General features: G+C 53.3%; 216 protein-coding genes, 3 tRNA genes, 2 pseudogenes and 2 CRISPR repeat arrays (1 of these 223 only partly in view). Of the genes and pseudogenes, 80 read left to right on the forward strand and 141 right to left on the reverse strand.

Features of this window, described 5'->3' with window-relative positions; genetic code table 11:
• Window positions 1–220: 220 nt before the first annotated feature.
• From LF929_RS15325 to phoB, 3 genes are all read right to left on the reverse strand, one after another.
• Complete coding sequence (locus LF929_RS15325) at window positions 221–1,195, reverse strand: PstS family phosphate ABC transporter substrate-binding protein (RefSeq protein WP_226092624.1); 975 nt, start codon at window positions 1,193–1,195, stop codon at window positions 221–223.
• Between the two features lie 90 nt (window positions 1,196–1,285).
• Entirely contained in the window at window positions 1,286–2,608 is a 1,323-nt protein-coding gene (phoR, locus tag LF929_RS15330; protein WP_038903649.1) for a phosphate regulon sensor histidine kinase PhoR, read from the reverse strand.
• Between the two features lie 27 nt (window positions 2,609–2,635).
• Entirely contained in the window at window positions 2,636–3,325 is a 690-nt protein-coding gene (gene phoB / locus LF929_RS15335) for a phosphate response regulator transcription factor PhoB (protein WP_012883719.1), read from the reverse strand.
• A 322-nt stretch (window positions 3,326–3,647) separates the two neighbouring features.
• Between phoB and sbcD the strand changes: the two genes are divergently transcribed.
• Together sbcD and LF929_RS15345 are read left to right on the forward strand one after the other, a co-directional pair.
• Entirely contained in the window at window positions 3,648–4,880 is a 1,233-nt protein-coding gene (gene sbcD, locus LF929_RS15340; RefSeq protein ID WP_038903648.1) for an exonuclease subunit SbcD, read from the forward strand.
• On the forward strand, window positions 4,877–8,560 hold the full coding sequence (locus LF929_RS15345; RefSeq protein WP_226092625.1) for an AAA family ATPase: 3,684 nt from the start codon (window positions 4,877–4,879) through the stop codon (window positions 8,558–8,560). Before sbcD ends, LF929_RS15345 begins: the two co-directional genes overlap by 4 nt.
• 66 nt (window positions 8,561–8,626) lie before the next feature.
• Here the strand turns inward: LF929_RS15345 and mak are convergent, their stop codons facing one another.
• The gene (mak, locus tag LF929_RS15350; RefSeq protein WP_226092626.1) at window positions 8,627–9,538 is read right to left on the reverse strand and encodes a fructokinase; all 912 of its coding nucleotides are present in this window, start codon (window positions 9,536–9,538) and stop codon (window positions 8,627–8,629) included.
• Window positions 9,539–9,748: 210 nt separating this feature from the next.
• Between mak and rdgC the strand changes: the two genes are divergently transcribed.
• Window positions 9,749–10,660 (forward strand): recombination-associated protein RdgC, encoded by a 912-nt coding sequence (gene rdgC / locus LF929_RS15355; RefSeq protein ID WP_038926509.1) that lies wholly within the window; start codon window positions 9,749–9,751, stop codon window positions 10,658–10,660.
• A gap of 52 nt (window positions 10,661–10,712) precedes the next feature.
• Here the strand turns inward: rdgC and LF929_RS15360 are convergent, their stop codons facing one another.
• The 5 genes from LF929_RS15360 to LF929_RS15380 all read right to left on the reverse strand — a co-directional run bounded on the left by LF929_RS15360 (window position 10,713) and on the right by LF929_RS15380 (window position 16,623).
• On the reverse strand, window positions 10,713–12,503 hold the full coding sequence (locus tag LF929_RS15360; RefSeq protein ID WP_038903644.1) for a methyl-accepting chemotaxis protein: 1,791 nt from the start codon (window positions 12,501–12,503) through the stop codon (window positions 10,713–10,715).
• Window positions 12,504–12,981: 478 nt separating this feature from the next.
• Window positions 12,982–13,266 (reverse strand): pyrimidine/purine nucleoside phosphorylase, encoded by a 285-nt coding sequence (gene ppnP, locus LF929_RS15365; protein ID WP_012770784.1) that lies wholly within the window; start codon window positions 13,264–13,266, stop codon window positions 12,982–12,984.
• 35 nt (window positions 13,267–13,301) lie between these two features.
• Entirely contained in the window at window positions 13,302–13,823 is a 522-nt protein-coding gene (gene aroL / locus LF929_RS15370) for a shikimate kinase AroL (RefSeq protein ID WP_226092627.1), read from the reverse strand.
• A gap of 342 nt (window positions 13,824–14,165) precedes the next feature.
• On the reverse strand, window positions 14,166–15,212 hold the full coding sequence (locus tag LF929_RS15375; protein ID WP_226092628.1) for an asparaginase: 1,047 nt from the start codon (window positions 15,210–15,212) through the stop codon (window positions 14,166–14,168).
• A 310-nt stretch (window positions 15,213–15,522) separates the two neighbouring features.
• Window positions 15,523–16,623, reverse strand: a complete 1,101-nt coding sequence (locus LF929_RS15380) for a 5-methyltetrahydropteroyltriglutamate--homocysteine S-methyltransferase (protein WP_210176609.1) — start codon at window positions 16,621–16,623, stop codon at window positions 15,523–15,525.
• 601 nt (window positions 16,624–17,224) lie between these two features.
• Here LF929_RS15380 and LF929_RS15385 point away from each other — a divergent pair.
• On the forward strand, window positions 17,225–17,881 hold the full coding sequence (locus LF929_RS15385; RefSeq protein WP_038907256.1) for an HAD family phosphatase: 657 nt from the start codon (window positions 17,225–17,227) through the stop codon (window positions 17,879–17,881).
• Window positions 17,882–17,903: 22 nt separating this feature from the next.
• On the opposite strand, the gene LF929_RS15390 is transcribed toward LF929_RS15385, so the two are convergent.
• Window positions 17,904–18,854: a LysR family transcriptional regulator gene (locus LF929_RS15390; protein ID WP_210174766.1), complete on the reverse strand. Its 951-nt coding sequence runs from the start codon at window positions 18,852–18,854 to the stop codon at window positions 17,904–17,906.
• 221 nt (window positions 18,855–19,075) lie between these two features.
• On the opposite strand from LF929_RS15390, the gene LF929_RS15395 reads away from it, so the two are divergent.
• Window positions 19,076–20,503: a M20 family metallopeptidase gene (locus tag LF929_RS15395; protein WP_210174767.1), complete on the forward strand. Its 1,428-nt coding sequence runs from the start codon at window positions 19,076–19,078 to the stop codon at window positions 20,501–20,503.
• A gap of 10 nt (window positions 20,504–20,513) precedes the next feature.
• The gene (locus LF929_RS15400; RefSeq protein WP_038907252.1) at window positions 20,514–21,785 is read left to right on the forward strand and encodes an MFS transporter; all 1,272 of its coding nucleotides are present in this window, start codon (window positions 20,514–20,516) and stop codon (window positions 21,783–21,785) included.
• 76 nt (window positions 21,786–21,861) lie between these two features.
• Here LF929_RS15400 and LF929_RS15405 read toward each other — a convergent pair whose 3' ends face one another.
• Entirely contained in the window at window positions 21,862–22,392 is a 531-nt protein-coding gene (locus LF929_RS15405) for a GNAT family N-acetyltransferase (RefSeq protein WP_210176611.1), read from the reverse strand.
• A 427-nt stretch (window positions 22,393–22,819) separates the two neighbouring features.
• Window positions 22,820–23,404 (reverse strand): hypothetical protein, encoded by a 585-nt coding sequence (locus tag LF929_RS15410; RefSeq protein ID WP_038907250.1) that lies wholly within the window; start codon window positions 23,402–23,404, stop codon window positions 22,820–22,822.
• Window positions 23,405–23,917: 513 nt separating this feature from the next.
• Here LF929_RS15410 and LF929_RS15415 point away from each other — a divergent pair.
• The 4 genes from LF929_RS15415 to LF929_RS15430 are packed head-to-tail and all read left to right on the forward strand — an operon-like array spanning window position 23,918 to window position 26,883.
• A complete protein-coding gene (locus LF929_RS15415; RefSeq protein WP_226092629.1) occupies window positions 23,918–25,162 on the forward strand; it encodes a SpoIIE family protein phosphatase in 1,245 nt (414 codons plus the stop codon).
• Between the two features lie 17 nt (window positions 25,163–25,179).
• A complete protein-coding gene (locus LF929_RS15420; RefSeq protein WP_016941735.1) occupies window positions 25,180–25,731 on the forward strand; it encodes a SiaB family protein kinase in 552 nt (183 codons plus the stop codon).
• Between the two features lie 2 nt (window positions 25,732–25,733).
• Window positions 25,734–26,153 carry a DUF1987 domain-containing protein gene (locus LF929_RS15425; RefSeq protein WP_038907247.1) on the forward strand — a complete coding sequence of 140 codons (420 nt, stop codon included), beginning with the start codon at window positions 25,734–25,736 and terminating at the stop codon, window positions 26,151–26,153.
• Window positions 26,154–26,157: 4 nt separating this feature from the next.
• A complete protein-coding gene (locus LF929_RS15430; RefSeq protein WP_016941733.1) occupies window positions 26,158–26,883 on the forward strand; it encodes a GGDEF domain-containing protein in 726 nt (241 codons plus the stop codon).
• Window positions 26,884–26,966: 83 nt separating this feature from the next.
• Here the strand turns inward: LF929_RS15430 and LF929_RS15435 are convergent, their stop codons facing one another.
• Window positions 26,967–27,308 (reverse strand): zinc ribbon domain-containing protein YjdM, encoded by a 342-nt coding sequence (locus LF929_RS15435; protein WP_012883700.1) that lies wholly within the window; start codon window positions 27,306–27,308, stop codon window positions 26,967–26,969.
• Between the two features lie 315 nt (window positions 27,309–27,623).
• Here LF929_RS15435 and LF929_RS15440 point away from each other — a divergent pair, with 315 nt between their 5' ends.
• Entirely contained in the window at window positions 27,624–28,844 is a 1,221-nt protein-coding gene (locus tag LF929_RS15440) for an MFS transporter (RefSeq protein WP_226092630.1), read from the forward strand.
• 126 nt (window positions 28,845–28,970) lie between these two features.
• Here LF929_RS15440 and LF929_RS15445 read toward each other — a convergent pair whose 3' ends face one another.
• Window positions 28,971–29,603, reverse strand: a complete 633-nt coding sequence (locus tag LF929_RS15445) for a LysR substrate-binding domain-containing protein (RefSeq protein ID WP_264084970.1) — start codon at window positions 29,601–29,603, stop codon at window positions 28,971–28,973.
• On the opposite strand from LF929_RS15445, the pseudogene LF929_RS15450 reads away from it, so the two are divergent.
• Window positions 29,604–29,924 (forward strand): annotated as a pseudogene (locus LF929_RS15450) (ornithine cyclodeaminase family protein); the annotation flags it as partial. It abuts the gene before it with no gap.
• 97 nt (window positions 29,925–30,021) lie between these two features.
• Here the strand turns inward: LF929_RS15450 and LF929_RS15455 are convergent.
• Window positions 30,022–30,612 carry a YbhB/YbcL family Raf kinase inhibitor-like protein gene (locus tag LF929_RS15455; RefSeq protein WP_226092632.1) on the reverse strand — a complete coding sequence of 197 codons (591 nt, stop codon included), beginning with the start codon at window positions 30,610–30,612 and terminating at the stop codon, window positions 30,022–30,024.
• 188 nt (window positions 30,613–30,800) lie between these two features.
• On the opposite strand from LF929_RS15455, the gene LF929_RS15460 reads away from it, so the two are divergent.
• The 4 genes from LF929_RS15460 to mutS all read left to right on the forward strand — a co-directional run bounded on the left by LF929_RS15460 (window position 30,801) and on the right by mutS (window position 37,791).
• Complete coding sequence (locus tag LF929_RS15460) at window positions 30,801–31,646, forward strand: AraC family transcriptional regulator (protein ID WP_226092633.1); 846 nt, start codon at window positions 30,801–30,803, stop codon at window positions 31,644–31,646.
• 195 nt (window positions 31,647–31,841) lie between these two features.
• Window positions 31,842–32,732, forward strand: coding sequence for an oxidoreductase (locus tag LF929_RS15465; protein ID WP_226092634.1), 891 nt, complete (start codon window positions 31,842–31,844; stop codon window positions 32,730–32,732).
• Between the two features lie 546 nt (window positions 32,733–33,278).
• Window positions 33,279–34,868 carry a methyl-accepting chemotaxis protein gene (locus LF929_RS15470; RefSeq protein WP_226092635.1) on the forward strand — a complete coding sequence of 530 codons (1,590 nt, stop codon included), beginning with the start codon at window positions 33,279–33,281 and terminating at the stop codon, window positions 34,866–34,868.
• A 364-nt stretch (window positions 34,869–35,232) separates the two neighbouring features.
• Window positions 35,233–37,791, forward strand: a complete 2,559-nt coding sequence (mutS, locus tag LF929_RS15475; RefSeq protein ID WP_210176627.1) for a DNA mismatch repair protein MutS — start codon at window positions 35,233–35,235, stop codon at window positions 37,789–37,791.
• A gap of 93 nt (window positions 37,792–37,884) precedes the next feature.
• Here mutS and LF929_RS15480 read toward each other — a convergent pair whose 3' ends face one another.
• A complete protein-coding gene (locus LF929_RS15480) occupies window positions 37,885–38,487 on the reverse strand; it encodes a copper resistance protein NlpE N-terminal domain-containing protein (RefSeq protein ID WP_038907238.1) in 603 nt (200 codons plus the stop codon).
• Window positions 38,488–38,532: 45 nt separating this feature from the next.
• Window positions 38,533–39,081 (reverse strand): YaeQ family protein, encoded by a 549-nt coding sequence (locus LF929_RS15485; RefSeq protein ID WP_210175744.1) that lies wholly within the window; start codon window positions 39,079–39,081, stop codon window positions 38,533–38,535.
• Between the two features lie 238 nt (window positions 39,082–39,319).
• Here LF929_RS15485 and LF929_RS15490 point away from each other — a divergent pair, with 238 nt between their 5' ends.
• The gene (locus LF929_RS15490) at window positions 39,320–39,520 is read left to right on the forward strand and encodes a YaeP family protein (protein ID WP_012883680.1); all 201 of its coding nucleotides are present in this window, start codon (window positions 39,320–39,322) and stop codon (window positions 39,518–39,520) included.
• Window positions 39,507–39,767, forward strand: a complete 261-nt coding sequence (rof, locus tag LF929_RS15495) for a Rho-binding antiterminator (RefSeq protein ID WP_012883679.1) — start codon at window positions 39,507–39,509, stop codon at window positions 39,765–39,767. Before LF929_RS15490 ends, rof begins: the two co-directional genes overlap by 14 nt.
• 45 nt (window positions 39,768–39,812) lie before the next feature.
• On the opposite strand, the gene tilS is transcribed toward rof, so the two are convergent.
• The 19 genes from tilS to rpsB form a co-directional block, all read right to left on the reverse strand.
• Window positions 39,813–41,159: a tRNA lysidine(34) synthetase TilS gene (gene tilS / locus LF929_RS15500; protein WP_226092636.1), complete on the reverse strand. Its 1,347-nt coding sequence runs from the start codon at window positions 41,157–41,159 to the stop codon at window positions 39,813–39,815.
• Window positions 41,149–41,538 carry a VOC family protein gene (locus LF929_RS15505; RefSeq protein ID WP_038903610.1) on the reverse strand — a complete coding sequence of 130 codons (390 nt, stop codon included), beginning with the start codon at window positions 41,536–41,538 and terminating at the stop codon, window positions 41,149–41,151. Before LF929_RS15505 ends, tilS begins: the two co-directional genes overlap by 11 nt.
• A gap of 207 nt (window positions 41,539–41,745) precedes the next feature.
• Window positions 41,746–42,705: an acetyl-CoA carboxylase carboxyl transferase subunit alpha gene (accA, locus tag LF929_RS15510; RefSeq protein WP_038903609.1), complete on the reverse strand. Its 960-nt coding sequence runs from the start codon at window positions 42,703–42,705 to the stop codon at window positions 41,746–41,748.
• 12 nt (window positions 42,706–42,717) lie between these two features.
• Window positions 42,718–46,200 (reverse strand): DNA polymerase III subunit alpha, encoded by a 3,483-nt coding sequence (gene dnaE / locus LF929_RS15515; RefSeq protein ID WP_226092637.1) that lies wholly within the window; start codon window positions 46,198–46,200, stop codon window positions 42,718–42,720.
• Between the two features lie 97 nt (window positions 46,201–46,297).
• Entirely contained in the window at window positions 46,298–46,894 is a 597-nt protein-coding gene (gene rnhB / locus LF929_RS15520) for a ribonuclease HII (protein ID WP_038903607.1), read from the reverse strand.
• A complete protein-coding gene (lpxB, locus tag LF929_RS15525; protein ID WP_226092638.1) occupies window positions 46,891–48,039 on the reverse strand; it encodes a lipid-A-disaccharide synthase in 1,149 nt (382 codons plus the stop codon). The genes rnhB and lpxB overlap by 4 nt, the downstream gene beginning before the upstream one ends.
• A 3-nt stretch (window positions 48,040–48,042) precedes the next feature.
• Window positions 48,043–48,831 (reverse strand): acyl-ACP--UDP-N-acetylglucosamine O-acyltransferase, encoded by a 789-nt coding sequence (gene lpxA / locus LF929_RS15530; protein ID WP_038903605.1) that lies wholly within the window; start codon window positions 48,829–48,831, stop codon window positions 48,043–48,045.
• Window positions 48,832–48,834: 3 nt separating this feature from the next.
• Complete coding sequence (fabZ, locus tag LF929_RS15535) at window positions 48,835–49,290, reverse strand: 3-hydroxyacyl-ACP dehydratase FabZ (protein WP_012770826.1); 456 nt, start codon at window positions 49,288–49,290, stop codon at window positions 48,835–48,837.
• 150 nt (window positions 49,291–49,440) lie between these two features.
• Window positions 49,441–50,466 (reverse strand): UDP-3-O-(3-hydroxymyristoyl)glucosamine N-acyltransferase, encoded by a 1,026-nt coding sequence (gene lpxD, locus LF929_RS15540; protein WP_210175748.1) that lies wholly within the window; start codon window positions 50,464–50,466, stop codon window positions 49,441–49,443.
• A gap of 3 nt (window positions 50,467–50,469) precedes the next feature.
• Window positions 50,470–50,967: a molecular chaperone Skp gene (gene skp / locus LF929_RS15545; RefSeq protein ID WP_012883669.1), complete on the reverse strand. Its 498-nt coding sequence runs from the start codon at window positions 50,965–50,967 to the stop codon at window positions 50,470–50,472.
• A 137-nt stretch (window positions 50,968–51,104) separates the two neighbouring features.
• Window positions 51,105–53,522 carry an outer membrane protein assembly factor BamA gene (gene bamA, locus LF929_RS15550; RefSeq protein ID WP_210175749.1) on the reverse strand — a complete coding sequence of 806 codons (2,418 nt, stop codon included), beginning with the start codon at window positions 53,520–53,522 and terminating at the stop codon, window positions 51,105–51,107.
• 34 nt (window positions 53,523–53,556) lie between these two features.
• Entirely contained in the window at window positions 53,557–54,912 is a 1,356-nt protein-coding gene (gene rseP, locus LF929_RS15555; RefSeq protein ID WP_226092639.1) for a sigma E protease regulator RseP, read from the reverse strand.
• A 21-nt stretch (window positions 54,913–54,933) separates the two neighbouring features.
• Window positions 54,934–55,791, reverse strand: coding sequence for a phosphatidate cytidylyltransferase (cdsA, locus tag LF929_RS15560; protein WP_226092640.1), 858 nt, complete (start codon window positions 55,789–55,791; stop codon window positions 54,934–54,936).
• Between the two features lie 9 nt (window positions 55,792–55,800).
• The gene (ispU, locus tag LF929_RS15565; RefSeq protein ID WP_038903600.1) at window positions 55,801–56,562 is read right to left on the reverse strand and encodes a (2E,6E)-farnesyl-diphosphate-specific ditrans,polycis-undecaprenyl-diphosphate synthase; all 762 of its coding nucleotides are present in this window, start codon (window positions 56,560–56,562) and stop codon (window positions 55,801–55,803) included.
• 181 nt (window positions 56,563–56,743) lie between these two features.
• The gene (gene ispC / locus LF929_RS15570; RefSeq protein ID WP_038903599.1) at window positions 56,744–57,937 is read right to left on the reverse strand and encodes a 1-deoxy-D-xylulose-5-phosphate reductoisomerase; all 1,194 of its coding nucleotides are present in this window, start codon (window positions 57,935–57,937) and stop codon (window positions 56,744–56,746) included.
• A 201-nt stretch (window positions 57,938–58,138) separates the two neighbouring features.
• Window positions 58,139–58,696 carry a ribosome recycling factor gene (gene frr, locus LF929_RS15575; RefSeq protein ID WP_023639093.1) on the reverse strand — a complete coding sequence of 186 codons (558 nt, stop codon included), beginning with the start codon at window positions 58,694–58,696 and terminating at the stop codon, window positions 58,139–58,141.
• Between the two features lie 141 nt (window positions 58,697–58,837).
• Window positions 58,838–59,569, reverse strand: a complete 732-nt coding sequence (gene pyrH / locus LF929_RS15580; protein ID WP_012883662.1) for a UMP kinase — start codon at window positions 59,567–59,569, stop codon at window positions 58,838–58,840.
• Between the two features lie 170 nt (window positions 59,570–59,739).
• A complete protein-coding gene (gene tsf, locus LF929_RS15585; RefSeq protein WP_038903597.1) occupies window positions 59,740–60,597 on the reverse strand; it encodes a translation elongation factor Ts in 858 nt (285 codons plus the stop codon).
• 125 nt (window positions 60,598–60,722) lie between these two features.
• Entirely contained in the window at window positions 60,723–61,448 is a 726-nt protein-coding gene (gene rpsB / locus LF929_RS15590) for a 30S ribosomal protein S2 (RefSeq protein WP_016942184.1), read from the reverse strand.
• Window positions 61,449–61,813: 365 nt separating this feature from the next.
• Here rpsB and map point away from each other — a divergent pair, with 365 nt between their 5' ends.
• From map to LF929_RS15610, 4 genes are all read left to right on the forward strand, one after another.
• On the forward strand, window positions 61,814–62,608 hold the full coding sequence (map, locus tag LF929_RS15595) for a type I methionyl aminopeptidase (protein ID WP_016942185.1): 795 nt from the start codon (window positions 61,814–61,816) through the stop codon (window positions 62,606–62,608).
• Window positions 62,609–62,659: 51 nt separating this feature from the next.
• The gene (gene glnD / locus LF929_RS15600) at window positions 62,660–65,344 is read left to right on the forward strand and encodes a bifunctional uridylyltransferase/uridylyl-removing protein GlnD (protein WP_226092641.1); all 2,685 of its coding nucleotides are present in this window, start codon (window positions 62,660–62,662) and stop codon (window positions 65,342–65,344) included.
• Between the two features lie 74 nt (window positions 65,345–65,418).
• Window positions 65,419–66,243: a 2,3,4,5-tetrahydropyridine-2,6-dicarboxylate N-succinyltransferase gene (gene dapD / locus LF929_RS15605; RefSeq protein WP_016942187.1), complete on the forward strand. Its 825-nt coding sequence runs from the start codon at window positions 65,419–65,421 to the stop codon at window positions 66,241–66,243.
• Window positions 66,244–66,366: 123 nt separating this feature from the next.
• Entirely contained in the window at window positions 66,367–66,753 is a 387-nt protein-coding gene (locus LF929_RS15610) for a DUF3461 family protein (protein ID WP_016942188.1), read from the forward strand.
• A gap of 106 nt (window positions 66,754–66,859) precedes the next feature.
• Here the strand turns inward: LF929_RS15610 and LF929_RS15615 are convergent, their stop codons facing one another.
• From LF929_RS15615 to syd, 4 genes are all read right to left on the reverse strand, one after another.
• A complete protein-coding gene (locus tag LF929_RS15615; protein WP_038903595.1) occupies window positions 66,860–67,312 on the reverse strand; it encodes a flavodoxin in 453 nt (150 codons plus the stop codon).
• 18 nt (window positions 67,313–67,330) lie between these two features.
• Window positions 67,331–68,116: a tRNA pseudouridine(65) synthase TruC gene (gene truC, locus LF929_RS15620; protein ID WP_023639089.1), complete on the reverse strand. Its 786-nt coding sequence runs from the start codon at window positions 68,114–68,116 to the stop codon at window positions 67,331–67,333.
• Window positions 68,117–68,118: 2 nt separating this feature from the next.
• Window positions 68,119–68,439, reverse strand: coding sequence for a YqcC family protein (locus LF929_RS15625; protein WP_038903594.1), 321 nt, complete (start codon window positions 68,437–68,439; stop codon window positions 68,119–68,121).
• Window positions 68,440–69,127: 688 nt separating this feature from the next.
• Window positions 69,128–69,676, reverse strand: a complete 549-nt coding sequence (gene syd / locus LF929_RS15630) for a SecY-interacting protein (RefSeq protein WP_038903593.1) — start codon at window positions 69,674–69,676, stop codon at window positions 69,128–69,130.
• A gap of 385 nt (window positions 69,677–70,061) precedes the next feature.
• Here syd and ppnN point away from each other — a divergent pair, with 385 nt between their 5' ends.
• Both ppnN and xni read left to right on the forward strand, forming a co-directional pair.
• Window positions 70,062–71,426: a nucleotide 5'-monophosphate nucleosidase PpnN gene (ppnN, locus tag LF929_RS15635; protein WP_038903592.1), complete on the forward strand. Its 1,365-nt coding sequence runs from the start codon at window positions 70,062–70,064 to the stop codon at window positions 71,424–71,426.
• Window positions 71,427–71,481: 55 nt separating this feature from the next.
• Window positions 71,482–72,243, forward strand: a complete 762-nt coding sequence (gene xni, locus LF929_RS15640; RefSeq protein WP_210193851.1) for a flap endonuclease Xni — start codon at window positions 71,482–71,484, stop codon at window positions 72,241–72,243.
• 96 nt (window positions 72,244–72,339) lie between these two features.
• Here the strand turns inward: xni and rlmM are convergent, their stop codons facing one another.
• From rlmM to LF929_RS15660, 4 genes are all read right to left on the reverse strand, one after another.
• Complete coding sequence (gene rlmM / locus LF929_RS15645) at window positions 72,340–73,440, reverse strand: 23S rRNA (cytidine(2498)-2'-O)-methyltransferase RlmM (protein ID WP_038903590.1); 1,101 nt, start codon at window positions 73,438–73,440, stop codon at window positions 72,340–72,342.
• Between the two features lies 1 nt (window position 73,441).
• Window positions 73,442–73,828, reverse strand: coding sequence for a DUF423 domain-containing protein (locus LF929_RS15650; protein WP_016942131.1), 387 nt, complete (start codon window positions 73,826–73,828; stop codon window positions 73,442–73,444).
• A gap of 83 nt (window positions 73,829–73,911) precedes the next feature.
• A complete protein-coding gene (locus tag LF929_RS15655) occupies window positions 73,912–74,838 on the reverse strand; it encodes a transcriptional regulator GcvA (RefSeq protein WP_210176635.1) in 927 nt (308 codons plus the stop codon).
• A 351-nt stretch (window positions 74,839–75,189) separates the two neighbouring features.
• Complete coding sequence (locus LF929_RS15660) at window positions 75,190–75,411, reverse strand: YgdI/YgdR family lipoprotein (protein ID WP_038907224.1); 222 nt, start codon at window positions 75,409–75,411, stop codon at window positions 75,190–75,192.
• A 171-nt stretch (window positions 75,412–75,582) separates the two neighbouring features.
• Between LF929_RS15660 and csdA the strand changes: the two genes are divergently transcribed.
• Together csdA and csdE are read left to right on the forward strand one after the other, a co-directional pair.
• Entirely contained in the window at window positions 75,583–76,788 is a 1,206-nt protein-coding gene (csdA, locus tag LF929_RS15665) for a cysteine desulfurase CsdA (RefSeq protein WP_210175754.1), read from the forward strand.
• Window positions 76,789–76,791: 3 nt separating this feature from the next.
• Window positions 76,792–77,235 carry a cysteine desulfurase sulfur acceptor subunit CsdE gene (csdE, locus tag LF929_RS15670; RefSeq protein ID WP_210175755.1) on the forward strand — a complete coding sequence of 148 codons (444 nt, stop codon included), beginning with the start codon at window positions 76,792–76,794 and terminating at the stop codon, window positions 77,233–77,235.
• Here csdE and tcdA read toward each other — a convergent pair.
• The gene (gene tcdA, locus LF929_RS15675; protein WP_210175756.1) at window positions 77,223–78,050 is read right to left on the reverse strand and encodes a tRNA cyclic N6-threonylcarbamoyladenosine(37) synthase TcdA; all 828 of its coding nucleotides are present in this window, start codon (window positions 78,048–78,050) and stop codon (window positions 77,223–77,225) included. The genes csdE and tcdA overlap by 13 nt on opposite strands.
• A gap of 283 nt (window positions 78,051–78,333) precedes the next feature.
• Here tcdA and LF929_RS15680 point away from each other — a divergent pair, with 283 nt between their 5' ends.
• The 3 genes from LF929_RS15680 to LF929_RS15690 are packed head-to-tail and all read left to right on the forward strand — an operon-like array spanning window position 78,334 to window position 80,292.
• Window positions 78,334–78,780: a GNAT family N-acetyltransferase gene (locus LF929_RS15680; RefSeq protein WP_226092642.1), complete on the forward strand. Its 447-nt coding sequence runs from the start codon at window positions 78,334–78,336 to the stop codon at window positions 78,778–78,780.
• A 19-nt stretch (window positions 78,781–78,799) separates the two neighbouring features.
• Window positions 78,800–79,813, forward strand: a complete 1,014-nt coding sequence (locus tag LF929_RS15685) for a D-2-hydroxyacid dehydrogenase family protein (RefSeq protein WP_226092643.1) — start codon at window positions 78,800–78,802, stop codon at window positions 79,811–79,813.
• The gene (locus LF929_RS15690) at window positions 79,813–80,292 is read left to right on the forward strand and encodes a GNAT family N-acetyltransferase (RefSeq protein ID WP_038907218.1); all 480 of its coding nucleotides are present in this window, start codon (window positions 79,813–79,815) and stop codon (window positions 80,290–80,292) included. Before LF929_RS15685 ends, LF929_RS15690 begins: the two co-directional genes overlap by 1 nt.
• 37 nt (window positions 80,293–80,329) lie before the next feature.
• On the opposite strand, the gene mltA is transcribed toward LF929_RS15690, so the two are convergent.
• Complete coding sequence (mltA, locus tag LF929_RS15695) at window positions 80,330–81,490, reverse strand: murein transglycosylase A (RefSeq protein ID WP_226092644.1); 1,161 nt, start codon at window positions 81,488–81,490, stop codon at window positions 80,330–80,332.
• A gap of 212 nt (window positions 81,491–81,702) precedes the next feature.
• Here mltA and LF929_RS15700 point away from each other — a divergent pair.
• Together LF929_RS15700 and LF929_RS15705 are read left to right on the forward strand one after the other, a co-directional pair.
• A tRNA-Met gene (locus LF929_RS15700) sits at window positions 81,703–81,779 on the forward strand.
• Between the two features lie 39 nt (window positions 81,780–81,818).
• Window positions 81,819–81,895 (forward strand) — tRNA-Met (locus LF929_RS15705).
• A gap of 63 nt (window positions 81,896–81,958) precedes the next feature.
• Here the strand turns inward: LF929_RS15705 and amiC are convergent.
• Entirely contained in the window at window positions 81,959–83,197 is a 1,239-nt protein-coding gene (gene amiC / locus LF929_RS15710; protein WP_210175759.1) for an N-acetylmuramoyl-L-alanine amidase AmiC, read from the reverse strand.
• Window positions 83,198–83,420: 223 nt separating this feature from the next.
• On the opposite strand from amiC, the gene argA reads away from it, so the two are divergent.
• Window positions 83,421–84,746: an amino-acid N-acetyltransferase gene (gene argA, locus LF929_RS15715; protein ID WP_019844334.1), complete on the forward strand. Its 1,326-nt coding sequence runs from the start codon at window positions 83,421–83,423 to the stop codon at window positions 84,744–84,746.
• 98 nt (window positions 84,747–84,844) lie between these two features.
• Here argA and ptrA read toward each other — a convergent pair whose 3' ends face one another.
• The 9 genes from ptrA to rppH all read right to left on the reverse strand — a co-directional run bounded on the left by ptrA (window position 84,845) and on the right by rppH (window position 94,719).
• Window positions 84,845–87,742 carry a pitrilysin gene (gene ptrA / locus LF929_RS15720; protein WP_226092645.1) on the reverse strand — a complete coding sequence of 966 codons (2,898 nt, stop codon included), beginning with the start codon at window positions 87,740–87,742 and terminating at the stop codon, window positions 84,845–84,847.
• A 41-nt stretch (window positions 87,743–87,783) separates the two neighbouring features.
• Window positions 87,784–88,170, reverse strand: a complete 387-nt coding sequence (locus LF929_RS15725; RefSeq protein WP_038907215.1) for a prepilin-type N-terminal cleavage/methylation domain-containing protein — start codon at window positions 88,168–88,170, stop codon at window positions 87,784–87,786.
• Window positions 88,154–88,558, reverse strand: a complete 405-nt coding sequence (locus LF929_RS15730) for a YgdB family protein (protein ID WP_168365066.1) — start codon at window positions 88,556–88,558, stop codon at window positions 88,154–88,156. Before LF929_RS15730 ends, LF929_RS15725 begins: the two co-directional genes overlap by 17 nt.
• 112 nt (window positions 88,559–88,670) lie before the next feature.
• Window positions 88,671–89,264 carry a prepilin peptidase-dependent protein gene (locus LF929_RS15735; protein ID WP_226092646.1) on the reverse strand — a complete coding sequence of 198 codons (594 nt, stop codon included), beginning with the start codon at window positions 89,262–89,264 and terminating at the stop codon, window positions 88,671–88,673.
• Window positions 89,258–89,749: a prepilin peptidase-dependent protein gene (locus tag LF929_RS15740; protein ID WP_016942146.1), complete on the reverse strand. Its 492-nt coding sequence runs from the start codon at window positions 89,747–89,749 to the stop codon at window positions 89,258–89,260. Before LF929_RS15740 ends, LF929_RS15735 begins: the two co-directional genes overlap by 7 nt.
• Before the next feature lie 268 nt (window positions 89,750–90,017).
• Window positions 90,018–90,812 (reverse strand): thymidylate synthase, encoded by a 795-nt coding sequence (gene thyA / locus LF929_RS15745; RefSeq protein WP_016942147.1) that lies wholly within the window; start codon window positions 90,810–90,812, stop codon window positions 90,018–90,020.
• 31 nt (window positions 90,813–90,843) lie between these two features.
• Complete coding sequence (gene lgt, locus LF929_RS15750; protein WP_038903572.1) at window positions 90,844–91,707, reverse strand: prolipoprotein diacylglyceryl transferase; 864 nt, start codon at window positions 91,705–91,707, stop codon at window positions 90,844–90,846.
• 223 nt (window positions 91,708–91,930) lie between these two features.
• Window positions 91,931–94,177, reverse strand: a complete 2,247-nt coding sequence (ptsP, locus tag LF929_RS15755) for a phosphoenolpyruvate--protein phosphotransferase (RefSeq protein WP_038906250.1) — start codon at window positions 94,175–94,177, stop codon at window positions 91,931–91,933.
• A 14-nt stretch (window positions 94,178–94,191) separates the two neighbouring features.
• Window positions 94,192–94,719: an RNA pyrophosphohydrolase gene (rppH, locus tag LF929_RS15760; protein WP_012883628.1), complete on the reverse strand. Its 528-nt coding sequence runs from the start codon at window positions 94,717–94,719 to the stop codon at window positions 94,192–94,194.
• A gap of 772 nt (window positions 94,720–95,491) precedes the next feature.
• On the opposite strand from rppH, the gene mutH reads away from it, so the two are divergent.
• The 4 genes from mutH (at window position 95,492) to LF929_RS15780 (ending at window position 98,681) form a co-directional block, all read left to right on the forward strand.
• Window positions 95,492–96,178, forward strand: a complete 687-nt coding sequence (gene mutH / locus LF929_RS15765; RefSeq protein WP_038903570.1) for a DNA mismatch repair endonuclease MutH — start codon at window positions 95,492–95,494, stop codon at window positions 96,176–96,178.
• 173 nt (window positions 96,179–96,351) lie between these two features.
• Window positions 96,352–97,068: a TerC family protein gene (locus LF929_RS15770; protein WP_038903569.1), complete on the forward strand. Its 717-nt coding sequence runs from the start codon at window positions 96,352–96,354 to the stop codon at window positions 97,066–97,068.
• A 153-nt stretch (window positions 97,069–97,221) separates the two neighbouring features.
• Complete coding sequence (locus tag LF929_RS15775) at window positions 97,222–97,440, forward strand: YgdI/YgdR family lipoprotein (RefSeq protein ID WP_038903568.1); 219 nt, start codon at window positions 97,222–97,224, stop codon at window positions 97,438–97,440.
• Between the two features lie 200 nt (window positions 97,441–97,640).
• The gene (locus LF929_RS15780) at window positions 97,641–98,681 is read left to right on the forward strand and encodes an NADP(H)-dependent aldo-keto reductase (RefSeq protein ID WP_038903566.1); all 1,041 of its coding nucleotides are present in this window, start codon (window positions 97,641–97,643) and stop codon (window positions 98,679–98,681) included.
• A gap of 104 nt (window positions 98,682–98,785) precedes the next feature.
• On the opposite strand, the gene LF929_RS15785 is transcribed toward LF929_RS15780, so the two are convergent.
• From LF929_RS15785 to trmB, 4 genes are all read right to left on the reverse strand, one after another.
• Entirely contained in the window at window positions 98,786–101,932 is a 3,147-nt protein-coding gene (locus LF929_RS15785) for an autotransporter serine protease (RefSeq protein ID WP_226092647.1), read from the reverse strand.
• A gap of 785 nt (window positions 101,933–102,717) precedes the next feature.
• A complete protein-coding gene (locus LF929_RS15790) occupies window positions 102,718–103,434 on the reverse strand; it encodes a DUF2884 domain-containing protein (protein ID WP_226092648.1) in 717 nt (238 codons plus the stop codon).
• Between the two features lie 125 nt (window positions 103,435–103,559).
• Window positions 103,560–103,904, reverse strand: a complete 345-nt coding sequence (locus LF929_RS15795; protein ID WP_226092649.1) for a YggL family protein — start codon at window positions 103,902–103,904, stop codon at window positions 103,560–103,562.
• Entirely contained in the window at window positions 103,904–104,623 is a 720-nt protein-coding gene (gene trmB / locus LF929_RS15800) for a tRNA (guanosine(46)-N7)-methyltransferase TrmB (RefSeq protein WP_038903564.1), read from the reverse strand. Before trmB ends, LF929_RS15795 begins: the two co-directional genes overlap by 1 nt.
• Window positions 104,624–104,781: 158 nt before the next feature.
• On the opposite strand from trmB, the gene mutY reads away from it, so the two are divergent.
• From mutY to ansP, 4 genes are all read left to right on the forward strand, one after another.
• Window positions 104,782–105,867 carry an A/G-specific adenine glycosylase gene (gene mutY / locus LF929_RS15805; protein ID WP_226092650.1) on the forward strand — a complete coding sequence of 362 codons (1,086 nt, stop codon included), beginning with the start codon at window positions 104,782–104,784 and terminating at the stop codon, window positions 105,865–105,867.
• A 2-nt stretch (window positions 105,868–105,869) separates the two neighbouring features.
• Complete coding sequence (locus tag LF929_RS15810; RefSeq protein WP_210175638.1) at window positions 105,870–106,142, forward strand: oxidative damage protection protein; 273 nt, start codon at window positions 105,870–105,872, stop codon at window positions 106,140–106,142.
• A gap of 54 nt (window positions 106,143–106,196) precedes the next feature.
• A complete protein-coding gene (mltC, locus tag LF929_RS15815; protein ID WP_038903562.1) occupies window positions 106,197–107,279 on the forward strand; it encodes a membrane-bound lytic murein transglycosylase MltC in 1,083 nt (360 codons plus the stop codon).
• A 450-nt stretch (window positions 107,280–107,729) separates the two neighbouring features.
• Window positions 107,730–109,187, forward strand: coding sequence for an L-asparagine permease (ansP, locus tag LF929_RS15820; RefSeq protein ID WP_226092651.1), 1,458 nt, complete (start codon window positions 107,730–107,732; stop codon window positions 109,185–109,187).
• A gap of 74 nt (window positions 109,188–109,261) precedes the next feature.
• Here the strand turns inward: ansP and LF929_RS15825 are convergent, their stop codons facing one another.
• The gene (locus LF929_RS15825; RefSeq protein ID WP_041164291.1) at window positions 109,262–109,672 is read right to left on the reverse strand and encodes a hypothetical protein; all 411 of its coding nucleotides are present in this window, start codon (window positions 109,670–109,672) and stop codon (window positions 109,262–109,264) included.
• Between the two features lie 264 nt (window positions 109,673–109,936).
• Window positions 109,937–112,090: an ornithine decarboxylase gene (locus LF929_RS15830; protein WP_038907199.1), complete on the reverse strand. Its 2,154-nt coding sequence runs from the start codon at window positions 112,088–112,090 to the stop codon at window positions 109,937–109,939.
• Between the two features lie 658 nt (window positions 112,091–112,748).
• Here LF929_RS15830 and LF929_RS15835 point away from each other — a divergent pair.
• A tRNA-Phe gene (locus LF929_RS15835) sits at window positions 112,749–112,824 on the forward strand.
• Window positions 112,825–113,057: 233 nt separating this feature from the next.
• Here the strand turns inward: LF929_RS15835 and LF929_RS15840 are convergent.
• On the reverse strand, window positions 113,058–114,014 hold the full coding sequence (locus LF929_RS15840) for a site-specific integrase (RefSeq protein WP_226066743.1): 957 nt from the start codon (window positions 114,012–114,014) through the stop codon (window positions 113,058–113,060).
• Between the two features lie 11 nt (window positions 114,015–114,025).
• Window positions 114,026–115,537 carry a TraI domain-containing protein gene (locus LF929_RS15845; protein ID WP_226092652.1) on the reverse strand — a complete coding sequence of 504 codons (1,512 nt, stop codon included), beginning with the start codon at window positions 115,535–115,537 and terminating at the stop codon, window positions 114,026–114,028.
• A 101-nt stretch (window positions 115,538–115,638) separates the two neighbouring features.
• Between LF929_RS15845 and LF929_RS15850 the strand changes: the two genes are divergently transcribed.
• The 9 genes from LF929_RS15850 (at window position 115,639) to cas6 (ending at window position 125,932) form a co-directional block, all read left to right on the forward strand.
• Window positions 115,639–116,256, forward strand: coding sequence for a hypothetical protein (locus LF929_RS15850; protein WP_038903556.1), 618 nt, complete (start codon window positions 115,639–115,641; stop codon window positions 116,254–116,256).
• A 139-nt stretch (window positions 116,257–116,395) separates the two neighbouring features.
• Window positions 116,396–117,277, forward strand: a complete 882-nt coding sequence (gene cas1 / locus LF929_RS15855; protein WP_152494844.1) for a CRISPR-associated endonuclease Cas1 — start codon at window positions 116,396–116,398, stop codon at window positions 117,275–117,277.
• Window positions 117,270–117,566 carry a CRISPR-associated endonuclease Cas2 gene (cas2, locus tag LF929_RS15860; protein WP_038903554.1) on the forward strand — a complete coding sequence of 99 codons (297 nt, stop codon included), beginning with the start codon at window positions 117,270–117,272 and terminating at the stop codon, window positions 117,564–117,566. Before cas1 ends, cas2 begins: the two co-directional genes overlap by 8 nt.
• Before the next feature lie 252 nt (window positions 117,567–117,818).
• Window positions 117,819–118,556: direct repeats of the CRISPR family, unit length 37 nt; unit sequence GTCCGTAAGGACATTCCCTGACTGAAGGGATTAAGAC.
• Window positions 118,557–118,690: 134 nt separating this feature from the next.
• The gene (gene cas10 / locus LF929_RS15865; RefSeq protein ID WP_226092653.1) at window positions 118,691–121,123 is read left to right on the forward strand and encodes a type III-A CRISPR-associated protein Cas10/Csm1; all 2,433 of its coding nucleotides are present in this window, start codon (window positions 118,691–118,693) and stop codon (window positions 121,121–121,123) included.
• Between the two features lie 24 nt (window positions 121,124–121,147).
• Window positions 121,148–121,531 (forward strand): type III-A CRISPR-associated protein Csm2, encoded by a 384-nt coding sequence (gene csm2, locus LF929_RS15870; RefSeq protein ID WP_038903552.1) that lies wholly within the window; start codon window positions 121,148–121,150, stop codon window positions 121,529–121,531.
• A gap of 12 nt (window positions 121,532–121,543) precedes the next feature.
• Complete coding sequence (gene csm3, locus LF929_RS15875; RefSeq protein ID WP_226092654.1) at window positions 121,544–122,290, forward strand: type III-A CRISPR-associated RAMP protein Csm3; 747 nt, start codon at window positions 121,544–121,546, stop codon at window positions 122,288–122,290.
• Window positions 122,287–123,264 carry a hypothetical protein gene (locus LF929_RS15880; RefSeq protein ID WP_226092655.1) on the forward strand — a complete coding sequence of 326 codons (978 nt, stop codon included), beginning with the start codon at window positions 122,287–122,289 and terminating at the stop codon, window positions 123,262–123,264. The genes csm3 and LF929_RS15880 overlap by 4 nt, the downstream gene beginning before the upstream one ends.
• The gene (locus LF929_RS15885) at window positions 123,261–125,003 is read left to right on the forward strand and encodes an RAMP superfamily CRISPR-associated protein (RefSeq protein WP_226092656.1); all 1,743 of its coding nucleotides are present in this window, start codon (window positions 123,261–123,263) and stop codon (window positions 125,001–125,003) included. The genes LF929_RS15880 and LF929_RS15885 overlap by 4 nt, the downstream gene beginning before the upstream one ends.
• A complete protein-coding gene (gene cas6, locus LF929_RS15890; protein WP_226092657.1) occupies window positions 125,000–125,932 on the forward strand; it encodes a CRISPR system precrRNA processing endoribonuclease RAMP protein Cas6 in 933 nt (310 codons plus the stop codon). The genes LF929_RS15885 and cas6 overlap by 4 nt, the downstream gene beginning before the upstream one ends.
• A gap of 41 nt (window positions 125,933–125,973) precedes the next feature.
• On the opposite strand, the gene LF929_RS15895 is transcribed toward cas6, so the two are convergent.
• From LF929_RS15895 to LF929_RS15935, 9 genes are all read right to left on the reverse strand, one after another.
• Entirely contained in the window at window positions 125,974–126,861 is an 888-nt protein-coding gene (locus tag LF929_RS15895; protein WP_226092658.1) for a DUF6602 domain-containing protein, read from the reverse strand.
• A 460-nt stretch (window positions 126,862–127,321) separates the two neighbouring features.
• A CRISPR array of direct repeats spans window positions 127,322–128,768; the repeat unit is 37 nt; unit sequence GTCCTTACGGACTTGCCCTGACTGAAGGGATTAAGAC.
• A 50-nt stretch (window positions 128,769–128,818) separates the two neighbouring features.
• Complete coding sequence (locus tag LF929_RS15900; protein ID WP_226092955.1) at window positions 128,819–129,748, reverse strand: hypothetical protein; 930 nt, start codon at window positions 129,746–129,748, stop codon at window positions 128,819–128,821.
• A 77-nt stretch (window positions 129,749–129,825) separates the two neighbouring features.
• Window positions 129,826–131,781 carry an ArdC-like ssDNA-binding domain-containing protein gene (locus LF929_RS15905; protein ID WP_226092956.1) on the reverse strand — a complete coding sequence of 652 codons (1,956 nt, stop codon included), beginning with the start codon at window positions 131,779–131,781 and terminating at the stop codon, window positions 129,826–129,828.
• 74 nt (window positions 131,782–131,855) lie between these two features.
• Window positions 131,856–132,341: a hypothetical protein gene (locus LF929_RS15910; RefSeq protein ID WP_226092957.1), complete on the reverse strand. Its 486-nt coding sequence runs from the start codon at window positions 132,339–132,341 to the stop codon at window positions 131,856–131,858.
• Window positions 132,342–132,420: 79 nt separating this feature from the next.
• Entirely contained in the window at window positions 132,421–132,699 is a 279-nt protein-coding gene (locus LF929_RS15915) for a hypothetical protein (protein ID WP_050567035.1), read from the reverse strand.
• Window positions 132,700–132,792: 93 nt separating this feature from the next.
• Entirely contained in the window at window positions 132,793–133,164 is a 372-nt protein-coding gene (locus LF929_RS15920) for a glycosyltransferase (protein ID WP_038903546.1), read from the reverse strand.
• A gap of 23 nt (window positions 133,165–133,187) precedes the next feature.
• Window positions 133,188–133,400 carry a hypothetical protein gene (locus LF929_RS15925; RefSeq protein WP_024108397.1) on the reverse strand — a complete coding sequence of 71 codons (213 nt, stop codon included), beginning with the start codon at window positions 133,398–133,400 and terminating at the stop codon, window positions 133,188–133,190.
• 102 nt (window positions 133,401–133,502) lie between these two features.
• The gene (locus LF929_RS15930) at window positions 133,503–133,784 is read right to left on the reverse strand and encodes a hypothetical protein (RefSeq protein WP_226092958.1); all 282 of its coding nucleotides are present in this window, start codon (window positions 133,782–133,784) and stop codon (window positions 133,503–133,505) included.
• 660 nt (window positions 133,785–134,444) lie between these two features.
• Entirely contained in the window at window positions 134,445–135,335 is an 891-nt protein-coding gene (locus tag LF929_RS15935) for an integrase domain-containing protein (RefSeq protein WP_226092959.1), read from the reverse strand.
• 1,208 nt (window positions 135,336–136,543) lie between these two features.
• On the opposite strand from LF929_RS15935, the gene LF929_RS15940 reads away from it, so the two are divergent.
• Window positions 136,544–136,798, forward strand: a complete 255-nt coding sequence (locus tag LF929_RS15940) for a DNA polymerase III subunit theta (protein ID WP_226092960.1) — start codon at window positions 136,544–136,546, stop codon at window positions 136,796–136,798.
• 100 nt (window positions 136,799–136,898) lie between these two features.
• Here LF929_RS15940 and LF929_RS15945 read toward each other — a convergent pair whose 3' ends face one another.
• Entirely contained in the window at window positions 136,899–137,660 is a 762-nt protein-coding gene (locus LF929_RS15945; RefSeq protein WP_226092961.1) for a DUF2971 domain-containing protein, read from the reverse strand.
• A 100-nt stretch (window positions 137,661–137,760) separates the two neighbouring features.
• On the reverse strand, window positions 137,761–138,849 hold the full coding sequence (locus LF929_RS15950) for a transcriptional regulator (protein WP_226092962.1): 1,089 nt from the start codon (window positions 138,847–138,849) through the stop codon (window positions 137,761–137,763).
• Between the two features lie 248 nt (window positions 138,850–139,097).
• Between LF929_RS15950 and LF929_RS15955 the strand changes: the two genes are divergently transcribed.
• The 4 genes from LF929_RS15955 (at window position 139,098) to LF929_RS15970 (ending at window position 141,132) form a co-directional block, all read left to right on the forward strand.
• Window positions 139,098–140,054, forward strand: coding sequence for a plasmid segregation protein ParM (locus LF929_RS15955; protein WP_226093017.1), 957 nt, complete (start codon window positions 139,098–139,100; stop codon window positions 140,052–140,054).
• A gap of 4 nt (window positions 140,055–140,058) precedes the next feature.
• A complete protein-coding gene (locus LF929_RS15960) occupies window positions 140,059–140,466 on the forward strand; it encodes a plasmid partitioning/stability family protein (protein WP_226092963.1) in 408 nt (135 codons plus the stop codon).
• 48 nt (window positions 140,467–140,514) lie between these two features.
• A complete protein-coding gene (locus LF929_RS15965) occupies window positions 140,515–140,826 on the forward strand; it encodes a hypothetical protein (RefSeq protein WP_226092964.1) in 312 nt (103 codons plus the stop codon).
• 66 nt (window positions 140,827–140,892) lie between these two features.
• Entirely contained in the window at window positions 140,893–141,132 is a 240-nt protein-coding gene (locus tag LF929_RS15970; protein ID WP_226092965.1) for a hypothetical protein, read from the forward strand.
• 55 nt (window positions 141,133–141,187) lie between these two features.
• Here LF929_RS15970 and LF929_RS15975 read toward each other — a convergent pair whose 3' ends face one another.
• From LF929_RS15975 to LF929_RS16000, 6 genes are all read right to left on the reverse strand, one after another.
• The gene (locus LF929_RS15975) at window positions 141,188–142,738 is read right to left on the reverse strand and encodes a conjugal transfer protein TraG N-terminal domain-containing protein (protein WP_226092966.1); all 1,551 of its coding nucleotides are present in this window, start codon (window positions 142,736–142,738) and stop codon (window positions 141,188–141,190) included.
• A 9-nt stretch (window positions 142,739–142,747) separates the two neighbouring features.
• Complete coding sequence (locus LF929_RS15980; protein WP_226066771.1) at window positions 142,748–143,107, reverse strand: hypothetical protein; 360 nt, start codon at window positions 143,105–143,107, stop codon at window positions 142,748–142,750.
• Complete coding sequence (locus LF929_RS15985) at window positions 143,107–144,450, reverse strand: integrating conjugative element protein (RefSeq protein ID WP_226093018.1); 1,344 nt, start codon at window positions 144,448–144,450, stop codon at window positions 143,107–143,109. The genes LF929_RS15980 and LF929_RS15985 overlap by 1 nt, the downstream gene beginning before the upstream one ends.
• Window positions 144,451–144,497: 47 nt before the next feature.
• Window positions 144,498–145,481 carry a TIGR03756 family integrating conjugative element protein gene (locus LF929_RS15990; protein ID WP_226092967.1) on the reverse strand — a complete coding sequence of 328 codons (984 nt, stop codon included), beginning with the start codon at window positions 145,479–145,481 and terminating at the stop codon, window positions 144,498–144,500.
• Window positions 145,478–145,882 carry a TIGR03757 family integrating conjugative element protein gene (locus LF929_RS15995; RefSeq protein ID WP_226066773.1) on the reverse strand — a complete coding sequence of 135 codons (405 nt, stop codon included), beginning with the start codon at window positions 145,880–145,882 and terminating at the stop codon, window positions 145,478–145,480. The genes LF929_RS15990 and LF929_RS15995 overlap by 4 nt, the downstream gene beginning before the upstream one ends.
• A 104-nt stretch (window positions 145,883–145,986) precedes the next feature.
• Window positions 145,987–148,413 (reverse strand): ATP-binding protein, encoded by a 2,427-nt coding sequence (locus LF929_RS16000; protein ID WP_226066775.1) that lies wholly within the window; start codon window positions 148,411–148,413, stop codon window positions 145,987–145,989.
• A 184-nt stretch (window positions 148,414–148,597) separates the two neighbouring features.
• On the opposite strand from LF929_RS16000, the gene LF929_RS16005 reads away from it, so the two are divergent.
• Window positions 148,598–149,137: a hypothetical protein gene (locus LF929_RS16005; RefSeq protein ID WP_226066777.1), complete on the forward strand. Its 540-nt coding sequence runs from the start codon at window positions 148,598–148,600 to the stop codon at window positions 149,135–149,137.
• A 44-nt stretch (window positions 149,138–149,181) separates the two neighbouring features.
• Here the strand turns inward: LF929_RS16005 and LF929_RS16010 are convergent, their stop codons facing one another.
• The 48 genes and pseudogenes from LF929_RS16010 to LF929_RS16245 all read right to left on the reverse strand — a co-directional run.
• The gene (locus tag LF929_RS16010; RefSeq protein WP_226066779.1) at window positions 149,182–149,565 is read right to left on the reverse strand and encodes a hypothetical protein; all 384 of its coding nucleotides are present in this window, start codon (window positions 149,563–149,565) and stop codon (window positions 149,182–149,184) included.
• A gap of 8 nt (window positions 149,566–149,573) precedes the next feature.
• A complete protein-coding gene (locus LF929_RS16015) occupies window positions 149,574–152,393 on the reverse strand; it encodes a conjugative transfer ATPase (RefSeq protein WP_226092968.1) in 2,820 nt (939 codons plus the stop codon).
• A complete protein-coding gene (locus LF929_RS16020; RefSeq protein ID WP_226092969.1) occupies window positions 152,393–152,806 on the reverse strand; it encodes a TIGR03751 family conjugal transfer lipoprotein in 414 nt (137 codons plus the stop codon). Before LF929_RS16020 ends, LF929_RS16015 begins: the two co-directional genes overlap by 1 nt.
• 11 nt (window positions 152,807–152,817) lie before the next feature.
• Window positions 152,818–154,332 (reverse strand): TIGR03752 family integrating conjugative element protein, encoded by a 1,515-nt coding sequence (locus LF929_RS16025; RefSeq protein WP_226093019.1) that lies wholly within the window; start codon window positions 154,330–154,332, stop codon window positions 152,818–152,820.
• A gap of 11 nt (window positions 154,333–154,343) precedes the next feature.
• Window positions 154,344–155,180, reverse strand: a complete 837-nt coding sequence (locus LF929_RS16030) for a TIGR03749 family integrating conjugative element protein (protein WP_236614466.1) — start codon at window positions 155,178–155,180, stop codon at window positions 154,344–154,346.
• Between the two features lie 74 nt (window positions 155,181–155,254).
• Window positions 155,255–155,914 carry a PFL_4703 family integrating conjugative element protein gene (locus LF929_RS16035; protein WP_161130190.1) on the reverse strand — a complete coding sequence of 220 codons (660 nt, stop codon included), beginning with the start codon at window positions 155,912–155,914 and terminating at the stop codon, window positions 155,255–155,257.
• A gap of 2 nt (window positions 155,915–155,916) precedes the next feature.
• Entirely contained in the window at window positions 155,917–156,285 is a 369-nt protein-coding gene (locus LF929_RS16040) for a TIGR03750 family conjugal transfer protein (RefSeq protein WP_038925508.1), read from the reverse strand.
• A 10-nt stretch (window positions 156,286–156,295) separates the two neighbouring features.
• A complete protein-coding gene (locus tag LF929_RS16045) occupies window positions 156,296–156,634 on the reverse strand; it encodes a TIGR03745 family integrating conjugative element membrane protein (protein ID WP_226066783.1) in 339 nt (112 codons plus the stop codon).
• Between the two features lie 21 nt (window positions 156,635–156,655).
• Window positions 156,656–156,898, reverse strand: coding sequence for a TIGR03758 family integrating conjugative element protein (locus tag LF929_RS16050; protein ID WP_226092970.1), 243 nt, complete (start codon window positions 156,896–156,898; stop codon window positions 156,656–156,658).
• Window positions 156,898–157,227 carry an RAQPRD family integrative conjugative element protein gene (locus tag LF929_RS16055; protein WP_050570774.1) on the reverse strand — a complete coding sequence of 110 codons (330 nt, stop codon included), beginning with the start codon at window positions 157,225–157,227 and terminating at the stop codon, window positions 156,898–156,900. The genes LF929_RS16050 and LF929_RS16055 overlap by 1 nt, the downstream gene beginning before the upstream one ends.
• Before the next feature lie 90 nt (window positions 157,228–157,317).
• Entirely contained in the window at window positions 157,318–157,509 is a 192-nt protein-coding gene (locus LF929_RS16060) for a hypothetical protein (RefSeq protein ID WP_024108374.1), read from the reverse strand.
• A gap of 12 nt (window positions 157,510–157,521) precedes the next feature.
• Window positions 157,522–158,295: a TIGR03747 family integrating conjugative element membrane protein gene (locus LF929_RS16065; protein WP_038925512.1), complete on the reverse strand. Its 774-nt coding sequence runs from the start codon at window positions 158,293–158,295 to the stop codon at window positions 157,522–157,524.
• Window positions 158,295–160,379, reverse strand: a complete 2,085-nt coding sequence (traD, locus tag LF929_RS16070) for a type IV conjugative transfer system coupling protein TraD (protein WP_226092971.1) — start codon at window positions 160,377–160,379, stop codon at window positions 158,295–158,297. The genes LF929_RS16065 and traD overlap by 1 nt, the downstream gene beginning before the upstream one ends.
• Entirely contained in the window at window positions 160,369–160,683 is a 315-nt protein-coding gene (locus LF929_RS16075; RefSeq protein WP_226066788.1) for a hypothetical protein, read from the reverse strand. Before LF929_RS16075 ends, traD begins: the two co-directional genes overlap by 11 nt.
• Window positions 160,684–160,685: 2 nt before the next feature.
• Window positions 160,686–161,204 (reverse strand): PFL_4695 family integrating conjugative element protein, encoded by a 519-nt coding sequence (locus LF929_RS16080; RefSeq protein ID WP_226092972.1) that lies wholly within the window; start codon window positions 161,202–161,204, stop codon window positions 160,686–160,688.
• On the reverse strand, window positions 161,201–161,749 hold the full coding sequence (locus LF929_RS16085) for a transglycosylase SLT domain-containing protein (protein WP_226093020.1): 549 nt from the start codon (window positions 161,747–161,749) through the stop codon (window positions 161,201–161,203). The genes LF929_RS16080 and LF929_RS16085 overlap by 4 nt, the downstream gene beginning before the upstream one ends.
• Before the next feature lie 23 nt (window positions 161,750–161,772).
• Complete coding sequence (locus LF929_RS16090) at window positions 161,773–162,447, reverse strand: TIGR03759 family integrating conjugative element protein (protein ID WP_226093021.1); 675 nt, start codon at window positions 162,445–162,447, stop codon at window positions 161,773–161,775.
• Between the two features lie 67 nt (window positions 162,448–162,514).
• The gene (locus LF929_RS16095) at window positions 162,515–163,399 is read right to left on the reverse strand and encodes a hypothetical protein (protein WP_226066790.1); all 885 of its coding nucleotides are present in this window, start codon (window positions 163,397–163,399) and stop codon (window positions 162,515–162,517) included.
• Between the two features lie 118 nt (window positions 163,400–163,517).
• Window positions 163,518–164,753: a shufflon system plasmid conjugative transfer pilus tip adhesin PilV gene (gene pilV, locus LF929_RS16100; RefSeq protein WP_226066791.1), complete on the reverse strand. Its 1,236-nt coding sequence runs from the start codon at window positions 164,751–164,753 to the stop codon at window positions 163,518–163,520.
• Window positions 164,754–164,755: 2 nt separating this feature from the next.
• Window positions 164,756–165,409 carry a prepilin peptidase gene (locus LF929_RS16105; protein WP_226066792.1) on the reverse strand — a complete coding sequence of 218 codons (654 nt, stop codon included), beginning with the start codon at window positions 165,407–165,409 and terminating at the stop codon, window positions 164,756–164,758.
• Entirely contained in the window at window positions 165,406–165,888 is a 483-nt protein-coding gene (locus LF929_RS16110; protein ID WP_038903521.1) for a lytic transglycosylase domain-containing protein, read from the reverse strand. Before LF929_RS16110 ends, LF929_RS16105 begins: the two co-directional genes overlap by 4 nt.
• 5 nt (window positions 165,889–165,893) lie before the next feature.
• The gene (locus LF929_RS16115) at window positions 165,894–166,472 is read right to left on the reverse strand and encodes a type 4 pilus major pilin (protein ID WP_210175776.1); all 579 of its coding nucleotides are present in this window, start codon (window positions 166,470–166,472) and stop codon (window positions 165,894–165,896) included.
• 9 nt (window positions 166,473–166,481) lie between these two features.
• Entirely contained in the window at window positions 166,482–167,591 is a 1,110-nt protein-coding gene (locus LF929_RS16120; RefSeq protein WP_226066793.1) for a type II secretion system F family protein, read from the reverse strand.
• Window positions 167,584–168,039, reverse strand: a complete 456-nt coding sequence (locus tag LF929_RS16125; protein WP_226066794.1) for a hypothetical protein — start codon at window positions 168,037–168,039, stop codon at window positions 167,584–167,586. The genes LF929_RS16120 and LF929_RS16125 overlap by 8 nt, the downstream gene beginning before the upstream one ends.
• Complete coding sequence (locus LF929_RS16130; RefSeq protein ID WP_226093022.1) at window positions 168,017–168,589, reverse strand: restriction endonuclease; 573 nt, start codon at window positions 168,587–168,589, stop codon at window positions 168,017–168,019. Before LF929_RS16130 ends, LF929_RS16125 begins: the two co-directional genes overlap by 23 nt.
• Before the next feature lie 4 nt (window positions 168,590–168,593).
• Window positions 168,594–170,153, reverse strand: a complete 1,560-nt coding sequence (locus LF929_RS16135; RefSeq protein WP_226092973.1) for a GspE/PulE family protein — start codon at window positions 170,151–170,153, stop codon at window positions 168,594–168,596.
• Window positions 170,154–170,163: 10 nt separating this feature from the next.
• Complete coding sequence (gene pilP, locus LF929_RS16140; RefSeq protein WP_226066796.1) at window positions 170,164–170,673, reverse strand: type IV pilus biogenesis protein PilP; 510 nt, start codon at window positions 170,671–170,673, stop codon at window positions 170,164–170,166.
• On the reverse strand, window positions 170,660–171,943 hold the full coding sequence (gene pilO2, locus LF929_RS16145) for a type 4b pilus protein PilO2 (RefSeq protein ID WP_226092974.1): 1,284 nt from the start codon (window positions 171,941–171,943) through the stop codon (window positions 170,660–170,662). Before pilO2 ends, pilP begins: the two co-directional genes overlap by 14 nt.
• Before the next feature lie 7 nt (window positions 171,944–171,950).
• Window positions 171,951–173,639: a PilN family type IVB pilus formation outer membrane protein gene (locus tag LF929_RS16150; RefSeq protein WP_226066798.1), complete on the reverse strand. Its 1,689-nt coding sequence runs from the start codon at window positions 173,637–173,639 to the stop codon at window positions 171,951–171,953.
• 10 nt (window positions 173,640–173,649) lie between these two features.
• Window positions 173,650–174,120 (reverse strand): type IV pilus biogenesis protein PilM, encoded by a 471-nt coding sequence (gene pilM, locus LF929_RS16155; protein WP_226066799.1) that lies wholly within the window; start codon window positions 174,118–174,120, stop codon window positions 173,650–173,652.
• Window positions 174,089–175,315: a TcpQ domain-containing protein gene (locus tag LF929_RS16160; RefSeq protein ID WP_226092975.1), complete on the reverse strand. Its 1,227-nt coding sequence runs from the start codon at window positions 175,313–175,315 to the stop codon at window positions 174,089–174,091. Before LF929_RS16160 ends, pilM begins: the two co-directional genes overlap by 32 nt.
• A 139-nt stretch (window positions 175,316–175,454) precedes the next feature.
• Window positions 175,455–175,886: a DUF29 domain-containing protein gene (locus LF929_RS16165; RefSeq protein WP_024108354.1), complete on the reverse strand. Its 432-nt coding sequence runs from the start codon at window positions 175,884–175,886 to the stop codon at window positions 175,455–175,457.
• A 143-nt stretch (window positions 175,887–176,029) separates the two neighbouring features.
• A complete protein-coding gene (locus tag LF929_RS16170) occupies window positions 176,030–176,644 on the reverse strand; it encodes a hypothetical protein (RefSeq protein ID WP_226092976.1) in 615 nt (204 codons plus the stop codon).
• A 24-nt stretch (window positions 176,645–176,668) separates the two neighbouring features.
• Window positions 176,669–177,205, reverse strand: a complete 537-nt coding sequence (locus tag LF929_RS16175) for a single-stranded DNA-binding protein (RefSeq protein WP_226092977.1) — start codon at window positions 177,203–177,205, stop codon at window positions 176,669–176,671.
• 80 nt (window positions 177,206–177,285) lie between these two features.
• On the reverse strand, window positions 177,286–177,516 hold the full coding sequence (locus LF929_RS16180) for a hypothetical protein (protein ID WP_226092978.1): 231 nt from the start codon (window positions 177,514–177,516) through the stop codon (window positions 177,286–177,288).
• Window positions 177,517–177,595: 79 nt separating this feature from the next.
• Complete coding sequence (locus LF929_RS16185) at window positions 177,596–178,075, reverse strand: STY4534 family ICE replication protein (protein WP_226066806.1); 480 nt, start codon at window positions 178,073–178,075, stop codon at window positions 177,596–177,598.
• Between the two features lie 686 nt (window positions 178,076–178,761).
• On the reverse strand, window positions 178,762–180,786 hold the full coding sequence (locus tag LF929_RS16190) for a DNA topoisomerase III (protein ID WP_226092979.1): 2,025 nt from the start codon (window positions 180,784–180,786) through the stop codon (window positions 178,762–178,764).
• Window positions 180,783–181,559 carry a PFL_4669 family integrating conjugative element protein gene (locus tag LF929_RS16195; RefSeq protein WP_226092980.1) on the reverse strand — a complete coding sequence of 259 codons (777 nt, stop codon included), beginning with the start codon at window positions 181,557–181,559 and terminating at the stop codon, window positions 180,783–180,785. The genes LF929_RS16190 and LF929_RS16195 overlap by 4 nt, the downstream gene beginning before the upstream one ends.
• A 465-nt stretch (window positions 181,560–182,024) precedes the next feature.
• Complete coding sequence (locus tag LF929_RS16200) at window positions 182,025–183,266, reverse strand: STY4528 family pathogenicity island replication protein (protein ID WP_226092981.1); 1,242 nt, start codon at window positions 183,264–183,266, stop codon at window positions 182,025–182,027.
• Between the two features lie 51 nt (window positions 183,267–183,317).
• Complete coding sequence (locus tag LF929_RS16205; RefSeq protein ID WP_226092982.1) at window positions 183,318–183,569, reverse strand: hypothetical protein; 252 nt, start codon at window positions 183,567–183,569, stop codon at window positions 183,318–183,320.
• Window positions 183,566–184,141: a DUF2857 domain-containing protein gene (locus LF929_RS16210; protein ID WP_226092983.1), complete on the reverse strand. Its 576-nt coding sequence runs from the start codon at window positions 184,139–184,141 to the stop codon at window positions 183,566–183,568. Before LF929_RS16210 ends, LF929_RS16205 begins: the two co-directional genes overlap by 4 nt.
• A 78-nt stretch (window positions 184,142–184,219) precedes the next feature.
• The gene (locus tag LF929_RS16215) at window positions 184,220–184,969 is read right to left on the reverse strand and encodes a DUF2786 domain-containing protein (RefSeq protein WP_226092984.1); all 750 of its coding nucleotides are present in this window, start codon (window positions 184,967–184,969) and stop codon (window positions 184,220–184,222) included.
• Window positions 184,962–185,210 (reverse strand): TraR/DksA C4-type zinc finger protein, encoded by a 249-nt coding sequence (locus LF929_RS16220; RefSeq protein WP_038913055.1) that lies wholly within the window; start codon window positions 185,208–185,210, stop codon window positions 184,962–184,964. Before LF929_RS16220 ends, LF929_RS16215 begins: the two co-directional genes overlap by 8 nt.
• Window positions 185,200–186,963 (reverse strand): ParB family protein, encoded by a 1,764-nt coding sequence (locus LF929_RS16225; protein ID WP_226092985.1) that lies wholly within the window; start codon window positions 186,961–186,963, stop codon window positions 185,200–185,202. Before LF929_RS16225 ends, LF929_RS16220 begins: the two co-directional genes overlap by 11 nt.
• Window positions 186,960–188,297 carry an SPI-7-type island replicative DNA helicase gene (gene dnaB-PI, locus LF929_RS16230; RefSeq protein ID WP_226066971.1) on the reverse strand — a complete coding sequence of 446 codons (1,338 nt, stop codon included), beginning with the start codon at window positions 188,295–188,297 and terminating at the stop codon, window positions 186,960–186,962. Before dnaB-PI ends, LF929_RS16225 begins: the two co-directional genes overlap by 4 nt.
• 19 nt (window positions 188,298–188,316) lie before the next feature.
• Complete coding sequence (locus LF929_RS16235) at window positions 188,317–188,727, reverse strand: hypothetical protein (protein WP_226092986.1); 411 nt, start codon at window positions 188,725–188,727, stop codon at window positions 188,317–188,319.
• On the reverse strand, window positions 188,724–189,605 hold the full coding sequence (locus LF929_RS16240) for a ParA family protein (protein WP_226092987.1): 882 nt from the start codon (window positions 189,603–189,605) through the stop codon (window positions 188,724–188,726). The genes LF929_RS16235 and LF929_RS16240 overlap by 4 nt, the downstream gene beginning before the upstream one ends.
• Before the next feature lie 482 nt (window positions 189,606–190,087).
• Window positions 190,088–190,501 (reverse strand): annotated as a pseudogene (locus tag LF929_RS16245) (Fic family protein); the annotation flags it as partial.
• A gap of 374 nt (window positions 190,502–190,875) precedes the next feature.
• Between LF929_RS16245 and LF929_RS16250 the strand changes: the two are divergent.
• Window positions 190,876–191,982, forward strand: coding sequence for an ABC transporter substrate-binding protein (locus LF929_RS16250; RefSeq protein WP_226092988.1), 1,107 nt, complete (start codon window positions 190,876–190,878; stop codon window positions 191,980–191,982).
• A gap of 246 nt (window positions 191,983–192,228) precedes the next feature.
• On the forward strand, window positions 192,229–192,756 hold the full coding sequence (locus LF929_RS16255; RefSeq protein WP_038903495.1) for an ATPase AAA: 528 nt from the start codon (window positions 192,229–192,231) through the stop codon (window positions 192,754–192,756).
• 50 nt (window positions 192,757–192,806) lie between these two features.
• Here LF929_RS16255 and LF929_RS16260 read toward each other — a convergent pair whose 3' ends face one another.
• On the reverse strand, window positions 192,807–193,202 hold the full coding sequence (locus tag LF929_RS16260; protein WP_210175940.1) for a helix-turn-helix domain-containing protein: 396 nt from the start codon (window positions 193,200–193,202) through the stop codon (window positions 192,807–192,809).
• Between the two features lie 656 nt (window positions 193,203–193,858).
• On the opposite strand from LF929_RS16260, the gene LF929_RS16265 reads away from it, so the two are divergent.
• A complete protein-coding gene (locus LF929_RS16265) occupies window positions 193,859–195,106 on the forward strand; it encodes a conjugal transfer protein TraF (RefSeq protein ID WP_038903492.1) in 1,248 nt (415 codons plus the stop codon).
• Between the two features lie 75 nt (window positions 195,107–195,181).
• Here LF929_RS16265 and LF929_RS16270 read toward each other — a convergent pair whose 3' ends face one another.
• The 4 genes from LF929_RS16270 to LF929_RS16285 form a co-directional block, all read right to left on the reverse strand.
• Window positions 195,182–198,247 (reverse strand): efflux RND transporter permease subunit, encoded by a 3,066-nt coding sequence (locus LF929_RS16270; protein WP_226093023.1) that lies wholly within the window; start codon window positions 198,245–198,247, stop codon window positions 195,182–195,184.
• Window positions 198,247–199,389 carry an efflux RND transporter periplasmic adaptor subunit gene (locus LF929_RS16275; RefSeq protein ID WP_226092989.1) on the reverse strand — a complete coding sequence of 381 codons (1,143 nt, stop codon included), beginning with the start codon at window positions 199,387–199,389 and terminating at the stop codon, window positions 198,247–198,249. Before LF929_RS16275 ends, LF929_RS16270 begins: the two co-directional genes overlap by 1 nt.
• A gap of 128 nt (window positions 199,390–199,517) precedes the next feature.
• On the reverse strand, window positions 199,518–200,687 hold the full coding sequence (locus LF929_RS16280) for a cell wall metabolism sensor histidine kinase WalK (RefSeq protein WP_226092990.1): 1,170 nt from the start codon (window positions 200,685–200,687) through the stop codon (window positions 199,518–199,520).
• On the reverse strand, window positions 200,684–201,379 hold the full coding sequence (locus LF929_RS16285) for a response regulator (protein ID WP_038903489.1): 696 nt from the start codon (window positions 201,377–201,379) through the stop codon (window positions 200,684–200,686). Before LF929_RS16285 ends, LF929_RS16280 begins: the two co-directional genes overlap by 4 nt.
• A 154-nt stretch (window positions 201,380–201,533) precedes the next feature.
• On the opposite strand from LF929_RS16285, the gene LF929_RS16290 reads away from it, so the two are divergent.
• Both LF929_RS16290 and LF929_RS16295 read left to right on the forward strand, forming a co-directional pair.
• On the forward strand, window positions 201,534–202,319 hold the full coding sequence (locus tag LF929_RS16290) for a MipA/OmpV family protein (RefSeq protein WP_226092991.1): 786 nt from the start codon (window positions 201,534–201,536) through the stop codon (window positions 202,317–202,319).
• Between the two features lie 452 nt (window positions 202,320–202,771).
• Window positions 202,772–203,881 carry an SDR family oxidoreductase gene (locus LF929_RS16295; RefSeq protein WP_038903487.1) on the forward strand — a complete coding sequence of 370 codons (1,110 nt, stop codon included), beginning with the start codon at window positions 202,772–202,774 and terminating at the stop codon, window positions 203,879–203,881.
• Window positions 203,882–204,409: 528 nt separating this feature from the next.
• Here LF929_RS16295 and LF929_RS16300 read toward each other — a convergent pair.
• A complete protein-coding gene (locus tag LF929_RS16300; RefSeq protein WP_038907189.1) occupies window positions 204,410–205,234 on the reverse strand; it encodes a hypothetical protein in 825 nt (274 codons plus the stop codon).
• Window positions 205,235–205,512: 278 nt separating this feature from the next.
• On the opposite strand from LF929_RS16300, the gene LF929_RS16305 reads away from it, so the two are divergent.
• Window positions 205,513–206,241 (forward strand): sulfite exporter TauE/SafE family protein, encoded by a 729-nt coding sequence (locus LF929_RS16305; RefSeq protein WP_226092992.1) that lies wholly within the window; start codon window positions 205,513–205,515, stop codon window positions 206,239–206,241.
• Here the strand turns inward: LF929_RS16305 and LF929_RS16310 are convergent.
• Window positions 206,238–206,690 carry an NUDIX domain-containing protein gene (locus LF929_RS16310; RefSeq protein ID WP_168365035.1) on the reverse strand — a complete coding sequence of 151 codons (453 nt, stop codon included), beginning with the start codon at window positions 206,688–206,690 and terminating at the stop codon, window positions 206,238–206,240. The two genes, LF929_RS16305 and LF929_RS16310, sit on opposite strands and share 4 nt — an antisense overlap.
• A 139-nt stretch (window positions 206,691–206,829) precedes the next feature.
• Window positions 206,830–207,723 (reverse strand): LysR substrate-binding domain-containing protein, encoded by an 894-nt coding sequence (locus LF929_RS16315; RefSeq protein ID WP_226092993.1) that lies wholly within the window; start codon window positions 207,721–207,723, stop codon window positions 206,830–206,832.
• Window positions 207,724–207,970: 247 nt separating this feature from the next.
• Between LF929_RS16315 and LF929_RS16320 the strand changes: the two genes are divergently transcribed.
• Window positions 207,971–210,232: a molybdopterin-dependent oxidoreductase gene (locus LF929_RS16320; RefSeq protein WP_226092994.1), complete on the forward strand. Its 2,262-nt coding sequence runs from the start codon at window positions 207,971–207,973 to the stop codon at window positions 210,230–210,232.
• A gap of 268 nt (window positions 210,233–210,500) precedes the next feature.
• Here the strand turns inward: LF929_RS16320 and LF929_RS16325 are convergent, their stop codons facing one another.
• Window positions 210,501–211,025 (reverse strand): TIGR00645 family protein, encoded by a 525-nt coding sequence (locus tag LF929_RS16325; protein WP_019844402.1) that lies wholly within the window; start codon window positions 211,023–211,025, stop codon window positions 210,501–210,503.
• A gap of 727 nt (window positions 211,026–211,752) precedes the next feature.
• Here LF929_RS16325 and LF929_RS16330 point away from each other — a divergent pair.
• From LF929_RS16330 to queF, 3 genes are read left to right on the forward strand one after another with little or no spacing between them, the layout of a single operon-like run.
• Window positions 211,753–212,367: a helix-turn-helix transcriptional regulator gene (locus LF929_RS16330; protein WP_038903478.1), complete on the forward strand. Its 615-nt coding sequence runs from the start codon at window positions 211,753–211,755 to the stop codon at window positions 212,365–212,367.
• Entirely contained in the window at window positions 212,368–213,237 is an 870-nt protein-coding gene (locus LF929_RS16335; protein WP_038903476.1) for a queuosine precursor transporter, read from the forward strand.
• A gap of 5 nt (window positions 213,238–213,242) precedes the next feature.
• On the forward strand, window positions 213,243–214,085 hold the full coding sequence (gene queF, locus LF929_RS16340) for an NADPH-dependent 7-cyano-7-deazaguanine reductase QueF (protein ID WP_019844407.1): 843 nt from the start codon (window positions 213,243–213,245) through the stop codon (window positions 214,083–214,085).
• Here queF and LF929_RS16345 read toward each other — a convergent pair.
• A complete protein-coding gene (locus LF929_RS16345) occupies window positions 214,060–215,019 on the reverse strand; it encodes a LysR family transcriptional regulator (protein ID WP_226092995.1) in 960 nt (319 codons plus the stop codon). The two genes, queF and LF929_RS16345, sit on opposite strands and share 26 nt — an antisense overlap.
• Before the next feature lie 120 nt (window positions 215,020–215,139).
• Between LF929_RS16345 and LF929_RS16350 the strand changes: the two genes are divergently transcribed.
• Window positions 215,140–216,225, forward strand: coding sequence for a tartrate dehydrogenase (locus LF929_RS16350; protein ID WP_226092996.1), 1,086 nt, complete (start codon window positions 215,140–215,142; stop codon window positions 216,223–216,225).
• A gap of 91 nt (window positions 216,226–216,316) precedes the next feature.
• On the opposite strand, the gene azuC is transcribed toward LF929_RS16350, so the two are convergent.
• Window positions 216,317–216,400 carry a stress response protein AzuC gene (gene azuC, locus LF929_RS16355; protein ID WP_146214194.1) on the reverse strand — a complete coding sequence of 28 codons (84 nt, stop codon included), beginning with the start codon at window positions 216,398–216,400 and terminating at the stop codon, window positions 216,317–216,319.
• A gap of 334 nt (window positions 216,401–216,734) precedes the next feature.
• Between azuC and LF929_RS16360 the strand changes: the two genes are divergently transcribed.
• From LF929_RS16360 to LF929_RS16390, 7 genes are all read left to right on the forward strand, one after another.
• Window positions 216,735–217,928, forward strand: coding sequence for a multidrug efflux MFS transporter (locus tag LF929_RS16360; RefSeq protein WP_038903471.1), 1,194 nt, complete (start codon window positions 216,735–216,737; stop codon window positions 217,926–217,928).
• Window positions 217,929–218,072: 144 nt separating this feature from the next.
• On the forward strand, window positions 218,073–219,338 hold the full coding sequence (locus tag LF929_RS16365) for an ABC transporter substrate-binding protein (protein WP_050570724.1): 1,266 nt from the start codon (window positions 218,073–218,075) through the stop codon (window positions 219,336–219,338).
• A 73-nt stretch (window positions 219,339–219,411) separates the two neighbouring features.
• Entirely contained in the window at window positions 219,412–220,284 is an 873-nt protein-coding gene (locus LF929_RS16370) for a carbohydrate ABC transporter permease (protein WP_016942253.1), read from the forward strand.
• A complete protein-coding gene (locus tag LF929_RS16375; RefSeq protein WP_210175231.1) occupies window positions 220,281–221,108 on the forward strand; it encodes a carbohydrate ABC transporter permease in 828 nt (275 codons plus the stop codon). The genes LF929_RS16370 and LF929_RS16375 overlap by 4 nt, the downstream gene beginning before the upstream one ends.
• Before the next feature lie 9 nt (window positions 221,109–221,117).
• Window positions 221,118–222,188 carry an ABC transporter ATP-binding protein gene (locus LF929_RS16380; RefSeq protein ID WP_038903469.1) on the forward strand — a complete coding sequence of 357 codons (1,071 nt, stop codon included), beginning with the start codon at window positions 221,118–221,120 and terminating at the stop codon, window positions 222,186–222,188.
• Window positions 222,178–222,945, forward strand: a complete 768-nt coding sequence (locus tag LF929_RS16385) for an MBL fold metallo-hydrolase (RefSeq protein WP_038907182.1) — start codon at window positions 222,178–222,180, stop codon at window positions 222,943–222,945. Before LF929_RS16380 ends, LF929_RS16385 begins: the two co-directional genes overlap by 11 nt.
• On the forward strand, window positions 222,938–223,924 hold the full coding sequence (locus LF929_RS16390; RefSeq protein ID WP_226092997.1) for a LacI family DNA-binding transcriptional regulator: 987 nt from the start codon (window positions 222,938–222,940) through the stop codon (window positions 223,922–223,924). Before LF929_RS16385 ends, LF929_RS16390 begins: the two co-directional genes overlap by 8 nt.
• A 45-nt stretch (window positions 223,925–223,969) precedes the next feature.
• Here LF929_RS16390 and LF929_RS16395 read toward each other — a convergent pair whose 3' ends face one another.
• Window positions 223,970–224,872: a LysR family transcriptional regulator gene (locus LF929_RS16395; protein ID WP_019844417.1), complete on the reverse strand. Its 903-nt coding sequence runs from the start codon at window positions 224,870–224,872 to the stop codon at window positions 223,970–223,972.
• 208 nt (window positions 224,873–225,080) lie between these two features.
• Here LF929_RS16395 and LF929_RS16400 point away from each other — a divergent pair, with 208 nt between their 5' ends.
• The 6 genes from LF929_RS16400 to LF929_RS16425 all read left to right on the forward strand — a co-directional run.
• Window positions 225,081–226,055: an alpha/beta hydrolase gene (locus tag LF929_RS16400; RefSeq protein ID WP_226092998.1), complete on the forward strand. Its 975-nt coding sequence runs from the start codon at window positions 225,081–225,083 to the stop codon at window positions 226,053–226,055.
• A 670-nt stretch (window positions 226,056–226,725) separates the two neighbouring features.
• The gene (locus LF929_RS16405) at window positions 226,726–227,424 is read left to right on the forward strand and encodes a 4Fe-4S dicluster domain-containing protein (RefSeq protein WP_038907180.1); all 699 of its coding nucleotides are present in this window, start codon (window positions 226,726–226,728) and stop codon (window positions 227,422–227,424) included.
• Window positions 227,417–228,373 carry a cytochrome c nitrite reductase subunit NrfD gene (gene nrfD, locus LF929_RS16410; protein ID WP_226092999.1) on the forward strand — a complete coding sequence of 319 codons (957 nt, stop codon included), beginning with the start codon at window positions 227,417–227,419 and terminating at the stop codon, window positions 228,371–228,373. The genes LF929_RS16405 and nrfD overlap by 8 nt, the downstream gene beginning before the upstream one ends.
• Before the next feature lie 2 nt (window positions 228,374–228,375).
• Window positions 228,376–229,755, forward strand: coding sequence for an MFS transporter (locus tag LF929_RS16415; protein ID WP_226093000.1), 1,380 nt, complete (start codon window positions 228,376–228,378; stop codon window positions 229,753–229,755).
• A 56-nt stretch (window positions 229,756–229,811) separates the two neighbouring features.
• Window positions 229,812–230,156, forward strand: a complete 345-nt coding sequence (locus LF929_RS16420) for an FMN-binding protein (protein ID WP_016942264.1) — start codon at window positions 229,812–229,814, stop codon at window positions 230,154–230,156.
• Window positions 230,157–230,218: 62 nt separating this feature from the next.
• Window positions 230,219–230,686: the beginning of an FAD-dependent oxidoreductase gene (locus LF929_RS16425; protein WP_038903463.1), read on the forward strand. 1,104 nt of this gene lie beyond the right edge of the window; only the first 468 of its 1,572 coding nucleotides appear in the window; its start codon is at window positions 230,219–230,221; its stop codon lies off the right edge, out of view.

The following is a 230,686-nucleotide window of genomic DNA, read 5'->3' on the forward strand; positions in this document are numbered from 1 at the left end:
ATAGCCGATTTCAGGTGTTTGGTTTCAGACAAGTCGATTTTTAGATGAATGCGTTTTCAGTAGAAATAGTTTTCTATGTAAATAGTTTTTAATAAAAACAATTTCGCCACTGAATTTTATAGCCGTCCAGACGGCTAGAAGTAAAACTATCCTGTCATGCATTTTTCTCAACGACAATGGAGGAATTTTCACGACATGTGAAATAAATTCATTTTCATCTTCAATTTGTTACAGAAACACTCGTTGAGGCAGGCGCCAGGTCATCAAGACCGAGTGATTGTCTGGTTTGCTCACGTACCCGTTCCGGCAAGGGCAGATAGCCGTCCTGGCTGACCAGCGCCTGCCCTGACACTGACAGCACCCGGTCCAAAAACGCGGCTGTCAGTGGCTCCAGCGGCTGGCCCGGCGCTTTATTCACGTAGATATAGAGATAGCGGGTGTAAGGATAACGTCCGCTACGGATAGTGTCGGCGGTCGGTAACACGTAGTCGTCTTTGTCGCTGGCAGCCAGTGCCAGCACCCGCACCCCGCTGGCGCGAAAACCAATACTGGCGTAACCGATGGAATTCACCGATGCGGCCACCGCCTGCACTACGGAAGCAGAGCCGGGAAGCTCATTGACCTGCGGCAAAAAATCGCCACCGCACAACGCTTGTTGCTTGAAAAAGCCATACGTGCCAGACGCGGAATTACGGCCATAACGCAGTAGCGAGCGCTGTTGCCAGACACCGCTTAGCCCCAACTCCTGCCAGCGCTGCACCGTTTTCCCCGCGCCACAGCGGCGGGTTATGGAGAAAATGGCGTCCAGTTGACGCACCGTCAGTCCGGTTAACGGGTTATCCTGATTGACCAACACCACCAGTGCATCCAGTGCGACCGGCACGGCCGTTGGCGCATAGCCATAATGCTGCTCGAACGCTTCGATTTCGCTACTTTTCATTGGCCGGCTCATCGGCCCCAGTTGCGCCGCCCCTGCTGCCAGTGCCGTTGGCGCTGAGGATGACCCCGCCGCCTGAACCTGGAGATTAACACCGGGATGATGCTGGCTGAAATCCGCCGCCCAGAACGTCATCAGGTTCGCCAGTGTGTCGGAACCCGCACTGGAAAGGTTACCCGCCAGCATCGCCTGCGGCGCAGCAGCAAGCTGACCAGACAGGCACAACAGCAAAGCAAACAGGTAATAGATGGGTCTCATGTGCGTTTTCCATCGGAGTGAAAGAAGTGAAAGACAAGAACGCACTATTCTCGGCACTGCAGCGGGGACAATCAAGCCCCGCTGCAGTGCTTAGCGCAGCGGATTCGCGGCATTCTGATTTAATACCGAGCGGACAATCAGCCGGTTTGGCAAGGTAAACATGAAGCGGGATCCCGCCCCTTCTTCGCTGAGGATCTCCAGACGAGAGTCATGATGACTGAGTGCGTGTTTGACGATAGCTAGCCCCAGTCCACTGCCGCCAGTCTGGCGCGAACGGGCTTTGTCGACACGATAAAAACGTTCCGTCAGACGGGGAAGATGTTCTGCGGCAATGCCCGGACCGTTATCGCTAACCTGGAACTGCGCGCCCTGCGGCGTTTGCTGCCAGCACACCTCAATACGCGTGCCTTGCGGCGTGTGGTTCACCGCGTTATACACCAAATTCGACACCGCGCTACGCAACTGCTCCTCATTGCCGAACACCTGTAACTGCTCATTGACGCGAAACACAATCTCATGACGCCCCTGACTCAAGGTATCCGCTTCGCGTTTGAGTACCCGCAACATCAGCGGAATATCCACCTTCTCGCTAAGATCGATAGCCGCGGCGGCTTCAATACGCGACAGTGTCAGCAACTGCCGCACCAGCCCATCCATCCGGCGGGTTTGTTCCTGCATGGTGTGCAACGCCTTAGCCTGCAAAGCACCATCCAGCGATTCGTCGTTCATCATTTCCAGATAGCCTTGCAACACCGTCAACGGCGTGCGCAGCTCATGGCTGACGTTGGCGAAAAAGTTACGCCGCGCCCCTTCGAGTTGGTGCATTTGGGTGACATCACGCGCCACCATCAGCAACTGCCCTTCTGAATACGGCATCACCCGGAATTCGACATGATGTGCATTTTTCAGCGTCAACGTCAGCGGGCGGCTGAAATCTTGCTGTTGCATATACTGGGTAAATTCTGGGTAGCGCAACAAGTTGAGGATATTCTGACCGTTATCTTCCGGCCAGCGAAAACTCAGCAGGTGCTGCGCCAGCCGGTTACACCAAATGATGACGCCCTCTTCGGTGGTGATGACCACCGCATCCGGCAGCGATTCCGCCCCACTGCGGAAACGTTTGATCAGCAACGCCAGCTCGCGCCGCCGACGGCGATTACGCAACTGCATTTGGTATAAACCGTAGAATAACGGCTCCCAGCTCCAGCGGCCGGGCGGCGGGGTCATACTGCGGTCAACCCACAACCAGTAGGACAAGCGCAGTTGGTTATAGAAGTTCCAGCACAGTGCCGCCAGCACCGACGCCAGTAAAAACCAGGGCAGATAACCGATGATTAGCCCCAGCAATAAGCCGGGCAAACAAAAAAAAGCCAGCTCCAGCGCCAGCTTTTTCCAGGACAAACGTTCTAGCACGTCAGATTTTCTCCGGGACTCACGCTATCAATAACGTGTTGAGAAACGGTATCCAGTTCCCCGAACGGTCTGAACCATCTTGTCGTGTCCACTGGTCTCCAACGCCTTGCGCAGACGGCGGATATGGACATCCACAGTACGATCCTCAACATAAACGTTAGTGCCCCACACGTGATTCAACAACTGCTCACGACTATATACCCGTTCAGGGTGAGTCATAAAGAAGTGCAGCAGTTTGAACTCCGTCGGCCCCATGTCCAGCGCGTGCTCTTCCGTGGTCACCCGGTGAGAGGAAGGATCCAGACTTAAGCCGCGCATTTCGATCACTTCTTCCACCGCCATCGGCGAAATCCGACGCATCACCGCTTTGATGCGCGCCACCAACTCTTTAGGTGAAAACGGTTTGGTGATGTAATCATCGGCACCGACTTCAAGACCGCGAACACGATCTTCTTCTTCACCACGGGCCGTCAGCATCATGACCGGAATATCCCGCGTCAGCGCTTCACGCTTCATGTGCTTGATAAACTGTAAACCGGACCCGCCGGGCAGCATCCAGTCCAGCAGCACCAGCTCAGGATAAGGCTCAGCCAGGCGGTTTACCGCGCTGTCGTAATCCTCGGCCTCAACAGGCTGATAGCCGTTCTGCTCAAGCACGAAGCACACCATCTCGCGAATCGGCGCTTCATCTTCCACCACCAAAATACGTCTTGCCATATCAATCCTGCCGTTAATCGTCACGGTTAGCGTGCGGTGTGCATTATGCGTCAGTTTTATGACAGATTTATGAAAAATCCCCCGGTAAACCACGCCCCTGACGCGGCCTTACCAGCACCTCCGCCCGGCTGATTTTCTCCGCCCTACCACTCTATGTTGCCATGTTCATACAGATATTATGGGACATGCCCTAAACTGCACGCCTATAATCGCCGATGATAAAGACGCGGCGTTTCGCCATTAACTACGGTGCCCGCCTTGTGCCGTTGTCTGAACACCGCCAAAAACAACATCTCGTTTGCACTCACCTGCAGGGAGTCTCATGCGAATTATTCATACGTCTGACTGGCATCTCGGTCAGTACTTTTATACCCGTAGCCGTGCGCCTGAGCATCAGGCTTTTTTGCACTGGCTGGTGCAGCAGGTTGAGCAATATCAGGCCGATGCAGTAATAGTAGCAGGTGATGTGTTCGACAACGGCGCACCGCCCAGCTACGCCCGAGAAATGTATAACCAGTTTGTGGTGGCGTTGCAGCGTACCGGTTGCCAGTTGGTGGTACTCGGCGGTAATCATGACTCCGTTGCGACCCTGAACGAATCCCGCGCGTTGCTGGCCTGCCTGAATACCCAGGTGTTCGCCGGTTTTGACGGCGATATCCATGAGCAGGTGCGGGTACTGAATAACCGCGACGGCGAGCCCGGCGCGATGCTGTGTGCTGTTCCGTTCCTGCGTCCGCGCGATGTACTCACCAGCCAGGCGGGCCAGTCTGGCGCGCAAAAACAGCAGGCGTTACAGGACGCAATCGCCAGCCATTATCAGCGCTGCTACCAGCTCGCCTGCGAGCAGCGTGCGGCATTGGGGAAAGAACTGCCGATTGTACTCACCGGGCACCTCACTACCGTGGGCGTCGCCACCTCGGATTCCGTGCGCGATATTTACATCGGTACGCTGGATGCCTTCCCGGCACAGGCTTTCCCACCGGCTGACTACATTGCGCTTGGGCACATTCATCGCCCACAGCGTGTGGCTCAATGCGAACACATCCGCTACAGCGGCTCACCTATCCCCTTGAGTTTTGATGAACTCAATCATGAGAAATCGGTCTATCTGGTGCACTTTGAGCAGGGAAAATTGCAAGAAGTCACCGCGCTGACGATACCGAGCGAACAGCCGATGCAACTGGTGAAAGGCAACCTGCCAGAGATAGAGCGCCGTCTGGCCGGGTTTCGCGATTATCATGGCGACAAACCGGTATGGCTGGATATTGAAATCGCCACACAGGACTACCTGAGCGATATCCAGCAACATATTCAGGCACTGACCGAGCCACTCAATGTGGACGTGATCCTGCTGCGTCGTGCCCGGGAACAGCAGCAACAAATGCTGGTGCAATTGGAAAAAGAGACGCTGGAAGAGTTACAACCGGCTGAAGTATTTGAACGACGTCTGGCGCTGGAAGACGGTCTGGATGAGGCTCGCCAGCAACGTCTAAAAGGATTGTTCAATCGGGTTATGCAGGAGATTGACGCACAGCGACAGGAGACGTCCGCATGAAAATTCTTAGCCTGCGCCTGAAAAACCTCAACTCATTGCAGGGCGAGTGGAAAATCGACTTCACACGCGAGCCGTTTGTCAGCAATAGCCTTTTCGCCATCACCGGGCCGACCGGTGCCGGGAAAACCACCTTGCTGGACGCCATCTGTCTGGCGCTCTACCACCAGACACCGCGCCTGAAAGTCAGCCCCAGCCATAACGAATTGATGACCCGCCACACGGCAGAATGTCTGGCTGAGGTGGAATTCGAGGTAAAAAACGTCGCTTACCGTGCGTTCTGGAGCCAGCGTCGCGCCCACAACAGCCCGGAAGGCAATCTGCAGCCTCCCAAGGTTGAGCTGGCACTGTGCGCCGACGGCAAGATCCTGACCGATAAAGTGAATGACAAGCTGACGATGATAGCCGACCTTACCGGGCTGGATTTCGATCGTTTCACCAAGTCGATGATGTTATCTCAGGGGCAGTTCGCCGCGTTCCTCAACGCCGATGCCAATCAACGGGCAGAATTACTCGAAGAGCTGACAGGTACCGATATTTATGGACAGATCTCCGAACGCGTCTTTGAGAAACACAAAGAAGCCCAAAGCCAGTTGGAAACCTTAAGGGCGAAGGTCGCCACGCTGGAATTATTGAGCGACGAGCAACGCCAGGCGCTGGAACAGCAACTGGAGGCCATCCGCCAACAGGAGCAATCCATATCGATACACCGGGAAGAGGTCCTGGCGCATCAACGCTGGTACGACACGCTGCTACAGCTCCAGCAGGCACAACAACACGCGCAACAACAGCACGCGGCACAGCAACAATTACAGCAACAGTCACAACCGCAACTGGATAAACTGGAACGTGGCGAACCGGCGGAAAAACTACGCCCCCGCTTCGATGAGCGTGGGCGGGCACAACGGGAAAAACAGCGGCTGAGCCAACAGCTGACGAATGTGCGCCAGCAAATCAGCCGCCAGCAGGAAGCGCTGAACCAACTGAAAACACAGCTGGAAAAAGCGCTGTCTGCACGCCAGCAACATGCGGACTACCGCCAGCAACAAGAAACCCTGATCAACGAGCGGATTCTGCCGCTTGATCATCACATCGCCACTCTGCAAACACAGCGCAACCAGCAACAGCAAGCGTCAGATAATCTGGTTGAACAGCAAAAAATGCTGATAACCACGCTGGCCCGATTGCAGCGCCAGCAAGAACAAACACGGCAACGGCTGGAAGATATTGATACCTATCGCCAGCAGCATAGCCGCCACCAGTATCTGGGCAGCCATATTCCATTGTGGCAGGCGCAATTCCCGCAACAGCAGAAATGGCAGCAGGACCTGCACGTCGTGCAGGAAAAGGCGACGCAGCAGCAGATTCAGGCGGAATACCTTGACCAGCAGCGCGCTTCGCTGGTTGAGAAACAGCAGGCGCAGCAAAATGCCACTGAGCGCGCCCAACAACTGCTGAATGACCATCTGAAGCAGGATGAACAGATGGAAGCGGAACACCCGCTGGCAGGCTTGCGTCAGCAGTTGGCACGGCGCATGGCGGAACGACCGGAGCGTCAGCAACTGGCTACCAGCGCAGCGGTACTGCAACGGTTGATTAGCCAGCGCACCCTACTGGAAGCGCAACAGCTAGAGACGCTGCAACGGATTCAAACGCTGGAAGAACTGCAAGTGCAGCAACGTCGGGATTATCAAAATCAGGCCAGCCATCTGGCGGATCTCGATAAACGTCACGAGCTGGAACTGCACATCGTTAGCCTGGAAAAAGAACGCCAGCAATTGCAACCGGGCAAAGAATGTCCGCTGTGCGGTTCAACGCATCACCCGGCGGTGGAGCTTTATCAGGCGTTGCGCCCCTCAGAAACCCAGATTCGATTGCACGCGCTGCGTCAGGAAGTAGAGACGCTGAAAGCCAACGTCGTGCAAACCGAAACCCAGCTTCAGTTGCAAAAACAGCACCGCCAGCAGCAGCAAAACGCGCTTGAAAGCGTCCAGCGTGATTACGAGTCGCTGCGGCAACAGTGCCAGTCGGTGAGTGAGCGTTTACTGGTGAGCTTCGATCCACTTCAATTGCCGACGCTACACCAGTGGATTGAATCCTGCGATGCACAAGAACAGTCGCTGCAGGCGCAAATTGCCAGTCGTGAGCGCAACCAACGTCACATTCAGGAAAGTAAGGATTTACTCACGTCTGCCCAGCAACTGCTGGCACAAACCGTACAACAGCTGGCGCTGAACAGCCAGCAGCAGGAGGCGTTGCAAGCATCACGGGATGAATTGCGGTTATTACTGGATAAAACCGAACGTGAACTGGCTCGGCTGCACGACAGCCTGAGCCAAACGATGGAAACCTTCGGGCTGACTGCACCGACACTGGCACAGCAGGAAGAGTGGTTACGCCAGCGCCAGACAGAATGGTTACGCTGGCAGGAAAACGAGCACGAACAGAATCAGTGCCGCCCACAACTGGCCGCGCTGGAAGCGGAAATCATCGCCAGCCAGCGGCGACTGGAAGAGACCGAGAACGCCATCAAAACCGGCCAGTTGCAGTTGACAGAAACCCAACGCACGCTGGAACAGGCACAGCAACAACGCTGGCAATTGATGGGCAATCAGGCGGTCAACGACGTGCTCAAGCAATTGCGGCAGGTCAGCCAGACACTGGAGCAGGAAGGCCTGCAAGCGCAGCAGCAGTGGCAGCAAGGCCAGTCACTGCAAAGCCGTCTTGGCGGGGAAATCGACAGTCTGGAGCAACAAAGCCAGCATGCCGATACGGCGTTACAACAGCTTCAGGCTCAGTTTGCCGAAGAACTGGCCGCCGCCGGGTTCGATGACGAAACCGCGTTTCGTCAGGCCTTGCTGGATGAGGCTGAACGCCAGCAGCTCGTCACCTTAAAAGAGCGCCTTAATCAGCGCCAGCAACAGGTCGATGCCTTGCTACAGCAGGCGAATAGCGCGCTGGAACACCACCAGGCGTCACGACCAGAATCCATGCCGGAAGGCATCAACGACTGGGATATCCGCCAGTTACTTTCCGGACTCGGCGATATGGTAAAAGTCGAAGCCGAACGACAAGGCGAGTTACGCCAACAACTGGTCAGTGACCAGCAACGTCGTGATAAGCAACGTCAGTTACTTGAGGCTATCGAACGTGGTCAGCACGTGTGTGATGACTGGGGCTATCTCAATCAGTTAATCGGTTCGCAAAAAGGCGATAAATTCCGCCGTTTCGCACAAGGATTGACGCTGGATCACCTGGTGTTCCTGGCCAATCGTCAGCTCTCGCGGCTGCATGGGCGCTACCTGTTGCACCGCAAAGCGTCTGACACACTGGAGTTGCAGGTGGTCGATACCTGGCAGGCTGACGCGGTACGCGACACCCGAACCTTGTCCGGCGGCGAAAGTTTTCTGGTGAGCCTGGCGCTGGCGCTGGCGTTATCCGACCTGGTGAGCGCGAAAACCCGTATCGATTCGCTGTTTCTTGATGAAGGGTTCGGCACACTGGATGGCGAAACGCTGGATACCGCGCTGGACGTGCTGGACAACCTCAATGCCTCCGGCAAAACCATCGGCGTTATCAGCCATGTGGAAGCGATGAAAGAGCGTATACAGGTGCAGATTCGGGTCAAAAAGCGCAACGGCCTCGGCATCAGCCAGCTCGACAGCGTCTACGCAGTAAAATGAGTCATGCCGTGAAATGAGTCATCAGGGGACGTCGACGACGTCCCCTGTCATCGACATGATTCTCGGTTATGATTCTCGCGGCCACAACCAGGCCGCACCGCGCACACCGCTGGAGTCGCCGTGCATCGCCTGTCGAACCGGGGTGTCACACTCACCGCCAAATACCCATTGTTTTAGCAGCGCGGGGACGGTGTCATACAGCCGCTTCACGTTGCTCATTCCCCCACCCAGCACAATCACATCAGGATCCAGTACATTAACGATGTGCGCCAGCGACTTCGCCAGCCGCTGTTCATAGCGCTGCAATGCCTGCTCCGCCAGTCGGTCGCCCTGTTCAGCCAACGCAATAATCTCATGACCATGCCGTGTATGACCGCTCAGACGTTGATAATCCATGCCAAAGCCAGTCCCGGAAATAAACGTTTCGATACACCCGGTACGGCCGCAATAACAGGGCATGGCCTGCTGGTCACGCCATTCGTCCTCATCCATCCACGGCAATGGGTTATGACCCCATTCACCTGCAACACCGTTGCGCCCACTGTGAACTCGTCCCTCCAACGCCATCCCCGCGCCACAGCCGGTACCGATAATCACCGCGAACACTTTACTGGCTCCTGCCGCGGCACCATCCACCGCTTCGGATACCGCAAAGCAGTTGGCGTCATTCGCCACCCGTACCGGTCGGCCCAACAGTTGCGCCAGATCCTGATCCAGCGGTTGCTGATTCAGCCAGACCGAGTTGGCGTTTTTGACCCGGCCGGTTACCGGTGACAACGTACCGGGAATACCAATACCCACACTGCCGCCTTGCCTTGTGGCCTGCTCCGCCATCTCGACCAGGTTGGCGATAGCAAGCAGGGTTTGACGATAATCGTGGCGCGGCGTCGCCACTCGATGACGAAAGGCTTCCTCACCGTCATCCGTCAACGCGATCACCTCGATTTTGGTGCCGCCCAAATCAATACCTATTCGCACGTTGTCTCCTGTTTATCTGGCGAGCCCATTAGGTAGATGTCGATAATGGTCTACCGAACTCACACATGACTGACGATGACATTATCGTAATCGTACCGCCTCTCACCACAATTCGTTATTATGCCCGCTGCGATTAACCCTTGCGTCTTGAAACTCGCTTCGTGTGCTCACGAGAAAGCGCGCCAGAGACGCGCCAGTCTGGGAAGAAAAATGCTGTGGTTTAAAAATGTGATGATCTATCGCCTGAGTCGCGATATCAGCCTCTCTGCGGATGCCATGGAGACACAGCTGGCCTCCTTCGCGTTCACCCCCTGCGGCAGTCAGGATATGGCCAAAACCGGCTGGGTGTCGCCGATGGGCCCGCACGGTGATGCCCTGACGCACGTGACTAATGGTCAGATTCTGATCTGTGCGCGCAAAGAAGAAAAAATCCTGCCGGCTCCCGTCATCAAACAAGCACTGCAGGCCAGAATCGACAAACTGGAAGGTGAACAGCACCGTAAACTGAAGAAAACTGAAAAAGACGCGCTGAAAGACGACGTATTGCACAGTTTGTTGCCTCGCGCCTTCAGTCGTTTTAGCCAGATTTCGCTGTGGATAGACACCGTCAATCATCTGATTATGGTGGATGCCGCCAGCGCCAAGAAAGCGGAAGATACACTGGCGCTGCTGCGTAAAACGCTGGGGTCGCTGCCGGTGGTCCCACTCACGATGGAAAACCCGATTGAACTGACGTTGACCGAATGGGTCCGCTCCGGTCAAACGCCAGCCGGTTTTACCTTGCAGGACGAAGCCGAACTGAAAGCTGTGCTGGAAGATGGCGGCGTGATCCGCTGTAAGAAGCAGGAACTGGTCAGTGACGAGATAGCCACCCACATCGAAGCAGGCAAAGTGGTCACCAAACTGGCGCTGGACTGGCAGGAGCGCATCCAACTGGTGCTGGCGGATGATGGCTCACTCAAACGGCTGAAATTCGCCGATACGCTACGTGAACAAAACGACGATATCGACCGGGAAGACGTGGCACAACGGTTTGATGCAGATTTTACGCTGATGACCGGTGAAGTCGCCGCATTGATAGCCAGCCTCACCGAAGCCTTAGGTGGCGAGGCACAACGTTGACCGGTAATCAACGTCGGCCTCTGGACGCCGGGTAACCCGGCGCCCTGTTGATTTACAGCTTGAAATGGCTGATGGAGGAGTGCAGTTCTTCAGATTGCGATTGCAACGATGCGAACGCAGACGCCGCTTCCTGCACCATGGCCGCATTCTGTTGCACCATCGAATCCAGTTGCGCGACGGCCTTGTTAATCTCCTGAATCCCGCGCATCTGTTCTCCCGATGCATGCGTGATTTCCGACATGACCGTCGTTACTGACGATACGCCGCCGACAATCTCAGTCATGGTGTTCCCGGCCTGGCGAACCTGACGCGAACCGACATTCACGCTCTCAACGGTAGATTCGATCAACGACTTAATCTCTTTCGCCGCCTGCGCACTGCGCTGCGCCAGGTTACGCACCTCACCGGCCACCACAGCGAAGCCACGCCCTTGCTCACCCGCACGGGCCGCTTCCACCGCCGCATTCAACGCCAGGATGTTAGTCTGGAAGGCAATGCCGTCGATAACCCCGATGATGTCGCCAATCTTGCCGGACGCCACCTCAATCTCTTCCATGGTATTGATGACTTCGGATACCACTTTGCCCCCGACACTGGCATCGTTCGCCAACGCCAGCGCCCGGTCATTCACCTGCTGGGCAGAACCGGCCGACTGTGTCACGGTGGCGGAAATCTGCTCCAACGCGGCAGCGGTCTGTTGCAGGCTGGCAGCAGCAGCTTCGGTACGGGAGGCCAAATCATTGTTGCCGGTCGCCACTTCATCGGTCGCCATTTGCAGCGACGCACTGATATCGCGAATCTGCAGCATGATCATGCTGAGCTTATCGACAAAGCTATTGAACGAACGAGCAATCTGCGACACCTCATCGTGGCCCTCATCCGGCAGACGCTGGGTCAGATCGTTATTACCGTGGCTGATGTCATCCATGGCGTCACGAATCTGCAGCAGGCGACGCAGCGACGCGCTGATAAGCAGCCCCAGCACCACCGAACCCAGAATACTGATGATCACCAGCGCGATAACCGACGTCCACAACAGCGACCCCATCCCCGCCGTAGCTTCCGCCTTATCCAGCGCGACCAGCACATACCAATCGGTGCCCGCTACTGGCTGAGTTCTCACCAGCATGTCACGTCCACTGATATTCAGTTGTACCGGGCTGCTGGATTTCAGCATCTGTGCCAGATTCAACTGTGGGGCTATCTCAGACAGCTTTTTCAGCGTCAGTTTGGCATCCGGGTGGGCGATAATCGTGCCATCAGCCTGAATCAGAATGCCATAGCTGGACGGGGTTGGATGGATGGCTTTGACGTTGGCGATGACGCTGTCCATGGTCACATCACTGCCCAACACCCCTTTGACGTTACCGCCATCCAGTACCGGAGCAACAAACGACACCACGATGGTATTGGTGGCCATGTCCAGATAAGGTGCTGTCGCGACAGCCTTCCCTTCTCTCACCGCCTGCTGATACCAGGGGCGAACAGTCGGGTCATAAGTGGGCGGGATACCGCCAGGGTCTGAAAATTTCGCCGTGTGATTGGCATACCCCATGTAAACATTGATGAAACTGCCTGCGGCCGCCATCTGTTTGAATACCGGGATGGGGTCGTCATTGGTTAACGCAACGGCGTTGAGTGAAGTAATAATTTGTTTTTTAGAGGCTACCCAATCACTGATCGCCAGACTATGACCAGCGGTTACAGCAACAAGCAGGTTATTGATAGATTCATCGTTATATTTATCGGTTACCCGGTAATTTAAAAACGTATTAATGACCAAGGCAACCACAATGATAGCCGTACACACGGCCAGAATTCGAGCGCGAATAGTTTTGAGCATAATGACCACGTTATTATTGAAATGCTTCCCTAGATAACTACACCGATCGCCTCATTGGTAACGAGACATTCCATTCGAAAAAAGGAAACCATAGCCATAAGTATCACTTACCATCACGCGGACTCACGACATCGGAGTCCAAAGCAAGGTCTCCTTACAGGAAAATACAATGGCTGATACCAGATTTACAGACTTATCTGAAATTTTTTCTATAAGAAAATAATATTGCCTTCCCAATTAATAACAAAACAACAATATAGGGAAATATATATCCTCACTATCACCATCGGTTTTTCTGATAATAACCAAACGTCACTATCACTATAAAACGAAATAGCAAAACGTTTCGACGAAAATATGACAACAACATGATCAACAGATTACGTGGACACAGAATGTGCAGAATGCACCACTGGCCCCAAAAGAAAACGGCTACCGATTACGGTAGCCGCTTATCACGAAAAGAAACCAGTAGGGATTACAGATAGCGGCACAGATAAGAGGACGGCTCGGATACTTTCAATTTGAATTCGCTTTTTTCCGGCACGTTGAACACAGCACCGGCTTCGAACAACTGCCATTCCTGTGCTCCCGGCAGCAACACGTTCAACGCACCGCTAACGACGGTCATTTCTTCCGCCTGACCGGTACCAAACGTGTATTCGCCTGCTTCCATCACCCCGACGCTGGCACGACCGATGCGGCTACCGTCAAACCCGATGGATTTTACTTTTCCTTCAAAATACTCATTTACATTCAGCATAATGCCAACCCTTCTGTTAAAAAATCAGTTGTCCGTCAGGCCGCAGGCAGACGCATCGTCTGCATCAATTCGCAGACAATCGCGGCGGGCGGTTGGGTCGCATCGACCACATAGTGCGCTACATCCTGATACAACGCTTCGCGTTCACGGAGCACCGCCTCCATTTCCTCAGCAATAGGCCGCCCGGTCAGTGTCGGTCGCTGGTGTGCCTGTGGGCTTGCCTGCAAGCGTAACGCCAGCTCCTCGGCTGGCGCGAACAAATAGACGACCGTTCCGTGCGCACGCATAAACTGGCGGTTTTGTTCCAACAACACCATACCGCCACCGGTCGCCACCACACGATTCGGTGTCGCGACAGCCTGCAAGGCCTCGCTTTCCCGGCGACGAAACCCCGACCAGCCTTCCGCTGCCACCACGTCCGCCACTGTCATGCCGCTGGTGTGCTGCATAAAAATATCCGTATCGACAAACTCATAGCCAAGCGCCCGCGCCAGCTCACGGCCGACGGTGGTTTTTCCGCACCCTCTGGCGCCGACCATAAAAATGGGTTCTGTCATGTCACGACCTGTCCTTCTTTTTCTCAGGCCAGCTCTGCGCAACAACGTTGCCGTCAGCCTGCGCCTGTCGTACCAAGAGCAGAATCATACAGGCAATAATCCTCATTAAGAAAGCCTCCGTACGGCTCTGGTACGGGGAAAGCCACTTCACGCCAGCTTTCCGCACAAATCCAGCACAACACGCCACGATTTACACCAGACATGGCTAATCTTCCCATGAAACATCGGCTGCTATTGATGGTTCTGTTATCAACAATAAGGCCGCCCAAAGGCGGCCTGCATAGTTCAAATCGCACTCACACGCTAAAGCGATCAACGCGAAGACAACCAACATAAAGACAATCAATAAGTATGGAAATACTCTTGAATGACTTTCGGATCACTGGTGCGAGTCAATGCCAGCATCAACAGAATGCGGGCATGTGCCGGGTTAAGAGAGTCAGAAACCAGACCTGGCAGCTCTTCATCCGGCGGCACAATACCATTGCCTGTGCGGGTAGAACGGATCACAACAACGCCTTTCTCCATCGCCTTGCGCATACCAGCAATACCGCGAACGGACACTGAACCTGCGCCCATACCAGCATAGACGATACCTTTTACGCCATGCTGAATAGCCGCGTCATACAGATATTCCGGGTCATCCTGATAGCCATAAAGAATGTCGACTTTCGGCAGAGAAGTCAGGCCACGCACGTCGAACACAGACCGGGTGGTATGCACCTTGTCGATACGGTTTTGGTAGTAAATGCGGTTACCAATGATAACGCCCAGGTAGCCTTCTTCATTCGCCTTGAACGTATCCAGCGTAGAAGCGTTGGTCTTGGTGATGTAGCGGGCAGAGCCGATACGATCATTGATCACCACCATCACGCCACGACCGCGAGACTGCTTGTCACCCGCCACGCGTACCGCTTCCAGCAGGTTCATCGGGCCGTCAGCACTGATGGCCGTTGCCGGACGCATCGCTGCGACAAACACCACCGGCTTGTCACTTTTTACCGTCAGATGAAGAAAGTAAGCCGACTCTTCCACAGTGTCGGTCCCGTGGGTGATCACTACACCATCCACATCATCCCGTGCCAGCAGTTCATTCACACGCTGGCTCAGCTTGAGCACCACATCACCGGTCATGTTTTCGCTGGCCATGTTGGAGAATTGCTCCCCCTTCACATTAGCCAGTTTCTTCACCTCAGGCACAGCGTTGATTAGCGTATCCACGCCAAGCGCGCCAGCCTTGTAACCCGTGGTTTGGGTACCCGTTGCCGCTGAGCCGGCAATAGTACCGCCGGTCGCCAGGATAACGATATTGGGCAGTTTATCTGCCGCACTCGCCGTAAAAACAAAAAATAAAACCAGAACAAACAGAGATTTAAACCATCTTTCCATAACAGATTCTCTTTATTTGGTCAGAGGATGATCGGTCTGTTTTGCCATAACACCGGCACCAGCCGATCATTTTTTCTCGTAAAACGCATTAGCTGCCAGTCTGCAGGACTGGCATCGGCGGTTATGTTGCAGTGCCATAAGAATTATGTATAGCACCTGATGATCAACAGGAGAGCCAGATCACTGAATGACCTAACTATTTTCAACCAACACCTTTCAGGGGAGGAAAAAGACGAACGATTGACGAACCGGCGTCAGGCGCATGTCATCAACACTGACGCTATACCACAGCGCTGTTTTACCAGACAGACTATTCCGGCATGGTCCAGACGTTATGAGCGATATTCACCATATGCCGTAGCTTGGCCCATTGCTGTTCTTCCGTGATCCCTTGCTGTTCGCAGTGCCCAAAGCCACACTTCGGGCTGATGGCTAACTGTTGCAACGGTACATACAACGATGCGGTATTGATGGCCATCTTGACTGACTGCGGCGCATCCAACTCAGCACTGTGGGAATCGATGACCCCCAGCACCACCTTCTGGCAACTCACCTGGCGTAACGGTTCCAGCCCAACCGGGCGACGGTCGTCATACTCGATAAACAAGCTGTCTACCGACAGGTTTGCCATCGCATGCCCCATGACCTCACGCCCACGGCCATGCACCCAATTGGGTGAAAAACGGCGACAACACATGTGCAGGCTGATAAACATATCCTGTGGACGTTGCGCCAGTGCCTGATTCAGCGTGCGGGTGCAACGCTCAAGCAATTCCGATAATTCAAACCCGGCGGCATGTTCTCGCACCATCATTTGACTGTCGCACAGGCGAGCCCAAAACAGATCGTCGAGCTGGATATAACGGCAACCCTGGCGGTAAAACGCCTGGATAATTTTGCGATACACCGCAGCCAGGTCATCACAGAATGCATCCAATGACGGATAAACCTCATTGGTGCGAATGGCCGGGTACATCAGCATATTTGGGCTGGGTAGGGTCTGTTTCGCCAGGTTTTCCACGCCCTCACCCACCGCTTGATGCAAAAAGCGGTAATGGGTCAGAAAGGGGTGACTGTCGTCAAAATCCAGTTTACCCACGACTCGTAATGGGTGGGGCATATCACCGTCAGAGGAAACGGTCTCATCAACCTCTATCCCCGTCAGACAAGAGAAAAAATCACCAATACCATTGCGAACGCGCAGTTCACCGTCGGTAATCGCGTGCAAACCGCATTCTTTCTGGCGCTCGACCACATTCAGCACTTCTTCGTTTTCGATTTCAGTTAGCCGATCACGGGTCATGAGCCCTTGCCGCCATGCCAGCCGAGCCTGCTTTAAACGAGGTGGCAGCACAAAACTGCCTACATGTTCAGCATGAAACGACGGGTAAGGTTTCTTTACTGTGCGCATCTCACGCGTCCTTTTGGTTTAGACGACACTGTTGGCTTACACGCGGGTTTACGCAACATTGTCAGCGCTTCAATGCGCTTTGGTTTGTTCGGGTTATCATTATTGAGCTGGTGAACTGTCACCATTTAGCCTACCAAGGTCAATAGATGAAAGCGGGTGATTGTCGCATCGATTACTTCATGACAACAAATAACAAAAATTAATTATTTTTCTGCTATCAATTAAGCCAATTGACGAAATAATAACCGCCTGCCATTGCGGGTTGCCAAACCGCTGGTCTACCCGCAATAAAAGCATTTACAAGATAAAAACATTTACAAGATAAAAACACCCTCAAACTGACCGCCATCTTTATGATTCAACGGATGATTTTCGTCAATCAGCTTGTTGTATCTCATGTTGATTGTGCGCGCTTGCTCGCAAGGTTGGGAATCGCCATACACGCACTCACGTCATGTGCCTTTTGTTGACGCGCCGTTGTCATCAATCGCTGGTACACTGGACACCAGTGCGCATGCCTACAATACCGACAGCCCGATACATTCTGTTTTCACTATACGCACTGTTTTCACTATCCATTCTGACTTTCCGGAGGACCCCAATGGATTTAGCCCTGTTTGATCTGGACGAAACCCTGATCTGCGCCGACAGCACCGGCTTGTGGTTACGCTGGCTCGAATCACAGGGATTCGCTGGCAAAGAGCTGCTGCAACGGGAAAAACACCTGATGCAGAGCTACTATGAAGGTACATTGGCGATCGAAGATTATATGTATCTCTCACTGTCGCCACTCATTGGGTTAACCACAGAGACCGTGTCCGGCTGGATAGAACGCTTTATCCAGCGCGATATTCTGCCCCGCCTCTACCCGGCAGCACGCGAACAAATGGCGTGGCACCGCCAGCGTGGCGATACCCTGGTGGTCATCTCTGCCAGCGGCGAACATCTGGTAGGACCGATTGCGCGTCACCTGGGAGCCGATCACGCGCTGGCGATCGGTGTGACCCTGGAAGACGGCCGCTTTACCGGCGATATTCACGGGGTGCCAACTTATCAGCACGGCAAGGTTACCCGCATCCGTGAATGGCTGACACAGCGTGACGCCGAGCCTTTTGGGCAACTTTACGGTTACAGCGACTCGCTTAACGACCGCGCCATGCTGGAGTTCGTTGATCAGGCTTATGTCGTCAACCCGGTGCCTGAACTGGCGGAATTAGCCCAGGAGAAAGGCTGGCGTATCTGCCGCTGGGAACGCTAGGCCCACCGACTATTATTCTCAACTATTTCAACATCCCGGCAGGTAGCGGCTCCAGTCCGATATCTGCCGCCAGTCTCGCGTGCTCGCGGCCCAGTTCGTCAATCATAAAAGAAATAAAGTGGCTTAATGCGGCAGAACGGTGCTTACCTGCAAGCGTCTGCACCTGCAGGCTGCGTTGGGTCAACGGTTCGCTGTGTACCGGCTTAAGCAACAGGCCGTCTTCCCTGGCTCGATACAGTACCGAGAAATGGCTACAGGCGGTGACGGCATCCGGCGTTTGCTGCATAAAGTAGTACAGCGCGGAAAAATTGTTGCAACTGAGCGTCGGCTCCAGAAACGTGCCGCTCATCCGGCAAGAGAGATCGAACAATTGGCGAATAGTGGTCCCCTGTTGCGGCAGTACCAGCGGAAACTCATGCAGGTCCGGTAGCTGGATTGATTTGTTCGCCAGCGGATGATCAGGCCGCATGAGCAGTAGCACCGGTGCAGGATAAGACGCCATGACTTCAACGCCGCGATCCGGGGATAAGCTAAACTGTAGTGCCACATCGCACTCGCCGTTGCGTACCATTTCTGATACCTGTATCGCGCTACCGACTTGCAGGAAGAACGTGACCGCCGGGTTATCCCGCCGAAAACGGGCAAATAACCCCGGCAGCAGATCAAATGCCATCCCGTCAGTACAGGCTACCCGAACAAACGTGCGCCGTACCGCCTTTAACCCTTGAATCTCCGCGATGGCGTATTCCATGTCCATCATGCTTTTGCGCACATGGTTTTCCAGTATTTGCCCGGCATCGGTCAACACCATACCGCGAGCGTGGCGCTCAAACAGCGACGCACCGATGCGCTCCTCCAGTTTATGAATTTGTCGGCTGATAGCAGATACCGCCACAAACAGTTGCTGGCTGGCGGCGCTCAGCGAGCCAGTATTGGCCACCGCCAGAAAATACCTGATTTCATTGCTATGCATCGCTTTTTCGCCTGCCTCGTTTTTGTGCAACCAAGCTTTATATTAAAAGCAAAGCTTGCTTGCAATTATTATTATTGTGGCAATGCTGGTGATGATTTAGAACAGGATGAATAGAACGATATAGAACCGTACGACACGAATACGTTCGATAAAAATCAGTTCAAAAAAAGTTATCCAACATAAAAAACACAACATCAAACATCATCACAGACAGGCATCACATGACAACACCACAGGTTATTCAACAGGCTCTGGCGTACTTCGATAGCGGCCGCTTTCGTGACGTTTTAGCCCGCCGCATCGCCATCGCCAGCGAAAGTCAGCGAAACGACCGGGACGCCGAGCTACAGCACTATCTCACCGGGGAAATCATACCGGCGCTACAGGCACTCGGTTTCGACTTACAGCAAATCGATAACCCGACAGGCGCTAACCGTCCGTTTTTAATCGCCTCTCGCATTGAAGACGACAGCCTGCCCACCGTGCTGTGCTACGGCCACGGCGACGTGGTATTCGGCGATGATGAGCACTGGAGCGAAGGGCTTTCCCCGTGGCAACTGGTGGAGCGCGAGGGCCGCTGGTACGGACGCGGCAGCGCCGACAACAAAGGCCAGCACTCCGTCAATATTGCGGCGCTGGAGCAGGTATTTCAGGCTCGCCAGGGGCGACTGGGCTTTAACTGCAAGTGGCTGTTCGAGATGGGCGAAGAGATAAGCTCACCAGGCCTGGCCGACGTATGTCATCAACATGCGCAAGCACTGCAAGCCGATTTGTTCATCGCGTCAGACGGCCCACGCCTTAACGCAGAACGTCCGACGTTATTCCTCGGCTCGCGCGGCTGCGTCAATTTTCGACTGACCATCCGCGCCCGCGAGCGAGATTACCACTCCGGCAACTGGGGCGGATTACTGAGCAACCCCGGGACGCAACTGGCTAACGCGATTGCCTGTCTGGTCAATCAGCACGGTCAGATGCAGGTAGAGGCACTGAAGCCGCCGCATCTGACGCCAGCCCTGCGCACCATCCTCTCGGATATCACGCCCGGCGGGCAAGCCACGGATCCGGCTATCGACCCAAACTGGGGTGAAGCTGGGTTAAGCGCATCTGAAAGGCTGTTCGGCTGGAATACGTTGGAAGTGCTGTCGTTTCTGACCGGTAACCCACAGCGGCCAATGAATGCCATTCCCGGCCACGCCACCGCAGTCTGTCAGTTGCGTTTCGTGGTCGGCACCGACTGGCAGCAACTGACACAGCATTTACGTCAGCACCTCGACACTCACGGTTTCACGATGGTGGAAATCAGTGACGTGCGTGGCACACCGGCCACACGCCTTGACCCCACCGACCCGCTGGTCAACTGGACGCTCGACCTGATGCGCCAGACCAGCGATAAAAAACCGGCGTTGCTGCCCAACCTTGGCGGTTCGCTGCCCAACGAAGTGTTTGCCGATATCCTCGGCCTGCCGACATTGTGGATCCCTCACTCTTACCCTGCCTGCGGTCAACATGCCGTGGATGAACACATGCTGATCAGCGTCGCCCGTGAAGGTTTGCAGATAATGACCCGCCTGTTCTGGGAACTGGGTGAACAAGGCCATACGGTTATGGCTGCGCATCGCGCACACCGTGACGCCAATACACCACGCTGAGGGAAACATCATGACGACTGCATCGGTTTCACACCACAGTACCGCGCGCCCCAGCCTGTATAAAACGCTGTTTGCCACCTGCATCGGCAACGCGCTGGAGTGGTTTGACATCGCGGTATACGGCTTTTTTGCCAATTACATCGCCCATGCGTTTTTCCCTACGCAGGATCCAACCGTATCCTTACTGCTGGCTTTCGGCAGCTTCGGCGTTTCTTTTCTCATTCGCCCGCTGGGTGCCATTGTGCTGGGTGCCTATGCGGATAGAGCCGGGCGCAAGGCCTCTTTGTTGTTGTCCATCAGCCTGATGCTGCTGGGCGGCGCAATGATCACCCTGATGCCCACGTATGCCAGCATCGGCATAGCGGCACCGATCCTGATTATGCTGGCGCGGCTGATTCAGGGATTTTCCGCAGGTGGCGAGTTCGGCAGTTCCACCGCGTTTCTGGTGGAGCATTTCCCCGAGCGTCGCGCCTTTATCGCCAGCTGGCAGTTTGCCACCCAAGGGGCCAGCACTCTGATGGCCTCGGCATTCGGCCTGGGATTATCACAGTCATTGAGCGAAGCCCAGATTCAGGACTGGGGATGGCGTCTTCCGTTTGCCTTCGGTTTGTTAATTGGCCCGGTGGGGTTGTATATCCGACGTCATGTACATGAACCAGCAAACTTTGCGCAGGCAGAGAAAACGCAGGCACCGATCAAAACCCTGTTTACCCGACAGAAAAGACTGTTCCTGATTGCTGTCGGCCTGATGGTGATTTCCACCGCCATCAACTACATGCTGAACTATGTTCCTACTTATGCGACCAAAACGTTGCATTTGCCGTCAGGCGCAGCGTTTAGCGCCACGCTGATTGCTGGCATTATTCTGACGGTGATTACACCGCTGGTGGGGCTGTGGGCGGAAAAAATCGGACGCCTGCCGCTGATGTGGGGATCACTGCTGTTGCTGGCGGTGACTATCTATCCGGCATTCTGGTTGATGACGGAATATCTGTCGGCCACCTCACTGATTATCGTGGTCGGGTGGATGGCGTTGTTGAAATCGGTGTATTTCTCCACCGTGCCGTCGATGATGGCCGATCTGTTCCCGGTATCAACCCGCGCCAGCGGCATGGCAATCAGCTATAACGTGGCGGTCACCGTGTTTGGCGGCTTTGCACCGTTCATCTGTACGCTACTGATAAGCGCCACCGGCAGTAGCCTGGCACCCAGTTACTACCTGATGATCACCGCCTTGATGAGCGTGCTGGCGCTGTGGCAAGCCCAGTTACATCATCGCTGATGACAGCCTCATCCCCGTCAGAGCGGCCCTGCGGCTCTGACGGGCTCCGTTATAGCAAACTCGCTCACACCACCGTTCAGGCAGGTGGCAAGGAACTGTCGCCTTCGCCTAACGTACGCTGCAACAAGGCCGTATCCAACCAGCGTCCGTGCTTCATACCGACGGAACGTAACGTGCCTGCCTGTTCGAACCCCAACGACAAGTGCAACTGCAGCGAGGCTTGATTGCCACTGTTAGCAACGACCGACACCACCTGACGGTATCCCTGCTGCTCAGCCCGTCGCAAGGCCTCGGACAGCAAGCGCTTACCTAAACCTCTTCCCACCTGCTCCGGGTGCAAATAGATAGAATCTTCCAGTGTGAAACGATACGCGTAGCGCGGGCGATAAAACCCCAGATAGCAGTACCCTAACACCTGTTGATTTTCCGTTGCCACCAGCCAGGGCAAGCCAGCATCACGAATTTTCCGCCAGCGAGCCAACATCTCCGCCTGATCGGGCGGTTCGGTTTCAAACGTCGCGGTGCCATGCAAAACATGATGGGTATAAATATCCTGGATAGCGGCAATATGCTCTTCTCTGGCATCCTCAATGAGAATCGTGGTCATTCTTGTATCCTTGTCAGAACAGCGAGTGAGATGAAGTCCGGTGTTGTGCCTCATCACTCACTGAAGGGGCAACCCATAGCCGCCAGCTTAACCAACGCCCGAACGGAGCAACAGAAACAATTACTTATACCTGTAATTAGAACATCTCATTGTAACCAATAAGAAAATAAGCGGTGACGAGGCCATCAGAGACAGGAACTTACTGGGGTGGAATGTAGCTGAGCAAGCCAGGAAAAACGGCTGTCCATGAAAAACCGATATTCATGAAAAACCAGTGACATGAAAAAGCATTGTTCATGAAAAAACATGAACCTTGGTTTTGGAAAGACTAAAGGAATAAAATTTAAAAATAGATAACCACCTGATAATAAATCAGGCTATTAATGCTATTAAATATAGAATAAAGCGTCAGCAATACGTTTGCATATCAACTGGTTTGCGGCAATTCGCCGCTGCCCGGCAATTTCCAGGCAACGTCACCGGAACCTGCGTTCAATAGATGCTGTATTTTCTCGTACACTTCCGCTGCCGACATGCCGCTATATAAGCCCTGGCTATAATAACCAAACTCTGCCGCACTCGCTGGCGCACGCACGCCACTCAGAGTGGGATCCGTAGATGAAATACGTTTCCCGGTAAATACATTATAACTTTCACTCTGACCATCAGGATATTTCACGACAGACACCAGCACGCCGCCATACAGCGGGATACCGGTCATCCGCAATGAGCGCTCCACGGAGGATTCATTTTGCTGTTTCTGTAATTTTTCTTTAGCTAAACGCTCGTCCAGTGATGATGCACTGCGATCACGCGTATCAGTAACATCGTTGGAATTATTATCCTGAAACTGATTATTTTGCGAATCATTTGTTTTCCCTGTTTTCAGGGAAACAGATTGATTAGCGCCGAGAGCATCGGTGCTGTCGCTTGAGTTACTATTCGCAACATAAGTCTGCTGTGGATAGGAAGACGATGTAATGTTTTGATTCTGAATGCCTGATATAACCACGATATCACTCCTTTTTTCTAACGAAAACATGCCTCTAAGGGCACTGATTTACTACCGCGACGTAACACCAACACACCGAAAAAAAAACAACATACCTGCCAAAGCATGTATCAAAAAGACGGCTTAACAGATTTACCCCCGTATATACCCTTCATACGTCAAGTGATATTGACCTTCCTTCACTTACATTATTTACGGGTAGTGCCGTCTAAAACTATCTATCAGGAAATAGAAAGAGTGGTTTACAAACCACACACGGTGCCATCTCATTTTTCGCACCGTGTGAACGAAATAGATAAAGACAGATCCACTCCTAAAATATATCGGCCATTTTATTTTTTCATTAATACGAAAAAAGCATAAAAACGCTCAGGAAACGAGCACATCAGAAATATTTAGCCATGACTGTAAAGAGAAACCTGACAGTTCCTTAGCATTTCAGCGCGTTGTCATGTTTCCGTCATCTGCGACTGCTACCGTGACGATAGCCTAATTCCCCAGAAAGACAAGACAATGAGCGCCTTACCGCCACAGGAACATCGGTTACATTTCGTTTCCTTTCCAAGCGCACGCGACTTGTGTATCACCACGCCGGATGTCTCTCCCTCCACCGATAACGCCACTGTATTGCAGTTGTTCAGCCGCCACAAAGACCTGGTTAGCCTGCCAGTCGTGGAAGACGGACGCCCGTTTGGCCTGATCAACCGCCATAGTTTCCTGTCGCAAATGTCACGGCCTTATTACCGTGAACTGTATGACCGAAAAAGCTGCATCGCGTTTATGGATAAAACGCCGCTTATCGTCGAGGCCTCAGCCTCCTTGAGCGATGTCGCGGACAAGGCGGTCATCAGCGGTGAACGCTTTCTGGCTGACGGCTTCATTATTACCGAAAACGGCCACTACCTCGGTATCGGCTTGGGTATCGATTTGTTCCGCATTGTGTCGGACACCCATGTGCGCCAGCACCAGCAGATAGTCCAAAGCATAGAGTACGCCAGCGTCATTCAGGGGGCGATGCTGACCCCATTCCGTCAAACACTGGAAGCCACCTTGCAGGATTGGTGTCTGGTGTGGGAACCGCGCGACTGCGTCGGGGGTGACTGCTATGCCTTCCGGCGATATGAACAAGGTTGGCTGGCCGTGCTTACCGATTGCACGGGGCATGGCGTACCGGGTGCCTTTATGACATTGATATTCAATTCAGCGCTGGAACAGGCACTGGCGCAATACCGCCCGGACCAGACGGGGCAATTGCTGGGCAGCATCAATCGATACATCAAAGATACATTGGGTCAGAAAAGCGGCTACCCGGGGCAGATGTCCGCTTCCGATGATGGTTGCGATGCGCTGGTGGTCTACGTGAATACCACTGAACAGACTCTCAACTGGGCCAGCGCGCGTATGACCGCATTCGTGACCGATGCGCAAAGCGGTGACCTGCTGACGCTGGATAGCGACCGGATGGGCGTCGGTTATACCAATACGCCATATGACTACAGTTGGCCGGCGTTTCAGCGCCCGTTGTCAGCGCAGGATCTGTTCTTCGCCGCCACCGATGGTTTACTCGACCAGATAGGCGGCGAACGGCAGATTAAATTCGGCAAACGTCGCCTGCAAAATCTGCTGCAACGCCTCGGGGAACTGCCGATGAGTCAGCTTGCTACTCAACTATTACAACACCATCGCGCCTGGCAAGGAACGCAGGCACGACGAGACGATCTTACATTTTGGGGCTTCAGGCACCATGAACACGCTTAACCAGGTAAAACCGGAACATGTCTGAAACGAAGTACGCTGAATTCTTTGACCTCACCCAACAGCAGGATATCGCGCTGTACTATGTGGGGTACTTTTCACAAAACATTATCTGCTCACTGGCAGAAACAGTGCGCTTACAACTGGAAAAAAGCCGGGTGCCCCCCAGCGTGCGTCGCAAACTGTTTTCCAGTTTTGTGGAAATGGTGCAAAACATCATCCACTATTCTGCCTCAGCGTTGACGACAGAAGAGCAGACCAATGAAATCCGTCATGGCTCGGTGTGTATCGGCGTTGAAGCGGGGAAATACTTTTTATTGAGCGCCAATCGGGTATACCCGGCAGATGCGGAGATACTTCGCCAGCGGCTGGAACCGCTATGCACGATGACACTTGATGAAATCAGACTTGCCTATAAGACCTCGCTGCGTGAAGACATTCCGGCTTCCAGCAAAGGGGCGGATATCGGTCTGTTGACCGTGGCCCGCGACGCCAGCGAGCCACTGCAGTTCACCTTTCGTAGCGACGACGCCACCGGGCTCTCCACGTTTTATCTGAAGGCGGTGATTTAACCATGACAGACATAATAACAACGAACAATCTCCATATTACCGGCACAGCCAGCACGCCGACCGTGGATTTTCGCTTTGATACACATCAGCTTTCACTTTCCGGCGAGTCTTACCCGGAAAACGCAGCGGCATTTTATGGCCCGCTGATTGAACGGGTACAACACTACCTGCAAGCCTGCCTTGCCGCATTCCCCTCCTCACCAACGCGCATTGACGTGCATGTATCGCTGCCCTACTTCAATAGCTCCAGCACCAAGATGCTTTTTAGCCTGTTCAATATTCTCGACAAGGCCGCCCAGCAGCAGCTTCCCATTGCATTGCACTGGTATTACGACCAGGACGATGACATTGCCGAGGAGTTTGGACAAGAGCTGCATATCGACTTTTCTGCACTCGAATTCCACCCCCACATTCTGGAGTAACGGCATGAGTAGCTACGAACTGTTCACCCCCGAATATGACATCCTGCTGTCGGCGCGTAATATCGCCGCTCAGGCCGACATGCCAGCGGAGGTGTATCGGGAAAGCCTGATTATGCTGGCAGAACACTACCAACGTCTGGTACGTGAAACCCACCGGCTGATCACCCGTAGCGATCGGGCGGAGCGCGAACTGACCCGCCTGAATACCCAATTGCATCAGTTGGCGGTGGAACTGGAGTACAAAGCCACGCATGATCCACTGACCGACGTCTTCAACCGCAGCGCGATCATCGACCTGGTCGATCACGCACTGGAGCAGGATCAGGCGGCATTGATCGTGCTGGATATCGACCATTTCAAACAGGTCAACGACGCCTACGGCCATCCAACCGGAGATGCCGTCATCTGCTCGCTGATTGCTCGTATTCGTGATGTATTACAAGGGAAAGGCAGTATTGGCCGCGTCGGCGGCGAGGAATTCACCATCCTGCTGGACGGCTACACGCTAATGGCGGCGGTAGATATCGCCGAGCATATCCACGCCAGTCTGAATCACTCACCGCTGGAACCGCTGCCTGAACATCAGGTCACCGCCAGCTTCGGTGTCAGTTGGGCACCGCCGCATACCGGATTCGATACCCTGTACGGCACGGCCGACGCCGCGTTATACCGGGCCAAACACCAGGGCCGTAATCGGGTGGACTATATACCGATCGATACTGCCAGCTAACGTACGGGTAGCCCACCGTACCTTACCGTAATATTCCACACGATGTCGGGCAGTACGCCCCGCCGGATGAGGCGGGGACAGACTTAGTTTTTCTTCACAAATTCAGATTTCAGTTTCATTGCGCCAAAACCCTCGATCTTACAATCGATGTTGTGATCGCCTTCCACCAGACGAATCCCTTTCACACGGGTGCCGATTTTCAATGTCGACGAGCTTCCTTTAACCTTGAGATCCTTGATGACGGTAACGGTGTCGCCGTCTGCCAGCAGGTTACCGTTGGCGTCACGCACCACCAGCCCTTCCTCCTGTGCCCCCGCGTCACCCTCCATCGACCATACGTGTCCGCACTCCGGGCAATTCAGCATTGCGTCATCCTGCCAGGTGTATTCAGACTGACATTTAGGGCAAGCAGGCAACTGTTGCATAATAATCCTCATTAATACCAAATAAGTTTGATAAATTTTAAATATATCAATACATAATAAATTTCGTGTTTATTATTTTATCGTCTTTTACTCAACACTGTCAGCAAAAAGAGTCAGACAAACCGATATTCGCTCACCATTTTCATCAAAGCCACTCAATTTATTCACTTTTCTCACTACCACAACGCACCATGAGAGGCATGGGTCAATGGTTATCTTTTCCTTACATCTGTGGAGAAAACTTCAGTTTAATAAAACAATAAGTTGGGTACACTGAACACTTCTCATTACAACAACTGGCATGGATAACACCCTGTGGAAATCGCGTCCCCACTCAAAAACCCCACCTTTCTGTGCTTTTGGTTAGGACAAATTGCTTCCTCTTTTGCGTTTCAGATGCTGGTGGTCGGGATTGGCTGGCAAATGTATGACCTGACGAACAGCGCGCTGAATTTGGGTCTGGTCGGGCTGGCGCAGTTCCTGCCACAGTTAGCGCTGACGCTGGTTGCCGGTCATACCATCGATCAGTACAACCGCCGGGTGATTATCCTTTGTTGCCGCTTGTTGATGGCAGCCACCATACTGGTGTTGGTGCTGGGCAACGTCACCCACACCATCAGCGCCACCATGATTTATGCATGTTCCGCGCTGCTGGGGGCGACACGAGCCTTCGAAATGCCCGCCACCCAAGCGCTATTGCCGAATCTGATCGCCCCCAACCAACTGTCTCGCGCCGTGGCGTTGATGGCCTCGGCCCGTGAAGCGACGGTGATCGTCGGCCCGGCACTGGGCGGGGTGATTTACCTCATCGGCGCGACCACGCTGTATACCGCCAGCGTAGCCTGCTTTCTGATGTCATTTCTGGTGTTGCTCAACCTGCGCTATGAGTACAAAGCGCCCGCTCGCGCACCGGTAAGCCTGGAAACGCTGTTCGGAGGCATGAATTTTATCCGCCGTAATCCGGTGATTCTGGGGTCTATCTCGCTGGACATGTTCGCCGTGTTGCTGGGTGGCGCTACTGCGCTACTGCCAATCGTCGCCAAAGATATCCTGCATACCGGCCCGTGGGGATTAGGGTTACTGCGCTGTGCGCCCGCGCTTGGTGCCGTGCTGATGTCGGTTTACCTGACCCGACACCCGCTTACCCGCCATGTTGGAAAAATCATGTTTTCCGCCGTCGCGATGTTTGGCATCGCCACCATCGCGTTTGGCCTGTCCACCAATCTGTTTGTGTCGTTGCTCGCCCTGCTATTGTTAGGTGCATCTGACATGATAAGCGTCGTCATCCGTTCAACGCTGGTGCAACTGGAAACACCGGACGACATGCGTGGCCGGGTAAGTGCCGCTAACTCCATCTTCATTGGCACATCGAATCAACTGGGGGAATTCGAATCCGGCGTAACGGCGGCCTGGTTGGGGGTCGTACCGGCTATCGTCGTCGGGGGAATTGGCACCTTGCTGGTTGTCGCGCTGTGGATGAAATACTTCCCCACACTCACCCAGCGCCAAACGCTCGAAGCCGGAGAAAATGCCTGAGACAGGCCGTGGAAGGGAGGATTATTCCCTTTCACGGCAGCTATCTCTGTGCCGAAAACCACCGTAATGATGCATTCACCAGCATACGGTGGTTTACGCTGTGGTTTTCAGTCAGCTATGACACGCTCAGGTGCGCCAGGGCACTGGTTCCAGCATCGCTTTGAGCATATTCACGAACCGCTCCATGCGAGCCGCCCGTCCAGCGCGCGGCCCCAGCAACGCAACAACATCCGCGTTTGGCAGGCTCCACTCTGGCATGATTTCAACCAGCCGTCCGGCGTTTAAATCATCCGCGACGGCCCACTCAGAACGCTGAATCAGGCAAAGCCCGGCAACAGCCCAATGCCTGACCACTTCGCCGTCATTACTGGTGAAAGCCGGTCTGATACGCACCGTGTTCGTTTCGCTGCCACCACGGCGGACAAAACCCCACAACGACGCATCCGCACGGTCTTCACGCAACACCCCGCAGACATGAAGGTGCAGATCCCGCGGATGCTCAGGCCAGCCGTATTTCGCCAGATAATCCGGTGCGGCACACAGAATACGGCGGTTGGGTGCCAGTGACCGCAATGCCAGACTGGAATCCGTCAGTGGGCCGACATGGATCAGCACATCCCAATCGTCGGTATCCAGCGTACCAATCGGCGCGTCTGACAGCATCAGTGAAGGTTGAATCGTCGGAAACTGTCGACACATGCGAGCCACGGCTTCAGCCACATAAGCTCGCCCAAATCCCAACGGGGCCAGTATCCGCAAGTTCGCCCCGGTACCCACATCTCTTCAATGGGGTCGGACGCGGTCGGTAAACAGGAACTGCCCGTCGAACTGCTGGCAACCGGCCGATTATTCTGCGATTTTCCGGTTCAATCCCGCCGCATCGGCGAGTTCCAACATACTGGTGACGATAAAGCAGTATTCGCGATTGGTGATGTGCTGGCAGGTAAAATCAGCGGCCGGTAAACGGCATCCGATATCACCGTTTTCGACAGTTCCGGCCTGGCGATTCAGGATTTGTATATAGCGAAAGCGGTGATTAACGCCCACCATCATCACGCTATCAGAAACAGTGTGCGGTAATGCATTTCGATAACCGCACCACGGTGTTTCATCACATCCAATAAACGGCAGTCGTCCGTCAACACCCCCCGCCACCGTGCGGGGATTGCCGTTGTTATTATTGATTCTTTTGCGCCGGACGGCCGTAGTAAGCCGTGAAACTGGCTTTGGCGAGCGTATTGGCGTTAATCATAAAGCCACCGAGTGCCGGATTCGCGTCTTTAGGCACCTCCAGCGTTTTGGTTTTCAGAGCGTAGACGGTAAAAATATACCGATGCGGTTTGTCACCCGCTGGCGGGCAGACCCCACCCCATGCCGCCACCCCGTAGTCAATACGCACCTGGCTAGCGCCGGTTGGCAAGTGCTTACCGCCAATCTCGCCTGCGTCAGTGGCAAGGCTGTTTACATTCGCGGGAATATTGATAACCATCCAATGCCACCAGCCAGACCCTGTCGGTGCATCCGGGTCATAAACGGTGACGGCAAAACTCTGGGTACCTGCCGGTGCGCCACGCCAGTTCAGCGCAGGGGACTGGTTCTGCCCACTGCAGCCAAAACCGTTAAATTCAAAGCTGGCAGGCAGCGTACTGTTCGGCGCAATTGCCGGGCTGGACAATGTCAGCGTATTCGCATGGGCTGCGGCGGCAGTCATGATGGCACCAGCAAATAATGAAACGCAGGAACGGGTCATCCGCAAACTGGTTCTCATATCGATACTCCTGTTATTCATGGTAGGCTTGGACCGTCACTCACCGCGTTTTCCAAACGGCAACGCCTTGACGATGAGTGTCAGCACACACTAAAAACTGTGATAACAATAGTAGCGAACCGCCCTTGTTCCCGTTGTTCCGGTTCGTGCAATCTCTGCTCCATTTTCACCACGGATAACGATACGGGATGACGCTAACCCACCATCATACTGCCCTGTCCCTGACGAATCCCGTCGAACCTATCCCGCTACACGCTGCCAGCCCGCTGCTTTTGCATCAGATTGTTGCCCGCAGCCAATACGCATTACGCACCGTGGTTATTCGGGCTGACCTGATTGGGTTAGTCGTTTCTGGCACCAAGCAGTTGCTGGCACCGGAAGGCCGCAGTGATTTTGCACCTGGAGAAATATTCATTTTGCCACGTGGCACCCAATGGGATGTTGTCAACGACCCGGCACCACAAGGGCGCTATGTGGCGCAGATCCTCAACCTGCAACCCGAGACGATAGCGCGCTTTTATCAGTCTTTCGGTCAGTTTGCCGCACTGGAGCCACTGCGCCGCGTCGCCAGAGTGGCGGATAACGTCGCTATCAAGACCGCGTTTTTACGCACTGTCGATGCACTACGTGATACAGGTAGTTCAGCCACGCTGAGTGAACACCGAATGTTGGAGGTGTTGTTGCTACTGGCTGAACACGCCGGTGTGGTTCTGGCCCCGCCAGAGACAATGAACTGGAGTGAGCGCGTGCGCCGACTGGTGGCACAACGCCCATATGACGACTGGTCAGCGGGTCGGGTAGCCCAAGCGCTCTCCACCACCATCAGCACCTTAAACCGCCGACTGGCGCAGGAGGACAACACCATTACCCGCTGCGTGCGGGAAACCCGGCTGGAAACCGCCATGGTGTTATTACAGTCATCCGAGCGCTCGGTTGCCGCCATCGCCCTTGATGTCGGTTACGAATCTCACAGCAAATTCACCGCCGCCTTCCGCCGCCGCTTCGGCATCGTGCCCTCGGCATTACGCAGGTGAATGACTCATAGGGCGCTCGTGCTCCTCTAACAAGCGCCCCATGATTCCCTGCCCAATGCCTAACAGGCGGTTATCCAGTATTTCTTTCATCTGATTAAAACATTCGACAAGCACACCTGCACCAACCTACCCAATTGCGCTCGACAATGACTACCGGCACACTGGTGATGAATTAGTCAAATCAGGAGAGACAAGATGCCAGACCATACTTCGATTGCGCTTATTGGCCCCGGAGCTATCGGCACCACTATTGCGGCGCTACTGCATGACATTAACCGCACGCCAGTCCTTTGCGGGCGCACTGCGCATCCTCAGTTAGTTCTGCGCCACGATGACGGTGAAGTGGTGGTGCCGGGCCCGGTATTGAATAACCCTGCGATGCTCAACCATGCGTTCGATTTGGTGTTTCTTGCGGTGAAAACGACCCAGGTGGCTGATTGCACCGACTGGCTGGCGACACTGTGCGATGAAAACACTGTCGTGTGTGCACTGCAAAATGGCGTCGAGCAGAAAACCCAACTGACCCCGTTGGTCAACGGCGCACAGGTGCTGCCGTCAGTCGTCTGGTTCCCGGCACAGCGTGAACCCGATGCCTCTGTCTGGCTGCGCGCCAAACCACGTCTGACACTGCCGGATGTACCTCAGGCAAAACGGGTCGTCGATGCGCTCAACGGTACCCGCTGCGCGGTTGAATTGTCATCGGATTTCACCTCTGTGGCCTGGCGTAAACTGCTGCAAAATGCCGTCGGAGGCCTGATGGTGCTGGCGAATCGCCGCGCCGGAATGTTCTCTCGTGGGGATGTTACCGAGCTGGCGCTGGCCTATCTGCGTGAATGTCTGGCAGTCGCACGTGCGCAAGGCGCGGTGCTTGATGATAGCGTTGCGCAGGAGATCGTTGATGTGTTCCATCATGCCCCTGCGGATTTAAGCACTTCAATCCTCGCCGACCGACAGGCTAATCGCCCGCTGGAGTGGGATATCCGCAATGGCGTGATCCAGCGCTACGGTCATTTACACGGTATTCCCACCCCCATCAGCAACGTGCTGGTCCCCCTGTTGGCAGCAGCAAGCGAGGGGCCGGGTTGATGGTAGGTAAGTAGAGCACCTATACGGACAGACCCAATTCGTTCTATTTTAGGTTAGAGCCAAAATCATTAACATAATTGTCCAATTCTGGATTGCACTAACCGACAAGAAGCGGGTCAACTCAACCAGCCCACAACAAGGGCTAGATTCTTCCCGACAACCAAAAACCCAAAAATCACTTTGTTTTATAAAAACAAAACCCCCACTCCGGCAACACACTTCCCTTAAAAATAGCCTGAAATGACCGATTATCATGACCATTGCCCCGAGCAATATGTGCCAGAACGATTACAATTATTGTAGGAATTCATGAGCCGCGTTCAGGAATGACGTGCAGGACGATGAGGCGGCCATTTGACCCAGTGTGCTTAGTCAGCCGCGAGCTTCTCGCTGGCAACGAATTCGGGCGCAGAAAACTCTCTGCCAGGACGCTACTCAGAGGATGTTCCAATGAAATCGATAAAATCCATCCTACTTTTTTTGCTGCTTATCGGACTAGGATCAGTGTTAACACAAGGTGCAGTCAATTGGCGGTCAGGGCAACAGATGCTCTCGCAGGCCAGTAAGATCTTCACCGCTAAAGACATCACTGCGGATATCCTGCCACCGCCGCTATACCTGATAGAAGCTCGACTAACGTTATCGCAAGGGCTTGATGGCACACTATCACCAGCCGAAGCGACCAAAACGTTCGACAAACTGGCCCAGGACTATACCACGCGTGTCGACTACTGGCGCAAGACACCGACCTTCGGTATTGAGCAATATCTTTTGGGAGAACAACACGATGCCGCGCTGAAATTCCTGGAGGCGGCGCGCCGTGACGTATTGCAGCCGCTGGCCGCTGGCAATACCGCGGCCGCGCGCGCGGGACTGACTGGCGTACACAAGCTCTATGAAGCGCATCGCGTAGCAGTGGACAAGACTGTTGAGGTTTCTAATGCGTTCGCTGATAAGAACCTGGCAGCCTTTGATGCGATCGAGGCATCGAACGCCAGAACCAGTATGGGCGTGCTTATCGGGGCGCTATGTGTGTGTTTAGCCCTTTACATCGGTGCACGCCGTCGTCTGCACACAGCCGTCTCCTCGCCATTGCTGAATGCCTGCGACGCGGCACAAAAGATTGCCGAGGGCGACCTGACCTGCCACATCCAGGTACATGGCCGTGACGAAGCCAGAGAAATGCTCAACGCGTTGGCCGACATGAAAAATAGTCTGCAAAGTATCGTCGCGATGGTGCGTACCAGTTCCGACGCTATTTTCACCGACTCAATGCTGATATCCACAGGTAACACCGACCTGAGCAAGCGTACGGAAGAGCAAGCATCCAGCTTGCAGCAGACTACCGCGTCAATGATGGAGATTCGCTCCGCGGTACAAAAGAACGCGGAAACAGCGGAGCAAGCAACCCGGCTCGTGTCGTCAACCCGTGATACAGTGCAACAAGGGGGTGATGTGATGCATCAGGTGATCTCAACGATGCAAGACATTACTACCAGCGCCCAGCAAATCACGGAAATCATCGCCATCATTGATGGCATCGCCTTCCAGACTAACATTCTGGCCCTGAACGCAGCGGTTGAAGCTGCCCGTGCCGGTGAGCAGGGTCGAGGTTTTGCCGTTGTTGCGGGTGAAGTTCGCTCACTGGCCCAACGCAGTGCTGAAGCCGCTAAAGAGATCAAAAAACTGATCAGCTCCAGTATGGAGAAAGTCGAAAACGGTTCGCATCTGGTTGAAAGCGCTGGCGCATCGATGGACAGCATCGTTTCGCAAGTACGCACAGTTTCTGATTTCATCACAGAGATCAGTTCTACGGCGAAGGAGCAGGTCTCCGCCATCAGTCAAATCACCGATGCCGTAGGGCAGCTCGACCTCGTAACACAACAAAACGCATCACTGGTCGAAAAAGGCGCCACGACGGCGAAAAACCTCACTCATCAGTCACAATTACTTGCCGGGTTGGTAGGGCGATTCCGACTGGAAAACACGGCAATGCAAGCCAGTACCGATCATGGATACCTGGCAGTTACAGATCAGGCAACGCCTCTGTTGACGTCCAGCCAGGACTCTTCAGGAGGAAGAAACGCTACACGCAAACACTCAGAACCCGCAGCTGAACATTGGTCAACATTTTGATACAGACGCCACTGAGGCGGCATCACGTCCAGAACATCATATTTGATCGTTGAGGTTAGGCATAGCTGGCAACGATGGGGGCGTGTTGCCAGCTATGCATGTTCATCGATAGCCACGTCACCGCCATCACCAAACGCGATTGTTTCGAGCGCGCTCGAAGAATGCGGCGTCCCCTCTTGTTTTCCTGCCTTGAAGACTCCGTTATCATGCAGCCTGCATACGAATGAAAGCCATGCGGGTCAGCTATGTGCCCAATCACCGAACCAAGCCGGCCAGCAGTACAACACAGGATTTCATGCGCGCTAATGAGCATCGCCGGTATCATTAACGCATTAAAATTTAAGAAGATGGACATAACAACGCGATGAGTACACCAGAGAGTTTAGACGCCCACACCCCCATGATGCAGCAGTATCTGAAGTTGAAAGCCCAGCATCCCGATATTTTGCTGTTTTATCGTATGGGTGACTTCTATGAGCTGTTTTATGACGATGCCAGACGCGCGTCGCAATTGCTGGATATCTCGCTCACCAAACGTGGCGCGTCAGCGGGTGAGCCAATTCCAATGGCCGGTGTTCCTCATCACGCGGTAGAAAACTATCTGGCAAGGCTGGTGCAGTTAGGCGAATCCGTGGCGATTTGCGAACAAATTGGCGACCCGGCGACCAGCAAAGGGCCGGTAGAACGTAAAGTGGTTCGCATCGTTACCCCCGGCACCATCAGTGACGAAGCACTGTTACAGGAAAAACAAGATAACCTGCTGGCCGCCATCTGGCAGGAAAGCCAGGGGTTTGGTTACGCCACGCTGGATATCAGCTCCGGTCGTTTCCGTCTGGTCGAGCCGGTTGATAAGGAAACCATGGCGGCTGAGTTGCAGCGCACCAACCCGGCAGAACTGCTCTATCCGGAAACGTTCGAAGCGATGTCCTTGATTGAACACCGCCACGGGTTGCGTCGCCGTCCGTTGTGGGAATTCGAGCTTGATACCGCTCGCCAGCAGCTAAACCTGCAATTTGGCACCCGTGACCTGACCGGTTTTGGCGTAGAGCAAGCCCGACTGGGCCTGCGTGCCGCAGGTTGCCTGTTGCAGTACGCCAAAGATACCCAGCGCACATCGCTGCCGCATATCCGTGGCATCACCATGGAGCGCCAGCAGGACGGCATTATTATGGATGCGGCGACCCGCCGTAATCTGGAACTGACGCAGAACCTGTCTGGTGGGGTCGACAACACACTAGCCTCTGTGCTCGATCGAACCGTAACCGCAATGGGCAGCCGTATGCTTAAGCGTTGGTTGCATGCCCCTATTCGCGATACTCAGGCATTGCTGCAACGTCAACAAGCTATCGGCGCGCTGCAGGATACCGCCGCCGAACTGCAACCGTTTCTGCGACAGGTTGGCGATCTGGAGCGTATTTTGGCGCGTCTGGCGTTACGCTCCGCACGCCCGCGTGATTTAGCCAGAATGCGCCACGCATTTCAGCAACTACCCGATATCCATGCCTTGCTGGAAACCGTCAACGCCGAAGCCGTACAGCAGTTACGCGCTTCTATCGGCCATTTCGATGAACTGCGTGATCTGCTGGAACGCGCTGTGGTAGAAGCGCCGCCGGTGTTGGTACGCGACGGTGGGGTGATTGCCAGCGGCTACAACGACGAGCTGGACGAATGGCGCATGCTGGCTGACGGTGCCAGCGATTATCTGGATAAACTGGAGATCCGCGAGCGTGAGCGGCTCGGTATCGATACGCTGAAAGTCGGTTTTAACGGTGTACACGGTTACTACATTCAGGTCAGTCGTGGGCAAAGCCACCTGGTGCCGATGAACTATGTCCGCCGTCAGACGCTCAAAAACGCCGAGCGTTATATCATTCCCGAGCTGAAAGAATACGAAGATAAGGTACTGACCTCAAAGGGCAAGGCGCTGGCGCTGGAAAAAGCGCTGTATGAAGAGCTGTTCGACCTGTTATTGCCACATCTGGCGGAACTCCAGCAAAGTGCGGCTGCACTGGCAGAACTGGATGTACTGAGCAATCTGGCCGAGCGCGCCGATACGCTGCATTACGTCTGCCCGACCCTGAGTGACAAACCGGGGGTCAAGATCAGCGGTGGCCGTCACCCCGTCGTCGAGCAGGTACTGAGCGAACCGTTTATTGCCAACCCTTTGTCACTGTCTCCCCAGCGCCGACTGCTGATCATCACCGGCCCCAATATGGGCGGGAAAAGCACCTACATGCGCCAGGCGGCGTTAATTGTCTTACTGGCACATATTGGCAGTTACGTCCCGGCCGAACAGGCCGTCATTGGCCCGGTTGATCGTATCTTTACCCGCGTCGGTGCCGCCGATGACCTCGCGTCTGGCCGCTCTACCTTTATGGTGGAAATGACGGAAACCGCCAATATTCTGCATAACGCCACCGAACACAGCCTGGTACTGATGGATGAAATCGGGCGCGGCACCTCCACCTATGATGGTTTGTCGCTGGCCTGGGCCTGTGCCGAAGCGCTGGCAAACAACATCAAAGCCATGACACTGTTCGCCACCCACTACTTCGAGCTCACCAACCTGCCGGAGAAAATGGAAGGGGTGATCAATATCCATCTTGACGCACTGGAACACGGTGACACGATAGCGTTCATGCACAGCGTGCAGGAAGGAGCGGCCAGCAAGAGTTACGGGCTGGCGGTTGCCGCGCTGGCTGGCGTACCCAAAGAGGTCATCAAACGGGCCAGACAAAAACTGAAAGAACTGGAGTCACTGGCTGGTCATGCTTCCGCCAGCCATGTCGATGGCTCGCAACTGGCGCTACTCGCACCCGTTGAGCCGTCACCGGCGCTGGAAGCACTGGAGTCTATCGACCCTGATGCGCTGACACCGCGTCAGGCGCTGGACTGGCTGTATAAATTAAAAGGCATGCTGTAAAGGGAACACACCGAGCGGGGAACAGCACGACTCAGGTTCTCCGCTCACACCGGTCGATTTGACCTGCTCACGTTGTGGTTTACAACGACGAGATCAAGACGACGAGGCAGGATAAGCGATCACGCGGGAATGGGAGTAATAGCTCACACGGATGGCTGCCAACCCTTGCGTGGTTGTCACCGAGAACACATACCCACCCGGTTGTTTGGTGATATGACGCTCAGCCACGCTAGTCCCCGTCCCCATGTCAACATTCGAAAGCCAGCTAATACAATCGGGTGCCGCCGATGCCTCTTGCTTATCTACCGCCAGAAGCCGGTAACGCGAAGCTGCCGCCAGCGGATGACCATCATCACCCAACGCTTCCAGATCGTTGTTCGACGGGCGGAAATAACGCTTCTCACCATGACTATCGGTCAACACCAGGCGCTCGGCAGTGCGACTCCAGCGACCGGATTCTGCAACCGTAGCCTTGCCATCAGCCCTCGACGGATAGCTCTCCTGCATAACAAAACTGCCATCCGCACTTAAAAAAAGCGAGGTATCCACATCGCCGCAGGTACCGCAAGGCAGCTTACCGCGATAATACTGCGCCATCGGGCGTAACGGCTCATCCTGAACCTGAGAACGGGAATGGCATCCCATCAGCCCCGATAATAGAACAACAAGCATCACCCCTGTCGCCAGTTTTTTCATCCTTATTCTCCTGCTGTGTTGTGCTGGCATGCCGTCAGATCATCCCTAACCCTGCGCAATTTGCCAGTCACTGAACGACAATTCCAGATTATTCTGATCGTCGGACAGCCAAATAGTTCCCTCTTGTAACGTCGCTTGTAACGTCATGGTGCGTCTGGCTAACGCTGCCAGGCTCGCCAGTTGCTGATCATCCAAAAAACGTACCGTCAGGTTAGTCAGGGCTCGCGCTTTATCGGTCATGCCTTGCCACCAAACCCGGGCGGCACGCTCACCGTAAGCATAGAGCACCACATCCGGTGACAGACTGCAGGCCTTCTTCAGACGCTTCTCGTCTGGCAGACCCAGTTCCACCCATAACAGCACTCGACCGTCGTCGCTGTGTCGCCAGATTTCTGGTTCGTCATCCGCACACAATCCCTTGGTAAAACGCAGTTGCTCATCAGCATGACAGATCCATGCCAACAGTCGCAGCATCATGCGTTGGTCGGTTTCCGAAGGGTGCTGAGCCAGCGTCAGGCTGACATCCTGGAAAAACGCGCGATCCATATCGGCGATGTTAACACTGGCTTTATAAACCGTTGCTTTTAAGGCCATTCTCTACCCCTTGTCACAGAACCGGTAGTCTACCCCAGCGGCGACCGACATCACAGTCGCGCGCGTCAAACCGGCGGTAACGGCAGAATATGCTGTTGCATTATGCTGATAACCTGCCGGGGCCTATGCTATAGTCGGAAAGAAGAGGAGAGTTTATCTTCGTAGAATTACATTGCAGTCGCGATAACAACGAAGGGTGCATGAATCTCTACCGGGTTAAGCTCTAAGGGAGGATATTGTGCAACAATACAGTGAATTAGTACGCCGTCTGTACGCGGAGATCGCCAGTGGTGATCTGGGGTATATACCCGACGCGCTGGGTTGTGTGTTGAAAACCCTGGATGGCATCGCGACAAACAGCGAGTTACCATCCTCTGTCAGGGAACAGGCGGCTTATGCCGCCGCTAACTTATTGGTGAGCGATTATGTCAATGAGTAATGAATATCAACCCATTAATTGTGATGACTACGATAACCTGGAAGCCACCTGCCAGCAGCATTTGACGTTAACGGTAGAACTGCGTAACGGCGAAGTCGTGGTGGGTAAAGCCAGCGATATGATCTCTCGAAAGAACATCGAATATCTGGTGATTGACGACGCGGGCCAACAACGCGAACTCCGTCTCGACCATATCCTCAGCTTCAGTCACCCAGAGATTGGAAAAGTTGTCGTCAGTGAACCCTGACCCCCTTCCTCGCAACACGAACGGACAACCTTAGGTTGTCCGTTTTCATTGCGCTTTGCACCAGTCGATAAACCATTCACCATCGATAAACGACCCACCATCATCCGGCATTGCCTGCCCATCACGCGTCACGAACCGCCCCACTGCGGCAATCAACTGCTCGTTGTAAAATATCAGCGGTGTACGATCGCGCAACCACGGCGGCACCCCCAGTTCCTGCCACAACTTCTTTATCGGGCGGCCGTGCTCACGTCCGACTATCTGTACATAGCCTTGAAAACCAAAGCGTACCGTCACGCTTTCATCGCGACGCGGCTGCCGCACCCGGGTCCCTGATGTCAAGAGCGTCAGTTGCCCGAGATAATCCGGTAGGGATAACGGCGCGATGGCCGGTTGCCACGGCAACACATAATCGGTTACCGGCTGCATCATCGGCAGCCAATAAAGATAACGACGAAATCGTCTGACCTGCCATGAGCCAAGTTGTAACTGCGGGTTGGCATCATCACGGCTGAGTGCCACCTCATGCCATAATCGCATCAATTGCTCGCGGGACGGCATACGCGCCCCCTGCTCCGACAGCCAGCGACGCAGTAGCGCAAATCGCCGGGTCGCACTCATGGGGATCAGGGCATCCACACTTAATCCGCCATCGGCATTACGCAACGCTGCCAGCGACTCCGCCAGCAATTCATCCAACAGTTGCTCCTGCTCGGCACAGAGTGCCGCACTGCGCGCCACGGCAGAGGGGAAATGGGGCCAGCGCTGCCTGAGCACCGGCAGCACTTGCCGACGCAGGAAGTTACGGTCGTAACGTTCATCGGCATTACTGTCGTCTTCAACCCAAACCAACTGCTGCAACCGGGCATAACGTTCCAGTTGCTCACGGCTAATACCCAACAGCGGTCGCAACAACGACACACCGTTCAGGGTCGCGCTCGCCGCCATCGAGGCTAATCCCGCCGGGCCACTGCCGCGTTTAAGCGCCAGCAGAAAGGTCTCGCTCTGATCATCCTGATGCTGAGCTGTCAGCAGTGTTTCTCCCTCGCACAACTGTTGACGTAAAACCTGATAACGCGCCGTTCGGGCCGCCGCTTCAATGCCACCGTCTCGTGCATCCACCTTCACTGCCAGCACATCAAATGGCACCTGCCAGTTAATACACTGAGTACGACAATGCTCGGCCCACGCATCAGCATTCACACTCAAACCGTGATGCACGTACACCGCTCGTAGCGACAGGGCGTGAGGCAAACGCAGACGCGTCATCACATGTAGCAACACGGTAGAATCCAGACCACCGCTATAAGCCACCAGATAACGCCCACCGGTAGCGAGCTGTTCGCCAACGGCCGTCAACAGCGTGGAGGAAATATCGGTCTCAGCGTTCATACAATTCGAGCGGTAACCCATCTGGATCAGCGAAAAACGTAAACCGACGCCCGGTATACTCGTCCGTCCGTACCGGTTCACAGTCTACGCCTGCAGCGTGCAACGCAATTACCGCGTGTTCGATATCCTCAACCGCAAACGCCAGATGACGCAACCCGCAGGCTTCCGGTCGGCTGACGCGTGCAGGCGGTGAGGGAAATGAAAACAGTTCGATCAAATAGCGGTCATTGAGCGCCAGATCCCCTTTCCAGGAATCACGGGCGGCTCGGTAAACCTCCTGTTGCAGCGTAAAACCGAGCACGTCGCAATAAAAACGCTTACTGCGCTCATAATCTGAGGCAATAATCGCGATATGGTGAATATCCAGCAGTGTCAGCATAAGGTTGGTTCTCCGAAAAGGCGTACCACCACGCTTATCGATACGATGTCATGAATAATAAATGAAATTAAGGAGAAAGGGTCTGATAAGACAATCCCGGCAATCACCGCCATGGAAATCATGACATCGTCTAAAACCGTTACCAGCATAACAAAAAGTCCGCGATCGTTCCCAATCGCGGACTTTTATGGCGTAGAGTGAGCGAAATCAGCAGTAGCCGTAGTTCATCAAACGCTGGTAACGACGGTTCAACAGTTCCTGTTCGCTCAGTGTATCCAGTTCTTTTAAGTCGGACAGCAACTGAGATTTCAGTGATGCCGCCATCGCTGCTACATCGCGATGAGCAGAGCCCAGCGGTTCAGGGATGACGGAATCAATCAGTTTCAGCTCTTTCAGGCGCGGAGCGGTAATGCCCATGGCTTCTGCCGCCAGCGGCGCTTTATCCGCACTCTTCCACAGAATCGAGGCACAACCTTCCGGCGAAATCACCGAATAGGTGCTGTATTGCAGCATGTTCACTTTATCGCCAACACCGATAGCCAGTGCACCGCCAGAACCACCTTCCCCGATAACGGTACACACAATCGGTACACGCAGACAGGACATCTCACGCAGGTTGCGGGCAATCGCTTCAGACTGACCACGCTCTTCCGCGCCCACACCCGGGTAAGCCCCTGGGGTGTCAATAAAGGTGATGATCGGCATTTTAAAGCGCGCGGCCATCTCCATCAGACGCAGTGCTTTACGGTAGCCTTCCGGAGCCGGCATACCGAAATTGCGGCGAATTTTTTCTTTGGTTTCCCGACCTTTCTGGTGACCAATAATCATCACCGGTCGATCGTCGAGACGGGCAATCCCACCGACGATCGCTTTGTCATCGGCATAAGCGCGATCACCTGCCAATTCATCAAAGTCGGAGAAAATATGCTTAACATAGTCCAGGGTATAAGGACGCTGCGGATGGCGAGCCAGTTGGGCAATCTGCCAGGCACCCAGATCGGCGAAGATTTTACGCGTCAATTCCACGCTCTTTTCACGCAGACGCTTTACTTCCTCGTCCAGGTTAATATCCAATTTTTCATCTTGGCGACTGACTGCGGTCAGGGAATCAATCTTCGCTTCCAACTCTGCAATCGGCTGCTCAAAATCAAGAAAATTCAGACTCATAGTATTCCTATTTTAGTCAAATTCCAGTTCAACCTGTTCATTACCAACCAGGGTGCGTAAATCATTCAGCAACACGTCGGTAGGCGTCACACGCCATGCGGCACCAAAACGTAGCCGGGCGCGCGCATCCTGACGCTGGTAGTAAAGATGCACCGGAATCGTCCCCGATCGATGGGGTTCCAACGACTGACGAAGACGGTTTAACAACTGGTCATCAATTTGCCTGTCAGTCAGCGAGATAGCAAGCCCGCGCGCATATTTTTCACGCGCTTCGCTGATATCCATTAACTCTCTGACTGTCATTTTAAGTCCACCGCTGAAGTCATCAAAGCTGACCTGTCCGCTGGCTATCAAAATACGATCCTGTTCCAGCAGATGCTGATATTTTTCCAGCGCGTCGGTAAACAACATGACTTCCAGACGACCGGAACGATCGTCCAGCGTGCAGACCCCAATGCGGTTACCCCGCTTGGTCACCATCACCCGGGCGGCCAGCACCAGCCCAACGGCAGTGGTCATTTTTCCCCGCTCCGTGGGGTGCATGTCTTTCAAACGCACGCCCCCTGCGTAGCGTTCGATTTCCTTCAGATACTGGTTGATGGGGTGGCCGGTCAGGTACAACCCCAGCGTTTCCCTTTCCCCATCCAGCACCACCTGCTCTGGCCACGGTGGCACGGTACTGTAGGATTGCTCCACCTGTTCAGGGGTTTCCGCCAGTACGCCGAACATATCCGCCTGACCGATGGCCTCCGCTTTCGCATGCTGCTCTGCGGATTTCATGGCATCTGCCAGCGAATTCATCAGCGCCGCACGATGGGGCCCCAGGCGGTCAAATGCGCCAGACATGATCAATTTTTCCAGCACTCGCCGGTTCAGTTTCTTAATATCCGTACGGGCGCACAGATCAAATAAATCGCGGAAATAACCGCCGTTGTTGCGTGCGTCGATAATCGCTTCGATTGGCCCCTCGCCCACCCCTTTGATGGCACCGATGCCATAGACAATCTCGCCGTCATCATTAACGTGGAAATGGTACAACCCGCTGTTGATGTCTGGCGGCAGGATCTTCAATCCCATACGCCAGCATTCATCTACCAGCCCGACTATCTTATCGGTGTTGTCCATATCAGCGGTCATCACCGCCGCCATGAACTCCGCCGGGTAGTGCGCCTTTAGCCACAGCGTCTGGTACGATACCAGCGCGTAAGCAGCCGAATGCGATTTGTTAAACCCATAACCGGCGAACTTCTCCACCAGGTCGAAGATCTTCATCGACAGTTCACCGTCGACGCCCATCTTCTCAGCACCCTCTTTGAATACCGAGCGCTGTTTGGCCATTTCTTCGGGCTTTTTCTTACCCATCGCACGGCGCAACATATCCGCACCACCGAGGGTATACCCCGCCAGTACCTGGGCAATCTGCATCACCTGTTCCTGATACAGAATGATACCATAGGTCGGCTCCAGCACGGGTTTCAGCGTTTCATGCTGCCACTGGATATCCGGGTAGGATATTTCTTCACGCCCATGTTTACGGTCAATGAAGTTATCCACCATCCCCGACTGCAGCGGCCCCGGACGGAACAGCGCCACCAATGCTATCATGTCTTCAAAGCAGTCTGGCTTAAGGCGCTTAATCAGGTCTTTCATGCCGCGCGATTCAAGCTGGAATACCGCTGTGGTTTCCGAACGCTGCAGCATATCGAAACTTTTCTTGTCATCCAGCGGAATGGCGGCGATATCGACCGGTTCCAGCCCTTGCTTTTCGCGCCGGGCGTTGATCATCTCCAGCGCCCAGTTAATGATGGTCAACGTACGCAAGCCGAGGAAGTCGAACTTCACCAGACCGGCGTATTCTACGTCGCTCTTATCAAACTGGGTAACCGGGTGATTGCCTTCCTGATCGCAATAAAGCGGCGCAAAATCGGTGATTTTGGTCGGCGAAATCACCACCCCCCCGGCGTGTTTACCGGCGTTGCGGGTCACCCCTTCCAGTTTGCGCGCCATATCGATCAGCGCTTTGACTTCCTCATCCGCCTCGTAGATCTCACCTAATTGCGGCTCAGCCGCAAAGGCTTTCTCCAGCGTCATCCCCGGGTCAGGCGGTACCAGCTTGGAAATTCTGTCGACAAACCCATACGGGTGTCCCAGCACACGGCCCACATCACGGATTACCGCTTTAGCCGCCATGGTACCGAAGGTGATGATTTGCGACACCGCATCACGGCCATACATATCCGCGACATGATCGATAACCAGATCGCGTTTTTCCATGCAAAAGTCGACGTCGAAGTCAGGCATCGACACACGTTCCGGGTTGAGGAAACGTTCGAACAGCAGGTCAAACTCCAACGGGTCCAGATCGGTTATTTTCAGCGCATACGCCACCAGCGAGCCTGCGCCGGAGCCTCGTCCCGGTCCTACAGGTACGTCGTTATCCTTGGACCACTGGATAAACTCCATCACAATCAGGAAGTAGCCGGGGAACCCCATCTGGTTGATAACGCCGAGTTCGATATCCAAACGTTCATCGTATTCAGGGCGGCGCTGAGCACGTACTTCTTCATCCGGGAACAGGAACGCCAGTCGCTCTTCCAACCCCTTTTTGGCGCACATCACCAGATAGTCTTCGGTCGACATGTCACCAGTCGGGAATTGCGGCAGGAAATACTCACCGAGCCGAATAGTCACGTTACAGCGTTTGGCGATCTCTACCGTATTAATCAGCGCCTCGGGGATGTCGGCAAACAGCTCGCACATCTCCTCTTCGCTGCGCATGTACTGCTGCGGGCTGTAATTGCGGGGGCGTTTGGGGTCATCCAGCGTAAAACCATCATGAATCGCCACGCGGATTTCATGCGCGTCAAAGTCATCTGGACTGATAAAACAGACATCATTGGTGGCGACGACCGGCAAGCCGTGCGCAGTCGCCAGCTTGATTGCCGCATGCAGGTAGCTTTCTTCATCCGGTCGGCCAGTACGAATCAGCTCCAGATAAAATCGCTGAGGAAAATGTTGCTGATAAAACGCGACGCACTGCTCCACCAACGCCTGGTTACCACGCAACAAAAACTTGCCGATATCACCATGACGCCCACCGGACAACAGCAGTATCCCGGCTTGATGTTCCACCAGCCATTCCCGATCAATAGTCGGACCATCAGCGCCATACCCGCGTTGATACGCGCGCGAAATCAGCAACGTCAGGTTCTGGTAACCTTCGTTATTCATCGCCAGAACGGTGAGATGCGCCAGTTCGTCGCCTAACTCTTCGCTCTGCAGATAAAAGTCTGCCCCGATGATCGGCTTGATACCGGCGCTATGCGCGCCACCATAGAACTTAACCAGCCCACACAGGTTGGTAAAGTCGGTGATTGCCAGCGCGGGCATCCCCAGCGCGGCGGCTTTTTTTACCAACGGGCCGGTCTTCGCCAGCCCATCGATCATGGAATAGTCACTGTGAACACGCAGGTGAACAAAACGTGGTTCGGCCATTTCCGGATCCCATAATCTTTTCAGTAACCCGCCTGATGCAGATCTTCAGGCACATTATGCGTTTACGTTACAGGCACTTATGTTACATACGGTTGCGTTACGCCAGACCCAGCGCCCGCTTAACCGGGGCAAAACTGCGCCTGTGGTGAAGGGTGGCGCCCAACGTCGCCAGCTTTTCAAGATGATATGCCGTAGGATACCCTTTGTGCTGCGCAAATCCATACTCTGGAAATTGCTGGTCCAGCACTTCCATTTCACGATCCCGCGTCACTTTAGCCAGAATCGAGGCCGCACTGATTTCCGCCACCCGACTGTCGCCCTTGACCACCGCCTGTGACGGCATCGGCAACGTCGGACAACGGTTGCCGTCTATCAGCACAAAATCTGGCGTAACAGGCAAGGCAGCCACCGCACGCTGCATCGCCAGCATGGTGGCGTGCAGGATATTAAGCGTGTCAATTTCTTCCGGCTCGGCACGACCCAGACTCCAGGCCAACGCCTTTTCACGGATCTCGTCATATAACGCCAGACGACGTTTCTCGCTGAGCGTCTTAGAATCTGCCAGTCCGACGATCGGCCGATTCGGGTCCAAAATCACCGCCGCCGTTACCACGGCGCCAACCAGCGGGCCACGCCCAACTTCATCCACCCCGGCAATACAATGTGCCGGTGGATAAACAAAAACCTCACTCATGACCGCCACAGCTCCAGTACAGCCTGCGCCGCCTGTTCATCAGCGTCGCATCGAATCTGTTCATGCAAATGTAAGAATGTCTGCTGCAAGTGCTGCGCCGCGTCGCCACCTTCAAGCCAGGGCAATAACGCCGCCGACAGTTTGTCAGGCGTACAGTCATCCTGCAGTAATTCTCTGACCAGTTCGCGTCCTGCCAGTAAATTGGGCAACGAGACCCACGGTGTTTTCACCAGTCGTTTCGCCAGCCAATAGGTAAAGGGCTTCATGCGGTATCCGACGACCATCGGGCACTTCGCCAGCATACACTCCAGCGCCGCCGTACCGGACGCCAGCAACGTGGCATCAGAGGCTATCATCGCTTCACGCGCCTGCCCATCCAGCAGTCGGATTGTCATATCGGGTGCAACGTCAGCTTTGATTTTTTCAAACTGCTCACGGCGACGCGAGTTAACCAGCGGTACCACAATCTCCAGTTCCGGATAGGTTTGCCGTAGCATCTGCGCCGTTTTCAGGAAATCCGCACTCAGCATATCCACTTCGGCACCACGACTACCCGGCAATATCGCCAGACAACGCCCTTGCTCCGGCAATCCCAGCGTACGCCGCGCTGCCGCTTTGTCCGGACGCAATGGCATCGCATCCGCCATGGTGTGACCAATAAAACGGCAAGGTACATTGAAACGGTCATAAAAGGCTTTTTCGAACGGCAGAAACGCCAACACCAGATGCGTCGCTTTACCTATCTTGAAAACGCGCTTTTGTCGCCACGCCCATACCGATGGACTGACATAGTGGATGGTTTTGATACCATTGCGCTTGAGGCGACCTTCCAGGGTAATATTGAAATCAGGCGCGTCGATACCGACAAACACATCGGGTTGCAGTTCGCTGAAACGCTGCGTCAGGTCACGACGAATTTTCAGCAAGCGGGGCAGGCGCTCCAGCACTTCAACTACGCCCATTACCGCCAGCTCTTCCATCTCATACCAGGCTTCGCAGCCTTCTGCCTGCATCAGCGGCCCAGCCACACCGACAAAGCGGGCATCAGGTACGTGTGCTTTTAACGCGCGAATCAAACCGGCACCAAGAATATCGCCGGAGGTTTCTCCGGCGACCAGTCCGATAGTCAGGGGACGTTGTGTCATGTCTTATCGAATAATGCCGCGCGTCGAGCGGGCAAAGAAATCAAGATAGGCCTGTACCGCTGGATGCTCTGCCGCCAGAGCCTCAAGGTCAGCTTTCACCTCATCCAGCGTTTTACCGCTGCGGTAGATCAGCTTGTACGCATTGCGGATAGCGTGCAGGGTCTCTTTCTCAAACCCACGGCGCTTGAGCCCTTCAATATTGATACCAAATGGCGTGGCATGGTTGCCTTGTGCTATCAGATACGGAGGGACATCCTGCGCTACGCCAGAACAACCGCCCACCATCACGTGTGCACCGATGACGCAGAACTGGTGCACCGCTGTCATGCCGCCAATAATCGCGAAATCATCAACGCTGACATGACCACCCAGCGTAGCGTTATTCGCCAGAATACAGCGATTGCCGACAACACAGTCGTGAGCAATATGGGTATTGATCATCAGCAGGTTATCGTTACCGACTTTAGTCAACCCACCGCCTTGCGCGGTACCACGATGAATGGTCACACTCTCACGGATACGGTTACGATCGCCCACTTCAACACGGGTCGGCTCACCGGCGTATTTCAGGTCCTGATTGACCTCACCGATCGTGACAAACTGATAAATCTCATTGTCACAACCGATTTTGGTAATGCCGTTAACAACGACATGGGACTTCAGTACCGTACCTGCACCGATCTCAACCTGCGCACCGATATGGCAAAATGGACCAATATGCACGCCGGCACCGATAACAGCGCCGTCTTCAACAATGGAACTGGGGTGAATAAAGGCGGTTTGATCAATCACTAATCAGCCCTCCCGACGACGAGCGCACATCATTTCCGCTTCACAAGCCACTTCACCATCAACTTTAGCAACGCCTTTGAAACGCGCAATACCACGGCGCTCCTTGATGAACTCAACTTCCAGAATCATCTGGTCACCGGGTTCAACCGGACGTTTGAAACGTGCTTCATCTACGGCAGCAAAATAATACAACTCACCCGGCTCCAGTTTACCCAGGCTCTTAAACGCCAGAATACCTGTAGCCTGCGCCATTGCTTCCAGAATCAACACTCCGGGGAAAATCGGTTTGCCAGGGAAATGCCCCTGAAAGAACGGCTCGTTAAAAGAAACATTTTTTACCGCTCGCAGGAATTTCCCTTTCTCAAAATCCAGTACACGATCCACCAGCAAGAACGGATAGCGGTGTGGTAGTAGATCCAGAATCTCTTCGATATGCAGAGTATGCGTGTCTGTATTCAAAATACTCTTCCTGTCAATAAAAACGATAGCATGAACAACACGGCCTGCGTATTCCCCAACAAGGGAGGAACAACATGCAGGCCGCAAACAAAAATTACGCACATCGGCGTGAGTCTTACACCCGAAACACAGGGCTACGAATACGGACGATTAACGGTCTTCGAGCTTACGCTCGACAGCCTTGAGTCGTTTACTCATCTCGTCAATATTCATCACCAGCGCGGCTGTTTTGCGCCAGACCTTGTTCGGTTGTAATGGGATCCCGGATGAATAAACGCCCGGCTCGGTGATCGGCCGCATGACCATCCCCATCCCTGTGACTGTAACCTTGTCGCAAATCTCCATGTGACCATTGATCACGCTGGCGCCGCCAATCATGCAATACCGGCCAATCTTCAGACTGCCCGCCATGATTACCCCACCAGCAACTGCGGTATTGTCCCCAATCACAACGTTGTGTGCAATCTGACATTGGTTATCAATGATGACACCGTTACCAATAATGGTGTCGTCCAGCGCCCCTCTATCAATAGTGGTGCTGGCACCGATCTCAACACGATCGCCGATGATGACCGTTCCCAACTGGGGAATTTTGATCCAATTGCCACGATCATTCGCGTACCCAAATCCGTCCGAACCGATTACCGCACCGGACTGAATCAGGCACTGCTCGCCCAATACGACGTTATGGTAAACCGTTACATTGGCCCATAACCGGGTGCCCGCACCAATACGGGCATGCTTACCGACGAAGCAACCGGCACCAATCACGACGCCGTCACCCAACTCAACGCCGGATTCAATAACTGCATTAGCCCCAATCGAAACCCCATCTCCTAAACGCGCATCAGGAGCAATCACCGCTGAAGGTGCGATCCCCTGTGCAGGCGCCGGCGTTGTATCCATCAACTGCGCCATACGCGCATAGGCCAAATAAGGATTCTTTACCACAAGTGCAGCGGCATTATTGCAGAACGGCAAATCCGCTTGCGTCAGTACCACCGCTGAAGCCTGGGTACTGCTCAGTTGTTCACGATAGCGGCTATCGGATAAAAATGTAATCTGTCCAGCTTGTGCTGAATGCATAGAAGCAACAGCGGTGATGACGATATCGCCATCACCGTGTAATTGTGCATCCAACTGTTGAGCCAAGGCGTCCAGTCGAATTGAAAACATGGATTATTTAACCTGTTTCAGCACGTCAGCAGTAATGTCTTTCGCGTTGTCGGCATAGGCAACCGCGTTAGCGTCGATAACCACGTCATAACCTTGCTTGGTGGCAACCGCTTTTACCGCGTCCTGAATACGGCTCAGGATTTTGTTGCGCTCTTCCATCTGACGACGGCGATTGTCTTGATCGAAAGCCTGCGCTTTGCTGGAGAACTGCTCACGCTGAGCCATCACGTCGCTTTCCATTTTGGAACGATCGCTGGCTTTCATGGTAGAACCATCACGCTGCAACTTCTGCATTTTTTCCTGCAGAGAACGTTCCATGGACTGCAATTCTGCAGCACGGCCTTTGAACTCGTTTTCCAGCTGTTTGCTTACGGCTTCACGCTGCGGCAACTGTTGGAAGATGCTGGAAACATTGACAATCGCAATCTTATCAGCAGCCTGAGCACCAGCAGAAACAGCCAGCGTTAAACCCAACCCTGCGGCATACAACCACTTTTTCACGTTAAAACTCCTTACCCTAAGTATTTCTGCGCTGAACGCGCTTATCGTAATCACGGCATCGGCAGTCAAGCTATATGCTCAAATCGCCACCGGATGCCGATACATCTTCCTTTCAAACTCAAACCTACGCAGCCCGTTTACCAGGTCTTACCAATGTTAAACTGGAACTGTTCGGAGCGATCCCCATCATACTTCTTAAACGGCTGAGCGTAAGAGAAGACCAATGGCCCCAGAGGTGAAACCCACTGCACGGCAAGACCCGAAGACATACGAATGTTGCCAGGCTTACTGTAATCCGGTATGCCAGCGGCCAACGTCTGTGCGGTATTTTCCCAGTGCGTATCCCACACAGTACCGGCATCAACGAAGAACGACGTACGGACAGAGCTGGCGTACTTATCGCTAATAAACGGTGTTGGAACGATTAACTCGGCGCTAGCCACCGCCATCGCGTTACCACCCACCGCATCAGTCGAGTTAGTGACGCTACACGATGACACGCTCGATGAAGAACAAGATCCAGCAGTGTAGTAAGCCGCTTTCGGACCGATGGTGTTGGAACGGAAACCACGAACTGTGTTGGAACCGCCCGCAAAGAAGTTATCGTAGAACGGCACTTCTTTGCCGCTCAGACCATCGGCATAACCCGCTTTGGTTTTCGCCATCAGCACCCAATTGCGACTCTCGCTCAACGGGAAATAGCTGGCGGAATCAAAGGTCACCTTATAGTACTCGTTATCCGAACCTGGCACCGTCACCTTGGTGCTCAGGTTGACACGGTTACCTGCGGTCGGGAAATAACCACGGTCAAGGTTGTTGTAAGTCCATCCTGGCGTCAGGAAGAAATCGTTGGCACTGAAGCTGGCGCTGGACGTCGAGTTAGGATCAGGATCAACGCCTGCTTTATTCAGATAGCGCCACATTGCAACCTGAGGTTTCATATCCGACAACGAGTTATGCACGTAGTCCAGACCCAGGCGTAACGAGTTGTTTTCGTTGATCGGGAAGCCCAACGTTGAACCGATACCATAGCTTTGATTGGTATAGTCGGCCAGATCAGCATTCAACGCTTTGAAGTTGTTGTAGAAAACACGACCACCGAGACTCACGCCATCTACCGTAAGGTACGGGTCTGTCATCGACAGTTCAACATAGGTCTGGTAGTCGTTACGGGTCCCGCTGATGCCTACCGAGTTGCCGGTTCCCAGCCAGTTGTCCTGCTGCACACCAGCCTGGAAGCTGATACCGCTTTCTGTACCAAAGCCCACACCGAAGTTCAGGCTACCGGTATTGCGTTCCTTAACCTTGTACACCACGTCAACCTGATCCGGTGTTCCGGGCACGCGCTGGGTCTCGGTATCGACACTTTCAAAATACCCAAGACGATTCAGTCGTTCTTTACCCTGTTGCACCAGATCGTTGCCAAGCCAGCCACCTTCCATCTGACGCATTTCACGGCGCAGTACGGAATCTTTGGACACATCGTTGCCTTCAAAACGGATACGACGCACGGTGAAGCGGTTACCCGCATCCACATTGATGCTCAGTCGTACTGTCTTGTCGGTATCATTGATTTCAGGCTGCGTCACCACGCGTGGATAAGCATACCCGTAACGTCCCAGCAGCTTTTTGATGTCCTCTTCCATCCGGGTTACTTTGGCGCCGTTATACAGCTCCCCCGGTTGGATGCGGGTTAAATCTTCAATTTCAGTGGCGTGTCCTACCAGATTGCCACGCACTACCACACCCGAGAGTTTGTACTGGTCACCTTCGGTAATGTTGACAGTGATGTAAATACCTTTTTTATCCGGCGTCAGGCTCACTTGCGTTGAGTCAATATTGAAACGCGCGTAGCCACGGTCGAGATAGAAACTGCGCAGCGTTTCCAGGTCGCCAGACAGTTTCTGTTTCTCGTATTTACGATCCCCTACCAGGTTCCACCACGGCACTTCATCGCGTAACTGGAAACGGGAAATCAGCTCATCGGAACTGAAAGATTTATTACCGACGATATTGATTTGCTGGATCTTGGCGGATACCCCTTCGGTAAACACCAATTTGAGATCGACACGGTTACGAGGCAGCGGCGTCACCACGGCCTTCACTGTGGCGCTATATTTACCTACGCTGTAGTAGAAATCTTCCAACCCTTTTTCAATGTTGGACAAGGTGGTGCGGTCCAGTGCTTCACCGACACGCACACCTGATGCTTCAAGGTTCTCCTTGAGCATTTCTTCCTTCACCGCTTTGTTGCCGGAGAAGGTCAGGCTGGCAATGGTCGGACGCTCTTTGACCTGAATCAGCAGCGAATTCCCATCACGCAGGACACGGACATCCTCGAAGTTCCCGGTCGCAAACAAAGCCCGAATGGTGTTACCGATATCCTCGTCAGTGACAGTATCTCCTACCCGAACAGGCATGCTGAGCAATGCCGCACCGACGGCAACCCGCTGCAGGCCCTCGAAATGAATATCTTTCACTACGAACCCGTCTGCACCGTATACGGTGGCGCTGCTAAACAGCAGCGACGCTATGAGCAACTTTTTCATCGCCATCGTTGTTATGCGTTTTTCCTAACCTAATCCACGCCTACAGGCGGGAGAAATCATTGAAAAGTGCAAGCCCCATTAACATCATCAGCAACACCGTGCCAATGCGATAACTGACGTCCTGCACACGCTCGGAAACCGGTCCACCCTTTAGCTTTTCGATCGCCAGAAAGAGCAGATGACCACCATCCAGTACCGGCAAAGGGAACAGATTGATAATCCCCAGATTGACGCTAATCAACGCCAAAAACATCAGGTAATACACCAATCCGTAATCTGCTGACATGCCCGCCCCCTGTGCGATAGAAATCGGACCGCTCAGGTTATTCAGCTTCACGTCGCCGGTAATCAACTTACCCAGCATACTGACTGTCAGTTTCATCAACAGCCAGGTTTTATTCCCAGCTTCATAGATGGCGCTGAACGGCCCATACTGGCGCACGGTTTTGTACTCATCAGGCAAAGGGGTCACTTTCGGCACTACACCGGCAAACCCTTCCAGCCGCCCTTTTCCTACCGTTTTACTGTCTGGTGTTAGCGTAACGGACAGCGTATCCCCGCCTCTTTCCACCTCCAGCGCAATCGGTTTGCCAGGGTTATCACGCACGGCAATGACAAACTGCTGCCAGCGAGCCAGCAATTGACCATCGACTTTAACGATCCTGTCCCCGACTTGCAAACCCGCTTTTTCAGCGGCAGAACGGGGCTGGACCTGAGTCAGCACCGCTTCAACCTGAGGCCCTTTCGGTATAATCCCCAGCGACACTGCCGGATCCTGCCGTTCTGGATCGAAATGCCAGAGTTGCAGATCAAGCCGTTTGCTCTCTGTACTGGCGGAACCTAGCGGTGCGGTTTCGAAAACCACGTCAGGTTCTCCAATCCTGCCAATCAAAGCCAGACGCGCGCTATCCCAGTCAGGCGTTTCGATGCCATCAATTGACTTTAGTTCCATTCCCGGTGAAATTTGCGCCGTTGCCGCAATCGATCCGGGCAAAACCTCGCCCACTACCGGACGGATACCCGGCACACCAATAATAAACACCAGCCAGTAGGCAATAACGGCAAACACGAAGTTGGCAATCGGCCCGGCGCTGACAATAGCTGCGCGCTGCCAGACCGTTTTGTGGTTGAATGCCCGATGCCGAAGTTCGTCAGGAACGTCATCGACCCGACCATCAAGCATTTTCACATAACCGCCCAGAGGAATCAGCGCGATGACATACTCGGTACCCTGACGGTCACGTCGACGCCACAATGCCTTCCCGAAGCCGATAGAGAAACGCTCGACGCGAACGCCGCAGCGACGGGCAACCCAAAAATGCCCAAACTCATGCACGGTGATAAGCACACCGAGTGCGACAACGAATGCAGCCAGGCTCCAGAGAACATTCAGCATAAACCGACTCTACCTGTATTCCTAAACAGCCTTGAACAATAGCAGCATCAGACAGGCAAATACCGGTATGGCTGCAGTCAGGCTGTCAATACGATCCAGTACCCCACCGTGACCCGGGATCAGGTGACTGCTATCCTTGATACCGGCCTCACGCTTGAACATGCTTTCCGTCAAATCCCCCAATACCGAGGCCAGTGTCGCGACAATAGAACACACCAACAGGGTAAAGGTTGAGATAGACAATGGCGCATAATGGCTAAACAGTAACGCAATCATTGCAGATGTTGCCAGCCCACCGATGAAACCTTCCCAGGTTTTTCCCGGCGACACTTTGGGTGCCAGTTTACGCCGACCAAACAGCTTGCCAAACAGATAAGCACCACTGTCAGCACCCCACACCAACACCATCACATACAGCAACCACCAGGCACCGCTAAAAGGATTGGTTTCATATTCGAACTGGCGCAGCGCCAACATACCCCAGAAAAAAGGCACGATAGTCAGCAGGCCAAAGCACAAACGCAGCGCACGGGAATGTCGCCACATTGCAGCGGAAGAGGGATAAAACAGCACCAGTAATAGCGCCACGCCCCACCAGGAAAGAGAAATCCATAGGGACAGGCAGACCGGTACAAACGTGATGGAATAGTGGTAATCCGGCAAGGTCAGCATCATCGCTGCCAGCAGAAAACCACAGGCAATGGAAAGCCAGATTCGCTGTGTGTAAGAAACCAAACCAGCCAGTTGACCCCATTCCCAGGCAGCCAGCATACAAACAGCCAGCGTCACCAGAGAAAAAACCAACGGCGGCAGGAAAAAAAGCGCCGCAATAACTAAAGGAATAAGAATCAGCGCAGTAATCAGGCGATACTTCAGCAAAAATACCCCCTACGATGCATCTGCATCGTCAGGCGTAGTTCCCCCAAAGCGACGCTCACGTTGAGCAAAGGCATGAATGGCACCTTCAAAGGTTTGTTCGTCAAAATCCGGCCAGAGAACATCGGTAAAATAGAGTTCTGCATACGCAATCTGCCATAGCAGGAAATTGCTGATGCGATGTTCTCCACTGGTTCTTATTAGCAAATCAACCGGAGCCAGATCGTTTAAGCACATATAACGATTCAGAGTTGACTCATCAATAGTATCAGGACGCAGTATACCTTCCTGAACCTGCTCGGCGATTTTTCTGACCCCGTGGATAATATCCCAACGGCCACCATAATTCGCAGCAATATTCAGAGTCAGGCCCGTATTATTTTCTGTCATCGCTTCAGAACGTTGGATCAGTGCCTGTAATCGACTACTGAATCGACTAATATCACCGATGACTCGCAAACGGACATTGTGCTTGTGCAGGCTTTTGACTTCGCTATTCAATACGCGCACAAACAGCTCCATCAACGCAGAAACTTCCTGCGCCGGGCGGTTCCAGTTTTCGCTGCTGAATGCGTATAGCGTCAAGGCTTCAAGGTTCTGGCTGACCGCATAACTGATCGCACGGCGTACTGACTTCACTCCCGCCTGATGACCGGAGATCCGCAGCTTTCCCCTCTGTTTAGCCCAGCGGCCGTTGCCATCCATGATGATCGCGACATGACGAGGGCCGTTAGGTAACAATTTTTGATTACCGTGTTGATTTTCGGCGGGCATAGCGTGTATTGATTTCCTCGAGCAAGAAAATGATTATCCAGTCGCAACCAAACCTGACAGCATAAAAAAAGCTGTGAGCACACAGCTTTCATCAACGTGGTATTTTATTAATAACCACCTGCATCAAGCGGCGCAGACTATACCATTTCAGGCGCATGTGAACAAACACACCCGCGTAAGGTCACTGATAACGCCGCAATACATTTTCTGCGGCTTGTCTTGCCCAGGTATCGATAGACAACACATCATCAACGCTTTGCGGCTCAGGTAATGTCAGTTGTTCCATCACGCACTGATTGACTGCGGCGATATCGGTAAACCGAATACCGGATTGTAAAAATGCCGCAACCGCAATTTCATTTGCCGCATTGAGTGCCGTCGTAGCAGCCTGCCCTTGATTACACGCCTCAATCGCCAGACGCAGACAAGGGTAGCGCTGAAAATCCGGCTCAGAGAAGGTCAACGCGCCCAACCGGCTAAAGTCGAGCGCCGGTGCACCGGAAAAAACACGCTCAGGGTAAGCCATCGCGTAGGCTATGGGGGTTCGCATATCGGGTGTACCCAATTGCGCCATCACACTGCCATCCCGGTAACGCACCATGGAGTGGATAACGGATTGGGGATGGATAACCACTTCCATCTGTGATTCCGAGGCATTAAACAGCCATCGCGCCTCGATATATTCCAGTCCCTTATTCATCATGGTGGCGGAATCCACCGAAATCTTTCGCCCCATAGACCAGTTTGGATGGGCGCACGCCTGTTCAGGAGTGACACTCTCCAATGCAGCAAGCGGAATCTCACGAAATGGCCCACCTGAACCGGTCAGTACCACTCGCTCAACCCCGTATTGCGTTAACGAAGCATATCCCAGTTGCCGCTGGATTGGCTCAGGTAAACTCTGAAAAATCGCACTGTGTTCACTATCGACTGGCAACAATCTCGCCCCGTTCTTCGACACCTCGTCCATGAACAGGCGACCACAGGTCACCAGCGATTCTTTATTCGCCAGCAGAACCTGTTTACCCGCACGAATGGCCGCGAGTGCCGGCAACAACCCTGCAGCACCGACAATCGCTGCCATCACCTGATCGACACCATCCAGCGCTGCCAGCTCGCAGGCAGACTGCGCGCCTGATAGCACCGCCGTTCGACTGCCCGCATCACGTAAACGGATACGCAGTTCGCGCGCGGCATCTTCATCAGCCATTGAGGCATACGCCGGACAGAACTCCAGGCACTGTTCCGCCATCAGCGAAACATTACGCCCGGCGACCAATGCCATTATCGAAAATTTGTCTGGATTGGCTCTGACCACGGCCAGTGAACTAACGCCAACAGAACCGGTGGAGCCGAGGATTGTCAGTTGCTTCATGAATATGACCTGATAAAGCTGGGGTTGATGACAGGCGTGGTGCCAGTCTGTAACGTCAACGCCGACCTGTCGATGAGGCTGGTGTGAAAATGCGTGGCGTTACGCAAAACATCCCGCATTGAAAAAGCTGGAAAACAAAACGCCGCGGAAGGAGCAGACAACACTGCACACCTGCCAGCGGCGCTGTAACGAATCGATGAATCAGAAATCCATCAGTTCTTTTTCTTTCTCCGCCAGAGCGGCGTCAATCTTCTTGATAAAACCGTCAGTCAGTTTCTGGACGTCATCCTGAGCGCGACGCTCTTCGTCTTCGCTGATGGTTTTATCTTTCAGCTGTGCCTTGAGCTTGTCGTTAGCGTCGCGACGAACGTTACGCACCGACACTCGTCCTTGTTCTGCTTCACCACGCACCACTTTGATCAGATCTTTACGGCGTTCTTCCGTCAGCGGCGGCAGCGGAACACGAATAACCGTACCGGCGGACATCGGATTCAGCCCCAGGTCGGATGCCATGATAGCTTTTTCCACCGCCGGGCCCAGGGTCCGGTCAAATACAGTGACAGCCAGCGTACGGGAGTCTTCCACCACGATATTGGCTAACTGGCGTAACGGCGTTGCGCTACCGTAATACTCCACATGGATACCATCCAGAAGATTAGGGGACGCACGACCAGTACGCACTTTACTGATCTGGTTCTTGAAAGCCTCTACGCATTTATCCATGCGTGTTTCGGCGTCTTTTCTGATTTCATTAATCACGTTGTGAACCCTTGAAAACTGGTTGCCAGTCAGGTCACGCACGGCTTGCATGACCCAGCGAATCATCGATTGCCAGCAGCAGGCTGGCAATATAGGCGCAATCTTGTGTCACCAAAACAAGATATTACCTTAAATTAGACGTTAGCCGTTATTACTGATCAACGTCCCTTCTTTTTCGCCCATCACGACACGACGCAGCGCCCCTGGCTTGTTCATATTGAACACACGGATTGGCAGATTATGGTCGCGAGCCAGCGTAAAGGCGGCCAGATCCATGACTTTGAGCTCACGCTCCAGGACTTCCTGATAATTCAGTGATTCGTAGAGCGTTGCATTAGGATCTTTAACCGGATCAGCCGAGAAAACGCCGTCTACTTTGGTGGCTTTCAATACCACGTCGGCTTCGATTTCAATGCCACGCAGGCAAGCCGCTGAGTCGGTGGTAAAGAAGGGGTTGCCGGTACCGGCAGAAAAAATCACCACACGGTTGTTACGCAGCAGACTGATAGCTTCAGCCCAGCTGTAATTGTCGCACACGCCATTAAGCGGAATGGCCGACATCAGACGGGCGTTGACATAAGCACGATGCAGCGAATCACGCATCGCTAAACCGTTCATCACGGTTGCCAACATCCCCATATGATCGCCCACCACGCGGTTCATGCCTGCTTTGGCCAAACCCGCGCCGCGGAACAGGTTACCACCACCGATGACTACACCGACCTGAATGCCCAATTCAACCAACTCTTTTATTTCCTGGGCCATGCGATCGAGAATGCTCGCATCGATACCGAAACCTTCAGCTCCCTGCAGCGCTTCGCCACTCAGCTTCAGCAGGATACGTTGATATACGGGTTTTGCGTTGGTTGCCATGGTGTTCTTGTCCTAACAGGCTGTCATCGTACTGGGGGTTATTACTGCCACACCCGGCGCACCATTGATAAGGGGCCAGATGCCATGAAATTGCTTGTATCACGAATTACGGGTATCGCGAATAGCTTGGCTGGATAAAAAGGAACCGCCAACTGGCGGCTCCCTTTTTATTAAGACTGTTTGCTCATTGCTGCGACTTCAGCAGCAAAGTCAACTTCAGCTTTCTCGATACCTTCACCCACTTCGTAACGGATGAAGTTGCTCACAGAAGCATTGTGCTCTTTCAGCAATTGACCAACAGTTTTGTTCGGGTCCATCACGAAGTTCTGACCGGTCAGAGAAATCTCGCCGGTGAATTTACGCATACGGCCTTCAACCATTTTCTCAGCGATTTCGCGCGGCTTGCCGGACTGCATGGCGATATCCAACTGGATCTGATGCTCGCGAGCAACCACGTCAGCCGGTACATCTTCAGCGTTGACGTATTCCGGTTTGCTGGCAGCAATGTGCATAGCGATGTGCTTGATCAGCTCGTCGTCAGCACCGGTAGCAGCAACCATAACGCCGATGCGAGCACCGTGCATATAAGAACCCAGCGCGTCGCCAGTCTGCACAGCGATACGACGGATGTTGATGTTTTCGCCGATTTTCGCTACCAGCGCGGTACGCTGTTCTTCGAATTTCGCTTTCAGAACGTCAACGTCAGTGATGCGCTCGTTCAGTGCAGCGGTAGCCACTTCTTCGCCAAACGCTTTGAAGCCAGCGTCTTTTGCTACGAAGTCAGTTTCGCAGTTCAGCTCAACGATGATGCCGTATTTGCCGTCAGCGGCAATCTTGGTCAGGATCACACCTTCAGCGGCAACACGACCCGCTTTTTTTGCAGCTTTAGCCTGGCCAGATTTACGCATGTTGTCGATTGCCAGCTCGATGTCGCCATTGGCTTCAACCAGAGCTTTTTTACATTCCATCATGCCTGCGCCGGTACGTTCGCGCAGTTCTTTTACCAGGGCAGCGGTAATTTCAGCCATTATCTTTTCCTCGGTTATCTCGTGGCGGAGATAAGTAAGAGATAAGTAAAAAGGGGGCCCGACAAGGCCCCCTAACCAACATATGTCAATACCTGGTTAATAAGGGCTCAACAGAGCTGGCCTTATTATTCAGCTTCGACGAAGCTCTCTTCTGCCTGAGCAGCCAGATCCTGAGAACGGCCTTCACGGACAGCAGCAGCAACAGCATTCAGGTACAGGCTTACTGCACGAATGGCGTCGTCGTTACCAGGGATGATGTAATCAACGCCATCCGGATCGGAGTTGGTATCAACGATTGCAAATACCGGGATACCCAAGTTGTTTGCTTCTTTGATAGCAATATGTTCGTGATCGGCGTCGATAACGAACAGCGCGTCAGGCAGACCGCCCATGTCTTTGATACCGCCCAGGCTGTTTTCCAGCTTGTCCAGTTCACGGGTGCGCAGCAGCGCTTCTTTTTTGGTCAGCTTGTCGAACGTGCCGTCCTGAGCCTGAGTTTCCAGATCTTTCAAACGCTTGATGGACTGACGAACGGTTTTCCAGTTAGTCAGCATACCGCCCAACCAGCGATGGTTCACAAAGAACTGGTCGCAGTTGATAGCAGCTTCTTTTACCGCTTCGCTTGCTGCGCGCTTAGTACCAACAAACAGAATCTTGCCTTTACGGGAAGAAATTTTGCTCAGCTCAGCCAGGGCTTCGTTGAACATCGGTACTGTTTTCTCAAGGTTGATGATGTGAACTTTGTTACGAGCACCGAAGATGAACGGCTTCATTTTCGGGTTCCAGTAACGTTTCTGGTGACCAAAGTGTACGCCAGCCTTGAGCATGTCGCGCATGGAAACAGTTGCCATGATTACCTCTATAGATTAAGTATGGGGTTATGCCTCCACGTGTCCCATTACACCGACCAGAATGGAAAACCATTACAGGCACCCCGGTGAATGTGTCGACACGTGTGTGTTATACACATAGTGAGTTCAGTTTGAACCGACAGGAACTCAGTCACCTGAAACTCCAGCCGGAACACCGGCGCGCTTTATACCATAAACCGCCCCCGGACACCAACTTTTGTTGCATTCTACCGCCACACATCCTGCCTGCGATGACAGTCCCATGAAGGAATGATGATTTGGCAGTGTCAGGCTGGGCTGATACCATAAATCACTATTTACTGACCCTCTTTCGTCGAAATGACGATACCTGCGGACTGAATTCAATGGCAATCTCAATAAAGACCTCTGAAGACATCGAAAAAATGCGTGTGGCTGGCCGCCTGGCGGCGGAAGTGCTGGAGATGATCGAGCCCTATGTGGTGCCCGGCGTGAGCACCGGTGAACTGGACCGCATTTGCCACGACCACATCACCAACAAGCAAAATGCAATTTCCGCCTGCCTCGGTTATCACGGCTTTCCTAAGTCCGTCTGCATTTCTGTCAATGAAGTGGTGTGTCACGGTATTCCGAGTGATGACAAAACCCTCAAGGACGGCGATATCGTCAACATTGACGTTACGGTGATCAAAGACGATTTTCACGGCGATACCTCCAAAATGTTCATCGTCGGCAAACCGACGATTCTGGGGGAACGCCTGTGCAAAGTAACGCAGGAGAGCCTGTATCTGGCGCTGCGGATGATAAAACCGGGTATCCGGTTACGCACTCTGGGCCGCGAAATCCAGAAATACGTCGAAGCGCAGGATTTCTCTGTGGTGCGCGAGTACTGTGGTCATGGTATCGGCCGTGGTTTCCATGAAGAACCGCAGGTACTGCATTATGATGCTGACGACGGCGGCGTCGTGTTACAACCGGGTATGGTGTTCACCGTAGAACCCATGGTTAACGCCGGTGATTACCGCATTCGGACCATGAAAGATGGCTGGACGGTAAAAACCAAGGATCGTAGCTTGTCGGCGCAATACGAGCATACTATTGTGGTGACTGAAAACGGCTGCGAAATAATGACGTTGCGTAAGGATGACACCATCCCCAACATCATCACGCATCAGGAATAATTGAGCATAAGCCGGCTAACGCCGGCTTTTTTTTGTTTATGGTGGCGCAACATGATCGACAACAATTCCCCGCATGATATCACCGGCTCTGCGCCCTTCACGGCTCACCCCATTCCCGCTTCACCGCTAACCTTTACGGACGACATGCTGAAATGTCAGACGCTGAAAACCCATCTGGAACAGTTTCAGAGCTGGCTGGCGGAAGAATTCAAAGCGGGTGTGAGTGCGGAAGCCCTGATTGACGCCCGCACGCTATTTATCGATCACCTGATGCAGCGGCTGTGGCGGTTCTATGGGTTTGAAAGTACGTCACAAACCGCACTGGTCGCGGTAGGCGGCTACGGGCGCGGGGAATTGCACCCGCTGTCGGATATTGACCTGCTGGTGTTAAGTCAGCACAAGCTCACCGATGCGCAGTCGCAGGCAGTCGGGACGTTTATCACCCTGCTGTGGGACTTGCGGCTGGAAGTCGGGCACAGTGTGCGTACGCTGGATGAATGTCTGGAAGAAGGACGGGCGGATATTTCCGTCGCCACCAACCTGATTGAATCCCGTATGATTTGCGGTGACGTGGCGCTATTCCTCATGCTGCAAAAGCACATTTTCAGCGATGCGTTCTGGCCATCAGAAACCTTCTTCGCCGCCAAAATTGCAGAACAACGCGAACGCCATCAGCGCTACCACAGTACCAGCTACAACCTTGAACCGGATATCAAAAGCAGCCCAGGCGGATTGCGAGATATTCACACCCTGCTCTGGGTCGCTCGTCGCCACTTTGGCGCGACATCGCTTAACGAAATGGTGGGATTCGGGTTCCTGACGGAAGCTGAGCGTAACGAGCTCAACGAGTGCCAGAGTTTTCTCTGGCGTATTCGTTTTGCTTTGCATCTGATCCTGCCGCGTTACGATAACCGCTTGTTGTTCGACAGGCAGCTCAATGTGGCACAACTGCTGCAATATCAAGGCGAAGGCAACGCGCCGGTTGAACGAATGATGAAGGATTTCTACCGTATGACGCGCCGGGTCGGTGAACTCAATCAGATGCTGCTGCAGCTGTTTGATGAAGCCATACTGGCGCTGGATACCAGCGAAAAACCTCGCCAGTTGGATGAAGATTTTCAGTTACGTGGTCAGCTTATCGACTTACGTGATGAAACGCTGTTTGAGCGCAAGCCCGAAGCGATTATCCGCATGTTCCACCTGATGGTGCGCAATCAGGAAATCACCGGGATTTACTCAACCACGCTGCGGCATTTACGCCATGCGCGTCGTCACCTGAGCCAGCCACTGTGCACCATACCGGAAGCCCGTAGCCTGTTCATGAACATTCTGCGCCACCCGCGCGCCGTCAGCCGCGCACTGTTGCCGATGCATACCCACAGCGTCCTGTGGGCCTATATGCCATTGTGGGGCAACATTGTCGGGCAAATGCAGTTTGACCTGTTCCACGCTTACACCGTGGATGAACATACCATTCGGGTATTGCTGAAACTGGAGAGTTTTACCGAAGAGGCGACCCGCGCATCCCACCCACTGTGCGTAGAGCTGTATCCGCGCTTGCCGCAACCGGAATTATTACTGCTGGCAGCACTATTCCACGATATTGCCAAAGGACGTGGTGGCGATCACTCGGAACTGGGAGCCAAAGACGCGCTGGAGTTCGCCGCACAGCATGGGCTGAACTCACGAGAAGCGCAGTTGGTAGCCTGGCTGGTACGCTGTCACCTGTTGATGTCCGTCACCGCCCAGCGACGCGATATTCAAGACCCCGCAGTCATTCAGCAATTTGCCGAACAGGTACAAAGTGAAACCCGGTTGCGTTACCTGCTGAACCTGACCGTGGCCGATATCTGTGCCACCAACGAAACGCTGTGGAACAGCTGGAAACAAAGCCTGTTGCGCGAGCTGTATTTCGCCACCGAAAAACAGTTGCGCCGCGGCATGCAGAACTCGCCAGACTTGCGCGAACGGGTGCGTCACCACCGTTTGCAGGCGCTGGCGTTGCTGCGTATGGACAATATCGACGAAGAAGCGCTCTACCATATCTGGAGTCGCTGCCGTGCAGACTATTTCCTGCGTCACTCGCCCAATCAACTGGCCTGGCATGCCCGCCATTTACTGGAGCATGATACCAGTAAGCCGATGGTCTTAATTAGCCATCGGGCCAGCCGTGGCGGTACCGAAATTTTCATCTGGAGCCCGGATCGCCCCTACTTGTTTGCAGCGGTCGCAGGCGAGCTGGACCGCCGGAATCTCAGCGTACACGACGCCCAAATCTTCACCAGTCGTGACGGTATGGCGATGGACACGTTTATCGTACTGGAGCCGGACGGCAGCCCGCTGGCACCGGACAGGCACGATATGATTCGCCATGCCATCGAGCAGGCCCTGACCCAGCGGGATTACCAGCATCCCAGGGTGCGGCGACCCTCTTCCCGCTTGCGCCACTTCAGCGTACCAACGGAAGTCAGCTTCCTGCCAACCCATACCGACAGGCGCAGCTATATGGAGCTGATTGCTCTCGATCAGCCCGGTTTGTTGGCTCGGGTAGGCGAAGTATTTGCCGACCTCAACTTGTCGCTGCACGGCGCGCGCATTTCCACCATCGGCGAACGGGTCGAAGACCTGTTTATTCTGGCTGATAGCGAAAGGCGGGCATTAAGCCCCGAATTGCGGCTTAAATTGCAACAACGGTTGACAGAAGCCCTCGACCCAAACGATAAAGTAGCTTCTTAAATATTAAGCTGCGTTCCGCCATTTGGTATTGGTGGCACGCGGCCTGGTTTGATTAATCACGAAAGAGAAACAGGATGCAGCAATTACAGAACATCATCGAGACCGCATTTGAGCGTCGCGCAGAGATCACCCCGGCCAGTGTGGACGCGGTGACGCGCGAAGCGGTGAATCAGGTTATCAGCCAGTTGGACAGCGGTGTGCTGCGTGTGGCTGAGAAAATCAACGGTCAGTGGGTAACGCACCAATGGCTGAAGAAAGCGGTGCTGCTCTCTTTTCGCATCAATGACAACCACCTGATGGAAGGCGCGGAAACCCGCTACTACGATAAGGTGCCCATGAAATTCGCCGGTTACGACGAAGCGCGCTTCCAGCGTGAAGGGTTCCGTGTCGTCCCTCCGGCCAGCGTGCGCCAGGGGGCATTTATCGCCCGTAATACCGTGCTGATGCCTTCTTACGTCAATATCGGTGCCTACGTTGACGAAGGCACGATGGTGGACACCTGGGCAACTGTCGGCTCCTGCGCCCAGATTGGTAAAAATGTGCACCTGTCCGGCGGTGTGGGTATCGGTGGCGTACTCGAGCCGCTGCAGGCCAACCCGACTATCATTGAAGATAACTGCTTCATCGGTGCACGTTCTGAAGTCGTTGAAGGCGTGATCGTTGAAGAAGGCTCAGTCATTTCGATGGGTGTCTTCATCGGCCAGAGCACCAAGATTTATGATCGTGAAACCGGCGAAGTGCATTACGGCCGTGTACCGGCAGGCTCAGTGGTCGTTTCCGGCAACCTGCCATCCAAAGACGGTAGCTATAGCCTGTATTGTGCCGTGATCGTGAAAAAAGTGGACGCGAAAACCCGCGGTAAAGTGGGCATTAATGAGTTATTGCGCACTATCGACTAATACCACTATCGACTAAACTGAATGGCGGGTAACAACCCGCCATTTTTTTACGGCATCTCGCCGTCACGACCAACAGTACTGGCACAGTTTTTCAGGCCGACGTAAAACAAGAAAGGTGGTGTTATGTACGACAATCTGAAAAGTCTTGGGATTTCCAACCCGGAAGATATCGATAGGTACAGTCTCCGTCAGGAGGCCAACAACGATATTCTGAAAATTTACTTTCGCAAGGATAAAGGGGAATTCTTCGCTAAAAGCGTCAAATTCAAGTATCCACGCCAGCGTAAAACCATCGTGGCAGACAATGCCGGACAGGGTTACAAAGAAATCAACGAGATCAGCCCCAATCTGCGTTATGTCGTGGATGAACTCGATCAGATTTGCCAGCGTGATCAGGCTGAAGTGGACTTGAAACGCAAGATTCTGTCTGACCTGCGCCATCTGGAAAGCGTGGTCACCAATAAGATCAGCGAAATCGAAGCCGATCTGGAAAAACTGACTCAACGTTAAGCTTGCGGGTATCACCAACGCGGTTGGTGATACAACAACCACACGCCAGCCATACAAGAAGCGGGGCCATCAGGCCCCGTTTTCACAATCTGAATACAGACAGCCATTACGCCGTCAACATCGCCGCCCAGGACTCTACCCATGGGCAGGAAACCACTTCCGGCTCCGGATGCTCAGCCGCGTCAATCTCCAACAACTCGCCGACACGTTTTGCACCCATCTCCTGTAACAGGGCATCAAACTGATGTCCACCACCACAGAAGGTATCGTAGCTGCTATCGCCCAACGCAATCAGCCCATAATGCAGGTCTGGCTGATAACCCACTTTTTCGCGCAGCGCCTCGTACAACGGCAGGATAGACTCAGGCAAGTCCCCTTGTCCGGTGGTAGAGGTCACAACCAGTACCGTTTGCTGACTGTAAGCCAGCCAGTCATCCACTGAAGCATCCTCGAAAATTTTCACCTCATGTCCATGAGCTTTGAGAATGCCTTCCGCTTCTTCCGCAACCAGCAACGCATTACCGTATACGGTGCCAACAAAAATACCTACTTGCGCCATGACGCTGACTCTCCTTTTTTACGCTGACGTCAGGTTGCTATCCTGACCCGACGCCAACGGAAACTCAACCCTTTCAACATCAGGGAGATGGCCTTGCCAGCCAAACTGCGTCATGACGCCTTGCCATGCCTCATCCCAGCGCGCCGTGATAACCAGCGGCGCGTTGGTAACCGGATGGATGAGCGATAATTGGCTGGCATGCAGCATCAAGCGGGCACAGCCAAAGTGCGACGCCATGCCACGATTCTGACGCAAATCACCGTGAGTCGTATCCCCAATGATGGGATGACGCAAATGCGCCATATGTCGCCTCAACTGATGCTTACGACCGGTTTTAGGCGTTAACTCCAGCAGGCTGTAACGAGCCGTGTCGTAACGCCCAATAGCCACAGGCAATTCAGCATGAGCCAGCACCCGATAATGGCTGACGGCAGGCTGTGGCGCTTTATCTGGGTCGGCGAATTTATCAGCGATGCGGTCCAGCTCCTCCGTCAAAGCATAATCAATGACGCCATCTTCCATCACGTAGCCACGTACCACCGCGTGATACATTTTCTCCATCTGATGTTGCTCAAACTGCTGCGCCAACAGGCGCGCCACATCCGACGATAACGCCATTAACAATACGCCGGAGGTTGGCCGATCGAGGCGGTGTACGGTAAACACATGCTGACCAATCTGGTCGCGCACCGTTTGCATCACTACCACTTTTTCTTTGCGATCCAGCCAACTGCGATGCACCAGCCAACCTGATGGTTTATTTACCGCTATCAGATGCTCATCCTGATAAACAATCTCCAGCATCCTTATTCCTCAAACAAAGCGTCAAGCACACGCAGTTGCGTCAGCAACTCACCCACTTCCGCCGAGCGGCCATCGAACGCCACCTCGAAATAAGGCAGAATCGCGAGCCGCGTTGGCAACGGCGCGTTACCATCCAGCAATGCATGCATACGCGGTAAAAAAACCCATTGCAGCCACTGCTCCGCCGCCATCGTATCGATACAGAACGGCTCCTGGCTGGCAAATGCGGTTTCGTCAGGCGCAGAAGACTGCCATAGCGGGCTCGCTTTCAGCGCACGCTCAATAGCAAACAGCGATTGTCGAATCTGAATCTCTACACTCATGGGCCGGGGTCTCATCAGGCACAATAACAGGGTGGCAAAGCATAGCATCGTTACGGTATTCTGGCACTCCGATCCCCGACATCGGCACAACCACGGCAAGCGAGATAATAAAAGAGCGATAAACCCACAACGAAAAGAGGGAACCGATTTCTCGGTTCCCTCTGGTTCGTTTGCAGCAATCCCGCTACCTTGTTGCTTCCCTGCTCGTCCTTGAAAACTTGTCCTTTATGGTCGTCCTAACCCACAATCCTTGCTGGCGATCCCTCTTTCATCCGTGACGTTCGCTCCTTCACAATCATCCGTGATCCCATTCCTTTAGGCTCCTGCCCCACCGGCATTCCCAGGCCGGCTCTCATTCTCCATCCTGGAGGTGTCCCTTATTTCATCCTGAAAAAAGAGTCTGGCTGTAACAACGTTTACGCGTCCTGCCCTCCTGGCATGGTCGACATAACCTGTTACCGTGTTACGAAACTGAATAATAAGATGTATTAATTAAAGCGAATCAGCAAGCCACCCAAATGCCACAATAGCCATACAAAAAGTGCGCCTTGATGGCGATTGCCATTAATTCATTAATTAATAATACAAAAATCGAATGGAAATCTTAGTTTAAGATTAAAGATAAGAGATCGCTTACACACAATGTAAGAGATCTCTCACACGCCGAAAAGCGAAACGCGATTCAGCATTATGGAATCAATGGCAACAGCTTATACAGGAAATCAGTTAGATTGGGTGACAACACCCGACGCTGACGTGTACCAAATTCTTCCAACACCACTTCGCCACTCAGGTTACATAAAGAGATTAGCGACATTTCAGCATCCGTTGTCCCCAAAAATAATGTAGGTGACAATTTTAGTCGTTTTTGTGTCAAAAGATGACCAATCAGATTCTCCTGCAGACGAATGACATCATCCTCGCTCCAGGCCTGAAGCAGCGTGAAATCCAGCGTCTCAAAACGTGCCGTCATATCACCGGCAAATTGGCTGGTGTAAAAAGCATGAATATCCGGGTGTAACTGAATCTCCAGCGCCTTCTCAACGCCATCCAGTTGCATAGGGGTGGCCGACGTCTGTGGCAACCAGTGCACCTGGTTTTCCAATGTTGCGACAATACAGGGTGAAGCCACGCCGTACAGCTCATCGCTCGCCGGTGGGTGCCCGGTTTCTCGTTGCCATAGCTCGACATAATGCCGGGTGAATACGCTCAGCGCCTGTGATACCTGCTGCTCCATCTTGCCTCTCACTCTGTACCGGTTAACTGCTACTGACACGCATTTTATCCTGATTATGCTGCCCGACGTCGACAGAATACGCATCAAAGTGCGTAACGCCGCGCAACTTTACTGTTGAAGCACGAGCATACCTTGGCAAAAGACTATGCGACACGTTAAGGTGAGGTATCAGAGAAACATGCCACACAAACACATTGAACCCGCGTTTGTATCCCGGTTATCTCGTTTCGGCATCGTGTTGTATCTGCACGATATTGCATCAACCCGGTATTGTCTCAATACATAAGTCTGATAACTGTATGGTTTTATGAGTGTATGGATTTATCAATGAACGACAACAATGTCTTGAACAACTGTAGCCGCACACTGCGTTTCAGGGAGTAGTATGATCACACACATCAGCCCGTTAGGGTCCATGGATTTATTGTCGCAGTTGGAAGTCGACATGCTGAAAAGCACCGCCAGCAGCGATCTTTACCGGTTATTCCGCAACTGTTCCCTCGCTGTACTGAATTCTGGCAGTCAAACGGACAACAGCAAGGAGTTGCTCTCCCGCTACGAGGATTTCGACATCAACGTGCTGCGCCGTGAGCGTGGCGTCAAACTGGAGTTGGTCAACCCCCCCGAAGAGGCGTTTGTTGATGGGCAAATTATCCGCTCGCTGCAAGCCAACCTGTTCGCCGTGTTGCGCGACATCCTGTTTGTGAGCGGCCAGATAGCGAATGCGGGCCGTTATCAAAATCTGGATCTTGAAGATTCCACCCACATTACCAATCTGGTGTTTTCTATTCTGCGTAACGCCAGAGCCCTGCACGTCGGCGAAGAGCCGAACCTGGTTGTATGCTGGGGTGGTCATTCCATCAATGAAAACGAATACCTGTATGCCCGTAAAGTCGGCAGTCAACTGGGTTTACGCGAACTGAACATTTGTACCGGTTGCGGTCCGGGCGCGATGGAAGCGCCAATGAAAGGTGCCGCTGTAGGCCATGCCCAGCAGCGCTACCGGGATGGGCGTTTTATCGGGATGACCGAACCTTCCATCATCGCGGCTGAGCCCCCTAACCCGCTGGTGAACGAACTGATTATCATGCCGGATATTGAAAAGCGCCTGGAAGCCTTTGTGCGCATCGGTCATGGCATCGTGATTTTCCCCGGCGGGGTGGGTACGGCGGAAGAGTTCCTGTATTTGCTGGGGATCATGATGGACCCGTGCAATAGCGAACAGGTGCTGCCGATTATTCTTACCGGCCCGCGGGAAAGCGCCGACTACTTCCGGGTGCTTGATGAATTCATTGTCAGTACCTTGGGGCGTCAGGCTCGCCGCTATTATTCCATCATCATTAACGATGCGGCCGAAGTCGCCCGACAAATGAAGAAAACCATGCCGCAGGTGAAAGAGCACCGACGCCACACCGGCGATGCTTACAGCTTCAACTGGTCGCTGCGTATCGCGCCAGACCTGCAACTGCCGTTTGAGCCGACGCATGAGAACATGGCGAACCTCAACCTGCATCCCGACCAGCCTGCCGAACAGCTGGCTGCGACGTTGCGCCGGGCTTTTTCCGGTATCGTGGCCGGTAACGTCAAAGACGCAGGTATCCGCCTGATCGAAGAGTTCGGCCCTTACAAACTGCACGGTAACGCCGACATCATGAAAAACATGGACCGGCTGTTGCAGGACTTTGTCTCCCAGCAGCGCATGAAGCTGCCCGGCAGCGCCTATGTGCCATGCTATGAAATCTGTTCCTGACCATCAGTCAGCCACCGGCATTAGCCGGTGGCGACCACTCACATGATCACCACTTATGGCCGTACACCTATTAATTGTCGATGCGCTCAACCTGATAAGACGCATTCATGCGGTACAGGGCTCGCCTTGTCTGACCGCTTGTCAGCATGCGTTGAATCAGTTGCTCCAGCACAGTCGACCCACCCACGCCGTTGCCGTTTTTGACGACGAACATCGTGACCAGAGCTGGCGCCACCAGTTGCTACCGGAGTACAAGGCCGGTCGCGCACCTATGCCGGAAAATTTGTCGAATGAATTGCCGCAGATAAGAGAGGCCTTTTTGGCGCTCGGGGTCGCGAGCTGGCACTCGCCAGGCAATGAAGCGGACGATCTGGCCGCTACGCTTGCCAGCAAAGTCACCGCCCAAGGGCACCAGGCCACCATCGTGTCAACCGACAAAGGCTACTGCCAGTTACTGGCCCCTACCCTGCGCATTCGCGATTATTTTCAAAAGCGTTGGCTGGATGTCCCGTTCATCCAACAGGAGTTTGGTGTGCAACCAGAGCAGCTACCGGACTACTGGGGGCTGGCGGGTATTAGTAGCAGCAAAATACCCGGTGTCAGCGGTATTGGGCCCAAAACGGCCGCACAGTTGCTGCAACAAGCTGGCTCGCTGGAAGCGTTGTACCAGCAGTTAGAACAGATACCGGAGAAATGGCGTCGCAAGCTCGAATCACACCAAGAGATGGCTTACCGTTGCCGTCAGGTTGCGACACTCAGAACCGATCTGGTACTGAACGGCAACCTGCAACAATTGCGTCTGCCCGTATCGGGTTAGGCGTGGGGTTAGGCATGTGGGGTTAGAGACATAAAGTCAGGCTGTCGTTGGCGTAATGATATGCGTCTTGCGGCCAACGGCAGCCCAGTCACACACTTAGCGCTCGTCGCGACGACCGGGAATCGCACCCCAAATACGTCGTGCGTGGACAGTCACCTCTTCACGATCATGGTAGAGGTGCTTGGCGTGAATCTCGAAGTTAATGCCGTTCTCTTCCAGCCGCTGCGCCAACAAGGCCAGATTCTGGGTCACTTCCTCATAACGCTTTTTCATCGGCAGCTTGAGATTGAAGATCACTTCACGACACCAGCCATTAACCAGCCAGTCCGCCATACGGCTGGTGACTTTGGCCGGTTTTTCTACCATATCGCACACCAGCCAGTAGATATTGTTGCGTGGTGGCTCAAAACGAAAACCGTCAGCCTGATGATGGATAACTTGCCCGGTATCCATCAGGCTCGGCGCCATCATACCGTTATCGACGGCATGCACCATCATACTGCGTTTAACCAGCTGATAAGTCCAGCCCCCTGGGCAGGCACCTAAATCCACCGCGAACATACCACTGGCGAGGCGTTCATCCCACTCGTCAGCCGGTACAAAAACATGAAAGGCCTCTTCCAGTTTCAGCGTCGAACGGCTGGGGGCGTCCGCAGGGAATTTCAGCCGGGGGATGCCCATATAGAACGGCGAATTGTTATTGCTGTAGGAATAGCCGACATAGCAGCAACCGGGAGCGATAAACAACACATGAATCACCGGGCGGCTGGCTTTCTCCTGCGCCAGCAGAATGCGGTTTTCCCGTAGTGCAGCGCGTAGCGGCACCGTGAACTTACGGCAGAACTTCATCAGTTCCTTGCTTTCGTTCGTATCCGGTACTTCAACCCGCAACTCACCGGCACGCTCCAGCGCCCCAGTCAGCATACCCACTATCGGCGTGATGCGATCTTCCGGTGGTAAGTCACGTAGTAACTCGCCACAAACCATCATCTGACGAGCAAACACCAATTCCTGGAACGGTAATTCTTTAATCAGTCGATCGGCATCTTCATGCTGATAGCACTCAAACACCACATAACCGCTGTTGTCTTTTACCCGTACAAAGCCATAAACATTATGACGCGCTGCTTTGTCGGTAATTTCCGCCGCACATTCTTTCTCAAACCCAGGGCGGCAATACAAAATCACTTTATTCATGCTACTCAGCCTTTTTCTTTAAGCGTAAGGCTCCAATTAACAGTAACAGCCAGCCCGTCAGGAAGCAGAAGCCCCCTACCGGGGTGACAAATACCCACAGTTTGAGCTGCGACAAGGCCAGGCAATACAGACTGCCGCTAAACAGCAGCGTACCTAACGCCAGAAACGCCGCGCTCCAGTAAAACCAGACATTCGCCCGTTGATGCATCATCACCGACAACACCAGAATCGCCAGCGTATGAAACGCCTGATACTGGAGCCCGGTATGTAACCAGGACATTTCAGCTTCGCCCAGCGACTTGCTCAGTACATGTGCGCCAAATGCGCCCAATGCCACGTAGACAAACCCACTGACGGCAGCAAATATCAACATAAAACGGCTGTTCATCGTTCGAGTGTATCCATTATCAAAAAATAGGGACTGAACCCGGTGGGTTCAGTGTAAACGGAATGTGCAACGAAAACGGTCGATCAACGCGCCGTGTTATCGTAGCGGAAACGGAATTTTTCCTGTTCGCTGGCCGCCCGCGCCAGGATCCACTGACGAAAGGCGGCTATTTTACCCAGTTCCGCCTGACTGTCATGACAAACCAGATAAAACGCATTCTTACTGACCAGCACGTCGTTAAACGGGCACACCAATCTGCCAGCCTCAATTTCCGTCTGCGCCATCACATTGTTAGCCAGCGCCACCCCTTGCCCGTGGATCGCCGCCTGCAACACCATCGCACTATGACTAAAAATCGGCCCCTGCTGCACATTAATTTGTGCGATACCTAGCTGGCGGGTGTAAGCCAGCCAGTCACGCCGTGAGGCATCATGCAACAGCGTATGCCATGCCAAATCAGCCGGCGTTTTCAGCGGATGCTCTCCTGCCAGTAACTGCGGCGCACAAACCGGTAGCAGATACTCAGCGTAGAGCTTTTCCACCCGCAGCCCCGGCCAGTTACCCCGACCGTAAAAAATCGCCACATCCACATCGTCAGACAACCGCTCTTCTTCACGATCAACAGCCTGAATTCGCACATCAATACCGGGGTAATCGGTATTAAAACTCGATAAACGGGGAACCAGCCAATGGATGGCAAAACTGGGCAGCAGGCTGACGGTAAGCGCACCTTTAGCACTGCGTGCCTGCAATTTACGGGTTGCCTCATTGAGCGCGGAAAAGATTTCCTTGATATCCAGAAAATAGCTCTGCCCTTCCTCCGTCAGCAACAAAGAACGGTTACGACGGCGAAACAATTTCAGGCCGAGAAAATCCTCCAGCGATTTGATCTGATGGCTGACGGCAGCCTGGGTAACAAATAACTCTTCGGCCGCACGGGTAAAGCTCAGGTGGCGGGCAGCAGCATCAAAGACACGTAGGGCATTGAGAGGCGGCAATCGTTTCGACATAAACCGGATTCTTCATAAGCGGCTTATCCCGGGAGTCGCACCGCGATTTGCCATTAGTTTTTGTAATCCGATGCATTATAAATTGTCCGTTGAGGATGTACCAGCAAATACCTATAGTAGCGCCACTTCCCTGAGCCGGAACGAAAAGCGCACCAGCTAGCTGATGTGTTTTTGGCTTGTGGTTGTGATGTTGTGTTTGCTATTTATTTACTGTCTGCATTTCAGACGTGGTAGCGATGCTACCTTATCATTTCCTGTACATTTACCCTGTCTGTCTAAGTGATTTTTGCATAGCACCGCATTTTTGCGGTGCTTTTTTTTCGTCTGTATTGTCGACTCTAACGTTATCCGTCACTTCGCTTCCGTCATTGATTTCAGGTCATTACGGTTAATTTGTTGATGATGACCGTAGGCGTCGGTGTAACTAATCAGGCCCGTTTCATCGTCCACCTTGGGTTTACCATTAGCAACGATAGTCCGCCCATCAGAGGTTTCCAACACATAGTTGCTGGAACAGGCTGACAACGACAACACCACACCCAGCGCAACAGTAACAACAATCTTATTCTTCATAATTAACTCCTGATGATTTTTAATGCCTAAATCAAGGCATTTTTCGTTATTAAACGCTAAAACCAGCAAGATTAAGGGTAGCAAGATGCGCACAGTTTTCGTTCAGGATCGTCCTAAACTTGTTTCAGCCACAAAAATGGGACAGGATCTGTCGTTCAACAGAGGATCGACATGAAACCGTTCAACGCCCCATCTTTTCGCCAGCACTTTCCTGCACTTCGTCAGCCAGGCGTCTATCTCGATAGCGCCGCCACAGCGCTGAAACCTGACGTCGTCATCACTGCGATTGAGCAGTGTTACGCCGGTGAAACAGGTAATGTGCACCGCAGCCAGCACCGTGCTGCCCGCCAGTTATCGGCATCGTTTGAACTGGCGCGCGAAAAAGTCGCGAACTTCATTTGTGCCCAGCAGGCGCGCAGCATTGTCTGGACGAAAGGGACAACGGGAGCCATCAACCTGGTGGCGCAATGTTATGCCCGCCCCCGCTTGCAGCCCGGTGATGAAATCCTGGTCTGTGAATCCGAGCACCATGCGAACCTGATCCCGTGGCTGATGGTGGCGCAGCAAACAGGGGCGCGTGTGGTAAAACTGCCGATTGGCACAGACCATCAACCCAACCTTCATCTGCTCCCCTCGTTGCTCACGACCCGAACTCGCCTGCTGGCGATTAGCCAAATGTCGAATGTGACAGGCGGAATGCCGGACCTGCGACTCGCGATTACACTGGCACATCAAGCCGGTGCCGTGGTGATGGTCGATGGCGCGCAAGGTATTGTGCATGGGCAAACGGATATCTCGGCGTTAGATGCCGACTTTTATGCCTTCTCTGGTCACAAACTGTATGGCCCGACCGGTATCGGCGTGCTGTACGGCAAACCCGACCTGCTGGAAAGCATGCCGCCCTGGCAAGGAGGGGGAAAAATGATGACGACGGTATCGTTTGACGGTTTTACGCCTCAATCGATCCCACAACGGTTTGAAGCGGGTACACCACATATTGCCGGAGTTATCGGTCTGGCGGCAGCGATTGACTGGTGGCAGCAACAGGATCGTATCGCCGCAGACAAGCACAGCATCACGTTAGCGAGCGATGCAGAGCAACAACTGAGCGTATTGCCCGGCTTTCGCAGTTTCCGGGCTCCCAATTCCAGCCTGCTGTCCTTCACTATAGAAGGCGTACATCACCATGATCTGGTGACATTGCTGGCAGAAGACGGCATCGCGCTGCGGGCAGGTCACCACTGTGCCCAACCGCTGATGGCAGCACTCGGGGTCGCGGGCACGTTGCGCGCTTCATTTGCGCCCTACAACCAGCAACAGGATGTGGACAAACTGGTCCACTCGACCCAAAAAGCACTTGAATTACTGATGGATTGATTGATGACTACCGACTCCACACATCACCCGTTTGGTACCGATATCGATGAAGCGGCATTGATAGCGCGATTTAGCGCCTGCCGCTCCTGGGAAGAGCGGTACCGCCAGTTGATTCTGCTCAGTAAAACCTTGCCGTCCCTGCCGGAAGCCTACCGTCAGGAACAGATTGAGCTGTCTGGCTGTGAAAACCGCGTCTGGCTGGGATATCAACGCCAGACGGACGGCACACTGCATTTCTATGGCGACAGCGACGGCCGCATTGTACGTGGACTGCTGGCTATCATATTGACAGCGGTGGAAGGCAAAAAGGCACAGACGTTGCGACAGAATGACCCGCTGGCGCTGTTCGATACGTTGGGTCTGCGTACCGAACTGAGCGCCTCGCGTGCAGGCGGGCTGGCCGCACTGGCCAACCGCATTCAGGAGATCGCCAGTCACGAATCCTGATTGGATGCCGTAGCCTGACGGGCATCACGCGCCATCATTTTTTTCAACGCATGGGATACTGCCACAAAGCCAAACGTGGCAGTCACCATCGTCGCAGCACCAAAACCGGATGCACAATCCATGCGTTTCACACCGTCAGCAGTGCTGCGTGAGGCGCAAACCGAACCATCCGGCTGCGGGTAGACCAGAGGCTCACTGGAAAACACACAGTCGATGCCTAGCTTACCTTTGCTGTTCTTAACGATATTGAAATCGTGCTTTAGCCGCTCGCGCAGCTTGGCCGCCAGCGGATCCTGAATGGTTTTCGCCAGATCAGCAACCTCAATACGGGTGGGATCAATCTGCCCACCAGCCCCACCGGTCGTCACCACCGGAATCTTGTTACGGCGGCACCAGGCCAGCAACGCCGCTTTAGGGCGCACGCTATCAATCGCGTCAATCACATAGCTAAAGCGCTTATCCAGCAGTTCCGCCACGTTATCCGCGCTGATGAAATCATCAACGCAAGTCACCTTGCATTCCGGGTTGATCGCCAGAATGCGCTGTGCCATCACCTCGGTTTTCAACTGCCCAGTGTGCTGGCGCAAGGCGTGAATCTGCCGGTTGGTGTTGCTGACGCACACATCATCCATATCAATCAGAGTAATCGCGCCGATACCGGTGCGAGCCAGCGCTTCAGCGGCCCACGAGCCAACCCCGCCGATACCGATAACACAGACATGTGCTCCGGCAAACAGCGACAACGCCCGCTGGCCGTACAATCGCGCCGTTCCGCCAAAACGCTGCAAATAACTTTCGGATAACTGCGTACTCATCGCCCACCTTCTTTCAATCACAAACGGCAGCGATGATACCCCAGTCAAACGGTTTACGCAGCGTATACCGATCCAGAAGCCTTACCTGTGGGTCACCCTGTTGTCTAACCGTCTGCCCTTGCCTTGTCTGGTTACCACAAGCTGGTTTACACAAGCCAGGCCGACACGCCTATTTATCGCTCTGGCAGGTGACGAACTCCGGCGAGCTATGGCACTTTAACGTTAGCTACTGAAACGTTAGCAACTGATGCATCATGAAACCCAGCGCTGCCGGAGAAAAACCATGCATGTTGACCTGATCCCCGCTACCGAATCCGATATCGACTTCCTGCTACAACTACGCTTGCTCACTATGGGGAAATACCTGACGGATATTGGTGCCGCGACAGACGCCGAGAGCCTGATGCGCCGTGTGCGTTATGGATTCGAACACGCACAAATCGTAGAGGTCGACGGACAACCTGCCGGGCTGTTCAAGTATTGTTTCATGCCACAAGAGCAACATTGGTATCTGATGCAGATTCAAATCCACCCGGACTTTCAAAACCGTGGGCTTGGCAAACAACTGATTGAAAAGCTGCTCGCTCAGGCATCCACGCAACACCAGCCGGTGGTGCTGAGCGTGCTGAAAAATAACCCGGCGCGCCATCTGTATCACCGACTGGGGTTTCGGGTCACCGACCAAAACGAGCGTGAGTTCATCATGACTTGCCTCCCCAACACACCATAAAACGCGGTTAAGGATTAGCATGAACATCGCCATTCTGGATGACTATCAGGATGTCGTCAGACAACTGAATTGCTTTTCGCTGTTGCAAGGCCATCAGGTCCGGATTCTGAATAAAACGTATACCGACACTGCCCAGTTGGCAGCCCAGCTGCAGGATGTTGACGCGCTGGTGCTGATTCGCGAACGCACCCGTATTAACGACGCGCTATTGAACCTGCTCCCTTCGCTAAAACTGGTTAGCCAGACCGGTAAAGTGAGCCAGCACCTCGACGTTGGCGCGTGTACCCGGCATGGTGTTGCGGTGGCTGAAGGCACTGGCTCACCAATTGCGCCCGCAGAATTATGCTGGAGCCTTATTATGGCGGCATCACGCCATCTGCCTGACTATCATGCGCAGTTGACTCAGGGCAATTGGCAGCAAAACGGCCCACTGGGGCTTGGTCGAACCCTACACGGTCTGACGCTCGGTATCTGGGGATACGGTAAAATCGGGCAGCGTATCGCCCGCTACGCTGCCGCCTTTGGGATGACCGTGTTGGTGTGGGGCAGTGATACATCGCGGAAGCTGGCGCGCCAGCACGGTTTTACCGCTGCCGACAGCAAGGCATCCTTTTTCGCCAGCGCGGATATTCTGTCGTTACATCTGCGTTTGAACACGGCCACACGCCACGGCGTCACTCAGGAAGACCTCGCACTGATGAAGCCGGACTCGCTGTTCGTTAACATCAGCCGCGCTGAGCTGGTGGTACCGGGCGCGCTCTGGCATGAACTCCGTGCTCATCCGGGCAAACAGGCGGCACTGGACGTGTTCGACAATGAACCAGCCACGTCAGAAAACGAGCCGCTGCTAACGCTGCCCAATGTCCTGGCTACACCGCATATCGGTTATGTCGAACGAGGTAGCTACGAGCTGTACTTTAAAGCCGCCTTCGAAAATGTGGTGGCGTTTTCTGCCGGTCACCCAACCAATCTGGTGAACCACGCCGCACTGGCCGACACGCATTCTCATGATACCGCTGCAGGAACCGAGTAATGCAGACACCGACTATCACGCTGCGTAAGGCTCGCCGGGCCGATGCACCGGCCGCATTTGAACTGCGTAATCGCGCCATCTTGCACGGTTGCCGACACGATTACACGGCAGAACAGCTACAACTGTGGACCAGCGGTGAATTCAGCGAGAAATTTGAGAACACCGTCACCCACCATTTTCATCTGGCAGAAATAGCCGCCCGGATTGTCGGGACAGGGATGATCAATCTTCATACCGGAATGATAGATGCGGTGTTCGTTGAGCCGGACGTGATGGGGCAAGGCGTCGGTAAACGGATGATGCGGCATCTGGAAACGCTGGCGCGCGCGGCGGGTCTGGCGGAAATCAGGCTCGATGCCAGCCTTAACGCCGCGCCGTTTTACCGCACTCAAGGGTTCGAAGGCGATGAGATCAGTCTTTATCAGTCACCACGCGGTTTTTCACTGCCGTGCATCCCGATGGTCAAAGCTATCGGTTGATACACCCGCCACCGCGTAGCGCTGGCGGGATCACCGGTTAATTTGGATTGCTGGCCATTAACCCGCCAACATGAGTGGCGGCGTTGTTACCTGCACTGAGCAACGGCATGGCAGAGGGAGATTGCGCGCTTTTTAGCACCCACACCCGGCCATAATGGTTGTAAAACCCGGCGGCATGACCCGCTTCCGGGCCGATCCCCTGATAGATGTCGAAGTGCTGTCCTTTAATCGCGCCTCCCACATCCAGCGCTACCATCAGGCGCATCTCATACTTACCGGTAAACTTGCCCTGTGCGTCCAGCAGCGGGACTTCCGCCAGCAACGTGGTACCCGCCGGTATTAATGAACGGTCAGACGCGACCGAAGCTCGCGCTACCAGCGGTACCGCGCTCGCCCCTTTCACGGGCATTGATGCCATAGACTTAAAGAACACAAAAGAAGGATTCTGCACCAGCAGGTCTCGCACTTCCGCCTCGGAGTGCCGATCGGCCCACTGCCGAATTGCCTGCATCGACATCTCTTCTCGGGGGACTTCGCCTCGGTCAATCAATATCTTACCGATACTGCGGTAAGCATGGCCGTTTTTGCCGGCATAACCAAAAAAGGTCAAAGGACCACCATCACCAAAATCAACATAGCCGCTGCCCTGCACTTCCATCATGAAGTTGTCCATCAGCGAATTGGTCCAGGCGATAGCCAGTTCGTTGCTCAATGCGCCGGAATAAATGGCGGCACGGTCCGGTAAACGGCCGTTTTTACGCACACGCGGCATGGCATACAACGGGAATCGGAACTCACCCTGACGGTAGCGACGCGCCTGCACCACCGGGGTGTAATAACCGGTAAATTGCACGTTGCCGAAACTGTCGACACCTTCCATCTGCCAGGCATTGAGACCGAATTTCGTCAGTTGGCGCGTGTCACCACCAGACTGGAGCCAGTTTTGGACAGCCTGGAAAATATCACTGTTACGGGAATAGAGGCCGGGAGAGGAGGCCTGGATCTGGCTAATCTGCTGAGAAAAATCGCCTGCATTCACCGGCTTGCCATTGGCATTCGGCGTATTTACCCATTCCAGCGGTTGATCAAGACGCCCATCTTTATACTGTTGACCGCGATCGCTGGGCCGGGTCTGGCAACCTGCCAGAATCGCGATGACCACACCGGTCAACACGTATTTCCCCCACCATCCTTTCATTTTCCGTGCTCTCTTGTTTTCTTGAGTGTGAAACCACGCAAAACGATAGCAAACAGACGGAGGTAATAAAACGCATCATGACAAAACGGGCCTCAGCAGTCTAAAAAAGAAACACCATGATGAGATTTTCACCATCTATCTGTAAAAACGTAAACTATTTGAAAAAAGAGGTTGCATCGAATCGAACGCGGAGTATAGTGCGCATCCACGGACGCGGGGTGGAGCAGCCTGGTAGCTCGTCGGGCTCATAACCCGAAGGTCGTCGGTTCAAATCCGGCCCCCGCAACCAATTGATGTACCAGCATCATATCAAAAGAAAGAAGACGGACGCGGGGTGGAGCAGCCTGGTAGCTCGTCGGGCTCATAACCCGAAGGTCGTCGGTTCAAATCCGGCCCCCGCAACCAATAAATAGACACCCTGATGGGTGTTTTTTTATGTCTGTCGTTCAGACTATTTTCGTCATACGCTTAACGCGCCTGCGCTGCGAAATAAGCCTTTATCCCATCCATAATTGATTGCGCTATTTGCTGCTGAAAACGGCTGGTCCGCAGTTTACGCTCTTCCTCCAGATTACTGATGAATGCTGTTTCCACCAATACGGATGGAATATCCGGCGCTTTCAGCACCGCAAAACCGGCCTGATCGACGCTGTTCTTATGCAGATGATTAAAGGTCCCCAGCCGGTGCAAGATCTCCTTACCAAACTTCAGGCTGTCGTTAATGGTCGCAGTTTGCACCATATCAAACATCGTGCTGTCTAAATAGTGATCACCACTGAGACTCACGCCCCCTATCAAATCCGATTCATTCTGCGTTTGTGCCAGATAACGCGCCGCTGAACTGGTCGCACCTTTTTTAGACAACGCAAACACGGAAGAACCGCGAGCTGAGCGATTAGTAAAGGCATCGGCATGGATAGAGACAAACAAATCAGCACGCTGTTTACGTGCTTTGGCAACCCGGACCTTAAGCGGAATGAACACATCCTCATTACGGGTCATGTAGACCTTCATGTTGCGTTCGCGCTCAATCAGCGCTTTCAGACGCCGGGCAATTTGCAGCACCACATCTTTTTCACGGGTTCGGTTTTTACCGATAGCGCCGGGGTCTTCACCGCCGTGCCCCGGATCCAGCATAATAATCAGCGGTCTTTCACGCCCGCCCTTACCATCGTTAGGCCTTTCTGGTGGCAGCGTCCGCTCCAGATCACCTTTATTGTAATCCTCCAGCAAGGCCAGTAGTGGATCCTCCGCATTATCATAACGCCCAGCTGCGGGATACAAATCCATGACCAGACGGTGTCGAAAGCCCGCGACCGGAGCCAGCGTAAACAGCTTGGGGTTAACCTTCTGGCGCAACTCCAGCACCAGACGCACGGTATTTTTATCGAATTGCCCGGCCCGTGCTGTCTTGATGAAGGGATCTGGCCGCTCGAATTGTCGACCCGCATTTTTCAGCACACTGTTTAGCGAAGCATTTTCAATATCGACGACCAGCCGGTCAGGGTGTTCCAGCATAAATTGCCGGTACTTGAGCGGCTGACTGGATTCCAGCGTCACTCGGCTATACGCTGAAGAAGGCCACACTCGCACAGCAATCACCTGCGAGGTAGCGGCAAGCCCCACGCCACTGATACTCAATAACCAGATGGCGGCGGCGCCCTGCAATAAATGACGACGGGTCAGATGGTGCTTCGGATCAGACATGCGGCTCCGCTAATGACTATAAAAATCAGACAGATTGAGAAAAACGTCAAAAACTTTAACCAATACCTCTCACGCTGTCATGCAAAAATCATTTTCATGTTTTTTACTGTGTCAGGCAGGCTTCGTTAAACTATAAGGTCAGACCGAAAAGTTATCGCTTGCCTTTTGGTTGGCAAGGAATAAAAATACGAAAATATCGAATAAAAATTCAAGAGGGCTCGCAGTGAAGGAACGTAGTACAGAACTGGTTCAAGGCTTCCGCCACTCAGTTCCTTACATCAACGCACATCGTGGTAAAACGTTTGTCATCATGCTCGGCGGCGAGGCCATCGAACACGAAAACTTTACCAAAATTGTTAATGATATCGGTCTGTTACACAGTCTGGGTATCAAGCTGGTGGTGGTTTATGGCGCACGCCCCCAGATAGATGCGAATCTGATGGCCCATCACTATGAACCTCGCTACCACAAGCACACCCGTGTAACGGACAGCACCACGCTGGAGCTGGTGAAACAGGCAGCCGGTATGCTGCAACTGGATATCACCGCACGGCTGTCGATGAGTCTGCTGAACACGCCGTTGCAGGGTGCACACATTAATGTGGTCAGTGGTAACTTTATCATCGCCCAGCCTCTTGGGGTGGATGATGGCGTAGATTACTGCCACAGCGGACGCATCCGCCGCATTGACGAAGAAGCGTTACATCGTCAGTTAGACAGCGGTGCTATTGTGTTGCTGGGACCGGTAGCGGTTTCCGTCACTGGCGAAAGTTTCAATCTGACCTCAGAAGAAGTCGCCACCCAGTTGGCTATCAAGCTCAAAGCCGAGAAGATGATTGGCTTTTGTGCCTCTCAGGGGGTCACGAATGTCGAAGGCAACATCGTATCGGAGTTGCTGCCCGACGAAGCCCAACTGCGCATTCAGTCACTGGAAGACGCGGGCGACTACAACTCCGAAGTCGTACGCTTCCTGCGCGGAGCGGTGAAAGCCTGCCGCAGCGGAGTGCGCCGCAGCCATTTGATAAGCTATCAGGAAGATGGCGCGTTGCTGCAGGAACTGTTCTCCCGTGATGGCATCGGTACCCAAATCGTGATGGAAAGCGCCGAGCAAATCCGCCGGGCAACCATCAACGATATCGGTGGGATTCTGGAGCTGATTCGCCCGCTGGAACAACAGGGTATTCTGGTGCGCCGCTCTCGCGAGCAACTGGAGATGGAGATCGACAAATTCACCGTCGTAGTCCGCGACAATCTGACCATTGCCTGTGCCGCACTCTATCCGTTTCCAGAGGAAAGTATCGGTGAAATGGCCTGCGTGGCGGTCCACCCGGAATACCGCAATTCATCGCGTGGCGATCAGTTGCTGCATCACATATCCGTGCAAGCACGCCAGCAAGGGTTAAAACGCTTGTTTGTATTGACCACTCACAGCATTCACTGGTTCCAGGAACGTGGTTTCCAGCCAGCGGAAGTGGAGGTGTTGCCAAAACGCAAGCAGGAGCTTTACAACTATCAACGTCGCTCCAAGATCCTGGTCATCGACCTGTAAACAGATCAGTTAAAGCAATACTCATCACGTCATTGCTCACAAACTCATAACGCGTGGCCCATCACCACGCGTTACCTCTCAATGCGCCCTTACGGGCTCTACTGCGTTTCCGTTTGTTTTTGCTCGGTGGACTTTAGCGGTAATGTCTGTTGCAACGCGGACGTTGAGGCATAGAACAGCCACTCCGATGGCCGGGCATAGTCAACATGCCCACTCGCACTCCCGGAAATCTGGGACAAAATGGCTAACCCTTGCGGATGCAGCGCCTGCCGGAAAAAGTCCGTTAATTGTGCCGATGAGATGGACGCCAACTGCCCGATCAACTGCTGGCGAGTATCGAAGGCAAAGTTCTCACGGTCGAGATCGCCACGCAAACGGGCCGCTTCTTCATCCAACGTCTGAGGCGGCTGGCTGAGCGCATTGATAAGCCCTTGCTTATTCTGGGCAAAAGTCTCGGCGCTCATTGCGTTCAACCGCTGCTCAGCCTTGCCAAAAAAGTCCTGATAACGCTGGTAAAGGTAAGCCGGTTGCTTGTTATTGCTTTGCAACAGGAACGCAATCCCCCACTGCCGGTCAATGGAAACCGATGTGGCAAACACGGCATATCCCAATTGCTCATCAGTCCGCAATTGATTAAAGAACCAGGGGTGAATAATTTGCCCTAACAGCTTGCTGTACGCTGCACTTTGTACCTCGCCATATCCCGCCGGAATATAGACCGCCGCCAGCGCTGAATCGGTGCTGCTGCCTGCACGCTGCAACATGGCCTTTTGTGACTGACTAATGCTGACAGCTTGACCACGCCACCACTGCGTCCCCCCGCACCCCAGGCGCTCATGCAGGCTATACGACAGGCTGACCACGTGATCCTGAGCCAGATTACCCACCACCAGCATTTCCGGTGCCGCCTGCTGCAACAACGCCTTACGGTATTCCATCAGCTCTTGCAGCGTGATGTCCTTGAGCACATTGCGTCGTTCACTTCGCTCGCTATACGGTACGCTCGATAACCCCTGAATGGGGAACATCGCCTGTTCATAGGCTTTAGCCTTCTCGCTGGCGTCGAGCTGCTCGGCGTACCAGGATTTCGCCTGTTCCAGTTGCTCTTGCGTCGCGCTGAAACTGGCATACTGCTCAACCAGTGTCAGCAATAATTCTGGCAGGTGTTGGGTATAGCCGCTGGCTGTCATCACCAACCCGTCATTACTGCTGGTCGAAAAGCTGATACCGCCAACTGAGGCCTGATAACTGAGCGCATCCAGTGCGATACCTGCCAGATAATCGTTCAAGGCGAACAGCACCTGGTGGCGGGCAGAATCATTCGCCATGCGGTTGCGCAACATCACGGTAATATCGGCTTTGGGTTCGCTGGCGAAATGGCGGCTTGGCATGTAAAACACGCGTAACCCCGGCTGATCGACCACTTTTCTGGGGTGCGTAATCGCCGCATCAGCCGTGATCAGTGAAAAATCATCCGGGATATAAGGATTAGGCGTCGGTAAGCTAAGCGCCAGCGATTGGGCCATTTTCTGCCACTTCGTCATTCTGGCGTCACCGATTTTATCCACCTGATAAGGTGCACCGACAAAATAGGCTTCCTTGTCATGGGGTTGTTCCGGGCTTATCACCCAAATGCGGGCATTCGGTGGCGTCATGCCCGACAACCGACTCTTGATAGCATCAGGATCAAAGCGATCAGCCAGATAAGGCCCTTCAAGGGTGTACTCCACCGGCAGACGCAACATGGTATCGACCAGCCATTCCACATACCCCATATCACGGTTCAAGGAGGGGTAGCGAAAGTCAATGTTGAGCACCCGCGAGATCTCATCGAAGTAACGCGACTGAATGCCTTCGTTGCGCAGTTTATCCAGATAGCTGAATACGGCGGCAATCACATCATCCTGCTGTTCCAGTCCCTTGTCAGTCAAATCGACACTGATATTGAATACACCGCTGTTACGCTCGGACATTGGATCAGCGCTGGCACGAATGGACTCGGCCAGCCCTTGCTTCTGCAACCAGTCAGAAAGCGTATTTTGACTACGATTACCGATCAGATAACTGATGTAGGTATCCGTTTTACTGCGAAACGCCGGGCTGTTGTTATCAACCCGAAACTCAATTTTTAACTGCTTGCGGGGTTGCGCCGGAACATAGTGAATAAACAGCCCGCGTTGCTCATCCGTGACTACTGGTGTGGTAATTGGCGGCACACTCGCCTGATGATTCGCAATCCGCCCAAATGTCGAGGTCGCAATAGTCGCCAGCGCTGGCAACGGCTGCTTGCCATAAATCACGCCTTTCATCAGATTGGCGGAGTAATAACGCTGGTAGAACGCGACCAGCTCATCATGCAGCTTACTGCCAGGCTTATCACTCAGGGTTTCCAGATTGCCGCCTGCGAAGCGGGAACCAGGATGTGCCGGGTTGATGGTTTCCGCCCCTACCTGCGCCATACGCAACCCGTCACGCGCACGCGCCATGGTTAATTCCGCATTAACCGCATGACGTTCACGATCGGCGTTGATGGGGTCGAGCAGCGGTTCTGCTATCGCATCCGCCAGTCGGTCAACCGCCGGTTGTAACGCGTCATTCTCCACCTCAAGGTAAAACGCCGTACGGTAAGAGGCTGTGCTGGCATTGTGACTGCCGCCATGCATTTTCAAAAACTCGGCCAATCCATCGGTCTGCGGATAGCGTTTCGACCCCATCAGCAACATATGTTCCAGATAATGAGCCAAGCCGGGTTGCTGTGGGGGGTTATCCAACGAACCGACCGGTAACGCTAACGCCGCCAGTGAACGGGTAGCCTGAGCATCAGAAACCAGCAGTACCGTCATCCCGTTGTCGAGCCGTATCGCCTGATACTGCCTTACATCATTCTCACTCTTTCGTATCGTCTGCGGCAGTGGCTGCCAACCGTCCGAGGCCTGAGAGAGCGGTAACCAGAAAAACAACAGCTGTACGCTAAACCACACACAAAATGTCCGCATTACTCTCTCCAGAGGCGTTATATATAGGCTCTTATTTCAGGCTACGGGTTACCGCGTTGTTCAACAGCGTCGGGGGTATCACAAAACCAGCGACTGAGCGCCGCCCGATAACGATAAGGCGTGACCACCGTTACCGTTACGCAGCGGCAAAACGGTGGATAGGCTTGTTCGGTTCGGCTCACACCCCATCCGGCGGGAACGAGCGGCGACGATAAAACCGGCCCGACGTTTTCACCCTCCAGTTTCTGGTGAGCTAACCGCCACGCCTGACGCTGTTGCATCTGATGCAATAATGATTGCTGAAGTACCTGATGATATTGCAAGAGCCCTGCCAGCGAAACCGCGAATAACAGCATTGCCACCAGTGTTTCCGGCAAACTGAAGCCAGCACTGGCGTAGCCGCCACGCTTTTTATTGTGTCGGAACACAGGCCTGCTCCATCGTATCCGGACAAAAATCTGACCAGCCCCCCATAATGGGCCGGATATGACCCTCTGCCGCGGTGACATCCATCATAACCCGGTGATAAAACGCCAACGGTTGCCGTTCGCCATGTACTCGCCCCTCACCTCGCAGCAACCCGGAGCGGTCATCGTGATTGATACGCAGGCACGCGCGCAGTTGTGCCGATGGCAAGGTCTGACATTGCCATTCATCAGTCACTGACCAGCGTAACGACAGACCCCAGCTCAGTGACGACAGCCCTTGATTGAAAGCCTGCCAGAAACGCTGCTCCTCAATACCTTGCTGCAACTGGAGATCCAACTGACGTTGCAACCCACTCAACATCAACATGCCGATCATCATTACCAGCATAACGACCACCAGTATGCTGCCCCGTTGCTGTCTATAGGAGTGTCCAAATGACCTGTATGGGCTGCGAGGTCGATGTAACCGGTGTGGTGTCCATTGCCTAACCCTACATTGCCTAACCCGCATGATTTCTCCCGGCCACCAGACTCTCAACCTGCTGGCGCTGCCTGGGACGTGTTGTCCAGTAGCCCGCCAGTAATAACCGGTAGCGCGGCTGCACACCGGACGTTTCCCGAGTGACGTCAAAACGGGTGATCGTCACCTCGCCAGGATCCAGTAACCTCTCCCAGCGATTTCCCTGACAGCGAGGGCCACCCGTTTGAACCTCCAGCGCGCCAGCACGCAAACGGTAACTGAAAAACTCAGGCTCAGATTGCTCTGCGGTTTCGAAGCGGCCATTGCGATTCACGTCGTAAGCAACCGACAGACAGCTCACCAGATCCGAGGCGTCAGTCTCCAACGTCAATGCTGTTCCCTGACAGCGACCAGCACAAAATCCGGCCCGGCGCACATCTTTTTCGATGCCAAACAACGTCTGCCTCAACACCTGCTCCAGACGGAGCAGGCTGGCGCTGTCCTGCGTCTGGGCCCGTAGCAATGGCAACAATTGTGCCACCGCCAGCATAGTCACACTGCTCACCGCCATCGCCAGCATCACCTCCGGCAGGGTAAAGCCGCGTACACATCGTCTGGTCGATACGCTCAGCATAGTGGTATCCCCTGCACTGGCTGTAATTCGCTACAAAGGCGCAAGCGCCCACGTACTGAAATCACCACGCGCACCCGCCCTGCCGGGTTACCCACGGTAAGGTGTCCGGCTTGTGCCGCATTACGCAACCCGTAAAACATCAGCCGATCACTGGTCGTCTCAACCAGTGCGACGTCCTGCGAAGCGCGGGTAAAAATGAGAGGGTCGTCCGGTGGGCAGACGGCAGGTTCAGTACCGCGCCCTATGCACCAGTTGCCGGGCGCTGATTTGACCCACAGACTGTCGGTCTGATTACGCCAGTAAGCATTCGCCTGTATACGGCCGATGAACGCCAGCATGTGGCGGGCATGCTGTTCCAGCATCAACGCCTGACGGTAAGACAGCCAGCTGTGCCACCCGCCGCCTGCCAGCAACGCCACAATGGTTATCACCACGATTAATTCCAGCAGGGAAAAACCCTGCTGCCTACGGTTGGTTTTGTCCATAGCGGCGATTTTAAAGTGCGGTATCAGTATGAATAGCGCTGAATCATGAAGTTACAGGACGTATCGCAAACAGTATGGGGGGCAACCGCAACAGACAGGGAAAATGCGCGGCCGCTCGCAGACTGGCACACCCATCGCCACCGACAGATAAAAAAACCGCCCATCAGTAAGGTACCGAACTCAACAACAGGGAAAGCATGAGCAAGAGTGCTTTGGTATTGTCGGTCGTACCCGCCTCTGGGCGGTGAGAGTCGTGCGGGATTAAGATTTAGACCGCGACCGGTGCCTTGATGGCAGGGTGCGGGTCATACCCTTCGATGTCGAAATCTTCAAAACGATAATCAAACAACGACTCCGGGCGGCGCTTGATAACCAGCTTCGGCAAGGGACGCGGCTCGCGGCTGAGCTGCAGGCGAGTCTGCTCCAGGTGGTTGTTATAGAGATGGGTATCGCCACCGGTCCAGACGAAATCACCGACCTCCAGATCGCACTGCTGCGCCATCATGTGCACCAGCAACGCATAACTGGCGATGTTGAACGGCAGGCCAAGGAAGATGTCGCAGGAGCGCTGATACAACTGGCAGGAGAGTTTACCGTTAGCCACGTAGAACTGGAAAAAAGCATGGCAAGGTGCCAGCGCCATTTTATCCAGTTCACCCACATTCCAGGCGGAAACGATGATGCGGCGAGAATCCGGATCCTGCTTCAGTTGATTCAGCACAGTCTGGAGTTGGTCTATCTGACGGCCATCTGCTGCCCCCCAGGCGCGCCACTGCTTACCGTAAACCGGCCCCAGTGAGCCATTTTCATCTGCCCATTCATCCCAAATGGTGACGTTATTGTCATTCAGGTAACCGATATTGGTATCACCATTGAGAAACCACAACAGTTCGTGGATGATCGAGCGCAGGTGGCAACGCTTAGTGGTCACCAGTGGGAACCCCTCCTGCAGGTTGAAACGCATCTGATGACCGAAAATCGATAACGTCCCCGTGCCGGTACGGTCATCCTTGGGAGTCCCTTCTTCGAGCACTTTTTTCATCAGTTCCAGATACTGTTTCATACCACCTCTATCTCAATAATTTTATCAACAATTACTGCCGGGCTGACTGGCGACGGTACGCCCATACCATCATCAGAATACCCGCTAACACCATCGGTACTGACAGAATCTGCCCCATACTGATGCCGCTAAACAGTCCTAACTGCGCATCCGGCTGGCGGAAGAACTCCACAATAATACGGAAACAGCCGTAGCCAATAAGAAACAACCCAGATACGCTGCCCATCGGGCGCGGTTTACGAATAAACACATTCAGAATGATGAACAGCACCACCCCTTCCAGCGCCAGTTCATACAACTGCGACGGATGACGCGGCAACACACCGTATTGGTTAAAAATGGCCTGCCACTGCGGGTTACCCGCCGCCAGCGCCATGTCTTCACCGCGAGAGCCAGGGAACAGCATCGCCCACGGCGTGTCAGTCGTGACACGGCCCCACAGCTCACCGTTGATGAAGTTACCCAGACGACCCGCGCCCAGACCAAACGGAATCAACGGCGCGATGAAATCAGAAACCTGGAAGAAATGGCGTTTGGTACGGTGCGCAAACCATAGCATAACCGTGATAACACCTAATAATCCGCCGTGGAAAGACATGCCACCATCCCACACCCGGAACAGATAGAGCGGATTATCCAGAAATAAAGGGAAGGCATAGAACAATACATAACCCAGACGGCCGCCGACAAACACGCCAAGGAAACCGAAATAGAGCAGGTTTTCAACTTCGTCTTTGTGCCATCCGCTACCCGGTTTGTTCGCCCGGCGCACCGCCAGCCACATGGCGAAGACAAACCCGACCAAATACATCAATCCATACCAGTGCAGGGAAACCGGTCCTAATGAAAAAATTACCGGATCAAACTTGGGAAATTCCAGATAGCTCGTCGTCATCGATCACCACATTCTTGTTGCTTTGTCCCTGATTTCGGGGCTATTAAGGGGCCGAGAGAAGGCTGCACCGCCATCGCCCGTCTGCGGTTGCGCATAATAGCATAGCCAGTAGAAACAGTTGGCAACGAGGGAATAAAAGAACTGTAAACATTTCCGGGTACCGCCGTCCGGATGAGGGAATCAGGATGGAGAAATCCGGGCAGAGAAATTCAACGGCCTGCGTTTAACGCCCACCACGAATCAAACCGCCCAATCCCCGCTCTTCAATGAAAATCGACGCCCACTGACGGACTTCACTGGCGGTTTGTGCGTTAAGCACTTTATTGACCAATTGGCGCGTTTCATCCTCGCCAATGCGGCGCAGCAGATATTTGATGCGGGCAACGCTGCGTCCGTTCATGCTCAGCGTACGGAACCCAAGACCAATCAGCAACAAGGCCCCCATCGGCTCACCTGCCATCTCGCCACACACCGAAACGGGCAGCCGATAATGATGGCACTGGGTGATTATCATGTTCAGCGCCTGCAACATTGAGGGATGCAAGCTATCGTATAGCGAACCAACATGTGGGTTATTGCGATCTACCGCCAGTAAGTACTGGGTCAGATCATTGGTGCCGACGGAAACAAAATCGATACGGGATGCCAGATGCGGCAACAGGAATAACACTGACGGCACTTCAATCATAATACCGATGCGCGGGCGCGGTGACGGGAAGCCAAGCAGTTCCGACACCTCTGCTGCCGCCCGGTCGATCAACCGTTTTGCCTCATCGATCTCATCCAGGCTGTTGATCATCGGCAGTAAAATACTCAAATTGCCGATATGGGCGTTGGCACGCAGCATAGCGCGAACCTGAATCATGAAGATTTCCGGCTGATCCAGCGTGACACGAATACCGCGCCAGCCCAGACACGGGTTTTCCTCGCTGATGGGCAGATAAGGCAACTGCTTGTCGGCACCGATATCCAGCGTACGCAACATCACCGGTCGGGTCGGATACAGCCGCAGCATGCCTTCATACTGCGTCATCTGCTCCTCTTCCGAAGGGAAGCCGTTTTGCAGCATGAACGGAATTTCGGTGCGATACAGACCGACACCGTCAACCTGGTTGATAAAACGCTTCTCATGCTCGGCGCTCAGACCGGCATTGAGCATCACATCCACCCGTTCGCCGCTTTTCAACACCGCCGGGCGTTCCATATCGTCTTCCGCCAGCCGGGTGAGCTCGTTCTCCTCGCTCAGCAGGCGTTGATACTCCTGCACCAGCACCGGCTCCGGGTCCACCAGCAACTCACCGCGATACCCATCCAGCACCAGCAGGCGCTGATGCAGTAGATCAGGCTGAATATCCGCGCCCATCAACGTGGGGATGCCCATCGCCCGCACCAGAATGGCAGCGTGGGAATTGGCAGCACCGTCATAGGCCACTACCCCAGCCAGACGATCCTGCGGTACTTCGGCCAGCAACGTAGCAGTCAGCTCATCGGCCACCAAAATAAAGCGCGGCGGCCACTGCCCATTGCTTTGGGCATTGTCGTCAAGGTGAAACAGCAGACGCTGACCTAACGCACGCAGGTCACTGGAGCGATCACGCAGGTAAGGGTCCTGCAGACTGGCAAACTGCGCCGCGAACCTCTCGACAACGACTTTAACAGCCCACTCAGCCACGCTGCCGGTATCCACTTCCTGAAACAAATCACGTTTCAGACGGGCATCATTTAGCAAGTGCGAATAGAAGTCGAAGATGGCCGCGCTCTCTTTTTGCGAGCTGGCGCTAAAACGTTTGCTGAAACGGCGAAACTCCGCGCCTGCCTCTTCCATCGCCACCAATAATCGGGAACGTTCACGATCACTGTCGAGGCTGGAGGCCGGAAACACCAGTTCCAACGACGGCTGGCTACGGTCCTGCCAGCCCGGTGCAATAGCGACGCCGGAAGAGGCCGCCATTGCTTTAATACGTGTCTGGCGGTATTGCCCGAACAACGCCTTCATTTGGGACAGGGAAAGGATGGCCGCCATCTGGGTGGCCAGCGTCACCATGAATGATTCTTCGTTTTTGTCGAACTGCCGGTGCTCGCGCTGCTGCACTACCAACACGCCCAACAACTGACGCCGGTGAATAACCGGTACACCCAGAAAGGATCGAAAGTGCTGCTCACGGACAGCAGGAATAAATTTGAAGCTGGGGTGGCTTTGCGCATCCGCCAGATTGATAGGCTCCGCCCGCTCGCCCACCAGGCCGACAATCCCCTGACCAAACGCCAACGTGATGGTACGACCGCGCGGTTTTTTCAACCCGCGCGTCGCCATCAGGTAATAACATTGACGATCGTGATCAGCCAGATAGATAGAACAGACTTCCGTATCCATCGCCAGACAGGTTTCATTAACCAGAATGTCCAACGCATCACTCAGCCGGGCCGCGGCCGCAACCTTTTCAATAATTTCTCGCAGTCGCGTGAGCATCATGATGTGTCGGATTATCCTCGTTTTCGTCTGGTGCCTGATGATATTCGGGTAGCCGAATTCTCCTGTAGCTGCATCACGGCGATGACAAATTCCTTCATCACCTTACGGTAAACATCCCGTTTGAACGACACCACCTGGCGTACCGGATACCAGTAGCTCACCCAACGCCAGCCGTCGAATTCCGGGGTGCCGCTGCTTTGCATATTGATGTCGGATTCATTACACATTAACTGTAGCAGAAACCATTTTTGCTTTTGGCCGATACATACCGGTTTTGTATCCCAACGCACCAAACGTTTTGGCAATTTATAGCGTAACCAGCTTCGGGTGGAAGCCAGGATACGAACGTCCTTTTTCCGCAGCCCCACCTCCTCGAACAGTTCGCGGTACATCGCTTGTTCCGCGCTTTCTCCGGGGTTGATCCCCCCTTGAGGAAACTGCCAGGAGTGCTGGCCGTAGCGGCGAGCCCACAATACCTGACCCTGCCGATTACAAATTACAATACCAACATTCGGGCGGTAGCCATCATCGTCGATCACCGGACTACCTCGATAAACTAGAATGCAAAGATGACTCGATTGTTTCACACTCCTGACAGACGGTAAACTCCCGCTTTACATCCCTTTTATTGATGTGTTTACGGCAATCGCGACAGATGTCGGTAGCTCGGGTCGCAGCCTTGCCATTCCCACGAGATTTTAGATAACACATCGGTAACCCACAGATAGGATCGAAGTTATAAACATTCACATGGCAATTCCGTCGGTTTATTCACTTTTTCTGTGGACATCTTTGTGAAGAACATCATGAAAAAGTGCGCAAAACTCATAGCAGCTTTTATGTGAGCGTGATCCAGCACGCTAAATTGCCATTCCCTTTCAACGAATTAACCGGCTTTTCCCCGTTCCATCCACTTCTCACCACCAGCCGATACGAATCCAGTTTTCAGAATGGCGAAAGATCGCACTACGATGCTTTTATCCACAGGCAACGAGGTAAAACCAGCCAAAAAATCAGCAAAACCAGCAAAACCACCGTCCGTCAAGGCTGTAAATCAAAACAGTAATCCTGAGTTATCCCGGTTATCCCAGAAATCTGTGGATAACATAGTGTAAAATCCTGTTCATTGCCGGTGTCTTGTCATGAACAAAAACCGGCAGTATGTTTTTCACTGTGGGGAGCAGAAGAAAAATCATAAAAGAATCATGCTATTATTATTTTTCTTCTGAATAGCTGAATGCCTGACGTTATCCCCCGTTATAGCTGTATTTTTTTTAATCAACCCTGTTATCAGTAACGGATACTCGATCCATGCAGACACCCACGCCTCATCAGGTACCGCCGGACAGCGAACACACTCTGTTGCTACGGGCGCAAGCACTGGCCGGTTACTCACTGGCGGAGCTGGCCCGAATCGCCCAATTACCGCTGCCCGCCAACCTGAAACGCGACAAAGGCTGGATAGGCGTCTTGTTGGAACGTTTTCTGGGTGCCAGCGCCGGTAGCAAACCCGAGCAGGATTTCCCTGATATCGGGATTGAATTAAAAACCATCCCGGTGGATGAACAAGGGCGTCCGCTGGAAACCACCTTTGTCTGCGTAGCGCCGCTCACAGGCAACAGCGGTGTCACCTGGGAAAGCAGCCATGTGCGCCATAAATTAGCCAGAGTGCTGTGGATTCCGGTGGAAGGTTCACGCCCTATTCCGCTGGGGGAGCGGCGTATCGGTGCGCCGCTGTTGTGGAGTCCCAGCCCTGAAGAAGAACAACAATTACGTCAGGATTGGGAAGAACTGATGGATTTGATCGTGCTGGGCAAGGTGGAAAGTATTACCGCCCGTCACGGTGAGGTGTTGCAATTGCGCCCCAAAGCCGCCAATAGCCGGGCGCTGACGGAAGCCATTGGTGAACATGGACAACCGATTATGACGCTACCACGCGGTTTTTATCTGAAGAAAACCTTTACCACACCGCTCCTGGCCCGCCATTTTCTGTTGTAATAGCCAGAGCGGCGCTATACCAGACGTTTCCTTCTGGCGTATATCTCTATCACCTGACTCCCGGTGTGCCGAGACTACAGCTTAAAAAGGGGCGGCGATAAATCCGCTTGCCTGCCCGGCATCAGGCCGGAGATAATAGTCATTTACATTTCGTTTAAGGATGTACTGAGATAATGTTCGATTGGATCGCCGACCCTAATGCCTGGCTGGCGCTAGGAACCCTCACCATATTGGAAATCGTCCTTGGCATCGACAACATCATCTTTTTGTCGCTGGTCGTCGCCAAACTCCCTAAACATCAGCAGAATAAAGCCCGACGTATCGGTTTACTCTGCGCCATGCTGATGCGGCTCTGCCTGCTGGCATCAATCGCCTGGGTTATCAGGCTGACCAATCCGTTGTTTAGCGTATTCGGACAAGCCGTTTCTGCCCGCGACCTGATCTTGTTCTTCGGTGGTCTGTTCCTTATCTGGAAATCCAGCAAGGAAATTCACGAAACGATTGAAGGCGGCGCGGAAGATCATGCGTCGCAGGTGCATTCATTCTTCGGTGCCATCGTGCAGATTATGCTGCTGGATATCATCTTCAGCCTGGATTCCGTGATCACAGCCGTCGGCCTGTCTGACCACCTGTTTATCATGATGGCCGCCGTGGTAATTGCCGTCGGTGTCATGATGTTTTCCGCTCGTCCTATCGGTGAATTCGTCGACCGTCACCCCTCGGTGAAAATGCTGGCGTTGTCGTTCCTGATTCTGGTGGGCTTTACACTGATTCTGGAAAGCGTGGCGATTCATGTGCCGAAAGGCTACATCTATTTCGCTATGTTCTTCTCTATGTCGGTGGAAGCGCTGAACCTGATGCGCGGTAAGAAATCCGTCAAAAATCAGTAATTCTCTGGCGGGAAACGGTGTATTCGCCGTTTCCCCGCTTATCCTTACGTATCTTTTTAATTTTTTTACCATAAATCCTAACCTCATCCGAACGACGCTTTGCTAGACTGAAAAAATATTCAATTTTTTTGCTAAACAATAGGTAAATTCAGCATGCGATCTCGGATAACAACCGCCATTGCCCTGACTTTTGTGGTCCTACTCTCCGGCTGTGCCAGCCACTATGTTATCGCCACGAAAGACGGTCAGATGCTGTTGACCAAAGGAAAGCCAGTGCTGGATCCTGCAACCGGACTGCTCAGTTATACTGATGAAGATGGCGTACAACACCAGGTCAACAACAACGGTGTTTCTCAGGTAATGGAACGCTAATGGGTGATTCAGGGCGGTTTGAGGGTAAGGCCCAAGCCGCCTTCGTTGCCGCCTCCCGGTCAGGGGGACGTCGTTTTTGCCCTGATCAATGCGTAGTCTGACCGCACAAAGGGTCTTCCCCCCTCGTCACAGCTTAGTTATAGTCAAAATTGCGGTGCCGTCGCACCCGCGTTACTCAGAAGAATAAAAAGGAAACCGCAATGCTCTATCACCGTATTCCCCACAGCAGTTTGGAAGTCAGTACACTCGGTTTGGGTACCATGACCTTCGGCGAGCAAAATAGCGAAGCAGACGCCCATGCCCAGTTGGATTTTGCGGTTGCCGCCGGTGTTAATCTGATTGATACCGCAGAAATCTATCCGGTTCCGCCACGGCCAGAAACGCAGGGACTCACGGAGAGCTACATCGGTTCCTGGCTGAAAAGCCGCGGCGGGCGTGAAAAGCTGATCATCGCCAGCAAAGTCGCCGGGCCGGTGCGTCTTAATGACAGTAGCTTGCGCCCGCAGCAGGCGCTGGATCGCAAAAATATCCGCGCTGCACTGGACGACAGTCTCAAACGCCTGAACACCGATTATATCGACCTGTATCAGCTACACTGGCCGCAGCGTCAGACCAACAGCTTCGGCAAGCTCAATTACCAGTACACCCAGGAAAAACCGGCCGTCACGCTGCTGGAAACCCTGGAAGCGCTAAACGAACAGGTGCGGGCGGGGAAAATCCGCTATATCGGTGTATCGAACGAAACCCCATGGGGGGTGATGCGCTATTTGCAACTGGCGGAAAAACATGAGTTGCCGCGTATCGTCTCTATTCAAAACCCCTATAGTCTGCTGAACCGCAGCTTCGAGGTCGGTCTGGCTGAAGTCAGCCAGCATGAAGGCGTGGAACTGCTGGCCTACTCGCCGCTGGCATTCGGCACCTTGACGGGGAAATACCTCAACGGCGCTAAACCGGCAGGCGCACGTAATACGTTGTTTAGTCGTTTTGTCCGCTACTCGGCACCGCATACCCAGCAAGCCATCGCCGAATATGTGGCACTGGCGAACAAGCACGGTCTGGACCCGGCGCAGATGGCGTTGGCGTTTGTGCGCCAGCAACCGTTTGTCGCCAGTACCCTGCTTGGCGCAACAACGCTGGAACAGTTAAAAACCAACCTGGATAGCCTGAACCTGACGCTCGGCGAAGAGATCCTGACGGAACTGGAAGCTATCCACCGCCGCTTTACCATTCCCGCACCGTGATGGTGTACTGCTCTATGATGGTGTAGTGCTCCATGATGGTGTAGTGCACGTTGATAATATACTGCGCCTTCCCAGGAAGGCGCAGTACCCACAGTACCGTTCAGTCAGAACGCCATGCTAAATAACGCCTGAGCGCTATCATCTTTAATACGGGTAGCGCGATCGCCTTGATACCCCAGTGACAAATGCATATTACGGGAAAAATCCACCGCCACGCCTGCCCGCATCAGGCGCGTGTTATCCGCCAGCGGCAACCCTTGTGTGGTAAAGGTATCGCCACCGGAAACAAAGCGTAAACGAACCTGATTGTCATCGTGGGTTAAACGATGCTGATAGCCGATATCCCCATACAACGACACCGGCAGGCGTGATAACGGCCGGACTTTCAGGCGCAAGCCACCGGTTGCAAAGGCACTACGGCTGGTCTCTTTATCAAACGCCAGTGCTGCACTATTACCGCCCTCCTGCCCTGCCTGATTTTGCAGCCAGACCCAGGCGGTATTGCCATAGGGCTCGACACTGACGTTATCAAAGAAGTCAAAGCGGTGGCTGGCTTCCACAAACCCCTGAGCCAGATTGGCGCGATAATCACCGGTTGCCTGCCCGTCCAGGCTGAGGACAGTAATACCGCGCTGGCTATCGAGCGTGATATGGCTATAACTCAGGCCAGAGCGCAGATCGAGCGCCAATGCCCGGCCAGACAAATACACACCGGCATGCAAGGCGTTCAGATCACCTCTGGATGCACGAGAGTCCATCGTGATTTGCCCTTTTTCCGCACCAACGGCAACCCCCAACGCCCCTTGTTCGCCAACCGGGGTACCATTGCCAAGCAACACGCCGTAACCATTGTATTTGATTCCTGCCTGTACGCCGTTGCTATCCTGCCGACCATCATACCCCCAGCTACTGACCCAGGGCTCCACGCCTTTGCCTGCGCTGCTCATGGTATTGTTCAGAATCTCTCTAACCGACTGGCTGTTTTGAATCAGCGCGTTGCGCGCACTGGCATAAAACTCACCGTTCAGATTATCAAACGCACGTCGGGCGCTGTCGGCATCCGGCAGATCAGCAATTGCGCTCAATACCGCTGTACCCGATTGGTTATCGATGGCGTTAGCTATCGCACTCTGATTCGCGGTTTGCGCCACATCGCTAAAACGCACACTGTTACGCACCACACTGACCAGCGCACTTTGCGCGTTATAGGTCAATGCATTGGTCAAAAACAGCGAATTGTTCGTCGACTCCAGTGCATCAAATGCGCCGGTCAAGGTGCCGGCCTTCACCAGCGTGAACTGCGCCCCCAGATGGGCGGGAGCTTGCCCAACCAACTTAACCGTCCCGGCCAACTGAGCAGTATTCGTCACCACCAGTTGATCTGCATTACCTTGTTGATCGATCTCCACCAGATAAATGGAGCCGGGATCAAAGCGTACATTACCCACCGTGAGTGTCCCGATTGAATTGCCCGGTGATAATGTGCCGCCATTCTGTACCACGACAGAGCCGTTGATAGTGCCATGCCCACCGAGTATCGCGCCGGATAATACCCAGGCGTCACCGGCCAGATGCCCGGCATCACCGGCGACCTTACCGACAATCAGCTTGCCACCTTCTACTACCGTCGGACCGGCAAAGGTGTCATTCCCTGTCAGGTATAGCGTACCGGCACCCTGCTTACGCAGGCCGACATCCAGCCCAAGCAACGCACTCCCACTGGTGGTATTTTTCACCTGGCCGATGTCGTTACTCCAGGTGCTATCAATACCTTTGGTATCAATAGAGTACAGGGCAAAATTCCCACCAAACGTACCGCTACTGAGATCGCTGTCCACCAGACGTTTCGCGTTCAGCAAACCGGGGCCTTGTACCGCTTTAAACGCATTGACGACCCCTTGCCCAAATAGCGCCTGATAGTCACTCTGTGACATCACGGTAATATTCTGGTCGGCAGCTGCACTCAAAATCGCCGCGCGCACCTGATCATCCGTCATACCGTTATAGGGGCTTTTAATTTTCAATGAGCTTATTAGTGTGGTCAGTTCATCATCGGTGAAGGTAATACCGGTATGGGTGGAATACACCTTGATAGCCGTACCGGTGAGCGACTGATTCTCGTCATACTGTTCATTCGCCAGTACCACCGCTTTCGGCAACGCATCACCCGTCAGTGGCGTCGCGGTCGACAACAGCACATCCGCAATCTGCTTGCCACTCATATAGGGAAACGCCTGGCTGACCAGTGCACCGACCCCCGCGACATAAGGTGAAGCGAATGACGTGCCGCTCACCCGAAAATAAGTGTTATTGGTGGAGGGTGTGATGATATTAACGCCCGGAGCCAGCAGACTATACTCGGTCGCGCCCTGCGCCAGGTTGCTGAAGGTGGCAATAAACGCCGCGCTGCTGGTAGGCTGAGAGGGATCATAAGCCATGACGTTAATCCAGGTATTGGCGATATTGTCCTGAAGGCCATTGTTATCCAGCACGGTCGGCAGCGCGGAAAACAGTGTCGGCGTCAGGTGTCCTTCGTTACCGGCGGACATCACCATTAACTGCCCCTGACTGGCCAGCACATTCCCTGCGCTGACATAAGCAGGGACCACCGTATTGAGCAGCAAGTCCTGCATGGCAGCCGAGTAAGAGGAAAGCTGGTCGGGATAGAACAGAAACCCCCAACTGTTGCTGATGATTTTCACATCCGGGCGGTTGGTCATATCCACCATACCCTGCAATAAATCCCCAATGGAGTTATCCGTTCCCAGCGTTAACAGGTTCGAATCATAGGCAATGCCTTGTACCCCAACCCCATTGCGGGCAGCACCGATCACCCCGGCGACCCAATAACCGTGCGGACTGGCACTGCTGGGGTCGCTAATCCAGTGTGAACCTGAGTCCACCTTGCCATTGAATTCATCATTACTGGATAAATCCCCGACGCGGTTAATAATGCCAACGGTGACCCCAGCACCGCTGTACCCCAGTGCATACGCATCAGCCGCGTGGATAGAATCGAGCGCGGCACCGTTGCGCAGATATTCAGGTGTGCGAAAATCCTCAGCGGTTGCGGCATAACCTGGAGAAACCGCCCCGCTAATGCTCAGCATCAGTAATACTATCGCGAGACATCCTATCTTAACGCGAACTCTCTTAACACGAATGTTATCGATGACAACCCGGCAGATGTGATGAAAAAAATCCGTTTTTTGGGCATGAGAAGCCCCTAACGTCTGAAACGTCATGCGCATATGACTCATCCTGGCAATGAAAAAATAATAAAATCTCAATAAGCGGATCAAGAGATCCGATAATCAAGCAGTACGGGACATTTTATTTGCTGTGCGAGGAGTGACGCCTTACTCATTATTCCCTTCATGCGCCATTACGCATTGAGGGACAGGGATGAGAAGCCGTCACTAAAAGAGAACATTGATGAATCTCGTTGAACAAAAAAGTGCTCAATCGTCATCATCATAGTGGTGAAAATACCGCCTGTTGGAGCACACCTTGCCATCATCAACCGTCATCCTTATTCGGTAATATATTCCATTTAATACATTCCATTGCTTCAGAAGCAGCACTATGTTTGTCATAACCCGTCATACTTCGTGTATCACACTTCAGGTTTCAAAGACGGGTTTCAAATACGTTGGGTATCAACTCCCAACCATTAACACATCGACCTGCAACCCGGTGACCATGAGCCTGTTTTTACAGAATGACATCATGCCATAACGAAAATCTGCACTTCTTAATAATATTCTTACACAAGAAAAATGAACAAAACAAGCCATTTCATTTTCAATTTTGTGAAAGAAAATAAAATTGAAACAAAATTAAAATGAATAGAAAGATCAAGAAACAATGACGTGAATAAGGAAATAAGGAAATAAGGAAATAAGGAAATAAGGAAATAAGGAAATAAGGAAGTTTAATAAATGTAAATCGCAGCAGCGAATGTGAAGGGGTGCATATACGATAAAAAGAAAAAGACGAACACAGAATAATGTATTCGCCCTTATAAAAACAAAGGTTATTTAATTGACTTCAATAACGTCTGGCGTTGATTTTCCAGTGCCGTCACCCGATTGCAAACATCATGACCAAAACGCTGAAAATCTGATTCCTGCGTTTTCCACTCAGTTTGAATGGCTTGTTGCAGACCACCCAGATTACCCATCATCGCCTGCAATGGATTACCGCCGCTGCTGCCCAGTTGTTTGACGCCCATTTCATTGAGGCTATCTTGCAAGACCCCACCCATTGTCCGCTCGACAATCTGCTGTCCGTCCTGCTCAGCCTGCTTAATTGCCTGATGATGAAAGGCCAGGCCATCGCTGCGATGCTCGATAATTCGGTTCATCTGCTGTTTTAGCTGCTCATCCAATGACCCCAGCCGATTGCGCACATTGCTGTCACTACCTAACTGCTGCACAATCACCTTGTCTAATGCCTGACGCGCTTTCTCCAGGTGTTGGCGTGCCCCTTCGTCAATCCACGGCAGTTGCTGGCGCAATTCAGCCTGATACGACTGAGCCTGCTGACGCTGTGCACTATTGAGGTTCAGCGCACTGCCGTTGCTCACTACATCCCCTTGCGGTGAAATTTGCAGATTACCGCTGGCACCGACCACGCTCACACTCTGTGGGCTGATAATGATGTCGTCTTGTGGTTGAACATGGCATTGATAGGCTGCCTGTGCTTGCCAGGCCAGTAACATCAATGCTCCCAAGGTCATTTTACGCAACATAAAAACTCCTGAAAAAACGGCGTCAAACACCAGCCGCAACACACCCGGCGGCAAAGGCTTTCACCACAGTCATCACCGGCGTACTTCACCGATGATGACAGCAGTGGTGACAAAAAACGCGCGATTTAACCGAGGTGAGCGGGCAGATCCCACCAAATGTCGAACAAATCGCTGACCGTTACTTCCGTCAACTGATGTAACTCCAGCCAGTTACGCACCAGTTCACGCTGTTCATCGGTGCAGTTACCCAGCTTTTGCAGGCACACCAGACCTTCCCATTGCAGATAGCCGCTGCCTTCAAACGCCAGGCCGTTTGGCTCGATCACCTCATCAACAAACAGATCCAGCGTGCGATCGATCTCTTCCACACTGGTTCCTTGCGCAAAACGCCAGCTAACCGAAAAACCAAACTCCTGAAACTCATCGATATGCAGTTTCTTGCGTAAACGACGACTCCGATTCTTAGCCATTATTGATTCCTCTCAAACATCAGATCCCAGACGCCATGCCCCAGCCGTTGGCCGCGGGCCTCAAATTTCGTCAACGGCCGTGAAGCCGGACGCGGTACATAATCATTATGGTCAGACAGATTGCGGTAACCTGCGACCGTACTCATCACTTCGAGCATATGTTGCGCATAAGGTTCCCAGTCGGTCGCCATATGGAACACCCCGCCAACCGCCAATTTCCGCAGCACCAGCTCAGCGAACGGTGCTTGTACAATGCGACGTTTGTTATGGCGCGCTTTGTGCCACGGGTCAGGGAAAAACAGTTGCACCATGGCAAGCGAACCATCGGGAATCATTCGCTCCAGCACTTCTACGGCGTCGTGGCACATCACCCGTAGGTTTTCGACGCCCGCTTCCTGAGCGGCCCCCAGACAAGCGCCCACACCGGGAACATGTACTTCGATACCGATAAAATTCTGTTCCGGGTGCTGCTGCGCCATCGTCACCAGTGATGCGCCCATCCCAAAACCAATCTCCAACACCACTGGCGCCTCACGCCCAAATAACTGGGTGAAATCCAGCGGCTCATTCTGATATTCCACGCCCATCACCGGCCAAAAATCATCCAGCGCCTGTTGCTGTCCTTTGGTCAGGCGGCCCTGGCGGCGCACAAAACTGCGGATTCTGCGCAGTGGACGCCCGTTTTCATCGAATTCCGGAGAGATGACGTTATTGATCATAATGCGTTCTGTAAGTCTGATTGGGTTGGGAAAACGCGCATTATCCAAGGATACGGTTGTTTAGCAAGTAGGCGGAGGCGGAAAGTTCCGGTTTACAGTACATTCACTCTGTGCTGCAATCGCTGTCAAATTTTTACCTGCCGGATAACGACGCCTCTATGATGCAAGCGCAACAGTTCGCGCAACAGGTGCTGGAGTGGTACGAGCGCTACGGACGTAAAACCTTACCCTGGCAGCTCGAGAAAACCCCGTATAAAGTCTGGCTGTCAGAAGTGATGCTACAGCAGACCCAGGTCACCACCGTCATTCCCTATTTCGAACGGTTTATGGCGCGCTTTCCTACGGTGCGAGAACTGGCTGCGGCTCCATTAGATGATGTACTGCACCTGTGGACCGGGCTTGGCTACTATGCCCGCGCCCGCAACCTGCATAAAGCGGCGCAAACGATAGTCGAACGCCACGGCGGCGACTTCCCTACCCGATTCGATGACATCGTCGACCTGCCCGGCGTGGGCCGCTCCACAGCGGGTGCTATTCTCTCGCTGTCGCTCGGTCAGCACTATCCGATTCTGGATGGCAATGTCAAACGGGTATTAGCGCGTTGCTACGCCGTCGCTGGCTGGCCGGGGAAAAAAGAGGTCGAGAAGCAGCTGTGGACGTTGAGCGAAACCGTCACCCCGTCGCTCGGTGTCGAAAAATTTAATCAGGCGATGATGGATTTGGGAGCGATGGTCTGCACCCGCAGCCGCCCCAAATGCGAACTCTGCCCGCTCAGTAACGGTTGTGTCGCTTACGCTAACCATAACTGGGCAGAATACCCTGGCAAAAAACCCAAGCAGACATTACCGGAAAGGACCGCCTGGTTCTTGCTGATGCAACAGGCACAGACTGTTTGGCTGGAGCAACGTCCGCCGGTCGGCCTGTGGGGCGGCCTGTACTGTTTTCCGCAATTCACTACGAAAGATGAATTGGTGCAATGGCTCAGTCAGCGCGGCATCCCCCAACAAGGGCTGCGTCAGGGCATTGCCTTTCGTCATACCTTCAGCCATTTCCACCTGGATATTGTACCGATGTGGCTGGAGGTCTCCGACACAGGTTCCTGCATGGATGAAGGTGCCGGTCTTTGGTATAACTTAGCGCACCCGCCATCCGTAGGGCTCGCCGCCCCGGTAGAACGGTTGTTACGCCAGTTGGCTCAGCCGCAATCGGTCTTCGCTGACGCCTGTGCACATGATGAGGAATAAGCATGAGCAGAACCATTTTTTGTACTTTTTTACAACGTGACGCCGAAGGGCTCGACTTCCAGCTTTACCCCGGTGAGTTGGGTAAACGCATTTATAACAACATTTCGAAAGAAGTCTGGGCACAGTGGCAAACCAAGCAGACCATGCTTATCAACGAGAAAAAACTCAACATGATGAATGTGGAACACCGCAAGCTGCTGGAACAAGAGATGGTGCAGTTCCTGTTTGAAGGCAAGGACGTGCATATCGACGGTTACACCCCGCCGCAACACTAAATGACAAGGGCCGACAGGCCCTGATGCATTCCTGATCCCGTACGGCTAGATACAATGAAGAAACTGCTTGCTTTGCTGCTTGTCGCCCCGTTGTTGATCTCCTGCTCCAGCAAAAAAGGAGGTGAGAACAACGAAGCGTTTATTAAAGACACCAACGCCTTCGACATTTTGATGGGGCAATTCGCCAATAACATCGAAAACATCTGGGGATTGAACGAGGTTCTGATCGCCGGCCCCAAAGACTACGTCAAATACTCCGATCAATATATGACACGTAGTCACGTCAACTTCGACGCCGGTACCATCACCATCGAAACCATTTCTTCAACTAACTATCTGTCCAGTTTGCGTCAGGCGATTATCACCACCCTGCTGATGGGGGATAACGCCAGCAATACCGACCTTTATTCCGATGCCAACGATATCCAGATAAGCCGTGAACCCCTGCTGTACGGTCAGGTGCTGGACAACACCGGCCAGCCGATTCGCTGGGAAGGCCGCGCGGGTAATTTTGCTGATTATCTGCTGCAGAACAAGTTGCAACGCCGTACATCCGGTATGAAGGTCATCTGGTCGGTCACCATTCAACTGGTGCCGAACCACCTGGATAAACGTGCGCACAAATACCTGCCGATGGTGCGTCAGGCTTCCGAACGCTATGGCATCGACGCCTCGCTGATTCTCGCCATCATGCAAACCGAATCCAGTTTCAACCCGTATGCGGTTAGCCGCTCTGACGCGCTGGGGCTGATGCAGGTGGTACAACACAGCGCAGGACGCGATGTATTCAAAATGAGAGGTAAATGGGGCCAGCCAAGCCGCAGTTACCTGTTTGACCCGGAGAACAACATCGATACCGGTACGGCCTATCTGGCGATGCTGAAAAACGTCTATCTGTCTGGCATTCAGGATCCGACGTCACAACGCTACGCCATGATCACCGCCTATAACGGCGGCGCGGGTAGCGTATTACGGGTCTTCTCCAGCGATAAAGACACGGCGTTTGGCATTATCAATACCATGTCGCCCAACCAGGTCTACCAGACCCTGACGACACGCCATCCATCTGCTGAATCACGCCATTATCTGTACAAGGTGAATACGGCGCAGAAAAACTATCGCGGTTATAGCCGCTGATATCTCGCCGCAACAAGCGGTGTCCGTTCAGGACACCGCTTGCTTCCCAACCCTCTCTATTTTTTGTCGCCTCCAGCGCCATTTCTGCATCACCTCATTAGCAATGATTAACAAATGACCATTGCAAACGATTGGTTACAGTCATAAGCAAACACTATCTAAAAAGCCAATTAATAGACTTAACGACTAAGAAAACAACATTTAACCAATTAATCACTTACTAAAGGCGAAAAATGAAGCATACAAACAAAACAAAGTGAAGGAATCGACGCAGAGAGTTTTTGCCTCTCCGGTCAGGAAACGGTAGCATCGCTGGCGTTTTTAGCTCCCCTGCACCGCAGAAGCAAAAACGCTATTCATATGATGAAAAGCAAGCCACACGATGAACCAGGCTGTGACACAACAGCTAACTTCATGCTCCTGAATGACAGACAAGGAATCAAACGGGCAATGAATCAACATAAAAATGAGGCCGAGCACCACGCCAAACGGCGTTGGCTCGATTCACACGAAGCGGGTTACCACAAAAGCATGGGTAACCGTCAGGTGCAGATGATCGCTATCGGTGGTTCGATTGGTACCGGCTTATTTCTCGGCGCGGGCGCGCGATTGCAGATGGCTGGCCCGGCACTGGCGTTGGTGTATCTGACGTGCGGTATTTTCTCGTTTTTCATTCTGCGAGCACTGGGCGAATTGATCGTACACCGTCCTTCCAGCGGAAGTTTTGTTTCCTATGCCCGCGAATTCTTGGGCGAAAAAGCCTCTTATGTTGCAGGCTGGATGTACTTCCTCAACTGGGCGATGACTGGCATCGTCGATATCACCGCCGTCGCGCTTTACATGCACTATTGGGGAACTTTTGCCGATATTCCCCAATGGATGTTCGCGCTCGGGGCTCTGGCTATCGTCACTACCATGAACATGATTGGCGTGAAGTGGTTCGCCGAGATGGAGTTCTGGTTCGCATTGATCAAAGTGGCAGCCATTTCCCTGTTCCTGATCGTGGGCACGATTTTTCTCGGCACGGGCAAAACGCTGGATGGCAACATACCGGGATTGCACCTGATAACCGATAACGGCGGTCTGTTTCCGCATGGTCTGCTACCCGCATTAGTGCTGATACAAGGGGTTATCTTCGCGTTTGCCGGGGTAGAGCTTATCGGTACCGCCGCAGGCGAGTGTAAAGACCCGGAAAAGACACTGCCCAAAGCGGTCAACAGTGTTATCTGGCGTATCGGCCTGTTTTACGTCGGCTCCGTCATCCTGCTGGTCTGCCTGTTGCCGTGGAACGCCTATCAGGCCGGACAAAGCCCGTTCGTTACCTTCTTTAGTAAACTGGGTGTCCCTTACATCGGCACTATCATGAATATCGTGGTGCTCTCGGCGGCACTCTCCAGCCTTAACTCCGGCCTGTATTCTACCGGCCGCATCCTGCGTTCGTTGTCTCAGGGCGGTTCAGCACCGAAATTCCTTGGCAACATGAACGCGCAGTCAGTGCCTTATGCCGGGATCCTGGTTACCGTTTGTATCCATGTGATCGGGGTATTTCTGAACTATATTGTGCCGTCGCAGGTATTTGAAATCGTACTGAACGTGGCTTCGCTCGGTATTATCAGTTCCTGGGCATTCATCATTATTTGCCAGATGAAACTGCGTCAGGCCATTCATCAGGGCAAAGCCAAACCCGTCTCTTTCCGTATGCCGCTGGCACCCTTTTCCTCCTGGCTGACGCTGGCCTTCTTGCTCAGCGTGCTGGTGCTGATGGCGCTGGATTACCCTAACGGCACCTGGACCATCGCTACGATTCCGATGCTGGCTGTCCTGCTTGTCGCGGGCTGGTATGGGCTGCGCAAACAAAAAGAAGACGCCAACCGTCTGAAAGCAGAGCATGAGAAAACAGCAGGGTAAAACATCAGTAGTAGTATAAATAAGAAGCCCCGACAGTTTGCCGGGGCTTCACTTTTTACGCGCAACAAACAGATTTAGTTGTCATAGTGCCACATAATCCAGGCACCATTTTCATATCGGCATTTAAAAGTTGCATTACCAGCTGCAACACCGACCAAATCCTCTTCAACGGTATAACCATCGATACCTTTGCGCGTACTCACTTTCGCAATAATATCTTTGTTGGCAATATACCGCTCTATCTGGTCTGGGACGCCACCAACCGGTGCCGCCTGTTCCGCACAATAGGTACCATTCACCAGTTGATCAAAAGTCCGCTGACGAATAAACAACGTGGTATTCAATTCCGTTGATTCCGGCCGTGTTTTATGTTGCTCGATAGCCATACTAATTCGAAGTTCTCGATCACTCTTTACCGCCTCAACCATGTCATTGGTATCCTTGACTGGTTCAAAGTGTTTAATAGCCGTTTCTTGTTTCATCATTACTAATGGCATCATGTTTCCCTTTGTTTCGAATATCACGACCCAGAGTCGAACATACTGGGGAGTATATTAATGTGGACATACGGTCAAATGACCATCCACTGGAGCATCATAGTGAGGCAGTGATCCATTAAGCTCGGTCTGACAAAGGAATAAATTGGAGAACATCAATAGCAAGGAGGGATTTAAAGAGTGGGTGCCTGAAGGCAGAGCAAGGATTGCCGCATTATGTCGATTCATAATGCGGCAAGAATGATGATGAAATTAGCGGACAATCACATTCGCACACAGACGTTTGCTACCGTCTTCCTGCGCCACACTGTAAACGCCTTGTAGTTCCGGCGCAAAGCCTGGCATCAGGTTAATACCGGCTTCGAGAGCCTGGAAATAGTGCAGCACCGCACCACCCCACACTTCCCCCGGCACCACGCACAACACGCCCGGTGGGTAAGGCAACGCGCCTTCAGCGGCGATTCGCCCCTCAGCCTCAGCCAACGGCACCAGATCCACCTCGCCACGGATATACGCGGTATGCGCGTCCTGCGGTAATACCACCGCCTGCGGGAAAGAGGCTTTACGGAACATCTCTTTTTGCAGCCTTTTCACGTCATGGCTGGCGTAAAAATCATGCATTTCCTGACATAACTGCCGCAACGTATAACCGGTATAACGCTGTTCATGCTTGCGATACAGACTCGGCAAGACTTCGCTTAACGGCGCGTCCTGCTCGATCAGTTGCTCAAACTGCACCAACGCCGCTACCAGACGCTCCATCTTCGCACGGTCTTCTGCTGGCGTAAGCAAGAACAAAATCGAGTTCAGATCGCATTTCTCTGGAATGATGCCGTGCTCACGCAGGTAGTTGGCGAGAATCGTCGCCGGAATACCAAATGGGGTATAAGCCCCCGTTGCTGCGTCAATCCCCGGCGTAGTCAGCAACAGCTTACACGGGTCAACAAAATACTGTTGCTGCGCGTAGCCTTCAAAAGCATGCCAGTTGTCGCCCGGCTCGAAGTTAAAGAAACGCACGTCTTGTGCCATCACATCGGTATCGTGATCCTGCCAGCGTTTCCCCCCCACCATCGGCGGCACAAACGGTTTGATAAGCGTACAGTGCTCCAGCAGTTGCTTGCGCGCTTCAATCCCCAGCCTGACGCATTCCATCCACAACCTGCGACCGCTCGGCCCTTCGTGCATTTTGGCGTTCACATCCAGTGCCGCAAACAGCGGGTAAAATGGGCTGGTGGAAGCATGCAGCATGAAGGCGTTATTCAGGCGCTTATGCGGACAAAAGCGTTTTTGCCCACGAATATGGTTATCTTTCTTGTGGATTTGCGACGTTTGTGAGAAACCAGCCTGCTGTTTATGCACCGACTGGGTGACAAAAATCCCCGGGTCGTTCTCGTTTAAATCCAGCAGCAGTGGCGAGCACTGCTCCATCATCGGGATGAACTGCTCATATCCCACCCAGGCAGAGTCAAACAAAATGTAGTCACACAGGTGACCGATGCTATCCACCACCTGGCGGGCGTTATAGATAGTGCCGTCGTAGGTGCCCAATTGAATGACGGCCAGCCGGAACGGCCTGGCTTCATCAGCACGGTCTGGAGCGGCTTCGCGAATAAGCTCGCGCAGATAGCCTTCATCAAAACAATGCGCGTCCACCCCACCGATAAAACCAAATGGGTTACGGGCCGTTTCCAGATAAATTGGCGTCGCCCCCGCCTGAATCAGCGCACCATGATGGTTGGATTTGTGGTTATTACGATCAAACAACACCAGATCGCCGCGTGTCAGCAAGGCGTTGGTCACCACTTTGTTCGCCGCCGACGTCCCGTTCAGCACAAAGTAGGTTTTATCAGCATTGAACACGGTTGCAGCAAATTTTTGCGCTTTTTTAGCGGCACCTTCATGGATCAACAAGTCGCCCAGTTTCACATCTGCGTTGCAGATGTCGGAGCGGAACATGTTTTCGCCATAAAATTCGAAAAACTGACGGCCTGCCGGATGCTTGCGGAAAAATGACCCGCCCTGATGCCCTGGGCAGGCAAACGTGGTATTACGCATGCCAACATACTTAGACAGCGTGTCGAAAAATGGTGGCAACAAACGAGCCTGATACTCCGCAGCCACTTTTTCCAGTTGCAGCGCGTGTTCTCCGCCTTTATCCAGACTCAGCCACTCGCTGCCCGGCGGCAACAGTTCCTCACTGGTGTGCCACGGCTCGCGCACCACGAACGCCGGAATACCGAAACCGGAGTGATGCATCACCGACAGGATGCCACTGCGCGCCTCCTCAACCGACACCACGACGGCCGCGATATCGGTAAAATCGGTCTGACTGAGCGCCACAATCGGACGCAAGGTGATTAGACGGGAGGCAACCGCCGCATTAGCCGCAATTTTTAACTGTTTCATGTACCCAAACCCAAACGGTCAAGAATGAGTGTACGTGCCTGAAAGACACCGCGCAGAGATAACGCTACGTGTTAAGCGTAACGTACCCCATCAACTACTGCCCAAAACGACAAACAGCATGCCAGCTAACCGCGACAAATGTATGACCCGCGCCAGCGGCACAGGGAAATACGCATCATCTGGGACCAGCACCGTCCGATAGACATCAGTAAAATCAGAGACCGAACGGCTCTATTTTTAGTCATGCCTAACAGTGGGCGTCAGCACGCCTCACCGCATGGTGGTAAGGGATAATCGAGAAAACAGGGGGGGGGTTAACGCAAAGCGTTCAGAGTGCGGCAACAACAGCGGAGATCCGGCGCACGGTGTCTGTACCATGGGCGTTGAATCTGACATATCCGCAATCCTCTAAATAACCGCAGGTGGAAGGTAAGCTAAAAACCGCGCAATAGTGGCATTATTTTTCACCGAATTCAAGAAAACGAATGTGACAGTATTTATCGGCGTATTACCGCCTGCCATCAGGCTTGCCAACCCCCTTCCCCGCTCGTCAAATCAACGGCGAACAAGGGCGACTGGCTGAAAATAGACCAACCGCAGCGATTGTGACAGAAACTCGTTGACGCTCATCGCGATATACGGTTTAATGCGCCCCGTTGCCCGGATAGCTCAGTCGGTAGAGCAGGGGATTGAAAATCCCCGTGTCCTTGGTTCGATTCCGAGTCCGGGCACCATTCTTCAGAGCCTGTTCGTTACGAGTATCCGCTCATAACGGGCAGCTAAATGGGCCCAACCTTGGATCTGTGTCCGTTGACAAGTACACACAGTGAAGAAGTTGAGACTCATAAACCGGTGCATATTAGTCGTATGCACCGGTTTCCTATTGCCCGCGAAATACTTACAACTTTTCCTTTTTCTGTCAAGCCAGTGTAAAGAACAAAGTTAATTCATCCTTATCATTAGTCAGCTAACAGCGCAATTCCCCCTCAAGCGCCGCCCGGATACTGTCAATATTCGACTCCACGTACTCCAACGTCGTAGTCAGACTGGAGTGCCCCAGCAGGTTTTTCACGATCTGCAGGTTCCTGTCCGGGCTTTTCATCATTTCCGTGGCCAGCGTATGACGGAAACGGTGAGGGCTGACCGTAAAACGGCATTCATTCGACAGTCTGCGGAAGAACGAACGCAGTGGTATCTCTGACATCGGCACCATGCCATTGCTCGCTCTGCCAATAAACCGATAAACATTAAACAACTGCTCATCCGGTTGCGCCTCGCGGGCTATCGATTCCTCGATCAGCCGACTCAATCCCTGGCGTAGCACAGAAATTATCGGCACCCGGTGTTCGCGATGATTTTTCGACCCTTCCGGGCGCAAATTGATGATCCCCAAATCCAGGTTCACATCACTCAGACGAATGTGCAGCAGCTGATTCTGCCGCATACCCGTATAACGCAACGTATCGAGAACCGTTTTCCAGAACCAGGCGGGATACAGTGCGCATTCATTAAAATTCACCCCCATCCCCTGACGCTCCAGCTCCAGATGCTGCTCCATGAGGCGATCAATCGCGTCCAGTTGTCCAGCAGCCAATGTCTTCTTGCGCTTCATATCGGGCCGTGTAATCACGTTATTAAACGGATTCTCGGTATGGGGCAGCAGTCGTGTTTTTATGCCGTGATTAAATATCGCACGCATATGTGCCACCTTATTGTTCCAGGTTCTTGCCGATACTTTCTTTTCTGTCAGTAAGTGTCGACGCCAGTGCAATACTGCCGCCCTGTCCACACGACACGGCGGAATATCAGATGCAAACCGAATAAATGAATTTGTGACCTTGCGGTAACTCCACTCCGTAGCCGGACGTAACGATTTAGAAAAAAAATAATCATCCAGCAGACTCTCATAACCAATATCAGTCATGTAGATTGTCCTTAATTATTAGGTGAAACATATGGGCTGCTATTTACCAGCCTGTTTTTGCATTTAGACAATGCAGTAATGGGTATCATATAACCTGCTATTTTTTCATATTTCCCTGCTCTTTCCTGATTATCATAAATACGATAGGTATAAATTCCTTTACCTCCGCGTGTATGGTGGTAGCTGCAAGCTTCAAACGATTGCTGCAACGCAGATTTATCGATATCGACGCCTGACGAGGATAAATACTTAAAAAAGCACTCTGGCGTTTTCAAAAATAAGAACTGACTGACTACATGAGTAAAGCTATCTCGCTCATTGACAGAAATAGAATCCGAATTAATCCCTTCGACAATCCAATCAAAAAATAAACGACCGTACTGCTTCTCACCATGCTCACCCGTTGGCTCATTGACGGAAATGGATTCCTTATCTTCCGCTGACGAAAAAAGCTGACGATCAAGTATCGACAGTGTGTCGATATCCGCATCACCCGACGCAGTATCCTGCTGTTGTTGCTCGCTATCTTCAGCGTTTTCTGGAGAGTGCAATGCAGAAACCAGTTCATCAGGACTGATACTCATTGGAACGTCTGGTTCCTGAGTAGCCAATACCGGCATGTTGTCAGCAATCTTATTATCATCAGGCTTATTATTATAATTATTGTTTTGTTTTTCTATTTCGCTTTTTATCCCCATTGATACAGGATGTTCATCAGAATAGTTCTCAGTATTCTGAGATATACTGGTACTCGTTGACGTTGCAATTAACTGTGTTGCATGACTTTCTTCCCCAGAAAGACCACATCTTTCCCAGGCATTACCAACAATGACAGAAACCATCCCGCCTGCCCGTTCATCAAGATATGACAGCAACGCTTGTAATACGGGTGGCCATTGAGACAGCCAGATGAGTGCCGACTGTGGAAGCAGGCGTCCCGCAATCATCAGACGCCAGTAATGCGAAGCTGATACATCAGACTCCAGACGAAACCGATACACATCAGTCGGGGGGATTAACGCAGGTAACCAGGGCTTGCCATTACGTGTTTCGCCGCTGACAGAACCCAGCTCACCAGCCAGACTGAACAGTGCTGCGTAGTAGATAGCCGTACACCATGCAGAACTCTGCGCAGCCTGCTCTTCCGGCGGTGCCCCTGGTGGCAGCAAGTGAGACCTGGATAATCGAACGGCACACACCGACACAGACAGCACTGCATCAAGTAGTCCACCACGCCGTCCATATTCACCTGATGCTATTGGCAGCGGCAATGCCTGAGCCAGCTCGGCGATGTGGTGTAAAGGAGAAAGCCACAATGACTCAAACATGCTGGCTGAGAGTGGACAGTTCTCCCAGAGCGCTTGCATGAGCCGAGGCCGGCCTGCAGAAGCCAGCAACTCATCGGCCGAACAAGGGAGGATCCAGCCCTCAGCTGATACGGTCTCCCCAGCTGAGACACCGGGCGTTATAATATTTCCGCGCGGTGACAGCCCTGATACCTGTTTTTTCAGCCAGCCAAGCATAATTTCCCCTTCTCACCTGAAAATGGGCTATTAAGCTATGAGGCGCTCTCCATCCAGCAACAAAATTTTAATTTCATGGTTGAACATAAAAAATGATTGTTATGCTACTGACTATCCTGATATGGGAACTTTTCCTGTTGTTGACAGCTTTCGTGATTATCACTCCATCGCTACCTGTACCGATGTCCAATATTGCTGCGTTAGTCGCTATCGTCACATCGCTCGCGTTACTTTTACCTCTAATTTTAAGACCGGCATATTGGCTGATTGGTCATATAGATCGTGATTATTTCTTTGTTAAGAAACTTCGCCGAACTAACGCTGGTACTGTTGCTCTACACGTCAATAACGTTAGAGATGTCAGTAAACTTCGAACCTCGCCGACCGACCTTGAACAGGCATGGAATGAACTCATCGACCGTATTAATGACATCGCAAACAGCGACACCCAGATTTTGATGCAATCACACCTGTTCACTCGCAGTAAGATTAGGCGACTAAAAAAGACCTTTCCGCAGATGCGTATTCACGTCAGGCAATGGCGAATGTCTGGATGGCAGGAGGGTGTATTCAGGGCAGTTGAACTCTGCAAACAGTGGCGTTATCCGCAGATTCAAGACCGTGGCTATATGCTGGTTATACGTGCACGCAGCGGAAAAATCATGTCTGGCTTAGAAACAATGTCCTCTATTACCTCGTCGACAACGTATTCAAAATGAATACATAAACAGATTCACAATGTCGGGTGCTAAAAGCATCACACTTTTCTCTTTTACCCTCCCCAGTTTCTATTTTTACAATCGCACCGTTCACATCAGCCACTATGATTAAAAAAACTTCATAGTGAACATCGATACCATGACGACATTGATCCTCGACAGGCCTGATTATCATCTCTGTTTGCAAGATGGACTGCTTCATCTTTCTCACCCGGAGAGAAATGCCCGCCTGTTTCCATTAGGCGATCTTGAACGCATCGTTATTGGTCCGGGAATTACCCTCAACAGCGATCTCCTGTTACGGCTGGCTGAAAAAGGCATTGAACTAATCGCAGTCGGACGCCGGGGTTGCGCGCACCTCTTTAACCCGCAAACACCGCCTAACGCATTACGCCTGCTACAGTATCGGGTAACATTACAAGAAGACTGCCGAGCTAAGTTGGTAATGCAATTAATAACGGCGCGCCGGGAGGGACAAAATCGGGTTTTAAAACGCTTACACGCCGAGCCGCTACCACCACTGCCAACTGAAATACACCATTCGCTGATGTTGGATGAGGCCCATCTGAGCCATCATTATTGGCAAGCATGGCATCACGCGCTGCCGGACAGTGGCTTTCAAGGTCGCCAACGCCAGCCACCGAGCGACCCGATAAATGCGCTACTGTCGCTTTCATCTACGTTAGAAGATCAGGCACTGATACGCCCACTCCTCGCTGAAGGCTTTGACATTAATCTTGGACTGCACCATAGCACCGGGTATCGCCGCCACAGTCTATTACTCGATATCAAAGAACTGACGCGCGCTACGCTGGAAAACCACATACTGGATTTATGGCAACAGCGCCAGCTCACTGCCGAACACTTCACTCATAATGATTCCGCCTGTCGGCTTACCAGGCAGGGACAGCAGATTTTCTACACCGACTGGTTTAGCTGGCTGGCAAGCCGCCGCCAGGGTTTACGCCGCCTGGCGCGATTGTGTCGCCACCTACTGGAACGGGAGGCCCGTTATGTCTAAACCCCTTTGGCTGATTGGTTATGACATCACCTGTCCAAAGCGGCTGCGAAAAATGCAGCGACGCTGCGCGTCACAAGGCTGGGCATTGCAAAAGTCGCTTTTTTTATTTGCGCTTACCGTACCGGAACGCCAGGCTCTATGCCGTGAATTACAACGTCTGATTAACCCAGAGGAAGACCGTCTGCTTTGCCTGCCGTTTGACACCCCACCCGGCAGTTTTCACCTTGGCCCTCGATCGGACTACTTACTCATTCACTCCGACCCGCGTCTGAATGATTTTGTGTTTTAAGCACACAACCGGCACGTAATTTGCTTATTTTCCCCTCCGCGCCCATCGCTCCCCAGTGGGCCGCTTTTACGTACAAAAAACCAGCAAAAATAAAATAACGCTCACCACAATTCACGCCACATCAAGCCATTAGCGCCACGGCGTTTGTAGTGGCACTACTTTTGCTTAAAAACGTGTTTTTTGCGGCGGAAAAAACAGAAAAAAACGCGTTTGCTTGCTCAAATAAAAACAATGAGTTATACATTTTCATTAGTCCGTAAGGACATTCCCTGACTGAAGGGATTAAGACCTAAAATTATCTTTATTTAATATATTTGTTTGTAGTCCGTAAGGACATTCCCTGACTGAAGGGATTAAGACAAGTACGCGGTCACATACGCGTCAGGGGCTTTAGTCCGTAAGGACATTCCCTGACTGAAGGGATTAAGACCCGTCTTTGCACGCGCCGGCATCCAGAATTTCGTCCGTAAGGACATTCCCTGACTGAAGGGATTAAGACTTATCATGAACCGGATTTGCGTGGGTGGTTCGCGTCCGTAAGGACATTCCCTGACTGAAGGGATTAAGACAGGAACAGCACCACCTCAGCCTCCAGCATCATCGGTCCGTAAGGACATTCCCTGACTGAAGGGATTAAGACTATTTGACGCTGAGCTTCGAATGTTCTTTTAAGTCCGTAAGGACATTCCCTGACTGAAGGGATTAAGATCAATGGGCGGGCCTGACGAATATAGCTATTTGGTCCGTAAGGACGTTCCCTGACTGAAGGGATTAAGACATAGGCGGCACGGGCGGCAGCATAGGCGGCATCGTCCGTAAGGACATTCCCTGACTGAAGGGATTAAGACCCAAATTTTTCAACGCGATTGGATGATGAACCTTGTCCTTATGGACTCACCCTGACTGAAGGGATTAAGGCACTTCCTCCTCTTCTTCAACTTCTTCCTCTCCTGTCCTTATTGGACATCCCCTGACTGAAGGGATTTTCTCTCCACCGGGCGGTTTTCCGCCCATTCTCAAATTTCCTTTATCCGTTGGTAGGCATTCCGGCTGAAATTTCGTATGGTTAAGCCCGTTACGGGCGGGCAACGTGGCGCGCCCCGTTTTGGCACAAGGAGATGTCAATGAACTGGCTTGCCGCCTCTTGCCATGTGGCTGCCTTTGCGCTGTTACATAACCTGAAACCGCTGGCGCAGCGTGCCGGCATTCAGGACTTCCCGTCACCGGCACTGGCAAACAAACTGTTTGCGCCGCTACCGGAAAGCCTCTCAAACCGTGCGGATCTGCACGAAAATACATTAACCCCGCTATTGGATTTCGCCGCCAGACTGGCGCGCGGCGTGCCGGACACGCCCGTAAGCCGTGGCGAAACCGGGCTGATACCGCTCACCCACCTGTTAGCGGACGATAACCACAGCGCCCCGGCAGCACCCAGTTACAGCCCGCTGGCCCCGCTGGGGGTCGATTCGCTGATGCCGGTGACGGCAGCGTTGCCTGCCAGCGAACGGCAGGCGGCGTACCGGCAGGTGTATCAGGCATTGCTGGCGGGACTGGAGGCGATCCCCGCCGCCCACCGCCTGCAACCGTCACTATGGCTTGACCACCTCGACAGCCTGTGGATGACCACCTGCCACGCGCTGCCAGACGATGACGGGACCAGCGGCATTTCGCTGTACGATCAGGGTAAAACCACGGCGGCGCTCGCTGTCGCCCTGTGGCAGCACCACGCCCGTCAGGCCGAGCCGGAGCAGGAGATGCCGCTCACGCCGGGCGACGATGCGCGCCTGCTGCTGATTCAGGCCGATGTGTTCGGCATTCAAGAGCTGATTTTCGCCCAGGGCAACCAGACGCAAAAAATGGCCGCCAAATTGCTGCGCGGGCGCTCGTTTCAGGTGTCGCTGCTGGCGGAAACCGCCGCGCTGCGGGTGCTGGAAGCCTTTGACCTGCCGCCGGTGTGCCAGTTGATTAACGCCGCCGGCAAAAGCCTGATTGTCGCGCCGAATCTGCCGGATGCCACCGAACGGCTGGCTGAGTTGCGCCAGCGCCTTGATGAGTGGTTTTTAACCCACACCTACGCGCAAACCGGCATCGGGCTGTGCAGCACGGTGGCAGGCAGCGCCGAGTTCCTCGGCGAGCAGGCTTACGGCACGCTGCAAAACCGGCTGGCGCAGGCGATGGAGCAACAGAAATACCAGCGCTTCTCCCTGTGTGCCGGTGATGCGCCCCCGCCGGTGTTTGACGGTTATCTGGACCACATCGCACAGGGCGCAGGGGGCGAGCCCTGCCCAATCAATGGCCGACACCCGGTGGACACCACCCTCAACGGGCTTGGCTGTAGCCGACTGGCGGCAGACCAGATAACCCTCGGCCACTGGATAAGCCGCGGCGAGCGTTACGCCCGGCTGCTGATCCTGCGTGACAGCACCGCCACCTTCCCTGATAACCGCTGCCTGCACCTGACGCTGTTTGGCTACCAGGTGGTGGCCGTCAGCCCGCAGGAGGCCAGCGGCAAATTCGGCGAGCTGGCGCGTAACGGCAGCCTGCGCCGCTGCTGGGACATCAGCCTGCCGCCGGAAGGTGTGCCCCTGTTTCAGGGTTATGCCCGCCGTTTTATCAATGGCTGGATGCCGCTGGCGCAGGGCGAGTATCAGCCAGAGCGCTACCCCGGCGTTGCAGAGGAGCTCGATGATGGCGACATCAAAACCTTTGATCACCTGAGCTATGAAGACGTGTATCAGGATGCCGACCAGCAGTTACGCGGCACCTGCGCGCTGGGCGTACTGAAAGGGGATATCGACAATCTTGGTCATCTGTTTCGCAGCGGCTTGCCGCAGCCAGGCTTTGCCAAAACCATCGGCCTGTCGCGCCAGATACACCTGTTTTTCACCCTGTGGCTGCCGCATCTGTGCCGCCAAGACCCGCGCTTTGCCAATACCTACACCGTATTCGCTGGCGGTGACGATTTCTTTTTGATTGGCCCGTGGCGCAGCCAGCAGACGCTGGCACTCACAATGGCGCAGCACTTCGCGCGCTACAGCGGTCACAACCCGGCGCTGCATTTCTCGCTCGGGCTGGTGCAGGTCAAACCCGGCTACCCGGTGCGGGCGCTGGCGGCTCAGGCCGAAGCTGCTCTGGAGCAGGCCAAGCAACACCCCGGCAAGAATGCCATCTGCCTGTATAACCAGGTGATGGGCTGGCCGGAATATGACGCGTTACTGGCGTGCAGCGAGGAGCTGGCGCGCTGGCGCGAGCAGGAAGGCTACCCGCTCTCCTCCGGCCTGCTTTACCGGTTGCTGGCGCTCAGTGAACAGTCGGCGGAGGAGTCAACAAAACCGCAGTCGGCACTGTGGCGCAGCCGACTGGCCTATTTTTTACGCCGCAATCTGGTGGATAAAGTGAAAGTACCGGCACAAGAAAACCCGGCAGCGTTCCGCCATCAGCTTCATTTGGCCTTGTTCGCAACACTGGAACAGCACCTGAAACAGCACCGCCAGCGTTACCGGGTCGCGCTTCAGCGCCATCTTTACCACTACCGCACGGTGCCGCGCGGCGAATAAAACGCACAACAATAAGGACACAGCATGACGACGCTCGACTACTTTAAACGCCAACTGGACAAGCCGGAGGCGACGTTTTTTGATACCGACGCCCAAAAATTTGCCGAACAGTTGGAGCAACGCGGTAAGAAGGACAAACCCACCCAGTTGCGCCGCTTTTACGACCAGTTACAGCAACTGGAGCAGCGCATCAATGGCGATAAGAACACCTTTGATACCTACCTGCCGGAAATCCGCATGATCAGTGCCCATCTGGCGTACGCCGAAGGGCGCGAGCTTATCTCTAAAACGTTTTGCGACACCATGCAAAACCTGATTCGCAGCATCGACACCTGCCAGCACCTGAAAAACGGTCGGCTGTTTTTTGAAGCCACCCTCGGTTTTTTACGCGCCATGCGCCGCGACTGACAAGGACATCTCATGCAACTGAACAATATCCAGACGTTACGCGCCACCCTTGTGTGTGAAACCGGGTTACACATTGGCGGCGGCGACACTGAATTGCAGATTGGCGGCATCGACAGCGCCGTGGTGCGCCACCCATTGACCCGGCAGCCTTACATTCCCGGCTCCAGCCTGAAAGGCAAACTGCGCAGCCTGCTCGAATGGCGCGCTGGTGTGGTCGGCGAAACCGAAGGCAAGGTGCTCAGTCATCAGGTTTACCAGAAACTGAACGACGATAAAAAACAGGCACAGGCACTACAGGCACTGAAAATCCTGCAACTGTTTGGCGTCAGCGGCGGCGACAAGCTTTCCTCCGAACAAGCCCAACAGGTCGGCCCGACCCGCCTGTCCTTCTGGGACTGCGAATTTGACCAACACTGGCTGAAGCAGCAAGGCGGGCACGTCCAGACCGAAGAGAAAGCGGAAAACTGTATTGACCGCATCAGCGGCGTGGCGCTGCACCCGCGCTTTATCGAGCGTGTGCCTGCCGGCAGCCGCTTTGCCTTTCGCCTCACCGTGCGCCAGCTTGATGGCGACAGCCCCGACCTGCTCGACACCTTGCTGGCGGGCCTGAAAATGCTGGAGCTGGACGGGCTGGGCGGCAGCATTTCCCGTGGGTATGGCAAAGTGCGCTTTGAAGCGCTGACCCTCGACGGGGAAGACCTCCAGCCGCGCTTTGAGCAGTTACAGCCGTTTAAACACACCACGCAGGGAGCCAGATGATGTCCTCCCCCGTTGCCCCCGCCGCTGCGTGGCAATGGCTACGCCTGCGGCTGTTCCCCGACAGCGCCTTTGCCACCGCGCTGCGCGGCGACACGCTGTTTGGCCAGTTATGCTGGTATTTGCGCGAATCCCTCGGTGAGGCGGGCCTGAATGCGCTGCTGACAGGCTACCACGACCAGCGCCCGTTCACGGTGATTAGCGACCCAATGCTGGCCGACCACCTGCCGCGCCCGCACCTACCCGAACACCTTCTGGGCTTCGCCGCCGATGCCCGCGCCCGCAAACAACGTAAACAGCAATGCTGGCTGCCGCTTGAGGCGGTTCACCGGCCGCTGGCCGAGTGGAGCGCGCATTTAACCGCCGCGCCCGAGCACCACCGGCACCTCAGCGACGTGCAGATGCACAACAGCATCAACCGCCAGACGCTCACCACCGGCGACGACGCTTTCGCCCCGTTTGGCAGTGAACAGCACTGGTTTGGTGTGGACACCGCCTGGGATCTCTACCTGCTGCATGATGAGCGCCTGAGCGCCGCACAACTGACCGACGCGCTGCGTGCCATCGGCCTGCTGGGCTATGGAAAAGATGCCAGCATCGGCAAAGGGCGTTTTCACCTCACGCCACAGCCGATGCCGGAGCTGCCCACGCCTGACGGCAACCCGCTGCGCCTGACGCTCGCCCCCTGCGCGCCGCAGCAAGGCCACTGGCACAATGCCGACAGTTTCTTCTCGCCGCTGGTGCGCTTTGGCCGCCACGGTGCCGCACTGGTGGTGCAGGGCCATCCGTTTAAAAACCCACTGCTACTGGCAGACAGCGCCGCCGTGCTGGCCCCCGTCACCCCGGATAACTGCCCGTTTGTCGGCCAGGGGTTAGGCGGCAATGGTCGTCTTTCCTCCGCCCTGCCACAAACGGTGCATCAGGGCTATGCGCCGGTGATCCCGGTGCGCTTTCACCATAAGGCACAGCCACAATGACCCCTGACCAGACGCCACGTCGCCACACCGCCTGTGACAGCGACAAAACGCAATGCTTCACCCTCACCTGCCTGTCGCCGGTGCATGTCGCCACCGGCGACAGCCTGAACCCCGGTGAATACCTGATAGACCAAAACGCGCTGTATGAACTGGGGCAAGGCGGCCTTAGCCCGGCGCTCACGGCGACACAGCGCAGCGAGTTGCTCACTATTCTTGAGAGCAATGACCCTGCACTGCCGCTGACCGTGCAGCGCTTTCTGGCTCGGGAAGCGGGCAAGCTGAAATACGCCGCCCGCCGGATGTGCCCGCTGTTACCCGGCATCAGCCGTTATTACCAGTCACGGCTCGGGCAGGTGATGCAGAACGATACCAAAAACAAAAAGCAGGTGATCAACCAGCTAGAGCTAATGCGCCACGTCGGGGCTGCACTGGGCGCACCTTATATTCCCGGCTCTACGCTCAAAGGGGCTATCCGCACCGCACTGGTCAGCGCGCTCAATCAAGGCCAGGCACTGCACGCCGAGCGACGGGAAACCGACAAACTGAGCAGCAAGGTGGCGCAGGATGCGGAACGCCAGCTACTGGGCTTTGATACCCGCCGCGACAGCCCCACCAAACAGCGATACCGCATTGAGCATGACCCCTTCCACTGGCTACAGGTGGGGGATGCCGTAAGCCCGGCAGAGCACCCGCCCATGCTGGATTACTGGCTGGTGCGCCGCCAACCGCTCAAACGCACCGAGAAGCAGAATAACAAGGCTGACAATATGGAACTGCCGCCGGTTGAATGCCTCAAACCCCGGCAAAGCCCGTTGCACTGCCAGATAACCGTGAAAACGCCGCCCGCCGCTCTCGCAATAAAAAACCCGCACCTGAAGCAGTGGCTTGGCAAAGTGTCGCAACTGGCGCAACAGGTGAACCAGATAACCCTGCCGCAATGCCATCACGAGCTGGCATGGCTGGTTGAAAATGGCATCGGCACCGATGATGTGTACGCCCCCGGCCAGGACTGGGTGGCGCAGATGCAACAATTACTGCGCCAGTTAGACGGCCCGCTACAGCGCGGCGAGGTGCTCTTGCTGCGGGTCGGCAAATACGGCGGGGCCATCAGCAAAACCGTGGAAGGCTGGCGGCATATCGCCCGGCTGGGGAAACAAGGCACGCGCCCCACCTACCACCCGGATGTCACCACCTGCACGCTGGCGCTGCCCCAGGCGGATGCACTGACGCAGGCGCTGCCCTTTGGCTGGGTGCTGCTGCACCAGCCTGACCAGCCGGAAGTGACTGAGTTTGTCGCCAGCCATCAGGACTGGTGCCAGCGGCAGCAACAGTGGCTGGCAGACCATCAGCAACAGCAGCACGCCCACCGCCAGCAACGGCTGGCCGAGCAACAACAACGTCAACAGTTGGCCAAAGCGCGAGAGGAAGAGGCACAGCGGCTGGCCAAGGCCCGTGAAGAGGAAGCGCAGCGGCTGGCAGACAAAGCCCGCCAGAGCCAGGCGCGCCAGTCCATCATGTCGCTGGCAGAAAGCCTGACAAGTGAGCAAACATTCCAGCGTAAAAACCCCAACGGCCCGCTGCGTGGTCAGTTAGCCACCTGTGTGGGTTGCGTTGCCGCTGAAGGCTCGGCAGAAGAGAAAGCCGATCTGTGTACACTGTTTGACACCATCCTCAGCTATTGGGGCATCAAACCCGGCAAAGACAAAAAGCTCACGGCCTTGAGGAATAAGCTGCTATGACATGGGCTTGCCATCTGGCGCGTTACCGCCTCTGTTTTCAAAGCAGGGAACCGCTGGTGCTGCCGCTGTTTAGCGGCTCCATGCTGCGCGGCGCGTTTGGCCATGCGCTGCGGCGCATCTGTTGCATCAGCCGCCAGAAACAGTGTGACGGCTGCCCATTGCTGGCCGGTTGCCAATACCCACTGCTGTTTGAGCCGCGCCTGCTGCAACACACCTCCGGCCAGCCCCAACCGGCTCCGCCTTATGTACTGGAGCCACCCGCCGTTCAGGGGGCGCTTGCCGCAGGGGAAATCTGGCCGGTAGACGTGGTGCTGCACGGCCCGGCGCTACCGCACCTGAGCCTGATCATTCTGGCCTGGATGCAGGCAGCCGTTCAGGGGTTTGGCAGCCAGCGGGTGCCAGCACAGTTGTGCCAGGTGCAGGTCGAGCAGCCCGATACAACACCGCATGACGCGCGCTGGCTGACCATCTGGCGTCACGACCAGCCGTTTATCCTGCCGCACGCCACCACGCAAACACCGCCACCGCCCCCGGCGGCAGACGCACTGCGCCTGCACTTCACCACCCCGACCCGGCTGTTGCGCCAGGGGCAACTGGTGCGGGTGCGTGAACTTCAGGCGCACGACCTGCTGGCCGCGCTGGAGCGACGCCTGCACACGCTGGCCGCCTCTCTGGGCATTGCCCCGCCGCCGCCGCTCACCACGCAGCCCATCACGCTGCAACCCGGCCAGTTGCGCTGGATGAACTGGCAACGCTACTCCAGCCGCCAGCAACAGGAGATGAATCTCGGCGGATTTATCGGTGACGTCACGCTCCACGGCGAGCTGACGCCGCTGTGGCCGTGGCTGTGGCTCGGCCAGTGGTTGCACGTAGGCAAAAACAGCAGTTTCGGGCTGGGGCGCTACCAGTTAGAGGCGGTTCCCCGTTAACGCCAGAAAGAAAAAACGCCGCCTGCGGGCGGCGTGGAGGGTTAGGTTGACGGCTCATCATCATGATCCAACATATTGGCATACTCATTCCAGTCAATCGCTGGCACCGTACCCAGCCACTGCAACTCACGCAGCAGGCGAAATAAAAAACAAGCCAATGCACCTTCTTCTTTATTACGAATCGTTAAATGGTCCATTTGAGTATTCTCTATGGTTTTAACAATACCGGTAATCTCAGTTCCAGGCTTATTTTGGTGGGCTTCATTTTTTTTATTTTTCTTTTCATCTTCTTTAGAAAAGAAGTCAAAACATCCACCATTTAATGCCAACCCACAATCTAAATTCTTATGCCCGTTATCTTCACTCTGGTTTATGCTTTGTAATTTATTTTTAAAAGCATCGCTATTAAACCCATCACGCCAATCAACATCAATGGCAATAATTCCGGTGATAATATTAAACAGTCTTCCCTGCCCCGTTCCCCCAGCATGGCGAAAAGTCGTATTGGTACGTTCTAATGACCTGACAGACGCCGCTTTACGGGCGGCATATTCCAGGTTGGATGCATCTATTGTCGGTTTAACCTCCATGACTGCATACACTGCTTCTGCCGGGATTAAACGATGCCCCTGCTGATTTAATAATGTCGGCGTATAATGCCGGTCAAAAATCACTACATCTATCTGGTCGCTGGTGTGGCCTTTTGAGTTCACTACAATTCCCCGGTCAACCGAATAGCGCTCAGGCAAATACTGGCGAATAATATCTAAAAAATAGCTCTCATTGACATCCCCTTTGATACCGTCATGGGTAATCGCTGATTTTGACTGTAACAATTGAGTTTTCAGCACTTCCTGTTGCAATTTAAATGCATTTTTCAAATATTTCTTACCATCTTTTTTAGATAACTCTTTTATCTGATTAGACATATTATTTTCCTGATTTTAATTTTATAAATATCCACCCGGAGGGAAAGTATACACCCTAAATAATTCGAGTTGCAGGAAGGCGGCAACCGAGTGAATCCCCAGGAGCTTACTCAAGTAAGTGACTGGGGTGAGCGTGGGAAGCCAACGCACCTGCAACTTGAAGTATGACGGGTATATCGCTTATCTATAAATTTTCCTGCGATATCAGGCCCCCGTTTAGGCACAGATTTTGCTTATTTTCGCCACTCTGCCCGTCGCTCCCCGGCGGGCCGCTTTTTCGCACAAAAACAGGCAAAAATAAAACCATACCGATAACAACTCACATGACATCAAGCCATTAGCACCACAACACATGCACTGGCACCGTTTTTGCTTAAAAACGTGTTTTTTGAGGCGGGAAAAACAGAAAAAAGCGCACAGCCTTGATCAAATAAAAACAATGGGTTATAAGTTTTCATTAGTCCTTACGGACTTGCCCTGACTGAAGGGATTAAGACGATATCACCGCCGAATACCGTGCAGAACATCTGCGTCCTTACGGACTTGCCCTGACTGAAGGGATTAAGACCTGCAGGTCATACCCGCATTTCATCAGATACTTGGTCCTTACGGACTTGCCCTGACTGAAGGGATTAAGACCAAAATCCTTATACCCTGCACTCTTACACATTCGTCCTTACGGACTTGCCCTGACTGAAGGGATTAAGACAGCAGTCGCCAGCCCGTATGCGATCATTTTTACGTCCTTACGGACTTGCCCTGACTGAAGGGATTAAGACGTAGCGTGCAAGGGTTGTTTCATCCGTCCAGTGTCCTTACGGACTTGCCCTGACTGAAGGGATTAAGACTATATTCAATAGATGCATTATCCATAATTTTTTGTCCTTACGGACTTGCCCTGACTGAAGGGATTAAGACAATATTACCATCCAACACCAATTTCCCTTTCAGGTCCTTACGGACTTGCCCTGACTGAAGGGATTAAGACGGAAACTGCTCGTCATCAGCGAGATTCAGGAGTTGTCCTTACGGACTTGCCCTGACTGAAGGGATTAAGACTTCAGTTTCTCGATCATGTCGGCATAATGCCTGCGTCCTTACGGACTTGCCCTGACTGAAGGGATTAAGACAATACATCTGTAATGATTCGTATCTTGAGCTAAAGTCCTTACGGACTTGCCCTGACTGAAGGGATTAAGACCAAACGCAGTGATTGAGTTGACGCCGGGTGTTGTCCTTACGGACTTGCCCTGACTGAAGGGATTAAGACCCAGCGGGCATCATCAAAGCGGCTGTCATCAATCGTCCTTACGGACTTGCCCTGACTGAAGGGATTAAGACCTAAATTTTTGTCAGAAGTATAAGCTTCCATATGTCCTTACGGACTTGCCCTGACTGAAGGGATTAAGACGGTGATTGTGGTGCCCGGCAATATACGAAGTTTATGTCCTTACGGACTTGCCCTGACTGAAGGGATTAAGACATAGGCATCCCGTGGGGTGCCACTGTGTTTGTTTGTCCTTACGGACTTGCCCTGACTGAAGGGATTAAGACCTGTCACCGTAGTGACCATAGCTTTTGCCATAACGTCCTTATGGACCTGCCCTGACTGAAGGGATTAAGACATAATCACCTTGAATAAACATTGCACCATCTTCGTCCTTATGGACTTGCCCTGACTGAAGGGATTAAGACTCAGGGTTTTTATCAGATTTCAGAACTGCGACAGTCCTTATGGACCTGCCCTGACTGAAGGGATTAAGACGAAATCACGCACTGAATGCCGTGCTGCCGGTTTGGTCCTTATGGACTTGCCCTGACTGAAGGGATTAAGACTAGAGGGCTCTTGAGCGGCGGTGTTGACGTTGTTGTCCTTATGGACTTACCCTGACTGAAGGGATAAAAAAACCCCTCAACTTTGAGGGGTTTTTCCATGGTGTTTTTATGCTTAGTCAATTTATGCCGCTATCTTGGGTCTCAATGGGATCGGCATCACCTCTCCCCCTCCTTCTCTCCTTTCAGCTCTGACCACATCAAACTGCGCCCTCACCCACTCGATGGCATCTGCCACCACTTCGTGGTAGTCGTAACTGGGTATGCTATCCAGGTTGTCAACGTCGACATCGGCCAGGAACGACTCCATCTCGATACCGTTATTGTAAAATACCGTTGCCTGTACACAGACTGGCGTAACGATACCTTCCGCCACCTTATCGATATACTGCACAAGATAGTCGGGGTCGAACTCACATATATCTATCTCCGATAATTTCTGCGGTCGGCACATTACATCAATGTGGCCAATCGAGAGCTGAAACCGCCGGATACGTCGTTCGTCAAAGTTGCAGCGGTGAAAGAACCGGTTGAGCTGGTGATAACAATGCCTGCTGATGTCTGCCAGTTTTTCCCCCAGATGCGTCATAAACGCAATCCAGTGTGAAACGGTTTTTGCAAACAGTCCCCGCGGAATCTGCTGTGCCGGACTCACATCCATCTGCCCCGTCATAGCCAGAAAATCTTCATCCGTCAGTTGCAGCAGCGCCAGGTAGTCCGGACAAATCAGCGTCATGAACCGCCCACTGTTCTGCCGGTGCATATACGGTAACAGTGAATAGTTCTGCTCCCGCTCACTCAGGGCCTGCAATCCCTGGATCCAGAGCGACAGATAACGCCGACTACGCTCACAACGTGCTTCGTTTCCAGGCTTTTGAGCCAGCTCGGTCAGCGTCGCTTCCATCACTTTCAACAACCGCTCCCGGGTGAATATCAGGCTGGCGTTAACATACCCTTCCAGCCCATCACCAAGATTCCAGTCCAGTTCACCACTCTCCAGCTCCAGACCGATGGCCCGAAATTGCTGGATAATGTACATATCAATCAGTTCCATAACATGCTCCGTCAATGAAAAAGCCAGAGCATTCCCGCCAGGAATGCCCTGACGGGTTAGAAAAAATCAGTTAAACGTTACGCTGCTTCGCCTTTTGCGGGAGCCGTCGGCACGACATCGTGACGAATGCCTTCATCCCGGGCCAGTTTGTAACGCCACAGTCCCAGATGGTACATCGGCGTTACCAGGTGACGACTGAACTCCTGGCTTAACGAATTACCAATAACCACCACGGCCGGTAATCCCAGCAGGGATAACTGTACGTAGGTCATCATGGCCGCTACCGGATCGAGGTCGACACAGTGTGCGAACATTTGCTTCTGCGGGTTTAAACCTTCATCCAGCATGGCCTGGTACATGCCGATGATCATCGCCCCGCCACCACAGGCTGGATCAGACACCGTCACGTACTCGCGTTCGCCACTACGCAGCGCTTCAGCCATCGGTACCATCTGTATTTTGCCCATCATGTAACTGACAGAATACGGGGTAAAATACTGCCCTATCCGACTGCTGCTCAGTTCCAGCTCCATGAATATGGAGCCAAGAAAATCACAGACCTCATATTCCAGGCCCATGGTCAGGATCCCCATCAGCTCCGCCAGTCTGGACGCATCCTCTTTTGAGTAGCGTTTGACCCGGCGCATATAGTCCGCCTCCAGCTCTTCATTTTTGAAAATGCTGTTGTACAACGAGATAGCCGCCATATGCACAAAGTCACTGAACACCTGCCAGCGGTTTTCATAGGGCGATATCCGTTTAAACAACGCAACAAACTGGCTGCGATAAGGAGTACGGCCAGAACCTGACGTTGCAGCCGATGGCAACTCGACTACGTTATCTGCCGGATCATCACCATCATCCTCGGGATCATCATTGGCTGCATCAGGTACCGGTTCAACGGCAGAAAGCGTCGGTACAGACAAAGGCGTCATTGCATCATCAGGCAAAGACAATTGCCGCTCAGTCTGCCGCCGGTATACCGTCAGCGACGTCGGGCACACTTCAGCCAGAGCCAGGACATCATGCGCCAGTGTCAGTGATGCACGAGTCAGCGTTGAACGACGTGGCCACCGATACAGCTCCGCCAGTGCACTGATAGCCTGCCCAGGCGAATTGCCCGCCTTCAGATGCCCGACCACCTCACTTTCACACACCAGTGAGGTATCAGCGAATGACTGATCAAAATACTGACCGGTCAGAAACGCGGCCAGTTCCTGCCAGCGCTCTACCGCCAGAGAACGAGGTTCACGCAGCAGATAGCGTTGTACACGACTGGCTAACATGCCGGCACGAAAGAGCACTGACTCATCCTGCCGTAACCGACTCGTCAGAGCCGGCACAAATGACAATGACGATCTGAACCCGGACAAACGGCAGCGGGCCAACAGAAACGCCGTCGCAAGCTCTTTTACCAGTTCCCAGACCACATCATCCGGAATATTCAGCCGCTGTTCGTGCCCGCTTGATGCAACCAGCAACGGCAACAGTGCCTGGTAAAAACCCACGTCAGTATCAAACTGTGTAACAGGTGGTATTTCGATACGATCCGGGCCTGGCAAATAACAGGCCGGTTCGGATGTCATATCCTCCCGGAACACAATCGGCACCTCTGCCATCGACACCATCTGCTCCAGCAGCGGTAATTCTGCCCGCCATGGTTTGATGTCCGGTCCGAGATAGGCTGCCGGCAGTCCTTCACACTGCGCCACATTGGCCACTTTCATCAGTGAAAGTGTGGGACGAAAACGCACTATCGTCGTCGGCCTGGCACTGTCAATCAGTCGCCCGCCGACCGCACGCAGTTCGTCACCAGTCAGCCACCGATTAGACGGCAGCATGTTGTCCCGGGTGGCCTGCCAGAGCAGCAGAATGTTGATGCCGGAGAACATCTCCCCCGTCACGGCGTGCTCGGGGATCCCCGACGCAGGAAGTGGTGTATCAAGATGCCAGGGGATCATTCCACGTTTCATCAATGCCAGCAGTCTGTTATTGATAAAGTGAAAAATTTGTTGATGTGAAAAATGTGCCATGCTCAACCTCTCATGCAGCAGGAGAGAGGTATCCCCCGGAGGAGATACGCTCTCCCCGGGGGATGGTGTGGTAATTATTGTGCAGACGGCGTCTGCGGATGGAACAGACCAGTGGCAAAGCTCACCAGTCCCTGGACATTGGCATAAAGCTGATGGGCTTTTCCGGTCAGATACGTCACATCAATTATACCAAAGTGCCAGGCGGCCAGTGCGCCGGTGACCACGGTGGTCACTGCCAGTGTGCTCAGCCAGCGAAGACGACGGCGGCGCAGTTCAGCACGTTTGAGCTCAACCTGCTGGAACAGGAACAACCCCAGTGTCTGCAGCTCGGTGAAACGCTCAAACTCGGCATCACGCAACTGTTCACAGGCCTGGTCATACTGTGCCAGTTCCTGCGGGAACTCCGCCTTCAGGAAATCGCGATAACTCTCGTTTCGCAAAGAGCGGTAGCGTTGATCGAATTGCGTTTGCAGCCATTTCTGAAACCGGGTGCGGGTTTCACTGACGATTGACGGCTCGGTTACTAAAGTCTGCAGGTTGTGATTAGTCATCTCGGTCATGGATAAGTCCTTGGTTTATTAAGATATAAAACGGCGGACTTATCCTGACGGATAAGTCCGCCAGGCGGTGGATATAACGTTAACAGCCCATCAGAATCGACAACTCACTGCCGTTATAGTGGAGCCGAAGTGGCTGCCATAATGGCGTGAGACTGTCAGCACTGCCGGGTGGCTCGCTGTATATCCCGAATGACGCATCAGTAACACCAGGCTTCAGTGCTGCCCAGGCGTGACATGATGCAATGAGTAGTGACTGAAAACGCTCGCCTTCACGCTGCGGATCAGCCGGAAATGTAACGACACGATGCCAGACGTCATCGTCAATGACGATAGCCGGCACACGAGGTACCAGGTTCATAGCCAACAACTCCAAATCGTATCGGAGCTGCCGGCATGATACGCGGGAGCCCCGGTATCATGGGAAAAGTAACAACAGAAAACGACGCGAACACTAGGCGACGTTGAGCACGCGATGGCGTTGGCCAAGCACACGCTGCAACATCTGATTTGCCATATCGACGGCTTCGTTTTCATCCTTGAGCTTTTTATCGCCCCACATCTGATCTGGCGATTCATCGCCGAAATAGATCAGTTCGACGCCAGGCTGAAAATGGTTCAGTGCATCACGTATCACGACAGGCCGACCACAGGCCGCCGCATTGTCGCTCAGTAACCATTTCCCGCTGTAAACGGTATGGAATACCACGTTCTGCCGCTCACGATGGTTGTAATGCGTTGTCAGCAGCAGTTTCAACACGTACAACAATGACATCATTAACCAGCACACGCCTTTCCAGACCATTATGGCCAGTCTCAGAAGCATAGATATCTCCTCGGTTTAGCCCGTCAGAGAAACCACTTGTACACCATATACAGCAGACCAAACGCCAGTGAGCAAACCAGTTTTACCACGGTCATCATGCCCAGCAGTTTGAGTAGCGATGAACGGTCACGTTCATAACACTCATCGCGAATAATTTGCCGAACAAGCCTTTTCTGCTCGTTTGTCAGTGAGTCTGCTGTGTCACCAGACTCAGATACTGAGAATGTAAAGGGCATCTGATACAGGGCTCCGCAAAGCGGGAACCTCGTTATCGGGAAAAGATCCCCGCGGGGTCAAAGGAAGGGGAAATCCGAATGGATTTCCCCGGTAACGGTAAATTACAGAGTGAAACGGTAGCGGTAAAACGCCATATGCCTGGCCATTATACTGGCTTCTGCCAGTGCACGCCGTGCACTACGGAACTCTCCTACCGAAGCGAAGAATTCAGCGGCGCGAGTACCGGCCCGGCGCTCCACATTTGCAACATACATCCCGTTACGACGTGAAATCACAGGGCGGAAACTCAGTTGCCCTGTGCGGTTTGTAAACCACTCCTGTTCGTGATCAACAGATTTCTTACGCAATACGTTCATCAGCTTACGCAACAGTGAAATTATCATTGAAGTCTCTCCGTAAAAATGCGGAGAAAACTTCGCCACGATCGGGGAGGTTTTCCCCGCGGTGGGTTAAGAAAATATCATGCTATCGTCGAGCTATCTGGTTCATACAACCAGCTCAAGCGATGTTGTCAAAAATACGCATCAGTTCGCATAGAACATCCTCATACAGTCAATAAAACCTATCGAGGATGCATTACCCGTATCGGATAACATCCCGACAGGGTGAGTAAGAAAAAACAGAAAGGTTGGGTGGAAATGACCTTGAATGCGTTAGCATCCGCTGTTCTCAAAGGTTAAACAGCATTACCACCATTTCTGGCGATCATCTTTCAGGTCACATAACTCGCTCATGAGGGTTATGCGGATGATCTTCATTTATCGTGATTACCCGAAGGCGTTCCTCTCAAATCACCGGAACATTGGCTGTTGTCGAAAGACAACGGTTAGCGTGGTTACTATACATCGACAAAAAGATGGGCAGCAAGTACTACTGAAAAAAATTACGTTCATCCCGAATAGCACAAAACAATACGCCTCCGGCAATCAAACTTACCGTTCGTTGCCGAGGATATAACGACAGCTTAAAACTACTCCATGATATCCTGCGCTGTAGGAATATCCTGAACATGCGTATCACCCGGAATAAATACCACATCATCATTACTCATCCTGGTCAACTTTACTGTATACACGATTAACGTAATAACCTCGTCCGTCACCGTGACCTAAATCCATTGACACCATTGCCTTAGCCTCTTCCTCACTCAGTCCCCTTTGTTGATGGAATACCAGCGCTTCCTGGGCATAAGCATATCTCAAACTATGTGGAGCATATTTCCCTACTAAGCCAGCTTCTCTGACTACTGTTCTATAACGGTCTATTGATGAGTGCAGGTTTGGTTTATCAATCAGTCGACCATTATTTTCACTGGCAAAGCGAATAGCCGAATTAATAACAGGTAATAACTTATCTCTATCAATAATTGTCGTTTCCCTGGGACGCCCCCCTTTTGTCCCAAATATCACATTTACTCGTTCGCTATTGTTGATAATCGCTGTTCGCCATGTCGTCAATGATTTAACCGACTGAACTGCCTCTTCCGTTCTCAATCCTAATAAACGAGACAGTTGCAACGTTAATCCAATACCACTGTCCGTTTCTAAAACCTTAGATAAAACAGACTCAAATACGTTTTCAGGAATGGCGACTTTCGTACCATCTCTGTTAGCCCCGGAAATACCTAGCGATGCATTATTCAATGCATCGTGTTCAGGATCAGCCATAATGGTTTTCCCCGCGACTCTGAGCACTCCTCGAATAGCGGACATCTCATTTTGAAGTGTACGCAATGAAATGCCTTCTTCGCGTCGACTCTTTATGTATTGCTGGATGTGACGGACTTTCAAATTGTTTGCATCACGAATCTGTATATTCAGTGATATCAACCTGGACGCAACGCGATCAGCAATTTTCATGCGATCAGCGACAGTTTTAAAACTACCGCCACCTTGCTTTGCCAGTGATACCAGTTGACGACTTAATTTACTCATTCCCCCTCCTCAACCCAATCCGCTGACGATACCTACATTTCGTCTGCGTGAACGAAATGTAGGTATCGTCAGTGGCACGCCACCAACGATTTACGATTTGAATGTTCACCCCGACGGCACGGTTAAGATGCGCTTCCTGCGTCTCGACAAGTATCTGTGCATCGGGGTGGCGAATAAGTTGAGTTCTTGCGAAGCACCCCGGGGATTTCACCCGTTCGCGGCTTATGCCGGGCTGACTCGTTAATGAATCAGACTGCTTCCACACGTCAGTGTTAGTGACGTCGCCATCGATACTGTGTCGATTTTTCTCCTCATGCTTAAAAGAACATCGTTGACGCGGTTATTGCGTTACATACGACGTTGATGTTGAAAAAGTGAACACTTCAAAGCGCATTTACGATATGAAAAGCGTCAAAACGAAGTTCACTACGTGTTGGTCAGATGGAACAACTTTCATTGAAGCGGCGCTACGTGCGGTTCAGCACGTTGTGCGCTACGCGCGTCACTTGGTTTTCGTTTCACTCAACGCAAGTGACGCGCGCTCGTGTTCCCAATGCGTTCTCCCGAAAGATGCCAAATGTTCCAAATGGCATATCCTGGAGCGCAAAGGTCTCAACGAGTCGTTGCATATAATTAAATCAATGAATTAACTTCATTCTCTGACGTGAGCAGCAAAACGATCAAAGCGTACGTCGTACGTTTTTGCTGTTGTGATGTGAAATGAACCCTAAATGCAGTTACGCAGTTACGCAGTTACGCACTTGCCGTTTTCAAGGGATAAACGACTTTGCCACCTTGCAGCACCGCCTTTCAGGCTAAACAGTTCGCTTGTAATTAAAGGTCTGTTCATGCGGTTTTGTGATCACCCGAAGGCGCCCCTCTCAGATCACCAGGGCATTGGCAGTCACATCAGTGACGGTACAACGGATGCATGGTAGATCAACTCAGCGATCCAGATCAATGCCACAAACAGCCTGCACAGACAAAACGTAGGGTAATTTGAGTTATACACATACCCACCGGCAAAGTCGGCTCGGCTCGACACTCGCCGACCGCCGACCGCTCCCGCATCTGCTCCCCCCTTGTTGGGGGGGGAGACAGATGCTGGCTTTTTTGCCCGTGGATATGTGCATAACTAATGAAATTATTGACAATTACTAATAAGATAACAACACACAGTAAAATGAATTAATTCGGGAAAGACACTTATGTATAACATAGCTGAAAAAACAGAAGACGAACGGAATAAAATAAATGTCGATTTAGCCGCATCAGGCGTTGCATACCGCGAGCGCCTGAATATACCCGTCATCCCCAAAGATATTGAAGAAAAGCAGCCAGAGTATTTAAAGACCTATTTTAGAGAGCGACTAGAGCATTATCGTCAAGTCAGTAAAACCCTACCAAAGGCTGATTCTCCAGAGTATGCTTCAATGCGAGATGATGAGCCCACATCTAAATAATTCACTTTTAAAGCATTACTCACTTATAACAGACCAGACAAATCATCCCTGTGATGCGAATCATCATTGGGATGATATTGGTCAAACATAAACCATTTAATTATAATTTTGTCATTTTAAATTCTTCGCGATCAAGGCTAACCGTATCAATTTTTACTACATGCCCATGCATCTCTTGGTATCTTTTGACAGCAGATGTAACTTCAGCTACATCCTTCTCATTCATTTTCATACCCAGATATATTCGGTTAAATTGATCTTTTCGAAAAGGATATGCGCCTTGTTTATTTTCCCTGAAACATCGCATTTCCTGTTCATATGACCAAGCCTCATCTTTTGTTAAAATAATATTTTGTGCAATTTCACCTGTAACAATTCCATCTTTATCGTATAGCCGAGGCCTCTTTTTGCTATATACAACATCCAATGGATAGATGACTTCATTATCCATACAACCTTTATCCAGACATTCAACAATGTAGTTACTAATAGCCGAATTAACCCGAAACTCAAGCACACACCCCTTATGATTGTCAGCATAATGAGCCCATAAAGGAAGAATAAAAGGCGACTTACTAAAACACGTCACGGCCCATTTCTTTGAGAACTCAGCGCGCATGTCATCAATATTTATATTATTTAAGGTCGATTTCTTCTTTTTTCCATGAACATCAGGGAGAATGTTATGATGCCTAAGGATATATTTATAATACTTACTAAGCCCCTCCTTGGGTACACAAGGGAAAACATCAAATGGATCATTGAAATTTAAAGGGTTGGTAAAAAAAAGGGTGCCATTATTAATAATTAACAATGCATCCTTTTTATTAACATACTTATAGAATGAAAAGCCTTTTATCATTTTATATATTTCTCACATCTAACATACATCTGAGCCTGTTCTCCAAGGCTCAGAAACGATTAGCTACAGTGTGATCATATGGATAATTGGATCTTTCTGTTTACAGATCACCATACAGACTACGCAGTCCTGTCAGGGACTCGGCCAGCGCCCCTTTTTCTGCCCTAGCAGTCAGTTGGCCAACGAGTGACGCAAAGGCATCTGGCTGCAAAAACACACGCAGACCATCAAGGCCGAAAAATCCGTCTTCAGAGACGTTCCCTGGTGGCGAGAACATGACTCTATCCCCCTGATGCCCGTGTTTTAGAGCATTCGGGTATTTCGCATATAGCGTCAACACACCCAGGAGCTCTGAAAAATGCTCCCAGCCATACGGCACAACGAAATCCTGACCAGTGATGAGTAGATGAAGACGAGGCATCTCATACCATGTTCCAGGCCGCTGTCCAGCAGGTTGCCCATCGATACGAATATCCAGCCTCAGCGATCCAGCTTTAATGCTCTCCACCACAGCCGGTATGAGCGGACGGAGTTCCTGCACCAAGGCCTCGGCCTTGCTATCAGACCACCTCAGACCACGCAGAACCAGCGGAAACATCTGCTGTAAACGCGTTAGAGTGAAAATTTGGTTCAGCGCATCACTGGGAAACGTGGTGAGATCAAAACAACCACACGCCAAGGGACGAAGCAGACATTCGGCATAGTCCTGGTCGATAACTGGTCGAAGATCCGTTAGGAAATGGGCGTATTCGGCAGGTAAATCCTCCCCAGTCAGCCTGAAAGTCCCTTGCAAGTAGTGCTGATCCACATCCATATCGTGTTCAGTCTGCCATATCAGCAGTTCGTGGGTAATCTCCAGCATCGTGCGCAACGCGGGCAGGCTCGCCAGACGGTTGCGACCAGTGAGATAACCCTCCCGAGCAAACGTCACCATGAATCGCAGTTCATCGCGTGATACTGGTACCACACCAAAACTCTGACCGAGGATCAGTCGACGATACAGTTGGCTGACAGTCGCATCAGGATCGGAAACCAGGCTCAGATAATTGTCACTGACCGTGGCAGTTTTCAGTCCATCATCAATGAAACGCTCCGCAAGCGCGTTAACGGATGTCTGTTCACTGGCTGCACGTTTTTTAAGAGCATCAATGAGTCGTTTGTGAAATCGCAAATTCAACTGGCTAAGCACGTCACCCCTCCATAATCATCACAATAGAATGCTATCATAGCAAAAAAATGATAGCACACCATAAGCAGCACATGATGAAAAAACGGGTCACAAAATCCACATTAATGTGACAGTGATAATAAACTGTTCTCATATTTATCTCCAATAAAACCTTGATAAGTCTCATCCAAGGGCATAAACTCAAATAGTTCTCATATAGTTCTCTTTATAATCTCGCTATTCACCCATAGATATCACAAGGAGTCATGATGAAGATTTTTGTTGACGACGGTTCGACCAACATCAAGGTGCAATGGAACGAAGGGGGGGAAGTTAAGCGCTTGATCAGTCCGAACAGTTTCAAGCGCGAATGGTCGGTTTCTTTCGGCTCAGAACCCGTGTTCAACTACTCGCTTAACAGCGAAAACTATAGCTTCGACGCTATTAGCGCCGATGCCCTTGTGACGACTAATGTGGCATGGCAGTACAGCGACGTGAATATCGTAGCTGTGCATCACGCGCTGCTGAAGACCGGCCTGGAACCACAGGATGTCGATGTAGTTGTAACCCTGCCATTGGCCGAGTTCTATGACCGCGATAATCAACCACGTCTGGACAATCTCCGTCGTAAGGAGGAAAACCTGAAACGCCCTATTTCCCTGAATGGTGGGCGCACATTCACGATCCGCAGTGTTCAGGTTATGCCGGAATCAATTCCGGCCGGGTACGGCATCGCGAAGGAGATGGATGATCTTGAATCGCTCCTGATTGTCGACCTTGGTGGTACTACACTCGATATATCTCACGTCATGGCACGTATGCGCGGAATTTCCCGCATTTACGGCAACTCGCAACTCGGGGTATCGCTGATGACACAGGATGTACGTGCGGCAATGGCCATGGCCAGAACGCGGAGCAGTAGCTATTTAGCTGATGAAATCATCATCCACCGCAACGATGAAGACTATTTACGCAATCGCATTAATGACACAGAGCGGTTGGAACTGGTGAAAAACGCTCTGTATGAGTCACATCACCGCCTTGTAAACCGGGTGATTGAAGCGATTAGCAGCTTTGGCGGGTATTCTCATGTTAAGGTGATCGGTGGTGGTGCCGCGCTCATCGCTGATGCGGTCAAAAAACACTGTGGACTGCGTGAAGATCGCTTCTTCTTAAGCGATGATCCGCAATTTGATCTAGTTAATGGCATGTACGAAATTGGTTGATGATATGGAAAAACCGGACACACGACGCAAAATCATGTTTTATCTCAATCCTGAAAGCAGCATGGCTGACCGCTATGTCTGCGACGAAATAGACAGAATGCCTCAAGGGGATCGAGGAAAGACATGGCGTGCTGCGCTGCTGGCCGGTTTTGCTTTGCGTAAGCAAGATAGCCGACTTCCTCACATGCTGGCAGAACTGCTGACAGATCACACCACATTCGAAGAAATGGTACTGGTCATGCAGGCAGTTTTCCCTGAAGAGATGAAAACCTTCGGAGCGCGGAGACCAGGTCCTGTAACCAAAGCTCCAACTATGCCTGAAGGACAAAGAACAGAGTCTGAAGTTGAAGCAAAGCTCAGGGATGAAACGCAGGAAAATGCCAAAGCGATGTTCAATTACAAAGCTGATTAATAAAAGCCCGTCAGTGACGGGCTATTGATACCGCGGACGAGAAGTACGATGAAAACAGCTAAAGAGATGGCAGATGAAATTATTACCCTACTGACACTGTGCCAAACGCTGCAGTCAGAAAAGGATGGTGTAGAACGCCCTGCTCCTGGTATTTATTCACGCGAGAGGGATGATTTTTCTGCAAGGATTAATGATGCCTGTGTCTGCGCGAAACAGCTTCAGGAACTATTGCTCATGGCTAACCAGTTGACATCTGTGGGTACAGAGATGGAGCGTCAAGGCCAGCTTCAAGTCAGTGTGGGGATGAGTTATCCCCAGGCAATAGTGGAATACCTGCATGCGCAGTACCTCGGCGAATAATTGCGGACAATTTTTCACCATGTTAGATTAACAGCAATAATCTATTTTTGCGGGAGCATAAATACGATGACTCAGAAACAGTCAGACTGGGACCTTGAACTCAGCAAACTAGATGGGAAGAGCCTCAAAGAAAATCTGCTAGGTGCCTTTGGTGCTACCAGCTCGGCCATGCGTGTAGCCACTCCGATTCTTGATGTTTTGCTATCACCCAGAAGAGAAGACAGTCGTTCACGTCTGGACAAGGAATTCGAAGAAAGGGAGAAAATATCTAATAGATACTATTACAATAAGGATTATTACGATTAATTCGCCGGAGGTATTACTGATTACGGCATTGCATTACCTCCGGCTGATTACTACCCTACTTCTTAAATGCTATCGACTTGGCTTTATCTGTAGCTGCACTCCCACCTTCTTCGCCAGCTTTTTGTGGCAATTGAGAGGCTTTATCCATACTCCCAGCAATCCCATTGGCTATATTGCCTACGGTCGCCCCTGTCCAGCCCAACATCCCCACCCATACCATAGGGAAGACCAGATACATCATCCCCAAGACCAGATTCATGATCCAACCGTCACGCGGAGAGGTCATGAAATCGATAATCGGCAGGTTTGAGCTTTGAGCATCCACGCCAGCCAGCCCCTGCTCCATCATCGCTGAGTAGAGAATGGTGATGAGCCGATCATCCAGCCAGCCGGCTAACTCCCACCAGAACGAGATGAATATCAGTGCAAATAGCGCGAATGAAATCGTCACGACTGTTTTGATTTCATAGCCGCTGAACATCACTATCGCTGGAATAGTGATGACAATCATCATCTCCAGCAGTGCCTGGATCATCGGCAGCGCCTGTTTCATCGCATCAAACCCCGGCAACGCTTCCGTCTGTTTCATACCCAGGCCAAAGGATGACGCCACTTGCGTCAATGCGCCGGTAAAACCCGAAGAGCCAACGCCGGCACTACCGGTCGCATACGTCTCACCACCTTCGGATAAGCCGACGTTCTTCGGGCTCACCAGCCAGCGCAGCGCAATTTCTTCCGCCTGAGCCTGAGTATAATTGCGCTTCAGGTACTCCCGAGTGTTGTCACTCAGTCCTGCCATCACTCTGGCTTTCAGGCCGTTGGTGCTGTCGGACCACCACTGCTTACAGGTGGGATACCCTCCCCGCCCGACGTCCGGATAACCGCTGTCCCGGGACGCCTCATAGGGCCACTGACTTCGCGGCTCTGTTGATGTGTAGTAGTCGTAGTAGCCCGACGTATTGAGAAAATAGCTGCTGCCAATCCATCCTACCGAGTTGATCGTCGCATCACTCAGTGCGCTGTTGCTGCTCTTCAACTTGAAATACGCCCGGGAGTAACACTGATCAGCAAACGCCCGGATTTCAGACAACAGAATAGGGTCACGCAGCTTGGTACTCTGTACCTCAAACCGAAGTTGTCGAAGCTGCTTGCCACACGGTATCGACGCGATCATTGCTTGCGTCGTCCCTTTCGAGACTACATGCACGAAGTACCACCAGACCGGTACTTCCGCCGTCTTGCCATCGAAGTCGTTAACCAGTGCCTTATATCCCGAGTTTTGCGGCGACGGAACATTAAAACCGCACTGCTGCGCCCGGGAGCTGTCAAACTTGATGGTACTAACGTCAACCGGCAGCAGAGGAACGCAGCAGAACATAATGACGCAGAACGAGATGTAAGCCGCGTGCTCAACACGCGGCAAGACCAGTGCACCCTTGTTACCCTCGTCTGCGCCCTCTTCACGCACCTTCAGCCAGATGCCGGCGATTTTGAACACCACCGGTAGCAGATACAGACCCGTGCCATTCAGGATGCTCCACATTGCGTTATTCAGCAGCCAGCCAAAGAACACCAGGAAGTATTCGAGGTAACTTTGTGTCGTCATGACCGCTCCTTACACCGTACGCCAAGCGAGACATTCGCTGAACACTACAAAGAGCAGCAGCAACCGCTCTACCTTCAGCACAGCCTGACGCGGGGTGGAACGCAAAAACCGGGCACGTATCGTCATCCACATCCATGCAGTGCCGGCATACAGCATCAGCCGCCAGACGAATAATCCGTAGCGACTTGCCTCCAGCCAGGCTTTGACGTGCTGACCATCCGGATCGGATTCAAACAGCACGGCGGCCAACAGCAACAACACGACCAATATGACAATTAACAGTCCGAACACCAGGGCGGATTGTTTCGCCCAGGCGAATATCCTGCGCTTCCGGCCCTTTACCTGTGGCTCTACGGTCGTAGGCATCATCACTCTCCTGCCTTCTGGCTCAAGCCATTAAAGCCCTGGTCTTCATTCCCGGATTTCTGCTGCATCCGGTTGTCAGTATTACGCAGCCCCTGGCGATCGAGCGCAGTCAGCAGGCTGTTGTTGCTGATCGCTTTGCGCAGCTCCATTTCGTTTTTCAGCGCGTTAATCTCTCGGTCCAGTGCGTCGATACGGCGATCGCTTTCGGCCATCGCTTCTGGCTGATCTGCCGCATTCGGTTCGGATTGCCCCGTCGTGATCATTCGGCGCATCACCAGGGCTGTCTCCACCGTTTCCGACATTGCCAGCTCACTGGCCAGTCGCATCACAAGCGCGCTATTGTCCGGGTCATCTTTCAGCGACTGGATCACACCGCGAGTCACCGTGAGTCCCCCCGTCTTCAGCTTGCCGATGTTCTCCGCGGTGGGCGCCAAGGTGCCCGATACCAGCTGCGACAGGACTTCGGTATTGACTTTAGTTGCATCTTCCAGCATCGGGGCAAAGCCCGTGCCAGCTACGCTGCTGCGTGGCTCATTCTCGCTACCACCGCTGGTACACTGGCTGGCATCACGACAGGTGCGGATGGAGCGATCGCCCAACACCTTCACAACCGCCTCTGCAGCTTTTTCGGAATCGGGAAACTTCTGGCAGACAGAACCGTTACAACTGGATGCTGATACCGTGTTGTTGCTGGTTACAGGCTGGTTGTTCATCATGTTGTAGCCCGCCTTGGCCAGGTCATGTGTCGGCCGAATGGCTGCCTGCCCTTTGCCACCTTTTTTCTGACCACCGACCCAGGTTGTGCCCTCTTCGCCTGTCGCCTTTTGCAGTTTCTGCTCGCTGCGTACCGCATCACCGTCGGATGACTGCACAATGTCTTTGAACTCCTCCGCTACCGCCGCCTGCGTCCATTTGTTGCCCATGGTAAAATCGGCCATACGGTTGGACAGGCTTTCACAGCGCATCTTGGCTTTATCGAATGACAACCCGGCCTGCAGAATGCCGTTGGTCAGCATTTCGTACAGGCTGGGATTGGCGCGCTGAATAATCATCGCGGGCATACTGGCTACGGCACCGGTCGCCCCCTGGATCACCGTGCTCATCAGGTCTTTGAAACCACTAGTCATACCATTGAGCTGATTACCGACCGTGGTTTTCATGTCGAAATTGCCGCACATTAAATCACTCGACCAGCCCCCCTGAACGCCTAGTCGGGTCATGCTATTGCGCGTGGCAGGCTGCGATATCACCGAGCCACCTCCGATGCTGTAAAACATCATGTCGCTGATCGCCCCGGAACTGGATGTACCCAATGGGGTAGATGCTGCAAAACTCATTACCGGCATCAGATACGCCGCTGCAATCATCGTTTTCATATTCATCATGGAAAGTCTCAAATGTCAGTGGTGTAAAGGAGGGTTTGTCCGCGGCGCTGGCAGCAGCTGTACGGTTGCCATAATGCCCAGGCGTAATTGCCTTGTTCTGAATACGGCATCGATGCCTGGCCAACGTTGTCCGGAAAGATTGCGCAGCTCATGGACAACTGCGGTGCCAGAGCCTGCCACTTGTGATTGGTTGTGCCGGTATTTTCTGTCACCGGCTCGGGTGGCCAGTATCCGGGACTGGGTGTTCCCACCAGGGCCTGGTAAATATGCAGTTGCCCGTTTCGGGTGATCACGTCGGCCGTTCGCTGGGCAACTAACGCCGCGGCCTTATAACCGTCCTGCTGGGTAACAAAGCCGCTGCGGGGATAGATGTTGCCCCACATATTCCCGCCCGTCTGGCTACCCAGTTCTCGCTGGCCAGGAATGAGTGCTTCTGGATACAGCGACTCCGGCAACGACGTTCGCCAGAACAGCGCATCGAGCGAGCTGAGAAAATACGGATTGAGCGGCAACGCGGCACTACGGCATGAGTACCCCGGGACCATTCCACCAATCAATGACGTGGCCGGGTGACCAATCGCATCGCTATAGAGATAGCGCAGGTTCTTCTTGCGCCCTGCTTCGGGGGCTTTCAGTTCCTGATTGCCCCCGCCGGCAACAACGCCAGCGATACTCCCGATCAATCCGCCTTCTGCAGATGCCGCGCTCTGGCTGACCAGCGACATTTCAGTCCAGGGGTTATCACCGCTGTTACCGTACGCCGATACGACAGCCTCTGGAATGAAATGCTCGACGCGGACCGAGGTCTTGACCGAGCAGCCAAATGGGGTACAGAGTAGCCAATAGCAGATACCCTTGACACGCCAACTGATGCACGACACCGACGACGCACTTGCCACAATCTGCGCCGTATTCACGCTGGCCGTTGTCAGCCCGCTGACAGATAACAGGGTGGCCATCAACATGCGTCGGGTTTTTAGCGTCATATTCATCGGCGCGCCTCCTGCCAGTTGCTCAGGTGGGCACTGGCCAGATCGACGTCGGTGGTGCCATAGACAACATAGTTATCGTCAAAGACGACAGCGGGATAACGCTGCAGCTGCAGCTGCCAGGCCTTGATCACGCCGGCGAACGCCGATGACAGATCAGCCTGCCGCTGCCTGAATTCAGGCGACGTCAGTACTGCCCGGGCGCGTGCTTCTGCTTGTCTCGGATCGGCAGACAGTCCAGTAAACAAATCAGCCTGAATTTTATCTGGAGCATCGAGGTAGACGACCTGGGCCTCGGCGGATGAGCCAGGTATAACAGGGTGAGCGCTGTCGGTATAAATGACCGTACCGGCAAACGTACCAGCAGGCAGCAACAGCGCCGTCAGATAAACAAATCTGATCATGGTGAGCACTCCTTAAACGGGGAAAACTAACCCGTTTAAGGTGCGTTTATGGGCACGGCGTGTCAGTAAGGAACTGTTTTCTGAGATTCAAAAAATTAACCAATTTACTCCCTGTCACGCCACGCCAGGTAATCCGTCACAGACCAAAAACCTGCAGCAGAAGCATTGCGCTCCAGTGACCACCGGGTTTCTCCCGGACGAACACCTTTCCACTCGGCAGGGATGACAGCCTCAGGCTGGTGTTCAGAAAAATAATCAAGATAGGGATCAAACTCATCATCATGCTCCCAATGCTTTTCTTTCCACGCAATCAATGCGTCTTCATCGTTCTGGGTCTCATAATACAAGAAGTAAAATGCCCTGTCGGATATGTCTTCCGGTTTCACCTGAAAGAGGGCTGCGTAGTGCTCTCGTATCTTACGCTCCTCACACCTATCTCGCTCCTCCTCCGCCTTCCGTCCACACAAGTCCTTCCAGGCTTCTGTAATATCCTCATCCGTCAAACAGTTAGGAAAACTCAGCTCAGCCAGATCGTCATAGGTCAGTACATCGGGTTGAATACCCAGCAGAGCAGCAATACGCTCACGCTCGCAGCGGTCTGCCTCCGCCCGTTGAGCCTGACTGTCTTTATGAGCGCGAACGGCTGCAGGGATAATTTTCGTCCAGTCTGGGATAGCTCCCGATCCTCGTTGTTTTCCGGACAAAAGATTCATCCGCTGGATGAATGTTTCATCTTCATCAGATATGGGTGCCCTGATATCACCGGCTACGTCGTTCGGGTCGATAGTCCCTGGTAATCCTCGTTTTTCCCGGCCGCTCCCCACCCGATCCGATAAGAAACGTTCCTGCCAGGCTTTCCCTTGTGCGCGCTTGCCCTCTGCTTCCATGCTAATGGTGTATTTCATTAACCAAACATGCATATAACGCTGACGTTTTTCAGCCATACGGATACTGATGTCGTGGAACCGTTGGTAGAAGACTTCATCATGGCCACAGTCAATGCTGTCGCCTTCATGCGCTACCTCATGTTCGGTTAAGCTGAAAAGGTAGCCCGCTGTCTGCAGCGGCTCACTCTTCAGCCGCCTGACCACATTGACATTAAATGCAATATACGATCTGCCGTCAGTCCAGGCCGCGGCACTATTCGACTCTCCGAGCAGTATTTGGTAGTCAACACCGTTACTACAACAACGCCGTGCGTATTCCCTCAAACACCATCGCAACGCCACCCATGCGCGACGCGTTTCGGCATCGAGAGCAGCCTTTTCAGAAACCAACGCCGTGACATCAACCAGTTGTTTGGCAATATACTCAAATGATGCCAATGCAGGTGTATAAAGCCATCGGCCACGATAGTCATTGTTAACAATCCACTGGCCAAGAATGTCATGGATTCGATCCAGACATTCCAGAAACTCTTCTGACGAATGGCACCCAAACCGGGTTAATGTCACAGGATGAACCACGGCAATAATCCCTGCCATCGCCAGTCGTTCCCCAATCGGAATATCCGAGGAAGGCGAGACAACAAAAGCCCCCTCAAAAGCACCGTCATCATCGGCAAGAAGGTCGCTGCGACATGCTGTGCGGCAAAGCCCCAGAAAACGTGAAAAAGAAACATGCCGCTTCCCTGGCAGGATAGTGATCACCTCCTCATCCTGACATAGCCGGTAGTAATCCCCCTCTCCTGATAACAACGAGCGAGCGGTCTTTTCCCGACGATTCTCCGTTTTCCTGTTTGCCCCCAGTCTGCCTGTGAAGTCGTTGGCCAGACGTGCGAAGGTTTTTGAAATGGATTGCCAGACAGGACATGTCTTACGCAAGATTTCAGTCCGGGAGACGTTCAATGCCACAGCCTGTTTGCTGACAATCAATCCGCCGCACCCCCACACATGCCCGGGATCATGACGTACAAGAACGCCCTGGTTATAAATGGCCACTGCCCCCTCGGCTTTCAGCCGATACCAGGCGAACTCATCTTCGGCATCCCATTGCTCAAGTGCCGGCGCGCGTGTGATAACCGCACCATTCAGTGTTATCGAGACAGGCGTGTAACGAACCAGGTCACGGATCTCCTGAACTGCTGATACCAGTTCTACATCACTCAACGGTTCGTACCATTCACCGGTGATGTGACACCCCCGGATTCGTTCTTCGAGCTCATCCAGATCGTAGCTATAACCCATCTCACGCGTATCTACACGCATTCTCCATTGGGTCGACTGCCATACCGTTCTGGCGTGAGCCATAATCTGTCCACGCCCCAGGCGAAATCGCCCATATGTTGCGTCCCCTTCCTGGTGTGGTGTACCGAAACGGCCAAAATAGTTAATGACGTCATCAAGTGACGCAAACCCTGTTCCATCGTCAACGCAACTGAAACCAGTACGATCCAGTGACAGCACAACCGCTTTCGCCTGGGCATCTACGGAGTTCATCAATAGCTCGATGATGGCTTTACCAATCGAGCCAGCCTGGCTGTAGATAATGTGATGAATGATTTGAGGGTCAAGTTCGAATGGGTATCTCATGATGCACCTGTCGGTTAAAAATGAGACCCCATTCTGTTTACTGATAAGGATGAAACAATGCGGAATTGTTTTTCAAAAGCAGTGATAAACAGAGACACATAAGCCATGTGGCCCTGTTGTTCTCATGTTTAATGCTATAATCCCAGACCGTCAAAAATACGTTCATTAATTGCTGGATAACATTATGCCTGAAACTTTCACCCCCAAGATTAAACCAGAACGAGAAACGCTTGGGGATATCACCCCTCAATTCCTGGCCCACTGGAAGGTCGGTTATAAAATTTGCAAGGAAGAATCAAGTAGAATGCAAGAGTGGGTAATCGAACTGGTCAAACACCTGGTCATTATTAACGCAGCAGGCCTGGCTGGCGTTGTCTCGCTGATCGCAATTCAACCTGGGACCGGCATTGACAAACAATCGCTTATGTCATCTGGGTTCTGTTTCGTTTTAGGACTGGCATGCGCTGTTGCAGACATGTATTGCAATTTTTTAGGGCACTCTCGCAGAACAAGTGAAATGGACGAGAGAATTAGAAATCTGGTACTCCATCATGAAACAAACTCTTTAGAAATAAAAGAAGACATAAAAGAAAAAACAATAGAGAAACCATTTAAAACAAAATACCCATTCATAATAGCAACGCTTCTGGGAGGGATAGCAGCTTTTGCATTCACAGTCGGAATGATATACGTCTACATATCAATAAAAGCGCTTATTCATTAGAATACAAGGGCGTTTCCCTCACGAATGAGAGAAACGCCCTCCTTTCAATCCATATCCTTCAATGTTGCTTCCAGTCGGCTCAATAACCACAGCGCATCCACCGTATCGGGGATGCTGATATACCAGCGCATACCATGCTGATAATCCTGGTCATCTGGCCATGAAATATTACCCGTAATGGTGACCAAAATATCCAGCGTGTTCTCCAGTGGGTCGCTCAGGTGCACTGAGATGCTGTTGCTACGACCGATCCGGTGCGGCAATATTGCCGCCGCTATCGGCAGAGTCAGCCGTTTTTTCACCTCAGCCTGCAGCCTGGAAAGCTCACGGTGCTCATGTTCCCCTATGCGGGCGCCGCCCTGTGGCGGGACATCGAACATTACCGATGGCGCGATATCGCTATCCGGAACCACAACCACATCAGTCATCAGCGATTTCATAGTATTTCAGCCCGTTCAGAGAGTATGCCACGTGCTACATCCAGGCGCTTTGCCACCCGGAACGCAGCTTCCAGTTCACTGCAGTTAAACTGCTGCATCAGTTCCCGGCGCTCAGCCTTCTCCTCTTTTTCTGTCATCCCGAGAGCCAGATAGAGACTGGGCGGCACAGACCGGAAGAGTGCCTGCACACGCGTTGAGAGCACAACGCCTTCGGTATAACATCGAGGCAGCTTCGTAGCTGACAGCAACATCGCTTTCTGCTCTGCAGTCAGCGTCTTGAAACGCGCTATTTGTTCCACTTCATCCGGCGGCATGGTCAGGCACAACCACCACTCCGCCATGTTGAGCATTTTTTCGGATACACTGGGATAATCCTTCAGGTTCTGTGTCGCCAGCCACAGCCAGGCGCCGAGCTTACGCCACATTTTCACCACCTTGGTGACATACGGCGACAACAAGGGATTGGTGGTCACGATATGCGCCTCGTCGATCACCATGACTATTTCCCGATCCAGGTACTGATCACGTTCAGCAATATTGTTGACGGTATTAATCAGTGCAATCACCGCAACAGCCATCTGCGCCTCATACCCTTCACGTGCCAGCGTGCCCAAATCAATAATGGTGACATCCGACTCCGGCCAGGGAATGCCTGGACGATTGAACAACTCACCTTCAAACCCTTCGGTGAACATTCGAAGGGCCTCAGACATTTCTTCCGCCCTGGCACGACGCGCCGCCGTTCGACGCTCCCGACCTTCACTGTCCCGGCTATTGTCGCGAGCAATGGACTCCAGGGCTTTCATCAGATGCTCAGGCAACATCTGGGTTTGCTCATCGTGAGCGGCATGAGCAGCTATCAGAATGGCTTCACGCAGCATCCCGCGATCTGCCCGTGTCATCCGCAGTTCTTCTGCCGCCTCTCCACCAGTAACCATCAGGCGTGCGGCGATCTCCATTTCCCCCAGAACATCGCGTTCATCGTCACCGTCGTCATCCTTGATTTCATCCAGTTCAGGAAGTTTATCTTCATCCGTAATCAACGTGTTGGGTGCTGCATCCAGCAACAAATGCGAATCAGCAAACGGCGCTAACGAAACGCCTTTCCCAGGCTTGATACTGATTTTATTGACAGTCAGCCCTAATGACTCGCAATAGTCGCCATAAAGCCCGAAGGAATTACCCGCTTCCAACAGGAACAGCCTGGGACGGTGGAGTGCCATCGTCTGGGACAAACCGCTACAGAGCGTTGCCGACTTTCCCGACCCTGTTGGGCCAAACAACAACAAATGCGCATTCTGAGTACGATCCGCCTTGTTCATCGGGTCAAATGTCAGCGGTGCCCCGCCCCGATTGAAAAAACTGAGTCCAGGATTGCCAGTGCCTGTATCTCGACCGAAGACCGGTAACATGCACGCAAAATGCTGCACGAACATCAGCCGACTATACCAGTGTTGCTTGTCCAACTCCGGATTAAAGGCCATCGGCAGCGCGCGGAGGTATCCATTCAGCGGCGCGACATCGTGCTCCGGATTGACCGGCTTCATACCGTTGTTCAGCAGCTTACTGTTCAGATCTAACTGGCGTTTTGACAATGTATCGGTGTCATGAGCCCGCAGCAAAAATGTTATCGCCGCTCGATACAGTTTGTGACGTTCACCCAGATAGGCTTTGGCTGTTTGAGCGTCCTCACGAGCCCGGGCCGAATCGACGTTCTCACCCATCGCATCACGACCTAATTTGTTAAACTGTTCTTCCAGCACGTCCTGGGGCTGCACAATCAGCGTCATGACCAGCATCGAACCCTGGGGCATCAAATCCATTAGCGCGTTGACGTTATCGCCTCGCCGCACTTCCCCGGTCAGATGCCCGGTCTGTGGCACCCGACGCAGCGCCTCCACCGGCACAGCCTTGTGTGCAATGTCGTCAAACCACCAGATCCCCCGTTCAGCGTCGCTCCTGGGGCGGGTGTACCATAACGATTCGCTAAAATCGTTCATCAGCGGCAACGAACCTGGCCCACCATCGTCATGGTGGGCTGAGCGGTAGAGTGCGTCCGGTGCTACCCACCTGGGATTAGGATTGAACCAGCGCAGCAGCCAGCCGTGGATCTGCTCACCATTCTGCCGATGACATTTGATACTGGCTCCGGCCAGTGCCGACGTCACCCTGTCACACACCTGATTCAGCATCACCACAGGTGACATCTGATCACGAACCGGCGTTTCAACATACCGGTAGATCACCATGCGGGTACGACGAGCCTGCCCCCGCCAGGGCGCACCGGTTACAATCTTGTCTTCAAACAACCCTTTTTCGACCGATATGCTCTTCATATGCCTTTCGGTCTCAGCGAGCCAGGCATTCGTAAACGCCGTTCCCTCCGCCCAAGGTTTGACATACCCCCGCAGCCGGTCAATGTACTCGGTTACGTCAGTTTCATCCTGACAGTAAAACTGGACCACCCACTGATGACTATCCAGCTCAGGCAGGCTGTCCTGCAGCGCATCTTCTACCGTGTCGCGGATCTCATCCAGCCGTTCTGCCGGGCGCCCTTCGGTCCCTACCGGTATGACTTCATATACCGCCCCCACCGACACGCCGTCATCCAGCAGAATACAGCGCTCCTGGGGCAAATATTCTGCATACGGCATGAAATCAATGATCGATGGAGCTGTGTCGTATAACCGCTGCTCATCGCGATGAGTAAGCGTACCATCTCTGTGTAACGGCTCGCGGCCGGCAACGGCAAAAGGACCGTCGCCCTCCTGATATTGAGGACGCACGTTCACTTTAGAGCGGAATAAGGAAAACATTACAGGTCCCCCAGCCGCTCGCCCGGCAATGCGTATTGGATCTGAGAGTAGAACGGGAACACCGTGCTGTACCCCGGAACCGGGGTACTGCCTTCGGCAAGATGAGGGAACACGTACATGACCAGGTCAGGATTGGGTAACCGAGGAAACGTCTGCTGGATTTCGTTCTCCTGGGTACGACTGTAGCTGTCTGACTCCTGTTGCAGTTGAGTGCGATCCCGTTCAGAGAGTGCCCGACGCAACACGCTCCGACCATCGCCGGCAGATGGTGAGGCAGTCCCCGAAGCGGCACCATTACGCCACAACTCCAGCATATTGCTGTCCCCTGGCGGTAGCATGGCGTCCTTGCTGGTACTGCATCCAGCAAGCAAAAAAACCGATAATACTAATACCATACGTTTCTTTTCCGTCATTGTGCTCCCCTTCAATCCATCCCCATTCCGGTCTTATTCAGGCTGAAGTCATATTTGACCTTGCGCCCTTTTTCTTCGTAATCGATAGCCAACTGCCGGGTGATATGTACTGCCACCCGGGCGCCGGGCTGCACATAAATGGCATCAAACGTCTGGCCATACCTCGATTTCACCCAGTCCACGATTTCTTTGGTACCACCCGAAAATGCTTTACCCAGCACCGCCTGACCAGCATTCCCAGTCAGCGAGGATGTAACCCCGCCATACCCATTGGTCTGTGAGGTATTCTGGTTTTGTGCCAGTGCATCACCGGCTGTACTGGCGCCGGCCAGCAACGTAATGGTGGGCAGGTACGTGGAGGCATTCGATTTGCGTTCGCCGGCCACGCACGGGATACCGTGCTCATCTGAAATCCAGCCAATGCTGCCGCCCGCCGACCCATTGCCGGAATTATTCTGGCCACCACTGCTGTCCGCTTTATCTGACGGGCGCGGTAATGTACGAACAGTACCGTCCGTAAACACAAAGGTGATGCTGGTCACTGACCCGCGTACGCAGGACAGCGTCCAGTCACCGGTGGCCGTTCCCGAAACAATGGCACCCTCGACATCAGGCAATTCAATACCATTGGCCGTCAGGTTATCCTTGCCGATCACCGCTTTGAATGGATACGGATCGACGACCTTGCCATCAATGGGAATGCGTCCCAGCAGGGCCGTCATTGCCTGGCTGCCCACCAGCGTCGAGTTCTCCGGCAGGGTATAAACCGGGTCAACCGGTCCCTGCGTACCATTGTCGTTCAGTGATGCCGAACCCGACTTGCGATCCAGTTCGGCCTTCTGCCGGGTAATAGCGTTATCATCAAGAAATGAAAGTGGGAACGTAGTGCTGGTGGCCGCAACCCCTTTCGCCACAGGTTTACCACTGGCATCGGTGGCAATACCGTCCGTGGGCTCAACCCACATCAGTCCATCAGCACCTGCCACACCTGTCGTTGATGCAGGAGGCATTCCACCCGTATCGCCCAATCCCAGGCCAACGGGAAAATCTGACCGGCTATTCACCGATGGAGAAGACGTACGAGACTGTCCATTCTTCAACTGATCCAGCGCATTATTCATCTGCTGCGTCAGCTGCTGAATCTGCCCTTTTAATGCGCCCTGCTCTTTGGCAGCTTCCTGCTGGGAGGTAGACACAGCCTGATTGATGCGACCATCAACATCCGCATTTGCCGATTTCAGCTTCTTGTTTTCTTCCAGCAGTTGTTTGTTCTGCTCTTCGAGTTGTGTCTGTTTTGCAGACACATTTTTGAGGGTGCCTACCAGCGTCCTCAGCGTGTCCTGTGGGGTATCCCCTTCAATACCCAGCGTGCGCAAGTCATCCGGCGTTAACTCGCTCAACGTCGCCTTCTTCGTTGTTTCACCGACGTCATTGCTTTTACCCCCGGAACAACTTTTCACACCGATGACGGCAGAGGCCAACAACACGGTAGGTACCAGGATTTTTACCAGTCCGTTCGACTTCATCTGCATTTCTGCTACCTCTTTTTAGTCGACTGAGCAGGCATTACCGGCTCGGCAATAAACGCACTGTCCGGTTTGCCCTGTACAACCAGGTAAACGGCCGTTGTGTCTTCGGGGGTACCAGCTCGCCCCAACCAGCGATGCTGAAAAGCAGCAGACAGGAAACGGCCGTCCAGTCGACGCGGATCCAGGATCACCTTACGCGTGGAGGTATTACGCACCTGTAATGCCACCACGGTGTGTTCATTGAGAGCCCACGCCGCCAGGGGTTTAATCTGTACCGGCTCAGAGGGATAAAGCGTGGTGATCGTGCCAGGCAGACGCAGCGGAACCGGGTGAATACCGGGTACAGACTCGACAGCGCGCAGAGGGGCATACAGGTTTTGTGCGGCATACCGTGTCATCACCACGGGTAACGGCGCGTTCAGCGAGGGAGCCTGGCGACGGGAAGTTGATCCACTCCCCGAATCAGCACTCTCCGACTTAACTGAGCCTGAGCTTGCCCGGTGCCCATTACCGTTGCTGCTCCCCGTGGTTTTAGCGTTATCCGGAGATGACACCGATGTGACCTCTCCCTCATACACCACTTTCACCGGTTCACGGAGTGCCTTACCGGCAGATGCACTGATATCCAACAGGATAATTTCACCACTCTCTGCATCCAGAAGGGTCAGGCGCGTTGTCGGGAAGGCCTCGCTGGCCGACAGATAGACCGCACCGCCACTGCTCTGAACCCGGAGTTTGTCTTTCAGTGACGGCGGGAATCCGACCCGCACGTTCTTATCGACAAACACAATGCGCTCCTGGCCAACGTTGAGCGGTACCTGCAACGGGATACGCTCCCAGCGCATCAGCTCTACCGCCGAAACCGGAAATGCAGCGGCAATCAGCAACGCGGATGTGATACGTGAAAAAACGGTCACGGTCATTGGAATACCCCCGTTTTCTTTTCCGGTGCCGCGACCGGCGCAGCTTCAATGCGTTGAGGCATACTGTCGTAGCAGTCCAGTGCCAGACCGAACGGGTTACGTTCCGGGTCACCCTCCCAACGCAGTACACGCAACGGATAACGCACCATGGCACGCTTTACAGGCTCGGTGTGGTAGTACTCGTCGGCTACCAGATCCAGACGTACCACCCACTCATCGTCTGAGCGAACGGTAACACTCTGGCTGCTATACCCTCGCCGGGGCAGCTCATACACCACGCGGACACGGTCCTTCAGCTCGCCGCTGTCACCACGCACTTTCGCATCTTTGTTGAGAAAGTCCTGACACGCTGGGGTCAGGAACGCGCCCAATTGAGCAATTTTGGCCGGGTAGTCCACATCACCATTCTTCGGCCAGGCATTGAGTTGCTGGAAAATGTAAAACCCAAAGGCGTAGACCGTGGAGGGCGGTACTTTCCACCATTCACGCGTGCTGCCACTGCGTAAATCGGGGGGATTGTGGATAGTGAGCTGACGCGGTGCAGACATCCATCCGACAATAGTCATGATGAGCAGCAGCACCAACAGCACAATAATGCCGCGTAACGTCAATATGTGGTTATCACGAGCGCTGACCGCATTACGAAAACGACTCAGCATCAGCGCCCCCTCGTGATACGAACAGAGCGCTTGATTTGCCAGGGCTGAGATGACAGGACCAGCCCTGAACCCGGAGCCAGGGACAAACGGGCACGGAGCTCCTGGAAGCGACGCCAGATATAGTTATCCGGCTTACCGCGTTTGTAACTGCTGATGTAGTGTCCGCCGATAAAAACAACCAACAGCGGCGTCAACAGCATACAGGTCGGTAATATCACCCATCCCACCAGGGGCAACATCGGCAGAGCCAGAGGTACACCAAGCAGAACGCCAGTTCCAGCAGCCAGTCCCAGCTCGCCGGTGGTAAACCCCTTGTATACGGCCGGAGGGTTATTCAACCGGTCCGGGAGGAAGTTGATCACCGCCATGTTCCCTCCCTTAGATGATGTCTGCCGCTTTAGTCAGCAACCAGATCACCGCAACCAGCAAGACCACACCAACAACGATAAACGCACCGAATTCGGTCCACGTCGCTTTTCCCTGACGAACATGGTGAAAACAGCTGATGGCAGCATTGGCTACCACGATAAAGGCGATTACTGCAATCAACAGACCACCCAGAGTGGACCCATCTCTGATAATCCCCTTCATTGTGTTAAACAGTCCACCACCGCCACCAGTCGACGGCGCTTCAACAGGTGGCAAGTCGGCATAAGCACGAAATGACAGGACAGCAAGCAAACAGGCTTGTCCAATACGGTTAAGTAGATTTTTCATAACGTTAAGAATTTCCATCGATTAATTGGCAAAGAAAAAGAGACAAATCACCAGCAGCAGGATGAACCGGAGCACACTGCTCCCCATCGTTTCGGTATCTATCGCCTGACTCCGCCATCCCCGAAACAAAGAAACGAGTGCCCATGCGGCTATCAGAAACAACACGACAAAGAGCGTCCCCGTGATCAAGTTGTTGAGTACGGAGGGCTCGCCGCCCCCGGCACCAATACTCCACGCCCCACTTTGTGCGCTGGTCATCGGCATCAGCGTGACTCCTGGCTGTACTGGCCAGTGACGTTCATCGGCACAGCGGGCTGCGCCCGGGACGGCTGTAGATATCGCTCGATACCGAGCTTCATCGCCGTGATGTCGCGCGTAGCACTGGAGTAGTCGAAGTAGTAGCGGGCGGAATCACCTGCGTTCTGACTGGCAATCACCTGAGCCCGGTTGAGCGCGGCTTGCACCTGATCCAGTTGACGCATCACCAATGCCAGCTCGTCTTTTTCAGAGGCCTGTGCAGACGCCGAAAACAAAAAGGAAAAGATGACGACAGAAAGGACACATTTGAGGGGGTTGATAGATCGAACCACCATGTCTCTGCTCCCATAACAGTAACGGTGGGAGCAGAGTGGAGGATTAGCGTGGAGAGGACAGCACGAAACCCTTTTTCGAGTTAGAAAAATTTACTGTAACTGTACGTTATCTTTATTAAAGAAAGGGTCTGCACCAATAAAGACTTCATCGGGGATGTCCTCCCATTCTTTACGGAGCGCATCAAACTCGCCGTAACACCATAAATGCAAAAAGGTGTGGCACTCATCAGGATCTAACTCTAATGCATACTCAATTGCCGCTACAGCAGGATTGTTTTCCATATAAACTCCTCACTACAGGTATTTTTTAAATGCGCCCATCGTCACCGAGATAACTCCCCCCAGCAGTATTGCGGCAGGCAAAATCAGCAGATTCGGCCATACAGCCGTTGGCCAGCCGAGATAGAGCATGGTCGGACCGTAGAACGCTGGTTTGATAAAGCGTTTGGCATGGTGATAAAGAAAACTGGATTCATAACCGGCGCCGTAGCGCCGTAAATCGCGCCGAACCAGCCCATCTACAACCCCGGTGATTATGACCAGGACAAAGAGAGGGATTGAGAGAACGAGGATGCACACCCGGATGACGTAGATGAGCGTCACGTACATCATCGCCTCCAGGTACTCCCCCACCCACATCGCCAGGGATCTTCCTGTCTGGCTAATCGCCTCCAGCAGCTCACCACGACGATGGCCTGCTGCCGTTTGGGGAGCCGCACTGCCGTTCAGCCAGCTAATAAAGCCGGTATCAACAAACCCCCACTGATAGACCCGGTTCACTACGTGATTCATCGTGATAACCGGTTCCGACATCAACAAACTGCGGGTAAAGCCTTCTGATAAGTAGGCGCTTTCTGTATGCAGAACTTCACGGCTATGCTCCGCCCCAGCTGTCGGCCAAATCAGCGTCATGCAGGCAAACTCAACAATAATGCTGACCAGCCACGCCGCCAGAAAAATCCCCACCAGTTTCCACGGCAAATCCCAGAGCAGAAACATGATCGGCCCTGACTGTTTCGGTGGAGCGGCAGGCCGCTGTTGCTGTGATTGTTGCTGCGTCTGTGCCATCACGCCGCTCCCTGGCTCAAGGACGCGTCTATGCCAGGCTCAGACCACCAGGACTCAGCCGTTCTGTAGTTACGCTGCATGTATTCCGCTATTTTCTCGATGCTCTCCGGCATCAAGGGATCATTTTCGGATGCCGGCAACGGCATCCGAATCTTCCACAACTTACCCCCCTCAAGTAACGCAAAGGCCTGCCCTTTCGGCAGGTTGATCACATCTGCCGGCGTTATCATCGGCATCCGCACCGAGCTCACGCTATCCTGGACATTACTGGTGAAATCGCTGCCATGCTCCGGATTAGACACATCCGTCACACCAGACATCAAGGTCTTGGTATAGACGTCGACTTCAGGCAACTGGCTGGTGAGCAGCTCGGCTGTAGTGTTCTCACGAACACGCAGCATGATGAGCGAGTTAAAGTTCCCCACAACCTGCGCGGCCTTTGCGGCACTACCGATGCGAGCCTCGATATCTGAAACCGTCTGTGTATATGCAGAAACCTGTATCCCTGCCCCGCCGCCTTTGTTGATCAAGGGAATGAACTCGTCGCCCATCAATTCGTTAAATTCGTCACAGTGGAGGTTAATCGGGGTTTTCTCGGTATTGTCCAACCCTTCGCCGAGACCAAATTTGTAGATATGGCCGGCTACAGAAACAAGGTCGGCAAACATGGAATTGCCGACCGCCGATGCCACCGCCGCATCGGACAGCGCATCCAGGCCAATGTAGACAATGCCTTTCTTACGGATAACATCGAGCCAGTTGAAGATGGGGCGGGGGTCGTCCATATCGTCGTAATCCGGTGACAACAGCCCCGCGGTCTTGCCGGTGGTGAGTTTTTCCAGCAACGGCAGGAGGCTCGCGACTATCTTGTCGAAATAGGTCCTGTCATAGCGCACCGCGGAGCGCAGCCCATCCAGTACCGGATCATATACAAGCGCCTTGGCCGCCTCGCTGCCGAGCACGGTTTCCAGCGCCCAGACTTTCATCGCGTTCGGCTGCCCGGACAAATTGCGGGGAAGGTTACGTTCGTCCAGCGTGGACAGCAGGTTCTCCGCGTCTATCAGCAACTGGGGGGCCACTCTGGCCAGCAGGCTCTCCGCATAGCTCTCGTACAATTCCCCGATGTTGGTCACATAACGCAACACCAGGGTGTAATCCGGGCGCTGCCCCTGAGCCACCAGCGCGCGAGCAACGATGTTGACGAAACGCCACGCAAATTCTTTAAATGCCGCGGAATTGCCCTCCCCAGACAACTGCCCTGAGATACGTGAAGCGACTTCTGACACGCGGCTGAACCGCCCAATGGCGTTATAGCGGGCGCTGATGTCTGGCCAGCCCAGATGAAACACATAAAATTCATTTTCCCGGCCGGATCGCCGGGCTTCTGCCCACATACGTCGCAGCAGGTCAGCATCCCCTTTCGGGTCAAAGACGATAGTCACGTCCCCCCGACGTATATCCTGCGTGATCAACAATTCAGCCAGTCGGGTCTTGCCAACACGGGTGGTCCCAATCACCAGCATATGACCAACACGCTCTCCCAGGTCATAGCTGACATCCTGTTCATCCAGCTCCACACCGTGGTAAATCGAGCTGCCCCCCACCGGCGGCAACGGGCGTGCCGTGTTCAGCGGCGAATCCCATCGCGTCAACTTGCATAATGCCGGCACATGTTCAAATCGCTGCTCCAGTGATCGGGCCGCCCGATAAAGCGCACCGGGCTGGACAAAATGAGCCAGCTCTGGCCGACGCGCCTCCATCACTCGCTGGGTATGTATCGGCGTCCAGGCAAAACCACGCCCCAGGAATAACCGTTTATGGCTGACCGGAATTTGATGACTGGACACAACGTAACGCGGCAGGCGCCGGATATTACGGCGATAACGCAATATCCGTAGTCCCTCCCTCGTTCTCTTCATGGCCAGTACACCAAATCCCACCGCAGGCACCCAACTGACAGACGGGGCCAGTGCAATCGACCAGGGAGCAGTCAGGCACAGACAAGTCGCACAGCTGGCGACAACGGCCGTATTCAGCTCAACGGCTGGCCGCAACAGCGATTCCATCACATATTTATGGCTCATGACGCGACACCTCGCTGACTCGATGAGCTGCGTTCACATTCAGGGTAAAGACCCACTGGAACACCAGGTAAAAAAGCAGAAAACCCGACCAGTACTGGATCAGCAGCTCGGTGATATGTTCGTTTTCAAAAAAGGCACGGACATACAGGAAATAATCGGGCAGCGAGAACAACCACAGCGGGATAACAACCAGGCATCCGATCCCAAATAACGGGAAAAGAAGCACCGCTTTAAACACAAAAATCATGGCCTCCCGGCCGCTCGTCACACCAAAGAGCAGAAAAAAACGCGACAGGTAATACATGATTATTTCCCCTTCACACAGGCGCTAAGTCCAATAGCACCGGCGGTGACCATGACCGGGTAGTGCGACAACTTCAGACGTCTGGCCAGATCGCTGCCATTAACCGGCAAAACAGTGATATCCGGGTAATCAGCCTGGATGGCCCGGAACAGACTCTCATCCGGCACACTGACCATCAGTACCGTCGCCGCCATCTCCTTGAGTTGTGGATAGCAGTGACGCAATATCGCCAGCGAGCGCTGATCATCCCCAAACAGAAATAGCGGCTGCATACCCGGCAGCGACACCGCCCGTTCCGGCTCAACGCCAGGGGACAATTCTGGGGTACGAATTGGCATCATGGACGACACGAACGCCCGCCCAGTTTGATGCGTGTCCGGCATACGAACCTCATCCTGAACCGGGTTAATTGCCGAAAAATAGCGATCGGTCGACTCCCCACCCAGGTCGGCCACCACCGTCAGCGCCATAGCCGCAGCAGGTACAACAAAGCAAAGAAAACACAGCAGAATACGGATCATTTATCGGGCTCCACCCAGGTCAACTGGGACAATGACGTGGCAGAAGCCACAGAAAGGCGGTTCAGCTTGCTGCGAACGATGTCCATATACACCCGGGCAGCCTGTCCGCCGGCAGGGTGGTGATAACATCCCGCCGCCCGAATCCAACTCCCAGGACTGGATTCGTAACAGGCGCGCAGCAGTCGTGCCGCCACACGCAGGTTGAGATAGGGATCAAACGCATCGTGTAGAGATGGGAAAAGATGGCCATTCCAGCCGAGATTGACCTGTGCAATACCGACATCAATGCGTTTGAGTGGATACACCCGGATAAATGACAACAGCGCCGCCATCGCTTTCTCACGGGTCTCATAGCGATATCCCGTCCCCGCAACGTTAATCGTCCAGGGCCACGGACGTACCCGCCCCCCTGCCAGCTTTTTGGAGCTTTCAGCCAACGCCAACGAGTACAGGGATTCAACCGGGACCCGCTCGTCCTGCGCGATCTGTTGGTAAGCCCAGGGGATATCCAGGACAAGGTCAGTTGCCGCTGATGTCAACGGCATCATCAGAGAAAACAACAAAGTGATTAAAACGCCGCAATTTGCCATCCGCCGTCCCCTTGTTGCAAGACCACAGGCATTTGCCCCTGGCCATACTGCATCCATAACCCCTTGTCATGGTTCAGGGTAATCTGCCGGCTGCGCACCCGATCAACCGGTATCCGGTGGGCTATCGCCCAGTTACGCACCTTGTCATCACTGCCATTGCTGTCGACCAGGTAAATGTCTACCGGCCTGTTATCAGCCAGGATAGCGGCGAGACGCGCATCACAACGCGAACAGTTGTCCTGCACAAAAAGAGCCAGGCGGCCAGACGTATCATGAGCGATACCCGTGGCATTACCCATATTGACGGCCAGTGAATTCGGATACAGGCGCGTCCACGCCGCATTCACCTCACGCTGGAACGCCAACTCTTTTTCAGTACGCTGGAACTCCTGCTTTACCCACAGCTCAGCCAGTCTGCGGCGGTCGGTCGGATTGTCGCTTTCAATCCCCAGCGCCGTCAGCGGATCTAGCCCTGGAGACTGTACGCCACGCGGTCCATTCATCAGCTGCTGGTATCGCTGCCATTCGTTTGCACTCAACCCCCACGCACTGGCCTGACGTTGCTGCTCGTCACGGATAATCGACTGCTGCAGAGACGAGAGTGATTGAGACTGCTGGACGCTGGAATCCTGTTTATCTGCGGCCAGTGCCATCGAACAAACAGACAGCAGCAATACGCCGCCGGCCAGTTTCCTGGATTTATAATTCATGCTCATGGTGTTACCTCAGGGGAATAGATTGGGAATGGCCATTGACAGTGAAGTGAGCCTGCCCACCATCAACCGCCGTCAGTGTCCAGCCGGAAAGGCTGTCGCCGGGAGATAAAAGACGTACCTGTGATAATGATGTCGGCGCATCAGCAGGCGATGCGACCAGAAACATCTGGCCGCCGCGGCGCTCAACGCCATTCACGACGAAAGGTGGAGACAGCGATTTATCCTGCTCTCTAATGCGAGGTCCCCGAGTCAGGGACTTTTTTTTTACTGTCTCTTTGGCAGCTGAGGCACCTTCTGTCGTCGACGTCGTGGCCGATTTTTCCGCTTTGCGGTCAGCGGTCATTTTTGACCACTGTTCTTTCCAGTCAGACAGGGCATTAAACTGCAACTGCAACGTTTCCAGCGCTTGCCGTTCTGCCGCCTGCGCGGTACTCAGACGCTGTATACTCTGTGTATTTTCAGCAACCTGCTGTTGCACCGCGTTACGCGATTGCTCAACGGTCGTTACCCGATCAGCCAGGGCCTGTGCATCCTGACGAGATAGAGTTAGCCGCCCTTCAATAGTCGCGATAGATTCTGACAGCTTGCTCAGATTCCCCGCACGGAAAGCCGCCTCAAGCGATGTCATCCTGATTTGCTGCAGACTCAGCTCATTGAGCAGATAAGCGTTGCAAGCCAGACTCGCAGTGATGATGACCACTTTACCAACACGCCAGATAGTCATCAGAAGCGAGGCAAAAGGAGGAGTGGATTTACTTTCACGGCTCTGCCGGAAGATAAACCCGTTTTTTACTGGCTTCTCATCGGGCAACGACGAGACGGCAGGAGAAACGGCGGGCTCCTCAACCGAAAACGAAGTAGCGGCTTCGGTGAGTGTTTCGGTCGTCATAACAACATCCTTTAGCATTTAGCAAATAGCAGACTACTGTCGCGCTACAGTGCTAAATTCAGTCAGCTATGACGAGCCGAAACTCATTTTGTGAAGGATGAAAAAACGTTAACTATTATTATTGTCCGACAATCAACTTGCCGACATAATTGCACCCTGCCTGGCCACCGCTTGCTCGACACTGGCACATCGGTTGCGTACTCAACTGGCCGGCACATGTTGAAGCCGAGTTGTTGTCGCAAATGCTGTACGGGCATTGATAGACGTTGATGTTCGTAGCCGTGCCTGACGCCGCCGTCCAGATGTGATCTTTACACGACAGAACGCCGCCTGGCCCATCACGACTCACTACGCCATTTTCGTCACACCAGGCCCCTGCAGTATTCACTTGATCAAGTTTCAGAACCTCGCCAGCACTTAATCGGCCATTTGCCCGAACACCGCCCCCTAGTATTGTTCCCCCCGTGTAAATATTTTTATCATTCACAGACCGAACCCAATCGTTGTCTGTCATATAAAATCCGCCGCCGTGGTCGGCGTTAAGCCAGCCAAGATTCCCACGTGAAACCAGCCATCCGTTTGTGCTGGTAACATTACCACCGGCGGTCACCGCGCCGCTGGCATTCACATCACCACTGAAATTCCCCGTCTGTGCGTTTACAGCATTGACGCTATTGAGGTCATTGCTTCCCATGTCGATGTCGGTATGCATTTTGTTTAAATCCGGCTTTCCTGTGACGGAGAACCGGTATAACCGATCGTTTTCGTTTCTTGCGGCTCCGAGTTCGTCCGTGGTCAGTAACGCAACAATATGGCCATTGGTAGTACTAACGCCAAAACTGCTGAGCGGCACACTCCAGCTGTTCATCGCACCGGTCGCATTGGTGCCATCCCATATATAGCCTCCCAGTCCATTGGTAATATCGATAGCAATCTGTCGTAATGCCAAAAACGGCAGCCCTACCCCACCCTGAGTAAACACCAGAGCCTGCAACTGGCTGGTATTGGTCGCATTGCGAATGACGGCTGCGCGGTAGGTATGACCTGATGAATTGGTGTCACTGAATCCGGCTTCCAGAAAACCAGTGCTCTTGAGCATGGCAGGAGTGATCACCACCGGTGCAGTTGTCGTGGCCGAATTCAACAATGTATCGTAATACCGGGCGGCATAGCTTTTTACCGCCACGGTAAATCGACTGGTCTGTGCCGCGACTACCTGCCATTCCCGCTGCTGCAGGTAGTCATTCCACTTGGTAGTTCCCCATATGGCTACCATAACGAGAATAATCAGCGCGACACCGGTACTCATAATGGCCCAGCCACGATCCGGCGTTTTTCTGGTTGAAATGTTCATGTTCACCACGTCAATAAAGGTTGATACAGCATCTGCAACATCAGCAACTGGCCGCCCCAGCACAGCCAGGGTCCCAATGGCCCTCCGTGGGATTGACGGCCAGCCAGTTGCCACAGGACAAATCCACCAGTGCCGGCCAACAATGCCTGCAACGCTGGCATCCAGCCAAGCCAGGCACCGAGCGCACCGGTCAGCCACACATCACCAAGGCCAATAACCTCCTGTCCGGCATACCAGGAGCCGACGCTGCGCAGTAGTGCACTCGCGCACACCAGCGCCGTGGCAACTGCGAGGTTAACCAGCCCCTGCGACTGCATCACGGCGACAAGAATGCCAGCGAGCAGACAGCTCCAGGTAAAATCACTCGGCAACCAGCCGGACAGGCGATCTGTCAGGGACATACGGAAGACGAACAGACAGAAAAACGTCCACAACAGCCGCGTCAGGCCATCAGTTGGTGCCATGATAATGAGCGTCAGTACACCGGCATGCAGCCAGGCGTAGCGCAATACCGTTCGTCTGCACCACAGCTCAACAGAGCGCTGTTCAGCCAGGAAATAATGCACCTGTCCGGACACAGCCATCAGTGCAGTCAGAGAGAGCACAAAAATCGGTACCATCAGCGGCCATGGCAGGGCCAGCGTAATCAGCGTCACAGTACGATCCCACGCCGTTCACGCAGCAACTGGCGATAAATGGCATAAATGCGGTTGGCATAGGATTCGCGGCTTTCGTGTCTGTCCTGACGAAAACCAGCGTTGTAGGAACCAAGACAGTTCCATGAGATACCGCACACCTGGAAATGGCGGGCCAGTATCCAGGTGCCGATTTGTACGTTAAGACACGGACGGGTGAGAAGATCGTCCGGCCCGCTGATGATGCCTTGTTTAATCAGGCCAGGCAGGTTTGTTGAATTCACCTGCATCAGACCATAATCCCTGCTGACCTCCCGCCGGGTGACTTTGTCACGATTGATATTTACCGCGGCAGGATTAAGTGAGCTCTCTCCCTTGGCTATCGCCAGCAGCAACAGCGGATCGATATGGTATTTTTCGCCGGCCGCTTCGAAGCAGAATGCCCGTGCCGACGGCGATACCAGAGCCAGCAGGACGGAAAGCAAGGCCGCATACCACATCATCATCAACCGTTAACAGTAAAAACCAGCGTATTATTGCCGGTACGACCACTATCAGCCTGGCACGCCTTGCCGGCATCTTCAGCGGACACTGCACCATCGCTAAACGCCGTGCTGTTGATCGTGATACCGGCAAATGCCCCACCGGCACCCAGTTGCTGGGCAATGGAGATACAATCCGCTTGCGGAACTCGCGGATACGTGACCGAAAACCCATTGTTAAACCCGCTAGTGGCGACAGGTGCCATCACTACCTGTCCGCCGTAAGAGTTCCACAATGTTGCGGTTCCCGATGATGCAGTGCCCTGCACCGTCATCCCCTTGGGTGCCCCCCCCACCTGGATTAGGGTCCCGGTCATGGTGGTACCACTGGTAAAGTTGTAGCCACTGTTGCTTTTCATTGCACGTCCATTCGATACCAGGGTCTGAATATTAGTGGTTTCAACAGCAACGTCCTTTTTAAACCACAGGTCCCACAACTTTGATGCCACATAGGCCACGACAATGATGATGAGTACAGCGACCGCACCATGCTCAAGAATCGCCCAGCCACGATGTGGACGTTGATTAACTGAAACTGACATAGGTATTCCTTAATGGACAGATAATGAAACGATGTCTTGAATTTGCATCACCATCTCAAGGATGAGTAAGAAGAAAGTGATTATCAGGAGCAGGGAAAAAAACTTGGCAGTATTGGCGCGACGGGCGACCTGCTGCAGAGCTTGCTCAAGCCAGCGGTCGGCATAGTTGCTGATAAGCGAGGAGGCACCATCCCCCTTCCCCAACAGCGACAGATAGTTGGCAGCCTCCTGACTCGGGAAACGATAGCCACAATGACGCAGTGCCATGCCCAGTGCATCACCTCCGGTCATGCAGTCCATCGCCGCTTCCAGCCGCTCCTGCAACCACGCAGAGCCGTAACCATGCAGGACCTGCAGCGCTTTCAGCTCAGGCACCCCTGCCCCTAGCAACGCGGCAACATTCATCAGGAACACCGCCCCCTGCAAGTCCTTGTAAAGTGACCACGGCAGAGCATAGTCAGCCAGTCTGCGCAGTTGGCCACACCAGCGTGGTAACGACCAGGTCACCCCAATCACCAACAACACGCCACCAACCCCTGCTACCACACCCCATTCGGATGTCCATGTGGCGATGGTGTTCATCAGGCCCAATGCGCCGGACCAGTTTTTCGGGTCTGACATCGTACTGAGTGTGGGAACAAGCATCAGGTTATTAACAGCCAGCAGCGCCCCACCAAGGATTACCAGTACCAGCGGGTAAATCGACGCGAACAGGACCTGGAGCAGGATCCGCCGCCTCGCCATAATCAGCTTGTCAGCTTGCATCAGCGCACGAGGCAAGCCACCACTTTGCATCCCGGCACTGATCAACGCGGCCTCTTCGCTCGGTGCCCATACAGCAAGCACGTCTTGCAGTTCACGCCCTGCACGGTTATCGCTTAGCGCCTCAAGGCAGTCGTCTACCAGCTCGATATATGGACTCCACCGGCGTCCGAAATCGGTATGCACATCACCGATCATCTGCAGCGCTTCAGCCAGCGGAGTCTTGTTATCCAGAAGGAAACGCAGCGTTTCGTAAAACGGCTGCCGATAGCGGCTGGTAAACGAATTACGAACCAGGTAATAACGCAACCGTCGTCCGATATTCATCGGGCGTTCTGGATGAAAAGCATCAGACATTAGAACCACCATGCCCTGCCCCTGAATCAGAATAAATACCAGATGCGTAGTACTTCACTTGTATATATCGGCTATAGATAAGCGTTGCCAGGCCATCAATGGCCATCGAGAGGAGTAACAATGCGAAGTACATTGCCTTCAACTCATGAGCGGATTCATTCGCTACATCAGATAACGGTTTGGAAACATTCGTACAATTATCGACTGACATCTCCGGGGGTAACACCGCACAATGCTCCGTCATAACATATCCGGCGGATGCGGTCTGAAAGGCTTTCGCATCAATTTCCAGTTTATGGAGATAAAACCCCTCCAAACCCATTGATAGTGATTTAATAAAAATTACGCAAAGAAAGAGCCAGCCCAGTAAAAGTGAGGGCCAAAATAAAGTAATTCTTAATACACATATGGCGTACCGTACAAATTCACTTAATATTTGTCTTTTCATGTTTTACTCCAATAGTATTTATCCAATTCGGTTTACCTGCTAATAACGCCAATAGCCTTTGCCCACTAATAATGAAAAGTTCAGTATTGCTATGGCGTTCCCCTGATGCATGTTTCCAGCTTTTATTCCCCGTTCGTCCGGTATGAATAAAGAAACCACCACACTGATGCTGTATTAGGCGTTGTGAAAACTCGCTAACGTGGCGCGGGGATATTGCGTTTTTGTAACGTTTGGCCTGAATAAGCCAGCGCCGTCCATGGATAAATACCTGCCCATCAATGCCACCATCGCCACTGTATGAAACGTTACGGATCACCTGTAACCCATAACGTTCAAAAGCCAGCAATAGCAGCTCCTCAAAAACATATGGGCTAACACGTCGCAGATAAGCCAATCGCTGCCCATCGCCAGCTAATGTCGGCAGTCTCATCAGCACACGTTCAGCACTGGCACGATAACGACGATGACGCCGGGTACTGGCTTTTTCACGCCGACGCCACGGATACGTAATGAAGAGTGTAATACCCGCGAAAACAAAAAGAACCTCCATCAACTCAAGCAGCATGGGGAACTTCACTCGCTAGCACCGCATCTTCATCGAGCGGGCAGACACGATCCCCTTCCAACGGATCGACCCGTCCTTCGGACAGCCGACGTAGCAGATGTAGACGGCGGCTAATACCACCCCGGTGGTTCAGCCAGTACTGACGGGCTACGGCATTACCGTGCGACAGCCATAGCGACATAAATCGCGCATCCGGGCGAATAACTTCCGCTATCGCAGTCCGGCCAATTACCCCACGGCTGACGATACGACCGGTCAGTTCCAACGTCTTCTGACAGTGGGGGCACCCTTCAGGGTTTCGAAAGTAAAGTTGCTCCGGGGTGCAGACACCAGGCTCATTACACCACTGTTCGAGCCGAGCATGAGTTTCCTCATCCAGTTCCGGTACTTTGTCATGCCAGGGAACCCGGCAATGTGGACACAACACCGGAACCAGCCGCTGACTAATGAGGCCGACCATCAGTTGCGCATCGGCGATCAAATGCCGGTCAACCCCCATCACGGCCATACGCGAGAGAATGCCGACGGCGCTGTTACTGTGCAGGGTGGACATCAGCAGATGCCCGGTCTGCGAGGCATAAATACTCGACATCAGCGAGTGATACTCACGCATTTCACCGTTTACAATACTGTCAGGGTCAAGACGCAACAGGGATGCGTCGCCATCTTTCCAGGCTTGCGCAACATCATCTGGAGACTGGCTTTTCGGTATCACAGGCGTCTGAACGGCACCGACGGTACGTCCCTCAATGGGATACTCCTGTGTCAGAAGACGCCGCCTCCCCTGATACTGATCCAGCCACATCCGACTGAACACACGTAGCGTGGTCGACTTACCCGAGCCCGTAGGGCCGGACAGCACCACCATGCCTTCTGGCTGACGTAAGATGTACTGGCACTCTTTTTCCTGCTCCGGCAGAAATCCCTGATCGGCCAACGTAGGCACATGGTCGCCGTCATCAAGAATCGTTCGCAGCACCACATACAGACCGTCAGCAGTCGGTTTGTGCTCATAGCGTGCCCCATACAGACCGGCACGTCGCGCATAAAGGGCATCGATACGTCCTGACTGTATCTTGTTGTCATAAAAGCTGGTTTCGTGGATATCACACATCGACAGGTAGATTGTGGATACCAGCGTCCGACCTTCTTCAGCTGTCAATTCGTCAATGACATAGAGTTCGCCGTGAACACGCATCTCAATAATCGTCAGGTTGAGATCACGGCTGATGGTAAAATGGATGTCTGACGCAGCGTGCTGTTCTGCCAGTGTCAGATATGCAACGACTTTTTTCTGCGACTCGCTGAGATCACCTGTTGCATCCGTTGACGGAATCGTCAACTGTAAACGCCGTGAGCTAATCTCACTCAACGGCACAAATTCGGTTTCAACTCGCTGGTTCTTCTTGCGCTGATCCATCACCCAGCGCTGAATACGTTCATCTCCACGCCGGTTAATGTCGATAACCAGTCTGGTGGCCCCCAATGTCGGCGTTTCCACCAGTACAAAGTCCAGAATGTCTTTATCTACTTGCTGCATTGCTGGCATGGGTTACTCCTCAGAACGACAGTTCGGAGCCGTCACTCAACTTGACGGCCGTTGCGGTTATCGACTGAACGTGCGTTTTCGTGCCAGGAATGGGGTCTCCCACAGCAACTTCGGTGACACCACCGCGTGGCAGCAGAATGCGGGCGCGTAACTGATTGCCGCGCCCATAGATTTCCTGCAGTTTTACCGTTGATGGCTCGATGCCGGCTTTCTCCTGTGCTATCGATAATGGCGATGAGGGTGTCATGGACGGTGATACCGGCATCGACAACGGTGATGTCGATGGAATCGATGGAATAGATGTCATCGCCGTTGCTGCGTCAGTTTGGCTCTCACGTAGTTGACGCTGCAGACGTGCAGTCTGAACCTGCTGCTCAAGCAGCATATTTCGCGCCTGTGCTGTCTCAAGTTCACCCATGGTGACATTGCTGCCGTCATCCATAGCCCATACCGGTGCAGAACCGGTGAAAAGGAACAGAGCCAGGCACCCCCCCGGCCAAATCGGGTTATTTTTGCGCATACAGGCTCCCTGTGATCGTGTAGGTAAATTGCGACTGTGGACTTACCGTGATGGCAATACTGGTCAGACGCAGACCATTGTCATCAACGTCAGCCAACAGCCATTCAGCAGCCAGACGGGAATTGAGGGAAAAGGTGAATTCACGCCAGTCCTGTTTCAGTGGAATATTCTGTGCGCCCGGGACCGGCTCTGGTGGCTTGACTTCGGTAAACTGCACACTGATACGCCGACGCTGCAGATGGGCGATAAACCGCATCAACTGCTCATCCACAGTTGGTACATCCTCATCACGAAAGGCCGTTCTTTCTTCTGACAATGGGATGAAAACGTCACCGCTCTGCCCCCCCTCCAACAGGTTGAAATGAGCAGAATAGCCAAATAGCTCACGAACACGTCGGGCGAAGTCAACCAAGGTACTACCTGGTGTGGCGGCATATCGCAGCCGCAATTGACCTGGAACACATTCGGCATTAGTCAGACGCCAGCCAACCACAGAAACCTTCAGCGGTTCTCGAGTAAACCAGCACTGGTTCAAAAAAACCGAGGCAGGCAAGATCCGTGACCAGGGATGCGGCGCTTTTTGAGGCTCTGCCGGTTTTGTGGGCAACAATGCCTGACGGGCACGCAACTCAGCCAGTGCAGCTGCCTGCTGCGCCTTTTTAGCCGCCTCATCGCGCCACATATAAAGCCCGGTCAGAACCAGACTGACCGCCAATGTGAGTGTGAAAAACCTCACCGGTGACACGTTCTGTCGCAGGCGCGACTGACGTAACTGACGGCGGCTCAGCCCATGAATCAATACCGACCAGTCTTGTGGGTCATCTGCCGATGCACAGCAGGAAAAGCCGTCGTCACCAGACTCGTTAAAATCCAGAAAATGCTGCTGAGCCAGCTCAACATCCTGGCGTGTCCCCATCACATCAGCCATGACGGATAGCCGCCCCTGTACCGTGGCCAGAAATACCCAGCGGTCATCCACGTCACTCAGCCGGTAGATACCATAGCTGTTGGCCCCGGCCTGTTGCAAAAAGGCCATGGCCAGCGCATACAGTGGCAAACGACGCCGCCGTTTCGCCAGGCTGACATAGCCGACCATGCGAGAGGGCTGACGTCCGGTAAATATCACATGCGAGTCCGGCTGCCGGACAGACAGGCGACGTAACCAGTCCGTAGACTGGTAATTCTCCCATCGCAAACCGGCCACCCACCCCTGTCGGTTAGCCAGCAATAACGTGCCAACGGTTCGTGCATTATTTTTTGTACGTTTCATAGCGGCCTCAGTTCAGCAGGACAGGTGTGATCAGGATGACTAGCGTTGTGCGCTGACCGGAGCCGGTCTGACCGCCCCCCGAGAGGAAATCATTCGGGGTGAAAGCTCCCTGTTTATCGACAGACTTGTTCTGCATATCAGTCCCGGTCAGCACCAGCGTCTGCCCGGACTTCATGTTCACTCTCTGCGTCAGCGCTTCCGTTGTCGTATTTGGGATATCGTTACGTGTGTTCCCGTCTTTGCTGATAAATCGCTCAATCTTGGGTGGGGAGGTGTAACTAAATGCGAACTGCAACTGCACATCGCCGTTGTCCTGGATGTTGGGCAGCATGGTCATGAACAAACCAGTAGTCAGCGTCGTGGTGGTCATTGTTGACGTTACCCCCACATTCGCCGTCGCTGTGGAACTGGAACTGGTCAGGATCCCCTGCTGATTTGAATATTGATACGGCACAGGCGTCAGGTTGGTCGAAGTGCGGGTTTGATTGGTCACCACACTGACGTTCCCTTGTTCATTCAGAGCTTTAATCAGTAGCTGGGAGCCGGAGAAACGAGAAGCACTCCCTGTTGCTGTATCCAGAATAGATAAACCAAGAGAGGACGACGTGTCAGATGCATTGGCAAAACTCCCGTTCAGCGTCGCGCCAAAGCCATGCAATGTCTTATTGACCAACCCGACATCCATGCCCAGGTTGAGATTCCGGGTCTGAGTGAAACTCAATATTTGTATATTTAGTTGTACCTGCCGGTTGAGCACCCGGTTCTGATATTCAATGTAGCGACCAACGCGACCCAGCACTTCGGGCGTATCAGTCACGGTGAGCGTACCAGTAGCAGAGGACAGCCAATAACGCCCATTTTTCGGCGTCAACATGTTCTCAATAGTTTTGCGGATATCTTCGTACAAGTTACTACTTAAATCAGTGCTCGTTTTTTGTGCTGAACTGACATCCCCCGTGGTCCCGGAGGATGTACCGCCTCCAGACCCCAATTGATTACCCGAACCAGAGTTGATCGACGCTGAGCTGTCAATTTTGGTATTGAGTATCACCAGCTGATACGTTTTGGTGTCGAGCTGGTAAAAAACAATGTTGCCCTGCTCACTACGCCAGGACAATCCGAGCCGACTGGCAATCATGTCAAGCAAGCCATGCAACTCTCCCTGCCATTTCAGGCCGGATACCGTTGCAGCAGGCAAGGCCACCGCAGTGGACTGGGACGTACCGCTTATCTGCTGCAAAGGCACCCGACCGTTATCACTCGGTGCTGGCAGCGTGCCACTCATTTGTTGTGTTGGTGTATAGCTGACATTACCTGAAGACAGCGCCTGGAAGGCATCTGGCGTGATGGTGACTCGCACGCCACACAGTGCAGTAATGCGCTGTCCCAGTTCCGGCAGTGTTATACCGTCTGGCCGGTTAATCACAACCTGACAGGATGGTACAGACTTATCTTCAGGGGTTGCCACTACCGGGGTGACCGGTTTGAGATTAACCCAAGGTTTCTCCGACCAAACCACAGTGGGGTGAGACGCCTCCTGGCGACTTTGAGCAATACGCTGTGCAGTATCGGCACCAGTTGTAATATCCCGCTCCATTTTGTTGATCTCAGACAGCGAACACCCGGCGAGGATCATCGAGACGGCCATACTGACGGACGCCCGACGAAAAAAATGCTGAACACGGCTGGATGGCATCCGGCTCTCCTTAATTCAGGTAAACAACATTGCCTTCCGCCACACCAGCCGGAAGAGCAAGATTCATATCGGTACCGTCCGCCATGAGCAGTCGCCCACGGGTCACCGTGAGTGCAAGGGCGGAACGGGTAGAAAGACGTGAAAGGGCCGGAACCAGCCCAGGCATATCGGCGCTCCAGATCCACAGTCGGCCACCACTCATAGCGGCATGGATACGGCTATCCGGTGCAGGAACCAGACTGAACTGGCTGAGTGAAAGTTCACCGTCAGGCAGGCTCCGGGTGTAACGCCAATTGTTTATTGCGTCAGCAATACGCAGCATGTCCGACGCCACAAACGCTGCCGTATAGACTTCAATCTGTGCGGCGTATTGATTGCGATCCCGAAGCTGGACGCTGCTGACCAGCAACATAAAGACCGTCGCTATAGCGGCAATGGCGTAGCCCATCTCAGCGACCAGCCCCTGAAACGGGCGTATCACTGACAGAAACCAGGCATTGCATCCTGCTGGCTTCGGCAAACAACGGTTTCTCCGCACGCCGATACAGATCAAAAATCTGAACCAGTACGGATTCAAAATTGCCGTGGAAAGACAGCGGCGCATCGATGCGGTAATCGACAGCCACCGGCCAGATAACTACCCAGTTACCACCGTTCGTATCGCATTTGGCCTGTGTAGCCCATTTCGTCAGTGTCTCTTTCAGTGTCGAACCAACGTCAGCTTTCCATGTCGGTCCTGTCTGTGCTGCTGGCACCAGTGATGAAGACAGTTTCATAGGCACAGGGGGAGTAGCAGCCGGTTGAACACTTGCTGCAACAGGCGTTTGCGTTTGTGTGGGGCGAGCAGACTGAGGTTGTACCGCTGCCGCCGGTGCCGGAGGTAACGCCGTGGTAGGTACATGAGTTGTTCCCCCTGACACTTTCTGCGTAGCTTTCTGTGCAGAGTTAGCACTGACCTTCTGGTTCGGGTTATACGGCGGCAAATCAAATGATTTAACCGGTGCCGATGCAGCCGTTGTTGCTGTTGAAGCAGCAGTTGTAGACGAGGGCTGAGTGCTCAGTGTTTTAGCCGAGGGTAACGGTGGCAGCGGCTGGGAGTCTGGTTTCAGCAGGAATTTCTGCGGTGATTGAACGGTTGAAGCAGTTGCAGATACGGGGGCCGAAACGGTTTTGGCAGTAGCGACAACAGGTGTGGATACAGCAAATGAGCGGTATTCATCACGGAGTACAAAACAGATTTCGCGGTTCACTTCATCGATGCGCAGTCGCCATGCCTGACCGGCAACAATCTGCAATGCTTCGCTAAGGCGAACGGGACCGATAGACCGTTGAACAGCTGGCAATGGGCGGCTCAGCAACTCAGAGAAAACGGGAGAACTGGATGGACAGAGGGAATAACCAGACTCCAGCAACAGGTAACGAAACCCGTCACCGACCGATTTGACAATCGACGTCGGCATCGTGATATCGACTATCTGATTCAGCGGATCACGTTGCGAATCCGCGGGCCGGGTATTGACCAAGGTGTAGCGATCGTAACGCACCACTTCAGGTGAGCGTTGATAGATATCATTTACGCGGGGGGGAACCCGATAGGGAGATGGTTGGGGCGTTTCAGCGCATGCAGAAAGCAGCAATGGCAGCGAAAGCGCTGATAATATTAACGTTTTTTCCATCCAGTTCCACCGTCAGATTGTTCTCAAAATGAGACTGTATTCTGACCAGCAGGCAATAACGGACAACGCTAAACTATGTATGTAAAAGATAAAAAAACGCCGGAAAACCGGCGTTATCATGAAAAAAGACTACGTATTCTTATTCTGGATAAAAATCGGGATTAACAGCCTGCTCAAATGACCAGGGACAGTTAGCCGGGAACAATCCACGATTCAGGCCGGTTTCACGTTCGGCACCAATTACCGCATCCCCATAGGCATCAGCGATAATATCCTGGAGCCGGGACTTGAGGCTCGGGTTCTCGGACAGAACACGCGTTGCTTTGCGGCGCTGTTCCTCTATTGTCAACTGCCAGCTTTTTCCACGATGGCTCGGCTGGTATTCCCACTTCAGCAGATGCATAAACAACACCTGAAGCCGGGACTCCAGCTCACGTCGTTCGCTTCGCCCCATCGCTTCAATTTCCTCCAGCAGGTTATGAACGTCTAACTCAGCCAGACGGCCAGAGCGTAACAAACTCGCCTGCTCCTGAGTCCAGCCGTAAAAGTCATTATCATAACGGATTGTCATATATCCTCCCCTGAGCTGCGGGCATACCCACCTTGATGCCCTGAGTCTGTCAGAGAAAAAAAAGTTAGTCAAAAATAGCAAAACGCCGGAAAACCGGCGTTTTAAGAAGTAAAAAAATGCTCTGCCAAAGGACAGTACCAAAATTACAGAATTGACAAAACTTCCGGATGTTGACGCCAACGGCGGTCGACATCAGCTAGCAACATGACTCTGACAGATTCCCATAGCCTTTCAGCGACGTAAGAATAGTCATCCGATGCTTCGAGTTCAGCCTCGCGATCTATTTCGTCACATTTGGCACGTAAATCTGCAGATTCAGCATCACTCTGAACCGGTTTAGTCCATCGAATTCCATTAGTATATACAGCACACAGAACGAGCCGATCAAAACGGTCATGAATCTGTATATACTTGGGATGAAACTTATTAGTATTTTCTAATCGGTCATTAACCTCTGATGTTACTCGGTCAACAACCTCCGTGATTGTTGCACCTGTTACCCGAAAAGATGCATCACGAAAAACTAAATCATCAGCGAACTCTTCATTGTTCACACGATACTCAATCTGACCGCTAACAACAGCAACAAATTGTTTGTTAAACACATCCTGACGCAATGCGACACCAGGCTCATAAGGTGTATGCAAAAATACGGTATTGTTCATGGAAAGTTCTCCAACTATAAAAATTAATACGGAGAACTCCCAAACTGGGAAATTCTCCCAGTGGGAAGTAGAAAAGAAAAAGGCACCAAACATCTGGTGCGCTTTTCATAAAAGTCATTAAGAAATGGCATAAAGCGCATGATTTGGCATTGCCAGGCCGAGGCCGGCGAACGGTATGTCGTCGTCAAAATCCATCGGGGGTTCATTCCCCATGGATTGAGCTGGCGTTCCGCTCATTGCCGGTGCTGCAGGCTGCTGAGGTTGCCCCCAACCTGCATTCGGGTTACCACTGCTACCACCGTTGTTAGCTTTACCCAGCATTTGCATTGTGCCCTGCTGAGTGACGACTACTTCGGTTGTCCAGCGATCAACGCCACTATTGTCCTGCCATTTTCGTGTACGCAATTGGCCGTCGATATACACCTGAGAGCCTTTGCGCAGGTACTCACCGGCGATTTCCGCCAGTTTGCCGAACATTACTACCCTGTGCCATTCAGTACGCTCCTTTTCCTGGCCAGACTGCTTGTCACGCCAGGATTCTGACGTTGCAACCTGAATTCCAGTCACAGCAGTACCGTTCGGCATATAACGGACTTCTGGATCCTGCCCCAGAAAACCAATCAGAGTAACTTTGTTAACACCGCGTGCAGACATGATTCATTCCTCGAAAATAAAGTTTAAAGAGGAACACACCATCAGGTGGTATGTTCCTGACGGTATGATTACGAATCGGTTCAGAAAGAATCAGCAGGGTATTGTTTATCCTGCAGAGATTCATTCTGTGCCAGCGATGTCGTCGTAGAGTTTTCAGTCTGGTCAACCATATCTTTCCGTGTGTTGATGTTACCGATGGTGACAATCAACATCAGCAAGCAAAAGACTACTGGCAGACTCAAAAAACCGTTCAGCGTCGAGACTATTGCCAGGAAACTGATCAGAGTAATTTTGTTAACACCGCGAGCCATGATTCATTCCTCAAAAAGTCAAAATTTGAAGAGGAACACACCATCAGGCATGTTCCTGATGGTGTGATTCCGAATCGGTTCAGAAGGAATTAGCAACGTATTGTTTCTGCTGCTGAGCTTCGTTCTGCGCCGGCGGTGTTGTAGACGTCGGCTTTTCAGCCTTATAAACCGTCTCTTTCCCAATTTTGATAAAGTCGATCTTGATCAGACGGGAGCGAAGCGCGATGCGATCTTCACCAGCGTGTTCACCACTTTTCAGCGTGAACACCTCAGAAGACAGACCACTGAGGACAAAGCCAATCAGTACCTGCTGTTGTTCATCAACCGCTTTTTGACAACGGTTGACCAGCTCCACCGTACTTTTGCCCGATACAGTCACGTCAAAACGTATATACGACGCGTTATCCGTTGGACCGGACAAAGCGTTAATCACAGCACAGGTAAAAGGGCCTTTATCGCCAGAGACCTGACGAATATTGGACAGATAACCAATACCTGTGGTGTTGAGATTAAAATACTGAGTTTCAGTTGCTGTGGATGATTTTGCTGATGCAGTCATGATGTTTCTCCGGAGTAAAAAGATGTCATGCGGAAAAACATTCATTCCCGACGGGAAAAATGTTTCCCGCAGGAAGTCAGACTAAGCGCTTAGACTGACTGCTAAGTTGAAATGACCTTAAATGCTGTTGTGCATTCGCCGTTCTCAAAGGTTAAACGGCTTTACCACCTGTTAAGGCGATCATCTTCCAGGTCACATAACTCGCTCAGATGAGGGGTATGCGGATGATCGTTATCGTGTGACTACCCGAAAGCGCCCCTCTCAAGTCACCAGGGCATTGGCTGTTGTCAAAGACAACGAAGGTTCGCCTTAATCATTAAACCGGGAACAAGTTAAGTCAACAGTGGTAGGGTTGGATAATTATTCATCCGCCGAAAAAAAATAACGGCGCAGAGTAGTCACCTACCTGCGCCGTTATTTAATCTAATTTTCACCACAATCGCTGTAAATGATGTGCTCCGCAGCGCCCTCCAGGGCTCAGACACCGGTTTCACGGAGTTTTGGTGCCTCATAAACTCGCCCGGTGTGTGTGGGTAGGCGGTTCATCACGTTGCTCCGACAACCTGAACCTGGCATATAAACAGAAAACAGGCAGGGACCGCAACGACGGGGTGTGTACTCAGCTTCTTCAGAGCCGAAATGAAGATAGCCGAAACACCCGCGTTACACAATCAGTTAATTCTCAATCAATTCTGCTTTTTATTGAATGACTTGGATGACCCCGAACGGTTTCGGCGCTTATTATTAGCACCAGAATCGACAATCCCTTTACAGGTTGGATAATTTTCACACCCGTAAAACGTCCCACCGGGCCCTTTACGTAATCGCGTTCGGCCGCCACATAGAGGACACTTAGGTCGTTCCGGAATACGAATGGTAAAAGCCTGCTGTTTACCCTGCTCAACCAGTTGATTGACCCATCTCAGTTGGCGATCGACAAACGAATCCAGAGTCATCTTTCCGGCCGCAATGTCATCAAGCGCCTGTTCCCACAGCGCTGTCATTCCTACCTGCGTTAGTGCCGCCGGCAGCGCATCAACCAGGTCACAGGCCGTATCAGATGCATGCAAATGGTTCCCTTTTTTAATCAGGAAGCCACGTTTCATCAATACATCAAGAATCCCGGCCCGGGTGGCTTCGGTACCAAGTCCTGCATTATCGCGCAGGACTTTCTTCAATGCCGGATCATCAACAAGTCCAGCAGCGTTCATCATTGCCGCAATCAACGTCTTGAATGAATACGGCTGAGGAGGCTTGGTCTTCAGCGCCTTCAATTCAGCTCCACGGATACCACACACGGCGTCTTTCGTCAGCGGCGGCAAAGAAACAGCAGCCGCCTCATCATCACGTTCATCGCTATCTGATACAGCCGCCTGGCCAAACAAGGTCTTCCAGCCTGGAACAACGGTCACCCGGCCACTGGTTCTGAATAGCTGCCCACCGATATTGAATGATGCCCGGGTTACATCCATTTCCAGCAGAGGCATAAACTGAGCCAGGTAATGCGTACGGATCAACGTATACACATTCCGTTCAGCTTCATTCATACCTGCAAGATTGCACTTATGCGGGGTGGGTATAATCGCGTGGTGTGCGGTGATTTTCTTGTCATCCCATATACGGGAGCGAAACGAGGGGTCAATAGAATCAATGACCGGGGCCAGTGACGGATCTGATTGCTGTAATGCTGATAGAACGTGCGGAACCTCCGACAGCATGGATTCGGGAAGGTAACCACAATCGGTTCGCGGGTAGGATGTCGCTTTGTGGGTTTCATACAACGCCTGAGTGATATCCAGAACCTTTTGCGGAGAGTACCCAAAACGATCGGCACAAACCTTCTGCAACTCTCCCTGGCTGAACGCCAGCGGCGCTGGTATTTTTTCCCGTTTCTTTTCGACATCCAGGATTACTGCCTTTCCGACCGTCAGGCAAAGCTGACGAACCTGCTCGGCTACCGCTTGATTTATACAACGCTTTTCACCGTCGGTATACGCCGCAGCGGCAACCCACTCAGCCGGAAACATTACGCCACCCGACTCCAGCTTAACATGCACCTGGAAATACGGTTTGGGAACAAAAGTGGCAATCTGTCTGTCACGACGGACCACCAGGGCCAGTGTCGGCGTCTGCACCCGGCCAGCAGACAACACGCCATCGTACCCAAGCTCGCGTGCTTTCAGTGTATACAATCGACTGATGTTCATACCAATCAACCAGTCGGCTCTGCCGCGTCCGAGACCTGCATAATACAAATTCTCCGTCGAGTTCCCAGGCCGGATGTTTGCGAGTGCCTTACGCACACTCGCCTCATCCAGGGCTGACAGCCACAGCCGTGATACCACACCATTAAACCGGCAGTACTCCAGCAGTTCCCTGGCAATGACTTCACCTTCCCGATCCGCGTCAGTAGCTATAACCACTTCATCGGACTGCTTTAATAAACGGGTAATCACTGCAAACTGGTCGGCGGTATCTTTCTTTACCACCATCTGCCACTGCCGGGGCAACAGAGGCAGCACGTCCAACCGCCAGGGTTGACCATACTGCTCGCCGTACATTTCTGGGGAAGCATTTTCCAGCAAGTGACCGACAGCCCAGGTCACCACGGTATCGGGGCCGGACAAAAAGCCCTGGCCACGCTTTGATGCCCCGAGTACCGCCGCAATGTCTCGTCCCTGTGAGGGCTTCTCACACAGGAACAACCTCATGATGGTACCCCAACAGAGTTATGTCCTCCCTGGCTCTGAAACGCCTTCATTTTGGCGCGGATTTCATCGTTCAGTGGAGCACAGAACGATGCACGTCGGCTGCCATCCAGGATGGCCGGATTGAGTTCTTTCAGACGGTACGAACTGAGCGCTTTTTGGTAGGCCTCCGAGTTGTCCATCACATCCTGCCGGGTAACGGGTCCTGCGCGGTAACCCTGAACAATGGCATAAATGGCACGCAATATCCGCGAGCCATTTGAAAGATACTCATCACGCGAATTGCGTGAGATAAAGCCGAAGTGGTATGCCTGAAGCACTTTCTTAGCATACTGATCGAAGCCGACCAGCAAATACACACAGCGATAGCCGAAGGGCGTTCGGCTGAAAACCTGAATATCAAGAGGCTCGCGGCTGACAACGTCAGTAATGTGGACCCCAGCAGGCACAGCCACAAGCACACGATCCAGCGTACTGACATAGCTATTCATCTTGAGAAACGCGGACTGAATAGCCAGGTCCAACTTGTACAGAACGTGATCCGCGAACGGGTTATCCGCCAGTGAGGCGTCATTAATTCGTCCAGCCGCCGCGATAAACATTGGCATACTGGGAATAGTGAACTTCACCCGTTCGTTATTATCATCAAAAATCGCCCGGCGTCCCTCCCACAGGGAAATAGCATAGTTGGTGTGGAGTTCAATTTTTAACTCGGAGACCAGCGCACCAGCACGTGCGCGTGACGGCAATTCATCTTTTTCAGTTTTTTCAGTCATATCGATTACCTTTAAAATAACCACAGACTGAAATAGTGTTGAATCTCATGCACATCCAACAACACGAAAATCAAAACGGCGCAAAACAGATTAATGGAAAGGTTATTTTTTGTACCGTGTTGCGCCCCGCAACACGGTACATTTTTCAATCACATCGATTATCCTGAACCATTCACCTACACAGCGAGCTACGCTACAACAACATCATTGGTTGTTTTTTGTACTTGCTGCCACTGGCAGCAAGGTTGTTTTTTAATCAATTCGATTATCACGGCCACTCTCCTGTCTGGCAACCCCTCAGGCAACAGCAACATTGATTGTTTTTTATACTTGCTGCGCCCCGCAGCAAGGTTATTTTTTAACCAATTCGATTATCACGGGCCACTCACCTGTCTGGCAAACTCTCAGGCAACAGCAACATTGATTGTTTTTTATACTTGTTGCGCCCCGCAACAAGGTTATTTTTTAACCACCACGGCGTTGAGCAAGATGTTGCCGGAGATCTGAGACCAGGCGGCTCACCGCCTCCGGAGATGCTTTGACCAGATCACTTTGTAGTACTGGCGATGGTGTTGCAGACTGAGTCTGGTCTGGAGAATACGCAGGTTGTTCACCAGGTCGTGCAGATACGGATGTCTCTGACACGCTGCTAGGGACAACAAGCTCCCCTTCACGGGCCCGCTTCAGCATGGTCAGCATCCAGCCCAGCGGATTCCTGACACTACCCCGGCCAAGTTGGTCAGACAGCATGGTCAGCAATGTGGTTGCCGCAGATTCCGGCAATGCAAGCAACTGTCCCTGCAGCATGTCGGCATCCTCCGCTGTAATTTTTTCACGCAATGCGTCAGGCAATACGTACGTTTTTTTATTCACACTGTGTGTGATAGTACGTACGTTACAGTTCGAATTTCGAACTCCGGTGTAACTCCTTGTTTTTAGACTGGGTTCGGATTCCGAACTCGGTGAATCTGACCTTTCTTTTGTACTCAGTTCGGATTTCGAACTCAGTGAAATAGATTGATTTTTAACCTTTATTTCTCCCGATTCGGATTTCGAACTCTGTGGGAGAGTACTGCGTTTTAATGCCGCCATTTCAGCGGGTGACGTCGGTTCACCTAGGCGGGCATTTATCGCCGCCAGGCTGGAATGACGATGACGCATCGTCGGGTCGTTCAGTATCTCCTCCAGAACAACACGAGCCGTCATCCGGACACTCTTATTTTTGTGGTTGCAGCTTTTCGCCACCAGGTCCAGCCAGCCCGGGTCAAACATTTCTGCATCGCGACAGCTCAATGGTTCATCATGCTGAGCATAGATATTGCCGCGCACACGCCCCTGCGCGTCACGAACGCGCTTGCATAAGCTCAGCCACCCTGTTATCCGGAGCATAAGCAGCGCCCTGCTGACAGTTTCGCGCGATGCCTTTTCGGCATGCGGTGATGCCAGTTGCAGTTGCAACTCGTCGTACGATGGAAATACAGCACCACTGTTCTGCTGTGCATACAGGCGTATCATGACCCATGCTGTTTTATCCAATGGCGACAAGCGTGTATCGAGAAAAAGACGCCTGGGGACGGCATCATGCACATTGCCGAGGAACAGCAGACCGCTGCGCTCTGTCGTGACATCATCCATGCGTTGTTCGATGCTTGCCTGCATACGTGACAACGTAAATTCAACGATGCTGTCCGGCGGTAATCCCGTCATCGTTGCCCTCTCATAGTGAAACGGGGCCTGGATGGCCCCACTGATTATTGGTTATTTTTTGATTTCACGGTTATATGTAGCATGTTGCAGCAGGTACCATTTACGGCCCCCATCCTTGCTCAGCAGTCGCCAGAATGGGCCGATATCGATTTTCAGATACCCCTGCGCGGTCAACCGTTTGCAGAATCCACGTTCGCCGGTTTTGAACCGCTGTAGCAGATTTGTGGCCTTGCTCTGCGTACAATGTGGAACAGGCAACCCTCGGGGCATGACGTCAAATGGCATATCCATATCCAATATCATGACTGCTCCTTGTTCTTGGCTCGGGCTTCCCGACAGAACACCTGCACCCTGATCCATACCGCCGTCAGAGATATGTTGTTCTGCTCAGCAGCCAGCATCATGACATCGAGCGCCTCATGTGAATCCGCATTTGATATTCCGGATTTCTGCCAGACGTGCCAGATTGCTGCATCTGTCTCTTCATCTGGTGACTGTGTGCGCCCCTGCCGGGTCTCGATACCGTGTAAACGACGACGCGCGGATACCTCAGCAGTCGTCATCCCAAAATACGCCTGCATCATTTCAATCGACCCGCCGAGCGCAAGAGCGCGATCGATGCGCTGCATCCTTTTTTGCTCATTCCGCGCCTGATTCATCATTAAGTGAAGATTTTCGTGGTTAACTTCAAAATTCAGAACCGATACATGACTGTTCATCAGGTAATGCAGGTCATCAACGGTCAATTGGTTCAGCATTCGGATTTCCTCAGCTGTCAGCCCCAGTGACTCACAGCGGCGGACGTTGCCGCTCTTGAGCTCCATTAATATGTGAGTTAGCAGGGAGTTAGTTGCCTGCGACAAATTTTGGCTCATGAGAGACCTCCCATCAGGTAAATAACTGAAACCCATGCCATTACGCAGGCACCCAAAAGAACGTAATCCCCCCATTCTCTATTCGCCATGAGGACCTCCAGGAAGGCAAATACCGTTAGGAGATGAAGATGAATCCGCTTTATTAAGGGCCTGATTCAGTTCGGCATTACGCCCGGCAAGATAACCAGCTAATTTTGCACGCCGATCCCCCCGACATGCCCTTGCCTGCCGGGACGTAGCTTCACGAAACTCACCATCACACCGCCGGTTCAGCCAGCGCTGCAGCAAAAGATCATGTTGCTGTGGGTGTACAAAGGACTCCAGAACGACCCAGACGCCGCTGATGTAGCCCTCGCGGAATTGATCTGCCCGGTTGCGGCGTGTCTGCAACTTCAATCGGCTCTGACTTTTCATGTGTGTCGCTGTTGCATGACGCAACTGTCGGCAGAGCACAGCAAAGATGTAAACCGCAATCTCGGGCCGCTGTTCAAATCCATAGAAATGCAGGCTACGTCGCTGCCGTCGGTGGCCATTGCTGCCTGTTACGGTATACGAGTCAAACCAACACCGGCATTCCGTTGCCATACAAACAACTGAGGCCAGACCATGTAACCATGCTGGCAATGTGTGAGCATTGCTTGGCAACTGGCGATATTCGCGTTCGCTGATTGCGTCAATCGACAGATCATCATCCGTGATGCCGTGTCGCTGCATCAGTTTCTGTGCCAGCCGTAATGCCCGTCCAGACTCATTAGCGTTGTTGTTACGGCTCCCAAGAGCCATCAGCTTGCGAATACGCGAGCGAATCTGCGACAAATCATTAGCCATGCTGCCTCCCTTTACCGGTACCAACATGCTGATGGAATTCGAGCACCGACTGGCATCCAACACACAGCCTGACCCCATTGATAGCCTTCCGGCGTGCTTCAGGGATGTCATTGCCACACTCTTCGCACTGCATCAGCGACGGCCCGGTCACTGCTGCCTGTGAACGTATTTTATTGAGGCTGATATCCAGGAGTTGTTGTGTCACTGCCTGGGCCAGCTCGTCATCAATATCATGAGACATAGTCAGTACCCTCCTGAACAGAAACAGCGCGTTGCAATTCACGCAGACGGCGGATTACGCGGATGAGACGCATAAGCTTGACGACAGCCACATCGTTAAATACCGGGCTGTCTCCTTTCTTTTCTGACCCTGTCAGCCATAACGTAAATGCGAACAAATTGAATGCCTCATTACCGTCATCATTCCCGGTGAGGCCATTAAGAAATGCTGGAAAAGCGCTAGAGCTGATGGAATGAACGGTATACCCAACGCTGTGCTCACTGCGGTCATCAGAAATGCAATCCGCACAGCCCATCATTTCAGCCATCTCATATGCCAGTCGATAAGCCATGTCCTGCAAATGCTCGATATCGTCCTGCAGTGCGGAGATGTGCCAGATATCAGTAACGGGTTCCAACCCGACAGCCGCAAATGCCAGAGATGCCTCACCAGCAGAGGCAGAACACTCAGGTTCGCCAATCGCAGACACCAGCTCCCCTGACAACACAGGATCCCCGCCATACATATCTGGCTGAAGCTCCACTCGCGGAGGTGATTGCAGACCAACGACGTCGGAGGACAGAACCCGCTCTGTCGCCGCAACGCCATGCATCGGCATGGGTGGAACAGCTATCGTGGTCTGTTCTTCTTCCTGCATTACCGTTCCTGATGCTGACGATGCAGGCTCGGGTGGCGTATCCTGAATAAGTGTTCCAGAACGTAATCCAGCACTCTGTTGGCGTTCTGATTCCTGGGGAGGGACGACATTAACTGTTTTAGAGTCAGGTGCTTCTGTTTTGGAGTTAGGTGCCCCTGTTTCTTGTGGTTGAACCGGCGGTATAAACGCCGGTGGCTCACCAAATAATGCGCGCCGCTGCTGCTCGGCAGGATCCAGTTCAATCAGCCACCTGTCGTAATTCAGAGAAGGATGCGGCAAGGCCTGTAATAATTGCCCGATGAACTCATCGCGAAACATTTCCAGCGAATACGTGTCAATGTTGTCAAAATTGACGCATGTACGCGCAAATGCATCATGGAACGAAAATTGAGGGGAAACATTCTCAGCAGACGAAAACATCTGCCATGTTTTTTCTGCTGCTGAGCGCAAATTAAGTAAAGACAATACCTGTACTCTGGGCAAACCAGCGTCTAACAAATTAGGCAAATGTGGATGCAGATATCTAATCGTATCCTCCATCCTGCTGATTGTAGAATTGTGTACCGGGTATCCTTCCTTGTTCAGGAGATCAGACAATTCGCGTAATGTAACCGAACGGCCAAGCTCTGTTTCCCAAATTGTACGAGCATTATGAATGCCAAAGGCTTTCTCTATATATGTGAGATCCCCCCTGACCTCATTTTCAGCAAGATGCCCAATTACGCATTGCAAACGACCTGGCCAGGGTTTGAATACCACATGGATACGGTAAAACCGCTCATCACCGGTTTCCTGCCACAGCTCGCACAGGATTTGGTACCGCGTATTACCGCCATCACTGAAAATATATTCACCAGCACCTGCAGGATCACGCGTAACTTTTGGCAGCGAATCGAGCCCTCTTGCCCTGATTGATGCTTTAATTTCGTCATACCGGGGATTACGTGACGTACGTGGGTTATCCGGGTTCGGGCGCAACTCATCTAACGTCAACAACATCGGCATTTCTGAAATGGGCAGAACCGACACACTATTGTCAATAGCAGGCTCACGCACGCCTTGCAGCATTGCATCTGCCAGATTCAGTGAATGAATAGATTTAGTGGCTTTCATCATCGACCTCCCTGTTGCTGCCGTTCGGCGAATGAGGCGTAACGATCGTGAAATTCCAACATAACGGTTCCCAGCGGACCATTACGTTGTTTGCCGATGATGATCTCAGCCAGCCCCTTATTGTGTGTATCCGGTTCGTATACCTCTTCACGATGGACAAACATGATGAGATCGGCGTCCTGCTCAATAGAGCCACCATCGCGCAAGTCACTGAGAGTTGGTCGTTTATCACTGCGTTGTTGCAACAAGCGATTCAGCTGAGATAATGCCACGAGTGGCACCCTGAACTGTTTAGCGATGCCTTTCAGGGAGCGCGTAATGTCCGCGATTTCCTGTGTCCGGTTTTCGTGACCCGGGCTTTTCATCAGTTGCAAGTAATCAAGCAGAATCAAACTTGGCTTACCATATTTACGGATATAACGTCGGCAACGTGCTCGCAGTAATGACGGCGTCAAATCTGAATTATCATCGATGACCAGGCGATCGCCCCATTCTGTAATTTGCGCCGTCGCTCCAGCGACTTTTGCCCAGTCTTCATCATCCATTTGGCCAGACCGAAGGCGCTGGAACTCAACGCGAGCCAGTGATGACATCATGCGCATCAGCAGTTGCTCGGTTGCCATCTCAAGGCTAAAGATAAAAACGGGCTGATCAGGAACGCGCCAAAGAGCACGTGTTGCGAGATCCATACCGAATGTCGTTTTACCCATTGATGGACGGCCAGCGAGAACAATAAAATCATTGGGCTGTAACCCACATGTTACTGCATCCAGTTCGGCAAACCCGGTAGGCGTACCAGTGACACCGTCAAGCGACTCATTATTCCGCTCAAGGATAGCGAGTACACGATCCATACCATCATGAAGACTCATTTCCCTGGATGGATTTTGCCGCTCGGCAATCTCAAATAAGGCCTTCTCGGTACCCTCAGCCAACTCGCTAATATCACTCCTCGGCGACATCGCATCAGCACTCAGAGAACGCCCCAACATAACAAGTTGTCTTGCCACAGAACGATTTCTGACGATATCAGCATACGCATCGATGTTTGCCGCGCTGGGGGTGTTTTTCGCCATTTCCGCCAGGTAAGCAAACCCACCAACACTGTCAATAGCCGTACTACCGTGGCTCTCCAGATAGTCTGTCAGGGTGATCAGGTCGATGGGCCGGTTCATTTCTATCAGGCGTTGCATTTCAGTAAACACACGCTGATGAGCCGGATGATAAAAATCACTGGCTGAGACTCGTTCAGTCACGCTATCCCAACGGTGATTATCGATCATCAACCCGCCCAACACGGCTTGCTCAGCGTCCGTTGCCTGAGGTAATTGTGACATTTCAATCTCAATAGTTGATTTAGCCATGAGCAGCCTCAAGAACCGGGTGGCAATCCATAAATGCGCTGACCAGACGTCGATGATTTCTGGGGCTGACCAGCATTAGCGGCCAGTCGTTGAGTGATGGATAAATTGGGCCTTGTAGCGAGCAGCCAATCTCAAACAGTTGACGTTCGAACTCAGGGCCGTGATAAGCGGGTGGGACACCATTGTCATCGCTGGTGATCGACTGCCGATGCAGGTCGGTTTCGGAACTGAGGTTGTAGTAGTCAATAGCTGATGCTGGTACGCCCCAAACCGCAATCAGCAGTCTCTTCAAATGCTCAGCAGGTGATTGGTGAGATGCCGCATCGATATCAAAGAAAACCAACTTTTCACAGCTTTCGTACCTATCTGTACAAAAGCAAACAGCACGATAGATGATCCTCATTGTTCACCCTCCGTCCCTGGGCGATTCAGTAATACGGAATCGAACTGCTCCCTCCATTGCGGAAACAACTCGCAAGCTAGTGCATGAATCGTCACGGCAGCCGCTGGACTTTTGCGATCTGTCTTGTATTCAAGGCGGTGTACGGGTTGTCCTAAAGCATGGCCATATTTATAGATGTCAAGCTGGTCAATTTTTGTTTGGAGGAGAGAAACTCTGATACTGTCCGACTGTGGATACTGTTTTTCAGACACAATCTGACCCAACTCATTCAAAGTACTACGGTCAAGATTCGTATACTGAACACAGTTAACCAAGATTTTGATATCAGGGATTTGGATACCATAAGGCTGCAACACCAGCAGACGCGATATCAGCCGAACTGTACCGCGCATAAACTCACGGACGTCAGGCAAGATGGGCTTGACAACCCCCAACACACTCTCAGTAGCTGCCAGAACAACCAGCTCAACCATTACGCCGGCGGCGCCTTTACTATCGATGATGATGGCATCGTACTTCTGAAAACTTTGATGCTGCAGGACATTACGCAAACGCATCCGGCCATCAGGTGCGTGCAACATCGCGGTGGATAGACGATCGTCTGGATCGTTTGAGATTATCAGGTGGAGATTCTTGATAACCGTCCGGGATATCACCGTATCGGGTTGCCCAAGATCGGCAGTCTGCATCAGTAATTCAAACAGTCCATACGGTGCTTCATACTCCAGCGCATAGATGCTGCTGGCTGTTGGCTGATTATAATCGCCATCAATGAGGAGGGTTTTGATACCGGCATCAGCAAGGAAACCTGCCAGATTGGCCGCTTGGGTGGACTTACCCTCGCCGCCTTTGGTGGAGATAACAGGGATTATATGCATTTACACACACCTAACAATAAGTTAAGCGTGTACTCGGTCATGTGACCCAAAATGGGCGCGGGGATTGAAAATCCCCGTGTCCTTGGTTCGATTCCGAGTCCGGCACCACTTATTTAAAGAACCCGCCCACAAGGCGGGTTTTTGCTTTTCTGCGATCTGGTAGATTTCTGGTCGTTGCAACACGTTATTTGCTTGCTGGATTTGTAATTATCCCACTACACCAAACTATTCACTTTTAGCGATCTTCCGACATACTGATTATGTCCCTCGGAGGAGATAGCTATGCGTAAAGCTCGATTCACGGCCCCTCCCACCATCACTGTTTTGAAATCTGTTGAAGCCGGATGTGCCAATAAAAGATATCTGCTGCGAAGCAGCGGATACCTAAAAGTAATAATTCGACAATTAATACCTGCTTCACAAATCAGGAATAAACCCTTCTTCCCGAAGAACCTTAATCACCCCCACGAATCAGATATGAGATCGTTACAAAATACCGCTGTCGGATTAAGAACCCGTCCACCCGCCTGAACATTAAAACCATACTTGACCAATAACGCATAGGTCAGCAGTCTGACCGCTCTACCAGTACCGTTGCCAAATGGATGTATCCAGCCAAAACGATGATGCGCCAGCGCAATCTTCATCAGATCATATTTTGGTTTATCAGCACGGTTAATAAAGGCGGTCAGTTCTGAAATATAGTCAGGAACGCCGATGTGATCCGGCGGTAAATGGTCAAACTGAGCGATGCTGACGTTATATTGTCGATAGGCACCGGGTGTTCGGTCGCCTTCCTGTTGCAACCCGACAACCGCCAGACTATGTAGCTCGCGGATAAAATATTCCGTTATCTCATCACCATTATTTAGATGCTCGTCGATGAATTACAGCGAGGGGGCAAAGTGATTAAATTGAGCCATGATATGTAGTTATCTCAAACCAAGCATGACGACATCTCAAAACGATAGAAAAAATATCAATACAATCAATAAATTATTTCTCACACCATTTTTGGTTATCTCAAAAATCGCAAATCCAACATATCAAATATACGTTCAAAAGATCTTCAACACAGAGAGATATCGGCTGTTACCTGCACAGGGGTCATCAGGAACAGGAATCGTCAACAAAATACTTAACCTTCACTAATACCTGCATGTTGTTTCCTAATCCTCTTCTATCCCGCTGGTCTTTAATGCGAATTTTTATTATTCTTATTCAGCTTTTTCGGCGCATGATTCCAGGTCATATAAGAAGAGAGGTCAGGATGTTGTTCAGTATTTTCAGGGGTATCGTGTTACTCGGTTTATCTGTCATTAGCGGTGCCTCCATCGCTACACAAGTGACGATCAATGACACCGCCGGGCGCAACGTGACCGTTGATGTGCCGGTTAAACGCGCCATTCTGGGCTTTTACTTTGAAGACTACATGGCGGTCGGCGGTGAGAAAGCCTTTGATCATGTCGTAGGTATCTCGCGCGAAGCCTGGCGCGGCAAGGTTCCGTCCAACTGGGAGATGTACGTGAAACATCGCCCTTCACTGGCAACACTGCCCGATATTGGCGAAGTTGACTTGCATAACGTGTCAATTGAGAAGTTGATCAGCCTGAAACCCGATGTGGTGATCCTGGCGAGCTGGCAATATCAGGCGCTGAAAGCAGAAGTCGCCACCCTTGAGCAACTGCATATCCCTGTCGTCGTGGTGGATTACAACGCTCAGACGGTCGCTCTGCATGTGAAATCAACGCAAATATTTGGTCAACTGACCGGAAACACCGAACGTGCCAATGAGATAGCACACTTTTATCAAAGCAGCATCGAAACGGTAGAAGCACGTATCGCTGCGGCCCATAAACCTAAACCCAAAGTGTATTTTGAATTCGGTAACCGTGGCCCGTCCGAATACTCCTTTACCTACGGTCAAAACATGTGGGGATCGATGCTAGATTTAGCCGGTGGCGATAATATTGCTGCCCCCTATGTGAAATTGTGGGGAATCATGAACCCTGAGCAAGTGCTGAGCAGCAAACCAGACGCCGTGTTCTTCTCCGGTCGTGAGGACAATAAAGTCGCCGATGCAATGCTCATGGGCGTGGGTGTGAATAAAGCGGATGCTGAAGCAAAATTGCGTGGGTTCACGCAGCGCGCTGGCTGGGCTGATTTCCCCGCGGTGAAAAACCAGCAGGTGTTCGCGGTTTATCAGGGCGCGTCACGTACGCTGTCTGACTTCGCCATGGTGCAATTCATTGCCAAATCCCTCTACCCGGAGTTATTCAAAGATATCGATCCGGTCAAAAACTATCTCGACTATTACCGTAAATATCTGCCGGTGGTTCCGCAGGGTACCTTTGCCATTTCACTGGCAAAACCCTGAGCCACAAACCGTTCTGACTTAGCAGCACAAGAACGGTAAAAAGCCCCCTTATGCTGCAACCTGCTTACTTAAACAAGCGTGTTTAACATCCTGGCCTTAAGGCTGGGATGTTCTGTTATCGCGCCAATGACAGCATCATTCGATGATAATCCCTCCCTTCCCGCTAAGCGGTCGATTAATAATAGAACAATGGCATCAACGTCAGTATTATTGGCTCGGGTTCAGCGGCGATGAATGAGAGTCTCGATGAAACTTTCCGATTTAGGCGACAGAATTTGCATTATCGGGCCATCGAATAGCGGTAAATCTACCCTGGCGCATGCTATCGCGAAGAAACGTCATCTGGAGGTTATTCATCTGGACCGTTTTTTCCATGTCCCCTATTCGAACTGGCAAGAACGTCCATTCAATGAATTTCTGCTATTGCACGATGCGGCAATCAATAAAGAAAAGTGGGTCATGGATGGAAATTATAAAAGATGCCTGCCGCAGCGTTTATCCCGTGCTACCGGGCTTATTTTGCTTGATGTATCCACACTGGCGAGTTTGTCTCGCTATGTGAATCGCACACTGTTTCAATACCAGCGTTATGGTGGTCTGGAAGGAGGAAAAGACAGACTGAACTGGAGAATGGTCCACCATATTGCCGCTGTCACGCCAGGGAACAGGAAATACTATGCTGAGCTTTTTGAAACGCTGACACTCCCCAAGATAAAGCTCGCGTCCATTAAGGAAATCAGCAAACAGTTTGATGAGTGGGGCCTCACAAGATAGCACTCGGGGACAACCTCAACCTGTCACGCAGTTCGAACGCGCAGCAAATATCAGGCAGGCGTTTTCAACGAACGCAGCGCTCCCGATTTACGCCAGTGTTCAGTAATACGCGGCATACTTTCTTCTATCCAATCGACCAGCACACGCACCTTTTCCGATGCTTCTTTTCCCAGCGGGGTCAGGCTGTATTCCACGTGCGGCGGCACCACATCGTAAGCCACCCGATGAATCAAACCGTCGCCTTCCAGACATTGTAAGGTCTGAGCCAGCATACGTTCGCTGATACCATTAATCAGCCGACGTAATTCACTGAACCGCAGCGTTTTGGATTCCAGCACAATCAGAATCAGAATGCCCCAGCGGCTGGTGATATGTTGTAAAACTTCGCGCGACGGACAGGCCGCCACCAGTAAATCCCCACGCTGAAATCGTTCAACTTTTCGCATACTTCACCTTTTATCGTTACTGCCCACACGCCGGTACAAGATAGCGGTAGAAATAAACACTCGCTTTCCTATGCCCCTTGCGCTTTCACCCTATCAGGGATTAAAAACATCATCGGCATAAAATAATCTAATGGAATAATGAGAGGTAAATGAATGCCGCCATCATCACAAAGAAAATAAGGAAAGAGGCAACGCTGCTACAGGGTGGATATTGACGTTATCTGGCAGATAACACAGGGATTACATAATATCGACATTAATTCAAGATATTCATTCCATCAAATAGAGCAAATTAAAGCACGCTATTCACGCAATCAATAAAGATAATAAATTCAACAAACTAGAAAAACATGCCACCAGAGGTGCCTGATATCAGGTAAAAGACTATCACTGCCAAAAATGAAAATGTTAGGCTGTCGATGCTTTTTGCACGCGAGTCTTTGGTGCAATAACACACTGAAAAAGCGACACACCGAAAAAGCCATTTCAAGCTGCTGTGAGGCAAGCCTCCTGCCACTGGAGTATTTTTTCTCAGTCTGTATAAGGGTGTCCTCTACTTTTACTTTAGCTACTACGTTTATTTTTAAAAAACACTACGAGCACACAGCAAAAAGGAAATTTTTCCTCAATCCCTTATTTGATAAAGGAATGCTCGTATGCACAAAAACTCACTCGTCCGCGCCATAACGGTAGCGGGTTTGTTTTCTCCCGCCGTCACCTTTGCTGCTGGCACCTGGTCGGATGCAAGGAATGACGCTATGGGGGGAACGGGTGTCGCCTCATCCCACTACGGTTCTGCGGCATTGACCAACCCGGCACTGCTCACCAACGCGCAGGCCAGCGATAATGTTAGCGTGATCCTCCCGTCCGTTGGTGTCTTCGTTTCCGATCCAGACAAAGTGGAAGACAAATTCGATCGTATCAAAAGCAGTTGGGACAGCGTCAAAAACACGCTGAACGCCAGCAGCGGTGTCACCAACCCGCTGTTGCGTCGACTGGCGTTACAACAGGGTATCTCCTCCTTTCAGTCGCTACGGGGTGAATTGGAAGGCATCAATGGCGATCGCGCTTACGGCGATGCCGCGGCAGCGGCCGTCATTGCGGTTCCCAATCAAACACTCCCCTTCGCTTTTGTTGTGAAAGGCTGGGGGGTTGCCAACGCCAAAGCGGTGGTGACCGACCGTGACCTGGCCTATCTGGATAGCGTGGCGGCCGGAAGAACCATTCCCAGTTCAGCCGACCTGAATAGCTTCACCTCCCGGGCCGAAGGCGCAGGCGCGCTGGTGACCGAGTACGGTGTCGCCATGGCGAAAGCATTCAGTATTGCCGGTCAGCCGGTCTCGGTCGGTATCACACCGAAACTGCAACAGATTGATACCTATAACTATATTGCATCAATCAATAACTACAGCACCTCCGATTTTCGCAATTCAGAATTCAGAAAATCCACGACCGGTGCGAACCTGGATTTGGGGGTAAGTACCAACCTGACGCCCAACTGGAGCGCCGGTCTGGTGGCACAAAACCTGATAGGACGCCGGATCGATACCAAAGAGGTGCAGGGCATTCAGCGCACTTTCAGCCTTCGCCCGCAGGTCACTGCCGGTACCGCCTGGAACAAAGACAAGCTGACGCTGGCGACCGATATCGACCTGACGCCCGCCAGTGGTTTTGATGCTGAGAAAAAGAACCAGTACGCCGGTGTGGGTGCGGAATATCGCGTACTGTCCTGGGCGCAATTGCGTGTGGGTTATCGCGCCAATATGCGCGACAGTGACAAAGACCAGGTCACCGCCGGTGTTGGGTTGTCTCCCTTCGGCGTCCATCTTGACCTGACCGGCATGGTCGGCACCGCAAGCCAACACACCTATGGCGCTGCCGCCAAACTGAGTTTTACCTTCTGAGCCTGCGGCCCGGTATCGTGACTGATGCCGGGCCATATTCGAATAACAGGCTCTCTTACCCGCGTTATCCACGCGTTATCGCTGCGATTTAGTGCGCGCCTCCCACTGCATCACCAGACTGATAGCCGCTGGTAACACCGTCAGCGTCAGCAATGTCGCGACGATCAGCCCGCCGATAATGGCGTAGGCCATCGGCCCCCAGAATACCTGTCTGGAGATGGGGATCATCCCCAAAACCGCCGCCATGGCAGTCAACAGAATGGGACGCGAGCGGTGGCGAGCTGCGTGGATAATCGCCTCGGTGGCCGACATACCGGCGGCGGTGTTGGTGTCCACCTCACTGATCAGGATCACCGCATTACGGATGATCATCCCTGCCAGGGCGATAACCCCGAGTAAAGCGACAAACCCCATCGGCGTACCGGTTGGCAGCATCGCCGCCACGATGCCAATCAGCCCGAACGGTGCCATCATCACCGCCAGCATCATGCGAGAGAAGCGTTGCAACTGCACCATCAGCAATATCAACATCACCAGCAGCGTGACCGGCAACACCCGATATACCGAGCTGTTCCCCTTGTTGGACTCCGCTACCGAGCCGCCTTCTTTAATACGGTAACCCGAGGGTAATGTCGCCTGATACGCCGCCACTTTCGGTGCCAACGTCGCTGACAATGCCTGAGCACGAACCCCAGGAGCCAGGTCGGTTTGCACCGTGATAAAAGGGATACGTTTGTGACGCCAGATGATCGGTTCGTCAATGCCATACCCAATGGAGGCTATCTGCCCCAGCGGTACCTGTTGCCCATTAGCCGCACGCAGTTGCAGACTGGCAACCGTATCCAGATCCTGGCGCTCCTCATCGCGGGCACGCACCACCACGCCCACCATGCGGTTACGATCGCGCACGCTGGTTACCCTGGTGCCGGAGAAAATGGTCGCCAACGCGCTGGCGACATCCTGCGAACTGATGCCCACCGCACGCGCTTCCGTCTGATTGAGGTCAATACGAATCGCACGCTCCGGTTCACCGGCGGTCAGGTTCACTTCCCGTGTACCGGGGGTGTTGCCAATCAGCGCGGCCAGGCCGGTCGCATACTCGCGAACCTTGCTAATATCCGGCCCGCTCACCCGGTATTTGAGCGGCCAGCCAACGGGTGGCCCTAATTCCAGCGGCGATACACGGGTCACCAAGTAGCTGAAATCCTGTTGCAGGCGTTTCTCCAATCGGGCACGCAGCGCATCCCGCTCTTTTAACCCTTTCGCGACCACCACCAGTTGCGCGATATTTTCATTTTCTAACAGTACGTCCATGGGCAGATAAAAACGTACTGCACCGGAGCCGACATAGGTAGAGAAATGATCCAGGTCCGGGTCGTCTTTCAGCGACTGCTCCAGCCGCGCCACCTCTCGTTCAGTCGCTTCCTGAGAGGCATTATTCGGCAACGTCAGGCTGACCAGCAGTTCTGGCCGGTCCGATGCCGGGAAAAACTCGCCTTCCAGCCGACCAGCAGCCACAATAGCCAGCGCCAGCAACACCACCGCCAGCAGCAGTGTTCGGCCACGGTAGCGCAACGCGCTCGACAGCAAGCGCTCGTAGAGACGCGACAGCCACCCAGCGTTATGTTGATGGGCTTTCACCGCCTTCGGCAGCAACCAGACGCCAATCAGCGGCGAGAACAGAATAGCCACCACCCAGGAGCTGATGAGCGAAATCATCACCACAATAAACAACGAGTAGCAGTACTCACCGGCGCTGGATGCGGCAAACCCCACAGGAATGAAACCTGCGATCATCACCAGCGTACCGGTAAGCATCGGAAACGCGGTGGTGTCATAAGCACGGGTAGCGGCCTGTTCACGGGCATCGCCCTTCTCCAGACTCGATACCATCGCCTCCACCGTGATCATGGCGTCATCCACCAGCAGCCCGAGCGCGATAATCAGCGCCCCCAGTGAAATGCGCTGCAGGCCAATACCTGCTACCTCCATACCGGTGAAGGTCATCGCCAGCACAATCGGTATCGACGCCGCCACCACCAGACCAGCACGGCTACCCAGCGAGACGAACGATACCGCCAGAACGATCACGACGGCCTCCAGCAGCACCCGGACAAAACCGTTGACCGACGACGCCACCACCGCAGATTGATCCGCCACGTTGGTGACCTCAATCCCATACGGTAGTGACGCGCTGATCGTCGCCATCTTGCTGCGCAGCGCGTTACCGAAGTCCAACATATTGCCGGTCGATGCCATTGAGATCGCCAGCCCAATGGCCGGTTGTCCATTAACGCGAAACGCCGGTGCGGGTGGCTCAGCCGCCTGACGGTGAATCGTCGCGATGTCGGTCAGCGGGATGAAACGGCTCCCAATACGCAGCGTCACGTCCCGCAGGCTCGCTTCGGACACAAACGCGCCGCTGACCCGAAGCGCCACCTTGTCACTATCGGTTCGAATGATGCCAGCCGGACTAACGGCATTCTGTGCCTGCAACGCTGCCGCCACCTGTTGCAGGGAAAGCCCCATCCCTGCCAGTTGTCTGGGCGAAAAGGCCACCACAATTTGCTCATCCTGCGCGCCCAATACCTCAATTTTGCCGATATCCGGTGTAGAGAGCAGCGCAGTACGAATGTCATCCACCTTATCGCGCAGCTCACGCGGCGAGTATCCCTCGGCGGTAAAGCCATAGATAGTGCCGAACGTGTCGTCAAACTCATCGTTAACCGCTGGCTCAGTCACCCCATCAGGCAGGCTGGGTGCCACATCCTTCATCTTTTTGCGAACGGTATACCAGATGCTCTGCACTTTGGACGGTGGTGTATTGTCACGCAGGTTGACGAATATCACCGCCTCACCAGCGCGGCTGTAGCTTTCAGTAAAATCAAGGTAAGGCGTTTCCTGCAGCTTCTTTTCCAGCACATCGGTCACAAAGCTGACGGTATCCTGCACGGTGGCTCCGGGCCAACTGGCAGAGACCACTGCGGTTTTGATGGTAAACGCCGGATCTTCGTTACGCGGCAAGCGCTCATAGCTCATCACACCGGCTGCCACAACGACCAGCATCAGAAATGCCACCAGTTGCTGATGGGCCAGTGCCCAGGCAGAAAGGTTCCATTTTTGCTTGAATCCCGATGACATCATTGCGCCTCCGCCAGCGCGACCTTTTCACCCGCCCGCAGTTTACTCACGCCAGCGGTGACCACCTTGTCACCCGCCGACAAACCACCGGCAACAACCAACTGAGATTCGTTATAATGCCGCAGGGTGATCGGTTGTAACCGCAACACCTGCGTCTGCGGGTCGACCACAAACACCGCCGGATTATCACCCTGACGGCTGAGCGCCGAGGCTGGCAACACGATAACGCGACTGCCGGGCAGCGTGATTTCACCCTCTACGGTGGCTCCCAGCACCATTTCTTTCGGTGGTTCGGTGAGTGAAACCCGCACCCGCCAGGTACGGGTTTCCGCGTCCGCCAACGGGCTGACGTCCCGCACACGCCCACGGACTTTGATAGCTGGATTGGATAACAAGGACACGGTCACCAGCGGGTCGGTCATGCCGCTGGTAATCAACCGTTCAGAGACATTGAAAACCGCATCGCGGCCGGTAAACGTCGCCAGTCGCACCACTTCCTGACCCGCATTCACCACCTGACCGGGGTTAGCGCTGACCGAGGTGATCACACCGGCGACCGGCGCAGAGAGCCGGGTATACCCCAGGCGGTCCTGCGCACTTTTGACACTGGCTTGTGCGCTTTCACGCACCGATACCGCCGATGCCCAGTTCGACTGGGCCTCATCGAGTTGAGAGCGGGAAATAGCGCCATTCGGCGCCAGTTGTTTCATTCGGTTAAGATTTTGCTCCGCGAGTCGCTCCGATGCTATCGCTCGGGTCAAATCCGCCTTCGCGCTTTGTAGCTGGTTATCCGTGTCGCGGGGATCGAGCGTGGCTATCACATCGCCAGCCTTTACCTCTGACCCGACATCCACCATACGCGATACGATTCGACCATCCAGACGGAAACCCAGCGCGGTTTCTTCCGCCGGACGGATCTCGCCGGTCTGGGATAAGACATCACCGGTATCGGATGGCTCGACTGTCACGGTACGCACCGGGCGCAGCGGCGCAGGCGCGGGCTTGCTACTGGTGTTATCGCAACCGGATAGCACACCGATAAGCAGTAATACCGCCCACACGCCACAGGCACGAGCAACAGCGCTGCGCCAGTGACAGCTCAAATGATGCAAAACGCAAAGCATGGACTCTGTCTGTGTCATAATGGTTTCCTGTTAACCGCTACGGATCATTACACCACATACATTTCCAGATTGTTTCCACGCTTTATCAAGAAACCATCAAGGTTGCTGAAAAACCAACGTTATCTCAGGCAACAGGCTTCCTAATCTTACGCCACCGGTAATTCAAGGGTAAAACACATGCCCCCCTGCGGATGGTTTTCCGCTGTCAGGCTGCCACCAAGCGCACCACAAATCGCCTCAGCGATGGACAACCCCAGTCCGCTGCCGCCGGAATGGCGCGCCCGCGAAGTATCCGCCCGGGAAAAACGCTCAAAGATATGCGGCAGGAAGGCATCACTGACGCCGGGCCCGTAGTCACGAAACTGGATACGCCATCGGTCCTGCTGGCGTATGACGTCAATCCGTTGTGTCTTCCCTTCCGCCGCATAACGCAAGGCGTTATCCATCAGGATGGTAAAGACCTGCCCCAACCGGAGCGGATCCGCCAGACAGTACCCTTCCTCATCGGCATGCAATGTCACCGTGAAACCGGCCGCCTCCGCATTGGGCTTCAACCAGGCGATACGGTCACGCAGCAGTTCCACCGGGTTTAGCCGGGTTTTGTCGATAGCCAGTTGTCCGGCACTGGCCATCGAGAGTAAATGCAGGTCTTCAATCAGTCGGTTAAGGTTGAGCATCTGGTTCATCACCATTTGCAACTGGTGGGGATCCGGCTGAAAAACCCCATCCAACATGCCCTGCAACCGCCCCATCGCAGCCGTCAACGGCGAGCGCAACTCATGCGCCATCGCCACATGCGAGGCATGCAACTCACGCTCGTAACGCTCGAGTTGTGCGGTCATGGCGTTAAAGTCATGGGTCAGCAACGTCAGCTCGGCGGGCGCCCCTGGCACCATGCGGGCGCGGGTGGAAAACTGCCCGCGCGCTACCTCGCGCGCCGCCACAGCCAGTTGACTGAACTGCACCGATAATGGTCTCGCCGCCCATAGACCCAGCATCACGATCAACGGGATAGCAACCAACACCAATACCCCCAAAATCAACCAATCTTCAGAGGCAATAGAGAGGTCGAAGAGTTTGGGGCCGAACCAGGTCTCCAGAATGTGGTAGTAGTGGGTGCGGTCCAGTTCAGGATTAGCGCGTAATATTTCGAATTCATTACGCACGGCTTCCGGCATACTGTGCACTACCCACAGGCTCCAGATAATAAAACGCAGCCACATACAGGTAGCGATCAGTACCACTGTGCCTATCGCCAGCGACAAAATCCGCAGGCAAAGCCAGCGCCATAACGAGAGAGGAGGTAGCGTTTTCATGGCTGACGAAACCGGTAACCCACCGCGCGAACCGTCAGCAGAACCCCGCTAATCCCCACCGCTTCGAGTTTTTTGCGCAGATTATAGATGTGCGTATCCACCACCCGCTCCAGCGCATCGCTATCGGGCAAGCAGGCTTCCAACAGTTCCTGACGGGAAAAGGCTCGAGTCTGCGCCCGCAATAGGGTCGTCAGCAGGCTAAACTCTGTCGGCGTCAGCTCCAGCGGCTGACTATGACCTTGTGTGTCAGTCACCGCCGCCAGCATCGCATCCTGATCGACCACCAACGGACCAAAGCTCAGCGTCTGGCCTGGCGTCATCGCACCGCTAGTGCGTCGTAATACAGCCTGAACCCGCGCGACCACCTCACCAGGGTGATAGGGTTTAGTGACGTAGTCATCGGCACCGTAGCGCAACGCACCAATCTTATCGGTGTCATCCCCCATTGCGGTCACCATGATAACCGGGATGTCGCTTTTACGACGTAAAGCCGTCAACACTTCAGTCCCGTTCATGCCCGGCAGCATCACGTCGAGCAGGATCAGATCGGGCTTTACTCGCAGCGACATTTCCAGTCCGCCAACGCCGTCACTTGCCAACAGTACCTGAAAATTATCACGTTTCAGGTACGCTTCCAGCACGCTGGCAGCATCCGTGTCATCTTCGATTATCAGAATGCGTTTCAGACTCATCATGGCCCTCTTGATAATTTCTTCATCATTTACTGACGGGGTATTGACGCTAATGTGTATACTTCGACACTTCGTACAAGGAAGCACAAAAGCGCCAGAATAAAACACCACGACAAGGCAACATCACGTTCCCGTTTTAAGGAGTTCAGACAGGATGATAGTGCGACATATCCCCTTTTACATAGCTACTCTTTTCTTGGCCGCCAGCAACACCAGTTGGGCTGACGATACCTCGCCAGATCAACAAGATGGCGTGACTGTCGGCCTTGCCGCTCACAATGCGCCGCGCTACAGCGGTTCCGATCAGCAAGTCTGGAACCTGCTGCCGGTGATTCAGGCTCGTCAGGGGGCTTTCTTTTTCGATACCGCCAAAGGTGCCGGCTATGACCTGCAATTCGGCCAGTTTTATCTCGAGCACACGCTAGGCTACAACCCAGGCCGAACCGACAAAAACTCCACGTTCCGTGCCGGCTCTGACAAATTACGCGGTATGGGAAAAATTGATGGCGTACTGAATACCGCAGTGGCGATCGGCTGGCAATTTAACAGCCAGTGGTCAGTGGAAGCGAAGGCAACGCTGCCGTTAACCGACAGTCAGGGTGTGCAATACCAGACGTCGCTGACCAGCATTCTGTTCCAGAATAAGTCAGACACACTAGGCGCACAGGGCATATTGCTGTTCGGCGATGCGCGCAATAACAACCTGTTTTACGGCGTCAGCCAGCAGCAGAGCCAGAACTCGGGTTATCGCGTCTATCAGGCTGGAAGTGGCCTATACGGGCAGTCTGTCTCGCTGTTCTGGTCACATCAGTTCGACTCACACTGGACCACCCTGCTCAGCGGCGGTTATACCCACCTGAACGATAAAGCCTCAGACAGCCCCATCGTGTTTCGCGCCGATCAGGGTGAAGGCACCGTTGCCGTTAGCTATACGTTCTAATCCAGGCTCTCCTCGCCTCTGTTCTCGTCGGTGCCAGACGCTAAGCGCTGACGAGAACACTGAGTCTCCCCGGGTTCTCGCTGAAAAAACAGTGCTGATACCATCACGGTACTGTATTATACAGCGGCTATCCGGTGAGGCTATCGCCACTGGATGACAAGTGCGTCACTCCATTTTCCACTCCTTCCTCGATTATGGCTTGATACGTCGACCGGGTAGGTTCGTTTTCATTTCATGGGTCACGTATGGCATAAAAATCCAGAGAAATAACATCTTAAGGAAAATAACAAGAGCACAAAAAGCTAAACAGAACGACAACAACATAAGAAAAAGCGTCTGGCAAATTGAAAATATAAAACTGACTGAAATAGAATAGCCGCGCTGCTCCTGAGCGTTATTCAGACAGCACTCGCTTTTGGCCTTTTTGACAAATTAATCAGGGTTATCACGTCATGAAAAAAGTCTTTATCACCGGGGCCACAGGTTTCCTTGGCGGTGCTATTATGGAAAAAGCGTTACAGGACAAGCAGATCGAAAATATATTTATGCTGGTCAGAGCTGAAACGCAGCAGGATGGACTTAAACGAATTCTCAATAATCTGCGTAAATTTGATATTCCAGAATCGGTATTATCTCGTTTAACTGCAGACAATATTATCGTTGGTGACCTGGCTGAACCGGAGTCTTTTCTACAGAACCCGGTACTGGACAGTATCACCCATGTCATCAACAGTGCGGCCATCGCCTCATTTGGCAATAATCCATTAATTTGGAAAGTTAATGTGGAAGGCACGCTGGCATTCGCCAAGCGCATGAGCCAGGTTGCTTCACTGCAAAAATTCATCCAGATCGGCACAGCGATGTCGTGCGTTCCGGAGCAGGATCAGGTGGTGGAAGAATGTGGTCATCTGGATACGGAAAAATCACACATCGTCGAATACACGCTGTCCAAAGCAACCATCGAAAACCTGATGCGTGAGCACTGCCCGGCTATGCCGTTGCTGATCGTGCGTCCATCCATCATCGTCGGCCATTCACGTCTGGGCTGTAAACCGTCGAGCAGCATCTACTGGGTGTTCGAAATGGCGATGAAACTCAAGAAATTCATGTGTTCACTGGATGACAAAATCGACGTCATTCCGGTGGATTTCTGTGCCGACGCGATCCTGCTGCTGATGCATTCAGAACAGGCCGTTAACGATATCTACCATATTTCCGCAGGCGAAGCTTCCAGCGTCAGTTTCAACGAGGTAGATGAAGCGATGGCACAGGCAGCTGCACGTCCGCCGATGGGCGAAGCCTACCGTCAGGTCAGTTACCCTGATCTTATCAAACTGCGCAGCAGCTTTAGCGAGCTGTACGGCCCTTGCAATGAACGTCTGATGCTGCGTGCGATGCGTCTTTACGGTTCATTCGCCCAGTTAAATGTGAAATTCAGCAACCGTAAACTGTTGCAACTGGGTATGAAAACCCCGCCACGCTTTACCGAATACGTGGGTAAATGTGTGGAAACGACCCGTCATTACAGCGTACCGGAACTGATGACGGTCGATTTTAAATAACCGTTCCCAACACTGGCCCCGTGATTACCACTGAAGACAACGGGGCCAGTGCAGACTCTGCCTACTCTTCCTTTTTCCCACTATTCATCAATCACTTCCCGTCTTGAGCAACGCCACATCGCCCTTGGTAATAAGCCGCCGGGTTCACTAAAAACTCTTTAAGAAACATGGCTAATTCACAATAGGAATAGGTTTAAAAAACAAAGCCAATCAGGAATTAAAAATAACGCTTTACTATCAATACCGTTAATCAATTCCAACAATAATAAAACCAACAATAATAAAACCAATAATAATAGAAATATCCCCGTCATACTTTAAGTTGCAGGTGTGTTGGCTGCGCTCGCTCACCCGAATCACTTACCTGAGTAAGCTCATCGGGATTCACTCTCTTGCCGCCTTCCTGCAACTCGAATTATTTTGGGTATAGCATTGGGATTATTTTTTATTTCAAATGCGAAATATAATAACGCCCTGCAATGTCAGGGCGCTAATTGATATATCATTTTGTACTCGTGTGGTGCTCTGTCACGCGGCGTCAATAGACTGGCGAGACCCTGGACACACCAATTGACGGCTCTTGATGTGATACATCTCCAGATTCGGGCGCAGGAAGAACGCCATTTCCCACGGGTTTTTATTGATGAACGCATGGCGCACTTCTTCAAACAACGGCGTTGTCGGGTCAATCAGATGTGCATCACCTTCAATCAGGGTGTAATTCCACTCGATCGAACGCTCAAAGGTATAGTGCGAGCGCTCATCCATCGCGAAGAAACAATGTGGATTACGTTTCAGTAATTTGGATTTGAAGGTTTCCGGGAAGGTAATCAGGAAAATATCGTCCTCGACCGAGGAGAGAAACGCCAGCACCGTGGTATGCGGCTGCTCTTCAGCCATCGTCACCAATACGCCGACTTTATTGGTGAAGTCTTTGCGCTCGGTATCGGGCAGTGACGTCATCGCCGTCCAAGGCACCGGTCGTTCCGGGCGATTATCAGTTGGGAACACGTAACCCGGCTCACGAATATCCACGACCGGGGTGAACCCGTGCAACAACTGGCATTCGCGCGGTGCCAGAATAACCCAATCTTCATCTACGCTGACCACACGTCCCTTGTACGACGCACGGTAGACCGAAATATTGGCATCGAACTCATCAACACCGGTGCGATTATCAAGGTGTACCGTCGCCAGCGTCCCCACCGTCAGGTCATGCCCTTTGGGGAAGAACACCCGCAAGCTGTTATCCGCACGCGGATACACCCCACAGATATGAATTACTACATTTCCTTGTTGATAACAGGCCAGCACCCCCAGCACCTGCTTACCCAGATACGTCGTCAGACTCATGTTGCAACACCTTATTTTATTATTCTCATTACGAAGACGTCAGGCTGTGTGTAAAGTCGCCGCGGCGTCGACTGGCTGGGCGTTATCGGTCCATCACGTCAGCCGTTTCCACCCTATGCAAGCGGAAGATTGACTGTCAAGGCGTTTACCGCCTTTACCATTTCATCGACCCATATGTGAATTTAACTCACACAACTGTGATTTTTTCGGCAGAGATACTCTCTTTTCACACAGGTATGCTCACCTCAAACACAGCAATCCCTACGCAGAGGTCATCTATGAGCGACATCCTGATCCTTATTCTCGGTCTGTTCGCGGGCAGTGTCAGCGGCATTGTCGGCACCGGCGGCTCCATCATTCTGCTGCCCGCACTGGCGTGGGCGTTCAGCCCACAGGCCGCGGTGCCCATCATGGCGATCGCCGCGACCATGAGTAATATCTCCAAAGTTATCCTGTGGCGTAAGGCCATCAATTTACGGGCGTTGGGTTATTACTGCCTGCCGGGCATTCCGGCATCGATCATCGGTGCCAGCCTGCTGTGGGTGATGCCGGTACGTTTGTCGAGCCTGTGTATCGGCCTGTTCTTCCTGTTGCTGATTCCACTACGTCACCTGGCCCACCGACGTGCTTTCACGCTCAATGATAGTCAACTGGCGATGGCGGGCGGCGTAGTCGGCTTTCTCACTGGCGTCGTCTTTTCCACCGGTCCACTGACGATACCGTTGTTCGCCGGTTACGGCTTGCTAAAGGGCGCACTGCTGGCCACTGAGTCTGCGGCTTCGCTGGTCATCTATCTGACCAAAGCCTCCACCTTCGGGGTGATAGGTGCGCTACCGTGGTCGGTGCTATTGGCAGGCGTGCTGGTCGGGTTAACACAGGTCGCCGGGGTGTACATCGGCAAACGCTTCGTACTGCGCCTGTCAGACACCCTGTTTAACCGACTGGTGGATAGCATGATGCTGATAGCTGGTCTCTCACTGCTGTGGGAAACTGTACCTGCGCACTAACGTGGCGACGATAACGACAAAAAATAATCGAGGTATTCCCGATACTCGTTACCCAATGTCGGCAACGCCTGAAAATCGAAAAAGCGTACGTCCTGCGACTCGGTTTTATCCACCACAATATCGCCTTGCCAGTCGCGGCACACATACAAGGCCGTCAGCACATAGATCTGATCCTGATTGGGCAAGGTGAAAAAGTGGTCGGGGCCAGAAAACATTTTCAGAAAATCGAACCTATTGAGTTGCAGCCCGGTCTCTTCACGCACTTCGCGAATCGCGGTCTCTTCCAGTGACTCCCCCAGTTCCAGTAACCCGCCGGGCAACCCCCATACCCCTTCCAGACGATGCTGCAACAGCACCTGTCCACGCGTGTTTAGTAAAATCACGTTAGCGCCCGCCAGCAGCAGCGGACGATGCCCTATCAACTGACGCATTTCCTGCACATAATTCATGACATACCTCTATTCATAGCGAACCTCTATTCATGGCGTACCTCTGCTGACTCAGCCGCGTACGGATTCGGTCATGTATCCACGTTAACGCGGGTGCATGACAATAATGTGTGGTGTCAGCCAAGGTGCGTGGTATCAGTCAGACCGTCTCCGTGCTGGCGACCTGTTCCAACAGCCACTGTTCGAAGCGGTGATGCAGCCGGGTTTTTGCCAGCCCTGCAGGCGTCAGTAAATAATAGGTACGCTCGGCGACACGCAGCGCCGGCAAGGGAGCCACCAACCTGCCGAGTGCCACATCACGCGCCAGTAACGGCAGCGGACCCGGTCCAACGCCCAACCCATCAATCAACGCCGCATACGTGACGTAGAAATGATCAAAACGCAACCAGTTAAGCGTACCGGGGTCCACTAACCCACCCACATCGAACAGCTGTGACCAAAAGCCGGGGCGCGTTTCGGTATCTAACAACGTATGGTTTACCACGTCGCCGAGAGCAGAGAGCGGCTGATGCGCCAGCAATGAAGGGGCGGCCAGCAAGGTATAATGCTCCTGCATAAACGGCAGCGCACTGAAACGATCGCTATTAAACACCCCGAGACGGATCACCAGATCAAAACCGCTGGTCATCGCCAGTTGCTGGGTCGTGGCGGTATGGATCTGGATAAGCGTTTCAGGATTAGCCTGATAAAATGCAGGTAGTCGAGGCGCCAGCCAGCGCATGGTAAAGGTCGCCGGTGCGCTGATACGCAATAACTGCGTTGCCTCACCGCGGCCATAGCGGCGGGCCGCTTCATCCATGACTCCCAGTACGTCGTTCATCTCCTTGGCAAAGGCCTGCGCATGCAGCGTCGGCACCATGCACTGCCCGGATCGAACAAACAGTGTCTGCCCTAACCAGCTTTCCAGGATACGAATCTGTCGGCTGATAGCGCCGTGGGTCACATTCAATTCTTCAGCGGCAGCGCTATAACTGCCTGCCCGACAGGCAGCCAGAAACGCGCGCAACGCAGGCAGAGGAGGCAGTCGGTGCATGGGTCGTCGCTTTATGGGATTACACACCGTCAGACTGTATCACAGTCTGGAAAATACACCGTGACCGCCCGGTATAACACATGCCTGATTGGCATAAGGACTGACTGGCCTGTCATGTAGCAGACTTGTATGATGATCAGCCAAATAGATAACAAACCATAGCATTATCAGCAGTACCTTTCAGGGAATACTGCCTGGCGCGTTACCGCCAGCCTGCACGGCATCCAGCCTATTTATCGAGGACGTTATGACAATCAGGCGTTATCCACACCTTGCCCATTGGGGCGCGTTCACCGCTGTTGTTGAAGACGGCAGGCTTATCCGCTGCGAGCCGTTTGCAAATGACCCGGACCCGTCGCCCATGCTCGACTCCATCGTACCGCTAGTCTATTCCGACAAACGTATTCGCAAACCGGCGGTGCGCCGATCCTGGCTGGAAAAACGGGAGAACAGCGATCGTACGCTGCGTGGTAAAGAACCGTTCGTCGAAGTGGACTGGGACCTCGCGCTGGATCTGGTGGCGGAAGAAAACCGCCGGGCACGCGATCGTTACGGCGCTGACGGTCTGTTCGCCGGGTCATATGGCTGGTCGTCCGCCGGGCGCTTTCATCATGCCCGCTCTCAGGTACGACGTTTCTATTTCTCCGGCGGTGGCGCGGTAGACCAGACCGGCAACTACAGTTGGGGAGCGGCACAATTCTTCCTGCCGTATGTGATAGGCACCTTCCACCCGCTCACCGGCAAAGTGACCGAGTGGCGTAGCGTGGCAGATCACTGCGAACTGTTTATTGCTTTCGGCGGACTGGCGCTGAAAAACGCCCAGGTAGCCTCCGGTGGTGCCGGGCACCACACGCTGAAACCGGCGCTGGAAAAACTGGTGGCGCGCGGCATTCCGGTTATCAACATCAGCCCCATGCGCGATGACTGCCCGGCATTCGTCAACGCAGAGTGGATCCCTATCCGCCCTAATACCGACGTAGCATTAATGCTGGCGCTGGGCTACGAGATACAGCGACGGGAAGCGCAAGACCGTGACTTTCTTGAGCGTCATTGCGTCGGTTACGCACAACTGCGTGACTACCTCAATGGGCACAGCGACGGTATTGCCAAAACACCGGCATGGGCCAGCGCCATCACCGGTATCCCGGCTGCACGTATCGAAAAACTGGCGCAACAGTTGATCGGTGTACGCAGCTTTATCACCTGCTCTTACTCGGTGCAACGCGCCCATCGTGGCGAACAGCCTTACTGGATGATGATCGCACTGTCTGCCATGCTCGGGCAGGTAGGGTTACCGGGCGGTGGTTTCTCGTTTGGTCACGGCTCGATGAACAGCGTCGGTAACGAGCGCATGACATCCCCCGCGCCCGCGTCACCCTCCGTCCCCAATCCCGGCCAGTCGATTCCGGTCGCGCGTATCGCCGACATGTTGCTCAACCCCGGCAAACCCTATACGTTTTGCGGTGAGCAACGTACTTATCCCGATATCCATCTGATCCACTGGGCCGGTGGTAACCCATTCCACCATCACCAGCAGCTTAACCGGCTGGTTGAAGGCTGGCAGCGCCCGGATACGGTTATCGTGCAGGATATCGTCTGGACTGCTGCCGCGCAGATGGCCGACATTGTGCTGCCTGTCACCACTTCGCTGGAAAGAAACGACATAGGCGGCTCCTCACGGGATCGTTTCGTGTTCGCCATGCATCAGGCGATTGCGCCACAGCATCAGGCGCGCCATGACTACGACATTTTCAGCGAACTGGCCCAGCGTTTAGGTTATGGCGACGCGTTCACTCAAGGTGGCCGTACCGAGCGTCAATGGCTGGAAACGATGTACCTCAACTGCCGTGAGCGTCAGGGCAGCGTAGGCGAAAGCTGGCCTGACTTCGACGGTTTCTGGCAACAGGGCTACGTGGATATCCCGATGGATGAGAAACCGTTCGTGTTTTTCGAAGAATTCCGCCACGACCCGGTGAAACACCCGCTCAACACGCCCAGCGGCAAAATCGAGCTATTCAGCAGTACCATCGCCGATTACCGTTACCCGGATTTCGCCCCGCATCCGCAGTGGCAGCCGCCGGTAGAATGGCTCGGCGCAGACGTCACACAACGCTGGCCGTTGCACTTTATCTCTATCCAGCCAGCCGATCGGCTGCACAGCCAGTTAGGCAGCACGCCGCAGGTTAGCGCGAACAAAACCGCCGGGCATGAAACCCTGTACATGCATCCGCAGGATGCGGCGGCTCGCGGTATTCGCCACGGCGAACGGGTGGAAGTACGCAACGAGCGTGGACGCATCTACGCCGGGGTGGACGTGACCGATGGCGTCACACCGGGTGTGGTGATCATGGCGACCGGTGCCTGGTTTGAGCCCGGTTTCGGTCAGGCGCAATGGCACGAGGTGGAACAGTCTGGCAATGCCAACGTGCTGACCCGTGATATGGGGTCATCACCACTCACACAAGGCCCTAACGCCATGAGTTGCCTGGTGGATGTGATCGCGCTTTGAGTAACATCCCTGTACCAGCCATAAAAAAACGCCCGCGGTTATCGGGGGCGCTTCCTCTCTATACCCGTCATACTTCAAGTTGCAGGTGTGTTGGCTGCGTTACTCGGCCCACTTCACGGGCCTCGCCCTTCGGGCCGCTGCAAGCAGCGTTCAAATCGGCGCATGCCGATTTGTCGTTCACCCGAATCACTTACCTGAGTAAGCTCATCGGGATTCACTCTCTTGCCGCCTTCCTGCAACTCGAATTATTTTGGGTATATAACTCGGATCAATGCTTATCGTGCGCTTTTTCAGCACCGTGATGAGCATGGCGTGACAGCCAGTCCAGATACCCCATCACAAAAGCAGACAACACAAACGTCAGGTGAATAATCACATACCACATCAGCTTGTTGTCCGGCACGTTTTTAGCATCCATAAACACCCGCAGCAGGTGAATAGATGAAATCGCCACAATTGATGCCGCCACTTTGTTTTTCAGCGAGCTGGAGTCCATTTTCCCCAGCCAGTTTAGTTTTTCTTTGTGCTCGTCGATATCCAGCGCCGAGACGAAGTTTTCATAGCCGGAAAACATCACCATTACCAGCAGCCCGCCCACCAGCGTCATGTCCACCAGCGACAACAGCGTCAGGATCAAATCGGATTCCGCAATGGAGAAAATGTTCGGCAAAACAAGCCAAATCTCTTCAAAGAACTTGATGGCCAGCGCCAGTAATCCCAGCGACAACCCCAGATAAACCGGAGCCAGCAGCCACCGTGCAGCGTACATCGTATTTTCAAGAAAACGTTCCATAGCGCCTATCAGGTACAGGTTTGAGAGAAAGGCATGATAGCGAAAAAACTCGCCAGAGTGTTATTCAAATATTCACCGATATAGCATATTGATTTTTAATAAAATAAACCCGTTTTCACCGAATTATACCGTCAATACCCCGAGTAAAGCCGCTCCATAATAGAATCGACAACTATGAACCCGATAGCCCCCGTCTTCTCACCACTGTCGCCCATACAACGCTGAATGAATAGCACAAGCCAGGGCAGACCCACAAAACAAAAACGCTGCACAGTTGTGCAGCGTTCTGAAAGGTGAGAAACGATATATCTCCTGTCACTTCACCGTGGTAAAGCATCCGTTCTCGGTTCCCTGGTGTCGGATGCATGACTGTTTGCGTCAGAGACGCCATCAACAATCAATTAGCACATCAGCTATATGTAATTCTTATATTTGGTTATCTGCATGACACAGATTAATTAATTTATCTAAACGTTATAGCAATAAAAACATCCAAGTCAACACATTAATAGACACTTTATGATCTTTAATGTCTATTTTTAATGACTGCATTACAACAACCACCAATCTATTGAATACATCCACGCTTTTTTATGCGTTTTTTCCAGTCTGTACGCGGCGTGACAGGCCTGACTATCTGATATTTTTTTACCTGACAGGGATAGGTGAAACTAACGCGTTATCGTAAAATGAACCCGTCTGAGAACTGACCTGAGAAGGGATGACCATGAAAACAACGAATGCTCAGCGCAAAACTAATATCATTAAAAATATTGAATATCTGATGCGTACCCGAGGCGAAACCAAAGCCTCATTTTCTAATCGTACCGGGGTAACGCGCACCACTATCTACAAAATTCTTGAAGGTAGGGTCAACAAGGTCCAGCAATCCACCATCAATCGCATTTCTGATTTCTTCGGCGTCTCCTGTGAAGAAATTGAAGATTACGATCTGGAAAAGGTGGAACAGCTGAACAAGACCGTTTCATTTGACGGTAACAAAAACCCGGCGGCGATTCCTATCATCCCGCAGTCACAACTGCTATCGGTTCGGCAGAACAAGATTGGTCAGTTAGCGGTCCAGTATCCATTGACCTGGTTCTTCGGAGAAGAAGCCAACATGGTGGCGGTACAGGTGGAGTCGCCGATTGGTGATGCGTTCCATCCCGGCGCGTTGTTGCTTCTGCGCCGACCACCCGCGCTGATGCCAAATACGCCGATACTCTACCACGCTCCTGATGTGGGATTTTTCGTCGACATCCCCGACCCGGCAGCAGTGGCAGACAAAAGACGCCCGGAGGACACTATCCTGCTGGGATATATCATAGAGGAAAGGATATAAATGGATGCAAACAAGAAATTCAAGCTGCTGGGGTTTAACCACAGTGGTGAGTTATCCGCCAATATAATGGTGCTGTCGACCGGTAAGATGATCCATATGGATCTCAAGGAACTGGTCGATAGCGAAATTTCTGATGACCTGAGCCGACACGAACTCAATGCATTGTATAAAAAACTCTATGCCGGCAAAGACATTACTACCGCCTACGATCTCAGCGACAGAAATGAACGCTCCTGGTATGCCTATCTTCTGATCACGGTCATGTTGAGCGTTATCTACATTTTTTCCAATGTTGCCGGTTCCAAACCCATTTTTATTCCTTCGCTGAACATGGTGGTTCCAACCGCAATATTTATCTACCCGTTCACCTTCATACTGGTAGATATTCTCAATGAGTTCTATGGGTTACGTCTCGCACGGCGCACCATTTATGTCGCGTTTTTCTCCAACGTATTCTTCGTCATCAGCCTGTGGTGCACCACCCTCATTCCCAGCTTACCCGAATGGGAATTAGGAAAAACGTACAATGGTATTACCGAAAGCATCATGTCAGTGTTGGTGGCCTCATCGCTGGCTTACCTGATTTCCGAAAACATCAACGCCTGGGTGCTGCACAAAATCAAGATAATGACCAAGTCGCGTTATCTGTTTATCCGCGTGATCACCAGTACCGTTACCGCTTCGGCCGTCGACAGTGTGATTTTCTGCACCATCGCGTTTTATAATGTGCTGAGTTTTGATGTGATCCGTACGATGATTCTGTCGCAATTTCTGGTTAAAGTGGTCTATGCGGTGTTGGGCGTCGGCCCGATTTACGGTACCCGCAGGCTGTTCAGAAAATACATTCATGCCGTACCAGCAAGGAACTGAGCGATATGCATATTACAGAAAACGATAGCATTACCCATTTGGGGGTGCGCTCCAGCTACCCGGACAAATACGACCCGACACTGCTCGAAGCGCTGCCGCGCGCCCGTGGCCGTGATCTGGTAGGCCTGACCGGTTCATCCCTGCCGTTTGACGGCTACGATCTGTGGACGGCCTTTGAGCTGTCGTGGCTCAATCGCAAGGGAAAACCACTGGTGGGTATCGCTGAATTCATTATCCCAGCCAGTTCGGAAAACCTGATCGAATCCAAATCGTTCAAACTGTACCTCAACAGCTTTAACCAGACCCGTTTTCAGGATATCGGTGAAGTACACGCCACCCTGATCAAAGACCTGTCCGCTGCCGCCAATGGCGATGTTAAGGTCACGCTGTACCCGGGGTTGACCGGTTATTCATCACAGATCGATACCCTGCCCGGCATCAACATCGACGAGCTGGATATTGAAGTGAACGATTACGGCTTTAATCCTGATTATTTACAGCACGCTGTACGTGACAACGCGCCGCACGTCACCGAAACCCTGTGTTCCAATCTGCTGAAATCTAACTGTCTGGTGACTTACCAGCCGGACTGGGGCAGCGTGGTCATCAAATACGAAGGCCGACAAATCGACCGGGAAGCGCTGCTGCGTTATCTGATTTCGTTCCGCCAGCACAATGAATTCCACGAGCAGTGTGTCGAGCGCATTTTTAATGACCTCAAACGTTACTGCCAACCGGAAAAACTAACCGTGTTCGCCCGTTATACCCGTCGTGGCGGCCTGGACATCAACCCGTTCCGTAGCGACTTTGAAACCGAAGCCACTACCGGTCGTCTGGTTCGTCAGTAATACCGTGCGCCTCTCCACCTTCGGGGAGGCGCTGCCCGCGTTCTTCCCGTTGCGGTAAATACTGTTTCAGCCAGGCGATAAATGCTGAAATGCGTGCAGGTACATGCCGCCGCTGCTGATAAACCGCGTAGATATCCGCCTCCGGCATGATGTAATCCGGTAATAACGCCACCAGCCTCCCGTTACCAAGCCAGGAACGCACGTCCCACAACGAACGCAAAATAATGCCGTGTCCGTCCAGCGCGTAGCGCATGATCACCTCACCATCATTGGCAGAAAGATTGCCGAAAGCCCGATGGGTAAACTCGTGGCCATCACGATAAAAACGCCATAAGCCGTAATCGCTCTCATACTGACGCAACACCAGACAATTGTGCTCGGCAAGGTCTGCCACGGTTTTCGGTGTACCACAACGCGCCAGATACGCGGGTGAGGCACACAGTACTCGCGGGTTTGCCATCAACCGATGTGCGACCAGTCGGGAGTCTGGCGGCGCACCGAAGCGAATATCAATGTCGACACCGGCATCCAGCATATTGAGCGGCTGGCTGGTGAGCTGCAACTGCACTTCCAGTTCCGGGTGCAGGCGGGCAAACTCGGAAATCAGCGGCGCGATGTGGCGTCGCCCAAAACCGAACGAGGCATTCACGGTCAATCGCCCACGCAGCGTAAGCTGATTACGACGTACCTGACTTTCCAGCTCCTCGATTTCATGCAGAATCGGCAACGCGCCTTCGGCGTATAGCTGGCCTTCCGGCGTCAAATCCAACCGGCGGGTGGTACGTCTGATCAATTGCACCCCCAGACGTTGCTCCAGTTGCGTCAGGCGTTTGCTGACAGCAGGCAGCGACAGCCCACTTTCACGCGCCACTGCTGTCAAACTGCCGAGCGCGGCAATGCGGCTAAAGAACAGCAAATCGTCGATTGAGCGCATTTATTCTTCTCTTTTATTCAACAATGACTTTACCGGAAGCGAAATTGTTTACGTCAGGCAAAGTAAATACACTTTCTATTATCCGAGTGCAATCGTTCAAAAAAACATTCAGGAGTTGCCATGTCTCAACCGCATTACCGTATCGCCGTCATCCCCGGCGACGGCATCGGCAAGGAAGTGATGCCGGAAGGGGTACGCGTTCTTACCCGTACTGCAGAGCTGTTTAATATCCGGCTAGAGTGGGAATGGTTTGATTTTGCCAGCGCCGATTACTACCTCCAGCACGGCAAGATGCTGCCGGATAACTGGTTTACGCTGCTCAAAGGCTTCGATGCCATCTACTTTGGTGCGGTAGGCTGGCCGGACGTAGTGCCGGACCATGTATCGCTGTGGCAATCGCTACTGTTATTCCGCCGTGAGTTCGATCAGTACGTCAACCTGCGGCCCTGCCGCCTGATGCCGGGAGTGAAAGCGCCGCTGGCCGGCCGCGAGCCTGGTGATATCGACTTTTATATCGTGCGTGAAAATACCGAAGGCGAGTATTCCAGCGTCGGTGGCACCATGTTCGCCGGAACCGAGCGCGAGGTGGTCATTCAGGAAACGGTGATGACCCGCGTTGGCGTTGATCGCATCCTCAAATTTGCCTATGACCTGGCGATGAAGCGGGCGAAAAAGCACCTGACCTCCGCCACCAAATCCAACGGTATCGCTATCACCATGCCGTACTGGGACAGCCGCGTCGCCGAAATGGGCACCCGCTACCCCGAGGTGAAAGTCGACAAATACCACATTGATATTCTCACCGCCAACTTCGTGCTACACCCGGACTGGTTTGACGTGGTGGTCGCCAGTAATCTGTTTGGCGACATTTTGTCCGACCTTGGCCCTGCCTGTACCGGTACTATCGGGATTGCGCCTTCGGCCAATATCAACCCGGAACGCACCTTCCCCAGCCTGTTTGAACCAGTACATGGCTCAGCGCCGGATATCGCCGGTAAAGGCATTGCCAACCCCATAGGCCAAATCTGGTGCGGGGCGATGATGCTGGAGCATCTGGGACATGACGACGCCGGGGCCGCGGTGCTCAGCGCTATTGAGCGTGTGCTGGAGCAAGGCCCGGGCAACGCACCGTTAACGAAAGACCTCGGCGGCAACGGTAATACCGCAGCACTGGGTGAGGCGATTGCGCAGGCTGTGCGCCGCTAACCGCATCAGCATGCAGTAACAACCCGCTCGAAGAACAAGAAGGCCGCTATCATAGCGGCCTTCTTGTTAGTATCTTGGTCTGCTTAGGCAATTAATGCATGGCACCCGGCGGGATGTCTTTGTAAGCATTGACATAAGCGATCAGCAGTCTTCTCAGAAATTTACGCACGTTCATCACCTTGGTTAACGACTTATTTGTGAACTTTCTGGTAAAAGATTGTACGTTTTGTTGAATTCGGACGCAATGCTTTTGTGATGGCTATCACAAAAAAATCAGACTCACGTTTTAGTTTCCCCACTTAACCCGGTCATGCCGCCTGCTCATTCCTTCTCTATGACAGCGCTTTTTTGCAACCAAAAACACCTCACTATCCGGATTTGGATTATTCTTTGATCTATAAAATTATTTCCCGGCTAAGACAAAAGCAGCCATACTAACGGGGCTGCGTAATTCAGCGCGGCACTGGCGCGCTTGCCCCGGCCATTTACTGACGATGTAAACCTGCCCTATGGAAACCTGGAAACTCAACCTCTTCGCCGCCTGGCTGGGATGCTTTTTTACCGGCATGGCAATGAGCCAGATACTGCCGTTTCTGCCGCTCTATATCGAACACCTTGGGGTCAGTGACCACACCGCCTTGAATTTGTGGTCAGGACTGGTGTTCAGTTCGGCATTTTTGGTTTCAGCCATTGTCGCACCGCTATGGGGCAGCCTGGCCGACCGCAAAGGTCGCAAGCTGATGCTGCTGCGTGCCGCGCTTGGTATGTCGCTGATCATGGGGCTACAAGGCATGGCGACCAACGTCTGGCAACTGTTTATGCTGCGCGCACTGATGGGGCTGACTTCCGGTTACATTCCTAACGCCATGGCGCTGATTGCCTCGCAAGTACCGCGCAGCCGCAGCGGTTGGGCGCTCGGCACGCTGTCTACCGGGCAAGTCGCCGGGGTCTTGATTGGGCCACTGCTTGGCGGCTTTATGGCCGATACCATCGGTTTGCGTATGGTGTTTTTTATTACCTCCGCCATGCTGTTTATCTGTTTTCTGATTACGCTGTTCGCTATCCGCGAAAACGCGATTACCGTCAGTAAAAAAGCGCAGCTCAGCGGCCGGGCCGTATTCGCCTCGCTGCCTTACCCGCTACTGATTATCAGCCTGTGCGTCACTACCATGATGATTCAGATGGCGAACGGCTCCATCAGCCCCATTCTGACGCTGTTTATCCGCGACCTGTCGCCTAACATTGACAACATCGCCTTTATCAGCGGCATCATCGCCGCCGTACCGGGTGTGTCGGCGCTGCTGTCCGCCCCCCGCCTCGGCAAACTGGGGGATCGCATCGGTTCTCAGCGGGTGTTGATCGTCGCGTTATTCCTGTGCGCCCTGCTGTTTTTCCTGATGTCGGCGGTGCAAAGCTCTGTCCAGCTCGGGATTCTGCGTTTCGCGTTAGGGTTCGCCGACGGTGCGCTGATGCCCGCCGTGCAGGCGCTGCTGGTCAAATACAGTAGCCAGCAGGTCACCGGACGTATTTTCGGTTATAACCAGTCCTGTATGTATTTGGGCAACGTGGTCGGCCCGCTGCTGGGTTCCACGGTCTCCGCTACGTTGGGCTACCGTTGGGTTTTTCTGGTTACCGCACTGCTGGTGCTGATTAACGGCATCCAGCTGATGGTGAGTTTCGCCCGCCTGCCAAAAAAAGTCTGACCTCGTCAGGGGAGCCGTGTCGTCGGCTTCCCCTCACCACGGCTGGATCTTCGATTGTTCATCCTGCTTTCATGTTTTTGTCATCCTTGTCGCCAAAGATAGCGCCTGTGCAAACGTATGCACTCCTGACAAAAGGCGCTCACTATGTTTGGCAAAGATATGTTTGGCAACACCACTCACTCACACAGTAAGACTTCCCTTTCCCGTCTGTTGCTCGCCGTGGGTCTGGCATGCAGCATGACATCGCAGGCCGCTGATCTGGTCATCGCCGGACGCGATGACGTCTACGGCAAAGCGCTCGACAGTACGCTGGCCCGTTTCCAGCAACAGCACCCTGGCAAGCAGATCGAACTGCTGAAACTGCCCTACGCCAACCTGTATGAAAAACTGGTGATTTCCCTGCGGGAAAACGCCTCATCCTACGACCTGATGCTGATGGACGACAGTTGGAGTCCGGAATTCGCCGGTAATGGCTGGCTACAACCACTGCCGGAAAGCCTGCAAAGCAGCGATTTTATTCCGGCGGTACTGAATGTCTCACGCGTGCCGGAAAACAGCGGCCCGGCGTACAGCCTGCCGGTGGTCGGTAACGTGGCGATGTTTGCTTATCGCCAGGACCTGTTCGATAAACACCAGCTCAAAGCACCTGCCAACTGGGATGCGGTATTAAGCGATGCCAAAACCCTGCAACAGCAGGAGCCGGGGGTTTCCGGCGTGGTGTTCCGTGGCATGAAGGGCAACCCGATTGTGTCCGGCTTTATGCCAATGCTGTGGGCCTACGGCGGCAACGTCATCACCAACGGCAAAGCCTCGCTGGACTCGCCGCAAGCACTTCAGGCGCTCAATACCCTCAAGGCGCTGAAAGCCTTCGCGCCGACCGGGGTTGAGGTGTACAACGCCGCCGATGTCCGTCAGGCGATGGAACAAGGTAAAGCGGCGATGGCGATCGAAGTCTGGCCAGCCTGGGCGGCAACACTGGACGACGCTGACAAATCTAAAGTGGTCGGCAAAATGACGTTACAACCGGCACCGGGGCAAAACGTCGGCCCATCACCGATGCTGGGTATCTGGCAGATGGCTATTGCCAAAAACAGCCAGCACAGCGAACTGGCGCAGCAATTCCTGAGCTACCTCACCAGCGCGGAAAACCAGAAAGCGCTGGCGCTGGAGCTGGGACTGCCGCCGACTCGCCGCAGCGTCTATCAGGATGCGCAAGTGGTGCAGAAATACCGCTGGTATCCGGCACAGTTGGCAGCACTGGAAGCGGGCAAGGCGCGTCCTCGCATCCGCAACTGGCAGGAAGTGGAAAGCATCCTCGGCGACTACCTGCAACTGGCGCTGATGGATCAAATGCCAGCGAAGGTCGCGTTAGAACAGGCTAATCAAAAGATCGCACAAGTCCTGAAGTAATACGTACTGAAATAACACGCATCAACATGACTGTTTTCGGGCGGGCCACGGTCCGCCCACGCAAGGACACCCCATGCATTTTGACTCCCGCTGGCAACGCTGGCTGCTGCTCCTGCCCGCCGCCACGCTGCTGCTACTGCTGACGCTCTACCCCATCGGCCAGATGCTGCTTTACTCCTTCAGCAAGGTCGATTATGCCGCCGCCAGCCGCAGTTGGGTCGGGTTGGAGAACTACCGCCAGTTGTTCGACGACTGGTTCTTCACCACCAGCCTGAAAAACACCCTGCTGTTTTCAGTCGGCAGTTCGCTGTTACAGGTGCTGCTGGGACTGGTGTTGGCGTTATTGCTATACCGCCATTTTCCCGGTCGCCAGTGGGTGTTGAGCCTGCTGATTTACCCAATGATGATCTCCACGCTGGTGTGCTCAGCCATCTGGCGCGTGTGGTTTCATTACGATTTTGGTCTGCTGAATAATTGCCTGACCGCGTTGGGGCTGATGCCGCAACCGTGGCTATCCAGCCCGCATCTGGCGCTGTGGTCGCTGATGCTGGTGGATATCTGGCAGTGGACGCCGATGGCTTGCCTTATCATTCTTGCCGGATTACAGGGCATCCCCAAAGACGTACTGGAAGCGGCGCAAAGCGACGGAGCCAATGGCTGGAAACGGCTGTGGTACGTCACGCTGCCACTTATCCGCCAGCCGCTGATGCTGGCGCTGCTGCTGCGCTCCATCGACACCTTCAAGCTGTTCGACAAAGTGTACGCCCTGACCGGCGGCGGCCCCGGTTATGCGACCGAAACCCTGTCGCTGTACATCTATCAGCAAGGCTTCAAGTTTTTTAATCTGGGACTCGCCAGCGCGGGGGCAGTCATTATGCTGCTATTCGCCGCAGCCATGAGCCTGGTCTACGCCTGGCAGTTACTGCGTGGAGGGAAAAGCGCATGAGACTCCCCTACTGGCTGACAGCACTACGTGCCCTGGCGCTGGCTATCGCGTTGCTGTTTTTCACCTTACCGATCCTGTGGATGGTGGCAGCGGCGTTTAAGTCCACCGCGGAATTCTCCAGCCTTTCCAGCCCGTTCTGGCCGCAACAGTGGACGCTCACTCACCTCAAGAGCCTGCTGGATAATGGCGTTGGCGCACGGCTGCTTAATACCCTCTGGGTCGCGGCGGGTGCCACCGCGTTATCGCTGATAACCGGTTTTATGGCTGCCTATACGCTGGCACGCCACCGCTTTGCGGCACGGCTGGATAGCCTGTTCCTGCTGCTGGTGCTGTTGATCAAAATGATGCCGCCGATGGTGGTGGCCATCCCGCTGTATTCGTTGCTCAAATCACTGCACCTGCTCAACAGTCTGGCCGGGTTGATGCTGGCGTATCAGGTCTACACCCTGCCGTTTTGTATCTGGATGCTGCTCAGTTTTATCCGCGATGTGCCGCTGTCGCTGGAAGAAGCCGCCGCGATGGACGGTGCCGGGCTGTGGCGACGGCTGCGTTACATCGTGCTGCCGGTGTGTGCTCCCGGTCTGGTCGCTACGGCGATCTTCACCCTGATCATGGCGTGGAACGAATTTCTGTTCGCCTTGCTGTACCTGCAAACCCCACAGCAATTCACGCTGCCGCTATTTATCGCCAACTTCATGACTGAAAACCAGATCTACTGGGGAGAACTGATGAGCATCGGGTTGCTGTCTTCGCTGCCGGTGTTGCTGGTGGCGGGCTTTGTTCAACGTTATTTGCTGCGCGGCTTTGCCGTCAGCCAGAAATAGGATTCGCGGATGAGTGAATTACGATTACATCAGGTCACCAAGCACTACGGTCGCCAGACGGTGCTGCACGGCATCGACCTGCATATCCGGCAGGGGGAATTGGTGGTGTTCGTCGGCCCATCCGGCTGTGGCAAATCAACCCTATTGCGGACCATCGCCGGGCTGGAAGAACAAGACAGCGGCCAGATTCTGCTGGGTGACGACGATATCTCGCGCCAGCCGCCTGGCCTGCGGGAAATGGCGATGGTATTTCAATCTTATGCGCTGTACCCGCACATGACCGTGGCGGAAAACATGGGCTTCGCGCTCAAGATGGCCGGTGAACGACGCCCTGTGATTGCCGAGAAAGTGGCACAGGTCGCAGAGATGCTACAACTCACACCGCTACTGGCGCGTAAACCCGGTGCGCTTTCCGGTGGGCAACGTCAACGGGTGGCGATTGGTCGTGCCATCGTGCGTAAACCGCGCCTGTTTTTGTTCGACGAACCGCTATCTAATCTGGACGCGAAACTGCGCACCCATACCCGGGTGCAGTTAAAAGCCCTGCACCAGCAGTTAGCCGCCACCATGATTTACGTCACCCACGACCAGGTCGAGGCGATGACGCTGGCCGATCGCATCGTGGTATTGCACGAAGGACGTATCGCGCAGATCGGCACACCGGAAGAGCTGTATCACCAGCCCGCTACGACCTTTGTCGCCGGGTTTATCGGCACACCGGAAATGAACTTTTTTCAGCTGTCGTCCGGTCAAACATTATCGCCGTGGCTGCAACGACTGGCGCGCGACGAACGCGCGGTGACCCTCGGCGTTCGCCCGGACGCCTTTGAGATAACCAGCAGTATTCCAACCTTTCAGGTGGATCTGGTGGAAAACCTGGGGGCGCAATATCACCTGCACGGCCACATCATCCATGAACCTGGCATCAAACTGGTGGTGGAAAGCCGTAGCGCAGCGCGTATCGGTCAGGAGCTGGCGTTGCAGGTGGTAGCGGAACGCTGCCACTGGTTTGATATTGATGGACAGCGTTTACCCTCACCCGCGCATACCGGGAAACAGGAGACTGTGCATGGAGCTTGATATTCTTGGCAGCGGTGAAGCCTACGACAGCCAACGGGTTAACGCCGCGATACGGGTCAGCGAAAACGGGTTTCAGTTGCTGGTGGATTGCGGTCCGACGGTTCCGCAGGCACTGTGGCAACGCCAGACCGCACCGGACGACCTCAACGCCATCTATATTACCCACGTCCATCCCGACCATGTCCTCGGCCTGACGACCTGGCTTAACTGGTGCGAATCTTGCGGGCGTACCGCACCGCTCACGGTCATCGCTCCGCGTCAGCAACTCCCGCAGTTACAGCGTCTGGCGGATTTCGCCTTTTGGCCCGCCGGTCGACCACTGTTTACCCTTCACTGGCAGGATAGTGAAAGCCTGAGCGAACTGGGACCATGGCATTGCCAGACCGCACCGACCCGACACTCGATACCTAACCGGGCGTTGTATCTGAGCGCTAAGCAGGGGTCATTGTTCTACAGCGGTGACGGTCAGTTGACGCCCGCCGCGGCCACACTGCTGGCGCAGGCGGACCTGGCGCTGGTGGAATGTTTTTCACCGCAGGCAACCGGCAACGCCTGGCACGGCAACTGGCCGCAGGTGCAGACGCTGGCGCGTAAACCGGGTGCGCAACTGGGGCTGTACCATGTGCAACAGTCGCAAAAAGCGGCACTGCAACAGGCTATCGCCGCCTCGTCCGCTATTTTTCTCCCCGAACAGGGCGACCTCGCGCGCTGTCATGACGGCCACTGGCACATCATCAGAGGTTCTGGACATGAATAAGAAGCGCATCACCTCGATTGATGTTGCCCGTAGCGCGGGCGTTTCTCCTTCAGCGGTGTCGCGCACCTACTCCGCACCGGGAAAAGTCAGCCAGGCAACCCGCTCACGGGTACTGGCAGCCGCCGATGAACTGGGCTATCGCCCCAACGCACTGGCTCGTGCGCTGGTCAATTCCGGGCGGCAGGGTTCCGGCATCGTGGCGGTAGTAATGGGGGAATTCGATAACCCGTTCCAGCCCTGGTTGTTTAATCTGCTAACGCAGGCGCTGCAACAACATGGGCTGGTGCCGATGCTGGTCAGCGTCACCGAACACTGCGACATCCGCGCCCGACTGCAACAGGCGTTGTCGTGGCAGGTGGAAGCGGCGATTATTTCTGCCGGTAGCCTATCGCAAGAAACCACCGAACGTTGTCTGGAACTGTCGCTGCCGATGGTACTGATGGGACGTGAAGATAAGCGTGAAACCGTCACCGCCGTGCTGTCTGATAACCGGCTGGCCGGTGAACTGGCGGCTGATCACCTGATGTCACAGGGGCTGACCCGGCTGGCCTACATTGCCGGTCGTCATGATGGACAAGCCTCGCTGGAGCGACTGGTGGGCTTTCGCCAGCGCCTGCTCAGCCGTGGCCTGCCTGAACCGATCGTCGCCGATAACCCGGATTACGCCTACCACAGTGGCTACCGCGCCATGTGCCAGTTACAGCAACAATACCCCTCGGTGGAAGGCGTGTTCTGCGCCTGCGATGCGCTGGCTTTTGGCGCGCTGGACGCCCTGCGGCTCAACGGTGGCGCGAACTGTAAAGTGATCGGCTGCGACGACACCCCGCAGGCCGCCTGGGAAGGCTACCGGTTGACCACGGTGCGTCAGCCGGTTGAGTTGCTGGTGGAGCACGTGATACGCCATCTGCAACAGGTGTTACGCGGTGAGGCACAACACGGTGACACCGTTCGTATTGCTCCCACCCTGGTCGTGCGCTAAACCCGCTCGGGCGCTCATCGCGCCCGATAACGGATAAGCCAGCCGTTACCCACGTAGCGTCGGGTGATGGCGTTCCATGAAATCCAGAAAACGGCGCACCATCGGAATGCCCGCGCTACGCTTGAGATAGCTGACAGCAAACGTACGGATGATCGGCGTAGCGACCGGGCGAATAGCGATATCGTACCCCTTCAGGCTCCCCGCCACCGAGGTGCACAGAAAGACAACGCCGCCGTGGTGCATCACCAGATCCATAATGATGTCGAGATTGCTGCACTCACGAAAGCAGGTCTCCTCCAGCCCGGCACGATTGAACGCTGCCGACACCGCCGCATGCTCGCCGGTACCTTTTTGCGGCACAATCGGCCGCTCCTGCGCCAGTTGCTCCAGCGTCAGGCTGTCTTGCCCTGCCAGCGGGTGATCGGCTGCCATCACCGCCACCAGATTGTCATCCAGAAAGATGGTGTGATTAAACAGCGGATCCTGTAAGTAATCATCGAATGGCGTGGAGAGCGACACATGAATCTCAGCATTTCTGACCTTTTCCAGCAAGTCGCTGCTGACGCCATCAATAAACGATAACTCGATATTTGGGTGCTGCTTCTGAAATGACGTAAAGACATCGTAGTATTTCAGCCGGTTGAAGATAGGAATCACCCCGACCATCAGGGCACCATCCTGACTTTCTTCGTATGACTGCACAAATTGTTCTACGTCGTAATACTCGCGAATCAGTGGTTTGATTTTTTCATCAAACGCCTCGCCAAATGGCGTTAACGCAAACTGGCGGGTGGTGCGATTAATCAGTTTTCGTTCTAACTCCTGTTCCAGTCGGGATATTTCCTGAGAAAGAAAGGCCTGAGAGATATTGAGAGATTTGGCGGCACGGGTAAAACTCCCTTTGCGGACCAACTCATGGTAATAAAGTGCTCGCTTGATACTTATCATGATTATTTTTATTTATAACCTTATCGAATATTAATTATATGAATTTGTTAAAATACTAATGTGAGATTAAGCACAATTGTATTAATCATCACCATGTTAGCCTGCACCCTGACTGTACCTCATGCTCATCCGTCTGCTTGCATATTGATTCAAAAGCAATGATCAGAAAAAAACAATGTTCATAAAATAATTTTTTAAGGAATAATTCATGCGTACGCCACCCCTCAAAATGATACTGTTATCTTCCATTATTATTACCGCAGCCGCTCAGGTTCCCCATACGATGGCAGCAGACAACACACATGAACTGACGCTGACCCCGCGTCAACCGTCGGTTAAACTGATTTCCGACGTGGTTTACGCGCAGGTGCCGATGCGCGGCTATGCTAACGTCGCGTTGAAAATGGATATCCTCCAGCCGGAAGCCAGGTCACCGCAACCCGCCGTGCTGTTCATCACCGGCGGCGGCTTCATCAACGCCAATAAAGACAACTATATCCAGCAACGGCTGAAAATGGCGGAAGCGGGTTACGTGGTCGCCAGCATGGAGTACCGCGTGGCACCCACCGTACTGTTCCCCGCCCCGCTGGAGGACGTGAAATCCGCCATTCGCTATCTGCGCGCCAATGCGAGCAAATTCGGCATTGATACGAATCATGTGGCCGTGTTCGGTGCCTCAGCCGGTGGCTATCTGGCTGCATTCGCCGGTACCAGCAACGGCGACAAGCAATTTGACCGTGGGGAACACCTTGACCAAAGCAGCCAGGTACAAGCAGTTATCGACTTCTATGGCCTGTCGGATCTGACCCGCGTCGGTGAGGGCTTCCCGGATGCAGTGGTACAAAAACACGCCTCACCGTCCTCGACCGAAGCTATCTGGGTCAACGGCACTTCCGTATTCAATGACGGTGGACCGATTACCCGCTTCCCGGAAAGAACGGCTGCCGCCAACCCGATCAACTATATCAGCAAGAACACGCCGCCTTTTTTAATTATGCACGGTAGCGCCGATACGGTGGTTTCTCCCCACCAGACCGAAATGCTGCACAAGGCGCTGATAGCCCACGGCATCAACAGCACCTATTACGTGGTGAAAGGCGCGGAGCATGGCGGCATTTACTGGGTACAACCAGAAATCATGCAGAAAGTGATTCAGTTTCTGGACCGCCAGTTGAAGCCATAATCGGCTGATAGCCATTAATTGGCAGAAGGTCATTAATGAGCTATACCCAAAATAATTCGAGTTGCAGGAAGGCGGCAAGAGAGTGAATCCCGATGAGCTTACTCAGGTAAGTGATTCGGGTGAGCGAACGCAGCCAACACACCTGCAACTTGAAGTATGACGGGTATGAAAATCATTCCGCTAAAGCGCCTCGTCAGAGGCGCTTTTTATTTATGTGCCGAAACAAATAACGTACCGCGCGAATGAATTATTGCGCTACATCACTTTCATTCATTTTGACTAAAGAGATAGTTTTCCGCACAAGTCAAAAAAGACACGTTGATAACAAAAACAAACAATAAAAATAACATTAACAATGAAACTCACGACAATAATAACAGGAACCGCGCCAGTTATCGTATTTTGCAATTATTTTTATCCGGATATACAAAAAATTAAATGTGAAGCGTGACACATATCCCGCCAGGTGCACATGCTCCAATTATTTCCATCAAGATGTTTTATTTCCTGACACACATTTCATTCAAATACCGGCTTATTTCTAAAGCACGAGCATTGTTGTTATTCACTGCGTGTATTCGTGCCCAGTGAAAAGAAAATAAAAAATGATTTATTGCAGCGCAGAGCGTAATGGCTGCAAACCGACATTTGCTTTCTGAAAGGTTATTTTATGGAAAATTATACCCGACGCCGTTTTATTGCCATTATGGGCAGCGCACTGGCCGTTTCCGGCAGTGGCCTGCCAGTGGCCGCACAGGAAACGGCACTACCGTCCTCTGGGGTGCGACCGCTTAAATACGGCATTTTGCACAACGAGCTGCGCTGTATCGGCTGCAAAGCCTGTATGACCGCCTGCCGTAAAACCAATCAGGTGCCGGAGGGCGTCACCCGGCTGAATATCATACAAACCGTCGATATCCCCGCCACCGATACCACTAAACCCATTAAACAGTTCTTCCGTCAGTCCTGCCAGCACTGCGATAACCCGCCTTGTGTGTCTGTCTGCCCGACCGGGGCCTCATTCAAAGATGCGCTGACCGGCATTGTCGATGTTAACGACAAACGCTGTGTCGGTTGTCGCTACTGCATCGCCGCCTGCCCATACCACGTGCGTTTTATCAACCCGGTAACCAACACCGCAGATAAATGCAATTTCTGTCGGGAAACCAATCTGGCGGCAGGCAAGAAACCGGCCTGCGTCGAAATTTGCCCGACCAAAGCGCTGGTGTTTGGCGATCTCAACGATCCGGACAGCGATATTTCGAAAATGATCAAAAGCAACCCTATCTACCGCAGCAAAGTCTACCTGGGTACCGGCCCTAACCTTTACCGCATACCGGGTAAATACGGAGAAAGCGATCATGCATAACGCCTTTCACTTTCCTTCGCTGGTATGGGACTGGCCCATCGCCGTTTACCTGCTGCTGGTGGGGATCTCCTCGGGAATGATGGTGTTGACGTTACTGTTTCGCCGCTATCTGCCCGCAGAAAACCAACAGGCAAACCCATTGATAGCCGCCACAGCGATCATCGCGCCGTTGTCGGTCATCATCGGGCTGGTGATCCTGATTTTTCACCTCGCCCGCCCCATCACCTTCTGGTATTTGATGGTTTTCTATAATCCCCATTCCATCATGTCGTTGGGAGTGATGCTGTTTCAGGTGTACATGCTGGTGATGTTCCTGTGGATTGCCAGCCTGTACCGCCAACCGCTGCTGGCCTGGAGTGAACGCCGGTTGCCGGGCGCACTGCACGCGGTGCTCAATCGGGTTATCGCCTGGGTGACTCGTTACCTGCGTCCGGTAGAAAATGTCTTGCTGGTGCTGGCGTTGCTGCTCGGTTGCTATACCGGCTTTCTGCTCTCAGCATTGAAATCCTTTCCACTGCTGAACAACCCGGTACTGCCGGTGCTGTTTCTGGTATCAGGTGTCACCTCCGGCGTCGCGGTACTGATGATGGTCGGTGCCTCGGCGAGCAGCCAGCAATACTGCCCGCACACCCTGCATCTGCTGCACAAACTGGAAAAGCCGATCGCGCTGGTCGAACTGTTTCTGCTGTTCGCCTTTTTTATCGGCCTGATGTTGGGCGGTGGGCAGAAATCAGTCGCGGCACAGGTAGCGTTGAGCGGATTCTGGGGCGGGGTGTTCTGGATCGGTATTATCGGCATCGGTATGTTGGTGCCGCTGGTAGCAGGTGGCTTGCCTGCGATACAACGCCGTATCGCATTTCTGCCACGCTTTACCGCCGGCCTGACGCTACTAGGCGTGTTCCTGCTGCGGTTATTCGTGCTGTACGCCGGTCAGATGACGGTAGCCTGACCATGAACGGCCCACGCGCACTCTTCTGGCTGGCCTCGGCGGCGTTCTTCATGCAATCGCTGGACACCACCATGCTGTACGTCGCCGTACCGGCGATAGCCCGTGCGCTGCACCAGCCTGTCTTGCGTATGGAGCCAATCGTCATGGCTTACGTCATCACCGTCGTGGCCTTTACCCCGATTAACAGTTGGCTGAGCCAGCATCTGGGAGAGCGGCGTACGTGTCTCGCCGCCCTGACCATCTTCACCGGCGGCGCGCTGCTGTGCTTTCATGCCGACTCCGCATTTCAACTGGGTTTGGGGCGATTTATTCAGGGAACCGGTGGCGCGTTACTGTTGCCGGTGATCCGCACACAAGTGCTGCGATACACCCCCGCCGATACCCGGTTGTCATTCCTGAATCGCATGACCCTGCTCGGCATGTTCGGCACCCTGACTGGCCCGCTGTTGGGTAGCCTGCTGACCGACGGGTTATCCTGGCGGGCTATTTTTCTCGCGCCAGTTCCCCTGGCGCTGCTATGCCTGTGGCTGGCATGGCGCATCCTGCCGACGGATAGCGGCATCCGCGTCAGCGCCTGCCGGGTGTCGATGCGTAACCTGCTGCCGCTGGTCGGCATTCTGCTGACGGTGACCCTGCTGCTGGCCGCGGCACCGCGGCACCTGCTGTCGCTGCCAGTCATCGTGCTGTTGGGTCTGGCCTGTACCCTTTGCACGTTATTTTACCTGCGCAGTGACCTGCCGGGGCGCGAAGCCCTGCTGCCGGTGTCCCTGTTCAGCATCCGTTCTTTTTATGTCGGGGTATGGGGTGGCGTGCTTACCCGCTTACTGCTGGCCTCGCTGCCGGTGGTGATATCTCTGGTGGTTCAGACCTCGCTCGGGCTGCCGCCCGCGACCGCTGGTCTCATCATGTTGCTGTTTTCCATCGGCGCGCTGCTGGCCAAGCTGCTGTTCGAACCGCTGATTCGCTGGCTGGGTTACCGCAATGTGCTGATGTACGGCACGCTGCTGGCCTCAGCACTGGTGCTGCTGCTCGGCCTCGCTATCCAGCACCGTTTACTGCCGGTGATCGGTGTCTGCGCTGTCGCTATCGGCCTGATGACCGCGTTATTGCACTCGGCGGAAAGCACGCTGGCCTGCTGCCACCTGTGCAGCGACACCTACAACAGCGGCAATAACATCATGATCCTCAGTCAGTTGATTGCCGTCATGCTCAGCATGGCGCTGACCTTCCCGGCGTTGCGGCTGTTTTCCCAATGGGAACCACTACTGAACATCAACCATTTCAGCCTGCTGTTGTTACTGCTCGGCACCGGATTACCGCTGAGTTGCCTGTTGTTTCGCCATCTCAGCCACGAAGAAGGGAAAACGCTGCTGGCCCCTTAGCCCGGCGCGGGTTCCCGTTTATTGATGATATTAACCATACAGAGTGAATGTTCGTTATGAAAAAAAGTTCCATCACATTATTGGGTTGCCTGTTGTTGGTAGCTGGCGTGGCCGTAGCTGAAGACCAATTTAAAGCCGGTACCTACTCAGCGACCGGACAAGGTATCGGTGGTGACGTCACCGTCACTCTGGATATCGATGCCAAAGGCGTCGTGCAAAAAGCCACTATCGATGCCCCAGACGAAACCCCGGAAGTCGGCGGTGAAGCGGCCAAAGAGCTGGCAAAAACCATGACCGAGAAAAAGACCATCAATGTCGACGGGGTTTCCGGCGCCACCATGACCAGCGGCGCGGTGCATGACGCCTCGCAGGCGGCTTACGCCAAAGCCAAGGCGAACTGAATACCGGACGATGCGCCAGTCTTTGGCGCGTCATTCCACGCGTAAAATAAAAGGAAAATAATATGGTTCAATACCGAAAAAAACTCCTTGCGGCTTTGTGCCTCTCGGTGCTGGGAATCACGTCTGCTCAGGCATCAGGGCAACCCGAGCCAGCGGCAGAACCGGCGAAAAACGCTGAACCGGCCAAATCGGTCGACATCCCGAAAAGCGCGGATGTGGTGGTGATTGGTGCGGGTGCCGCCGGTACTGCCGCTACTATGGCGGCCGCCGAGAAAGGCGCTAGCGTCGTGTTGCTGGAAAAACAGCCCGCCGTCGGCGGCACCGGCAATTTCGCGGAAGGTATCTTCGCGGCCAACAGTTCGATGCAAAAACGCCAAGGGATCGTAGTCACGCCAGATATGGCCTTTAAGACCATCATGGAATACAGCCACTGGATGGCCAACCCGTATGTGGTGCGTACCTTCGTCAACCGCTCCGCCGACACCATCGAGTGGGTGAAATCCAAAGGCATCAAGTTTGAATACATCGGC

This window comes from Dickeya oryzae, assembly GCF_020406815.2.
GTDB classification, from domain to species: Bacteria; Pseudomonadota; Gammaproteobacteria; order Enterobacterales; family Enterobacteriaceae; genus Dickeya; species Dickeya oryzae.

Bases quoted from the DNA above. Each gene is read 5' to 3' on its own strand.
- LF929_RS15325 (WP_226092624.1), bottom strand. From the start codon at position 1,195: ATGAGACCCATCTATTACCTGTTTGCTTTGCTGTTGTGCCTGTCTGGT.
- phoB (WP_012883719.1), bottom strand. From the start codon at position 3,325: ATGGCAAGACGTATTTTGGTGGTGGAAGATGAAGCGCCGATTCGCGAG.
- sbcD (WP_038903648.1), top strand. From the start codon at position 3,648: ATGCGAATTATTCATACGTCTGACTGGCATCTCGGTCAGTACTTTTAT.
- LF929_RS15345 (WP_226092625.1), top strand. From the start codon at position 4,877: ATGAAAATTCTTAGCCTGCGCCTGAAAAACCTCAACTCATTGCAGGGC.
- rdgC (WP_038926509.1), top strand. From the start codon at position 9,749: ATGCTGTGGTTTAAAAATGTGATGATCTATCGCCTGAGTCGCGATATC.
- LF929_RS15360 (WP_038903644.1), bottom strand. From the start codon at position 12,503: ATGCTCAAAACTATTCGCGCTCGAATTCTGGCCGTGTGTACGGCTATC.
- ppnP (WP_012770784.1), bottom strand. From the start codon at position 13,266: ATGCTGAATGTAAATGAGTATTTTGAAGGAAAAGTAAAATCCATCGGG.
- aroL (WP_226092627.1), bottom strand. From the start codon at position 13,823: ATGACAGAACCCATTTTTATGGTCGGCGCCAGAGGGTGCGGAAAAACC.
- LF929_RS15375 (WP_226092628.1), bottom strand. From the start codon at position 15,212: ATGGAAAGATGGTTTAAATCTCTGTTTGTTCTGGTTTTATTTTTTGTT.
- LF929_RS15380 (WP_210176609.1), bottom strand. From the start codon at position 16,623: ATGCGCACAGTAAAGAAACCTTACCCGTCGTTTCATGCTGAACATGTA.
- LF929_RS15385 (WP_038907256.1), top strand. From the start codon at position 17,225: ATGGATTTAGCCCTGTTTGATCTGGACGAAACCCTGATCTGCGCCGAC.
- LF929_RS15390 (WP_210174766.1), bottom strand. From the start codon at position 18,854: ATGCATAGCAATGAAATCAGGTATTTTCTGGCGGTGGCCAATACTGGC.
- LF929_RS15395 (WP_210174767.1), top strand. From the start codon at position 19,076: ATGACAACACCACAGGTTATTCAACAGGCTCTGGCGTACTTCGATAGC.
- LF929_RS15400 (WP_038907252.1), top strand. From the start codon at position 20,514: ATGACGACTGCATCGGTTTCACACCACAGTACCGCGCGCCCCAGCCTG.
- LF929_RS15405 (WP_210176611.1), bottom strand. From the start codon at position 22,392: ATGACCACGATTCTCATTGAGGATGCCAGAGAAGAGCATATTGCCGCT.
- LF929_RS15415 (WP_226092629.1), top strand. From the start codon at position 23,918: ATGAGCGCCTTACCGCCACAGGAACATCGGTTACATTTCGTTTCCTTT.
- LF929_RS15420 (WP_016941735.1), top strand. From the start codon at position 25,180: ATGTCTGAAACGAAGTACGCTGAATTCTTTGACCTCACCCAACAGCAG.
- LF929_RS15425 (WP_038907247.1), top strand. From the start codon at position 25,734: ATGACAGACATAATAACAACGAACAATCTCCATATTACCGGCACAGCC.
- LF929_RS15430 (WP_016941733.1), top strand. From the start codon at position 26,158: ATGAGTAGCTACGAACTGTTCACCCCCGAATATGACATCCTGCTGTCG.
- LF929_RS15435 (WP_012883700.1), bottom strand. From the start codon at position 27,308: ATGCAACAGTTGCCTGCTTGCCCTAAATGTCAGTCTGAATACACCTGG.
- LF929_RS15455 (WP_226092632.1), bottom strand. From the start codon at position 30,612: ATGAGAACCAGTTTGCGGATGACCCGTTCCTGCGTTTCATTATTTGCT.
- LF929_RS15460 (WP_226092633.1), top strand. From the start codon at position 30,801: ATGACGCTAACCCACCATCATACTGCCCTGTCCCTGACGAATCCCGTC.
- LF929_RS15465 (WP_226092634.1), top strand. From the start codon at position 31,842: ATGCCAGACCATACTTCGATTGCGCTTATTGGCCCCGGAGCTATCGGC.
- LF929_RS15470 (WP_226092635.1), top strand. From the start codon at position 33,279: ATGCTCTCGCAGGCCAGTAAGATCTTCACCGCTAAAGACATCACTGCG.
- mutS (WP_210176627.1), top strand. From the start codon at position 35,233: ATGAGTACACCAGAGAGTTTAGACGCCCACACCCCCATGATGCAGCAG.
- LF929_RS15480 (WP_038907238.1), bottom strand. From the start codon at position 38,487: ATGAAAAAACTGGCGACAGGGGTGATGCTTGTTGTTCTATTATCGGGG.
- LF929_RS15485 (WP_210175744.1), bottom strand. From the start codon at position 39,081: ATGGCCTTAAAAGCAACGGTTTATAAAGCCAGTGTTAACATCGCCGAT.
- rof (WP_012883679.1), top strand. From the start codon at position 39,507: ATGTCAATGAGTAATGAATATCAACCCATTAATTGTGATGACTACGAT.
- tilS (WP_226092636.1), bottom strand. From the start codon at position 41,159: ATGAACGCTGAGACCGATATTTCCTCCACGCTGTTGACGGCCGTTGGC.
- LF929_RS15505 (WP_038903610.1), bottom strand. From the start codon at position 41,538: ATGCTGACACTGCTGGATATTCACCATATCGCGATTATTGCCTCAGAT.
- accA (WP_038903609.1), bottom strand. From the start codon at position 42,705: ATGAGTCTGAATTTTCTTGATTTTGAGCAGCCGATTGCAGAGTTGGAA.
- dnaE (WP_226092637.1), bottom strand. From the start codon at position 46,200: ATGGCCGAACCACGTTTTGTTCACCTGCGTGTTCACAGTGACTATTCC.
- rnhB (WP_038903607.1), bottom strand. From the start codon at position 46,894: ATGAGTGAGGTTTTTGTTTATCCACCGGCACATTGTATTGCCGGGGTG.
- lpxB (WP_226092638.1), bottom strand. From the start codon at position 48,039: ATGACACAACGTCCCCTGACTATCGGACTGGTCGCCGGAGAAACCTCC.
- lpxD (WP_210175748.1), bottom strand. From the start codon at position 50,466: ATGTTTTCAATTCGACTGGACGCCTTGGCTCAACAGTTGGATGCACAA.
- bamA (WP_210175749.1), bottom strand. From the start codon at position 53,522: ATGGCGATGAAAAAGTTGCTCATAGCGTCGCTGCTGTTTAGCAGCGCC.
- rseP (WP_226092639.1), bottom strand. From the start codon at position 54,912: ATGCTGAATGTTCTCTGGAGCCTGGCTGCATTCGTTGTCGCACTCGGT.
- ispU (WP_038903600.1), bottom strand. From the start codon at position 56,562: ATGCCCGCCGAAAATCAACACGGTAATCAAAAATTGTTACCTAACGGC.
- ispC (WP_038903599.1), bottom strand. From the start codon at position 57,937: ATGAAGCAACTGACAATCCTCGGCTCCACCGGTTCTGTTGGCGTTAGT.
- pyrH (WP_012883662.1), bottom strand. From the start codon at position 59,569: ATGGCAACCAACGCAAAACCCGTATATCAACGTATCCTGCTGAAGCTG.
- tsf (WP_038903597.1), bottom strand. From the start codon at position 60,597: ATGGCTGAAATTACCGCTGCCCTGGTAAAAGAACTGCGCGAACGTACC.
- rpsB (WP_016942184.1), bottom strand. From the start codon at position 61,448: ATGGCAACTGTTTCCATGCGCGACATGCTCAAGGCTGGCGTACACTTT.
- map (WP_016942185.1), top strand. From the start codon at position 61,814: ATGGCAATCTCAATAAAGACCTCTGAAGACATCGAAAAAATGCGTGTG.
- glnD (WP_226092641.1), top strand. From the start codon at position 62,660: ATGATCGACAACAATTCCCCGCATGATATCACCGGCTCTGCGCCCTTC.
- dapD (WP_016942187.1), top strand. From the start codon at position 65,419: ATGCAGCAATTACAGAACATCATCGAGACCGCATTTGAGCGTCGCGCA.
- LF929_RS15610 (WP_016942188.1), top strand. From the start codon at position 66,367: ATGTACGACAATCTGAAAAGTCTTGGGATTTCCAACCCGGAAGATATC.
- LF929_RS15615 (WP_038903595.1), bottom strand. From the start codon at position 67,312: ATGGCGCAAGTAGGTATTTTTGTTGGCACCGTATACGGTAATGCGTTG.
- truC (WP_023639089.1), bottom strand. From the start codon at position 68,116: ATGCTGGAGATTGTTTATCAGGATGAGCATCTGATAGCGGTAAATAAA.
- LF929_RS15625 (WP_038903594.1), bottom strand. From the start codon at position 68,439: ATGAGTGTAGAGATTCAGATTCGACAATCGCTGTTTGCTATTGAGCGT.
- syd (WP_038903593.1), bottom strand. From the start codon at position 69,676: ATGGAGCAGCAGGTATCACAGGCGCTGAGCGTATTCACCCGGCATTAT.
- ppnN (WP_038903592.1), top strand. From the start codon at position 70,062: ATGATCACACACATCAGCCCGTTAGGGTCCATGGATTTATTGTCGCAG.
- xni (WP_210193851.1), top strand. From the start codon at position 71,482: ATGGCCGTACACCTATTAATTGTCGATGCGCTCAACCTGATAAGACGC.
- rlmM (WP_038903590.1), bottom strand. From the start codon at position 73,440: ATGAATAAAGTGATTTTGTATTGCCGCCCTGGGTTTGAGAAAGAATGT.
- LF929_RS15650 (WP_016942131.1), bottom strand. From the start codon at position 73,828: ATGAACAGCCGTTTTATGTTGATATTTGCTGCCGTCAGTGGGTTTGTC.
- LF929_RS15655 (WP_210176635.1), bottom strand. From the start codon at position 74,838: ATGTCGAAACGATTGCCGCCTCTCAATGCCCTACGTGTCTTTGATGCT.
- LF929_RS15660 (WP_038907224.1), bottom strand. From the start codon at position 75,411: ATGAAGAATAAGATTGTTGTTACTGTTGCGCTGGGTGTGGTGTTGTCG.
- csdA (WP_210175754.1), top strand. From the start codon at position 75,583: ATGAAACCGTTCAACGCCCCATCTTTTCGCCAGCACTTTCCTGCACTT.
- csdE (WP_210175755.1), top strand. From the start codon at position 76,792: ATGACTACCGACTCCACACATCACCCGTTTGGTACCGATATCGATGAA.
- tcdA (WP_210175756.1), bottom strand. From the start codon at position 78,050: ATGAGTACGCAGTTATCCGAAAGTTATTTGCAGCGTTTTGGCGGAACG.
- LF929_RS15680 (WP_226092642.1), top strand. From the start codon at position 78,334: ATGCATGTTGACCTGATCCCCGCTACCGAATCCGATATCGACTTCCTG.
- LF929_RS15685 (WP_226092643.1), top strand. From the start codon at position 78,800: ATGAACATCGCCATTCTGGATGACTATCAGGATGTCGTCAGACAACTG.
- LF929_RS15690 (WP_038907218.1), top strand. From the start codon at position 79,813: ATGCAGACACCGACTATCACGCTGCGTAAGGCTCGCCGGGCCGATGCA.
- mltA (WP_226092644.1), bottom strand. From the start codon at position 81,490: ATGAAAGGATGGTGGGGGAAATACGTGTTGACCGGTGTGGTCATCGCG.
- amiC (WP_210175759.1), bottom strand. From the start codon at position 83,197: ATGTCTGATCCGAAGCACCATCTGACCCGTCGTCATTTATTGCAGGGC.
- ptrA (WP_226092645.1), bottom strand. From the start codon at position 87,742: ATGCGGACATTTTGTGTGTGGTTTAGCGTACAGCTGTTGTTTTTCTGG.
- LF929_RS15730 (WP_168365066.1), bottom strand. From the start codon at position 88,558: ATGCTGGTAATGATGATCGGCATGTTGATGTTGAGTGGGTTGCAACGT.
- LF929_RS15735 (WP_226092646.1), bottom strand. From the start codon at position 89,264: ATGCTGAGCGTATCGACCAGACGATGTGTACGCGGCTTTACCCTGCCG.
- LF929_RS15740 (WP_016942146.1), bottom strand. From the start codon at position 89,749: ATGGACAAAACCAACCGTAGGCAGCAGGGTTTTTCCCTGCTGGAATTA.
- thyA (WP_016942147.1), bottom strand. From the start codon at position 90,812: ATGAAACAGTATCTGGAACTGATGAAAAAAGTGCTCGAAGAAGGGACT.
- lgt (WP_038903572.1), bottom strand. From the start codon at position 91,707: ATGACGACGAGCTATCTGGAATTTCCCAAGTTTGATCCGGTAATTTTT.
- ptsP (WP_038906250.1), bottom strand. From the start codon at position 94,177: ATGCTCACGCGACTGCGAGAAATTATTGAAAAGGTTGCGGCCGCGGCC.
- mutH (WP_038903570.1), top strand. From the start codon at position 95,492: ATGCAGACACCCACGCCTCATCAGGTACCGCCGGACAGCGAACACACT.
- LF929_RS15770 (WP_038903569.1), top strand. From the start codon at position 96,352: ATGTTCGATTGGATCGCCGACCCTAATGCCTGGCTGGCGCTAGGAACC.
- LF929_RS15775 (WP_038903568.1), top strand. From the start codon at position 97,222: ATGCGATCTCGGATAACAACCGCCATTGCCCTGACTTTTGTGGTCCTA.
- LF929_RS15780 (WP_038903566.1), top strand. From the start codon at position 97,641: ATGCTCTATCACCGTATTCCCCACAGCAGTTTGGAAGTCAGTACACTC.
- LF929_RS15785 (WP_226092647.1), bottom strand. From the start codon at position 101,932: ATGCGCATGACGTTTCAGACGTTAGGGGCTTCTCATGCCCAAAAAACG.
- LF929_RS15790 (WP_226092648.1), bottom strand. From the start codon at position 103,434: ATGTTGCGTAAAATGACCTTGGGAGCATTGATGTTACTGGCCTGGCAA.
- LF929_RS15795 (WP_226092649.1), bottom strand. From the start codon at position 103,904: ATGGCTAAGAATCGGAGTCGTCGTTTACGCAAGAAACTGCATATCGAT.
- trmB (WP_038903564.1), bottom strand. From the start codon at position 104,623: ATGATCAATAACGTCATCTCTCCGGAATTCGATGAAAACGGGCGTCCA.
- mutY (WP_226092650.1), top strand. From the start codon at position 104,782: ATGATGCAAGCGCAACAGTTCGCGCAACAGGTGCTGGAGTGGTACGAG.
- LF929_RS15810 (WP_210175638.1), top strand. From the start codon at position 105,870: ATGAGCAGAACCATTTTTTGTACTTTTTTACAACGTGACGCCGAAGGG.
- mltC (WP_038903562.1), top strand. From the start codon at position 106,197: ATGAAGAAACTGCTTGCTTTGCTGCTTGTCGCCCCGTTGTTGATCTCC.
- ansP (WP_226092651.1), top strand. From the start codon at position 107,730: ATGAATCAACATAAAAATGAGGCCGAGCACCACGCCAAACGGCGTTGG.
- LF929_RS15825 (WP_041164291.1), bottom strand. From the start codon at position 109,672: ATGATGAAACAAGAAACGGCTATTAAACACTTTGAACCAGTCAAGGAT.
- LF929_RS15830 (WP_038907199.1), bottom strand. From the start codon at position 112,090: ATGAAACAGTTAAAAATTGCGGCTAATGCGGCGGTTGCCTCCCGTCTA.
- LF929_RS15840 (WP_226066743.1), bottom strand. From the start codon at position 114,014: ATGACTGATATTGGTTATGAGAGTCTGCTGGATGATTATTTTTTTTCT.
- LF929_RS15845 (WP_226092652.1), bottom strand. From the start codon at position 115,537: ATGCTTGGCTGGCTGAAAAAACAGGTATCAGGGCTGTCACCGCGCGGA.
- LF929_RS15850 (WP_038903556.1), top strand. From the start codon at position 115,639: ATGCTACTGACTATCCTGATATGGGAACTTTTCCTGTTGTTGACAGCT.
- cas1 (WP_152494844.1), top strand. From the start codon at position 116,396: ATGACGACATTGATCCTCGACAGGCCTGATTATCATCTCTGTTTGCAA.
- cas2 (WP_038903554.1), top strand. From the start codon at position 117,270: ATGTCTAAACCCCTTTGGCTGATTGGTTATGACATCACCTGTCCAAAG.
- cas10 (WP_226092653.1), top strand. From the start codon at position 118,691: ATGAACTGGCTTGCCGCCTCTTGCCATGTGGCTGCCTTTGCGCTGTTA.
- csm2 (WP_038903552.1), top strand. From the start codon at position 121,148: ATGACGACGCTCGACTACTTTAAACGCCAACTGGACAAGCCGGAGGCG.
- csm3 (WP_226092654.1), top strand. From the start codon at position 121,544: ATGCAACTGAACAATATCCAGACGTTACGCGCCACCCTTGTGTGTGAA.
- LF929_RS15880 (WP_226092655.1), top strand. From the start codon at position 122,287: ATGATGTCCTCCCCCGTTGCCCCCGCCGCTGCGTGGCAATGGCTACGC.
- LF929_RS15885 (WP_226092656.1), top strand. From the start codon at position 123,261: ATGACCCCTGACCAGACGCCACGTCGCCACACCGCCTGTGACAGCGAC.
- cas6 (WP_226092657.1), top strand. From the start codon at position 125,000: ATGACATGGGCTTGCCATCTGGCGCGTTACCGCCTCTGTTTTCAAAGC.
- LF929_RS15895 (WP_226092658.1), bottom strand. From the start codon at position 126,861: ATGTCTAATCAGATAAAAGAGTTATCTAAAAAAGATGGTAAGAAATAT.
- LF929_RS15900 (WP_226092955.1), bottom strand. From the start codon at position 129,748: ATGGAACTGATTGATATGTACATTATCCAGCAATTTCGGGCCATCGGT.
- LF929_RS15905 (WP_226092956.1), bottom strand. From the start codon at position 131,781: ATGGCACATTTTTCACATCAACAAATTTTTCACTTTATCAATAACAGA.
- LF929_RS15910 (WP_226092957.1), bottom strand. From the start codon at position 132,341: ATGACCGAGATGACTAATCACAACCTGCAGACTTTAGTAACCGAGCCG.
- LF929_RS15915 (WP_050567035.1), bottom strand. From the start codon at position 132,699: ATGAACCTGGTACCTCGTGTGCCGGCTATCGTCATTGACGATGACGTC.
- LF929_RS15920 (WP_038903546.1), bottom strand. From the start codon at position 133,164: ATGCTTCTGAGACTGGCCATAATGGTCTGGAAAGGCGTGTGCTGGTTA.
- LF929_RS15925 (WP_024108397.1), bottom strand. From the start codon at position 133,400: ATGCCCTTTACATTCTCAGTATCTGAGTCTGGTGACACAGCAGACTCA.
- LF929_RS15930 (WP_226092958.1), bottom strand. From the start codon at position 133,784: ATGATAATTTCACTGTTGCGTAAGCTGATGAACGTATTGCGTAAGAAA.
- LF929_RS15935 (WP_226092959.1), bottom strand. From the start codon at position 135,335: ATGAGTAAATTAAGTCGTCAACTGGTATCACTGGCAAAGCAAGGTGGC.
- LF929_RS15940 (WP_226092960.1), top strand. From the start codon at position 136,544: ATGTATAACATAGCTGAAAAAACAGAAGACGAACGGAATAAAATAAAT.
- LF929_RS15945 (WP_226092961.1), bottom strand. From the start codon at position 137,660: ATGATAAAAGGCTTTTCATTCTATAAGTATGTTAATAAAAAGGATGCA.
- LF929_RS15955 (WP_226093017.1), top strand. From the start codon at position 139,098: ATGAAGATTTTTGTTGACGACGGTTCGACCAACATCAAGGTGCAATGG.
- LF929_RS15960 (WP_226092963.1), top strand. From the start codon at position 140,059: ATGGAAAAACCGGACACACGACGCAAAATCATGTTTTATCTCAATCCT.
- LF929_RS15965 (WP_226092964.1), top strand. From the start codon at position 140,515: ATGAAAACAGCTAAAGAGATGGCAGATGAAATTATTACCCTACTGACA.
- LF929_RS15970 (WP_226092965.1), top strand. From the start codon at position 140,893: ATGACTCAGAAACAGTCAGACTGGGACCTTGAACTCAGCAAACTAGAT.
- LF929_RS15975 (WP_226092966.1), bottom strand. From the start codon at position 142,738: ATGACGACACAAAGTTACCTCGAATACTTCCTGGTGTTCTTTGGCTGG.
- LF929_RS15980 (WP_226066771.1), bottom strand. From the start codon at position 143,107: ATGATGCCTACGACCGTAGAGCCACAGGTAAAGGGCCGGAAGCGCAGG.
- LF929_RS15985 (WP_226093018.1), bottom strand. From the start codon at position 144,450: ATGCCGGTAATGAGTTTTGCAGCATCTACCCCATTGGGTACATCCAGT.
- LF929_RS15990 (WP_226092967.1), bottom strand. From the start codon at position 145,481: ATGAATATGACGCTAAAAACCCGACGCATGTTGATGGCCACCCTGTTA.
- LF929_RS15995 (WP_226066773.1), bottom strand. From the start codon at position 145,882: ATGATCAGATTTGTTTATCTGACGGCGCTGTTGCTGCCTGCTGGTACG.
- LF929_RS16000 (WP_226066775.1), bottom strand. From the start codon at position 148,413: ATGAGATACCCATTCGAACTTGACCCTCAAATCATTCATCACATTATC.
- LF929_RS16005 (WP_226066777.1), top strand. From the start codon at position 148,598: ATGCCTGAAACTTTCACCCCCAAGATTAAACCAGAACGAGAAACGCTT.
- LF929_RS16010 (WP_226066779.1), bottom strand. From the start codon at position 149,565: ATGACTGATGTGGTTGTGGTTCCGGATAGCGATATCGCGCCATCGGTA.
- LF929_RS16015 (WP_226092968.1), bottom strand. From the start codon at position 152,393: ATGTTTTCCTTATTCCGCTCTAAAGTGAACGTGCGTCCTCAATATCAG.
- LF929_RS16020 (WP_226092969.1), bottom strand. From the start codon at position 152,806: ATGACGGAAAAGAAACGTATGGTATTAGTATTATCGGTTTTTTTGCTT.
- LF929_RS16025 (WP_226093019.1), bottom strand. From the start codon at position 154,332: ATGAAGTCGAACGGACTGGTAAAAATCCTGGTACCTACCGTGTTGTTG.
- LF929_RS16030 (WP_236614466.1), bottom strand. From the start codon at position 155,180: ATGCGCTGGGAGCGTATCCCGTTGCAGGTACCGCTCAACGTTGGCCAG.
- LF929_RS16040 (WP_038925508.1), bottom strand. From the start codon at position 156,285: ATGGCGGTGATCAACTTCCTCCCGGACCGGTTGAATAACCCTCCGGCC.
- LF929_RS16045 (WP_226066783.1), bottom strand. From the start codon at position 156,634: ATGAAAAATCTACTTAACCGTATTGGACAAGCCTGTTTGCTTGCTGTC.
- LF929_RS16050 (WP_226092970.1), bottom strand. From the start codon at position 156,898: ATGCCGATGACCAGCGCACAAAGTGGGGCGTGGAGTATTGGTGCCGGG.
- LF929_RS16055 (WP_050570774.1), bottom strand. From the start codon at position 157,227: ATGGTGGTTCGATCTATCAACCCCCTCAAATGTGTCCTTTCTGTCGTC.
- LF929_RS16060 (WP_024108374.1), bottom strand. From the start codon at position 157,509: ATGGAAAACAATCCTGCTGTAGCGGCAATTGAGTATGCATTAGAGTTA.
- LF929_RS16065 (WP_038925512.1), bottom strand. From the start codon at position 158,295: ATGGCACAGACGCAGCAACAATCACAGCAACAGCGGCCTGCCGCTCCA.
- traD (WP_226092971.1), bottom strand. From the start codon at position 160,379: ATGAGCCATAAATATGTGATGGAATCGCTGTTGCGGCCAGCCGTTGAG.
- LF929_RS16075 (WP_226066788.1), bottom strand. From the start codon at position 160,683: ATGTATTACCTGTCGCGTTTTTTTCTGCTCTTTGGTGTGACGAGCGGC.
- LF929_RS16080 (WP_226092972.1), bottom strand. From the start codon at position 161,204: ATGATCCGTATTCTGCTGTGTTTTCTTTGCTTTGTTGTACCTGCTGCG.
- LF929_RS16085 (WP_226093020.1), bottom strand. From the start codon at position 161,749: ATGCCGTTGACATCAGCGGCAACTGACCTTGTCCTGGATATCCCCTGG.
- LF929_RS16090 (WP_226093021.1), bottom strand. From the start codon at position 162,447: ATGGCACTGGCCGCAGATAAACAGGATTCCAGCGTCCAGCAGTCTCAA.
- LF929_RS16095 (WP_226066790.1), bottom strand. From the start codon at position 163,399: ATGACGACCGAAACACTCACCGAAGCCGCTACTTCGTTTTCGGTTGAG.
- pilV (WP_226066791.1), bottom strand. From the start codon at position 164,753: ATGAACATTTCAACCAGAAAAACGCCGGATCGTGGCTGGGCCATTATG.
- LF929_RS16110 (WP_038903521.1), bottom strand. From the start codon at position 165,888: ATGTGGTATGCGGCCTTGCTTTCCGTCCTGCTGGCTCTGGTATCGCCG.
- LF929_RS16115 (WP_210175776.1), bottom strand. From the start codon at position 166,472: ATGTCAGTTTCAGTTAATCAACGTCCACATCGTGGCTGGGCGATTCTT.
- LF929_RS16120 (WP_226066793.1), bottom strand. From the start codon at position 167,591: ATGTCTGATGCTTTTCATCCAGAACGCCCGATGAATATCGGACGACGG.
- LF929_RS16125 (WP_226066794.1), bottom strand. From the start codon at position 168,039: ATGAAAAGACAAATATTAAGTGAATTTGTACGGTACGCCATATGTGTA.
- LF929_RS16130 (WP_226093022.1), bottom strand. From the start codon at position 168,589: ATGGAGGTTCTTTTTGTTTTCGCGGGTATTACACTCTTCATTACGTAT.
- LF929_RS16135 (WP_226092973.1), bottom strand. From the start codon at position 170,153: ATGCCAGCAATGCAGCAAGTAGATAAAGACATTCTGGACTTTGTACTG.
- pilP (WP_226066796.1), bottom strand. From the start codon at position 170,673: ATGCGCAAAAATAACCCGATTTGGCCGGGGGGGTGCCTGGCTCTGTTC.
- pilO2 (WP_226092974.1), bottom strand. From the start codon at position 171,943: ATGAAACGTACAAAAAATAATGCACGAACCGTTGGCACGTTATTGCTG.
- LF929_RS16150 (WP_226066798.1), bottom strand. From the start codon at position 173,639: ATGCCATCCAGCCGTGTTCAGCATTTTTTTCGTCGGGCGTCCGTCAGT.
- LF929_RS16160 (WP_226092975.1), bottom strand. From the start codon at position 175,315: ATGGAAAAAACGTTAATATTATCAGCGCTTTCGCTGCCATTGCTGCTT.
- LF929_RS16165 (WP_024108354.1), bottom strand. From the start codon at position 175,886: ATGACAATCCGTTATGATAATGACTTTTACGGCTGGACTCAGGAGCAG.
- LF929_RS16170 (WP_226092976.1), bottom strand. From the start codon at position 176,644: ATGTTTGGTGCCTTTTTCTTTTCTACTTCCCACTGGGAGAATTTCCCA.
- LF929_RS16175 (WP_226092977.1), bottom strand. From the start codon at position 177,205: ATGTCTGCACGCGGTGTTAACAAAGTTACTCTGATTGGTTTTCTGGGG.
- LF929_RS16180 (WP_226092978.1), bottom strand. From the start codon at position 177,516: ATGGCTCGCGGTGTTAACAAAATTACTCTGATCAGTTTCCTGGCAATA.
- LF929_RS16185 (WP_226066806.1), bottom strand. From the start codon at position 178,075: ATGACTGCATCAGCAAAATCATCCACAGCAACTGAAACTCAGTATTTT.
- LF929_RS16190 (WP_226092979.1), bottom strand. From the start codon at position 180,786: ATGAGGTTGTTCCTGTGTGAGAAGCCCTCACAGGGACGAGACATTGCG.
- LF929_RS16195 (WP_226092980.1), bottom strand. From the start codon at position 181,559: ATGACTGAAAAAACTGAAAAAGATGAATTGCCGTCACGCGCACGTGCT.
- LF929_RS16200 (WP_226092981.1), bottom strand. From the start codon at position 183,266: ATGACGGGATTACCGCCGGACAGCATCGTTGAATTTACGTTGTCACGT.
- LF929_RS16205 (WP_226092982.1), bottom strand. From the start codon at position 183,569: ATGATATTGGATATGGATATGCCATTTGACGTCATGCCCCGAGGGTTG.
- LF929_RS16210 (WP_226092983.1), bottom strand. From the start codon at position 184,141: ATGAGCCAAAATTTGTCGCAGGCAACTAACTCCCTGCTAACTCACATA.
- LF929_RS16215 (WP_226092984.1), bottom strand. From the start codon at position 184,969: ATGGCTAATGATTTGTCGCAGATTCGCTCGCGTATTCGCAAGCTGATG.
- LF929_RS16220 (WP_038913055.1), bottom strand. From the start codon at position 185,210: ATGTCTCATGATATTGATGACGAGCTGGCCCAGGCAGTGACACAACAA.
- LF929_RS16225 (WP_226092985.1), bottom strand. From the start codon at position 186,963: ATGATGAAAGCCACTAAATCTATTCATTCACTGAATCTGGCAGATGCA.
- dnaB-PI (WP_226066971.1), bottom strand. From the start codon at position 188,297: ATGTCACAATTACCTCAGGCAACGGACGCTGAGCAAGCCGTGTTGGGC.
- LF929_RS16235 (WP_226092986.1), bottom strand. From the start codon at position 188,727: ATGAGGATCATCTATCGTGCTGTTTGCTTTTGTACAGATAGGTACGAA.
- LF929_RS16240 (WP_226092987.1), bottom strand. From the start codon at position 189,605: ATGCATATAATCCCTGTTATCTCCACCAAAGGCGGCGAGGGTAAGTCC.
- LF929_RS16250 (WP_226092988.1), top strand. From the start codon at position 190,876: ATGTTGTTCAGTATTTTCAGGGGTATCGTGTTACTCGGTTTATCTGTC.
- LF929_RS16255 (WP_038903495.1), top strand. From the start codon at position 192,229: ATGAAACTTTCCGATTTAGGCGACAGAATTTGCATTATCGGGCCATCG.
- LF929_RS16260 (WP_210175940.1), bottom strand. From the start codon at position 193,202: ATGCGAAAAGTTGAACGATTTCAGCGTGGGGATTTACTGGTGGCGGCC.
- LF929_RS16265 (WP_038903492.1), top strand. From the start codon at position 193,859: ATGCACAAAAACTCACTCGTCCGCGCCATAACGGTAGCGGGTTTGTTT.
- LF929_RS16270 (WP_226093023.1), bottom strand. From the start codon at position 198,247: ATGTCATCGGGATTCAAGCAAAAATGGAACCTTTCTGCCTGGGCACTG.
- LF929_RS16275 (WP_226092989.1), bottom strand. From the start codon at position 199,389: ATGACACAGACAGAGTCCATGCTTTGCGTTTTGCATCATTTGAGCTGT.
- LF929_RS16280 (WP_226092990.1), bottom strand. From the start codon at position 200,687: ATGAAAACGCTACCTCCTCTCTCGTTATGGCGCTGGCTTTGCCTGCGG.
- LF929_RS16285 (WP_038903489.1), bottom strand. From the start codon at position 201,379: ATGAGTCTGAAACGCATTCTGATAATCGAAGATGACACGGATGCTGCC.
- LF929_RS16290 (WP_226092991.1), top strand. From the start codon at position 201,534: ATGATAGTGCGACATATCCCCTTTTACATAGCTACTCTTTTCTTGGCC.
- LF929_RS16295 (WP_038903487.1), top strand. From the start codon at position 202,772: ATGAAAAAAGTCTTTATCACCGGGGCCACAGGTTTCCTTGGCGGTGCT.
- LF929_RS16300 (WP_038907189.1), bottom strand. From the start codon at position 205,234: ATGAGTCTGACGACGTATCTGGGTAAGCAGGTGCTGGGGGTGCTGGCC.
- LF929_RS16305 (WP_226092992.1), top strand. From the start codon at position 205,513: ATGAGCGACATCCTGATCCTTATTCTCGGTCTGTTCGCGGGCAGTGTC.
- LF929_RS16310 (WP_168365035.1), bottom strand. From the start codon at position 206,690: ATGAATTATGTGCAGGAAATGCGTCAGTTGATAGGGCATCGTCCGCTG.
- LF929_RS16315 (WP_226092993.1), bottom strand. From the start codon at position 207,723: ATGCACCGACTGCCTCCTCTGCCTGCGTTGCGCGCGTTTCTGGCTGCC.
- LF929_RS16320 (WP_226092994.1), top strand. From the start codon at position 207,971: ATGACAATCAGGCGTTATCCACACCTTGCCCATTGGGGCGCGTTCACC.
- LF929_RS16325 (WP_019844402.1), bottom strand. From the start codon at position 211,025: ATGGAACGTTTTCTTGAAAATACGATGTACGCTGCACGGTGGCTGCTG.
- LF929_RS16330 (WP_038903478.1), top strand. From the start codon at position 211,753: ATGAAAACAACGAATGCTCAGCGCAAAACTAATATCATTAAAAATATT.
- LF929_RS16335 (WP_038903476.1), top strand. From the start codon at position 212,368: ATGGATGCAAACAAGAAATTCAAGCTGCTGGGGTTTAACCACAGTGGT.
- queF (WP_019844407.1), top strand. From the start codon at position 213,243: ATGCATATTACAGAAAACGATAGCATTACCCATTTGGGGGTGCGCTCC.
- LF929_RS16345 (WP_226092995.1), bottom strand. From the start codon at position 215,019: ATGCGCTCAATCGACGATTTGCTGTTCTTTAGCCGCATTGCCGCGCTC.
- LF929_RS16350 (WP_226092996.1), top strand. From the start codon at position 215,140: ATGTCTCAACCGCATTACCGTATCGCCGTCATCCCCGGCGACGGCATC.
- azuC (WP_146214194.1), bottom strand. From the start codon at position 216,400: ATGAACGTGCGTAAATTTCTGAGAAGACTGCTGATCGCTTATGTCAAT.
- LF929_RS16360 (WP_038903471.1), top strand. From the start codon at position 216,735: ATGGAAACCTGGAAACTCAACCTCTTCGCCGCCTGGCTGGGATGCTTT.
- LF929_RS16365 (WP_050570724.1), top strand. From the start codon at position 218,073: ATGTTTGGCAAAGATATGTTTGGCAACACCACTCACTCACACAGTAAG.
- LF929_RS16370 (WP_016942253.1), top strand. From the start codon at position 219,412: ATGCATTTTGACTCCCGCTGGCAACGCTGGCTGCTGCTCCTGCCCGCC.
- LF929_RS16375 (WP_210175231.1), top strand. From the start codon at position 220,281: ATGAGACTCCCCTACTGGCTGACAGCACTACGTGCCCTGGCGCTGGCT.
- LF929_RS16380 (WP_038903469.1), top strand. From the start codon at position 221,118: ATGAGTGAATTACGATTACATCAGGTCACCAAGCACTACGGTCGCCAG.
- LF929_RS16385 (WP_038907182.1), top strand. From the start codon at position 222,178: ATGGAGCTTGATATTCTTGGCAGCGGTGAAGCCTACGACAGCCAACGG.
- LF929_RS16390 (WP_226092997.1), top strand. From the start codon at position 222,938: ATGAATAAGAAGCGCATCACCTCGATTGATGTTGCCCGTAGCGCGGGC.
- LF929_RS16395 (WP_019844417.1), bottom strand. From the start codon at position 224,872: ATGATAAGTATCAAGCGAGCACTTTATTACCATGAGTTGGTCCGCAAA.
- LF929_RS16400 (WP_226092998.1), top strand. From the start codon at position 225,081: ATGCGTACGCCACCCCTCAAAATGATACTGTTATCTTCCATTATTATT.
- LF929_RS16405 (WP_038907180.1), top strand. From the start codon at position 226,726: ATGGAAAATTATACCCGACGCCGTTTTATTGCCATTATGGGCAGCGCA.
- nrfD (WP_226092999.1), top strand. From the start codon at position 227,417: ATGCATAACGCCTTTCACTTTCCTTCGCTGGTATGGGACTGGCCCATC.
- LF929_RS16415 (WP_226093000.1), top strand. From the start codon at position 228,376: ATGAACGGCCCACGCGCACTCTTCTGGCTGGCCTCGGCGGCGTTCTTC.
- LF929_RS16420 (WP_016942264.1), top strand. From the start codon at position 229,812: ATGAAAAAAAGTTCCATCACATTATTGGGTTGCCTGTTGTTGGTAGCT.